General features: G+C 60.3%; 209 protein-coding genes and 10 pseudogenes (1 of these 219 cut by a window edge). 139 read left to right on the plus strand and 80 right to left on the minus strand.

Annotated features, from left to right (window positions below; translation table 11 throughout):
- From OLZ32_RS23070 to OLZ32_RS23080, 3 genes are all read left to right on the plus strand, one after another.
- On the plus strand, positions 1-443 hold a 443-nt coding region (locus OLZ32_RS23070), incomplete at its 5' end, for a hypothetical protein (protein WP_264422863.1).
- 132 nt (positions 444-575) lie between these two features.
- Complete coding sequence (locus OLZ32_RS23075; protein WP_264422865.1) at positions 576-749, plus strand: tyrosine-type recombinase/integrase; 174 nt, start codon at positions 576-578, stop codon at positions 747-749.
- A 53-nt stretch (positions 750-802) separates the two neighbouring features.
- The gene (locus OLZ32_RS23080) at positions 803-1,159 is read left to right on the plus strand and encodes a hypothetical protein (RefSeq protein ID WP_264422867.1); all 357 of its coding nucleotides are present in this window, start codon (positions 803-805) and stop codon (positions 1,157-1,159) included.
- A 125-nt stretch (positions 1,160-1,284) separates the two neighbouring features.
- Here the strand turns inward: OLZ32_RS23080 and yghX (OLZ32_RS23085) are convergent, their stop codons facing one another.
- The 5 genes from yghX (OLZ32_RS23085) to OLZ32_RS23105 all read right to left on the minus strand — a co-directional run bounded on the left by yghX (OLZ32_RS23085) (position 1,285) and on the right by OLZ32_RS23105 (position 7,713).
- Complete coding sequence (gene yghX / locus OLZ32_RS23085) at positions 1,285-2,172, minus strand: YghX family hydrolase (protein ID WP_264422870.1); 888 nt, start codon at positions 2,170-2,172, stop codon at positions 1,285-1,287.
- 113 nt (positions 2,173-2,285) lie between these two features.
- A complete protein-coding gene (locus OLZ32_RS23090) occupies positions 2,286-3,971 on the minus strand; it encodes a carboxylesterase/lipase family protein (RefSeq protein ID WP_264422872.1) in 1,686 nt (561 codons plus the stop codon).
- Positions 3,972-4,047: 76 nt separating this feature from the next.
- A complete protein-coding gene (locus OLZ32_RS23095) occupies positions 4,048-5,673 on the minus strand; it encodes a carboxylesterase/lipase family protein (protein ID WP_264422874.1) in 1,626 nt (541 codons plus the stop codon).
- 67 nt (positions 5,674-5,740) lie between these two features.
- A complete protein-coding gene (locus OLZ32_RS23100) occupies positions 5,741-6,349 on the minus strand; it encodes an HD domain-containing protein (RefSeq protein WP_264422876.1) in 609 nt (202 codons plus the stop codon).
- A gap of 50 nt (positions 6,350-6,399) precedes the next feature.
- A complete protein-coding gene (locus tag OLZ32_RS23105) occupies positions 6,400-7,713 on the minus strand; it encodes an MFS transporter (RefSeq protein ID WP_264422878.1) in 1,314 nt (437 codons plus the stop codon).
- Positions 7,714-7,813: 100 nt separating this feature from the next.
- Between OLZ32_RS23105 and OLZ32_RS23110 the strand changes: the two genes are divergently transcribed.
- Positions 7,814-8,713, plus strand: a complete 900-nt coding sequence (locus OLZ32_RS23110) for a LysR family transcriptional regulator (RefSeq protein ID WP_264422880.1) — start codon at positions 7,814-7,816, stop codon at positions 8,711-8,713.
- A gap of 198 nt (positions 8,714-8,911) precedes the next feature.
- On the opposite strand, the gene OLZ32_RS23115 is transcribed toward OLZ32_RS23110, so the two are convergent.
- Together OLZ32_RS23115 and OLZ32_RS23120 are read right to left on the minus strand one after the other, a co-directional pair.
- On the minus strand, positions 8,912-10,987 hold the full coding sequence (locus tag OLZ32_RS23115) for a tripartite tricarboxylate transporter permease (RefSeq protein WP_264422882.1): 2,076 nt from the start codon (positions 10,985-10,987) through the stop codon (positions 8,912-8,914).
- A gap of 114 nt (positions 10,988-11,101) precedes the next feature.
- Positions 11,102-12,136 (minus strand): Bug family tripartite tricarboxylate transporter substrate binding protein, encoded by a 1,035-nt coding sequence (locus tag OLZ32_RS23120; RefSeq protein WP_264422884.1) that lies wholly within the window; start codon positions 12,134-12,136, stop codon positions 11,102-11,104.
- Positions 12,137-12,454: 318 nt separating this feature from the next.
- Between OLZ32_RS23120 and OLZ32_RS23125 the strand changes: the two genes are divergently transcribed.
- The 4 genes from OLZ32_RS23125 (at position 12,455) to OLZ32_RS23140 (ending at position 15,940) form a co-directional block, all read left to right on the plus strand.
- The gene (locus tag OLZ32_RS23125) at positions 12,455-13,660 is read left to right on the plus strand and encodes a LysR substrate-binding domain-containing protein (protein WP_264422886.1); all 1,206 of its coding nucleotides are present in this window, start codon (positions 12,455-12,457) and stop codon (positions 13,658-13,660) included.
- A gap of 130 nt (positions 13,661-13,790) precedes the next feature.
- Positions 13,791-14,762: a VOC family protein gene (locus tag OLZ32_RS23130; protein WP_264422888.1), complete on the plus strand. Its 972-nt coding sequence runs from the start codon at positions 13,791-13,793 to the stop codon at positions 14,760-14,762.
- 63 nt (positions 14,763-14,825) lie between these two features.
- Positions 14,826-15,368 carry a carboxymuconolactone decarboxylase family protein gene (locus OLZ32_RS23135; protein WP_264422890.1) on the plus strand — a complete coding sequence of 181 codons (543 nt, stop codon included), beginning with the start codon at positions 14,826-14,828 and terminating at the stop codon, positions 15,366-15,368.
- Between the two features lie 29 nt (positions 15,369-15,397).
- Positions 15,398-15,940, plus strand: coding sequence for an NADPH-dependent FMN reductase (locus tag OLZ32_RS23140; RefSeq protein ID WP_264422892.1), 543 nt, complete (start codon positions 15,398-15,400; stop codon positions 15,938-15,940).
- Between the two features lie 72 nt (positions 15,941-16,012).
- Here OLZ32_RS23140 and OLZ32_RS23145 read toward each other — a convergent pair whose 3' ends face one another.
- Complete coding sequence (locus OLZ32_RS23145) at positions 16,013-16,870, minus strand: fumarylacetoacetate hydrolase family protein (protein ID WP_264422894.1); 858 nt, start codon at positions 16,868-16,870, stop codon at positions 16,013-16,015.
- A gap of 125 nt (positions 16,871-16,995) precedes the next feature.
- Positions 16,996-18,231: a LysR family transcriptional regulator gene (locus OLZ32_RS23150; RefSeq protein WP_264422896.1), complete on the minus strand. Its 1,236-nt coding sequence runs from the start codon at positions 18,229-18,231 to the stop codon at positions 16,996-16,998.
- A 225-nt stretch (positions 18,232-18,456) separates the two neighbouring features.
- On the opposite strand from OLZ32_RS23150, the gene OLZ32_RS23155 reads away from it, so the two are divergent.
- The 17 genes from OLZ32_RS23155 (at position 18,457) to OLZ32_RS23235 (ending at position 36,875) form a co-directional block, all read left to right on the plus strand.
- Complete coding sequence (locus tag OLZ32_RS23155) at positions 18,457-19,500, plus strand: ABC transporter substrate-binding protein (RefSeq protein ID WP_264422898.1); 1,044 nt, start codon at positions 18,457-18,459, stop codon at positions 19,498-19,500.
- A gap of 227 nt (positions 19,501-19,727) precedes the next feature.
- Complete coding sequence (locus OLZ32_RS23160; RefSeq protein ID WP_264422899.1) at positions 19,728-20,633, plus strand: substrate-binding domain-containing protein; 906 nt, start codon at positions 19,728-19,730, stop codon at positions 20,631-20,633.
- Positions 20,630-21,475, plus strand: coding sequence for an ABC transporter ATP-binding protein (locus tag OLZ32_RS23165; RefSeq protein ID WP_264422901.1), 846 nt, complete (start codon positions 20,630-20,632; stop codon positions 21,473-21,475). Before OLZ32_RS23160 ends, OLZ32_RS23165 begins: the two co-directional genes overlap by 4 nt.
- Positions 21,476-21,501: 26 nt before the next feature.
- On the plus strand, positions 21,502-22,332 hold the full coding sequence (locus tag OLZ32_RS23170) for an ABC transporter permease (protein ID WP_264422903.1): 831 nt from the start codon (positions 21,502-21,504) through the stop codon (positions 22,330-22,332).
- Between the two features lie 457 nt (positions 22,333-22,789).
- Complete coding sequence (locus OLZ32_RS23175; RefSeq protein ID WP_264422906.1) at positions 22,790-23,671, plus strand: amidohydrolase family protein; 882 nt, start codon at positions 22,790-22,792, stop codon at positions 23,669-23,671.
- Positions 23,664-24,542 (plus strand): phosphate/phosphite/phosphonate ABC transporter substrate-binding protein, encoded by an 879-nt coding sequence (locus OLZ32_RS23180; RefSeq protein ID WP_264422909.1) that lies wholly within the window; start codon positions 23,664-23,666, stop codon positions 24,540-24,542. The genes OLZ32_RS23175 and OLZ32_RS23180 overlap by 8 nt, the downstream gene beginning before the upstream one ends.
- A gap of 79 nt (positions 24,543-24,621) precedes the next feature.
- The gene (locus OLZ32_RS23185) at positions 24,622-25,665 is read left to right on the plus strand and encodes an amidohydrolase family protein (protein ID WP_264422910.1); all 1,044 of its coding nucleotides are present in this window, start codon (positions 24,622-24,624) and stop codon (positions 25,663-25,665) included.
- A complete protein-coding gene (locus OLZ32_RS23190; RefSeq protein WP_264422912.1) occupies positions 25,662-26,537 on the plus strand; it encodes an HpcH/HpaI aldolase family protein in 876 nt (291 codons plus the stop codon). The genes OLZ32_RS23185 and OLZ32_RS23190 overlap by 4 nt, the downstream gene beginning before the upstream one ends.
- Positions 26,538-26,645: 108 nt before the next feature.
- Complete coding sequence (locus OLZ32_RS23195; RefSeq protein ID WP_264422914.1) at positions 26,646-28,220, plus strand: Re/Si-specific NAD(P)(+) transhydrogenase subunit alpha; 1,575 nt, start codon at positions 26,646-26,648, stop codon at positions 28,218-28,220.
- A gap of 22 nt (positions 28,221-28,242) precedes the next feature.
- Positions 28,243-29,676, plus strand: a complete 1,434-nt coding sequence (locus OLZ32_RS23200) for an NAD(P)(+) transhydrogenase (Re/Si-specific) subunit beta (RefSeq protein ID WP_264422916.1) — start codon at positions 28,243-28,245, stop codon at positions 29,674-29,676.
- A 32-nt stretch (positions 29,677-29,708) separates the two neighbouring features.
- Positions 29,709-30,695 (plus strand): PhnD/SsuA/transferrin family substrate-binding protein, encoded by a 987-nt coding sequence (locus OLZ32_RS23205; protein WP_264422918.1) that lies wholly within the window; start codon positions 29,709-29,711, stop codon positions 30,693-30,695.
- Between the two features lie 137 nt (positions 30,696-30,832).
- Positions 30,833-32,107 (plus strand): LysR family transcriptional regulator, encoded by a 1,275-nt coding sequence (locus OLZ32_RS23210; protein WP_264422920.1) that lies wholly within the window; start codon positions 30,833-30,835, stop codon positions 32,105-32,107.
- 321 nt (positions 32,108-32,428) lie between these two features.
- Positions 32,429-33,460, plus strand: a complete 1,032-nt coding sequence (locus tag OLZ32_RS23215; RefSeq protein WP_264422922.1) for an ABC transporter substrate-binding protein — start codon at positions 32,429-32,431, stop codon at positions 33,458-33,460.
- Between the two features lie 32 nt (positions 33,461-33,492).
- Complete coding sequence (locus tag OLZ32_RS23220) at positions 33,493-34,266, plus strand: ABC transporter ATP-binding protein (RefSeq protein WP_264423208.1); 774 nt, start codon at positions 33,493-33,495, stop codon at positions 34,264-34,266.
- Complete coding sequence (locus tag OLZ32_RS23225) at positions 34,259-35,095, plus strand: ABC transporter permease (protein WP_264422924.1); 837 nt, start codon at positions 34,259-34,261, stop codon at positions 35,093-35,095. Before OLZ32_RS23220 ends, OLZ32_RS23225 begins: the two co-directional genes overlap by 8 nt.
- 139 nt (positions 35,096-35,234) lie before the next feature.
- Positions 35,235-35,879, plus strand: coding sequence for a polysaccharide deacetylase family protein (locus tag OLZ32_RS23230; RefSeq protein WP_264422925.1), 645 nt, complete (start codon positions 35,235-35,237; stop codon positions 35,877-35,879).
- Positions 35,880-35,906: 27 nt separating this feature from the next.
- Positions 35,907-36,875 carry a VOC family protein gene (locus tag OLZ32_RS23235; protein ID WP_264422927.1) on the plus strand — a complete coding sequence of 323 codons (969 nt, stop codon included), beginning with the start codon at positions 35,907-35,909 and terminating at the stop codon, positions 36,873-36,875.
- A 54-nt stretch (positions 36,876-36,929) separates the two neighbouring features.
- Here the strand turns inward: OLZ32_RS23235 and OLZ32_RS23240 are convergent, their stop codons facing one another.
- Both OLZ32_RS23240 and OLZ32_RS23245 read right to left on the minus strand, forming a co-directional pair.
- On the minus strand, positions 36,930-38,303 hold the full coding sequence (locus OLZ32_RS23240; RefSeq protein ID WP_264422929.1) for a DHA2 family efflux MFS transporter permease subunit: 1,374 nt from the start codon (positions 38,301-38,303) through the stop codon (positions 36,930-36,932).
- A gap of 114 nt (positions 38,304-38,417) precedes the next feature.
- Positions 38,418-39,614 (minus strand): LysR family transcriptional regulator, encoded by a 1,197-nt coding sequence (locus OLZ32_RS23245; protein WP_264422930.1) that lies wholly within the window; start codon positions 39,612-39,614, stop codon positions 38,418-38,420.
- A 461-nt stretch (positions 39,615-40,075) separates the two neighbouring features.
- On the opposite strand from OLZ32_RS23245, the gene OLZ32_RS23250 reads away from it, so the two are divergent.
- The 7 genes from OLZ32_RS23250 to OLZ32_RS23280 all read left to right on the plus strand — a co-directional run bounded on the left by OLZ32_RS23250 (position 40,076) and on the right by OLZ32_RS23280 (position 47,048).
- Positions 40,076-41,179 (plus strand): ABC transporter substrate-binding protein, encoded by a 1,104-nt coding sequence (locus tag OLZ32_RS23250; protein ID WP_264422932.1) that lies wholly within the window; start codon positions 40,076-40,078, stop codon positions 41,177-41,179.
- A gap of 105 nt (positions 41,180-41,284) precedes the next feature.
- Entirely contained in the window at positions 41,285-42,289 is a 1,005-nt protein-coding gene (locus OLZ32_RS23255) for an ABC transporter ATP-binding protein (RefSeq protein WP_264422934.1), read from the plus strand.
- The gene (locus tag OLZ32_RS23260) at positions 42,286-43,158 is read left to right on the plus strand and encodes an ABC transporter permease (protein WP_264422936.1); all 873 of its coding nucleotides are present in this window, start codon (positions 42,286-42,288) and stop codon (positions 43,156-43,158) included. The genes OLZ32_RS23255 and OLZ32_RS23260 overlap by 4 nt, the downstream gene beginning before the upstream one ends.
- Entirely contained in the window at positions 43,155-43,961 is an 807-nt protein-coding gene (locus tag OLZ32_RS23265) for an ABC transporter permease (protein WP_264422939.1), read from the plus strand. Before OLZ32_RS23260 ends, OLZ32_RS23265 begins: the two co-directional genes overlap by 4 nt.
- Positions 43,962-44,102: 141 nt before the next feature.
- Positions 44,103-45,089: a PhnD/SsuA/transferrin family substrate-binding protein gene (locus tag OLZ32_RS23270; RefSeq protein WP_264422941.1), complete on the plus strand. Its 987-nt coding sequence runs from the start codon at positions 44,103-44,105 to the stop codon at positions 45,087-45,089.
- A gap of 31 nt (positions 45,090-45,120) precedes the next feature.
- A complete protein-coding gene (locus OLZ32_RS23275; RefSeq protein ID WP_264422942.1) occupies positions 45,121-45,996 on the plus strand; it encodes an amidohydrolase family protein in 876 nt (291 codons plus the stop codon).
- Between the two features lie 20 nt (positions 45,997-46,016).
- Positions 46,017-47,048: an amidohydrolase family protein gene (locus OLZ32_RS23280; RefSeq protein WP_264422944.1), complete on the plus strand. Its 1,032-nt coding sequence runs from the start codon at positions 46,017-46,019 to the stop codon at positions 47,046-47,048.
- Positions 47,049-47,115: 67 nt separating this feature from the next.
- Here OLZ32_RS23280 and OLZ32_RS23285 read toward each other — a convergent pair whose 3' ends face one another.
- From OLZ32_RS23285 to OLZ32_RS23350, 14 genes are all read right to left on the minus strand, one after another.
- A complete protein-coding gene (locus OLZ32_RS23285; protein ID WP_264422946.1) occupies positions 47,116-48,450 on the minus strand; it encodes an MmgE/PrpD family protein in 1,335 nt (444 codons plus the stop codon).
- A 102-nt stretch (positions 48,451-48,552) separates the two neighbouring features.
- On the minus strand, positions 48,553-49,407 hold the full coding sequence (locus OLZ32_RS23290) for an HpcH/HpaI aldolase family protein (RefSeq protein WP_264422948.1): 855 nt from the start codon (positions 49,405-49,407) through the stop codon (positions 48,553-48,555).
- Between the two features lie 24 nt (positions 49,408-49,431).
- Positions 49,432-50,445: an amidohydrolase family protein gene (locus OLZ32_RS23295; RefSeq protein ID WP_264422950.1), complete on the minus strand. Its 1,014-nt coding sequence runs from the start codon at positions 50,443-50,445 to the stop codon at positions 49,432-49,434.
- An 18-nt stretch (positions 50,446-50,463) separates the two neighbouring features.
- The gene (locus OLZ32_RS23300; protein ID WP_264422952.1) at positions 50,464-51,375 is read right to left on the minus strand and encodes an ABC transporter substrate-binding protein; all 912 of its coding nucleotides are present in this window, start codon (positions 51,373-51,375) and stop codon (positions 50,464-50,466) included.
- A 15-nt stretch (positions 51,376-51,390) separates the two neighbouring features.
- The gene (locus OLZ32_RS23305; RefSeq protein ID WP_264422955.1) at positions 51,391-52,242 is read right to left on the minus strand and encodes an amidohydrolase family protein; all 852 of its coding nucleotides are present in this window, start codon (positions 52,240-52,242) and stop codon (positions 51,391-51,393) included.
- Between the two features lie 46 nt (positions 52,243-52,288).
- On the minus strand, positions 52,289-53,281 hold the full coding sequence (locus OLZ32_RS23310) for an ABC transporter substrate-binding protein (protein WP_264422957.1): 993 nt from the start codon (positions 53,279-53,281) through the stop codon (positions 52,289-52,291).
- A 295-nt stretch (positions 53,282-53,576) separates the two neighbouring features.
- Complete coding sequence (locus OLZ32_RS23315) at positions 53,577-54,824, minus strand: MFS transporter (RefSeq protein WP_264422959.1); 1,248 nt, start codon at positions 54,822-54,824, stop codon at positions 53,577-53,579.
- Positions 54,821-56,890 (minus strand): tripartite tricarboxylate transporter permease, encoded by a 2,070-nt coding sequence (locus OLZ32_RS23320; protein WP_264422961.1) that lies wholly within the window; start codon positions 56,888-56,890, stop codon positions 54,821-54,823. Before OLZ32_RS23320 ends, OLZ32_RS23315 begins: the two co-directional genes overlap by 4 nt.
- 78 nt (positions 56,891-56,968) lie before the next feature.
- Entirely contained in the window at positions 56,969-58,003 is a 1,035-nt protein-coding gene (locus OLZ32_RS23325) for a Bug family tripartite tricarboxylate transporter substrate binding protein (RefSeq protein WP_264422963.1), read from the minus strand.
- A 51-nt stretch (positions 58,004-58,054) separates the two neighbouring features.
- Complete coding sequence (locus OLZ32_RS23330; RefSeq protein WP_264422965.1) at positions 58,055-59,479, minus strand: MmgE/PrpD family protein; 1,425 nt, start codon at positions 59,477-59,479, stop codon at positions 58,055-58,057.
- Positions 59,480-59,551: 72 nt separating this feature from the next.
- Positions 59,552-61,225, minus strand: a complete 1,674-nt coding sequence (locus OLZ32_RS23335) for a thiamine pyrophosphate-binding protein (RefSeq protein WP_264422967.1) — start codon at positions 61,223-61,225, stop codon at positions 59,552-59,554.
- Positions 61,222-62,724 (minus strand): tripartite tricarboxylate transporter permease, encoded by a 1,503-nt coding sequence (locus tag OLZ32_RS23340; protein WP_264422969.1) that lies wholly within the window; start codon positions 62,722-62,724, stop codon positions 61,222-61,224. The genes OLZ32_RS23335 and OLZ32_RS23340 overlap by 4 nt, the downstream gene beginning before the upstream one ends.
- Positions 62,725-62,729: 5 nt before the next feature.
- Positions 62,730-63,212: a tripartite tricarboxylate transporter TctB family protein gene (locus tag OLZ32_RS23345; RefSeq protein WP_264422971.1), complete on the minus strand. Its 483-nt coding sequence runs from the start codon at positions 63,210-63,212 to the stop codon at positions 62,730-62,732.
- A 54-nt stretch (positions 63,213-63,266) separates the two neighbouring features.
- The gene (locus tag OLZ32_RS23350; protein ID WP_264422973.1) at positions 63,267-64,268 is read right to left on the minus strand and encodes a tripartite tricarboxylate transporter substrate binding protein; all 1,002 of its coding nucleotides are present in this window, start codon (positions 64,266-64,268) and stop codon (positions 63,267-63,269) included.
- Between the two features lie 315 nt (positions 64,269-64,583).
- Here OLZ32_RS23350 and OLZ32_RS23355 point away from each other — a divergent pair, with 315 nt between their 5' ends.
- Complete coding sequence (locus OLZ32_RS23355) at positions 64,584-65,816, plus strand: LysR family transcriptional regulator (RefSeq protein ID WP_264422975.1); 1,233 nt, start codon at positions 64,584-64,586, stop codon at positions 65,814-65,816.
- Positions 65,817-65,840: 24 nt separating this feature from the next.
- On the opposite strand, the gene tcuB is transcribed toward OLZ32_RS23355, so the two are convergent.
- The 3 genes from tcuB to OLZ32_RS23370 all read right to left on the minus strand — a co-directional run bounded on the left by tcuB (position 65,841) and on the right by OLZ32_RS23370 (position 69,152).
- On the minus strand, positions 65,841-66,977 hold the full coding sequence (gene tcuB / locus OLZ32_RS23360; protein ID WP_264422977.1) for a tricarballylate utilization 4Fe-4S protein TcuB: 1,137 nt from the start codon (positions 66,975-66,977) through the stop codon (positions 65,841-65,843).
- Positions 66,974-68,416: an FAD-dependent tricarballylate dehydrogenase TcuA gene (gene tcuA, locus OLZ32_RS23365; protein WP_264423210.1), complete on the minus strand. Its 1,443-nt coding sequence runs from the start codon at positions 68,414-68,416 to the stop codon at positions 66,974-66,976. Before tcuA ends, tcuB begins: the two co-directional genes overlap by 4 nt.
- 79 nt (positions 68,417-68,495) lie before the next feature.
- Complete coding sequence (locus OLZ32_RS23370; RefSeq protein WP_264422979.1) at positions 68,496-69,152, minus strand: GntR family transcriptional regulator; 657 nt, start codon at positions 69,150-69,152, stop codon at positions 68,496-68,498.
- Positions 69,153-69,250: 98 nt separating this feature from the next.
- Between OLZ32_RS23370 and OLZ32_RS23375 the strand changes: the two genes are divergently transcribed.
- Positions 69,251-70,837 carry an alpha/beta hydrolase family protein gene (locus tag OLZ32_RS23375; RefSeq protein ID WP_264422981.1) on the plus strand — a complete coding sequence of 529 codons (1,587 nt, stop codon included), beginning with the start codon at positions 69,251-69,253 and terminating at the stop codon, positions 70,835-70,837.
- A gap of 81 nt (positions 70,838-70,918) precedes the next feature.
- Here OLZ32_RS23375 and OLZ32_RS23380 read toward each other — a convergent pair whose 3' ends face one another.
- The gene (locus OLZ32_RS23380; protein ID WP_264422983.1) at positions 70,919-72,130 is read right to left on the minus strand and encodes an amidohydrolase family protein; all 1,212 of its coding nucleotides are present in this window, start codon (positions 72,128-72,130) and stop codon (positions 70,919-70,921) included.
- A 143-nt stretch (positions 72,131-72,273) separates the two neighbouring features.
- Between OLZ32_RS23380 and OLZ32_RS23385 the strand changes: the two genes are divergently transcribed.
- The 4 genes from OLZ32_RS23385 to OLZ32_RS23400 are packed head-to-tail and all read left to right on the plus strand — an operon-like array spanning position 72,274 to position 76,956.
- Positions 72,274-73,458 (plus strand): ROK family protein, encoded by a 1,185-nt coding sequence (locus OLZ32_RS23385; RefSeq protein WP_264422985.1) that lies wholly within the window; start codon positions 72,274-72,276, stop codon positions 73,456-73,458.
- Positions 73,451-74,452, plus strand: a complete 1,002-nt coding sequence (locus OLZ32_RS23390) for an ABC transporter permease (protein WP_264422987.1) — start codon at positions 73,451-73,453, stop codon at positions 74,450-74,452. Before OLZ32_RS23385 ends, OLZ32_RS23390 begins: the two co-directional genes overlap by 8 nt.
- Positions 74,453-74,470: 18 nt before the next feature.
- Entirely contained in the window at positions 74,471-75,430 is a 960-nt protein-coding gene (locus OLZ32_RS23395; RefSeq protein WP_264422990.1) for a sugar ABC transporter substrate-binding protein, read from the plus strand.
- 20 nt (positions 75,431-75,450) lie between these two features.
- The gene (locus tag OLZ32_RS23400) at positions 75,451-76,956 is read left to right on the plus strand and encodes a sugar ABC transporter ATP-binding protein (RefSeq protein ID WP_264422992.1); all 1,506 of its coding nucleotides are present in this window, start codon (positions 75,451-75,453) and stop codon (positions 76,954-76,956) included.
- Between the two features lie 3 nt (positions 76,957-76,959).
- On the opposite strand, the gene OLZ32_RS23405 is transcribed toward OLZ32_RS23400, so the two are convergent.
- Entirely contained in the window at positions 76,960-78,138 is a 1,179-nt protein-coding gene (locus OLZ32_RS23405; RefSeq protein ID WP_264422994.1) for a glycoside hydrolase family 10 protein, read from the minus strand.
- A gap of 213 nt (positions 78,139-78,351) precedes the next feature.
- Positions 78,352-78,774 (minus strand): annotated as a pseudogene (locus OLZ32_RS23410) (ProQ/FINO family protein); the annotation flags it as partial.
- Between the two features lie 118 nt (positions 78,775-78,892).
- Between OLZ32_RS23410 and OLZ32_RS23415 the strand changes: the two are divergent.
- Together OLZ32_RS23415 and OLZ32_RS23420 are read left to right on the plus strand one after the other, a co-directional pair.
- Positions 78,893-79,209: pseudogene (locus OLZ32_RS23415) on the plus strand (DNA-binding protein); the annotation flags it as partial.
- A gap of 676 nt (positions 79,210-79,885) precedes the next feature.
- Positions 79,886-80,197: pseudogene (locus tag OLZ32_RS23420) on the plus strand (transposase); the annotation flags it as partial.
- A 323-nt stretch (positions 80,198-80,520) separates the two neighbouring features.
- On the opposite strand, the gene OLZ32_RS23425 reads toward OLZ32_RS23420, so the two are convergent.
- On the minus strand, positions 80,521-81,423 hold the full coding sequence (locus tag OLZ32_RS23425) for a LysR family transcriptional regulator (protein ID WP_264422998.1): 903 nt from the start codon (positions 81,421-81,423) through the stop codon (positions 80,521-80,523).
- A 36-nt stretch (positions 81,424-81,459) separates the two neighbouring features.
- Between OLZ32_RS23425 and OLZ32_RS23430 the strand changes: the two genes are divergently transcribed.
- From OLZ32_RS23430 to OLZ32_RS23485, 12 genes and pseudogenes are all read left to right on the plus strand, one after another.
- Positions 81,460-82,539 (plus strand): hydroxymethylglutaryl-CoA lyase, encoded by a 1,080-nt coding sequence (locus OLZ32_RS23430; RefSeq protein WP_264423000.1) that lies wholly within the window; start codon positions 81,460-81,462, stop codon positions 82,537-82,539.
- A gap of 5 nt (positions 82,540-82,544) precedes the next feature.
- Positions 82,545-83,732, plus strand: a complete 1,188-nt coding sequence (locus tag OLZ32_RS23435) for a CaiB/BaiF CoA transferase family protein (RefSeq protein ID WP_264423002.1) — start codon at positions 82,545-82,547, stop codon at positions 83,730-83,732.
- An 11-nt stretch (positions 83,733-83,743) separates the two neighbouring features.
- Positions 83,744-84,514, plus strand: a complete 771-nt coding sequence (locus tag OLZ32_RS23440) for a hydroxypyruvate isomerase family protein (RefSeq protein ID WP_264423004.1) — start codon at positions 83,744-83,746, stop codon at positions 84,512-84,514.
- 66 nt (positions 84,515-84,580) lie between these two features.
- Complete coding sequence (locus OLZ32_RS23445; protein WP_264423006.1) at positions 84,581-85,588, plus strand: SMP-30/gluconolactonase/LRE family protein; 1,008 nt, start codon at positions 84,581-84,583, stop codon at positions 85,586-85,588.
- A gap of 144 nt (positions 85,589-85,732) precedes the next feature.
- Positions 85,733-87,016 carry an MFS transporter gene (locus OLZ32_RS23450; protein WP_264423008.1) on the plus strand — a complete coding sequence of 428 codons (1,284 nt, stop codon included), beginning with the start codon at positions 85,733-85,735 and terminating at the stop codon, positions 87,014-87,016.
- A 79-nt stretch (positions 87,017-87,095) separates the two neighbouring features.
- On the plus strand, positions 87,096-87,608 hold the full coding sequence (locus tag OLZ32_RS23455) for a cupin domain-containing protein (protein ID WP_264423010.1): 513 nt from the start codon (positions 87,096-87,098) through the stop codon (positions 87,606-87,608).
- Positions 87,609-87,672: 64 nt separating this feature from the next.
- Complete coding sequence (gene otnK, locus OLZ32_RS23460; protein ID WP_264423012.1) at positions 87,673-88,962, plus strand: 3-oxo-tetronate kinase; 1,290 nt, start codon at positions 87,673-87,675, stop codon at positions 88,960-88,962.
- A gap of 8 nt (positions 88,963-88,970) precedes the next feature.
- Positions 88,971-89,622: pseudogene (gene otnC / locus OLZ32_RS23465) on the plus strand (3-oxo-tetronate 4-phosphate decarboxylase).
- A gap of 55 nt (positions 89,623-89,677) precedes the next feature.
- On the plus strand, positions 89,678-89,857 hold the full coding sequence (locus OLZ32_RS23470) for a hypothetical protein (protein WP_406648838.1): 180 nt from the start codon (positions 89,678-89,680) through the stop codon (positions 89,855-89,857).
- Positions 89,854-90,039 carry a zinc-binding dehydrogenase gene (locus OLZ32_RS23475; RefSeq protein ID WP_406648836.1) on the plus strand — a complete coding sequence of 62 codons (186 nt, stop codon included), beginning with the start codon at positions 89,854-89,856 and terminating at the stop codon, positions 90,037-90,039. The genes OLZ32_RS23470 and OLZ32_RS23475 overlap by 4 nt, the downstream gene beginning before the upstream one ends.
- Positions 90,040-90,331: 292 nt before the next feature.
- A complete protein-coding gene (locus OLZ32_RS23480; protein ID WP_264423014.1) occupies positions 90,332-90,694 on the plus strand; it encodes a hypothetical protein in 363 nt (120 codons plus the stop codon).
- A 420-nt stretch (positions 90,695-91,114) separates the two neighbouring features.
- Complete coding sequence (locus OLZ32_RS23485; RefSeq protein ID WP_264423016.1) at positions 91,115-91,288, plus strand: hypothetical protein; 174 nt, start codon at positions 91,115-91,117, stop codon at positions 91,286-91,288.
- Here OLZ32_RS23485 and OLZ32_RS23490 read toward each other — a convergent pair.
- The 5 genes from OLZ32_RS23490 to OLZ32_RS23510 form a co-directional block, all read right to left on the minus strand.
- Positions 91,285-91,989, minus strand: a complete 705-nt coding sequence (locus OLZ32_RS23490; RefSeq protein WP_264423018.1) for a GntR family transcriptional regulator — start codon at positions 91,987-91,989, stop codon at positions 91,285-91,287. The two genes, OLZ32_RS23485 and OLZ32_RS23490, sit on opposite strands and share 4 nt — an antisense overlap.
- A gap of 85 nt (positions 91,990-92,074) precedes the next feature.
- Positions 92,075-92,866 (minus strand): amino acid ABC transporter permease, encoded by a 792-nt coding sequence (locus OLZ32_RS23495; RefSeq protein WP_264423020.1) that lies wholly within the window; start codon positions 92,864-92,866, stop codon positions 92,075-92,077.
- A complete protein-coding gene (locus OLZ32_RS23500; protein WP_264423022.1) occupies positions 92,863-93,510 on the minus strand; it encodes an amino acid ABC transporter permease in 648 nt (215 codons plus the stop codon). Before OLZ32_RS23500 ends, OLZ32_RS23495 begins: the two co-directional genes overlap by 4 nt.
- 34 nt (positions 93,511-93,544) lie before the next feature.
- Positions 93,545-94,390: a glutamate ABC transporter substrate-binding protein gene (locus OLZ32_RS23505; RefSeq protein WP_264423024.1), complete on the minus strand. Its 846-nt coding sequence runs from the start codon at positions 94,388-94,390 to the stop codon at positions 93,545-93,547.
- Positions 94,391-94,419: 29 nt separating this feature from the next.
- The gene (locus tag OLZ32_RS23510) at positions 94,420-95,205 is read right to left on the minus strand and encodes an amino acid ABC transporter ATP-binding protein (protein WP_406648832.1); all 786 of its coding nucleotides are present in this window, start codon (positions 95,203-95,205) and stop codon (positions 94,420-94,422) included.
- 68 nt (positions 95,206-95,273) lie between these two features.
- On the opposite strand from OLZ32_RS23510, the gene OLZ32_RS23515 reads away from it, so the two are divergent.
- Positions 95,274-96,089, plus strand: coding sequence for an amidohydrolase family protein (locus OLZ32_RS23515; RefSeq protein ID WP_264423026.1), 816 nt, complete (start codon positions 95,274-95,276; stop codon positions 96,087-96,089).
- Positions 96,090-96,140: 51 nt separating this feature from the next.
- On the opposite strand, the pseudogene OLZ32_RS23520 reads toward OLZ32_RS23515, so the two are convergent.
- A pseudogene (locus OLZ32_RS23520) lies at positions 96,141-97,249 on the minus strand (IS3 family transposase).
- A 144-nt stretch (positions 97,250-97,393) separates the two neighbouring features.
- Complete coding sequence (locus tag OLZ32_RS23525; protein ID WP_264423028.1) at positions 97,394-98,611, minus strand: DUF3500 domain-containing protein; 1,218 nt, start codon at positions 98,609-98,611, stop codon at positions 97,394-97,396.
- Positions 98,612-98,800: 189 nt separating this feature from the next.
- On the opposite strand from OLZ32_RS23525, the gene OLZ32_RS23530 reads away from it, so the two are divergent.
- Entirely contained in the window at positions 98,801-99,559 is a 759-nt protein-coding gene (locus OLZ32_RS23530; RefSeq protein ID WP_454824383.1) for a response regulator, read from the plus strand.
- 26 nt (positions 99,560-99,585) lie between these two features.
- Positions 99,586-100,920 (plus strand): ATP-binding protein, encoded by a 1,335-nt coding sequence (locus tag OLZ32_RS23535; RefSeq protein ID WP_264423030.1) that lies wholly within the window; start codon positions 99,586-99,588, stop codon positions 100,918-100,920.
- A 69-nt stretch (positions 100,921-100,989) separates the two neighbouring features.
- Here the strand turns inward: OLZ32_RS23535 and yghX (OLZ32_RS23540) are convergent, their stop codons facing one another.
- The 8 genes from yghX (OLZ32_RS23540) to OLZ32_RS23575 all read right to left on the minus strand — a co-directional run bounded on the left by yghX (OLZ32_RS23540) (position 100,990) and on the right by OLZ32_RS23575 (position 109,542).
- The gene (yghX, locus tag OLZ32_RS23540; protein WP_264423033.1) at positions 100,990-101,877 is read right to left on the minus strand and encodes a YghX family hydrolase; all 888 of its coding nucleotides are present in this window, start codon (positions 101,875-101,877) and stop codon (positions 100,990-100,992) included.
- Positions 101,878-102,038: 161 nt separating this feature from the next.
- The gene (locus tag OLZ32_RS23545; RefSeq protein WP_264423035.1) at positions 102,039-103,544 is read right to left on the minus strand and encodes a tripartite tricarboxylate transporter permease; all 1,506 of its coding nucleotides are present in this window, start codon (positions 103,542-103,544) and stop codon (positions 102,039-102,041) included.
- A gap of 10 nt (positions 103,545-103,554) precedes the next feature.
- On the minus strand, positions 103,555-104,019 hold the full coding sequence (locus OLZ32_RS23550) for a tripartite tricarboxylate transporter TctB family protein (protein ID WP_264423037.1): 465 nt from the start codon (positions 104,017-104,019) through the stop codon (positions 103,555-103,557).
- Between the two features lie 299 nt (positions 104,020-104,318).
- The gene (locus OLZ32_RS23555; RefSeq protein WP_264423039.1) at positions 104,319-105,284 is read right to left on the minus strand and encodes a Bug family tripartite tricarboxylate transporter substrate binding protein; all 966 of its coding nucleotides are present in this window, start codon (positions 105,282-105,284) and stop codon (positions 104,319-104,321) included.
- 182 nt (positions 105,285-105,466) lie between these two features.
- Positions 105,467-106,354 (minus strand): amidohydrolase family protein, encoded by an 888-nt coding sequence (locus tag OLZ32_RS23560; RefSeq protein ID WP_264423041.1) that lies wholly within the window; start codon positions 106,352-106,354, stop codon positions 105,467-105,469.
- The gene (locus OLZ32_RS23565; protein ID WP_264423043.1) at positions 106,354-107,376 is read right to left on the minus strand and encodes an amidohydrolase family protein; all 1,023 of its coding nucleotides are present in this window, start codon (positions 107,374-107,376) and stop codon (positions 106,354-106,356) included. The genes OLZ32_RS23560 and OLZ32_RS23565 overlap by 1 nt, the downstream gene beginning before the upstream one ends.
- The gene (locus tag OLZ32_RS23570) at positions 107,373-108,263 is read right to left on the minus strand and encodes an NAD(P)-dependent oxidoreductase (protein WP_264423046.1); all 891 of its coding nucleotides are present in this window, start codon (positions 108,261-108,263) and stop codon (positions 107,373-107,375) included. Before OLZ32_RS23570 ends, OLZ32_RS23565 begins: the two co-directional genes overlap by 4 nt.
- Before the next feature lie 28 nt (positions 108,264-108,291).
- The gene (locus OLZ32_RS23575) at positions 108,292-109,542 is read right to left on the minus strand and encodes a LysR family transcriptional regulator (protein WP_264423048.1); all 1,251 of its coding nucleotides are present in this window, start codon (positions 109,540-109,542) and stop codon (positions 108,292-108,294) included.
- 104 nt (positions 109,543-109,646) lie between these two features.
- On the opposite strand from OLZ32_RS23575, the gene OLZ32_RS23580 reads away from it, so the two are divergent.
- The 3 genes from OLZ32_RS23580 to dctA all read left to right on the plus strand — a co-directional run bounded on the left by OLZ32_RS23580 (position 109,647) and on the right by dctA (position 112,766).
- Positions 109,647-110,318: a 4-carboxy-4-hydroxy-2-oxoadipate aldolase/oxaloacetate decarboxylase gene (locus OLZ32_RS23580; RefSeq protein WP_264423050.1), complete on the plus strand. Its 672-nt coding sequence runs from the start codon at positions 109,647-109,649 to the stop codon at positions 110,316-110,318.
- Entirely contained in the window at positions 110,311-111,366 is a 1,056-nt protein-coding gene (locus OLZ32_RS23585) for a 4-oxalomesaconate tautomerase (RefSeq protein ID WP_264423052.1), read from the plus strand. The genes OLZ32_RS23580 and OLZ32_RS23585 overlap by 8 nt, the downstream gene beginning before the upstream one ends.
- Positions 111,367-111,446: 80 nt before the next feature.
- Positions 111,447-112,766, plus strand: coding sequence for a C4-dicarboxylate transporter DctA (gene dctA / locus OLZ32_RS23590; protein ID WP_264423054.1), 1,320 nt, complete (start codon positions 111,447-111,449; stop codon positions 112,764-112,766).
- Between the two features lie 893 nt (positions 112,767-113,659).
- Here the strand turns inward: dctA and OLZ32_RS23595 are convergent.
- On the minus strand, positions 113,660-114,643 hold the full coding sequence (locus tag OLZ32_RS23595; RefSeq protein WP_264423056.1) for a LysR family transcriptional regulator: 984 nt from the start codon (positions 114,641-114,643) through the stop codon (positions 113,660-113,662).
- Between the two features lie 44 nt (positions 114,644-114,687).
- On the opposite strand from OLZ32_RS23595, the gene OLZ32_RS23600 reads away from it, so the two are divergent.
- Genes OLZ32_RS23600 through OLZ32_RS23645 form a run of 10 tightly spaced genes read left to right on the plus strand, consistent with a single transcriptional unit; the run spans position 114,688 to position 124,020 of the window.
- Positions 114,688-115,674 (plus strand): NAD(P)-dependent oxidoreductase, encoded by a 987-nt coding sequence (locus OLZ32_RS23600; RefSeq protein ID WP_264423059.1) that lies wholly within the window; start codon positions 114,688-114,690, stop codon positions 115,672-115,674.
- Positions 115,675-115,702: 28 nt separating this feature from the next.
- Positions 115,703-117,208 carry an aldehyde dehydrogenase family protein gene (locus OLZ32_RS23605; RefSeq protein ID WP_264423061.1) on the plus strand — a complete coding sequence of 502 codons (1,506 nt, stop codon included), beginning with the start codon at positions 115,703-115,705 and terminating at the stop codon, positions 117,206-117,208.
- Between the two features lie 23 nt (positions 117,209-117,231).
- On the plus strand, positions 117,232-118,365 hold the full coding sequence (locus OLZ32_RS23610; RefSeq protein WP_264423063.1) for a DUF4392 domain-containing protein: 1,134 nt from the start codon (positions 117,232-117,234) through the stop codon (positions 118,363-118,365).
- Positions 118,362-119,663: a PLP-dependent aminotransferase family protein gene (locus tag OLZ32_RS23615; protein ID WP_264423065.1), complete on the plus strand. Its 1,302-nt coding sequence runs from the start codon at positions 118,362-118,364 to the stop codon at positions 119,661-119,663. The genes OLZ32_RS23610 and OLZ32_RS23615 overlap by 4 nt, the downstream gene beginning before the upstream one ends.
- Positions 119,660-120,670 (plus strand): DUF4392 domain-containing protein, encoded by a 1,011-nt coding sequence (locus OLZ32_RS23620; RefSeq protein WP_264423067.1) that lies wholly within the window; start codon positions 119,660-119,662, stop codon positions 120,668-120,670. Before OLZ32_RS23615 ends, OLZ32_RS23620 begins: the two co-directional genes overlap by 4 nt.
- Before the next feature lie 36 nt (positions 120,671-120,706).
- Positions 120,707-121,555, plus strand: a complete 849-nt coding sequence (locus OLZ32_RS23625) for a transporter substrate-binding domain-containing protein (protein WP_264423069.1) — start codon at positions 120,707-120,709, stop codon at positions 121,553-121,555.
- Between the two features lie 36 nt (positions 121,556-121,591).
- Positions 121,592-122,251, plus strand: coding sequence for an amino acid ABC transporter permease (locus tag OLZ32_RS23630; RefSeq protein ID WP_264423071.1), 660 nt, complete (start codon positions 121,592-121,594; stop codon positions 122,249-122,251).
- The gene (locus OLZ32_RS23635; protein ID WP_264423073.1) at positions 122,251-122,898 is read left to right on the plus strand and encodes an amino acid ABC transporter permease; all 648 of its coding nucleotides are present in this window, start codon (positions 122,251-122,253) and stop codon (positions 122,896-122,898) included. The genes OLZ32_RS23630 and OLZ32_RS23635 overlap by 1 nt, the downstream gene beginning before the upstream one ends.
- Before the next feature lie 10 nt (positions 122,899-122,908).
- Complete coding sequence (locus tag OLZ32_RS23640) at positions 122,909-123,712, plus strand: amino acid ABC transporter ATP-binding protein (protein WP_319641136.1); 804 nt, start codon at positions 122,909-122,911, stop codon at positions 123,710-123,712.
- A gap of 8 nt (positions 123,713-123,720) precedes the next feature.
- Positions 123,721-124,020: an ATP-binding cassette domain-containing protein gene (locus OLZ32_RS23645; protein WP_264423075.1), complete on the plus strand. Its 300-nt coding sequence runs from the start codon at positions 123,721-123,723 to the stop codon at positions 124,018-124,020.
- A gap of 454 nt (positions 124,021-124,474) precedes the next feature.
- Here OLZ32_RS23645 and OLZ32_RS23650 read toward each other — a convergent pair whose 3' ends face one another.
- Positions 124,475-124,750, minus strand: a complete 276-nt coding sequence (locus tag OLZ32_RS23650) for a helix-turn-helix domain-containing protein (protein ID WP_406648823.1) — start codon at positions 124,748-124,750, stop codon at positions 124,475-124,477.
- Between OLZ32_RS23650 and OLZ32_RS23655 the strand changes: the two are divergent.
- Positions 124,749-125,532, plus strand: a pseudogene (locus OLZ32_RS23655) (LysR substrate-binding domain-containing protein); the annotation flags it as partial. The gene OLZ32_RS23650 and the pseudogene OLZ32_RS23655 overlap by 2 nt on opposite strands.
- Before the next feature lie 271 nt (positions 125,533-125,803).
- Positions 125,804-126,724 carry an ArdC family protein gene (locus OLZ32_RS23660; protein WP_264423078.1) on the plus strand — a complete coding sequence of 307 codons (921 nt, stop codon included), beginning with the start codon at positions 125,804-125,806 and terminating at the stop codon, positions 126,722-126,724.
- A gap of 117 nt (positions 126,725-126,841) precedes the next feature.
- Here OLZ32_RS23660 and OLZ32_RS23665 read toward each other — a convergent pair whose 3' ends face one another.
- The 3 genes and pseudogenes from OLZ32_RS23665 to OLZ32_RS23675 all read right to left on the minus strand — a co-directional run bounded on the left by OLZ32_RS23665 (position 126,842) and on the right by OLZ32_RS23675 (position 128,217).
- The gene (locus tag OLZ32_RS23665) at positions 126,842-127,753 is read right to left on the minus strand and encodes a nucleotidyltransferase and HEPN domain-containing protein (RefSeq protein WP_264423080.1); all 912 of its coding nucleotides are present in this window, start codon (positions 127,751-127,753) and stop codon (positions 126,842-126,844) included.
- A 93-nt stretch (positions 127,754-127,846) separates the two neighbouring features.
- Positions 127,847-127,936, minus strand: a pseudogene (locus OLZ32_RS23670) (type II toxin-antitoxin system RelE/ParE family toxin); the annotation flags it as partial.
- Positions 127,936-128,217, minus strand: coding sequence for a type II toxin-antitoxin system Phd/YefM family antitoxin (locus OLZ32_RS23675; protein WP_264423083.1), 282 nt, complete (start codon positions 128,215-128,217; stop codon positions 127,936-127,938). The pseudogene OLZ32_RS23670 and the gene OLZ32_RS23675, both read right to left, overlap by 1 nt.
- Before the next feature lie 452 nt (positions 128,218-128,669).
- On the opposite strand from OLZ32_RS23675, the gene OLZ32_RS23680 reads away from it, so the two are divergent.
- The 12 genes from OLZ32_RS23680 (at position 128,670) to OLZ32_RS23735 (ending at position 140,389) form a co-directional block, all read left to right on the plus strand.
- Positions 128,670-129,362, plus strand: a complete 693-nt coding sequence (locus OLZ32_RS23680) for a GntR family transcriptional regulator (RefSeq protein WP_264423085.1) — start codon at positions 128,670-128,672, stop codon at positions 129,360-129,362.
- 414 nt (positions 129,363-129,776) lie between these two features.
- Positions 129,777-130,379, plus strand: a complete 603-nt coding sequence (locus OLZ32_RS23685) for an amino acid synthesis family protein (protein ID WP_003538313.1) — start codon at positions 129,777-129,779, stop codon at positions 130,377-130,379.
- A 14-nt stretch (positions 130,380-130,393) separates the two neighbouring features.
- On the plus strand, positions 130,394-131,239 hold the full coding sequence (locus OLZ32_RS23690; protein ID WP_264423087.1) for an alpha/beta fold hydrolase: 846 nt from the start codon (positions 130,394-130,396) through the stop codon (positions 131,237-131,239).
- Positions 131,236-132,171: a flavin reductase family protein gene (locus OLZ32_RS23695; RefSeq protein ID WP_264423089.1), complete on the plus strand. Its 936-nt coding sequence runs from the start codon at positions 131,236-131,238 to the stop codon at positions 132,169-132,171. Before OLZ32_RS23690 ends, OLZ32_RS23695 begins: the two co-directional genes overlap by 4 nt.
- Complete coding sequence (locus OLZ32_RS23700) at positions 132,168-133,208, plus strand: LLM class flavin-dependent oxidoreductase (protein ID WP_264423091.1); 1,041 nt, start codon at positions 132,168-132,170, stop codon at positions 133,206-133,208. Before OLZ32_RS23695 ends, OLZ32_RS23700 begins: the two co-directional genes overlap by 4 nt.
- Positions 133,209-133,212: 4 nt before the next feature.
- The gene (locus OLZ32_RS23705) at positions 133,213-134,676 is read left to right on the plus strand and encodes an aldehyde dehydrogenase (protein WP_264423093.1); all 1,464 of its coding nucleotides are present in this window, start codon (positions 133,213-133,215) and stop codon (positions 134,674-134,676) included.
- Positions 134,677-134,681: 5 nt separating this feature from the next.
- Positions 134,682-135,005: an NIPSNAP family protein gene (locus OLZ32_RS23710; RefSeq protein ID WP_264423094.1), complete on the plus strand. Its 324-nt coding sequence runs from the start codon at positions 134,682-134,684 to the stop codon at positions 135,003-135,005.
- Between the two features lie 44 nt (positions 135,006-135,049).
- Positions 135,050-136,060, plus strand: coding sequence for an ABC transporter substrate-binding protein (locus OLZ32_RS23715; protein WP_017992525.1), 1,011 nt, complete (start codon positions 135,050-135,052; stop codon positions 136,058-136,060).
- Between the two features lie 113 nt (positions 136,061-136,173).
- Positions 136,174-137,046: an ABC transporter permease gene (locus OLZ32_RS23720; protein ID WP_264423096.1), complete on the plus strand. Its 873-nt coding sequence runs from the start codon at positions 136,174-136,176 to the stop codon at positions 137,044-137,046.
- Position 137,047: 1 nt separating this feature from the next.
- Complete coding sequence (locus tag OLZ32_RS23725) at positions 137,048-137,848, plus strand: ABC transporter permease (RefSeq protein ID WP_011654283.1); 801 nt, start codon at positions 137,048-137,050, stop codon at positions 137,846-137,848.
- The gene (locus OLZ32_RS23730) at positions 137,845-138,924 is read left to right on the plus strand and encodes an ABC transporter ATP-binding protein (RefSeq protein ID WP_264397919.1); all 1,080 of its coding nucleotides are present in this window, start codon (positions 137,845-137,847) and stop codon (positions 138,922-138,924) included. The genes OLZ32_RS23725 and OLZ32_RS23730 overlap by 4 nt, the downstream gene beginning before the upstream one ends.
- A gap of 10 nt (positions 138,925-138,934) precedes the next feature.
- Entirely contained in the window at positions 138,935-140,389 is a 1,455-nt protein-coding gene (locus OLZ32_RS23735; protein WP_264423099.1) for an NAD-dependent succinate-semialdehyde dehydrogenase, read from the plus strand.
- Between the two features lie 56 nt (positions 140,390-140,445).
- Here OLZ32_RS23735 and OLZ32_RS23740 read toward each other — a convergent pair whose 3' ends face one another.
- The 5 genes from OLZ32_RS23740 to OLZ32_RS23760 all read right to left on the minus strand — a co-directional run bounded on the left by OLZ32_RS23740 (position 140,446) and on the right by OLZ32_RS23760 (position 145,145).
- The gene (locus tag OLZ32_RS23740) at positions 140,446-140,802 is read right to left on the minus strand and encodes a RidA family protein (protein ID WP_264397922.1); all 357 of its coding nucleotides are present in this window, start codon (positions 140,800-140,802) and stop codon (positions 140,446-140,448) included.
- Positions 140,803-140,818: 16 nt separating this feature from the next.
- On the minus strand, positions 140,819-141,640 hold the full coding sequence (locus OLZ32_RS23745) for an ABC transporter permease (protein WP_264423102.1): 822 nt from the start codon (positions 141,638-141,640) through the stop codon (positions 140,819-140,821).
- The gene (locus OLZ32_RS23750) at positions 141,640-142,896 is read right to left on the minus strand and encodes an ABC transporter permease (RefSeq protein ID WP_264423105.1); all 1,257 of its coding nucleotides are present in this window, start codon (positions 142,894-142,896) and stop codon (positions 141,640-141,642) included. Before OLZ32_RS23750 ends, OLZ32_RS23745 begins: the two co-directional genes overlap by 1 nt.
- Positions 142,897-142,964: 68 nt before the next feature.
- On the minus strand, positions 142,965-144,014 hold the full coding sequence (locus tag OLZ32_RS23755; protein ID WP_264423107.1) for an ABC transporter substrate-binding protein: 1,050 nt from the start codon (positions 144,012-144,014) through the stop codon (positions 142,965-142,967).
- 48 nt (positions 144,015-144,062) lie between these two features.
- On the minus strand, positions 144,063-145,145 hold the full coding sequence (locus tag OLZ32_RS23760) for an ABC transporter ATP-binding protein (protein ID WP_264423109.1): 1,083 nt from the start codon (positions 145,143-145,145) through the stop codon (positions 144,063-144,065).
- Between the two features lie 239 nt (positions 145,146-145,384).
- Here OLZ32_RS23760 and OLZ32_RS23765 point away from each other — a divergent pair, with 239 nt between their 5' ends.
- The 4 genes from OLZ32_RS23765 to OLZ32_RS23780 all read left to right on the plus strand — a co-directional run bounded on the left by OLZ32_RS23765 (position 145,385) and on the right by OLZ32_RS23780 (position 148,885).
- A complete protein-coding gene (locus OLZ32_RS23765; RefSeq protein ID WP_319641135.1) occupies positions 145,385-146,782 on the plus strand; it encodes an aminotransferase-like domain-containing protein in 1,398 nt (465 codons plus the stop codon).
- 3 nt (positions 146,783-146,785) lie between these two features.
- Positions 146,786-148,078 carry an NAD(P)/FAD-dependent oxidoreductase gene (locus OLZ32_RS23770; protein ID WP_264423113.1) on the plus strand — a complete coding sequence of 431 codons (1,293 nt, stop codon included), beginning with the start codon at positions 146,786-146,788 and terminating at the stop codon, positions 148,076-148,078.
- A 160-nt stretch (positions 148,079-148,238) separates the two neighbouring features.
- Entirely contained in the window at positions 148,239-148,490 is a 252-nt protein-coding gene (locus tag OLZ32_RS23775) for an AbrB/MazE/SpoVT family DNA-binding domain-containing protein (protein WP_003538685.1), read from the plus strand.
- The gene (locus OLZ32_RS23780; protein WP_029873484.1) at positions 148,487-148,885 is read left to right on the plus strand and encodes a type II toxin-antitoxin system VapC family toxin; all 399 of its coding nucleotides are present in this window, start codon (positions 148,487-148,489) and stop codon (positions 148,883-148,885) included. Before OLZ32_RS23775 ends, OLZ32_RS23780 begins: the two co-directional genes overlap by 4 nt.
- 47 nt (positions 148,886-148,932) lie before the next feature.
- Here OLZ32_RS23780 and OLZ32_RS23785 read toward each other — a convergent pair whose 3' ends face one another.
- The 5 genes from OLZ32_RS23785 to OLZ32_RS23805 all read right to left on the minus strand — a co-directional run bounded on the left by OLZ32_RS23785 (position 148,933) and on the right by OLZ32_RS23805 (position 155,428).
- Positions 148,933-149,910: an ABC transporter ATP-binding protein gene (locus tag OLZ32_RS23785; RefSeq protein WP_003538682.1), complete on the minus strand. Its 978-nt coding sequence runs from the start codon at positions 149,908-149,910 to the stop codon at positions 148,933-148,935.
- A gap of 4 nt (positions 149,911-149,914) precedes the next feature.
- Positions 149,915-150,742 (minus strand): carbohydrate ABC transporter permease, encoded by an 828-nt coding sequence (locus OLZ32_RS23790; RefSeq protein WP_264423116.1) that lies wholly within the window; start codon positions 150,740-150,742, stop codon positions 149,915-149,917.
- Positions 150,739-151,617, minus strand: a complete 879-nt coding sequence (locus OLZ32_RS23795) for a carbohydrate ABC transporter permease (RefSeq protein ID WP_264423118.1) — start codon at positions 151,615-151,617, stop codon at positions 150,739-150,741. Before OLZ32_RS23795 ends, OLZ32_RS23790 begins: the two co-directional genes overlap by 4 nt.
- Positions 151,618-151,785: 168 nt before the next feature.
- A complete protein-coding gene (locus OLZ32_RS23800) occupies positions 151,786-153,069 on the minus strand; it encodes an ABC transporter substrate-binding protein (RefSeq protein ID WP_264423120.1) in 1,284 nt (427 codons plus the stop codon).
- A gap of 37 nt (positions 153,070-153,106) precedes the next feature.
- Entirely contained in the window at positions 153,107-155,428 is a 2,322-nt protein-coding gene (locus OLZ32_RS23805) for an alpha-L-rhamnosidase (protein WP_264423123.1), read from the minus strand.
- 140 nt (positions 155,429-155,568) lie between these two features.
- Between OLZ32_RS23805 and OLZ32_RS23810 the strand changes: the two genes are divergently transcribed.
- A complete protein-coding gene (locus OLZ32_RS23810) occupies positions 155,569-156,627 on the plus strand; it encodes a LacI family DNA-binding transcriptional regulator (protein ID WP_003538673.1) in 1,059 nt (352 codons plus the stop codon).
- Between the two features lie 42 nt (positions 156,628-156,669).
- Here OLZ32_RS23810 and OLZ32_RS23815 read toward each other — a convergent pair whose 3' ends face one another.
- Positions 156,670-157,686, minus strand: coding sequence for a LacI family DNA-binding transcriptional regulator (locus OLZ32_RS23815; protein WP_264423125.1), 1,017 nt, complete (start codon positions 157,684-157,686; stop codon positions 156,670-156,672).
- A 179-nt stretch (positions 157,687-157,865) separates the two neighbouring features.
- On the opposite strand from OLZ32_RS23815, the gene OLZ32_RS23820 reads away from it, so the two are divergent.
- The 5 genes from OLZ32_RS23820 (at position 157,866) to OLZ32_RS23840 (ending at position 164,072) form a co-directional block, all read left to right on the plus strand.
- Positions 157,866-159,113, plus strand: coding sequence for an ABC transporter substrate-binding protein (locus OLZ32_RS23820; protein WP_164569942.1), 1,248 nt, complete (start codon positions 157,866-157,868; stop codon positions 159,111-159,113).
- Between the two features lie 85 nt (positions 159,114-159,198).
- Entirely contained in the window at positions 159,199-160,122 is a 924-nt protein-coding gene (locus tag OLZ32_RS23825; RefSeq protein ID WP_264397957.1) for a carbohydrate ABC transporter permease, read from the plus strand.
- Positions 160,122-160,991, plus strand: coding sequence for a carbohydrate ABC transporter permease (locus OLZ32_RS23830; protein ID WP_132612564.1), 870 nt, complete (start codon positions 160,122-160,124; stop codon positions 160,989-160,991). Before OLZ32_RS23825 ends, OLZ32_RS23830 begins: the two co-directional genes overlap by 1 nt.
- Before the next feature lie 27 nt (positions 160,992-161,018).
- A complete protein-coding gene (locus OLZ32_RS23835) occupies positions 161,019-162,962 on the plus strand; it encodes a glycoside hydrolase family 127 protein (RefSeq protein WP_264397961.1) in 1,944 nt (647 codons plus the stop codon).
- 9 nt (positions 162,963-162,971) lie between these two features.
- Positions 162,972-164,072 (plus strand): ABC transporter ATP-binding protein, encoded by a 1,101-nt coding sequence (locus OLZ32_RS23840; RefSeq protein WP_264397963.1) that lies wholly within the window; start codon positions 162,972-162,974, stop codon positions 164,070-164,072.
- Positions 164,073-164,121: 49 nt separating this feature from the next.
- Here OLZ32_RS23840 and OLZ32_RS23845 read toward each other — a convergent pair whose 3' ends face one another.
- Positions 164,122-165,033, minus strand: coding sequence for a dihydrodipicolinate synthase family protein (locus OLZ32_RS23845; RefSeq protein WP_003538660.1), 912 nt, complete (start codon positions 165,031-165,033; stop codon positions 164,122-164,124).
- Positions 165,034-165,183: 150 nt separating this feature from the next.
- On the opposite strand from OLZ32_RS23845, the gene OLZ32_RS23850 reads away from it, so the two are divergent.
- Positions 165,184-165,888 carry a GntR family transcriptional regulator gene (locus tag OLZ32_RS23850; protein ID WP_003538658.1) on the plus strand — a complete coding sequence of 235 codons (705 nt, stop codon included), beginning with the start codon at positions 165,184-165,186 and terminating at the stop codon, positions 165,886-165,888.
- Positions 165,889-165,917: 29 nt separating this feature from the next.
- Here OLZ32_RS23850 and OLZ32_RS23855 read toward each other — a convergent pair whose 3' ends face one another.
- Positions 165,918-167,216: an alpha/beta hydrolase gene (locus OLZ32_RS23855; protein ID WP_264397966.1), complete on the minus strand. Its 1,299-nt coding sequence runs from the start codon at positions 167,214-167,216 to the stop codon at positions 165,918-165,920.
- 121 nt (positions 167,217-167,337) lie between these two features.
- Between OLZ32_RS23855 and OLZ32_RS23860 the strand changes: the two genes are divergently transcribed.
- Both OLZ32_RS23860 and OLZ32_RS23865 read left to right on the plus strand, forming a co-directional pair.
- Positions 167,338-168,480 carry a M24 family metallopeptidase gene (locus OLZ32_RS23860; RefSeq protein WP_264423127.1) on the plus strand — a complete coding sequence of 381 codons (1,143 nt, stop codon included), beginning with the start codon at positions 167,338-167,340 and terminating at the stop codon, positions 168,478-168,480.
- 308 nt (positions 168,481-168,788) lie between these two features.
- A complete protein-coding gene (locus tag OLZ32_RS23865; protein ID WP_264397970.1) occupies positions 168,789-169,529 on the plus strand; it encodes a DUF4231 domain-containing protein in 741 nt (246 codons plus the stop codon).
- Positions 169,530-169,632: 103 nt separating this feature from the next.
- Here OLZ32_RS23865 and OLZ32_RS23870 read toward each other — a convergent pair whose 3' ends face one another.
- On the minus strand, positions 169,633-170,970 hold the full coding sequence (locus OLZ32_RS23870; protein WP_264423129.1) for an alpha-L-fucosidase: 1,338 nt from the start codon (positions 170,968-170,970) through the stop codon (positions 169,633-169,635).
- Positions 170,971-171,060: 90 nt separating this feature from the next.
- A complete protein-coding gene (locus OLZ32_RS23875) occupies positions 171,061-172,068 on the minus strand; it encodes a LacI family DNA-binding transcriptional regulator (RefSeq protein WP_003538646.1) in 1,008 nt (335 codons plus the stop codon).
- Between the two features lie 194 nt (positions 172,069-172,262).
- Here OLZ32_RS23875 and OLZ32_RS23880 point away from each other — a divergent pair, with 194 nt between their 5' ends.
- The 10 genes from OLZ32_RS23880 (at position 172,263) to OLZ32_RS23925 (ending at position 184,572) form a co-directional block, all read left to right on the plus strand.
- On the plus strand, positions 172,263-174,188 hold the full coding sequence (locus OLZ32_RS23880) for an ABC transporter substrate-binding protein (protein ID WP_264423131.1): 1,926 nt from the start codon (positions 172,263-172,265) through the stop codon (positions 174,186-174,188).
- A gap of 102 nt (positions 174,189-174,290) precedes the next feature.
- Entirely contained in the window at positions 174,291-175,277 is a 987-nt protein-coding gene (locus OLZ32_RS23885) for an ABC transporter permease (RefSeq protein ID WP_003538641.1), read from the plus strand.
- 12 nt (positions 175,278-175,289) lie between these two features.
- On the plus strand, positions 175,290-176,423 hold the full coding sequence (locus OLZ32_RS23890; protein WP_003538640.1) for an ABC transporter permease: 1,134 nt from the start codon (positions 175,290-175,292) through the stop codon (positions 176,421-176,423).
- Complete coding sequence (locus OLZ32_RS23895) at positions 176,413-177,462, plus strand: ABC transporter ATP-binding protein (RefSeq protein ID WP_264423135.1); 1,050 nt, start codon at positions 176,413-176,415, stop codon at positions 177,460-177,462. The genes OLZ32_RS23890 and OLZ32_RS23895 overlap by 11 nt, the downstream gene beginning before the upstream one ends.
- Entirely contained in the window at positions 177,462-178,520 is a 1,059-nt protein-coding gene (locus OLZ32_RS23900; RefSeq protein WP_319641134.1) for an ABC transporter ATP-binding protein, read from the plus strand. The genes OLZ32_RS23895 and OLZ32_RS23900 overlap by 1 nt, the downstream gene beginning before the upstream one ends.
- Positions 178,520-179,353 (plus strand): 5-deoxy-glucuronate isomerase, encoded by an 834-nt coding sequence (locus OLZ32_RS23905; RefSeq protein ID WP_003538637.1) that lies wholly within the window; start codon positions 178,520-178,522, stop codon positions 179,351-179,353. Before OLZ32_RS23900 ends, OLZ32_RS23905 begins: the two co-directional genes overlap by 1 nt.
- A 66-nt stretch (positions 179,354-179,419) precedes the next feature.
- On the plus strand, positions 179,420-181,285 hold the full coding sequence (locus tag OLZ32_RS23910) for a GH39 family glycosyl hydrolase (RefSeq protein ID WP_264423138.1): 1,866 nt from the start codon (positions 179,420-179,422) through the stop codon (positions 181,283-181,285).
- A 29-nt stretch (positions 181,286-181,314) separates the two neighbouring features.
- Positions 181,315-182,133 (plus strand): sugar phosphate isomerase/epimerase family protein, encoded by an 819-nt coding sequence (locus OLZ32_RS23915; RefSeq protein ID WP_264423140.1) that lies wholly within the window; start codon positions 181,315-181,317, stop codon positions 182,131-182,133.
- Between the two features lie 4 nt (positions 182,134-182,137).
- Positions 182,138-183,154, plus strand: coding sequence for a hydroxyacid dehydrogenase (locus OLZ32_RS23920; protein ID WP_264423142.1), 1,017 nt, complete (start codon positions 182,138-182,140; stop codon positions 183,152-183,154).
- The gene (locus OLZ32_RS23925; RefSeq protein WP_003538633.1) at positions 183,151-184,572 is read left to right on the plus strand and encodes an enolase-like domain-containing protein; all 1,422 of its coding nucleotides are present in this window, start codon (positions 183,151-183,153) and stop codon (positions 184,570-184,572) included. The genes OLZ32_RS23920 and OLZ32_RS23925 overlap by 4 nt, the downstream gene beginning before the upstream one ends.
- 660 nt (positions 184,573-185,232) lie before the next feature.
- Here OLZ32_RS23925 and OLZ32_RS23930 read toward each other — a convergent pair.
- A complete protein-coding gene (locus OLZ32_RS23930; RefSeq protein WP_264423146.1) occupies positions 185,233-188,379 on the minus strand; it encodes an efflux RND transporter permease subunit in 3,147 nt (1,048 codons plus the stop codon).
- Positions 188,379-189,479 carry an efflux RND transporter periplasmic adaptor subunit gene (locus OLZ32_RS23935; protein ID WP_264423148.1) on the minus strand — a complete coding sequence of 367 codons (1,101 nt, stop codon included), beginning with the start codon at positions 189,477-189,479 and terminating at the stop codon, positions 188,379-188,381. Before OLZ32_RS23935 ends, OLZ32_RS23930 begins: the two co-directional genes overlap by 1 nt.
- 208 nt (positions 189,480-189,687) lie before the next feature.
- Between OLZ32_RS23935 and OLZ32_RS23940 the strand changes: the two genes are divergently transcribed.
- The 5 genes from OLZ32_RS23940 (at position 189,688) to OLZ32_RS23960 (ending at position 194,342) form a co-directional block, all read left to right on the plus strand.
- Positions 189,688-190,374 (plus strand): response regulator, encoded by a 687-nt coding sequence (locus OLZ32_RS23940; RefSeq protein WP_017992480.1) that lies wholly within the window; start codon positions 189,688-189,690, stop codon positions 190,372-190,374.
- 2 nt (positions 190,375-190,376) lie between these two features.
- Positions 190,377-191,666 (plus strand): HAMP domain-containing sensor histidine kinase, encoded by a 1,290-nt coding sequence (locus tag OLZ32_RS23945; protein ID WP_130795069.1) that lies wholly within the window; start codon positions 190,377-190,379, stop codon positions 191,664-191,666.
- Between the two features lie 275 nt (positions 191,667-191,941).
- Positions 191,942-192,424 (plus strand): CBS domain-containing protein, encoded by a 483-nt coding sequence (locus OLZ32_RS23950; RefSeq protein WP_264423152.1) that lies wholly within the window; start codon positions 191,942-191,944, stop codon positions 192,422-192,424.
- A 91-nt stretch (positions 192,425-192,515) separates the two neighbouring features.
- The gene (locus tag OLZ32_RS23955) at positions 192,516-192,692 is read left to right on the plus strand and encodes a hypothetical protein (RefSeq protein WP_165424025.1); all 177 of its coding nucleotides are present in this window, start codon (positions 192,516-192,518) and stop codon (positions 192,690-192,692) included.
- A gap of 195 nt (positions 192,693-192,887) precedes the next feature.
- Positions 192,888-194,342 (plus strand): efflux transporter outer membrane subunit, encoded by a 1,455-nt coding sequence (locus tag OLZ32_RS23960; RefSeq protein WP_264423154.1) that lies wholly within the window; start codon positions 192,888-192,890, stop codon positions 194,340-194,342.
- A 34-nt stretch (positions 194,343-194,376) separates the two neighbouring features.
- Here the strand turns inward: OLZ32_RS23960 and OLZ32_RS23965 are convergent, their stop codons facing one another.
- From OLZ32_RS23965 to OLZ32_RS23985, 5 genes are read right to left on the minus strand one after another with little or no spacing between them, the layout of a single operon-like run.
- The gene (locus OLZ32_RS23965) at positions 194,377-195,213 is read right to left on the minus strand and encodes an HpcH/HpaI aldolase/citrate lyase family protein (protein WP_264423156.1); all 837 of its coding nucleotides are present in this window, start codon (positions 195,211-195,213) and stop codon (positions 194,377-194,379) included.
- Positions 195,210-195,662 (minus strand): MaoC family dehydratase, encoded by a 453-nt coding sequence (locus tag OLZ32_RS23970; RefSeq protein ID WP_264423158.1) that lies wholly within the window; start codon positions 195,660-195,662, stop codon positions 195,210-195,212. Before OLZ32_RS23970 ends, OLZ32_RS23965 begins: the two co-directional genes overlap by 4 nt.
- Positions 195,662-197,527: an acetyl/propionyl/methylcrotonyl-CoA carboxylase subunit alpha gene (locus OLZ32_RS23975; RefSeq protein WP_264423160.1), complete on the minus strand. Its 1,866-nt coding sequence runs from the start codon at positions 197,525-197,527 to the stop codon at positions 195,662-195,664. The genes OLZ32_RS23970 and OLZ32_RS23975 overlap by 1 nt, the downstream gene beginning before the upstream one ends.
- A gap of 7 nt (positions 197,528-197,534) precedes the next feature.
- The gene (locus OLZ32_RS23980) at positions 197,535-199,145 is read right to left on the minus strand and encodes a carboxyl transferase domain-containing protein (protein WP_264423161.1); all 1,611 of its coding nucleotides are present in this window, start codon (positions 199,143-199,145) and stop codon (positions 197,535-197,537) included.
- The gene (locus OLZ32_RS23985; RefSeq protein ID WP_264423163.1) at positions 199,142-200,287 is read right to left on the minus strand and encodes an isovaleryl-CoA dehydrogenase; all 1,146 of its coding nucleotides are present in this window, start codon (positions 200,285-200,287) and stop codon (positions 199,142-199,144) included. Before OLZ32_RS23985 ends, OLZ32_RS23980 begins: the two co-directional genes overlap by 4 nt.
- 168 nt (positions 200,288-200,455) lie before the next feature.
- Between OLZ32_RS23985 and OLZ32_RS23990 the strand changes: the two genes are divergently transcribed.
- Entirely contained in the window at positions 200,456-200,716 is a 261-nt protein-coding gene (locus tag OLZ32_RS23990; protein ID WP_003538612.1) for a type II toxin-antitoxin system Phd/YefM family antitoxin, read from the plus strand.
- Positions 200,706-201,125 (plus strand): hypothetical protein, encoded by a 420-nt coding sequence (locus OLZ32_RS23995; RefSeq protein WP_017992472.1) that lies wholly within the window; start codon positions 200,706-200,708, stop codon positions 201,123-201,125. Before OLZ32_RS23990 ends, OLZ32_RS23995 begins: the two co-directional genes overlap by 11 nt.
- Here OLZ32_RS23995 and OLZ32_RS24000 read toward each other — a convergent pair.
- The gene (locus OLZ32_RS24000; protein ID WP_264423165.1) at positions 201,099-202,184 is read right to left on the minus strand and encodes an AraC family transcriptional regulator; all 1,086 of its coding nucleotides are present in this window, start codon (positions 202,182-202,184) and stop codon (positions 201,099-201,101) included. The genes OLZ32_RS23995 and OLZ32_RS24000 overlap by 27 nt on opposite strands.
- Positions 202,185-202,266: 82 nt before the next feature.
- Between OLZ32_RS24000 and OLZ32_RS24005 the strand changes: the two genes are divergently transcribed.
- The 11 genes and pseudogenes from OLZ32_RS24005 (at position 202,267) to OLZ32_RS24055 (ending at position 213,542) form a co-directional block, all read left to right on the plus strand.
- Complete coding sequence (locus tag OLZ32_RS24005) at positions 202,267-203,034, plus strand: 3-hydroxyacyl-CoA dehydrogenase (protein WP_264423167.1); 768 nt, start codon at positions 202,267-202,269, stop codon at positions 203,032-203,034.
- 23 nt (positions 203,035-203,057) lie between these two features.
- A complete protein-coding gene (locus OLZ32_RS24010; RefSeq protein ID WP_264423169.1) occupies positions 203,058-204,266 on the plus strand; it encodes an acetyl-CoA C-acyltransferase in 1,209 nt (402 codons plus the stop codon).
- Entirely contained in the window at positions 204,263-205,390 is a 1,128-nt protein-coding gene (locus tag OLZ32_RS24015) for an acyl-CoA dehydrogenase family protein (RefSeq protein ID WP_264423171.1), read from the plus strand. The genes OLZ32_RS24010 and OLZ32_RS24015 overlap by 4 nt, the downstream gene beginning before the upstream one ends.
- A 64-nt stretch (positions 205,391-205,454) precedes the next feature.
- A complete protein-coding gene (locus OLZ32_RS24020) occupies positions 205,455-206,687 on the plus strand; it encodes a 3-methyl-2-oxobutanoate dehydrogenase (2-methylpropanoyl-transferring) subunit alpha (protein WP_264423173.1) in 1,233 nt (410 codons plus the stop codon).
- A gap of 1 nt (position 206,688) precedes the next feature.
- The gene (locus OLZ32_RS24025; protein ID WP_017992466.1) at positions 206,689-207,702 is read left to right on the plus strand and encodes an alpha-ketoacid dehydrogenase subunit beta; all 1,014 of its coding nucleotides are present in this window, start codon (positions 206,689-206,691) and stop codon (positions 207,700-207,702) included.
- Positions 207,703-207,705: 3 nt separating this feature from the next.
- Positions 207,706-208,935 (plus strand): dihydrolipoamide acetyltransferase family protein, encoded by a 1,230-nt coding sequence (locus OLZ32_RS24030; protein ID WP_264398023.1) that lies wholly within the window; start codon positions 207,706-207,708, stop codon positions 208,933-208,935.
- A 5-nt stretch (positions 208,936-208,940) separates the two neighbouring features.
- Positions 208,941-210,338, plus strand: coding sequence for a dihydrolipoyl dehydrogenase (gene lpdA / locus OLZ32_RS24035; protein WP_264423176.1), 1,398 nt, complete (start codon positions 208,941-208,943; stop codon positions 210,336-210,338).
- Between the two features lie 181 nt (positions 210,339-210,519).
- Positions 210,520-210,816 (plus strand): annotated as a pseudogene (locus tag OLZ32_RS24040) (DDE-type integrase/transposase/recombinase); the annotation flags it as partial.
- A gap of 59 nt (positions 210,817-210,875) precedes the next feature.
- Positions 210,876-211,262, plus strand: coding sequence for an acyl-CoA thioester hydrolase/BAAT C-terminal domain-containing protein (locus OLZ32_RS24045; protein WP_264423220.1), 387 nt, complete (start codon positions 210,876-210,878; stop codon positions 211,260-211,262).
- Positions 211,235-211,393 (plus strand): annotated as a pseudogene (locus tag OLZ32_RS24050) (GNAT family N-acetyltransferase); the annotation flags it as partial. The gene OLZ32_RS24045 and the pseudogene OLZ32_RS24050, both read left to right, overlap by 28 nt.
- A 382-nt stretch (positions 211,394-211,775) precedes the next feature.
- A complete protein-coding gene (locus tag OLZ32_RS24055) occupies positions 211,776-213,542 on the plus strand; it encodes a cadherin domain-containing protein (protein WP_264423178.1) in 1,767 nt (588 codons plus the stop codon).
- 135 nt (positions 213,543-213,677) lie between these two features.
- On the opposite strand, the pseudogene OLZ32_RS24060 reads toward OLZ32_RS24055, so the two are convergent.
- Positions 213,678-214,005: pseudogene (locus OLZ32_RS24060) on the minus strand (transposase); the annotation flags it as partial.
- Here OLZ32_RS24060 and OLZ32_RS24065 point away from each other — a divergent pair.
- A complete protein-coding gene (locus OLZ32_RS24065; protein ID WP_260691154.1) occupies positions 213,937-214,074 on the plus strand; it encodes a hypothetical protein in 138 nt (45 codons plus the stop codon). The pseudogene OLZ32_RS24060 and the gene OLZ32_RS24065 sit on opposite strands and share 69 nt — an antisense overlap.
- 220 nt (positions 214,075-214,294) lie before the next feature.
- On the opposite strand, the gene OLZ32_RS24070 is transcribed toward OLZ32_RS24065, so the two are convergent.
- The 4 genes from OLZ32_RS24070 to OLZ32_RS24085 all read right to left on the minus strand — a co-directional run bounded on the left by OLZ32_RS24070 (position 214,295) and on the right by OLZ32_RS24085 (position 217,257).
- Entirely contained in the window at positions 214,295-214,660 is a 366-nt protein-coding gene (locus OLZ32_RS24070) for a GtrA family protein (RefSeq protein ID WP_012760736.1), read from the minus strand.
- Positions 214,657-215,361 carry an HAD family hydrolase gene (locus OLZ32_RS24075; RefSeq protein WP_264423179.1) on the minus strand — a complete coding sequence of 235 codons (705 nt, stop codon included), beginning with the start codon at positions 215,359-215,361 and terminating at the stop codon, positions 214,657-214,659. The genes OLZ32_RS24070 and OLZ32_RS24075 overlap by 4 nt, the downstream gene beginning before the upstream one ends.
- Positions 215,358-216,344 (minus strand): UbiA family prenyltransferase, encoded by a 987-nt coding sequence (locus OLZ32_RS24080; RefSeq protein ID WP_128449443.1) that lies wholly within the window; start codon positions 216,342-216,344, stop codon positions 215,358-215,360. Before OLZ32_RS24080 ends, OLZ32_RS24075 begins: the two co-directional genes overlap by 4 nt.
- A gap of 556 nt (positions 216,345-216,900) precedes the next feature.
- The gene (locus OLZ32_RS24085) at positions 216,901-217,257 is read right to left on the minus strand and encodes a hypothetical protein (protein ID WP_012760733.1); all 357 of its coding nucleotides are present in this window, start codon (positions 217,255-217,257) and stop codon (positions 216,901-216,903) included.
- A gap of 91 nt (positions 217,258-217,348) precedes the next feature.
- Between OLZ32_RS24085 and OLZ32_RS24090 the strand changes: the two genes are divergently transcribed.
- The 15 genes from OLZ32_RS24090 to OLZ32_RS24160 all read left to right on the plus strand — a co-directional run.
- The gene (locus tag OLZ32_RS24090; protein ID WP_264423181.1) at positions 217,349-217,888 is read left to right on the plus strand and encodes a hypothetical protein; all 540 of its coding nucleotides are present in this window, start codon (positions 217,349-217,351) and stop codon (positions 217,886-217,888) included.
- 3 nt (positions 217,889-217,891) lie between these two features.
- A complete protein-coding gene (locus OLZ32_RS24095; protein WP_264423183.1) occupies positions 217,892-218,554 on the plus strand; it encodes a lytic transglycosylase domain-containing protein in 663 nt (220 codons plus the stop codon).
- The gene (locus tag OLZ32_RS24100) at positions 218,551-218,850 is read left to right on the plus strand and encodes a TrbC/VirB2 family protein (RefSeq protein WP_264423185.1); all 300 of its coding nucleotides are present in this window, start codon (positions 218,551-218,553) and stop codon (positions 218,848-218,850) included. Before OLZ32_RS24095 ends, OLZ32_RS24100 begins: the two co-directional genes overlap by 4 nt.
- A 4-nt stretch (positions 218,851-218,854) precedes the next feature.
- Complete coding sequence (locus OLZ32_RS24105) at positions 218,855-219,193, plus strand: type IV secretion system protein VirB3 (RefSeq protein WP_264423187.1); 339 nt, start codon at positions 218,855-218,857, stop codon at positions 219,191-219,193.
- Positions 219,186-221,552: a VirB4 family type IV secretion/conjugal transfer ATPase gene (locus tag OLZ32_RS24110; RefSeq protein WP_264423189.1), complete on the plus strand. Its 2,367-nt coding sequence runs from the start codon at positions 219,186-219,188 to the stop codon at positions 221,550-221,552. The genes OLZ32_RS24105 and OLZ32_RS24110 overlap by 8 nt, the downstream gene beginning before the upstream one ends.
- The gene (gene virB5, locus OLZ32_RS24115) at positions 221,552-222,250 is read left to right on the plus strand and encodes a P-type DNA transfer protein VirB5 (protein ID WP_264423191.1); all 699 of its coding nucleotides are present in this window, start codon (positions 221,552-221,554) and stop codon (positions 222,248-222,250) included. Before OLZ32_RS24110 ends, virB5 begins: the two co-directional genes overlap by 1 nt.
- Entirely contained in the window at positions 222,247-222,471 is a 225-nt protein-coding gene (locus tag OLZ32_RS24120) for an EexN family lipoprotein (RefSeq protein WP_264423193.1), read from the plus strand. The genes virB5 and OLZ32_RS24120 overlap by 4 nt, the downstream gene beginning before the upstream one ends.
- 3 nt (positions 222,472-222,474) lie before the next feature.
- Positions 222,475-223,395 carry a type IV secretion system protein gene (locus OLZ32_RS24125; RefSeq protein WP_264423196.1) on the plus strand — a complete coding sequence of 307 codons (921 nt, stop codon included), beginning with the start codon at positions 222,475-222,477 and terminating at the stop codon, positions 223,393-223,395.
- Between the two features lie 52 nt (positions 223,396-223,447).
- On the plus strand, positions 223,448-223,732 hold the full coding sequence (locus OLZ32_RS24130; RefSeq protein WP_264398054.1) for a hypothetical protein: 285 nt from the start codon (positions 223,448-223,450) through the stop codon (positions 223,730-223,732).
- 1 nt (position 223,733) lies between these two features.
- Positions 223,734-224,405: a virB8 family protein gene (locus tag OLZ32_RS24135; RefSeq protein WP_264398056.1), complete on the plus strand. Its 672-nt coding sequence runs from the start codon at positions 223,734-223,736 to the stop codon at positions 224,403-224,405.
- On the plus strand, positions 224,402-225,259 hold the full coding sequence (gene virB9, locus OLZ32_RS24140; protein WP_264398058.1) for a P-type conjugative transfer protein VirB9: 858 nt from the start codon (positions 224,402-224,404) through the stop codon (positions 225,257-225,259). The genes OLZ32_RS24135 and virB9 overlap by 4 nt, the downstream gene beginning before the upstream one ends.
- A gap of 9 nt (positions 225,260-225,268) precedes the next feature.
- On the plus strand, positions 225,269-226,444 hold the full coding sequence (gene virB10 / locus OLZ32_RS24145; protein ID WP_264423198.1) for a type IV secretion system protein VirB10: 1,176 nt from the start codon (positions 225,269-225,271) through the stop codon (positions 226,442-226,444).
- Positions 226,445-226,452: 8 nt separating this feature from the next.
- The gene (virB11, locus tag OLZ32_RS24150; RefSeq protein WP_264423200.1) at positions 226,453-227,499 is read left to right on the plus strand and encodes a P-type DNA transfer ATPase VirB11; all 1,047 of its coding nucleotides are present in this window, start codon (positions 226,453-226,455) and stop codon (positions 227,497-227,499) included.
- A 726-nt stretch (positions 227,500-228,225) separates the two neighbouring features.
- A complete protein-coding gene (locus OLZ32_RS24155) occupies positions 228,226-230,376 on the plus strand; it encodes a ParB/RepB/Spo0J family partition protein (RefSeq protein ID WP_264423202.1) in 2,151 nt (716 codons plus the stop codon).
- 116 nt (positions 230,377-230,492) lie between these two features.
- A protein-coding gene (locus tag OLZ32_RS24160) for a DUF932 domain-containing protein (protein WP_264423204.1) crosses the window boundary here: on the plus strand, positions 230,493-230,686 show its 5' end (the start). Its footprint extends 997 nt past the window's final position; the window shows 194 of its 1,191 coding nt (coding positions 1-194); it begins with the start codon at positions 230,493-230,495; its stop codon lies off the right edge, out of view.

The raw sequence follows: 230,686 nt of genomic DNA on the forward strand, positions 1-230,686 counted from the left end.
GCGTGAAGCCGGACGCCATCGCCAAGCCGACTGAAACAGCAGTCAAAAACGAGTTGAACACCACAGTCCGTTCGGCCGACGAAAAGCCAGTTGTTCAGGGTCATTCCGCAGCCGTGTCAGTCGACCCGGACACGACAGATGTCGAAAGCGCCACGTTCGGGAAAGCGGCTGATCCGGCTTCATCCAATGAGGCCGATATAACCGCGCACGCCGCACCAAAGTCCTCGAAGATTGACGAAAGTGCAGCGCGAAAGCGCAGCCGACAGGCCAAGAAAGCCGAAGTGGTTGATGTCTCTTCGCAACCCTCTCCACGCGTTTCGATCGTTTCTGACGATGCAATCAGCCTCGATGGCGAAATCAGGCTGCTCCGGGAGCAGTTGGCGATGAAGCTTCGACTTCAAAACGCACAATTGAAGAGGATGCTGGATCGATTCGAGCGCTGAACGCGGCATTACGACGTCGGCACAGCCGTCGTTACTTATATCCGGCATGGGCGACCTGCTTCACCCTGCCGCCGGTTATTTCTGCGGACACTCGCGCCGCATGTCGGTTTCGCCTCCGGCTGCGCAATAACGATGATTGCAAAGCAAGCACTCGAACGGGCCGGCATTGAAGGCTATGCGCACCAAGGCGCTCACCTCTTTCGCCACAGCCTTGCAACCGACCTCTTGCGGTCGGGGGCCAGATTCGCCGAGATCGGCCAATTGCTTCGTCACCGGAGCATCGACAGCACAAGGATCTATGCCTAACTCGATATCGAGAAGTTGCGCGAACTGAGCCTCCCTTGGCCGGGAGGTGTCCAATGAGCCGGCTTCGCACTGCGCTCAAGCGCTATGTCGGCATGCGCCAAGGGTTGGGATACAAATACGACGGTCCGGCGCGACGATTGTCAGAATTCGTCACGTTCATGGAGGCTCGGAGCGCCGATACCATCACGACTGACCTGGCAATGGAGTGGGTGACGTCGATGGGCCGACAGCCGAGTTGGTCCATCCGCCTGTCTGATGTGCGCTGCTTTGCCCAGCATCTCGTTCATTTCAATCCTCTGACGGAAGTGCCGCCAAGCGAAGCTGTACCGCCGGCGCGGCGCACAAAGCCCTACATCTACAGCGAGGGCGAGATCCAGGCGCTCTTGGCGGCTGCCTCGATGCGCTCATGATATTCAGCCAGGACCCCACTGATTTTGTCGTCCATGGTTCACTCTTCGAACTTTCGATATCGAAGAAGAGCGTCGTCGGTGGTCATCACATGTGCGATGCATCAACGAGCGACCTTCGGATCTGCTCACGCCAGATAGCGCGTAAACCAATCGATTGTTCGCTTCCAAGCCAGGTTCGCGGCGGCCTCGTCGTAGCGGGGCGTCGAGTCGTTATGGAAGCCATGGTTGGCGCCGGGATAGATGTACGCTTCATATGTCTTTCCGTTTGCCTTAAGGGCTGCCTCGTAGGCGGGCCAGCCTTCGTTCACGCCCTTGTCTAGCTCGCCGTAGTGGATTAGCAGCGGCGCTTTGATTGACGGAACGCTCTCGGCCTTTGGCTGACGGCCATAAAACGGCACAGCCGCCGCCAGCTCCGGATATGCAACTGCCGCGGCATTCGCGACGCCGCCGCCGTAGCAGAACCCCGTGATGCCGACTTTTCCTGTGGTCATGTCATTGGCCATGAGGAATTCGATCGCTGCGAAGAAGTCGTTCATCAGCTTTTCCGGATCGACCTTTTGCTGAAGCTCCCGTCCCTTGTCATCATTACCTGGATAGCCGCCGACCGACGTAAGGCCGTCTGGCGCGAGAGCGATGAACCCCGCCTTGGCGACGCGGCGAGCGACGTCCTCAATATAGGGATTGAGGCCGCGATTCTCGTGAACGACGACGATCGCAGGCAGCTTCCCCGTGGATTTCGCGGGCTTCACCAGGTAGCCGCGAACGTCACCGTTGCCCTTTGGAGAAGGATACGTGATGTATTCCGCAACGATGTCGGGATCGGTGAATTCTACCTGCGTCGCCAGCGCATAGTTGGGACTCATGGATGACAGAATGGCCGAGGCGGTCAGTCCGCCAATGGCGAATTTTCCCGCTCTGTCGAGGAATTCGCGTTTCGTGATGCGCCCGTGCGCATAGTAATCGTAGAGCTCAAGCAGCTCTTGCGGAAAGTCTTTAGCTGTCAGTCGTGTCATGGCTTTCCTCTCCTGTTGGACGCAAAGATCTTACGGATAGCGAAGGTCGCGTCATCTCAACATTTCGCGAAGAGAGCCGGCGTTTCAGGCGGCTCTCTTTATAAGGCTCTTTCCTAGAGCTTGAGGTCCTTTTGGTCCGCGAGCTTCTGGATGCGGATGATAGTCTCGCGATTGAGGGCATCCCGTTCCGGGTAGGGCGTGTGCTTGACCGAGAGCGCGTATCCATCATGGAATCGCATGAACGTCCCGTGAGTGGCCTGCGGCCATTCAGGCAGGTTCTTGCCGTTCGGATTTCCGGATTTCACGAAATTGGCGAGATACGAGGACATCGTATCTGCCATCCGATAATCGGCACCCGTCCAAAACCGCTGCCCCGGCTTCTCTCGGAGCGAATCCATGAAGTACCATAGATCTGACGAGTGGAACGAGCCGTAGAACTCGGCGTTCCTGCCCGGAGGCGAATGGTTGAAGTAGAAAGTGTAGACATTGAAGTTCGCGTTGCGGCGCTTCGCGATCTCGGCAGACAGCAGGTAGCCTTGTAGATTGTAGTCGGCCTTCGCCCTTAGAGACTTACGATATGCATCCTGAGGGTCTGAGGGGCGGTAGACCTTTTTCCAGGCGTCGTCGTACCCGATCTTCGACATCGCTTCGGCGAAGTCCGCATCCGAAAGGGTCTTGTCGGGGCCGCCCATGAGCGATGTGTACTCGTCCGACGTTCCGCCGAACATGATGTCGATGCCGTCGAGCGCGTCGAGCCGGAGGAGATCGACCGACTTGTCGGTGAAGACGTATCCGTCGATCGTATGTTGGGCAGGGGTATTCACCCCTTTATGCAGCGCTTCATAAAGCTGGGTCTTATTATCCGCCGCCTTCTGGGAGATGAAGTCGTCAGTTGGAATGGCGCGCAGATCGGCCAAGCTCATCGGCTTGCCGAAGACCTGCTCGACCGCCTTCTTGTTGGAGGCCTCACGTTCGGCAAGCGGCTGCATGGGTGACGAAAAGAAGCCGGTCTGGCCGCTTTCGATCACTGCGCGATGGAAGAGGCCTTTCGCCAGCGGGGAGCGAAGCAGCATCGATGAGTTGCGCGCGCCCGCCGATTGGCCACCAATGGTCACGTTATCCGGGTCCCCTCCGAAGCCCGCGATATTTTCATGCACCCATTGAAGTGCCTTGATGAGGTCGAGCATGGCGTAATTGCCGGACACCTTGTTGGGGCTCTCGGCGGAAAGCTCTGGCAGTGCAAGCCAGCCGAGCGCGCCGAGGCGGTACTGCACCGAAACGACAATGATGCCCTTTGCTGCGAGCTTGGATGCGTAAAACTCCATCTCGGATGCATTTCCATGGTGGTTCGCGCCGCCATGGATCCAAAAGTAGACAGGCAACTTCTCGTTCGCCCTCTTTGCAGGGGTCCAGACATTCAGATTCAGGCCGTTTTCGCTTGCTTTAGGGATAAACGCCGGGTCGAAGTAGAATTCGTCGCCCCAGAAGGCGCCGGTCGGATTGGTGTTCACGTCCTGAAGCCCTTGATCCCCCCAGGTGTCGGCCTTCTTGACGCCCTCCCATTTCTCAACTGGCTGCGGTGGCTTGAACCGATTTTCGCCACCAGTCGGCCCAGCGAACGGGATTCCCTTGAAGACCTCGACGCCTGGAACATCCGTATCCACGCCGCTGACCTTGCCGTCTTCCGTGGTAACGACGCCTATCGACGAGGCAGCGTGCGCCGTTCCGAGAGACAGGCTTATTGCAGCGACGCCTACGGCGGCTACCAGCAAGTTGGATTTTGCTGTTGTCATTCTCATCGGGATCTCCTCCTGGGATCTGCAGTCTCTGGCGAAGCGACGCCTCGCCGAGCGAGGCGTCCAATAGGCGCAGGATTCAAAGTGCTCCGGCTGCGTGCAGCAGCTTTCGATCGAGATCCACGGCGACGCGGCTCTCCTTGTCGAAGACCATGGTCGAGGGCGTGTCGCTCGTATAGGCAGGCCAATCCGGTAGTCCGTCAGCGCTCGGCTTACCATTACGGGCGAAGTTGACCCACGCCTGGCTCATCTTCTTGGAAAGTGCGAGTGCATCCGCACCGCCGCCTGTCGATGAGGTAACAAGGCCGGCATTAGCGAAGACGTAGGGAAGCTCCGCGCAATGCCACGCCATGGCAATTCCATCGAGCACCGGAGACTGGTAGGCGAACATATAGGAGTAGACCGGCGCGCCGTTCTGCTTTGCCTTCAGGTCGAGGTCGCGGATGGCGCCGGGGCGGAAGCGCAGGTCGATGAAATAGGCGTCGGCGACCTTCTTTTCCGGATAGGCGGCCAAGAACGCCTTGCCGACCGCGTCCGCCTTGTCGGCGAACCGCTCCTTCAGCTTGGCTGCCGTCTTTGCATCATCCCAGGCGTTCTTGTTGTCGGCGAACAGTTCGCCGGGCTTGTGATTGATAACGGTCTCGAATTCGTTCAACGTGTTCCCGACCATCAGCGGAATGTCCTTTGCCTGATCGACCCATTGCGTGCCGACCGGATTTTCCGGGATGTAGGCGCTATCCTGAACGGGAGCGTATCGGGCATCCTTGGCGCCTTGACCGGTGGCATCCTTGATCGCCTTGTCGGATGCTGCCAGCAGATCGTAGTAATCGACATCCGCAAGCTTATCGACTTCATCCGCCTTCAGGCCGAGATTGGCGAGCGTCAACTCTGCAACCTTGCGAGAAGATGCCTGATCGGTGACGGAATCCGTGCGCGATCCGCTCTGCACAATTGCCTTCTGGAAAAGACCTTTGGCGGCGGGCGTCCCCATCAGGGCGCGCACCTTGTAGCCGCCGCCCGACTGGCCGAATATCGTGACATTGCCGGGATCGCCTCCGAAGGCTTCGGCATTGTCGTGAACCCATTTCAGCGCTGCAACCAGGTCGGTAACGCTGGCGTTTCCGGATGTCTTGTATTTCTCGCCATAGGCGGAGAGATCAAGGAAGCCGAGAACGTTGAGACGATGGTTGAGCGTGACGACAACGACGTCGCCGTCCTTGCTGAGATTATGACCATCGTAGGAGGTCAGTTCGATACCGGAGCCGTTGGTGAACCCGCCGCCATGGATCCAGACCATGACCGGGCGCTTCTTTCCATCCTTGATGGCCGGTGTCCAGACGTTCAGGAACTGGCAGGCTTCGCTCATCGGCATGTAGCGATGCGGGTTGAAGAGCTCGTCGCCGGCGACCGCCTTCATCTGTGGTATGAAGCAGTTCTCCCCATATGTGACAGCGGTCCGCACACCTTTCCACGGAGCAACCTCCTCGGCAGGCATGAAGCGATCGGCATGTGCGTAGGGAACGCCTAGATAGCTGTAGACGCCATCCTGAAGCGCACCCACCAGGCTGCCTTTGCTCGTCACGACAAGCGTCTTTTCCTTGGACGCCACGAACTCGTCCGCAAACGCGGCAGCCGCTGCGACGACGAGCGACGAAGTCAGGACAGCCGCAGCAATTGCACGTGTTGCGGTGAAAGTTCTTCTCATCAACTTATCCTCCTGTCGTTGATTTCCTTAGCTTGTTCTATCTGTGGTCACTTTTCTGGAAAGCCAGCTAGTTCGATCGGAGCGGACGCATTGTGAGGTTCGCTCCCAGTCCTCCCGCTGTATCCGCCTCGACCAGGCCCAGTGTCGCGGCAACTTGCCACCAGCCGTGATCCGCCTGCCGGACGATCATGCATTCAGAACTCACGCCCGTGTGGTTTCCCTCGAACGAATGTCCGACCGCGATGTGTGCGACTTCGTCCGGCAGACCCACGGTCAGACAGACGTGCATGCCGAACACCGAATGACGAAACGTCGGAGACCCGGATTGAGCTGGCGACGTCTCCCATCGCCTCCTGTTGTCGGGATCGAACTCATATGGCTTGCCCACATCGTGGCAGGCGGCGCCCGCCAGCAAGATGCCCCAGTCGATCGCGATGGCGGGGTAGGCCGCCTGGAACTCGCGGGCGATGGCATTGGCATATCGAAAGACGCCGCGGACATGGACTGCCTGCGTGCCGCGTTTCAGAACGGGCGACCCCGGATTCCCGTGTGGCGGTATATCAGAGAGCCTTTCGAAGCCCGAGCAACACAGCGAATATGTCCAGGCCTCGATCGTCTTCGTACGAAGCTCAGGGTCAGGGATCTCGGCGATCTCGGGGAAATCCTCGAGAACCATTCGTCGCGTTTCTTCGGTGACCTCCCGGCGAGGCCGAGCGTAGTGGTACGTCATGGGTGAGCCTGCTGAGTTTGAAATGAAGGTTGCCGCGACGATCGATCCGTGAACTCCGGCTCGATCGGCTGCCGCGTCATCGTCAGCGTCGAGATGGCGCCCAGGAGAAGTAGCGCTGCGGCAACCATGAAGGCCCAATCGTAGCCGCCGGTCCCGGCAACGACATAGCCGGTGATGATTGGTGCGATGAGGCCGAAAAGATTACCTCCGAGGGCCGTGATGGCGATCACCCGGGAGACATCCGCCGGGTTGCGCAGGAGGTCGCTGGCGAGCGTGAAATTCAGGCCGGCGCCGGTGGTCGAGCCCGTCAGCACGAGGGTGAGCACGACAAGCAGCTCGGTCAGATTTCCTACGGATGGCGCCAGCACGATGAGGAGCGACAGTGCGGCCATGGCAGCGATGAAGTAGCGACGGGCGCCGCTCCGGATATTCTCCGACGACAGGATCTTGTCACTGGACCAGGCAATCGCAACGCTCAAAACGATCGTGATCAGGTAGGGAACCGCTGTAAGGTAGCCTGTGTTGAGCGTCGAGAGTTCGCGGGTCGACTGCAGGAAGGTTGGCAGCCAGGTCAGAAACAGATAGGCGGTATAGACGAGACAGGCCTGCGTGACGACAAGTCCCCAGACGCTCGTCTGCGACAGAAGATAACGAAGGCTCGACGGCGCGACCGGCTCGGCATTCACCGCTTTTCGATCTCCATCCCGCTCGGCAAGAACCTTGATACGCTCCTCGGACGAAAGCCACTTTGCCTCCTCAGGTTCGGCATACCAGATCCACCAGGCTGCCAACCAGACGTAGCCGAGCAGTCCCAGCAGCACGAATGTCGTCCGCCAGCCTGCCGCCTCGACCAGTCCAGCAGTCACCAGGGCGCCGAGTGCAGGGCCTGCCGATGAGCCGCCGTTGAAGAGTGTCGTTACCAGCCCGCGCTCGCGTTCGGGAAACCAGTTGCGGATGATACGGCCGCAGGCAGGGAAGGTCGAGGCTTCGCTCGCGCCCATTGCAAGCCGCGCCGACAGGAGACTGGCGAACCCGGCGGTGGCAGCGGTCAGCGCGGTCGCCGCCGACCAGATCGCGATCCCGCCGCCGACCATCCGCTTCGCGCCCACGCGCTCCACGAGGAGCCCGATCGGGATGAGGCAGATCACATATGTCCAAAGAAAGCCGGAGAACAGGTAGCCCATCTGGACCGGGGTGAAGCCGAACTCTTCCACGATCGGTTTAGACGCAATCGAAAGGGCGATGCGGTCAACGTAGTTGATGATGACTGCAGTGAATATGAGGATCGCAATCCATGTCCGCTTTGGCATTCAGGCTTCCTCCCAGACAACCTTCTTGACGCGAAATATTCGATGCATAAGTTTCATTTGTCTAATTGGTAGTCTTGTCCTCATCCCATAGGGAATCCAAATGAATCGACCATCGATACCGCAACTCGAAGGATTCTTTTGGACGGCCCGGCTTGGGAGCGTGCGGAAGGCGGCAGATCGCCTGAGCATCACGCAGCCGACGCTGTCCCTCCGGCTGAAGCAGCTTGAGAGCGAGACAAGCGCACCGCTGTTCGAAAGACAGGGAAGGGGTCTGCGCCTCACTAGGCATGGGCATCTATTCTTTACCAGAACCGCGACGGTGCTCGAGGCCTATAGCGACCTTGCCAACCTTTCCGGAGCACGCGAGATCGAGGGGCCAGTCCGCTTCGGCGTGGCGGAAGGGTTTGCCGTTGCCTGCATGCCGCAGCTCATCGCCAACCTCCGGGCCGATTTTTCACTTCTGCGGCCCGAATGGGTGGTCGCGACCAGCGACGTCCTGGAGCAGTCGCTGATGAACGGCGACCTCGATGTCGCAATCCTGGTCGATCCCATCGGGCTGCGCGACGTGCGCCTGTCCGCGCTTGGGGTTCAGACCAACGACTGGGTGTCTTGCACGGAATTGAAGGATGTCGGTAATACACCGGGCCAGCTCTCCCAGTGGACGATTGTCACGACGCCACCGCCGACCGCCATGTATCGAACGACGGTCGGCTGGTTTGCAGGGGAGAAAATCACGCCGGAGAAGACCTGCCTGTGTTCGAGCCTGAATGCGGCGCTGCAGCTCGTGGCGGCGGGGACCGGGATCGGGATCTTCCCCTCGAGAGTCGTCGACGCCTATCCACTCAAGGGCGCGCTGCGGAGTATTGAGACCGTTCCGTGCCTGAACGACGGGCGGGTCTTTTTCGGTGACAGGAGCGCCTCGGACGAGGCCAGAAGTCACGCTCTCTTGAGAACGGTCGAGCGTACGGCAAACGAACTCAGATACTTCAAGCCTGACTGACGAGAACTGCGCAGCGCTCGCTACGAAATAGCGCGAGCGGCGGCTCTGTTCACTCCTGCGACGGACACCGTATTACCTGGGCGGCGATAACGGCAGGCGCCGAGAAGGGCTGCCCCGCGCGTTGATCGAACCATGTTTTCCTCCCTGAAATCGGTTCTTTGTCACGGTGTCGGAGGCAGCCGGGGCTGCCTCCGTTTTTCAAAGCGAAGGAATGATGTCGGCCAGCCATGGGTAGGCAGTCCCGAGCAGGGTCGGCGGCCAGGCGAGCGTCAGAAGCTTGGCGAAGACGATGTAGACGAAGACCGTCAGGCCGATCGCCTGTCCGATGACAAGCTTCCACGGTTCCCGCGCTTCCAGCCGCATGTAAGCGACAACGAAGAGCGGAATGGTCGGGATCAGGCCAATGATCGCCATCGAAGCCATGAAGGCGAGGAGCCAGCCGAAGAAGATCGCGGCGCGAAGCATGGTGAGGCCTGGCGGCACGTGGTCCGTGTCGCTGACCATGTCCATGTGCAGGTCCTCTTCCACGTCGTACTCGATACGTTCGGCGAGCGATGGACCAGCCGGAGCACGGCTCCATGCGGACTGCAGAAGGCTTCCGAGGATGGCGACGAAGGCGACACACGCGACGATGCGCGGAACGAGCGCTGACGATCCGGCCCAGCTGCGCGTTTCGAACGTGAGGTAGGCGATGCCGAGCAGCATGACGACGGAGAAGATATCCGTTGCGTGGAACTTCATTCCGCGACGGTCTGTCACAACCTTGACACCGGATGCACGCTCGGCGCGCTTCTTCTTGATGACCGGGCCGACCAGGCCATAGAGCGCGATGCCGAGGAAGATCAGCACGACGGGGTGCAGAAGCCACGCGATGCCGTCGAGTTCGATCGAGATGAACATGTAGCGCTCGATCGCGGCACCCAGCACGACGCCGAGGATGAGAGGTGGGCGCGGCCATTTCAGACGCTTCATCACCCAGCCCAACACACCGAAAATCAGAAGCGCGATCAAATCGCCCCATTCGCGCGAGCCGCCATAGGCGCCGATATAGATGATGCTGAGAACGCTCGGTAGGATGAGCGTGTAGCGCAGCGTCGCAAGTCTCGCGAAATATCCGCTGAATGCGTAGCAGAGACCTGCGCCGAAGATGTTTGCGATGGCGATGCTCCACACCATCGAATAGGTGATGGAGAGGTTCTTGCCGAGCATGTCGGGGCCGGGGATCAGACCCTGCGCGATGAAGGCGCCGAGAATGATCGCCATGCCGGCGCTGCCCGGAATACCGAACGCGACCGTGGTCAGCAGCGAGCCGCCTTCCTTGGCGTTGTTGGCGCTTTCCGAGGCAATGACGCCGCGCACGTCGCCGCGTCCGAAAGTCTTCTTGGCGTCCTTTTCGGTCTTGCTGGCATGGCCATAGGCCATCCAGTCGATGACGGCGCCGCCGATGCCCGGAATGGCGCCCATCGCCGCGCCGATCCAGCTGCAGCGCATCACCAGCCACCAGTGGCGGAAACTGTCCTTGGCACCTTGCAGCATGCCACTCTTGATGCTGAAACGTGCCTTGTCCGAAATCGAGGTCCGGCCGATCGCGAGATCGCAGAGTTCGGGCAGAGCGAAAATGCCGAGCGTGATCGGAACGAGAGGCATGCCGTCCCACAGATAGATGCTGTCGAAGGTCCACCGGAATGTGCCCGTGCGCGGATCGGTGCCGATCATCGCGATCATGATGCCGATGCAGGCTGCGGCCATACCCTTCAGCGGTGCATTGCCGCTGAGCGCTGCAACTGTCGAGAGGCCGAGAATGGCAAGTGCGGCCATTTCCGGTGTTCCGACATGCAGCATGATCGGGCGCAGAACCGGTACGGCCACCGCCATCAATGCGGCGCCGAACAGTCCGCCCATCAGGGAGGACATATAGGCGGCGCTGAGGGCACGCCCGGCTTCCCCGCGCTTGGCCATAGGCAGGCCGTCGAGAACCGTTGCGGCTGATCCGGCGCCGCCGGGAACACCGAACAAGATGGCCGGAATGGGATCGCCCGTCGATGTCGTGGCGCCCAGCCCGAGCAGGAAGGCGAAGGCGGTGTAAGGGTCCATTGTGTAGGTGAAGGGCAGCAGAAGCGCAGTTCCGGCGAGACCTCCGATACCCGGAAGGATGCCGAGGATGACGCCGAGAAGTGCTGCGAAAGCGAGCACTGCAAGGCGCATGGGGTCGAAGATGATGACCAACGCGTCCCACGCGGCGCCAACCATGCTTACGTCAACAACGGTATTCAAGTGTCAGTCTCCTGCTCACGGCATCTCAGGTCTGGCCAGACCCCAAAGGTTCGTGACCGGCCGCCGCGCGGGCATTTGAGCGCGCGGCCTTTATCGGTCTTACGGGAGCTGGTCTCACTTCGGAGTGAGCAGCTTGCGCACCTTCTCGAGAACCGGCTCCGGGGTCTTGTAGAGTTCAGCGATGACTTCCTCGACTGCCGCGCCATTGATCGGATCGACTGCGGAATTGATCTTCTTCATCGCCTCCAGGAATTCCGGATCGGCGGCCGCGGCGTCGAAAGCCTTGCGAAGTGCGGCAAGTCGATCTTCCGGAACGCCCGGCGGGACCGCGAAGGGCCGGCCGGCCTTCAGCGGGCCGAGCATGAACTTGGCCAGCGCGATCGTGTCCGGGTCCTTGGCATAGTCCATGATGCTCGGGACGCCGGGAAGGTTCGGGTCCTTCTCAAGGGAAACCTGCAGCAGGACGTTGATCTTCTTATCCTTCAGCCATTGCGCTTCACTGCCGGCCATCAGGCTGTTGACTGTCTGCATGCGGCCCTGCACTTCGCCGCGCTCCATCGCGAGGCCGACGGCTTCGTTACCTTCATAGCCGGTGACGATCGCGAATTTCGCGCCGAAATAGTCATTCATCATCGCCGCGAATGTACGGTTCTCGTTGGCGAAGGAGGTTGCGCCGATCTTCACCGGCGTCTTGAACAGGTCGTCTGCCTTGCTGACAGGCGCCGTGTTCCAGGTGATGACCGTATAGTTTTCCTTGTTCAGGCTGCCGAGCCAGCGAAGCTTGCGCGGGTCAAGCTGCTTGTTCTGCTCCGAAACGAGCGGCAGATAGAAGTTGTTGCGCTGCAGCAGCGCGATGACAGAGCCGTCCTTCGGCTGCGAACTCTGCAATTGAAGCGCCGCCTGCATGCCGCTCGCGCCGGCCTGGTTGACGATGATCATCTGCGGCTTGCCGGGGATGTGCTTGGAGAAGTATTTGGCGAATTCTCGGGCGAAGAAATCGCTGGCACCGCCTGGTGCAGCACTGACGACAAGCGTCACGTTGTGCTTGCTATAGAATTCCTCGACCGTCTGGGCCTTGGCGATGCCCAGCGATGTAGCCGCGAAGCCCGCCGCAAGTCCGCCGATCTTGATGAGTTTGTGCAAGTTCATGTGGTCCTCCCGAAACCATTGCCGTTGTCATATGTCGTCTTCATCGCCGAGACCTTGCCTGAGTGCGAAGCGCTCAGCGGGGCGTGAAGTGATGGCGAGCGAAACCATCGCCGACGATGTGTTGAGAGCTAACTGATAGCGGGAAACGTGGGAATATGGCGTTCCGCGAATATTATCAGCCCGCACGGGCTTCTTATTGCCCGTAGGGAAAGCCGGCGGATTTTCCGCGCAACAAATGAATGACGAGGATTTGTCGTGCCTTGATGCGTCTTTGTTGATATGCCTTCGTGACGAAAAGAGGGTCTGGAGGAGGTCCACTTGTCCAATTCTAGCCTGCGGCATCTGCGTGCGTTCCAACTGGTCGCCAAGCTCCAGAACGTCAGGAAGGCCGCCGAGGCCGTCCATCTCACGCAGCCGGCCGTGACGCTTGCCATCGCCAAGATCGAATCGCAGATGGGTGCGGTTCTCTTCGAACGCTCGAGCCGGGGAACATATATGACGAGCGCCGGCAAGATTCTTGCGGCGCGAGTGGACAGGATGTTCGATCAGATCGACGAGGCTTTGGCGTCCGTCGATATTCATCGCGGCAATACGGCTTCCTACGCAGCTGTGATCGATCGAATCACCAGGCCGCAGGTGCGGGCGCTTTGCTCGGTCGCGAGCGGCGATCTTGCCAATATAGATGAGAGTGCCATCTCTCGCGCTTCGATCTATCGGAGTGCGCGGGAACTCGAGAAATGCCTTGGAAAAGCATTGATGGTTCGCACCGTCAACGGCCTTACCGTTACCGAAGCCGGTGCCACTCTGGGGCGCAGGCTTTCGCTGGCGCTGCAGGAAATCACCTCCGCGCTTGAGGAAATCCTTGCGGAAGAAAACAGAGGCTTTGGCGAGTTGCGCATCGGCGCCATGCCGCTTTCCGGAAGCTTCGTCGTCGGCCCCGTGCTGAACGATCTCACCCTTCTGTATCCCGAGGCGACGCTGGAAGTGAAAGTCGGTGAGATCCAGCAGCTGACCACCGATCTTCAACATGGCGATATCGACATGTTCGTCGGCATCCTCTCCGGTGGCGACGACATGGCAGAAATCGAGCGGGAGCATCTGGTCGTATTGCCCTATGTTATCGTAGCGCGTTCGGGGCATCCTTTGACGCGTAAGAGCGATCTTACGTATGAGGACCTGGAAGGCTATGACTGGGTCGCTCCCGGCCCGCACGCTGCCCGGCGCGCGACCTTCGATCTCCTCATTGGGAATCTGCGGCGGAAGCCGAACACGATACAGGTGACGTCGCTGGCCACCATGCGGCTCCTGCTTTCCGGCTGCGACCGGCTGGCGCTGGTGACGCGCTTCGAACTCGAGCAGGAACGGGAACTCGGAACGCTCGTCGAACTGCCGTTCGGCCCGATCGAGCCGATGCATTCGCTGGGGATTGCGCGGCGCGCAAACTGGATGCCGACCCCGCTGCACCAGAAGTTCATCGAACTCGTGCGCCGGCAGGCGGGCAAGATCATTGCGGCAAAGAGCTGATTGAAACGGCAGGAACTCGCCACGTCCTGCCGAACTTATCGCTTGCCCGCCAATTCTAATCAGCGCCGCCGTTCGGGACGTTTAATAAGGATAGCGACAGTTTTGCCGCATCCAGAGGGCGTTCCAAGCCATGACCAATGTCTACTGCAATCCTCCATTCCGGATCACCAGGACGAGCCACGTTTGTGTGACGACGGGCGATCTGGAGACATCCTCGGCGTTTTATCAGGACATTGCCGGTCTAAAAATCAGTTATCAGGACGACGATGCGGTCTATCTTCGCGGTGTCGAGGAAGTATGCCATCACAGTTTGGTTCTCCGAAAATCCGATCAGCCGGCGAGTTGCGATGCAATCGGTTTCCGCGTCCTGCACGACAGCGATCTTGATGCGGCAGAGCGATATTTCAAGGATCTGGGAGAAAACGTCGAGTGGATCTCCCGGCCCGGTCAGGGGCGCACCCTTGCCGTGAACCATTCCTCCAATGTGCGTTTCGAGCTGGTTGCGGAAATGGAAATGCGGCCGCGGGGACTGGATGAATACCAGTCGCCGCGCGGCGGCCGGGCGCTGAGGCTGGACCACGTACAGGTCGTGGTGCCGGATGTGGGCCCAGTCGGCGACAAGTTCATCGACATGGGTTTCCGTGCTTCGGAAGCGATCGTCGAACCCGACTCGCAAAAGCGCATCGGTCTCTTCCTGCATCGCAAGAACAACCCGCATGATCTTGTGCTCGCGATGGGCGCCGGCCCCCGCCTGCATCATTTCGCCTATGTCGTTTCGGATCTGCAGATGCTTTTCCGCGCCTGCGACATCGCCGGCACAATGGGGGTCGGCAACGAGGTGGAACGCGGACCGGGCCGACATGGTCCGGGCAACGGCACCTTCGTCTATTTCCGTGATCCTTCCGGCCACCGGCTGGAACTGATCCTGCCGCCCATGCAGTACATGGACATGGAAGAGCAGACGCGCATCTGGAGCGCCGGCGAAAAGCACATGATCGTGCCGTGGGGAGCGCCGGCGCCGCAGCGCTGGCGGGAGGAGGCCACACATTTCACCGATGTTCCCCTGAGCGACGGCGCGCTGGCGCGCTGGACATCCAGGTAAGCGGGCGATTCGTGCAACGGCTTGTGGCCTTCGCGATACAAGGAATTTCAAGGGAGTAGGATGATGACAGAACAACGCAGCAATCGCGTGATCGAAATCGATCGCGCCAATCTGGATGACTACCAGCAAAGGGTGATCGCGCGTCTGCAAAGCGGACGCGGCAAGGTGCTGACACCCTACAAGATCTGGATTCATTCGGCCGGTGTTGCCGACGGCATGGAAGTGCTGGGCACACACCTCAACACGGCGAGCAGTTTCGACGAAGCGGAACTGGAGATTGGTATCCTGATGACGGCCGTGTTCTGGGGATCCCCATTCGTCATCAATGCTCATACCAGGCACAGCCGCAAGGCGGGTATCGATGACGCAGCGATCGAACAGATGCTCGCTCGCGCTCCCGCCTCGTTTGCGGACAAGCGGCGCCAGGCGGTTCACGACCTTGTCAATGATGCACTTGCAGGCGGCTCCATCGAAGACGAGGCCTATCGCGCCTACGAGGGAGTTCTGGGCCGCAAGGGCATCGCGGAACTCATTGCCCTTGTCGGTTACTATACATCCGTAGCGATCGGGATGTGGATGCATGAAGTGTTGCCCGCCGCCCAGTAAGGCACGGGTCGGTAAGCAGGAAACGCAATATGAAGAATATTCAGATTATTATCGGCAGTGTCCGTCCGTCACGCATAGGCGACCAGATCGCGGCTTGGGTAAAAGGCGTCGTCGACGGCAGCGATGGCGCGTCTTTCGAAATCGTCGATCTCAAGGACTGGCATCTGCCTTTGGATGATGAGCCGAACCAGCCGAAACATGGAGGATATCTCCAGCCTCACACACAGGCCTGGAGCGACAAGGTCAAGCAGGGCGACGCCTATATCTTCCTGACGCCGCAGTACAATTGGGGTTATCCTGCATCGCTCAAGAACGCGCTGGATCACCTCTATTACGAATGGGAAGGCAAGCCGGCTGCGATCGTCAGCTACGGTCACAGGGGTGGCGTCAGGGCCGCCGAGCAGTTGAGGACGGTGCTGACGGGACTTCACATCAAGACGGTCGCCACCGATACGAATCTGTTTCTCAACCACGACCTGCTGGACGATCACCATCGGCTCGCCAACCCTGCCGGCGCCTTTGCGGAGGCTCGGCCGGTGCTTCTGAAGGCCATCGGCGAACTCTTCGCCTGAAACATCAAAGCGCCGCGCATCCGGAAGGACACGCGGCGTTCCGGCTTTCATGAAACGCTCCATCGCGAAGGATCATGCCTTCTCACGGGTGACGCGGTTCTGAAGTGTGCCGATCCTGCTGATCGAAACCTCGACCACGTCGCCATCCTTAAGGAAGACCGGAGGCGTGCGTCTGGAGCCGACGCCGGCCGGGGTGCCCGTGGCGATCAGGTCGCCGGGATGTAGCGGAATCCACTGGGTGACATATTCGATCGTATCCGAGACCGACCAGATCATATCCCGCGTATTGGCCTTCTGCATGGTTTCGCCGTTGACCCGCAGTTCCAGGTCGAGGTCCTGAACATCCGGAATTTCGTCAGCCGTGACGATCCAGGGGCCTACGGGTCCGGTTCCAACGAAATTTTTGCCGGCGGTCACCTGAGACGAATGGCGCTGCCAGTCACGCACGCTACCTTCGTTCATGCAGCTGTAACCGAAGACCTTGTCCAGCGCTTCCGAAGCCGGGAGATAGCGGCCGGTCTCTTTGCCGATGACGACCAGCATTTCCGCTTCAAAATCGAGCATGTCGGATATCTTCGGAATGACCATCGGATCGCCATGGGCGATCAGCGTTTCCGGCCAGCGGGCAAACAGCATCGGCTTGTCAGCCGGGTTTCGAACGCCTTCCTTCTTGTGCTCTTCGTAATTCAGGCCGACGCAGATGATCTTTCCGGCATCCGGCACGACGGGCAGCAGGCGCACGTCGTTGAGCGCGTAGTCGCTGATGCCGGCCTTGATAAGCGCCGCCACTTCGGCCACCGGATTTTTCGTAATGAAATCTAGGATGTTAAGATAGTCAGGGCCAAGCCGCGTCGACAAGTCGATGACATTGTCCCCCTCGACCACGCCGTAATGCTCTTTGCCCTTGACCTCGAATGATATGATCTTCATCGCCTACTCCTCTCATCTGCAGGGCCGCGAAAAGGACGGCCAGAACAGGCGGTATAACGTCCGGCTTCAAGTGGCTGCCAATCAGATTCCTGTCGTCGGCCATTAAACGAGCGCGCGGGGAGGTCTCAATCGACCTCTTCGGGTGGGCTTGGCATAGCGTCTTTGGCCAGTTCCTGCAGGATCGACAGGAAGTTCTGCTGCAACTCGGTCGGAAGCCAGTCGGAACGGATAATCGAGCCGATCACCCTTGAGGATGTCGGCAGGGGGAAATCCAGCACGCGCAGAAGATCGAGGCGGTCCTCGAACATGATCTGGTCGCGAGACAGAAGGGTGACGCGGTCGCCGTTCAGCAGCAGGTCGCGCGTCAGGCCCATGGAGCTTGTTTCCACGATCGTTGTCGGTCGCGGCTTCAGGGTTTCGAAAAGCGCTTCCACGGCGATGCGACGCGGCGTTCCCTGGCGCGGCAAAATCCATTCGTACTGCCGCAGATCACTTTCATCGACATGCCTGACGTTGCAGAGCGGATGTGCTCTGCGGACGACCAGGCAATAGGGGTCCGGAAACAGGGGGCTTTCGTCGACGTCGCTGCCGAGCGGATCCGGCCGTAGCGTGCCGATGATCACGTCGATCCGACCGGTCTGCAACCAGTTCAGAAGCGCCTCGAACGGGCTTTCGACGATCTGCGCCTTCATGCGCGGGAATTTTCGCGACAGCTGGCCAAGCCCTTGCGAGACCAGCAGCGATGCACCGAGCGGCAGGATGCCGATGACGATCGTGCCGTGGCTTTCGCCCTTGATCGCTGCAAGCTCGTCCTGACCGTATTGCACCTCCTTCATCGCGAGGCGAAGCTCGCGCGCCAGTTCCCGCCCGATGCGTGTCGTCGCCTTGCCCTGCGATGTCCGGGAAAACAGCGTTCTGCGAAGAATGGTCTCGATATCCCGGGCATGCCGGTTGAGCGACGGCTGCGAAATCCCGAGCGCTGCGGCCGCGGCGGAATAGGAACCATGTTCATCGATGGCGATGAGGGCGGAGATCTGCACGGAGGTGACGTTGCCAGGCATGGGTTCGGCGACGCCCCTTGTGCCGCGTCCGGCTTCCGCGGCGGCCGCAAGCGCAATTTCGATACGTCTCAGCGCACGCGCCACGCGGATGCGGAACACCTCGCCTTCATGAGTGACGAAACTGCCATTGCTGCGCCTCTGGAAAAGCGGCAGCCCGAGGGAGGCTTCCAGATTGGCAATCGACTGGCTGATGGCGGATTGCGACAGATGCAGCTTCTCCGCCGCCTGGCTGATGCTGGCAAGCGATGCGGTCGCTTCGAAGGCGCGCAACTGACGCAGATTCGGTTCCCAATCGCTCATTCGGTTCGACCCTCTCTGTAGCTAAAACTGATATCTGCGATCGGCCAATTAATTTTGCAAGCGCAATTTATTAAGGCACTCTCCAGGTTGAGGAGTGAGCGTATCCCTTTTCAATCCCCTTATTTCCGGCCTTGAGGAGGGCCTTCAGGCGGATCGGAAAAAGTGGGAGGGAACGCGCGACACAAACTGACAGATTGTCCTATTTTCGTATTCCGGGAGGAAAACATGAAAACTGATGGCTTCAACGTATCGCGCAGAGATATCCTGCGAATGGGTGGCGGCGCACTGGCGCTGGCTGCGGCAGGCCCGATGAGCCAGGCGATGGCCGCCGGCAAGCCGGCGACCCTTCCCTATACTGTCAATATCGTCAACACGAGTTCCAACGCGACGCTGGTGCTGCAGGCACTGCTCGACCAGCTAGGCTATCTAACCGATTTCAACGTCAAGACGACCACCACCAACGTCGCCGACGGCACCAAGCTGATGGGCAGCCTGATCAGCACCGAGAGCGATATCTGCGTTCTTTCGGGCTTCTCGCAGGTCCTTCCGGCGATCGAAAAGGGCGCCAAGCTCAAGGTCGTCGGCGCCGCCAACCAGTTGATCGCCCAGGCGCTCTACAGCAGCGATCCGAGCATCAAGAAGGTCGAGGATCTGAAAGGCAAGACGGTCGGCACCGGCGCGCTCGGCGCATTGCTGCACCAGATGATGGTCGCTCTCCTGCGCAAGCATGGCGTCAATCCGGCAGACGTGCAGTTCGTCAATATCGGCAGCAGCGCCGCCGTCTTCAAATCGGTCGTCGCGGGCAAGGTTGCTGCCGGCCCGGCCATGACTGATGTCTATGACCAGCAGCAGCAATATGGCGTGCACGCGGTTGCCGACTTCTGGTCCGAACTGCCGGAATATCCCTATCAGGGCTCCTATGCCTCGCAGAATGCGATCGACACCAAGCGCGAAGGCCTGATCCGCGTTCTGGCGGCCTATTGCAAGATGTACCGCTTCATGATGGACGATCCAAACGCGAACGAAGCCTTCATGCAGGCCTACAAGGCCGCCGTCGGCGCGTCGGAAGAAGCGCAGGGCCGGATGATGATCAAGTTCACCCGCGACTATAAGACTTATAGCCGCGACCTGATTCTCACCCAGAAACAGATCGACTATATGCAGGATCTCAACCTCGAATTCGAGATCCAGAAGGGCAAGCTGGCCTTCGACAAGGTCGTCGATCTTTCGCTTGCCAAGGAAGCGGTGAAGCTGGTCGACGCCGGCTGATGGGTCGTCATCAGGCGCGCACTTTCCATCTTTACGCGGCACCTTGATGCTGAAGTCGGCGCGCCGATATGCGCCGACCACGCGCGAAACGGCGCGAAGCCCGCGACGTCTTGAAGGACGTCGGCACGGCAAAACAACCATCAAAAAGGGAATACAGGCGATGGTTTTCAATTTCCTTCAATCAGCCTTTTCCGCGTCCGCGGCAGGTTCAAAAGCGGTGGCGCGTCGTGGCTGATCTTGTGGCGACCGATAGGATCCGCATCGCACTCGGTGATTATCCGATCACGCTGCCGATCAAGAAGAATGGCACTACTGAGACCGGCGGCCGCTTCGAGTTCGAGGACATCGTGCCGATCACCAAGGCTTTCAAGCCGATGATCCGCAAGAATGCCTACGATATCTCGGAAATGGCGATCGCGACCTATGTGCAGGCACGGGCGTTCGACAAGCCGATCTGGCTATTGCCGGCGGCACTGCTGGCGCGGTTCCAGCACAAGACGATCGTCTCCAATTCGGAATATTCGACGCTGCGTCCCAAGGATCTCGAAGGCAAGACGGTCGGCATCCGCTCCTATTCGCAGACAACGGTCATGTGGGCACGCGGCATTCTTTCCGCCGAATACGGGGTCGATCTGAGCAGGATCAACTGGCTCACCTTCGAAGACGGGCACCTTGCGGAATATTCCGACCCGCCGAATGCGCGCCGCGCGCCGGAGGGCAACACTGTCGCGGCCATGCTGCAGGCCGGCCAGATCGATGCCGGTATTATGGGCAATGACCTGCCGAAGGATGACCCGCGTCTGATCACGGTCATCGAGGACCCGAAGGGCGATTCCAAGCGGGGCTACGAGAGCAACAGGGTCATTCCGATCAATCACATGGTCGTCGCCTCGCAGGCCCTGATCGAACAGCGGCCCGAGATCGTCAGGCAGTTCTTCGACATGCTGGTCGCCAGCAAGGCGGCCGGTCACGGCGCGACGGATGCCGGCCTCGACATCAACCCGATCGGCATCGACACGCTTCGTCATTCGCTCGAGGCAGTCGTCGAGCACTGCCTGGAACAGAAACTGATCGATCGTCGGCTCACCGTCGATGAACTCTTCCACGACAAAACCCGGGAGCTCGGCCGATGAACCAGGCTGCTTTGAAGAAAGAGGATTTGATGACCGTCAACCCTTCCCAGAAGGTCAAGCTCGGTGTCTCCAAGATCAACAAGACATTCCGCATCCGCAATGCCGCCGGCCAGCCAAGTTCGCTACTGCCGGTGCTGCGCGACATCAGCTTTGACGTCTATGAAAACGAGGTCGTGTCGCTGATCGGCGAAAGCGGTTGCGGCAAGACGACCCTGCTTCGGATAATTCAGGGGTTGATCCGCCACGATGCCGGAGCGATCAGCGTCGATGGCAAGGAAGTGAAGAGTGCCGGCCGAGACCGCGGCTTCGTGTTCCAGCAGCCGAGCCTGCTTCCGTGGCGCACCGCGCGCGAAAATGTCGAGTTCGGCCTTGAGCTTCAGGGCATGTCTGCCGCGGATCGCGTCGCGCGTGCCAAGACGCTTCTGGCGCTTGTCGGGCTTGGACATGCGGCCGAGCAGTTCCCGCATCAACTGTCCGGCGGCATGCAGCAGCGCATCGGTCTGGCACGGGCGCTGGCGATCGACCCTTCTATTCTGCTGATGGACGAGCCCTTCAGCGCTCTCGACGCACAGACACGCGAAGTGCTGCAAAAGGAATTGCTGCGCATCCAGGCGGAGACCCGCAAGACCATCCTTTTCGTGACCCACGACCTTGATGAAGCGATCTACCTGTCGAACCGTATCATCGTTCTTGGTGCAAAACCGGGCAGGGTGAAGGAAGTCATCACGCTGCCCTTCTCGTCGGAACGGCCGGAACTGCCGGTGATGCGCGGCGATCCGCAATTCCAGGCGATCCGCACCCGTATCTGGGACCTGATCCGCAGCACGCCGGCAAACGCCTGACAAAGATTGGATTGGAGAATTTGAACATGACCAACACGACTTTGGCAGCCAATACCGCCGGCGCAGCCGATGACATGATCGAGGATCTGGAGCCCGTTGCGCCTGTTCGACGCTACTGGCTCGTCCGCCTTGCATCGATCGTAGTCGTTCTGGCGCTTTGGGAAATCCTAGGGCGGCAGGTCAACCCGCTTTTCATGGCCTATCCGAGCGATATCGTTCGCGCCGCCTCCCGCATGATCATGAGCGGCGAGCTGCTGAAAGCGTTTCTGGAGAGCATGAAGACGCTGACGATCGGTTTCGTGCTGGCCAGTGTCGTCGGTATCGTTCTCGGCCTGCTGATCGGCCGTTATCGTTATGTCGATGCCGCGACCGACTGGCTGGTCAATGCGCTCTACGCAACGCCGCTGGTGGCGATCACGCCGCTCGTCATCCTCTGGTTCGGCCTGGGCTTTCCCGCCAAGCTGTTCATCGTCTTCATCCTCGCGGTCTTCCCGGTGCTGATCAACACGGCCAGCGGCGTCAGAAACGTCGCGAGCCAACTGGTCGATGTCGGTACTGCATTTGCCGCGACGGAACGGCAGATCTTCGGAAAGATCATCCTGCCGGCAGCGCTGCCCTTCATGATGACCGGCATTCGCCTCGGTATCGGCCGCGCCATCATCGGCATGGTCGTGGCGGAGTTCTTCACCGCCATCAACGGTCTAGGCGCACTGATTATCAAGTACGGCAACCAGTTCGAGACTGCTGCGATGTTCGTTCCGATCCTGTGCCTGATGCTGATGGGCGTCGTTTACACGACGATCGCGCTGCGCTTCGAACACTGGGTTGCGCCGTGGCGCTTCACGGACGACGAATAGGCGATCCTCCGCAGTCTCGTATCCAGGAGTTTTCCGGGCGGGTATCCCACCGCCCGGATTTTTGCTTTCAGCCGAACCGCCGATAGCTGTGAAAGCTTATCACGAATGTGGTTCGGCATCTTGGATCGAGCGCATCCATATCGCGATTTGTAGCAAAAACTGATGACTGCGATCAGCCATTTAATTTTGCAGAAGCCAACTTTTCGGGCAATTTAACTCCCGAGGAGTTGCCGTGAGATCGAAAGTTGTTATGGCAGAATGAATATGATCGAGCCGGATTGCTCCGGAGGACGTATCTCAAACCCCGGCCGAAGCAGCAACGGCATTTTCTGTTCATGAAGATGTAGCCAAAACCGATGGCCGTTGACGGCCTAGTGGGCCGATTTATCCAGCGAGGCCCGGAGCACTCCGGATCACGCCCCAAACACACAAAGACTTCAACAAGGACATCTCAGCAATGCAACCGACGGTCATCGATATCCACCCGCACATCATCTCCACCGATCTCGCCCGTTATCCTCGTGCGCCGCTCGGCGGCCATCAGTCGGACTGGTCGGCGGAGCGTCCGGTTTCCTATGAACAGATGTTGCTCGACATGGCCGAGGCTGGTGTCGACAAGGCCGCGATCGTCCAGGCTTCGACCTGCTACGGCCACGACAACAGCTATGTCATCGATGCCGTCGCGGCTCATCCGGACAAGTTCACGGCGGTCGGCTCGGTTGATATCCTCGCCGACGATGCCGTCGCCAAGATCGATGAATGGATGGCCAAGGGCCTGACCGGCCTTCGCCTCTTCACCACCGGCAGCACGATGCCGGGTCAGGCGACCTGGTTCGCCGATCCGAGGACCTACAAGGCCTGGGCGCATGCAGAAGAGATCGGCCTGCCGGTCTGCATGCAGATGACTCAGGAAGGGATCGACGATCTGGTGACCATCATCAATCGCTTCCCGAAGATCAAGATCGTGCTCGATCATCTGGCCCGCCCGGACCTCTCCGGCGGCAAGGAGTTTCCGAATGCGGCGCGGTTGTTCGACCTCGCCCAGAACCCGAACATCTATTTCAAGCTGACGGTGCGCGCGCTCGAGGCGCTCGAAAAGGCGAATGCCTCCGCATCGGATTTCTTCCCGCTGCTGGTCTCCAAGGTCGGTGCCTCGCAGATCGCCTGGGGTTCCAACCATCCGGCCTCGCCCGGCGGACTGAAGTCGCTGCTCGATCGTGCCCGCGCAGCACTTGTCGATGTCAGCGCGGAAGACCAGGCTTGGATCTTCGGCGGCACCGCGCAGCAGATCTATCCGGCACTCGCCGAAGCTCCGAAGGCGGCCGTGCGTCATGGTTGATAGGATCCGCGTCGCTCTCGCCGACTACCCGATCACGGCGTCGGTCAAGGCAAAAGCCGGCGACCTGTTCGAGTTCGATCCGATCAAGCCGGTGACCAAGGCCTTCAAGCCGATGATCCGGAATGGTGCCTACGACATCTCGGAAATGGCGATCGTCACCTATGTGCAGGCCCGTGCCTACAACAAGCCGATCTGGCTTCTGCCGGTCGCGCTGCTTGCCCGTTTCCAGCACAAGACGATCGTCTGCAATTCGCAATATTCGACGCTTCGCCCGAAGGACCTCGAAGGCAAGACAGTCGGTGCGCGCTCCTATTCGCAGACGACCGTGATGTGGGCACGCACCATTCTCGCCAGCGAATACGATGTCGATATCGACAAGATCGACTGGGTCACGTTCGAGGACGGTCACGTTGCGGAATATTCCGACCCGGAGAACGCCCGGCGGGCGCCGGCCGGAAGCAGTGTGGCGGCCATGCTGCAGGCCGGAGATATCGACGCGGCGATCCTCGGCAATGATCTGCCGAAGGACGATGCGCGACTGATCACTGTGATCGAGGACCCGAAGGGCGATGCCAAGCGCGGCTATGAGAAGAACAGGGTTGTTCCGATCAACCACATGGTCGTCGCCTCGCAGGACCTGATCGAGCGACGGCCGGAGGTCGTGAAGCAGTTCTTCGACATGCTGGCTGCCAGCAAGGCCGCCGGCAACGGCGTCACCGAGGCCGGGGTCGACATGAACCCCATCGGCATCGACGCGCTGCGCCACTCGCTGGAAACGATCATCGAGCACTGCTTCCGGCAGAAGCTGATCGACAGGCGTCTGACGGTCGACGAGCTGTTTCATGACAAGACGCGAGATATGATGCTCTAGTCTCAACATGCGGGGTATGCAGGTTGGCCCTTGGAGTCCCTGCAAATCCAAGTGGCGGGAGCATCTGGGAGAGGATGAAATGATTATCGATATTCATGGACACTACACGACCGAGCCTGCAGCACTCGGCCTGTTCAGGGACAAGCAATTGGCGGCGTTGGCCGATCCAACGAGAAAGCCGGCGCGCTCGTCGCTGAAGATATCCGACGACGAACTTGTCGAGAGTGTTCAGCCGCAGTTGAAGAAGCAGCGGGAGCGCGGCGGCGACCTGACGATCTTTTCGCCGCGGGCATCAGGTATGGCGCATCATATCGGGTCGAAGGAAATCTCGGCGGAGTGGACCGCCGCTTCCAACGATTTGATTTACCGAATCTGCGAACTCCTGCCGGAAAACTTTGCGCCGGTCGGCCAGTTGCCGCAGTTTCCGGGCCTGAGCCCAGCGGAATGCATTCCGGAACTGGAGCGGCTGGTCAACGAACTCGGTTTCGTCGGCGTCAATCTCAATCCTGATCCATCGGGCGGGCACTGGGCCGGGGAGCCCATCACCCACCGCTCCTGGTATCCGCTCTACGAAAAGCTTTGCGAGCTGGAAGTGCCGGCGATGATCCATGTGTCGTCGTCCTGCAATCACAATTTCCATGCGACCGGCGCGCATTACATCAATGCCGATACGACGGCCTTCATGCAGCTCATCCAGGGCGATCTCTTCAAGGATTTCCCGACGCTGAAGTTCATCATCCCGCACGGCGGCGGTGCCGTCCCCTACCATTGGGGCCGTTATAGAGGTCTGGCGCAGGAAATGAAGCGCCCGACGCTCGATCAGCACCTTTTGAAGAACGTGTTCTTCGACACCTGCGTCTATCATCAGCCGGGCATCGATCTTCTCGCTCGCGTAATCCCGGTCGATAACATCCTGTTCGCGTCCGAGATGCTCGGCGCCGTCAAGGGGATCGATCCGGAAACTGGGCACCATTTCGACGACACCAAACGCTATATCGATGGATTGCAGGGCTTGGATGACGAGCAGCGCTACAAGATTTTCGAAGGAAATGCCCTGCGCGTCTATCCCCGATTGGCACGGCGTTTGGAAGCGTTGAAGGCCAAAAAGGCGGTTTGCGCATGAGCAGTCCGCAGCGTTTGAACGGCCTCATCGGCAAGCTGGAAGCCGGCGAGGTTGCATATTCTCTCTTCGCGCCGATGAGTATCGAGGTGGCGGTCGAGCTTCAATCGTCCCCCTATGACGGCGTCGTTTTCGAAGGCGAGCATCGCGGCTGGGATATCAATGGACTTCGCGACAGTCTGCAATATCTGCTCAATCGCGGGCATATATTGAAACAGGGGACACCGGCGCCGGCCATCACGCCGCTCGCCCGCATTCCGGCCAATGGCGGGGAGCGCAACCAGTTTCTCGCCAAACAGGCGCTGGATATGGGTTGCTATGGCGTCGTCTGGCCGCATGTCAGCACCATCGAGGAAGCTTATAACGCCGTTGCGGCCTGCCGTTATCCGCGCCTAAGGGACAAGCCGCTCTACGAGCCGGCCGGCATTCGCGGTGACGGGCCCATGGTCGCCACCCGCTACTGGGGTGTTTCCCAGCAGGAATATTATACCCGCTCGGACGTCTGGCCGCTCGACCCGAAGGGCGAGATTCTGACGATCCTGCAGATCGAGGACACGGCCGGCATCGATAATTTGCCGGATATGCTTCGCAACGTTCCGGGCATCGGTGTGATCCTGGTCGGCGAGGGGGACCTCAGCCAGGAACTCGGCTATCCGCGCGAGACCGAGCATCCGGTCGTTCTCGAGGCAATCGAGGCGATCGCTCGTATCTGCAGCGAGCACGGGGTCGTCGCGGGTCATCCTCATGCGAGCGCGTCCAACGCTGCGCGTCTTGTGGAACAAGGCTTCCGCTTCCTGATGTGCGCCGCGCCGCGCAATTTCGGCCCGCTGAATGCTTTGAAGGAAAAGGTGTCGTCGAGTTCGCATCCGGTGTGATGCGATCAAGCCTTGGCTAGGAAACACACCGTCGCTGGCGTGAAAGCTGGCGACGTCGATCCTGTGCGCCTTGCGCCGGGGAATATGTTTAGGGGAGTGGTGGTCACCATGCGACTTGGGACACCGAAAGAGACATTCGCTGCTGAGTTGCGCGTTGCTTTGACGCCCGACAGCGCTTTGCAGCTTGGCAAGCTCGGCTATGAATGTCTGATCGAATCCGGTGCCGGCAAGGCTGCCAGCTTTTCGGACGATGCCTATCGTGCGGCCGGTGTCACGGTATTGGATGGCGCGGCGGACCTTTATGCGCAAGCCGATATAGTCGCCAAGGTGCGCCCGCCGGAGGCGTCCGAGGTCGAGCAACTTCGACCGCGTCAGACGCTGATCTCGTTCTTCTATCCGGCGCAGAACAAGGATCTGCTGGAAGCTGCGCGGGCGAGCAGCGCCAATGTCATCGCCATGGACATGGTGCCGCGCATTTCTCGCGCTCAGAAGATGGACGCGCTGTCGTCCATGGCCAATATCGCCGGCTACCGCGCGGTGATCGAGGCCGGCAACAATTTCGGCCGCTTCTTCACTGGCCAGGTGACGGCTGCCGGCAAGGTGCCGCCGGCAAAGGTGCTGGTCATCGGTGCGGGCGTCGCGGGACTTGCGGCGATCGGCACGGCCACCTCGCTCGGCGCCATCACCTATGCCTTTGATGTTCGTCCGGAGGTTGCTGAACAGATCGAGAGCATTGGCGCCGAATTCGTCTATCTCGACTTCGCCGATCGGGCCGCGGACGGTGCTGCGACCGGCGGTTATGCGGCTCCGTCCTCGCCGGACTTCCGCGAGAAGCAGCTCGCAAAATTCCGCGAACTCGCGCCCGAGATCGACATCGTCATCACCACGGCGCTGATCCCCGGTCGTGACGCGCCAAAACTTTGGCTTGCCGACATGGTGGCGATGATGAAGCCGGGTTCGGTCATCGTCGACCTTGCAGCCGAGCGCGGCGGAAATTGCGACCTCACCATCGCCGACCAGCGCGTGGTGTCCGACAACGGCGTCGTGGTGATCGGCTACACCGATTTCCCGAGCCGCATGGCGGCGCAGGCCTCGACGCTTTACGCCACCAATATTCGCCACATGATGACGGACCTGACGCCGGCCAAGGACGGCGTTCTCATTCATAACATGGAAGACGACGTCATCCGCGGTGCAACGGTCACCTATCAGGGTTCGATCACCTATCCGCCGCCACCGCCGAAGATCCAGGCGATCGCGGCACAAAAGCCCAAGGAGAAGGTGAAGGAACTTACGCAGGAGGAAAAGCGCGCGCGGGAGGTGGCAGCGTTCAAGGCGCAGACCCGGAAGCAGGGCGTGCTGCTCGTCGCAGGCACGGCGCTGATCCTGTTGGTGGGTGCCTATGCGCCGGCAAGCTTCATGAGCCATTTCGTGGTCTTCATGCTTGCCTGTTTCATCGGCTTCCAGGTGATCTGGAACGTCTCGCATTCGCTGCACACGCCGCTGATGGCGGTGACCAATGCGGTATCCGGCATCGTCATCCTCGGCGCGTTGCTGCAGATCGGCTCCGGCAACTGGCTGGTCGTAACACTTGCGGCGCTCTCGGTGCTGATTGCCACGATCAACATCGTTGGCGGTTTCCTCGTGACACGGCGCGTGCTCGCCATGTTCCAGAAGTCTTGAAGCGGGGAGGGGCAGGCACATCATGACCATTGGTATTGTATCTGCGGCCTACGTCGCTGCAGCCGTCCTCTTCATCCTGTCGCTTGGCGGTCTGTCCGGACAGGACAGCGCCAAGCGTGCCGTCTGGTATGGCATGACAGGCATGGCTCTTGCCGTTATCGCCACGGTTTTCGGACCCGGAATAGGCCACTGGTTCATCATCCTGGCAATGATTGCCGGAGGTGCCGTGCTCGGCGCCTACGTGGCAGGCCGCGTGCAGATGACCGAGATGCCGCAGCTTGTCGCCGCGCTGCACTCCTTCGTCGGCCTTGCCGCGGTGTTCATCGGCTTCAATGCGCATATCGAGGCCGCCCGCATTGCCCCGATGGACGAGGCGGCGCGTGCGGCGCTCGAAGGCTTTGCCGGCATCCTCGCCCACAAGACGCCGGTCGAGCTTTCGATCATGAAGGTCGAGGTGTTTCTCGGCGTCTTCATCGGCGCCGTCACCTTCACCGGCTCCGTGGTCGCCGTTGGGAAGCTTGCCGGCAAGATGGACGGCAAAGCCAAGAAACTGCCCGGCGGACATTTCCTCAATGCAGGTGCGGCGATCCTGTCTCTGATCCTGCTGATCATGTATGCCAATGGTGCGGGCGCCTGGACGCTGATCCTGATGACGCTCGTCGCCCTCTTCATCGGCTACCACCTGATCATGGGCATCGGAGGCGCCGACATGCCGGTCGTCGTGTCGATGCTAAATTCCTATTCCGGCTGGGCGGCGGCGGCGATCGGCTTCACGCTCGGCAACGACCTCCTGATCGTCACCGGCGCGCTGGTCGGCTCGTCCGGCGCGGTCCTCTCCTACATCATGTGCAAAGCCATGAACCGGTCCTTCATCTCGGTCATTCTTGGCGGCTTCGGCACCGCGACAGGACCCGCGATGGAGATCACCGGCGAACAGATCGCCATCGATGCCGACGGCGTGGCATCCGCGCTGAACGATGCCGAAAGCGTCATCATCGTACCGGGCTACGGCATGGCGGTCGCGCAGGCTCAACAGTCTGTCTCTGAACTCACCCACAAGCTGCGCGCTGCCGGCAAAGAGGTCCGTTTTGCGATCCATCCGGTCGCAGGCCGATTGCCGGGCCACATGAACGTGCTGCTCGCCGAAGCCAGGGTGCCCTACGACATCGTGCTGGAAATGGACGAGATCAACGACGATTTCCCGCAAACCGACGTGGCAATCGTCATCGGCTCCAACGACATCGTCAATCCGGCGGCGCAGGAAGACTCCAATTCGCCGATCGCGGGCATGCCCGTTCTCGAAGTCTGGAAGGCAAAGCAGGTCTTCGTCTCCAAGCGCGGCCAGGGCACCGGTTATTCCGGCATCGAGAACCCGCTCTTCTTCAAGGACAACACCCGCATGTTCTACGGAGACGCAAAGAAGAGCGTCTCCGAGCTGCTGCCGCTGCTGCAATAGGCGGCACGATCTAAGTTCAACCAGGAAACGCCATGGAGGATACCTTGGTCGCTAAAGTCAAACTCGATATCTCGATCGCAGAATATCCGCATACGGAAAAAATCCTCAGCGGCGAGATAGAGATAGAAGGCGTCGAACCGAATTTCATCAGCGTCAAGCCGCAGATTGGCGCCTATCGCCGGATGGTCCGCAACCATGAATTCGACGTCTGCGAAATAGCACCGACGACCTATATCATTGCCCGCGCTTATGGTGCTCCGTTCGTCGGGCTTCCCATCTTCCTGATGCGGCAGTTCAACCACAGCACGTTGCTCGTGCGCCCGGATGCGGACATCAAGGTGCCGAAGGATCTCGAAGGGCACAAGGTCGGCGTCAGAGCCTATTCGGTCACGACAGGCGTCTGGCTTCGCGCGGCGCTTGTCGAAGATTTCGGGCTGGACAGTTCGAAGGTCACATGGGTCGTGGATGACGAGGAGCATGTGCTCGAACTCGAATTGCCGCCGAACGTCATCCATACCGAAAATGGCCGCTCGCTTGCCGACATGATGGCTGATGGCGAGTTGGTTGCGGGCTTTGCAGGGAACGCGGGGGTAGGACGAAGCGGAGCACCGACCGGCGGATGGCAGGTTCTTGATGCCGATTATCCCAAGCTGCTTCCGGACGCGCCCGCTGTGGAGATGGACTATTTCGCCAGAACCGGGATCTATCCGATCCACGGCATGATCGTCGTCAAGGACGAAGTGCTCGCTCTGCACCCCTGGGTCGCCAAGTCGCTCCACGATGCCTTTGCCAAAGCCAAGGCAGGATGGCTTGAGGGCTTCAATTCCGGAGCATCCAATACCAAACTGGATGAAAAATACCGGAAGCTCAGCAAGATCGTCGGCCCGGATCCGCTGCCCTATGGTCTGGCGCAGAACATGCCGAGCATCGAGGCGCTCGCCCGCGCTGCAGAGAACCAGAAGATGACGCCGCGATTGATGCAGGTCTCGGAGCTGTTCGTCGATCCTGAAAAGATTTGAGGTGAGAAGAGGGGTATTGGTTCGACCGCCCCTTTTTGGAAACAGACGCTCTCGGCAATTTGAGGGGATGGCCATACGGCGGGTCTAGCTCAACCCGGCTGCCCGATATATCGTTAGCTGCTTAAACATACTTTGGGATGGAGAGTATGGAGAGAATTGTGGCTTCGAATCTCAGGCATCTGCGCGCGTTTCAGATGGTGGTGAAGCTTCAGAATGTGCGCAAGGCTGCGGAAGCCGTATGCCTGACACAGCCCGCCGTCACGCAGGCGATCGCCAAGCTGGAAGCTCAGGTTCGAGTGCCTTTGTTCGAACGGCGAAGCGTCGGCACCTATGCTACGTCGGCGGGAGGTATCCTGGGGGCTCGAATTTCGAGCATGTTCGCACAGATCGATGACGCACTGATGGAGGCGGGCACTCAGCTTGGGACACTCGGTTCGATGGCCGATCGTATCACGCACTCGCAGATTCGGGCGCTGTCGGCGATCTCCGGTGCCGATATCGAAGATGTCCGAAAAAGTGCTGCCATTTCCAAAGCATCGCTGCACAGAGCGGTTCGAGAACTCGAGCGAATGACCGGGCTTGCGCTTATTCGCCAGGATGCTTCGGGGACTTCCGCGACCGAGACTGGTGCTGCATTTGCCCGAAAACTCAAACGCGCCCTGAGTGAGATCGAACTTGCAGTGAGCGAGATCGCCAGCACAGCCGACGGAGACAATGCCCGGCTGCGGGTCGGCGCCATGCCCTTGACCGGCAGCCTTATCGTCGCACCTGTCCTCAATGATCTGATGCAGGCTTTTCCGAACGCTCATGTGGAAGTCCAGACCGCCGGGCGCAAAGCCCTGACCGATGCTCTTCGGCGGGGTCAGATAGATATTATCGTAGGGCTCCTTTGCGAGCCCGCCGAGGCGGACCCGCTTGTTCGGGAGCCGCTGGTGTCGCTGCCCTATGTCGTCGTTTCGCGGCCCAGCCACCCGCTGGCGAACAAGCCGAACATAAGGCTGTCGGATTTTGACGATTACAGTTGGGTCGTACCCAACCAGAACACAGTGCGCCGAGACGCTTTCGACCAGTTCAGCAAGTCTCTGGTGATGCCGCCGAAAGTCGATGTTCAGGCATCCTCCACGTCCACCATCAGCCTGCTCGTGTCCGCCAGTGACCGGCTGGGCCTGATGACCAGGCTGGAATTCGAAAACGAAAAACGAAACGGTGCGATTGTCGCCATACCCTACGGCCCAATCGAGCCGATGCACTGGCTCGGCATCACACGGCGCCCCGACTGGACACCAAACACGGTCCAGAGGTCCTTTATCGATCTGGTGCACCGGAAGGCCGCTCGCATCGCAAGGGCAGACAAAAAATCTCGGATCGCAAGGACGTTCGAGAGCGAGGCCTCAATTCTACCCCGGGCCTGAATACGCCATCTTGAGTGCTGCTTGCAGTATATGCGCCACCTCGTTGGCATTTTGCCTTTTTCAGTTCCTGGATGCACAGTCTCAAGCCAGTCCTCCTTTCCAAGCAAGCCGACCAAATCTTATTGCGGGTCAACCGCATGTAATTGGCGTTGGAACGCTTGATGTCCCATTCTTCGGATATAGCGTTTGAGACGAAGCGCATTCGATTTGGCCACCGTGCGGAGGAGCCCGGTGTCGATGAAAGCCAATTACCCCGATTGCTGGTTGATCGACCGCTCCCGAGTGACGTGATCCAGCCGATGATTTCCCGAGGAGGAGTCCATGAAGAAATATCGTTTTCTCGCCGCTGCTTTCGTGCTTGCCGCGTCCGTTTCGGCCGCAACGTCGAGTGCCGCTGCGCGCGACGCGATCCGCGTTGCGACGACCAAGTCGTCTGGTTCGGCGACTATCTATATCGCGAAGGACAGAGGCTATTTCGACAAGGAAGGGCTCGACGTATCGTGGACCTATTTCGAAAACCAGAACGATCTGACATCGAGCGTCATCGCAGGACAGAATGACGTTGCGACAGCGGGCCTGATCGCCGGCTTCTACAATGTGGCCGCCAAGCAGGAGCTGCGCGTGATCGCCGGCCTGATCAGCGAGAAACCGCATTTCCAGTCCGCAACCTTTGTCGTGACGCCGGCTGCCTACGAGAAGGGTTTGCGGGCGCCGAAGGACCTGCTGAAGGGCGCGCGGATCGGCATCGCCACGAAGGGCTCGGCCCACCAGTTCGCCCTCTTCCGGCTCGCCGACAAGTATGGGGTTGATCCGAATACCCTCAAGATCGTCACGATGCAGTCGAACGGCAATATCCTTGCCGCTCTGCAGAACAATGCGGTCGACGCGGCGGTGATGTCCGCTGTTCCAGCTGCGACGGCGGCTGCCGCCGGAGCGGGCAAGATCGTCGGTTATGTCGGTGACGAGACCCCCGGCAACGGGCCATCGTTTTTTACGCGCGCCGACGTCATCGGCACGAAACGGGATGAGATGGTGAGGTTCCTTCGGGCGATGCTGCAGGCTGCCAAGGATTATGACGCGGCATTCCAGCAGCTTGGGCCGGATGGCAAGCCGGTGAGAACCAAGGAGGCTGATGATATCCTGGCCATCGTCTCGAAATACACCGAGCAGCCGGTTTCTGTGATCAGCGGCGCCATGACCTATATCGATCCGAAGGGCGGCTTCACCCTCGATGAAATGAAGACGCAGATCGCGACATGGCAGGAAGTCGGCATGGTGGACAGGTCCGTCACTGCCGACAAGCTGCTCGACACGAGCCTTCTCGACGAAGCCATTTCGAAGAAATCGAACTAGCAAGTCCAGGCCGCGCATCCAGAGGCAGAAATATGGATCTACATATCAATATACCCGAACATCGGTACGGCTCTCTTGTCGTTCTCAACGACATTAAATTCGATGTTGTCAGCGGCGAGATCGTATGTGTGGTCGGCCCGTCCGGCTGTGGTAAATCAACGTTGCTCGGGATCATCGGCGGACTGGTAGAGCCGGCTTCGGGCGAAGTCAGATTTTCCGGACAGTCACATCCCGACTGCTTGAACCCGTTGACCTTCGTGTTCCAGGATTTCGCGCTTTTGCCCTGGCTTTCGGTCAAGGACAACATCGCTTTTGTCCTCAAACATCATAACCTTCCGCGCGGTGTTCGCGAGGCTCGTATCCGCGATGTTCTGGCACGAACGGGCCTCTCCGCTTTTGCGGACGCATTTCCGAAACAGCTTTCCGGGGGGATGCGCCAGCGCGTCGGTATCGCGAGGGCGCTTGTTGTGAAGCCGGCCATTTTGCTGATGGACGAACCTTTCTCGGCGCTCGACGCACAGACGCGTGAAATCCTGATGGACGACTTCCTGAACCTCTGGCTTAAGGAAAGGATTACGGCTGTTCATATCACCCACAATCTGAACGAGGCGATCAGGCTTGCAGACCGGATCGTGGTCATGTCCCGCAGGCCTGGCCGCATTAAGAAGATCTTCACGATGGCCGTCCCCAAACACGAGCGGGACAGTCCCGATCGAACCGTCGAGCTTTTAAAAGTCCATGATGAGATCTGGTCGCTGATCAAGGACGAAGCAGTCCATGCAAACGAGGAGATGGCATATGGCTGACGTGGCTCAATCCAATTCAGACCTGGCGAGGCCGAGCGCAACTTCGGGCGTGGTGCCGTTTCGCGGCGGTGGGTTCGAGACACGCGACAGCAAGCGTGGTCCGCTCTCCTGGGTCGGGTTGCTCGGATTGTTGGTCGTATGGCAGACAGCTTCGCATTTCGGCTGGATCAGTTCGACGTTTCTTCCTGGTCCGCTGACAATCGCCGCGACACTTTACGAGTTGGCAAAGTCCGGCAGTCTCTTGAGAGACATTTCGGCATCTGCGGTACGCATCGTGATCGGCTGGAGTTGCGGCACGCTTGCAGGCCTCGTCTTCGGTGTGTCGATCGCCCTGTTCCCGTCGATGCGCGCGATCGGTAAGCCCCTCATCACAGCCCTTTACCCGATCCCGAAGATCGCGATTTTGCCGCTGCTCATTCTCTGGCTCGGTGTCGGTGAACTCCCGAAGGTATTTACAATCGGTATCGGCGTGTTCTTTCCGACCGCGATTGCGACGTTCTCAAGCATCGACAATGTCCAGCGCAATATCATCCGTATGGCTCAAAGCTTCGGTGTTCCGATGCGCTCCATCATTCGAGACGTGCTTCTGCCGGGGGCCTTGCCAGGTATCGTCGCGGGAATGCGCATCACCACGGCCTATTCCTTGACGCTTGTAGTCGCAGCGGAAATGATCGCGTCGGATCAGGGCATTGGCTCGTTCATCATCCTTGCAGGGACGCTGATGCGTAGTGACCAGCTCGTTTCCGGTGTTGTCGTATTGTCGATCCTCGGATTGCTGATCGGACGCGGCCTCACGGCTCTCGAAGACGCCTGGTTCAAGTGGCGCTAAGGGTTCGGCGCAGGCAAATCTGCCGGCGCCGGTCTCCTTTTCTGATTTCAACATCTTAGGCTTATAATCTGCGCGTCTCCCAAGATGCGCCACAGCCCAACTCGTCAAAAATTTAGATGGTGATGCAGGAGGCTTAAACGTGGAAATAACGCTGACTTTCGACAACGGGCCGGATCTCGAAGAGACGCCCAAGGTATTGGATATCCTCAAAAAATACGACATCCTTGCGACATTTTTTCTGGTGTGCGGCAAACTCGAAGACCCCGTCATGCGGGATATGGCAAAGCGGACGAAGGATGCCGGCCACTGGATCGGTAACCACACCCTGAATCACAAGGCCCCCTTGGGAATGCTCCCGGATCCCGAGGCGCCTGCACGAGAGATCGGCCGCGCGCAGGAGCTTTTGGGGGACCTTGCGCATCCGATGAAATTCTTTCGCCCGAACGGAAAAGGCAAGGTTGGCCCCCATCTTCTCAGCAAGGCGGCGGTGGACCTGCTCGAAGACGGCAAATTCACCTGCATACTTTGGGATGTGATGCCCTATGATGGCACCGACCCGCCGGGATGGAACGACCGTGCGCTCGCCCGTTGCGTCCATCTTCCAAGGTCGACGGTTGTTGTCCATGATCGGGTGAACGGTGGCATGCCATATCTGGAAAGTTTCATTCAGCGCGTTACGAATATGGGAGGCTCTTTCAGACAGGATTTCAATCCCGAAGTCGTGGCTCTCAGCCAGGGCAAGCGTCTCGTGCCTTTCGAAACGATCGCCTCGAACACGGTTTAGTATAAAATTTTGGAAATGAGTGCTTCGATGATCCTGCCAACGACCAACTACAATCCTCAGTTCGACGTCACCCGCGCCAGCCATGTGGTTCTGACGGTAGCGGATATTTCGAAGAGCCTCGAGTTTTATCAGGAAGTTATCGGTCTCATCCTGACGGAGCGGGACGGGAAGACGGCGTATCTTCGCGGGCTTGAGGAAGACAGCCATCACAGCCTGACGCTCGAGCTTGCCGACTCAACTGGCCCACAATGCTCGCAACTCGGTTTTCGGGTGCGGGATGACGAGCATATCGAGCGGGCTGCTCATTTCTTCGAAAATGCAGGGCTTGCGCTAAGTTGGGTGGAAGTGCCGCATCAACGCAGGACCTTGCGTGTCCGTGATCCGCAAGGCGTGCCGCTCGAGTTCTGCTCGGGAATGACCGTTCAGCTCCGGCTGCACAGTCGTGTGGACCGCCATCGCGGCGGTTGTGCCCTTCGCTTCGACCACACACAGGTCGCCGTTCCGGATGTTCGCGTAGCCGCGGAATTCTATGCGTCTTTCGGCTTCATGATCTCCGACTTTTCCTACACCCCGAAAGGTGACATGACGAGCGCGTTCATGCACCGGAAAGACAATCCTCACGACATCGTCTTCGGTTCGCGCAGAGGGCCGAGGCTGCATCATCTCGCATATGTTGCGGAGGCGCAGAACCTGTTCAGAGCAGGTGACGTGGCGGCTAGCCTCGGTATGGCTCGCAGGGTGGAATTCGGACCCAGTCGCCACGGCCAGGATCACGCGCCTTTCATATATTTCAGAGATCCTGACGGTCATCGGGTAGAGCTTCTCGGCCATCCTATCCAGATCATGCACTTCGAGAGTGAGCCGATTGGACGCGATGTCACGGATCGCGCGCAATTTGCGCCATGGGGACAGCTTGCACCGCAGGAATGGCTGGCGGAGGCAAGCACGTTTCCCGGCGAAGAGGTATCGGAGCCCGTTGTGCCGAGGACTTGGTGATCAGCAGAAATCAAGATGGAAGGGTGACAGGCTCTGGTAAAGAAATGGGAATCTTTATATTTTTCGTCCGGCCAACTCGTCACCGACGCCGTTCGGTAGTCGCAGGAATGAGAAACAGGACGACGCCGCGATCAGTCCGACCGCCGCGAAGGTGATTTCAAAGGCCCTGTTGGTGAGAACGCCGGTGTCTCCGGAAAAATACTGGAGCAACAAGGCGGCGACGGCGACGCCCAAGCTTTGCGCAATTCGCTGCGCCATCTGCGCCAAGGAGTTTGCATGGCTCATCTGCGCCTCGGTGGTCTGCGCGAAGGCAAGCGTGTTGAGCGCTGTGAATTGCAGCGCTCGAAAGAAGCCGCCCAGCATGATGATCATGATCATTAGGGATGGTGCGGAATCCGGAGTGAAAGTCGCGCACAGCGCCATAGAACCGCTGGCAATCAGGGCGTTGTAGAGCAGAACCTTGCGAAAGCCGAAGCGGTGCAGGATGCGCTTGGCGATAGTGCGCATGCCGAAAGCGCCGAAGGCGGAGACGAAGGTGATCGCTCCCGATTGCAGCGGTGTATAGTGGAAGACTTGCTGCATCAGGAGTGGAAGCATGAATGGCAGCGCGCCCATGGAAATCCTGAAAAGCGAACCTCCTGAGAGGCTTGCCCGGAACGTCGGATAGCGGAAGAGCGTCAGATCGAGGATCGCATTCGTGTTGCGACGCGCATGTCCTATGTAGAGGCCGAGAAGGACCAGGCCGGTGGCCACCAGCGCGATCGACGCCGCTCCGAAATCCCTGGCAGCGGATGCGAGGCCGAGTATCGTCGCGCCGATGCCGGCGCCCGACAGGATGAAGCCGAGAAAGTCGAAGGATGCGCGGTGCTGCGTCGGGATCTTGTCGACGAGCAGGAGGGTCAGCGTGATCGCCGCCGCGCCGATCGGCAGGTTGATCCAGAAAATCCAATGCCATGAGGCGATGCTTGTAATGAAACCGCCGAGCAGGGGACCGATGGTCGGGCCGACGACAGCGGGCATGCTCATCATCACCATTGCCGGTACCAGCTCTTCGCGCTTCACCGATCGCACGAGGATCAGGCGGGCGGTCGGCACCATCATCGCTCCCGCCATGCCCTGCAATGCCCTTGCCGCAATCAAGATGTCGACGGTCGGCGAAAGCGCGCAAAGAAGCGATGCCAGGGTAAAGGTCACGATGGCCCAGCAGAACACGCGCCTCCCGCCGAACCGATCCGCGGTCCATCCGCTGACCGGCAAAAAGACGCCGGCGGAGAGGAGATAGATCGTAATGATGGCGTGCAGCGTGAGGACGGACTCCTTAAAATCGGCTGCGATGGAGGGAAGGGCAGTGGCGACCGCAGTTGAATCGATCTGCTGCATGATGAGTGCCAGAGCCAGGATCAGCGGCACGGTTCTTCGGAATTCCAAGATCTTCTACTCTTCGCTTATTTCATGATGGGTATGCGGACCGGAGGCCGGATATTGCTATCGATCGCCCATGGGAAAGCGCCTTGCGCGGCGGATTTGATCGACCGGGCCGTTTCATGATCTGGCAAGGTGTGTACGCAGCAATTCCAGGAATTCAAGATGGATCGGCGTCGGTATCCAGTTTGCCCTTGTGGTGATGCCTTTTACGGAGGGCCGCTGCGAACGCAGCGGGAATATAGAGAAACGGTCCCGCCGGTCGTCATTGTCGATTTCTTGCCGGCTGAGGATACTGATGCGGTCGCTGGTCGATAGAAGGCTTCGGATCACGGCGGGCGAACTCGTCTCGATGGCGTAGGATGTTCTCGGCCCTACATCGAAAAATTCCTCGAGGATGCGCCGGCGCGCTGTTCCTGGTGCGGGCATGATCCATTCGTATTTCATGAAGTCGCGAAAGGTGGGATTTGCGATATCCTTCAGGGGATGCCCGCGGCGGGTAATCACGCAGAACGTATCACCGCATAACGGTTCCTCGACAACATCATTGGCCCAATCCGGCCTCCGCAGAAGCCCGAAATTCATGTCGACCTGCCCTAGTCTCAGACAGTTCAGCATCGCGAGATAGTTGCCTTCCTTTATTCTGATCTGGATATTCGGATGCCGCCGCGTCAGGTCGCCGACGGCCGAAGAAAACGCCGAGGTTGCGGACATAGGTAGTACGCCGATGCTCAGCCGGGCTGCAGCACGGCCCTTGGCGATATCGACTTCCTCCAGCGCACACTCGATCTCACGGATTGCCAGGCCGACCTTGCGGGTCAGTTCGGCTCCGGCCGGCGTGTTGACGATTCCGTCCGCGGAAGCCTGAAAAAGGCGGCAGTTCAGGATATGCTCCAGTTCGCGCGCCGAGCGATAGAGTGCGGTTTCCGAAATTCCCATGGCGCTCGCCGATTGTGCGGCAGTCGTCGCATCCGCAGTCGCGACAAGCGACCGTATCTGGGTACTGGTCACAAGCCCGATCGGCGTATGACCTTGATCGTTTTCGGGGGCGCTCGGATAGAGCGACGAAAAGCCATCCTCTATCATAGAGAAAAATCGATCGACGCGACGCAGCAGGATCTTGCCGAATTCGGTCGGATAAGATCCGGTCGGGCGCCGGTCGAAAACCGGAGCGCCGATCTGATATTCGAGCTTGGCGATCGCCTGCGTCACCGCCGGCTGTGAAATATTGATGCTTGCTGAAGCCTGGCCGACGCTTCCCAGGCGTGCAACAGCCTGAAATGCCTTCAGGTGCCGAAGGTTAGGTAAGGCGATCATGTTTCCTCCTGGCACGGCGCCCGTTCAGCGCCCGTCCGCTTCAGCTGACGACCTGTCTTTTTCAGGTAAGGTAAGGTACGGCATGCAATCAATGGGTGCATCATCGCGGCCGTCCGGATTTCCTCCCACAAAAAGACTACCGTGAGTCAGATTGTCCAACAATATGACCCGCCGACCCGGACTTTGGCTGCCAGCGCTTTTCCCCGAGACTGGGGATATGCTTCCTTTGATTGCGAAGCCATCTTTGCGGTGGGTCATCTCTTTGGAATTTAAGAGTTTTTCCGGTCTGCCTATCTCTTGTCCCGGTTTTGAAACGTCGTCGGCCTGATGAAGTATACGCAAAAGGTGCGCCCTCCCTTTCGGCAAATCTTATGGCTAAGCATCCCTTTTCAATGCGCAGAACCTCCTCTGCGTCACCAATGATGGGGCACGCAACACATTCAAATCTGGGAGGAGATGCAATGGGTGAGGATTTGCGTAATTTTCGGGCATGTTCGAATTTCACGCGCCGCTCGGCACTTGGGGGCATGGCAGGTGCCGGAGCCTATCTTGCGACCGGTGGGCTACCCGGATCGCGTGTATCGACGGCCGTTGCGGCAGATGTCGAATCCGAACTCGTATTCGCCGGACCGGGTGGCGCTTCGCAGGAAGTCATCGAGAAGCTGCTGATCCCTGATTTCCAGAAGATGTATGGGGACATCAAGGTAACGCTGATCACCGGCCAGCCGGCCGACAATGTCGCAAAGCTTCGGACCCAGGCAGCTCGCCCGACGATCGACGCCATCTGGCTCGCTGGCGGCACGACCTATCAGGCGATCGACGCCGGCCTCGTCGCTCCGCTGGACAAGTCGCTTGTTCCGAATCTGGCGCAAGTTCCGGCCAATGCGGGGCAGGAACCCGCGGCAGCCCCGATCGGCATTGCTGTCGTGCAGCTCATGTACAGCATTCCGGTGTTCAAGCAGAACAACTGGATGCCGCCAAGTTCGTGGCTGGATCTCTGGGACCCGCGTTTTAAGGGACATGTCGGGCTACCATCTATCAATATCTCCAGCGCGGCCGGTTTCCTGGCCCTGCTCGCCAAGCAGCTTGGCGGCGATGAGAAGAATGTCGATGCCGCCTTTGCCAAACTGAAGGAACTGCGGCCGCAAATGCTGAATTTCTATTCCTCGCTGGGCAATATGGAGACGGCGCTTCAACAGGGCGATCTCTGGGTCGGCAATCTGACTGCGCATCGCGGCTTCCAGCTAAAAACCGCCGCAACACCGATCGGGATGTCGCAGCCCAAGGAAGGCGGCATCGGCTACCAGACCTGGGTCAGCGTGGTTAAAGGCGCACCGCATCCGAAGGCAGCTCATGCCTGGGTCAACTATCTCTTGTCCCAGCGGGGCCAGGAGAAGGTTCGCGAAGGGTTCGGTTACACGCCCGTGGTTTCATCCGTCAAAATTCCCGACGCAGACCGCATCTATTTCCCGGACCTGAAGAGCGTCTTCATTCCAGACTGGCGTTATATCGCGGCGAACCTGCCGAAATATGTCGAACGCTGGAACCGCGAAGTCGAGCGGTAGGCCTGTCGCTGAACGGCCATTCCAGATCAGTGAAAAACAGCGGGTACATCGGAAATGCAATCCTTTCTGTCGCTCGAGAACGTAGGCGTGTCCTACGGAGCGTTCGTGGCTATCCATTCCCTCGATCTGGACCTTGGAGCCGGGGAGTTCTTTTGTCTCCTCGGCCCCTCCGGGTCAGGCAAGACGACCGCTCTCGGCGCGATCGCGGGATTTACGGAAGTAACCAGCGGCAATGTGAATCTCGCCGGCCGGGACATCACCAATGTCCCGCCCCAGAGACGGGAAATGGGCGTGGTCTTCCAAAGTTATGCGCTTTTTCCGCACATGACGGCGGAGGAGAACATCGGATACGGACTGAAAATCCGCGGCGAAAAGAAGGAAGGCATCCAGAAACGTACTACGGAACTGCTTGCACTCGTCCATCTCGAGGGCAAGGGCGGGCGTTATCCAAGGCAGATGTCGGGCGGGGAACAGCAGCGCGTAGCGATCGCCCGCGCTCTGGCGATCGAACCTCAGCTGATGCTGCTGGACGAACCGCTGTCGAACCTCGATGCGCGTCTTCGCGAGGAAATGCGTACCGAACTCAAACGCATCCAGCGGGCGACCGGCGTCACCACATTGCTCGTCACCCATGACCAGGAAGAAGCATTCGGCATAGCCGATCGCATCGCCATCATGAACAAGGGGCGCCTCGAACAGGTCGGGACACCCTCCGAAATATACTGGTCTCCGCAAACCCAGTTCGTGGCGCGGTTCATCGGTCAGGCGAATGTGCTCGCCGGGACCGACTGTCGGGCACGGAATATTTTCCAGGTGGGCGCTCAGGAGTTCCAATGCAACAAGTCCGAGGCAGGCGAGGCGCCCGGCGTGCTCTTTCTGCGCCCGGAAGAGATTCGTATCGGCGGCGAAAGCCAGGCCAATACGCTTCCAGGCATCGTAGAAAGCATCGCGGCACTCGGAAGCACGCTCAATGTGCGCGTCGAAACGCCGGTGGGTCCGCTGCTCATCTATCGCCTGAATGACGTCAATCAAGTTCTCCGTCCCGCTGACCAGGTGAATGTCTCCTGGAGCGCGGATGCGGGCCGGATCATGAAGGGGGATCAGCCATGACCGCTGCCTCCCCGACATCGCCGGCAAAGCGGCTTCGCCGCCAGATGACGATCTTCCTTCTGCTGCTGCCGGTCCTCGCCATCACGGTTATCTTTTTCGTCGTCCCCATGGCAGCCATTCTTGTGAGCAACCTTCAGGAAGACGCATCGGGCGCGATCCATTACACGCTCGGCAACTATGTCAGCGTGGTAACCGACGATTTCTATTGGGAAATCATGCTGCGCACGATCCGTTTGAGCGCGCTCGCCACGATCGTTGCGCTTTTGCTCGCCTATCCTGCGGCGCTCTACGTCTATTTCTCGCGCAGCATCTGGCGCCGGCTCATGCTGCTGATCGTCGTGTCGCCGCTCTTCATCAGTGTCATCGTCAGGACCTACGGCTGGATGGTGGTGTTCAGCCCGAACGGCCTGATCGATGCGATGTTGCCGGCCAAATACGCGCTGCGTCTCCTGAACACGCAGACCGCCATCATTCTGGGCCTCGTTCATATCTATCTGCCGTTCATGGTCTTGTCGCTGAATGCTTCGCTTCTCAAGCTTGATCAGAAGCTTTTGTCGGCGGCGGCGAGCCTCGGGGCATCCAGTTGGCGCAGTTTTCGTGATGTTATCCTGCCGCTCAGCCTGCCCGGCGTGCAGTCCGGCTGCGTCATCGTCTTCGCCAGCGCCATGACGGCGTTTGCGACGCCGATGCTGCTCGGCGGTTCCGCCAACAAGACCATGGCCTACATGATCTACCAGCAAAATATCCTGCTCGCGAACTGGAACATGGGCGGCGCGGTCGCCTTCGTGCTGCTCGCCATGACGCTCGCCTTCGTCTTCTTCATGGGAAGGCTCCTGGAGCGTCGCGACCTCAAGGAGGCGCTCCGATGAACGGTTCCAACGGCATCTGGCATCTGGCGCGTCGCCTCTTTGCCGTCGTCTTCTGCAGTTTCATGCTGCTGCCACTTGTCGTCATCATGGTGGTCTCGTTCACCAACGAAGGATATGTGCGGTTCCCGCCGGCCTCCTTTGGCCTTCGATGGTATTACGCGGCGCTGCAGAATCCTTACTTTCAGTCGGGCCTCGTCGTCAGCGTCCAGATCGCACTTCTGGTGGCGCTCATCTCCGGGACGCTGGGCGTCCTCGCGTCCCTCGTGCTGGGGCGCTACGAATTTCCGGGCCGTAGCGGCATCCTGTCGGTCCTACTGATGCCAATGGCCATTCCGCATATCGTGCTTGCCATCGCGCTGCTGCAGTTCATGGCCTTGCTGGCGCTTTCGAGCGCGCCGCTCGGCATTATCGCCGGGCATATCCTGATCAGTCTGCCATTCGTGCTGCGTCTAACGATGACGAGTGTCATCTCGCTCGACCCCTTGGCGGAGAGAGCAAGTTACAGCCTGGGCGCTTCACCGTTCCAGACCCTGCGACACGTCATCCTTCCGATGATTGCGCCGGGGGCTGCGGCAGGAACGATCTTCGCATTCCTGATCTCGTTCGACGAGGTGACGATCTCGCTGTTCCTGGCGCTGCCCGGCCATTCGACGCTTCCGGCGGAAATATTCAGCTTCGCCTCGCAGGGATCGGATCCTGTCATCACGGCGGTGAGCGGCGCAATGATCATTTTCGCCGTCGTTCTCATGCTAATCGTCGAGCGCTTCTACGGCGTGCTGCGCCTGATGACCGAGCGGCGATAGGACAACCGAATGTCTTATGCCTTCGCCGAGGCTTTGGATGACCGCGGCGAAAATCGATCCGGCTATAGCTGGACCACCGGGCCAATCGCTTGAAGCGTGGCCGACCGGCCGCCGGACAATTATTAAAATGGAGGAGTACCCATGTCCGAACCACTTCACCTCACCATCGCGCTCAGAACCCACGGCCACACGGCCGCGCTGAAGGACGGCCGCGTCAAGATGGACGGCGTCGTCTTCGACTTCATCGAAGTGGAGCCGCAGATCGCCGCCTTCCGCCGCATGGTGCGCGATGTCGAGTTCGACGTCTGCGAACTGGCGCCGACTACCTATTTCATCGCTAAGGCGTATGGGGCGCCATACACGGCGTTGCCGATCTTCTTCGAGCGTCGCTTCCATCATGCCGGTCTTGTCGTTCGGCCGGATGCGGGGATCGAAAACGCCAAGGATCTGGAAGGCAAGAAGGTCGGTGTCCGCGCCTATTCGGTTACCACCGGTGTGTGGACACGTGGCATCCTGGTCAACGAGTTTGGCGTCGATTCCTCCAAGGTCACCTGGGTTGTCGATGATGAGGAACACGTGCCGCAGCTCAAGCTGCCGCCGAACGTCATTCACGTCGAAAAGGGCGACTCGCTTATCGACATGATGGCCGAAGGCCGCATCCAAGCCGGGTTCCTTGCCAATGCCGGCATCGGGCGCAAGGGCGCGCCGAAGGAAGGCTGGGCCGCCCAAACCGTTCCCTCGACCGACAACTATCGGGAGCTCTTCCCGAATGCCGACCAACTCGGTGCCGAATGGTATCGCCGCACCGGCATCTATCCGATGCACAGCACGCTGGTGATCAAGGATTCGATCCTGGCTGCCCATCCCGAGGTTGCGAAGAAGATCTACAAGGCTTTCGTCGAAGCCAAGGAAATCTACCTGAAACAGCTCCATTCGGGCGAGGCAACCAGCAAGGTCGACAAGCGGATGCTGAAGCAGACCGAAATCGTCGGTCCGGATCCGCTGCCCTATGGCATCGCAGTCAACCGCTCGGCGATCGATGCGCTCCGGCTCTATGCAGTCCAGCAGGGCCTGATGCCGCGCGAACTGCAGGTCGAAGACCTCTTCATTGATGCAGACAAGTTCTGATCCGACACATTCGACAAAGGCAGATGATCCGATGACCGAGATTTACGACATCCACCCGCATATCGTTTCCGGCGATACCACCCGCTACCCCGTCGTGCCGCTGATGGGAAAGCGTTCCGACTGGTCGCATGAGCGTTCCACCGACCTCGACCAGCTTCTCGCCGGTATGAAGCAGACAGGCGTCGCCAAGGCGGCGATCGTTCATTCTTCGACCACCTACGGTTTCGACAACAGCTATGTCGCCGATGCCGTGGCGCTCTATCCGGATCGCTTTACCGGCGTCTTCTCCAGCGACGTTCTGGCGGATGATGCAGTCGAAAAGCTCGTCTACTGGAAGGATCGCGGTCTGACCGGGCTTCGCATCTTCTCGAAGGGAAGCACGATCGACAGGCAGTGGCTGTCCCTCGACGATCCGCGGCTCTATCCGGTCTATGAAAAGTGCCAGGAACTGGCGCTTTCCGTCTGCGTCAACATCCATGCCAATGAAGAGGAGCTGAAGCAGGTCCATGCGGTCCTGAAGCGGTTCCCGGCCGTCAATCTCCTGCTCGACCATCTGGGCCGGGTGAAGGTTTCCGATGGCGCGCCTTATGCGAAGGCAGAGCCGCTCTTCGATCTGGCCGCCTATCCCAATATGTTTCTCAAGCTGACGCCGCGCCTGCTCGAAGACATCAATGCTCCGGACAGCAAGGCCACCGCGGAAACCTTCCTGCCGAAGCTCGTGCAGGAATTTGGTTCTGACAAGATCGCCTTCGGCTCGAACTATCCGTCTTCCGAAGGCACCTATGTCAAGCTGGTGGAAACGGTGACGAAGGCCGTGTCGGTTCTCGGCGCAAAGGATCAGGCAAACATCCTCTCCGGCACAGCGAAAGGGCTTTATCCAGCCCTTGCCGTGGCCGTTCCGGCTTGAACCAAGGAAGGAGATACAGAATGATCATCGATATCCACGGCCACTACACCACTGCTCCCGAGGCGCTTGGATTGTTCCGGCAAGAGCAGATCGCCGGCCTCAAGGACCCGAGCAAGACGCCATCGCGGGACTCGCTGAATATCAGCGACGACCAAATCCATGAGACGCTCTACAACAACCAGGTCAAGCTGCAGCACGAACGCGGGACGGACGTGACGCATCTTTCGCCCGGCGCCGGCAAGATGTCGCATCACATCGGCAATGCGAATACAAGCCAGCTCTGGGCGGAGGTCTGCAACGATCTCATCTACCGGGCGACGCAGATCTTCCCGACAAGCTTTGTCGGCGTCTGCCAACTGCCGCAATCGCCCGGCGTGCCGGTCGCCAATTGCATTCCTGAAGTGGAGCGCTGCGTCACCGAACTGGGCTTCGTCGGCTGCAACCTCAATCCGGATCCATCGGGTGGCTACTGGACTGACCCGCCGCTGACGGACCGTTACTGGTATCCGCTTTATGAGAAAATGGTGGAACTCGACGTGCCTGCCATGGTTCACGTCGCCGCGTCCTGTAATCCCGCCTTCCACGGTACAGGCGCGCATTATCTCTGCGGCGACACCACCGCCTTCATGCAGATGCTTCTGTCGGACCTGTTCAAGGATTTCCCGACGCTGAAATTCGTCATCCCGCATGGCGGCGGGGCGGTGCCCTTCCATTGGGGTCGTTATCGGGGTCTGGCGCAGGATTTGAAGCGCCCGCCGCTGGACGAACTGTTGCTGAACAACGTGTTCTTCGATACCTGCGTCTATCACCATCCAGGCATCGATCTGATGGCCAAGGTCATTCCGGTCAACAACGTGCTGTTCGCCTCGGAAATGATCGGCGCTGTCCGCGGTATCGACCCCACGACCGGCCACCGGTTCGACGACACCAAACGCTATATCGATGCGGTGGAATCCTTCACGGATGAGGATCGCTACAAGATCTTCGAGGGCAATGCGCGGCGGGTCTACGGACGGCTGGATGCAGCGCTGGAGCGCATGCCGAAGCACTGAGTTATCCAACGAGGCAAGCAAACGAAAGCCTCGGATGTCATGATATCCGGGGCTTTCTGTTGCCGGCTCAGGCCCGCTGAAGCAGCGGGCGAAGCTTTCTGACATCGTCCAATTGGTCGATCTGCAGTAGCATTTCGATCAGGCGTTCAGTTTGAGCCTCGCCGAGCACCGGCGCCATCAATCCGCGCGCCTTTGCGACGACCTCGTCTGTGTCCATGGGGTTCTCGGGTTGGCCGCGCACCGTTTGCGGGTTTTTCACGAACACCCGGCCGTCCTTGAGCGTCAGCGTTATGATCGCGTGCTCCCGGCGATGCGCGCCGGGCCGTGCCTCAATGCGAACCCGGCTGCGCAGGGCCAGTATCGCTGGATTCTGCGTGCGGGAGGTTTCATGGACGGACTCGAAGGTGACGCCGCCATCGATGATGAACAGCGACAGGAGATGCGAGAGATTGAGGTTCGGCACCTTGCTGTTGACGATCAGCACGCGTCGCTCCGGCAGGGTGACATGAATATCGGCAACATCCTCCGCACTGAAACGTTGCTGCTTCACCAGATCCTCGATGGAGTCGAGCGCCGCCTGGCAGGGTGAGCCGACGCACCATTTCTTGATCGCCGTGCGAAGTACCTCGAAGCGCTCGCCAAGCATCTCGGTGGCGAGTTCGGGCCTGGCCGTTTCGACATAACCGGCGAACAGTCCGGGCGTGCCCTCCAGGGGTTCCGTCGAGGTGGGGATACCGGTCCGGCCGAGCAGGGCGGCTTTCACGCCGTTATGGGCAGGAAGCCCCCCGAAGACGAACCCCTTTTCGATATGGGCGGGATCACGCACCCAGCACGTGCTGCCGGATGCCAGATGGGTCGCAAAGGTCAATGTCCGCGCACATCCGGCGGCATCCAGCCCGAGCAGCGAGGCAGAGGCTGCCGCTGCACCAAAAATGCCACCGAAGGAGCAGTGGTGGTATTTCACCATGAAATCGCCGCCGCCGATTGCTGCGGCTACTCGCGTACCGACGTCATATCCGGTGACGATGGCGCTCAGGAAATCCTCGCCCGACGCCCCTGTTTTTTCGCCGATCGCGAGTGCTGCCGGAACCACGGAGCAGCCGGGATGGGTGACGGAAGCTCCGTGAGAATCATCGGATTCATCTGCATGCGCGAACATGCCGTTCGCCAGGGCGGCACTTTCCGCCGAGGCGAGAATATCGGTACCGGCCACCGTCGCGTCCTCACGTCCCGACAGTTCGCGGACAAAGGCGATGGCGCCCGGCCTTGCTTCCAGCATGCTGCCGGAGACGATCGCTGCGACCGTATCGATCAGATGATGGACGGCGGATTCGCGCACCTCTTTCGGCAGCTCGCGCGCGCCGGTTGATGCCATATATTGCGCCAACTGCTGCGTGATCATCACTCTCTCCAACTATTGCCAGACGCCACGAGGCAAGCACTGCCTCACGAAAATGCGTCGGCCGAGACTTCGGCCGACGCATTTTCTCTTCAGAGTATCCGGTCACTCCCGACCGGCGAACTTGCGGCCGTTTTCGAGCGCCGAGAAGGAACGTGTGGGGGCTGCCAACAGAAGGTCGAAACCTTCGCCGATGACGCGCTCGACATTCTTTGAGCCGACATGCGGATGGCCGACCGGAACGCCGCGGGCCTTGCAGATCCTGACGACCTCGGCCATGTGCCGCACCACTTCAGGATGTTCGTATTCGCGTGGATAACCGAGTTCCTGGCTGAGGTCGCCCTCGCCAATCAGCACAGCCCCGATGCCCGGCACTTTCGTCAGCATCTCGTCGAGGTTTTCGATCGCGAGAGTGTCCTCGATCATCAGGATGACGAGAATTTCGCCTTCCGGCGCCAGCGGCCAGACATCGGCTTTCTTGTAATATTCCGTCTGGGAAAGACCCCAGAAACGGGCCGCGGTACCGGGGCTGTCGCCACGGATGCCGACTGGCTCATAATGTTCAGCGGATTTCAGACGCGGGTAACGGCAGGCGGCGACGGCATTGTAGGCCTGTTCCGCCGTGCTGACATGTGGCCAGACGACACCGAAGACACCGACATCGAGCGCCTGCTTGGCGAGCCACTGGTTCATTTCGCCACCATTCGCCGGAATGCGGCAGATCGGCGTGACGGATGGGCCGGGATCGGTCGAGGTGCGGATCTGCTTGCGGCTGAGCATATATTGCATCGTGTCGCGCAGCTCGGCAGGATTCCACGGCCGATGCTCCATTTCGTAGATGACGCCGTCATAGGGCGCTCCCGTTACCCAGAGTGCCGATTCCATGCTGGCCGGTGCGAAGGTTCCGAATGCCTTCTGCCCGTTCTCGAATGCCTTGATGATGCCGTTCAATCTCGACATGAATGAATTCCTCCCTTTTTCAATTCAATGGGAAAGCGCCTGGTTGAGACGTGGGAAGACCTTGCGGGCGTTGCCTTCGAAGATCTTGTAACGGTCCTCGTCCGACAGGTGCGTCAGCCGGTCCACGTAGCGCTTGGTGTCATCGAAATAATGGCCGGTATCCGGGTCCACGCAGCGCACCGCGCCGATCATTTCCGATGCGAAGATGATGTTGTCGACCGGGATGACATCCGCCATCAGCGCCACGCCGGGATAGTGGTAGACGCAGGTGTCGAAAAAGACGTTGTCGCGGATCATTTCGGTCAGCGGTGGGCGTTTCAGGTCATAGGCCAGACCGCGATAGCGCCCCCAATGGAAGGGCACGGCGCCGCCGCCATGCGGGATGATGAAGCGCAGCTTCGGAAAATCCTTGAAGATGTCCGAGGTCAGAAGCTGCATGAAAGCGATCGTGTCGCCGGCCAGATAATGCGCGCCGGTATGGTGGATGGCCGGCGTGCAGGTGGAGCTGACATGGACCATGGCCGGGACGTCCAACTCGACCATCTTCTCATAGAGCGGATAGAATGATCGGTCGGTCAGGGCGGGTCCCTGCCAGTGACCTCCGGATGGATCGGGATTGAGGTTGCAGCCGACAAAACCGAGTTCGGTGACGCAGCGCTCAAGCTCTCGAACGGATCCCTCCAGCGAAGAGCCCGGCGACTGCGGAAGCTGGCAGACTCCGACGAAGCTTTCTGGAAACAGACGGCAGACCTGGTGGATCAGATTGTTGGAAAGCCGGCTCCAGCGCTGGCTCATCGCCTCGTCGCCCTCATGGTGGCCCATGAGGCCGGCGATCGGGGAGAAGATCGTGACGTCGGTGCCGCGTTCTCTCTGCAGCTTGAGTTGCGCCTCGACGAGGGTCTCCCGGACTTCGTCGTCCGAAAAAAACGGCTCGTCAGGTTCCTTGCCGCCGCTCTTGAAAGCTGCAATCTGCGCCTTGCGGAAATCCCGGAGCTTTACCGGCGCGGTCGTATAGTGACCGTGGCAATCGATGATCACGTTCTTCTCCCTTCGTCGTCACGCACCAAGCGCACGCGTCGTGTCGTCGAACAGCTCGTCGACCGACAGCCTGCGTTCGATGATCTTCTGCTGCAGGGCGTATTCGATGATCGCTTCGAGCGACGTCCGCATGGCTTCGACGCCGAACGGGCGCATCTGCAGGCCGTTCGACGGTTTCGTATCGAGATCGCGGCTTTCGAGCAGCATGCGGTAGATTTCTCTGACGACGTCGGGGCGCTGCTGAGAAAGCTCGGGTCGGGCGACGACCATGTGGTTCATCGGGATGATGCCGGTCTTTTCGTGCCAGTCGAGCGCGTCCTTCTTCGGATCGGCAATGACTGTCTTGATACGCGGGTCGTCCGGCATGTCGCTGCCGATCATCGCCGCATCCAGTTCACCGGCAAAAAGCATCTCCTTCAGCTTTTTCCCCTTGGGAGCCAGATGGACGTTCGAGGGCTCCTTGTATTCTGCAAGATGGGCATCCTCGAACACGACCCATTCGACGCTTGCCGGATCGACACCGTATTCGTTCTGCAGGATGCCGCGGATCCACGCGCCGGTCGTCTGGGTATAGGACCGCACACCGATGCGCTTGCCGTCGAGGTCGGAAGGCTTCAGTGTTCCGTGCTCGCTGTTGTAGGCGACGCACTGATGCTGGAAGCGCCCGCCGATGACGGCGGGTATGAGCACCAGCGGCTTCCCGTAGAACTTGGCCTGTAGGAAGGTGACGATCGCCAGTTCGCCCCAGTCGTACTTGCCGTCCCGTACCATCGGCTTGAAGCCGTTGTGGATGAGTTCGGGCGCGTCGAAATTGAAGCTGACGAGATCGCTCTTGATTACGCCCGATGTCAGCGATTTTGTGCTGGCGTTCTTGTCGGCCAGAAGCGTGTGCAGCGTGACCGGGCCGGAAGTGGGATAGGAATGGGTCATGGTCGGCTCCTGCTGTCAGGCGAGTTTCGGATAGAGGGATTCAGCCGTGCCGCCGAGGATCCAGTCCTGATCGGCCAGCGACAGCGACTTCAGGTTTTCCTTGGCGCGATCGACGATCTGTTTCAGCGTGCCCGAGGAGGCCGGGTAGTTCGAACCGAAGGCGATCCGGTTTGCGCCGAATTCGGCAACCAGTTTAGGGAAGAAGGTTTCCGGCGAGGCCTTGCCTGAATTGGCGAGGTCGAAGGACCGCGGGGTGACCTTCAGATAGATGTTCTTGTAAGCGGCCAACTCGAAGAGCGGCGTCGCATTGGTATAGGGAGGACCGTCTGTCGTATCCATGCGGGCCAGATGATCGATGACGATGCGCGTCTGTGGGAAACGATCTGCCATCTCGGTGACGATCGGAAACGCAGGCGCGCGCGCCTGGACGCAGATCGAGATGCCGTTCTTGCCGGCATATTTCCAGACCGGGAACGTGCACGGATCGTTGAGCCAGCTGAAGTCGAATTCGAGCTTGCTGCCGCCGGTATAGAGGCGCAGGCCTGCAATGCCCCGATCGATCCATCCCTTCATCGTGTCGACCGCATCGGGCTGAAGAACGTCAATTGTGCCGACACCGGTGAACCGATCCGGATACTGTTCGATGGCGTGGGCAACGTAGCTGTTGTTGTAGCCGTAGCAGGTCGCCGACTGGACGAGCGCCGAGCTTGCGATGCCGGCTTCGTCCATCGCCGCGACCATGTCTTCGGCAGTCACCTGATGCTCCTTGGACCAGTCCGACTGCGTGCCGCCGAGCGGAGAACGCGGAAACCGCATGTCGTCCGTCGAAATGACATGGGGATGAATATCGTGAATTTTATGGGACATGTCCGTGCCTCCCGTAGTCCTGTTGAATTTCACTTGTCTGCAGATTTCATTTCGTGGGGTCGAGGAAGAGCTCGCTCAGCGGCAGCTCGTTCGGAATGAGACCCTGGTGTTTCGCATAGCGCTGCAGGGCCTCGATCGATGCGCGGTTCTCCGCGACGCCGTATGGCAGCGGGTCGGAACCGACAACCCGGGCGAGTTCCAGATATTTCCTGTCGTCCTTGCCGGTATGTTTGCCCGCGTTGAGATCCGCGACATAGCGGTTCTTGGACTCGAGGAATGCCTCGTAAAGCGACTTGGCGACCCATCGGTGCGCTTTCAGAACCTCGTCCCTGACGACGACAAGCCCATGCATCGGGTAGATCCCGGTGCGTCGGTACCAGTCCGCGGCGAGCTTGTCCGCGTTGGCAAGCAGCTCCCGGTATTCCATCGTGCTGGCCAGGTTCTTTTCCGACCAGTTCTGGTCCGGCTTGCCCTCCCGGCCGATGCCGGCATTGGCTTCGAATCCTGCCTGGATTTCGCCGCTGTCCATCATCGAGGCGAGCGACTTGCCCTCCGGTGCATGGATGACGTTGTCGGGCAGCTTCAGCGCCTGGACATGCTCTTCATCATCGACGACCCAAGTCACCTTGTGGTCGTCGAGCCCGTATTCGTCGACGAGCACGCCGCGCGTCCAGACGCCGGTCGTGACCGAATAGGCCCGCACGCCAACCTTCTTGCCTTCGAGATCTTTCGGTACTTCGATACCGGCGTCGGGCCGCACCAAGAGCCCGTTGTGATGGAAGCGACGGGATACGAAAATCGGCAGCGCCGTGAATTTCACACCATAGGCCCTGGCGATGATATAGGTCGTCGGCGCGAGTTCGCAGACGTCGAATTCCAGCTCGCGGACCATGCGCCGGTAGGCGGCAATCTGGGGCTTGACCTCGATCCAGTTCGGGCTGACGCCCTTGACCGGAATTTCACCGCTTTTGACATCGGCGGTGTGACCGTATGTGCGGACGGCGAAAGATAACGACAGCGGCTCGAAAGCAGCGACCATGGGTAACCTCTCTAGGCTTATACTGAATTTTCCGCGGGCTCTGCTTGATCTGCCGAACCTGGCAGTTCGTTGCCGCGTCCCGGAAATATCCCGTTGACTTTTATAAGAAAACTAGATCGCCACGCGAAAGCTTGCCAATCGTAAGGCTGGCGATCTCCATAAGAAAAAGCTAAGGGCGGGTTTTGAGTGCATTGGCATATGTGATGGACGAGGTTGAAAAACATATGTCTTTCAGTCGCCTGCGCAGCAAATTTACCGGAATTTCCGGCGATGAGGCTACAGGTTGTGCTGATGCCTAAGGTTCGATCAGATGGTCTCGCCTTCTGAGTTGAGGAAAGATAGAGGCCCAGATGATCGAGACCGCAACTGTGCCGAGGCCGCCGATCAGGATGGCCGGAACCAGGCCGAAGGCTGCGGCGGTAACCCCGGACTCGAATTCTCCCAGTTCGTTTGACGCTCCGACGAAGAGCGAGTTGACCGCGGCAACGCGACCACGCATTTCGTCCGGCGTATCGCTTTGCACCAGCGTCTGGCGGATGACGACGCTGATCACGTCCGATGCCCCGATCAGCCAGAGTGCGCCGAGCGACAGATAGAAATCTTGTGAAAGGGCCAGAACGATGGTCGCCAGCCCGAATGTGGTGGTGGCGAGAAAAAGCTTGTGCCCGGCCCGTTGTTCGACCGGCCGGTAGGCAAGCGTAAGGCCGACCATCATCGCGCCGACCGCAGGCATGGAGCGCAGGACACCCAGCCCGAGAGGGCCGAGGTGCAGAATTTCGCTGGCGACCATGGGCAACAAGGCCGTCGCTCCGCCGAGCAGGACCGTAAAGAGATCGAGCGATATCGCCCCCATTATCACGGGTTTCCGGCGGATGAAATGCAGCCCTTCGAATGCGTCGCTCAGCCGGAGACGAGATTTGCCGCGACTGGGCGGTCTTTTTGAAATCAGCAGATTGAGAAGCGAAGCCAGCAGGAAAGCCGCCGCGGCCACCGCGAACGGCGCCCAGGTTCCAGCCACATAGAGAAGGCCACCGAGCGCCGGACCTATAATGCTGGCCATCTGGCTGATCGAAGAGGAGACCCCCATGACACGGCTCAGCGCATCGCGTGGGACAAGGTTGGCGACCATGGCCTGGGCTGCCGGCGAGGCAAAGCCCCGCGCGGTTCCGAAGAGGATGAACAGGGCGTAGACGGCACCGGTGACGGCTGGGGTGGTGGAGGCCACAACCAGCAGACCGAGGGTGACCACTCCCATGACAAAAAACGCTATTCCGCAGATCACCCGTCGCTCGAACCTGTCTGCGACGACGCCGGAGACCAGCGAGAGCACGAGTTTGGGCGTGAATGCTGCCAGGCCGACCATGCCAAGCGCAAGTGCGCTGCGAGTCACGTCGTAGATCAGCCAGCCGACGGCAACGTTGAGTATCTGGACTGCAGACACCCATAGAAAACGGCCGACCATGTAGAAAAGCACGTCCCGCTGAAGGGCGGCGGACAGGCGGCTTGAGCCGCCCGTCGTTTCTTCCTTGGTTGCGTAACTCATCGAAGGGTCGGGACAAATGCTTGAAGGGCAGGGAACAGTGCTCCCAGGTATGTCCGCGGCCAAGCGATCATCAGCAATTGATCGAAGACGATATAGACGAAACCTGCAAGGCCGATCGCCATCGGCATGATGAGGGTCCACCGCTCGCGCCCCTCAAGGCGCATATAGGCGATCACGAACCACGCTATCGTCGGCACGATGCCGATTGTCGCCATAGACAGGAGGAAGGCGAGCATCCAGCCCATGAAGGCGGCAGCACGCAGGCCGATCTGTCGGTTGGTCAGGTGACCGGTTTCGCCGACGCTGTCCATGTACAATGGCTGCCCTTCGTCGTCATCGCTGCCCGACGGCTCCGCGACAATGCCGCGTGTGAAGACGGAATTGACGAGCGAGAGGCCGACCGCCGCCATGGCGGTAATGGTGACGATGCGTGGGACCAGCAGGGTCGTGTAGGGCCAGCCGATGGTGTGCAACAGCAGATAACCGAGCGCCAGAAGCAATGCGACGGCGAAGAGATCGGTCGGCGCAAATTGCGGCCGGCCCAATCGCAGGCCCCGTACGCCGCGCCGGCGGTTCTTCAGGATGCTTTGGATCATCGGTCGCAGGATGCCGTAGAGCGCGATCAGCAGGATAACGGCGACGATCGGGTGCAGCAGCCAGTCCGCGCCGTAGAGGCGGATCGAAATGAACAGCTGCCGCTCGATCGTGTCGCCGAGCACGACGCCGAGGATCAACGGAGCGCGGGGCCAACGCAGGCGCTTCATCGTCCAGCCGACGGTGCCGAAGCAGAGGAGCGCGAAAAGATCGCCCCACTGGCGCGACCCTTCGAAGGCACCGATGAAGATGATGCTCGCCACCATCGGCAGTACCAGAGTGTAGCGCAGCGTGGCGATCTTGGCGAACTGGCCGCTGAAGAGGTAGCAGAGACCGGCGCCGACGATGTTGGCGAGCGCGATGCTCCAGACCATCGAATAGGTGATGGAAAGGTTCCTGGCCAGCATGTCGGGGCCGGGAACCAGACCCTGGCTCAGGAAGGCGCCAAGGATGATCGCCATACCGGCAGTGCCGGGAATGCCGAAGGCGATCGTGGTGATAAGCGAGCCGCCTTCCTTGGCATTGTTGGAGCTTTCCGAGGCGATGACGCCACGCACGTCGCCGGTGCCGAAGGTCTTCTGCCCGCCCTTGACGCTGCGTGCTGCGTGCGCATAGGCGACCCAGTCGACTACCGATCCGCCGATGCCGGGGATCGCGCCAAGCGCCGTGCCGATCCAGCTGCAGCGCATGATCAGCCACCAGTGTTCGAAGCAGTCCCTGGCGCCCTGCCAGATGCCTTTGTTCACTTCATATTTCTGATCAGAGCTGAGCTTTTGGCGAGCAATTGCCATGTCGCAGAGCTCGGGCAGGGCAAAAAGGCCAAGCGTGATCGGAACGAGCGGGATACCTTCCCAGAGATAGAGGTTCTCGAAGGTCCAGCGGTAGGTGCCGGTGCGGGGTTCCGAGCCGATCATCGAGATCATGATGCCGATCGATGCTGCGGCAAGGCCTCTGAGCGGTGTGCTGCTCGACAGGGCGGCGACCATCGAAAGACCGAGGATCGAGATGGCGAGCATCTCCGGTGTGCCGATGAACAGCATGACCGGCCGGAGGATCGGGACCGCAAGGCCGAGCAGGGCCGCGCCGAAAAGACCACCCATCAGCGACGACATATAGGCGGCACTCAGCGCCCGGCCGGCTTCGCCGCGCCGTGCCATGGGCAATCCGTCGAGGACCGTCGCCGCCGAACTTGCTCCCCCCGGAACGCCAAACAGGATGGCGGGAATGGGATCCCCGGTGGACGTCGTCGCACTCAAGCCCAGCAAAAAGGCGAATGCGGTGTAGGGATCCATGGAAAAGGTGAAAGGCAATAGGAGCGCAGTTCCGGCCAAGCCGCCGATGCCGGGCACGATGCCGAGAATGACGCCCAGAAAGGCGGCGAAGCAGAGGATTGCAAGTCGCGTCGGATCAAGAATGATGAGCAGTGCATCACCGGCAGCGGTGAACATGCCCATGGCTGTTGAGGCGTCCATCGGGCGTCCCTTCGGAGGAGAAAGATTTCAGTGACGGTGGGCGGGACATGCGGGCATTCCCGCACGCCCCGCTTGTCGTCATTGCGGCTTGAGCAGCGCCTTGACCGCCTTGATGGTGTCGCCCGGTGTCGCATAGAGCGTCTTGACGATTGCTTCCGTATCCAGACCATTGACCAGTTCGACAGTAGCGTTCTGCTTGGTAAGCTCGGCCCTGAAGTCCTTGTCGTTTGCGGCATCCTCGAAAGCCTTGCGCAGCGCTGCGAGGCGATCGGCAGGAACTTCCGGCGGGGCAGCGAAAGGCCGACCGGTCTGGAGTGGCAGGAACATGAACTCGAACAATGCCTTAGTTTCAGGATTCTTCACATAATTCAGGATCAGCGGCACGTTCGGGATGGCCGGATTGGGTTCAATGCCCATTTGCGCGATAACGTTGATCTTGCCGTCCTTCAGCCAGCTTGCATCATTGCCGCTCATCAGGCTGGTGACCGTGAGGAAGCGGCCCTGGACTTCGCCGCGTTCCATCGCGAGCGCGATTTCGTCGTTGCCCTTGTATCCGGCAACGATATCCATCTTGGCTCCGAGGTACTGATTGATGATCGCCGGGAAGGTCCGGTTCTCGTTGTTGAACGAGGTCGAGCCTATGACGAGCGGCTGGGCGAAGAGATCGTCGATCTTCTTCACCTTCGCATTCTGCCAGGTGGCAAGTGCGTAGGTTTCCTTGTTGAGGCTGCCGAGCCAGCCGACCTTGCGCGGGTCGAAGGCGATCTTCTCATCCGAGACGAGCGGCAGGTAGAGGTTGTTGCGCTGAAGCATGGCGACGACGGTGCCGTCGCGGGCTTCGGAATTCTGCAACTGACCTGCGGCGGTCAAACCGCCGGCACCCGGCAGGTTGTTGATGACCACGTTCGGATTGCCCGGCAGGTATTTGGAGAAATACTTGATGAATGCGCGGGCATAGAGGTCAGCGCCGCCGCCGGGCGCAGCGCTGACGATCAGGGTAACAGTCTTGCCCTTGTAGAATTCGGCAGGCGTCTGCGCATGGGTGACCTGAGCGGTCAATGCGGTGAAGACCAATGCCATGGCGGCCTTGGTTATGCTACGTCGAGTCGTCATGTCTTTACCTCCCATTTTTGTAACGACTGATGGAGACGGCCAAAGGCCGCCCTATTGTCTGGGCGTTGCTGTGAGCATGCCCATGATCGGCGCGATGGACGCCGCATTCCTCAGATCCAGCAGGCCGTCGACGAGCCTCCCCTGCGCATCGACATCCATGAAATCGCTGGTGATCGTGGTGAATTTTTCCACGACCGGCGCCTGGTTAAGGCCGCGGTCGGGGAAGGAATGCCCCGGCGGATAGAGGCATTCCGTCTCGATGATTTCGCCGCCGGACATGCGGATCTTCAGATTGCATGGCATGGCCGTCGGCGCCCGTGCGGCGAGTTCTGCCGAGACAGACAGCCTTACCTTTGCACTCAGCGCCTTTGTCACGGGCTCCTCCCACCGCTGATTCTCGAACTGCTTCTTCGTCAGCGTGCCATCGATCAGTACGACGGCCGGCAGGAAGGTGAAGCTATGGTCCGCGGTCTCGCGGGTGGAGGGTGTCAGGCGAGGCGCTTCCGTCTGCTGCTTGCGGATGATCGGCAGGTCGGCCATCGTCACGTCGATCGCCTCGATCTGGTCGATGCGGCCGGCGACTCTATCGCGGACCTGCAACGCGGCGACGATTTCGGATTGCGCGGTGCCGATGCAGGCATAAGTCTTCACATGCGAATCCAGGATGTAGAGGGTCTCAGAGATCGGTGCCCAGAGGTCCTGGATTCCGAGTCCGGGGTCGAAGACGGTCGTCAGACCCCATTTGTGATCGAGGATTTGCTTCGGCCCTGTCATCCCCTTGGATGCAAGGATCGCCGCCTGCACGCCTTGTTGCGCGGTAAAGGCGCTCACCATGTTCTTGGCGCCGGAAAGTTCGCCGTACCGGACGATGGAGGGCGTGGCACAGCGTGCCGCAGCCAGCGCCAGCGCGTTCGCCTGCTTCTCGACATCCAGTTTGAGGAGCCGGCCAGCCATCGCCGCCGCGACGAGGCCGAGCGCACTGGTGCCGTCCCAGACGGAGGAATACGGCATGAGATTGCGCAGGCGGCGAAAAAGTTCGTAACCCATGATGATGGCGGTCAGCACATCGCGTCCCGGGGCGCCCGCCATCTCGCCGACAGCGAGTGCCGACGCGAGCGTATCGCTGCAATGCCCCCCGACATGCAGTTTGCCTTCCTTCATGATGAACTGCACATCATTGAAATCGAGCGAGCGGACGAGGGCGCAATTCAGCAGCGTTGCGTTCAGCACCGATGTGCGGAAGCCTTGTCCGATCGCGGCGCATTGCGGATTACCGCCCAATTCCTGCACCATCACCGAGACTCGCCGCGGCGAGCCGGCATCGTGGCTGGCGAAGGCGCAGCCGATGGAATCGAGCGTCAGCAGTTCGGCCTGCCTCAGAGCCAGGTCCGTGGTGTAAGCGGCATCCGTGTACAGCGTCCATGCCGCGAGCGAGGCGATCGACGAGCCGTTCTTGTGGGTTACATGTTCATTCATTGAAATCTGGATCCTCCATTCGGACGCCTTGCGCCCTCTCATTTGAACCGACCTGCTCGAGCCCGATCGGGCTCAGTGACTCATGTGCGCGCGCATGACAGGGGTCGTGACGTTGTCCGCGACGTGGATGTCCCACAACTCCGCACCCGGTCCGACCTCCAGGAACTCCTGGAAGGCGAGTTCGAATTGGTCGCTGCTGTTCAATGTCCGGCCGCGCAGGCCGAAGCCCCGGGCAACGGCGGCAAGGTCACCGCGGCCATGGACCGCTCCCTCGTCGCTGATAGCGTCCGAGTGCATCTTGTGAATTTCCGAGCCATAGGCACCGTCGTTGAGAACGCAGATCAGCATTTTCAGCCCGTGCCGGCGAACCGTCTCGAGTTCCTGGGCATGCATCAGCAGGCTACCATCTCCGTCAAGCAGCACGATCGTGCGATCGGGCTTGGCGACGGCTGCGCCCATCGCATAGGAGAGTCCGTTGCCAATCGCTCCGAAGTCGCGGATGACGTTGAAGTTTTCCGGCCTGCGGCCGCGAAGCTGTGCGGTAAAATAAGCGCAGTGGCCGGAGCTGTTGATCACCTCCCAGTCCTTCGGAACGACGCGGTCGATCGCTGCGACGGCATCGCGGGGGTCTATGAAGCCCGGCTGCGGTGGGAAGGTGGTGGGATCGGCAGGTGCGTCGGCGATCTCCGTTGCCAGGGCATCGGAGCGCCAGTTCCGTTGCGACCCCTCTTTGGGCAGCTTGTCGAGCACGGCCCGGATGCCTTCGACCGCATCGGCGCGCAGATAGATGTCGGCGGCCTGACGGCCGTGTTTTAACCCAAGCGGCTGCGTATCGATCTGGACTTTCTGTGCCTTGCTAAAGAGCTTGCCGCCGTCGGTGGTGAAATGGGCGAGACTTGCGCCAACCGCGATGAGGAGGTCCGCTTCCTGCATCAGCCGGTGACCTGTCGCGCGGCAGTAACCTCCGGAAATGCCGATACCAAATGGGTGGTGATCGAACATGCCGCGGGCAGGCAAGGTGGTGGCAAGCATTCCGTCGCAGGCTTCCGCCAGTGCTTCGCAATCCAGCTGTGCGCCTGAATAGAGAGCGCCGAGACCGGCGACTACCACCACCCTCTTCGACGCCTTGATCGCATTGACGACGCGATCGACATCGGTCTCATTCGGCATCACGCGGCCGGTCCTGGGAATGACCGACGATGACGGTGCATAGTCATAAGGTTTCGGAAGCATCTGCTTCTGTAGGTCCAGCGGCACGCCGATGACCACCGGCATACGCTCGGTCCGGGCCAGGAAGAAAGCCTCCCGGACATAATCCGTCATGCGGGGAAGGCTGTGCGCCGTGATGTAATGGGCGCCGGTCGCGACTACGAGCGGCCGTTGCTCGACATGTTGGTTGTAGAAGCCCGCATGCATCGGGCTTTCACCGGCAAAAATAACGAGCGGTATGCGTGCCTGTACTGCGGTGGTCAGTGCAGTCATGATCTGGGTCAGCCCTGGGCCGCAGGTGACGGACGCGACACCGACCTTGCCGGTTGCCCGGGCATACATGGTCGCCATGGCGCAGGCGGCATGTTCATGCCGGGCATAGACGCCGCGAACGCCCAGATCCGTCAGACTTGCGGCCCAGTGCATGTTGCCGTCACCGAGAAGCGCGAATAGGACTTCGGTGTCTTCCGCCCTGAAGGCGGCTGCGAGCGCCTGATAGGCGACCGGATTGGCATTGATGGCAGTGACGGAGTTCATTTGGCAATGCTTTCCACTTTGTTCTGCTTCCGCTTCGGAATGAAGGGGATGCAGAAGACGATGACACTGGCGATGAGGAGTGCGACGGCAATCGGGCTGCCGACCAGGATTCCGAGATCGCCGCCCGAAATGGTGAGCGACTGGCGGAACGACTTCTCCAGCAGTCCGCCAAGCACGATCGACAGGACGAGCGGCGGGACCGGGATCGACAGTTTGCGCATCAGGTAGCCGAGCACGCCGAAGCCGAGCGCCAGATACAATTCCATGACGCTTTCGTTCATCGAATAGACGCCGATACTGGCGACGACGAGGATCATCGGCAGCATGATGCCGGCCGGCACATAGAGTATGCGCACGAAAAGCATGATCAGCGGCAGGTTAAGGATGAACAGGATGACGTTGCCGATATACATGCTGCTGATGAGGCCCCAGACGAGGTCGGGCTCCTTGACCAGCAACTGCGGACCGGGCTGCACTCCGTAGATCATGAAGGCGCCGAGCAGGATGGCCGTCGATGCGGAACCCGGCAGGCCCAGCGCCAGCAACGGGACGAAGGCACCGGTAGCGGCGGCGTTGTTGGCGGATTCCGGTCCGGCCACGCCTTCGATCATCCCCGTGCCGAATTTTTCCGGCTCCTTGGAAAGGCTGCGCTCCAGGCTGTAGGAGAGGATGGTGGCGATGGTCGCGCCGCCGCCCGGCAGGATGCCCTTGAAGAAGCCGATGAAGCTGCCGCGCAGGATCGGCATCCAAGAGCGCCGCCATTCCTCGCGATTAAGCCAGAGATTGCCCTTGATGCCGATGATCTCGGTCTTACCCCTGAACATCTGCTCGAGCGTCACGAAGACTTCCGTGATGGCGAACAGGCCGACGGCCGCGACGATGAAGCCGATACCATCCTGCAGCTCGGGAATGCCACCGGTAAATCGGGACGTACCACTTTGCAGATCGATCCCGACGGTGGCTATCATGAGGCCGATCATCACGGCAAAACCCGCCTTCGGCAGGGACGAACCGGTGAGTGACGTCACCGACGACATCGAGAAAAGCAGAAGGGCGAAATACTCGGCAGGCCCGATCTTCAACGCAAAATGCGACAGGGGCACCGCCAGCAGGCTGAGCAGGATGACGCCGATCGTACCGGCTATGAAGGAGCCGATCGCCGCCACCGCCAGCGCTGCACCAGCCCGCCCTGCACGCGCCATCTGGAAACCGTCGAGCGTCGTCATCACGGAGGACGCCTCGCCTGGCGTGTTGATGAGGATCGACGTGGTCGATCCGCCATATTGGGCGCCGTAATAGAGGCCTGCCAGCATGATAATTGCGGAAGCCGGTTCCATGCCGAAGGTGGCCGGGATCAGAAGCGCCATGCCGGCGGCCGGTCCAAGCCCGGGAAGCACGCCGACGATCGTTCCCATGATGCAGCCGAGCAGGGCGTACCAGAGATTGATGGGATCGAGTGCGACGGCAAAACCGCCGATGAAATGCGAGAACTGTTCCATGCGCCCTACCCGAAATCGAGGATGCCGTCCGGAAGGCGGGCACCGAAGGCTGTGTCCAGAAGAAGGTAAGCGGCGATCGGGAAGAGCAGTGCGACGAGGAGATTCACCGTCAACTGGCCGCGATTGCTGTAACTGAGGAAGACGATGAGGAACAAAGCGGTGGCGAGAAGAAAGCCGAGATAGTCGAACACCATGTAATAGACGGCGAGCATGCTAAGCGCGACGAATGCCACCTTGGCTACGCCATCTGGTTCCTCGCCATCCGTTTCCGTCACGTCGGCTGTCCGCCTGATCGCGAAATGCTCGGCGATCAGGGCAAGCGAGGCAAGACACAGGCCGGTCGCGACCATGTACGGAAACAGGCGCGGCCCGACCGGGTCGCTGAAAGCCGGGATTGAAAGCCGGCTGGCCGCGATGCCGTAAGCCACCGCGGCGACGAAGCCGAATGCTGAAATAAATATACGCGAATTGTCGATCAGCTTGGACATTGCCGAGCCTCCAGCCTTCAGAGTTGGTAAACATGAGCGTCGGGAAGACCCGTGCTATTTCGACTGGGCGGCACCGACCAGGGTCAGATAGTCACGGAACTGTGCGTCCATGTCGGCCAAGAACTTCGCGCTGTCGGCTGCGTTCAGGTAACGGGCCTCGAAGGTCTCCTCCTTGGCGCCCTTCTTGTATTCATCGGATTTCATGAAGCCTTCGAAACCCTTCTGCCAGAAGTCGATTTCCTCCGGCTTCAGGCCCGGAGGGCCGATGACGCCGCGCCAGGCCGATACCGATACGTCGTAGCCGATTTCCTTCCAGGTCGGGATATCGGCGAGCGGGGCATCGGCGCGATGATCCCCGGCGACGGCGATGAAGCGGAGTTGCTTGGTTTCGATGAACTGCATCATCGAGCCGGGAGGCGTCACCACGACATCGACATGGCCGCCGAGCACGGAAGTGATGCCCTCGCTGCCGGATTCGAAGCTGACGGCCTTCACGGCGCGGATATCGGCACCCACCGCCTTGGCGAGAAGGATGGCCGCCATATGATTAGCGGTGCCGAGGCCGCTCGAAACCGAAAAGCTGACGGACGTTGGATCCGCCTTCAGGCGCTTGGCAAGATCGGCGCCGTCCGTGATCTGCGAGTCATATTTCACCGCAAACATCATCGGCTCCTCGTAGAGGATCGCGAGCGGCGTGAAATCGCTATATTTGAGTTCTGAGCGACCGAGCAGGTTGTTGGAGATCAGCAGCGTGTTGACCGCCATCAGCCGCGACGGATCCTTGGCATGCGACTTGATATAGGCCAGCGCCACCGCATGGCCGCCGCCCGGCTTCGGTAGCACGATGCTCTCGTTCGGAATAAGCTTCTGCGACTTGAGATAAAGATCGGTGAGGCGTGCCAACCGGTCCATTGCGCCGCCGGGCGCATTGCCGATCACCATTTCCAGCGGCTTCTTCAGCGTGAAATCGGCGGCAAAGCCAGCCGTGGCGGACATCGCGACGCCGATCAGCGCGACGACACCGGCCAGCCCGAGAATTCTTCTTTCACAAAACATCTGCAGTTCTCCTCCCCAGATTTTCGTTCTGACAGGCATGGCTCCCACCCAAACCCGTGCTTGCAAGAAAACGCCTCCGACTGCTTGTTTGCAAATTGAAACTGCGTGGCGGGATATAAGATTATGCTGAAGGCCGGATTTTTTCCGGATTGAACCCAAGTCGAACCGGAGTGCGCCGCGACCACGATGGGAATGAATTTTAGGTGGATTCATTCATCAAAATCCTGTTCTTGTAGGGTGAGGAAGGAGAAGGCATGTCGAACGGTGCGGATCTTAGGAGAAATTCATGCCGTCGGGTGCCATTGATACTGACTAATGACCGAATTTTTGGAAGACGAAAGCACCCTCTCTCAGAACCTCGCGGTACCGAACATCCGGCACCTGCGGGCGATCGATGCCGTCGCGAGAAATGCGAGCGTCAGCCGCGCATCGGCCGAGATCAACCTGTCCCAACCGGCAGTAACGCAGGCGATCGCCAAGATGGAGCTGAATGTCGGGCGGCCATTGTTCGATCGGCGTCAGAACGGTTCCTATCCGACAGCAGCTGGAGAGGTTTTCCTGCATCGGGTCCGACGTTTCCTCGATCAGATCGACCGGGCGCTGTCGGACGTAAAATCGAATGAGGGTTCGAAGCCGCTCTCCTGGCATGTGACGAGCGCCCAGATCCGTTGTCTTCTGGCGATTGCTAAAAGCACGTCGTTTTCACAGGCAGCTCGGTCGGTCGGCATATCCACCGCATCGCTACATCGTGCCGCCCGCGAGATCGAGGCGACCTTGCAACGCCCTCTTTACCAGCCGACTAAATACGGGCTTGTCCTGTCTCCGGTCGGGCTGGAATTCGCACGCAAGATAGGGCTTGCCATCCGCGAGATGGAAGCGGTCGAAGACGATATCCGGTATTTGGACGGCGTGGAAAGCGGCCGGATCGCGATCGGCACGCTGCCGATGTCGGGTGCCTATCTGATCGGTGCGGCGATCGCCGATCTCACCAACCAGTTTTCCGAGGCGCGGGTCTCCGTGACCAATTCGCCTTACAACATTCTGCTGAACAGCCTTCGTACGGGCTCGATCGACGTCATATTCGGCGTGTTGCGGCGGCCGGAATGGGCGACCGACATTTCCGAGGAGCCACTGTTCTCGGATCCCTATTGCATCGTTTCGCGCGCTGGCCACCCGCTCGCCTCGCAACCGGCCGTCTCGATCTCCGATCTGACCGACTACGACTGGATCGTGCCGGGCGAGGGGTCTCCGCGGCGGCGCCAATATGAGGCAATGTTTGAAGGCGCAGAGAAACGACCGCGCATCGGCATCGAAACGAGTTCGCTTTCGACGATCCGCTCGATCGTCATGTATAGCGACCGCCTGACGCTGGTGAATCGCCATGAAGTGGAGGTCGAAGAGCGAATGAAGCTTCTTTCGGTGCTGAAATGGTCGCCTGATCTGCCGCCAATGCAGAAGGGTATCACGACCCGCTCTGACTGGCTGCCGACACCGGTGCAGTCCCGTTTCCTCAATCTATTGAGGGCGCATGCGAGGCGAGCCGTCTGATCGCGACCCTGCTTTCAGACCCGTTCAGTGCGCGTCCACGAACATCCGGCGCTCGCGGGCATAGCGCACTAGCGCGAGGAACCGATAGATACCGTGCATGAACTTGCCGTACGGCATGGTCAGGAATAGAGCAAAGACGACGCCGAGATGGATTGCGAGCATCAGACCCATCGCCGGTGTCGTGCGAAGAACGAGCAGCAGCAGGCCGGTAAGACCGGTGAGGAAGAGCATAAGCATGAAGGCCACATCCATGCCGAGCCGCGGCTTGTCGAGCATCAGCGGATCGCGGTGAGTCTTTGCGACCAGCAGGCCAACCGGTCCGACGACGAGCCCGAGCCCGCCGATCGTACCCAGCACGACAGGCAGATCGTACCACGGATAAGGGGCTTCCAGCCCGAAAAGGTAATGATATCCCGTCGCCGTCGAGGTAGAGAGAAAACACAGCGTGAAACCGTAGAAGGTGATGTGGTGGTAGAGCTGGCGCCGGTCGGTCGGCGCATCGTTTTCGTTCATGCAACCCACTCCGCCACCATCCAAGTATCGCAGCGTGCAGGCGTCGCGAATGGCCTGCCATATTGAGCCCGGCTGTCTCCAGGTGGCAAAGGGTTCGCCGATATCGGTCCAGAAGGCGCGGATGCCCATCGCTACGGCCATAATGACGTAGAGGGAAACTGCCATGAAAAGCCCCGCCATCGCGTTGTGTGGCATCAGCTTGTAGAAGGAGCCTGGACCGTCGTGGACGCCAAACAGAACGGCCGGATCGTTCCAGGCGGCGAAACCTCCGATAAAAACTGCTACGCCGAATGCAGCGATCAGCGCTGTCGCAACGCCATTGCGCTCGAAGGCCACGGCGAGCGACTTGGGCCAGACATAGGCCTGGTAGGTATCGCCACGCAATTTTGCGAGCGTCCTGGGAACATTGACATCGAATTCGTGGGGTGGGGCGAACTGGCAGTCCGCCAGGCAGGCGCCGCAGCCGTGGCAGAGATTGGCAAGATAGTTCAGGTCTCCGTCGTGAAACGCGCGTCGCATCTCCATGGCCGGAAAAACGGCGCAAAGACCCTCACAGTAGCGACAGGAATTGCATACCGTCATCAACCTGTCGGCTTCTTCCAGTGTTGCGCTGGCATGCGTGATGTTCATGTCGGCGTGAATGTTCATGCTTCCTCCAGGGCGACCGTTTTCCGGTTGGCTGACGTGATATCCGTTTGTGCGGCCGCAGCCGCCTGTCGTCCTGCGATGCGTCCGAACACGCTTCCGATCGTCATGCCGATGCCCGCTGCATATCCTTGGCCAAGCACGTTGCCGGCCATGATCTCGCCTGCCGCAAACATGTTCGAGGCAGGGTTGCCATCGGCCATCACCATCCGCGCCTTCTCATCGACCTTGACGCCGAGATAAGTGAACGTGATGCCGGGACGGACGGGGTAGGCGTAGAAAGGTGTCCTTTCGATGCGGCGCGCCCAGTGGCTCTTGGGCGGGTCAAGCGCTTCCGTGCGACAGTCGTCCAGGATCGTGTGATCGAACTGTCCGGGACGCACGGCTGCGTTGAAGGACGATATTGTCTGCGCCAGGGCCGGCGGATCGAGCCCGAGCTTTTCGGCAAGTTCTTCGACGGAGCCGGCCCGGATGGCCGGATAAAGGGACGGCATGAACATTTCGAGCGAATCCGCGTCGAAGATGATGTAGGCGATCTGCCCCGGCTGGTTCGCGACTAGTCGCCCCCAGATGGCGTATCTCTTCGGCCAGACGTCCTCGCCTTCGTCGTAGAAGCGCTGAGCCTGTTGGTTCACGACGATGCCGAACACCACGCAGTCGAGACGGGTGATGATGCCGCCGTCGTATTTTGGCGCACGCGCGTCGATGGCGACCGCATGACACTGCGTAGGATCGCCGATCTGCATCATACCCTGATCGATCAGCATTCGCGTAACCGTGCCGCGATTGTAACGGGTGCCGCGTATGAGAAAGTTGTCGGCGATCTCGCCCCAGCCTTCCTTCAGCCATTCGAAATTCGACTCGAATCCGCCGCATGCCGCGATGAGCGCTTTCGCCCGGACCTGCTGATCTGCTCCGTTGTGTCGAACGGTAGCGGAGGTGAAATGCCCTTGTGCGGCATCGAGACCGACCACCTCCGCGTCGTAGACAACCTCGACCCCCAGTTCCTCGGCAGTGCGGTAGAGGGCATTGAGCATCGCGCGGCCGCCGCCGAGAAAGAATGAATTCGTCCGGCCGAGGCTCAAGGTGCCGCCGAGAGAGGGCTGGAAACGGACACCCTGTTCGACGATCCAGTTCAACATGTCCTTGGATTCACGGATCATCATCCTGGAAAGGTGTTCGTCAGTATTGCCACCGGTCACCCGCAATAGATCTTCGAAGAACTCCTCTTCGAAATAGGGGCCGGAAAGCGTTTCGGTCGCCGCGTCATGGGCGCAGCGCATGTTCCTGGTGTGGCGCGTATTGCCGCCGCGGTAAAATTTTGGAGCGGCTTCGACGACAAGAACGCTGACGCCATCGCGCGCGGCGCCGATCGCTGCACAGAGAGCGGCATTTCCACCGCCGATCACCAAAACATCGTACTCCTTCGACGTATCGATCATCGCCGCCTCATTGCATACAAATGTATTCATAACGCTAGCCCACACATCGGCACATGTCAAACCGCCAGCGTTGGAACGGTCAGGAATGAGTGGAGAGGATGAGCCGCACCTTCAAGGCTTCCCGGATATGCTCCACGGCGCGTGCCTGTGCCGCGACCGTGTCGCGTTGGCGTATGGCTTCAATCAGAAGGCTGTGCTCGTCCGCCGCAACGCCTGTTCGCCCGGGATGGCTGAACGTGGTGTCGGACAGAAGCGCGATCGTTTCATGCAGGTCTTCGACCGCGTGCTGCAAATAGCGGTTTCGGGCGGCTTCATAAAGCCGAGCGTGGAATTCGCGATTGAACCGTGCTGCCGCATTCGCGTCGCCCTGGGCAGCGGCGAACGAGGCGTTGATGCGCTCGAGATTGGCAATCTCGGCATCGGTCGCGTGATGGGCTGCATATCGGGCGACAATTCCCTCCATCTCCTCACGCATCGCGTAGAGTTCGAAAATCTGCGATGACGACAACGCGGCCACCGCCAATCCGCGGCCGGGCGCGGCCTCCAGCAGTCCTTTTTCCTGCAGCCGCCCGAGGGCCTCCCGCACCGGCGTCCGACTGACATTCAGGCGTGCCGCAACCTCTTCCTCCCGCAGCGCGGCGCCCGGTCGATAGGTACCATCGCGAATGGCATCAAGAATGGACAGATAAGTATTCCTGCCAAGAGATTTCGACTGATTTTCCGTATTGCGCGCCATCGGTCCGCATGCCGTTCGTTGGTCTGCCATCTATTTACAAACGACGCGCCCACTCGGGAAGCGCTCCCTGAGGGCAGGCATTCGCACAATCCGGAGGCTTGCAGCGCGAGCAGTTTCAGATGCGTGCAAACGAGACGACCAAGGCAAGCTCTTCAGCAAATTCTTATCGCCACGGAAGGAGATCGAATTTGCCGGAGCTACTTTCCGCCGTCAATCCTAAGTCGCTGACAAATATTGTGAAGCGCGCCGATATCTACAAAGCCCACAAACCCGTCGGCCCGTCCAGTCGGGGAATTGCGCCTTTTCCACAGGCAAGGAGCATGACCATGAGATACCTGTCCGTAGCCACTTTCACCGCCTCCATGATTGTTTTGCCCGCATCTCTTTCCGCGCAGCAGTCAACCATGAAAGCCGAAATTTCAGCGACCTCCGACAAGTTCCGCTCGCAGTACATTCGCCTCGCCGAAGATACGGAAGGTCTGCTTCTCGAGCCGACCGAACCTACTGCGAACCCGCGTATCGCATTCGTCTTCTCGCATCCGAATCGCGACAACTTCAAGGAGCAGCCGGGGCCGGCGGTTGCGAATCTCGGCTATCGCGTCATGCTGGTGAACTATCGCGGCGACCGCGACAACCCCGATGCACCGCCGGAAGCCTTTCTGCCGAGCATCTCGCGGGGGATCGCCTATCTGCGCAAGCTCCCCGGGGTCGAAAAGGTCGTCCTGCTCGCCCACAGCGGCGGCACTCACATGGGAACGCTTTACCAGAACGTCGCTGAGCACGGCCCGTCCGTATGCCAGGATGCCAGAAAAATCGTGCCGTGCGACGGAAAGAAGATCGGCGAACTAGAAAAGCCGGACGGCCTCATATTGCTCGATCCGACGCTGGGTGCGGCCCATCAGATGAGCGCGGTTGACCCGGCTGCTGGCGGGGAGGGCAGGGACAAGTCCGTCGACATGTTTGCCACTGAAAACGGTTATGATGTCGAAGGCAAGAAAGCAACCTATACGGCTGAGTTCACACAGCGCTTCTACAAGGCCCAGGCGACCCGCAACAATGAAATCGTCGATGCGGCGCTCGAACGGCTGAAGCTCATCGAGGAGGGCAAGGGCGAATTTTCGGACGACGAACCGTTCGTGGTCAAAGGCGTCGGTGTCCGGGCGCTTGGAGCTCGCCTTTACCAACCGGACCTGAGATTTGCTGCCCATACCAAGCAACTCCACACGCTGATCCGCTCGGATGGCAGCCGCACCGAGGAGATCATCAAGTCTGTGCGGCCGTCGGCGGGCGGAAAGCAGGTGCTCGCCATTCTCGATCAGTTCGGCGCGATGAACTATTCGACGACCGTGCGCGGCTTCCTGGCGAACTCGGCGATCCTCGCCAATGCAGAATTCGCCTTCACTGCGGACGACATCGTCGGAGTAGATTGGGCATCGTCCTACACGTCGACGCCATCAAATGCCGAGGGCGTGACGGTGCCGACGCTCGTGCTGACAATGAGCTGCCACTATCTCGTCGTGCCGGGCGAAGTGATCTTCGATCATCTCGCCGCTACTGACAAAAGCTACGCCTCGGTAGAGGGCGCGACCCATCTGTTTCAACCGTGCCGGCCGGAATACGGCGACACCAAAAAACGTGTCTTCGACTTTGTCGACCAATGGGTCGCAGAACCGGGACGTTTCTAGAAACAGCCAGCGCCTCCGGGCCGCGATGAGGAGCGCTGCACCGCAGGACGCGCGTTTTTCGTGCTGTAACGACAGTTAGAGCTAACCCTCCGACGATCTTATAAGCCGCCCATCTTTCATGACGAGCTCCGGGTGACGTAGTGAGGCGATCTCTTTTAGAGGATCACCGGCCACTGCGACGAGATTGGCTTTCTTCCCCATTTCTATCGAGCCGACGTTTTTATGGACGCCAAGAACTTCGGCAGCCACGATCGTACCGGCGCGCAGGGCATCTGCGGGTGCCATGCCGAGTTCGACGGCAAGCACGAATTCCATGGCCGCTTCCTTCAGGGGGTGCGTCGGCGCGCCGATCAGGTCCGTTCCAAGGGCGAAGCGTACGCCGGCTTCGAGGCCAAGCTTGAAATCCCGGACCATGAATTTCCAATGGCGTTCGTAGACCTCCCGCTCCCATTCGGGATAACGGAAGGACTCGTAAGCCGCCCGATGAAAGTGGATTTGCGAGAGGGTGGTCACGACAATTTTTCCCTCGCTGACCAACTGCCTGCGGGTGTCTTCGGTGATGCCGTAGCCGTGCTCAATAATGTTAATTCCTCCGTCGAGCGCCAAGCGGACGGCTGCTTCACCGATTGCGTGGGCGCTTACTTTGAGGCCGTTTCGATGGGCCTCATCTACGGCGGCCCGCACCTCCTCAAGGCTGAGGCATGGCACCTGCGCCAACGGGTCGTCTCCCCAGGCGTGATAGCGATCGTGGACGCCGCCTTTCGAAAGGCCGAGTTTTATGAAATCCGCTCCATCACGTACCCTTTCGCGCACCGCGCGCCGCAATCCGTCCGGACCGTCAGCAAGTTCGCCCCCCGCCCTCGCCATGGCCAGTGGCATTCCGTTTGAATCCCAAGTACCTGAGGTTGAGGAAATGAACGCTCCTGCCGCCTTCAAGTCCGGCCCGTCGGAAAATCCCTCCTCGATCAGCCGCCGCACCTGCGGGCCGATCGTTGAACCGAGGCAGCGTGCGCCGGTAAAGCCGGCATGCAGCATCTCCTTGAGTTCGGTGAGCGCGCGGCCGGCCCTGTAGCTTAAATGTTCCGTCGCAAGTGTGCCAAGTTTCGTGCTGTCGACCCCGAACGTGTGCATGTGAGCGTCGATCAGCCCGGGCATCAGCGTCGAGTTGCCCAGATCGAGGGAAGCCGCATTGTCGCGACCGGGAACTTCAGCGTCCGGCCCTGCCGCAACGATACGCTCTCCTTCGATGAGAACCGCTCCATTTGTGATCGGTTCCAACTCTTCACCGACCAACACTGTTCCGGCGCGAACCCTCCAAGTCTGCATCTGCCTCTCCCATTTGTTCGAAATCGAATTATCCTAACGAACTATATGTCCGGGATTTGACATAACGATTTGATCATGTCAAACGTCAGCCAAGGGAGGAGTTAAGCTGAATGGCAGCATCGCAAGCACGCCTTAGAACAGGCGCATTAACGGCCCTCGCGAAGGGACCGCAGTCACGAGCGGAGCTTGCGCGACAGCTCGGCGTTTCCCGTTCGACGACCTCGCTACTGGTTTCTTCTCTCCTTGCCGAAGGCGTTGTCGAAGAGACCGGCGACGATGTAGAGGGGTCGAAGCCCGCCGGGCGGCCGGGCCGGCGCATCGCGCTGGTAGCCCAGCACGGCTACTACGTCGGCATCGATTTCGGGCGCATCTTCATCAAGACGGCCATTTCTGATGCGAACTACCGGATCATAGACGAATCCTCCGGCGATTTCGATATCGAAATGCCGGCAGAGGCCGCACTGGATTTCGCGGCCGCGAAAGTGGAACAGATCATCGCGGCATCGCGCGTCGACCGTCGGCAGATCAATGCCGTCGGAATAGGTGTCCCCGGCCCCGTAGATGCGGCAACCGGCCACCTTCACGCCGGATCGATCCTTGCTCGCTGGGTAGGGACCGATGTCCCCGGTGGTCTTTCGCGCCGCTTGGGCCTGCCTGTCTACATGGACAACGACGCCAATCTCGGCATGCTTGCAGAAAGCACCTATGGCGCGGCCCGCAATGCCAACGTCGCCCTATATGTGCTGCTGTCAATTGGCGTCGGGCTCGGCATTGCGATCAACGGCAAGATCTTCCGCGGAGCGACCGGCATCGCCGGTGAGCTTGGCCACGTGGTCGTCGACGAGCATGGAGACGTGTGCCGCTGCGGGAGCCGCGGCTGTCTCGAGGCCAAAATTTCGGTCCATGCCCTGGCTAAGGCGCTTGTGGCCTCGCATGGGGAAATCTCCTCCGACGAGATGCTGCGGAAAGCTGCCGCAGGCGACGTCGGCGCCAACCGCGTGGTGGCCGATGCCGGCGCCTTGGTGGGACGCTCCATCGGCGCGCTGTGCAGCTATTTCAATCCCGAAATCGTCATCGTCGGCGGCGAGCTCATGCGGGCCGGCGATAGCCTGCTCAATCCGCTGAAGGACGCGATGAGGCGATTCTCGATCGCCCGCGCCACCGAGAACGTCAAGGTCGTGCCGGCAGCCCTGAAGGAGCAGGCCGAGCTCATCGGCACGCTCCTCTTCGCAGGTGAAAAGTCGAGAGCGGCCTCACCCGCAGAACAGCTTTTTGGAGGCAATGAACATGAGTAGCGACCGGAGCCAAGCGGCTGCCAATCCGGCTGTAAAAATGCAAGCAAAGGACCCGGCAGCACGTTGGTCGTCCCTTTCCTCCTATGCCCTGCCGATCATTTTCGTGCTGCTGCTCGTCGGCTTCAGCCTGACTGTTCCGCATTTCGCCACCTGGGCGAATTTTGCCAATGTGCTGCAGCGTAATTCCATCATCGGGATCGTCGCCTGCGGCATGCTCCTGATGATCATCACGGGCGGCTTCGATCTTTCCGTGGGTGCCGTGGGCGCCATGTCCTCAGTCGTCGCGGCCGCGGTGATCGTTCAATACTCCATGCCTCTCGGCATCGTGGTAGCGCTCCTGCTCGGCCTTGGCGTCGGCATCGCGAACGGTTTCTTCATCGCCAAGCTCGGTATCAATCCCTTTGTCACGACACTGGCGACGCAGGTTCTCGTCACGGGCTTCCTGTTCGTCGGGACCGCCGCGCAACCGGTTTACGGGGTGCCTGAGTCTTTCACTGTCCTGGGGCTTGGACGCATCGGCCCCATCCCGATCCCGACGATCATCTTCGCTCTTGTCGCGTTTGTCTGCTGGGCCATCCTGCGCTTCACGATACTCGGCCACAACATCTACATCGTCGGCGGCAATAAGACTGCAGCTCGACTTGCCGGCATCAATGTCGACCGCGTGCTGGTGACCACGTATGCACTCGGCGGCTTATTCGCAGCGGTTGCAGGGGTTGTTCTGCTTGGCCAGACCAATATCGGCCAGCCCGCAAGCGCAACCGATTGGCCCCTTACAGCAATCGCTGCAGTCGTGGTCGGTGGGGTGCCGCTATCAGGCGGTGTCGGCCAGGTCTGGAGTGCTGTGCTCGGCACACTTCTGCTTGGCATTATTGCCAACGCCCTGAACCTGCTCGGGGTATCCCCGTTCTGGCAGCCGGCCGTGACTGGCGCCGTCATTCTCGTGGCCGTCGGTCTCGATAGCTATCAACGCAAGCGGCGCGAACTGCGCTGAAACCTGGAGGAGGAAGAAATGACCAACATCTATCGCAGAACCATTTTGATCGGTGCAGCCGGCCTTGCCGCTCTCGCCACGACAGGGCTTGCCAAGGCTCAGTCCGCCAAGCGGATCGGCTTCATGATCTGGAATACCTCGGTGCCGTTCTATTCGAACCTAATCAAGATGGCCGACGAGACAGCCAGGAAGAACGGCATCTCGCTAGACATCCAGAGCGGCAATGGCGATCTCGCCACCCAGATCTCGATCGTTCAGCAGTTCATCGCCCAGCAGGTCGACATGATCCTGATCGCTCCCAGTGATCCCAAGGGGATCGTGCCGGTCATCCGTCAGGCTGCCGCTGCAAACATTCCCGTCATGGCGGTCAACACGAAGGCTGACGTCAGCTCTGGGGCAAAAGTCCTCACCTACGTCGGCGTCGATGACTTCGTCTTCGGTCAGCGCCAGGGCGACCTGATCGTCAAGGCGGTCGGCGAGAAGGCTAAGATTGCCTATATCCTTGGCAAGCTCGGTACCTCGGCGCAGCTCAGCCGTGAAGCGGGTCTGATGGACACTCTGAAAAAGTATCCCGGCATCGAGATCCTCGAGAAGCAGGCTGCCGACTGGGATAACTCCAAGGCACTCGCCATCACCCAGGACTATCTCAGCAAATATCCCGAGGGAGCCATCGCGGCGATCGTTGATCAGGGGCCGGAAGGCGTGAACGGCGCCAATTTCGCCGCCCTGAGCGGCCGCACCGACGTCAAGTTCATTTTGGGCGACTATCCCGCCGACGTGCGCAACGCCATCCTCAAGGGCACAGTCTACGGCACCGTCAATCAGGATCCGGCCCCGCAAGGCTCGACCGCCATTGAGGACGCCGTCCTGTTCTTCGCCGGCAAGGGCGATCAGATCCCCACTCCGAACCACCATCTCGACTTGCCGATGATCACCAAGGAGAATGTCGAGCAGTTCAAGGCGGCTTGGGGCGGCTGACAATGACGGGTGGCAAACCGATGCTTCTGGAGATGCGCAACATCCGTAAGGCTTTCTCGGGCGTTCAGGTACTCCGTGGCGTCGATTTCGCTTTGCAGCCTGGTGAGATCCACGCTCTTGTCGGCCATAACGGAGCCGGCAAGAGTACTCTCATGAAAGTGCTAGGGGGTAACTTCGCCGATTACGAAGGCGAGGTCCGGTTGACAGGACAGGAGGTTCGGCTGACCACTCCACGCGACGCCCTGGAGAGGGGCGTCGCCATCATCTATCAGGACTTCTCCCTTGTTCCGGAACTCACTGTGGCTGACAACATCGCGCTAGGCCGAGAGCCGCGAGGACGTGTTCCCGGCACGCTCGCTCATGCCCGCATGCGCGATCGCTCCCGACAGGAAGCAGCAACGCTCGGCATCACGCTGCCAATGGACATCGCGGTCCGACGCCTTGGTGTGGGCGCGCAGCAGTTGACGGAAATCGTTCGCGCATGCTCACAGGATGTGCGCATCCTGGTGATGGATGAGCCGACCGCACGACTGGCTCCTGCCGAGCGCGAGTTGCTGTTTGCCACCATGCGCCGGATGGCCAAGGAACGGCAGGTGGGAATCGTCTACATCAGCCATTTCCTTGAAGAGGTCTGCCGGCTGGCAGATACGGTCACAGTCATGCGCGACGGCCTCGTGGTGGAATCCGGTCCCGGCTCCACCTACACCGTCGATTCCCTGGCGAACCTTCTCGTCGGTCATGACCTTCCCTCCCAGCACGTGCCGCCTGCTTCCGCGCATGCGGCGCCTGCCAGTGCGCAGGAAGTTCTTTCCGCCACAGATTTGGTGATAGGCGGTCGCAGGCCGCTCAATCTCGCGATCAAAAACGGCGAGATTGTGGGGCTTGCGGGCCTTGTAGGGTCGGGACGGACGCGGCTTGCGCGGGCGCTGGTCGGCGACGTGAGGAGCTCCGGGACGATCTCGATCGGGGGCCGGCCTATCCGGCGACTCACCCCTGAACGTGCCACCAAGGCAGGGCTCGCACTCGTACCCGAAGACCGAAAGGCGTCCGGCTTGGCGCTTGCGGCTTCGGTGGAGGCCAATATCGTCGTCAGCGCAGTTGCGAAGCTCCTGTCGGTTGCAGGAATCGTGCGGCCCGGCAGCCGTCCTCGGCTGGCGGAGGAAATGATCAAGCGCTTCGTGATCCGCCCGCCAGACCGCAGGAAAGCTGTCGGAAATCTGAGCGGTGGCAATGCCCAGAAAGTTCTGCTCGCCCGTGCCGTCGGATCGAGACCTCTTGCGATGATCCTTGACCAGCCAACCGCGGGTGTGGACATCGGCGCGAAGGCGGAACTGCACAACCAGATCAGGCGGGCCGCCAACGAAGGCGCCGGGATCCTGGTGATCTCGGACGATCTGGAGGAGTTGCTGGAGCTCAGTGACCGGATTGTCGTCATGAATGCCGGCACGCTGACGGGCGATTATCCGAGTGCGGGTTTAAACCGCGCTAGCCTGCTTGCAGCGATGAGCCGTTCGACGGCGGCTTGAGCGTCAGGCCCGCCGGTAGCTTTTCAAGACGGCAAGCATGGCGTCTCCGCTTGGTGTACTGCGGAGGTCAAGCAGATCCGTGAAGGTAAATATGCAGACACCCTCGACAGGGCTCGCCTCGGTGGCCGCGAGAGCGTCCGCGAACTCAGCGGCGGAAATGTCCCTCGCTCTGCCCCGCTCGGCATGCATCCCTTCCAGATAGAGCGCCCTTGCCTGCAGGGTACAGATGGCCTTCTGGCCGCTCCTGCGTATGATGTCGGTCGCGACGCCCGTAGGCCATTCCGGCGACTTCGCCAGGATTTGGTGATAGGCCATCACCTCGAAGATATCGACAACCGAGGCCAGCTTGACGACATCCTGTCCAAAAACCTCCTCGACCGCACCGCCAAAGTCGCTACGCAAGAAGGGGAGCGTGTTGATCGAATATTCCAGCCCTGCCTTGAGCGGCGCTAGAGCCCTCCTGATCTCCTCGATCGCCTTGACGACCTGGTCGCATTTCCAGTCCGTCCAGGCCCGGCGATGATCCGTGAATATGGTGGTCGCGGCGCTCTTCGGATCGGCGATCGGGATGTCACATCCGGTATCGGCGTTGAACCTCGCGATCGTCTCAGCCGAAAAGCAGTATTCCGGCTTATCAGCACGTCTGTCCCCATCCAGCCAGGTTTCCCAGAACCCGGGCCAGCGGATGAAGCCAAGATGGATAGCATCAGGTTGCAGCTCTTCAACCGCTCTTTCGAGCAGCGAGATCTTGTGCGCCAGATTCTGCTTCCTGTCCGGTGGGATGCCAAGATACCAATCCTGCTGGATGATCGGCATACCATGCTGGTCGATGGCGGATAGCTCCGGGTGCTTCGAGGAAAATGCAGGATCAAAGCAGATGTTGAGAACGGCAAAATAGGCAATATCTCGCTCGCCGAGAAGCCGGCGGAACTGCTTGTCATCTAGCGCCTCGTAGGCGCTCCTGTCCTTCTCAGACACCAAGCTCGTTACTGCGGAATCGGGCATCGGCAGGAATTTGCTTTGCGCGATGACGTAAGTAACGCCCCACTCGGACAGCAGATCGGCAGCCTGCACGGCGCTGAGGCCATGCCGCAGGAACCAGTCGTTGTCGTAAATCTTCACGCCGAAGCGCAGGTCAAACGCGGTCATTTTTGATCCACACAAATTAAGCACGATCCACATTTTAGCGTGGCCACCATCAGGTCTTCAAGTGTCGCGAGGCTCCAGCTCGACTTTAAAAGTGACTGGCCTTTCGCAGGTTCGCTTTATCGCTCGCAGCAGTGAGGTGGTCCTGATTTCCTCCGTACATCGATCAGCAGAATATGCGCTCGTGCCGCAGCGTGGGTTCAGGGCCAAGCCTTTTGCAGAGCACGAGGAGCGCTGCAACTTGTCTCCGCCAGGAAGCGCCGCTCGTATCTGCTGGCTTTTCATTATCACCGACGCAGTGGGGGGAGGGGACAAATCGAACTTGCCATCGGCGTCGGCGGCGGTCTTTTGCTTCAGCGCCATAACGCGGTTCCGTGCTGTCATACGGTCGTCGTCGCTCACTGGCGCCAACTGTATGCCGTCAATGTCGTGGCGGAAGGAGTCCGGCTGGGCGCTTGCAAAGTAGTAACGCTTTGAATGCACGAAGGCGGCTACAGAACGCGAAAAGGCCAATCGCGAAAGGCCTGATATGACCGCCGGGTTTGCCAGGGAGAATGCCGATCGGACGAACAAGCAGGGCATTGATCGCCCAGCTTTGCGGATATCGATATCTGCTGCCAGGATCGGGCCACGGCTGACCGTCGCCTGCGGCCGATTAACGGGGAGGGAGATTGTACCGCAAGGCAAGCGTGGGCTGGGAGGCGGTGCTTGAGGGAGAGGAGGGGGAAAGCTGCGACGGATTGAGAGGGTTGGAGAGAGGCTCCAGCCGGTCCGTCATGGAGATACCGACATGGCACACGCCATCGACAAAATCACCCTCGGTGCAGCTCGCGATATTCCATTCAATAAGCTCACTTTGAGCCAGCAGAGCGTACGAAAGATCAAGGCGGGCGTGTCGCTCGAGGATCTCGCGGGAGACACCGCCCATCGCGGTCTTCTGACCAGCCTCAACATCCATCGTGAGCTTGACGGGGACGGCAACGAGACCGGCATCTACCGCATCCCCGCCCGTGGCCGCCGCTACCGTGCGCTTGAACGGCCGGTTTCCCAAAAGCGGTTGGCAAAACCGCAGGCGTCCCCTGCATCGTCAGCAAGGGCGACACGCTCGCGCCGCGTTTTCGTTCTCGCCCGCCTATCGGACTCTCCCAGTGAACGATCGTCACGACGCGACCGCCGACCCCCGTGTATCGAACGACGGTCGGCTGGTTTGCAGGTGAGAAAATCACGCCGGAGAAGACCCTGCCTGTGTTCGAGCCTGAATGCGGCGCTGCAGCTCGTGGCGTTGGGGACCGGGATCGGGATCTTCCCCTCGAGAGTCGTCGACTCCTATCCACTCAAGGGCGCGCTGCGGATTATTGAGACCGATCCGTGCCTGAACGCCGGGCGGGTCTTCTTCGGTGACAGGAGCGCCTCGGACGAGGCTAGAAGCCATGCCCTCTTGAAGACGGTCGAGCGGACGGCCAACGAACTCCGGCACTTGAAGGCCGATTGATCGGAACCACCCTGCTTAGCTACGAAACAGTGCGGTGGAAGGTCACGAAGGGCTCCATGTGTTCCAGACGAGGTGAGACTCCGATTCCGCTTCCTTCCGGAACAGGAACGGCACCTTCGGCATTCAGTGTCGGCCTACCGCAAAGATCGAGGAGTGGGATGGGGCCGACATCGAATTCCAGGAACGGGAAGTTTGCATGAGCTCCTGCTCGATTGACAGGCAATGTGGCGGTCAGCTGCAGGGCAGCGTGGAAGTTGATTGCAGTGCCCCGCACATGAGGGATCAGCGGGCGAGCATAGATATCCGGCCGGCACCGCCATCAAGTTGATCCTCGACAATCATTCCGCACACATCTCGAAAGAAACCAGAGCCTGGCTCGATAAACGACCGGCAGGCCGCTTCGAATTTACCTTCACGCCCAAACACGGATCCTGGCTCAACCTGATCGAGGGCTTTTTCTCCAAGTTCGCCCGCTCCGTCCTGCGTCACATCCGAGTGACCTCAAAACATGAGCTCAAGGAACGCATTATGGCCGGCATCGAAGACGTCAATCGCCGTCCCGTTATCCACACATGGTCATACAAGCTCGCCGAGGCCCCCTGATATGATTCAAACCACGAAAACGGGCCAACCTAGTGGTTCCATCCCGCGCGGCGCAAGGGATCGCTGACGCTCGTCCGGGCCGTTCCACATATGCAACAGAACCGTCCTGAGCTCCGCCGAGGCGCAGTCGCTTGACGCGAACGATCTCTGTGACAATTCCCTAGATACTGGAGCAAAAATGGTTATTTTACCAAATCGTAAACGGTACAGCTCTTACAACGCCGGTTTACAAAAACGAGAACAGGAGACGGTTTCGAGCGTAGTTGTTGGACCTCAGCGATTCGGGCCGGTGCCAACGGATTAATCATTCTGCGGCCAGCCGGTCACATCCCTGTCGAACGGGACGCCTCCAAGTGCTCGACAAAAGTGCGCGCGGCAAATGGCAGTGCTTCGCGGTCGCGATACATAATGGAGATCATCGGCCGCGCCCAGGAGTCCGAAAGCGGAACAAACTTCAGATTGTATTTCTGCGCATATGTGCTTGAGAGAAAGATTGGGACGACCCCTATACCCATTCCGAGACCGATCATATGGCAGACACCGTCGAAGCCTCTTACCCGGATGCGTGTTCTTTTGATCAGTGAGCTTTGTTTGGCCGCGTAATCAAGCAGTTGTGCGAGCGCACTGGATTGAGGCTGTTCCACATGGTCGCATGATAGCGTGTCTTCATATCGTACCGTTGAGTACCGAGCCAAAGCGTGCATGGCCGGAACTGCCAGGGCCAGATCGTATCGACGATATGGAACAACCTGAAGATGATCACTCGGAAAGATATTTGGCCCAATCCCGATGTCGGCGGTTCCCTCGACGACATCGCGAACGATCAAAGGCGTCTCCTGCTCTTCGAGGTCGAGCTTGATATCGGCATGCTGTGCGATGAACGACAGTATTTCCTCAGAAATGCCCGCCGCAAGTGACGAAGCGCTAACGCGAATGCGGACATGCCCGCGAATGCCTTTCGCATAGTCTCTCATCTCCGCACGCATCTGATTGAAGGCTTGGACAACGAGACGTGCATGATGGACCATTGCCTCACCGGCAGGGGTGAGCCGGACGCCTTGCTGACTTCGTTCCAGGAGCGTCACGCCAACCGATAATTCCAGCTCCTGTAGCCGTTTGCTGATCGCCGAACTGACCAGATTCTCCCGTGTTGCGGCCTTGGCGATGCTGCCCTCTTCGACAACCGTCAGGAAGATTTGGGCAGATCGAAGATCCAGGTGGCGCATGACAACCATCTCTTTTGGTGAGGGGGGAGGGCTCCAATGTTCAGTTTTCTCACTGTCATCAAACCGTTATCTCACTTCTCAAGACAATGCATTCAGACCCGCGTCAATCGGGCAACATCGGGAGGTTATGAACGTATGCAAAGCAATTCGCAAGCACCAGCTATTGAAGGCAGACCCTTCGTCGCGGTGACGGAGGTTGGCACCCGCGACGGTTTCCAGATTGAAAAGACGCTGGTTCCCACGGCCAAAAAAATCGAACTGATCAACCGGATGGTGGAAGCTGGCATCCGCAGCATTGAGGTTACTTCGTTCGTCTCGCCGAAAGCGGTGCCGCAGCTTGCGGATGCCGAGGAGGTTCTGGCCGGCATCGTGCGCGGACCCGACACGCGACTTTCGGCTCTGGTGCCAAACCTGCGTGCCGCCGAGCGTGCCGTCGCAACACCGGTCGATGCTGCCGTCCTACTGTGTTCCGCATCGGATACGCACAACCGGAAGAACCTTAATCGTAGCGTCGATGAGACACTTGCCGGCCTGTCCGAGGTTGCTGCATGTCTTCTCCAGTCGAGCGGATCACGCATGCCGAAGATGCTGATCGGCGCCGTAGCGACCGCCTTCGGCTGCCCGTTCCAAGGTAACATTCCTGTCGTACAGGTGCTGAAGATCGCGCGTGCCTATGCTGAGGCTGGCGTTACGGAACTAACGCTATCCGACACGACGGGCATGGCGACACCAATCAACATCCGAATGCTGGTGCGGGCTGTGCGGGCCGAACTGCCGGAGATGGAGCTTGCGCTTCATCTGCACAACACACGCGGAATCGGGTTGGCCAATGTTCTGGTTGGGCTGGAGGAAGGCATCACCCGCTATGATTCGTCCATGGGTGGACTGGGTGGGTGTCCATTTGCGGCTGGCGCAACGGGCAACATCTGCACCGAGGATCTTCTCTATCTGCTCGACGAAAGCGGCTACGAGACCGGCATCGACCTCGAAAAGGCGATCAACATCGCTTATGGAGCCGAAGCGGCGCTGGGTCACTCGCTGGTCGGTCAGGTGATGCGCGCCGGGCCGCGGCTTCGTCTGCATTCGGCCGGCGCTGTCGCTACGGCTGCGGGGTGAGCAAGGTGGTCCTTCCTCTTTCCAATGTCAAAGTCGTCGATCTGACACGTATCCTGTCCGGACCATTCTGCACGATGCTTCTCGGCGATATGGGCGCTGATGTGGTGAAGGTCGAGCCACCGGGCGAAGGCGATCCGATTCGCAAGCAAGGCACAATCGTCAACGGGCTCTCGACCTATTTCGCGTCCTTCAACCGAAACAAACGCTCCTTGGTGATAGATCTTCGCAGCGCTGTCGGCAAGGAAGCGCTCGAAGAGCTTCTTTCTAAAGCCGACGTTCTGGTCGAGAATTTCAGACCGGGCGTCCTTGACGATATGGGGTTTTCAGCCGCTCGTCTCGAGGCCATCAATCCGTGTCTGATCGTAGCGTCGATCAACGGCTATGGATCGACCGGCCCTTATGCGCAGCGTCCCGCCTTCGACTTCATCGCACAGGCGATGAGCGGCTTCATGAGCCTGAACGGCGGCGCCGACGACGGCGCCATGCGGTCCGGCGTGCCCGTCAGCGATCTGATCGCCGGCATCTATGCGGCTTTCGGGATCGTCAGCGCGCTCAGGGCGCGCGATATCACAGGGCGCGGCCAGCGCGTGGAGGCTGCGATGGTGGATTCCATCATGAGCCTGTTCGCCTGGTACGCATCCGACTACCTGGCTGCCGGAAAACCGGTCGTGCGCAGCGGCAACGACCATCCGATCACGGCGCCATACGGCATGTTCACCGCAAGCGACGGCGCTATCGCTGTGGCGCCAAGCACCGAGGCAGTCCTTGAGCGCTTCTTGAAGGAAATAGATCTGCCGACGCTGAAGGAGGATCCGCGCTTTGCCAGCAACGCGGCTCGCATGGCGAACAGGGAAGCGCTCAATGCCATCATCAACGAGCGCACAGCAAGGGATAGTCAAGCCAACTGGATCTCACGGCTGAACGGTGCCGGCGTCCCTTGCGGTGTCGTGCAGGGACTTCCGGAGGTGTTCTCGGATCCGCAGACGCTCCATCGCGAGATGGTCTTGCCGGTCGAGCATCCCGGACACGGTATCGTGCGCATGCTGGGTTTCCCGGTCAAGCTCTCCAATACGCCTTGCCTAGTGCGCCACCCGGCACCGGCTCACGGCGAACACAACGCAGAGATCGTTGACGACTGGCAGCTCAAGAGCCCGGGCCTTATTCCGCCTGAAAACCTAAAAACAAGAGCATAAGGACGATCCTGATGCGCTTTTCCGCAAATCTCTCCACCCTGTTTCAGGACATTCCCTTCAACGAGCGGTTCGGGGCCGCCGCCGCCGCCGGCTTTGATGCTGTGGAAATGTGGTTCCCCTACGAGGTTCCCGCTGCCGATCTGAGTCGCTTGCTGAGCGACAAAGGTCTTCGATGCGTGGGAATCAATTCCGCAGCGGGCAATATCGATGTGGGCGACTGGGGCCTTGCCACCGACGAACGGCTGACCGACGCGTTTCACTCCAGCATTCTCGAGGCGTTTCAATACGCCCGCGAGATCGGCTGCCCGAACGTCCATGTCATGGCCGGCAATGTCACGGGCCCGGACGCCCGTCGGGAGGCTTGGGAAATTTATCTACGCAATATCACGAATGCCTGCGAGCTTGCGGCGCAATATGGCGTAACCGTAATGATCGAAGCCTTGAACGTTGTCGATCGGCCCAACTATCTGCTCAACAACCAGGCGCAGGCGCTGGACGCCGTTCGCCGGGTCGATAAGCGCAACCTGAAGATCATGCTCGACCTTTTCCATCTGCAGCGTGGCGAGGGCAACCTTATCGAACGGATGCGGGAATCGCTTCCCCATGCTGTGCATATCCAGATCGCGGACAATCCTGGCCGGCACGAGCCGGGAACAGGCGAGATCAATTTTCCGCTTCTGTTCGAAGAAATCGAGGCTGCTCAGTACGGCGGCCATATCGGCTGCGAGTATTTCCCGTCCAACAGAATGTTGGACGATCTCAGTTGGATGCCGAAGGGCTGAACGACTAGCCGGCGAGGGGAGCACGCATCCGGCAAAGACTTTAAGGATTAAGACAGGGAGGTCAAAATGAATAACCCGTTGCGTTATCCGCTATCAAAGGATTATCAGGTCCGTTTCGAAGACTTGCGCATCGTTGCCGATGGGCTGGTCCGGCCTGAATGCGTTCTCGCACTTTCGAACGGCCGCATCGTGGCAGCCAATGGCGGTGGCGGCTATTCCATTGTTGAGCCTGATGGCGGTGTGCGTCACGTGATCGTTTGCACGAACACGGGTCGGAAATACCTGCCCAACGGTATCGCGCTGGCGAAATCCGGACAGGTTCTTTTCGCCGATCTCGGAGTCTCAATTGGCGGCATCTTCTCGATCAGCCCGGATGGCAAGCTCGGAACGGTCGTCACCGAACTCGACGGCGAGCCGTTGCCACCCAGCAATTTCGTCGTCAACGACAAGGACGGTAGGCTGTGGTTCACGATCAGCACCCGCCTTCGGCCGCGCACAGCTGCCTGGAACCACGAGGTCGCCGACGGCTACATCGCTGTTGCGGATGAAAAAGGGGTGCGGATCGTTGCGGACGGCGTTGGTTACACCAACGAGATCGCTTTCTCACCGGATGGCGAGTGGCTTTACGTTAATGAAACCTACAACCAGAAGACCAGCAGATTCCCACTGCGCCCCGATGGCACGGTTGGCGCCAAGGAACTTGTCGCCGCCTATGACGGTGCGGATATTCCCGACGGACTGACCTTCGATGCCCACGGGGGTGCCTGGATCACCTGCATTGCCAGCAATCGTCTTATCGTTCTGCGGCCCGACGGCGAGAAGCAGGTCGTTCTGGAGGATACGGACGAGGACCATGCGGAACTGGTGGCTCGGAAGCTGCGGGACAAAACCCTCTCTCAGCAAGACATGAGCACCGCAGGCAGATCCCGCCTCCAGAATATTTCCAGCCTCGCCTTCGGCGGGCCATTCCTGAAGACCGCCTATCTCGGATGCCTTCTCGGTACGTGCATTCGCGCCTTCGACAATCCTGTTCCCGGCCTAGCACCGATTCACTGGGACCGCAATGTTGCCTAGTGTTTGTCAGGAGACAACTGGAGCCCGGTCTTCTCGGAAAGACAAACGAGTGCGCCCGTCCGGTTCGAACTGAACTGAACGGACCTGTTCGACAGAACCTATTTCACCCTTATCGACACCGGACACTCAGGGAGGAGAACGTCCATGACTACCCCAAATCAAACCATCGGGATCCAACGCTGGACACGCGTTGGTCTCGTCGTCTTCATTAGCTATCTCATAGCCTTTGCCGAACGCTCCAACATCGGCGTGGCAGCGCCCTTGATCGCAGAGGATCTTGCGCTTGACATCAAAATTGTCGGCACCCTGCTTTCGGCTTTCTTCTGGGGCTACGTTCTCACTCAAGTTCCGGGCGGCTGGATCGCCCAGAAGCTAGGGCCGGTGCGGGTAGTCGGCGTCGCGCTTATCATCGCCGGTATCGCCTCATGCTTGACGGGCATGATCCACGACCTACGCGCGCTCCTCTTCGTCCGTGTGATCCTCGGAATTGCAGAAGGAGTAATATGGCCGTCCTTCGCTGTCCTGTTCATCCGATGGTTCCCCGGCAATGAGCGCGGCCGGGCAGTTAGCGTCGCGCAATATGCCCTGCCGCTGTCGTCGGTCATGATGGCGCCGCTTGCCGGATGGATGATTGATCATGTGGGATGGCCGTCCATGTTCGTGCTGCAGGGAATTCCCGGCATCGTCATGGGCGTCGTCTTTATGTGGTTGCTTTCGGACGATCCGGCCACCGACACGCGCGTCAGCCCGGCGGAACGTGAGTATATCCTGCAAAACCGCAACAAGGGCACGAGCGACAACGCCAAATTCAGCGATGTGCTTCGCAGTCCCTATATCTGGCTGCTGGGTATCGCCTCCTTCTGCTGGATTATGGTCATCTTCAGCTTCGGCCTATGGATGCCGAGCTTGATCAAGCAGCATCTGCAGGGTACGGGGAATTTTACCCTTGCCGGCAGCCTGACCGCGATCCCGTTCGTCTTCGGCGCGCTCTCAATGTATCTTAATGCTCGCTTCTCGGACCGCAGCAGCTATTCGCGCGGATGGTTCGTGGCGATCCCGAACACCATCGCCGGCATCGCATTGCTGGCGCAACATTATGGTCCGGCCACGCTCGAATGGTCGCTCCTGATGTTCAGCATTGCCGGTGCCGGCCTTTATTCGGGCGCAGGAACATGGTGGAACTGGGCGCTAACTTTTTTCCCGCGCAACAATGCCGGTACCGCGATTGGCCTGATGAACGTCTTTGCCAGCTTCGGGGGCATCATCGGACCCATGGCGGTCGGCTACTTCGCCAGCGGATCCAGCCCGGCCAGCAGCTTCTATATTCTTGCCTGGTCGCTTTTCACTGGTGCAGTCCTGATCGTCATTCTTATCTCGCTCAATCGTGGCCGGCGCGATGTGATCCAACCCGCTATCGCTGTCCATTGACAGCGATAGCGGGCCGCTGCGCGCATGGAGGGCGGCGGCCCAAAGAGTACAGGAGGTCAAACCAATGGGGGAGGGAAACATGATTAAGAGATCTTTTCGTAACCGACATTCAGCAGGTATTGCGGTCGCAATTGCTATATCCGCGCTCATGGCGATAGCGCCGCCCGTCTTTGCTGATCAGTCCATATCAATCGAAGGCGGCGCCAAGGAGACCAATTTGCCCGTTCAAATTCTTTCCATCGACAAGTCCGTCGTTCTCAAGAACCCCGGCAAAGATTCCGCGCAGCTCCTGTGGCCGGAAAACTCTCCGGAGGCTCAAGTGACCATCACGAAAGTGACGATGCAGCCGGGTGCCATTTCAGAAAGGCACAGTCACGCTATTTCGGAGCAGACCTGGTTGATCGAACAAGGTGAGGGAACAATGCTGTTGGCGGATGATCAGACGGCCCCGGTCAAGGCTGGCGAACTGGTGCGGACGCCGCCACGCGTGGTCCATGGCATCAAGAACACGGGATCTGGAATTCTCGTCTATATCTCCATCACTACCCCTCCCGAAAATATGACCAAATTCTACAAGGAGCGAGCAAAGTGAACCTTGGCGACAGGTTGCCTGCTTTGGAAGGACGCTTTGGGTCAGAGCGGAGAGAAATCGACCGATGAAAAAAACACTCGGCTGCATTGCAGACGATTTCACCGGCGCCACGGACTTGGCCGGAATGCTGGCAAAAGGGGGATTACGCACTGCCCAGATGATCGGCGTTCCGGATACAGCTCCTCCTGACGATGTCGAGGCGATAGTGGTGGCGCTCAAATCGCGAACGTCGCCGGTGTCGGAAGCCGTCGGGCAGTCGCTGGATGTCCTGGCCTATTTTAAGGAACAGGGCTTCTCGCAGATTTATTTCAAATATTGCTCGACATTCGACTCCACCCCGGAAGGGAACATCGGCCCCGTAGCCGATGCTCTCTTGAGTGCCCTCAAGACGGATTTCACTGTGGTGTGCCCCGCCTTTCCGGCCAACGGTCGCACGATCTACAAGGGCAATCTGTTCGTCGGCGATGTTCCCTTGAGCGAAAGTGGTATGCGCAACCATCCGCTGACGCCGATGACCGACTCCAATCTCGTCCGGGTTCTGCAACAGCAGACGGGTCGGAAGGTTGGGCTGGTCGATTATGAAGTGGTGGCCAGGGGTGCCTCGGCCGTCGCGGCTCGGTTCAAGAAATTGCGTCGGGAGAAATGCGCGTATGCCGTCGTCGATGCTTTGTTCGACGAGGATCTAGTGCAGTTGGGAATGGCCTGTGCCGACCTCCCGCTCGTGACCGCAGCATCGGGACTTGCGATCGGTATCGCTCGGAACGCGCGGCGTGGAAACGACGGGTCGCAGAACGATGCCAAGGACGGCGCGAGAGCGGGCGACCTTCCCGAGGTCGGCGGACTGCAGGCGGTGATAGCAGGAAGCTGCTCGATCACAACTCAAGGTCAGGTCGCCATGATGCGGGAGAGACATCCAGCGTTTCAGGTCGTGCCAGCCGATCTCGCCGCCGGCAGGGGCGTCGTGGGCCAAGCCCTCGAATGGGCGGCGGCACGCCTGGCCCAAGAGCCGGTCATGATCTACGCGACGGCAGCGTCGGACGCCGTAACGGCAACTCAGCAAGATTTGGGTGTCGAGCAGGCAGGCCGCATGGTCGAGGACGCGCTCTCCGCCATCGCCAGCGGTCTGGTCGATCTCGGCGTGCGCCAGTTGATCGTCGCGGGCGGCGAGACGTCGGGTGCGGTCGTTAACGCACTGCGGATCAGGGGACTGCTGATCGGCCCGGAAATCGATCCCGGCGTCCCCTGGACCGTCACTTTGCCGTCAAACGACCACCCGCCGCTGGCCCTGGCGCTGAAATCTGGTAATTTCGGCACGCCAGATTTCTTTCTCAAGGCTTGGGAGCTGATTGCGTGACATCCTCCATCAACCGGAATCACGACGAAAGCCGCCAGCGCGACGAGATCTGCGATATCGGCCGCTCCCTGTTCGGCCGCGGGCTGGCGACGGGCAGCAGCGGCAACATCAGCGTGCGCCTCGACGATGGCTGGCTCGTCACACCGACCAATTCATCGCTCGGCAAGCTTGATCCCACCCGCCTGTCGAGGCTCGACGCCAGCGGACAACTAGAGCGGCGATCCGCCGTCGAAAGAGGTCTTCCTGCATTGCGCAATGTACGAGGAACGCCCGAAGGCGCGCGCGATCGTACGTCTTCATTCGACCCATTCCGCCGCGATCTCCTGCATGGACGGGTTGGACTGTGACAATTGCATCCCGCCCCTGACGGTCTATTACGTCATGAAGATTGGCCGTCTACCGCTGGTTCCCTATTTCCGTCCCGGCGATCCGAAACTGGGCGAGGCCATTCGAACCCATGCCTGCCGTCATCCCGCCGTCCTGCTGGCCAATCACGGTCCCGTCGTCTCGGGCACAAGCCTTGATGCCGCTGCCAACACTATCGAAGAACTGGAGGAAACTGCCAAGCTGTTTCTCCTTTTGAGGGACCAACCGACCCGGCCTCTCAACGAGCGGCAGGTCAACGAGGTCAACTCAACCTTCGGGCCTCCAGGCGGATAGCGCACGCCGCGCTGCGATGCCCCGATAGTTCCTGCCGACCGATTGGAGACTGTTTATGACCATGAGACTTGCAGGTGGCGGCACCTCTGTCGACTTGCCGGTGAAACACGGCACCCTTGGCCCAGACGTTTTCGACATCTCGAAGCCTTATGGCGAGATGGGGATGTTTACCTACGATCCGATCTTCACCGCCACGGCCGCCTGTCAATCGAAGATCACCTATCTCGACGGATGAGCCGGGATTCTTCTTTATCGCAGCGCAGCGCAAGTAGGGAATTCGGGCGCTTGCTCGACGACGGTAAAATCCGCGTCGTCATCGACAGCATCTATCCGCTTGCCGAGAAGGTACACGAGCGAACGGCCCAAGGGTACATCCAGGGCAAGATCGTGCTCGGTGTGGCGAAGGCCGAAGCTTGAAGCTGGTGCCTCGCCGCGAGAGTGACGGCAATCACCTCGTGAAAGGAGCAACTTGATGACAACGGACGCGAAACTGCACCAAGGAACGGCGGCTTGGTTTGAAATGGTGGGGACGCTGATGAGCGAAGCCGCCGCCCAGCACGGGCTTTCCCAGAACTCAATCTGTCGCTGGTCGAGCGCTGCACCGACGGGGTCGAACTGTCGGAGGGCCTTGTTCAGCGTATCCGCTTCGACATCCTGGACGGCAGGCGTCCTTCAGGGTCGGCGCTTGGCCGGACGAGCGGCGGACGTGATGATCGCTGTAACGGCCGCGGCTGCGCGGGAGTTGAACACGTTGCATAGCGCAGACCCCGATTATCGCGCCGCACGCTACAGGTTCCTGAGGACAGGTGAGATGCGGGTGGAGGGCGATCCCTCGCGAATAGGTGGCTGGCTGGAAGAGGTGCATCCGCCCGCCGCCTTCGAGCTCACATCGCCGGTGGATCTTGCTGCGCGGATTGTTGGTCGCCTTGTCTTCGAAGACCCCTACGGCAATAATGTTCTGGCCAGCATCGTCGAGCTTCAGTTGGAAGCCGTCGAAGCCCTTATGGGCATGGAGCATATGTGGCGCGCGGATGACTGCGCCAGTCTCGCCACGATGCGCGGCGATCCATGAAATCGCCTGGAAGACCCAACCGTCACGGTGATAGGGCGGCTTGCCGGTAGGCACGGTGAGCAGTTTGATCGCGCCTCTTGCCGCGTTGGCGCGGGTCGCGGGAGGTATCTTGTCGATGCCGGATAGAATAGCGTCAACGTGACGCGCCTGACCGAGCGCCAGCCGCGCTACCCGGCTGGTGAGTTCGTCTTCGTCGGTAATGAGCCATCGGGAGCCATGACACAGGGTGCTATGAGAAACAGGCGTCAGCGTCAGCGGCATTGCACTGCCCCCGCACTGCATGCTCTATCATTTGCCCCTCCTGTTGAAAGCTTCAGCCGACATGCTGCGCAGCATATATGCAGATCGCTTCGCGGGCGGAAAGCTTATCTTGTGAGGGTCGGCTGCAAATGGATGTAGGACAGGGGTAAGGCGACCATGATGCAACTCAAGATTACGCGCGGCCCGAAAGAAGGGCTTGGGTTGGTTGGCTTCTGCCAGGGCCACGGTCCGGACGAAGACCGTTATGCTAATTTGCAGGTTGGAAGCTGCATCGGCCTTGGTGCGCGCCTAATTGTTTTGATCCTGGCATCCGTGGAGCATCTCTTGCACTAGCTGAAATCGACTTGATAGTGGAACCTGCGTGCCTCTCCGTGCGAGCGTCGCCATTCGATAGGTATGCGGGACGGGTTCATCGCAAGTCGATCAATGTTCACGACCATTTCATGTGCTCCCAAACCCAGAATCGCAGCATCGTCAGCGGTGGCGTCGGTCACGGAAATCTCTTCTTTGACGAAGGAGACGAGCTGGCCGCAATGAATTTCATAGGCGGGATAGAGAAGAGGGCCGATGACGGATTCATCTAGATCGATAATTGGGTGGAAGAGGGTGAAAGGCAAATAGATGTCTTCAAGCAAACGGGGTGCGCCCTCCCAAAGTCTCAGGCGGTTCAAATGGATCACTTTTTCACCCGGCGGGAGATTCAGATGGCCAGCGACAGCCTCGGAAGCACTTTCCACGGACCGCGAGACAATGCGGCTTTCGGGGGTGAGCGTCTTTCCTTTGGTACCCCGAAACAGGAAGAAGCGAAGCATGCTGTTGTTGAAATTGGGACGCCGAACGAATGTACCTGCGCCATGGCGCCGTTCGAGAAGCCCTTCATTCACCAGTTCTTCGATGGCTTTGCGTGCCGTTCCAGGAGCCACGTTGTAGAGCCGTGCGATCTCTACCTCGGCCGGCAGGGCTTCCCCCGGCTTGTATTCTCCCTTCGTAATCTTCCCGGCAATGGTTTCCCGCAGTCGCCGGTAGAGTGGCAAGTGAGAATCTCCTTCGAGCGGGTATTCGCTGGATGCCGCAGTTATCATGTCCACCTTTACCCCGTTTCAACCGGTCACATACGGTCTAGCGTGTTGCCTCGATACGACGCGCGATAAACGACAGCGTGCAGTTGATGGAAATATAGACAACCGCGACAAGCGTATAGATTGGAAGTGAATATTCACCGCCGAGATATTCGACTGCCGTGCGGGCATCCCGAAGGAATTCTGTGTAGCCGATAACGAAACCAAGCGATGTTTCCTTGATCAGGACGACCATCTGGCTGATGAGAGCCGGCATCATGCGGCGCACGGCCTGCGGGAGTAGAATAACGCGAAAGGTTTCGCCATCACCGAGGCCGATAGCAAGAGCAGCTTCGGTTTGCCCCTTCGGTAGCGACTGGATACCCGCGCGAAAAATCTCGGCCAGAACCGCACTGTTGTAGAGTACGATTCCAAGTACCAAGGACCAGAACGTCGATACCTCTATCCCGATCACCGGACCGCCGAGGAAGATGAAGAAAATAAGGAGCAAGAGAGGCAGCCCTCTGAATACCTCGATCCAACCGGAAAGAATCGCACGGCACCAAACAGTCTTCGATAGAAGGCCCCAAGCCATAACTGCACCGCCGAGCACCGACAGCACGAGAGCCACTGCCGCGACTTTGAAGGTTGCGGCCAACCCGGAAGCAAGCAGCGCAAGGAGTTCGGAATTTCCAAGGCTCATCCACAGCTCGGGCTCGAGCTTACCGTTCCGGGAAAGAACAGTGAGCGCAAAGATCAGAAGCAGAAGAAGCAGCCCAGTCGACCCCAGCGTGATGATGCGGTCGCGTCTTGCAGCGCGCGGACCAGGCGTGTCAAAAAGGGACGCATTCATCTTGGAGACCTCGTACTGCGTTCGATTTGCCCGGCAAGGAGACCAAGGGGGATTGTTAGAGCCAGATAGATCAGCGCGGTGGCAATCAACACAGACACGACGGCCGAACTTTCTTTGTTCGCAAGTTGCTCCATCGTCGAAAGGGATTCGGCCACGCCGAAGGCCGAGGCAACCGCCGTGCTCTTTACGAGAGCGATCACGACATTGATGATCGGCGGTATGGCCGCACGGAAAGCTTGCGGCAAAATAATCTCGAAAAGGCTCTGGCGGGAAGTTAGGCCGATGGCCCGCGCGGCTTCAGCTTGGCCGCCAGGAACCGCATTTATGCCGGACCGGACCGCCTCGCAGAAAAATGCCGTATAGTAGGCTGAAAGGGCCAGGACAGCGAAACCGAAATACGGAATCTGAATCCCCAACTGCGGTAGCACAAAAGCGGAAAAGAAGAAGACCACGGTGATCGGAGTGTTGCGCAGCACTTCCACATAGGCCATCGCGGCAAGGTTCGGGCCTTTGGACGGCGCGACGCGCAAGGCGGCGAGCGCAATGCCTGCTGGCAGGGCCACCGTAAGAGACGCTGCCGCGAGCGACAGCGTCATCAGAAAGCCCGCGAGAAAGACGTCTATATTGTCAATAAAGGCGGACATGGATTTCCTCCATTTTAAGTTTTCGTCCGCGCTCTTAGCGGCAGTCTTGCAGTGCGGGTAAAGAACCATCGCCACCGAGGAACTTGGCGAGCGTCTTCTCATGGATCGCCTTGTAGGCCCCATCCTCAGCACTCTCCGTCAGAGCCGCTGAAAAAAAGCGGCAAAGTTCGCCATCCGATTTCGGCATGCCAATACCCCACGGCTCGATCGTGAAGGGTTCGCCTACCAGCGTTAGGGCATCGGGGCTGCGGCTGACGAGGCCGGCCTCGATCAGATTGGTCGTCACAACCGCATCGACAGACCCGTTTTTCAGGGCTTCGATGCATTTCGAGATCACATCAAAGGGAATAACTTCGGCCTTGCTGTATTTTGCGGCGAGTACCGCCTGGCCTTCACTGCCGTTGATGACGCAGGCTTTGCGGCCGGCGAGATCATCCGGCCCCTTGATGGCATGAGAATTTTCCTTGGAAACCAGAAGGCCCTGGCCGCCAACGATATATGGCCCGGCAAAGTCGATCACCTTGCGGCGTTTTTCAGTCATCGCATATGTTGCAACGACGAAGTCGACTTTGCCTTGCTGAAGGAAAGGCTCGCGGTTTGCTGACGAGGTTTCGATCCAATCGATGCGGTCCTCGGAAAAGCCGAGCTTGTTTGCGAGCAGCTTCGCTATCTCAATGTCGAACCCGACCGGGACACCTGAAAGATTGCGCAGGCCGAAAAGTGGCTGATCGAATTTCACGCCAATACGGACACGCTCCGACTGCATCAGTTTCTCGACACTTGAGCCGGGCTTCACGGGATAAACCGTCTCGGCGGCATGCGCCATTGTTGATACGGCAGCAAACAAAGCCGCCAGGGCAAATTTCGTTGTCGTTCTCATGTCATCCTCCCAGTTGAGATTTAAGCAGCTCAGTGCTGCAGTACTTTTGAAAGAAAATCGCGCGCACGCGCGCTTTGGGGCGCGGCGAAGAATGCCTCCGGCACCCCTTCCTCAATGATGCGGCCGCCGTCCATAAAGACGACACGGTCCGCCGCGGATCGGGCAAAACCCATCTCGTGCGTCACGACAACCATGGTCATGCCGCGATCTGCGAGATCGCGCATCACATCCAAGACGCCACTCACCATTTCCGGATCAAGCGCCGAGGTCGGCTCGTCGAAAAGCATGATCTTCGGGTTCATCGCCAGGGCGCGGGCGATTGCGGCCCGTTGCTGTTGTCCGCCAGAGAGTTGCGCCGGCATCTTAGCGGCCTGATCCTTCACGCCGACAGCAGCCAGCAGTTCCAGAGCCTGCCTCTCAGCTTCAGCGCGCGGCAAACCACGCACGCGGACCGGTCCTAGCGCAACATTCTCCAGAATCGTCTTGTGCGCGAAGAGATTGAACGACTGAAAGACCATGCCGACCTCAGCACGGAGTGCCGCAAGGGGTTTGCCCTCTTCAGGCAGCGGACGGCCCTCGATGAGGATTTGGCCCGAGTTGATTGCCTCCAACCTATTGATGGTACGGCATAGTGTCGATTTCCCCGAACCGGAGGGGCCGATAATGACGACGACCTCGCCTGCCGCAACGTCAAGGCTCACGTCGTTTAATGCGCAGTGGGCACCGAAATATTTGGTGATCCCAGCAATACGAACGGCAGGCGTGCCATCGGATGAACCGGGCGGCTTCGCGGTTTCTGAAGGTGTACTCCGCACTTGCGTCTCCCTCGCAGTTTCGATACATATAGTCTTATATAACTCTAACGGACTTGGCAAGGGATATGATGGCTACTCTTCTTCAGAATGCGGAAAAATTGGCGGATAGCCGGATAGATTGCCACGTTCACACGTTTACTTCGGCGCTAGAGTTTTCGCCCGCCCGTCGCTACCAGCCGGACTATGACGCGAGCGCGAAAAGCTTGATGGATATGCTTGTAGCGCACGGCGTCGGCAAAGCATTGCTTGTTCAGCCTAGCTTCCTCGGTACCGACAACACATATCTCGCGGATGCGATCGGGCTGTATCCGGAGCATTTTCGCGGCGTCGCCGTCGTTGATCCTTCGATCGACGTGGCGATGGCGAAATCTCTCGCGCGGCGTGGAATTGTCGGCGTCCGCCTCAATGCCATTGGCAGACCGACTCCGGATCTTGGCTCCGCGCTCTACCGCGGTTTCACGCGAACCCTAGCCGAGGCTGGTCTCTTTCTGGAAATACAGGCCGAACTCGAGCAATGGGGTACGATGGCGCGCCATCTGCCCCAACTAACGTGCGACGTAGTGATTGATCATTTCGGCCGCACGCCTCCAGGTCACGACAGCATGGGATTTGAGATACTGCTTGAAAGTGCGCTCAAGCGGGACGTCTGGTTCAAATTCTCCGGCCCGTATCGCTTTGGACATGCGGCAGCTGCCCGGTGCGCCAAAATCCTCATCGAGACGATCGGCACGGACCATATCGTTTGGGGAAGCGACTGGCCTTGGACGCAATTCGAGAGCGCTCACACGTATGCCGATTGTCTAGCCTGGCTTTCAGACTGGGTTACAGAAGAGCGGGTTCACGACATTCTGGTACGAAATCCAAAAAAACTGCTGCGTCTCTAGCGCTTTACGACGGTAATCCCCCGCCTTTTTTACGGGGCTCTACAGTAGAATTCACGCAGTCATCTTCAATTCCTGTTCGGGTGTGATGCCACTGATGCCCATATTGGGTCGTTCGTTGTTGTAGGTCCATAGCCATTACGTGGCGACTTCCTGTACCTTCTCGATGCTTTCAATTATGTTTTTTGTCGAGCCATTCATGCCGGACGGTGCGGTTGTAGCGTTCGACATAGGCATCTTGTTGCGGTCTTCCGGGCTGGATGTGGTTCAAGATGATTCCTTTTGGCTCCGCCCATTCTATGAGCTTGGCGCTGGCATATTCCGGGCGGTTGTCTACCCGAATGGCGTATGGCTTGCCCCGCAAGCTGCGGATCACGTGTTCAGCAGGTAGCGAAAAATCCACCTCGATGCCGAGCCCTTGCGGTTGAAATCGTTTAGGACGTTACGCAGCGGGAACTTCCTGCCGTCCTCCAGGCGGTCTGCCATGAAGTCCATCGACGAGACCATGTTCGGTTGACCCGGAACTGCCAGCGTATCCGGATTGTCCCGCTTCAAGCGCCTGCGGGGCTTGGTTCGCAGGTTCAGTTCCAACTCGCGGTCTATGCGGTAGACCCGTTTGTGGTTCCAGCGATGTCCCCGGATATTGCGCAAGTAAAGGAAGCACAGCCGAAGCCCAGATCTTCTTTGCCCGTGTCTGCCCGATGAGGAGATCGGCGATCTGCTCGTTCTCGTCGTTCAGCTTGGCGCTGTAACGATAGCAGGTTTCGCTGACCTCGAAGGTGCGACAGGCGAGCGCAATACTCACACCACGCAACGTCACTGCTTTCCCAGTCATCCCTTGGCCGATAGGAAAACGCTCGCAATTGCCGTAAGGGCTCCCGGCGCTGAGATGGCCGCGTCACTTTTTTCCCAGAGCCTCTTTAAGGAGTTCCCACTTGCATGCTCATCTCGGCATACATCTTCTTCAGCCGATGGTTCTCGTCTTCCAGAGCCTTCATCTGACTGATCGTCGATGCGTCCATGCCCCATACTTTGCCCGCCATTCGTAAAATGAGGCGGTGCTCATTCATCGCTCCCGGCATAGTTCGGGCACATGAATACCGCCTTCTGCCTAACGCAAGCTGTGCCAATATCTGGGGTTCGCTAAATCTGCTCGTCTTCATCAACATCTCCTCGATCACAGAGCCCGAGAAATTCTACTATTGAAGCCCATTATTTTGCGGGGGGATTGCCCGGCACGAACGTCGAGATTGCTAGCGCCGTCGCAGGAGCCTGCACGCGCTTGACGCCGGGTGATTGTCCGACGGCTACTGTGCTGCGGGTGTCCGGTGTCCATGCGCTGGATCATGTGCGTGATCCGCATAATGCTGCCGCAACAGATCCTTGCCGTAGTCGTTTCCGTTCGGCGTCCGCACCACCGTGTGGATGTGGCGGCGGGTCGGAACGGCACGCGGCCCGTCCAGAGCGATCGGGCCCTGATGATCGAATTCAACCAGGATGACGGGGCTCTGGATCCGGTAGTAGAAGACGGCGTCCGCCTCGATGCCGCCCTTCCATGAAAAATGCGTGTCATCGAGATGGGCGATCACCTCGTCCATCTTAACCTTCGCATGGCCATCACCAATATTGCCGACGAACAGGCGGATAATGTCGAGCAGCATCGCGCGATGTGTTTCGCCCATGCTCTCGGCGGGCAGGCCTTCGGCCGCCAGGACAAGATTGTCCTTGAACATTTCCGCGGTGTTTTCCGATCGTCCCTGCTTGTCCCCCAGCAATGCCTGCTGTTGCTGTTCCAATGGCAGTGCCTGCATGAGCGTCAGGGCTGCCTGCTGCTCCGGCTCAAGGATCGATATCCCTGCAAAATCCCCGCTCAGTGCCTTTACCGGCTCCGAGCCCATAAAGGTCGGCGTCATGACGACCTGGTCTCCAAGCACGAAATAATTGACGATCAGGTGATGGCCATCGATCTGCCAGCCCCAGGGTTCCTTGTCCGACGGTTCGCCCATCAGAGTGAACCAATAGAGGTTTTCGCCATATTCGTCGAAGTTCGAGACCAGTTCGGCCAGATGATGATTGAGTTTCATGATATCGCGGGACGTCTCGTAGCCCCGCGCGCTGAGGGATACCTTCAGCAGATCATAGGCCGATTGGCGCTGGGTCTTGGTCATTTCCTGCAGAGATACGCCCTGTCGCTTGAAGCGGTGGACATTGGCCCAGTTGCGCCACTCGGTGTGATCGATGGGGAAAAGCGTCTTGGCGCGCTGCTCCGCAGTCAAGGACGCAAGGAAAGCCTCGGCCGCCTCAATCATGGGCGCGGTGGAAACGCCTGTCGGTTTAATCCCGAACAGGCCGGTCTGCGGCTTTCCGTCGGTGGTGATGCCGACGAATGGCTGCGACGGCAGATCGCGGGCCATCGCCTGTGGATCAAAGCCACCTTGCTGTTGCGCAGAGGCGCTATGGACCGGCAATGAGAGAACAAGACCCGCGACTGCAAGGATCATTGTATGCTTGGCATGGTTCGTCATTGCGCATCACTCCTGTTTCAGCGGGAACGGGTTCAGGCGCCGCAGTTCGTGGCAACGTCAAGGTGTCCGCGGTCTTGTTCTGAAACCAAACTAAGTCATGTCTGTCGCAGCAATGTGCCAGCAGATCGGCCGATTTGTAACCGTCTGTCGCAACAGCCCGACCTGCGACGCAGCGGCACAAAAAAGCGCATGTATGCGTTGCATCTATCGCCTAGACTATCGGCCATGAACCGCACGCCTCACATTTTGATCGTCGACGACCACCGCGAAATTCGGGACGCGCTGAAACGCTATCTCGAGCACAACGGGATGCGCGCCGATGCCGTCGAAAATGCAACGACGATGGACCGCGCCCTGGCGGGCGGTGAATACGACCTGATCATACTTGATATCATGATGCCCGGCGAGGACGGTCTTTCCGTGTGTCGCCGATTGCGCAGCCGTGGAAACGTACCGCTGCTGATGCTATCTGCGCTGGGCGAGGAGACCGATCGCGTCGTCGGCCTGGAAATGGGAGCCGACGACTACCTCGCCAAGCCCTTCAGCCCGCGCGAGGTGCTTGCCCGCATAAGGGCGATCCTCAGACGCAGCGAGCGGACAGAGCGCATGGGCGGCAATCTGGGTGGGAAATGGTTGAGGTTCAGTAAGTGGCGACTTGCTGTCGACCGGCGCATGCTCGTCGATCCCGAGGATCGGGAAATTCTGCTGACCACGGCGGAATTTCGGCTGCTGATTGTCTTTCTCGAACGACCCCGTGTCGTCCTGTCTCGCGACCGTTTGCTTGATCTGACCAATGGCCGGCGTGCGGGACCATTCGACCGCGCGATCGATAACCAGATCAGCCGTCTTCGACGAAAGATCGAGGACCGACCATCCCAGCCTGAAATCATCGTCACCGTGCGTGGTGACGGGTACAGCCTGACTGTCAATGTGGCGGAGCAACCGTGAGGCCGCATTTCTCACCACCGCGAAACATGCGTGGTCAATTGATCCTCGCCCTGTTCGGCGTTTTGCTCGTCGTCCAATGCGCCAGCACCTGGCTTTTCCTTGAAGAACGGCGCAGCGCCATTCGCGCCTTCACCGCAAAAGAAGGGGCAAGCCGCGTGATTAACGTTGCGCGTGAACTGGAGCAGGCCCCGGCAGCGACACGGACGACGATCCTGCGGGCTGCTGAATCTCGGGAATTGCGCCTTGATGTCGATCAGGTTGCGCTTGCCCGCCGTTCGGACGCGGAACCGCTTGCCCAATTGACGCGCGAGATAACGCGCCTTCTTGAGCCGCCGCCCGGCCGGGATCTGGCCATTGTGCTGGCAAAACCGGAAGCCGGCGGGTTTCCCCGCTCAGCTCCCTATGAGGGAGACTGGGATGAGGACCCCTTGATGTTGGTGGTCTCCGTGGCCCTGAACGACAGGCGCTTTCTGAACGCACGGATCGATATTGGCGAACCACCGCTGCAATGGGCCTGGCCGGCGTTTATCTCAATCCTCTTGACGGCCTGCGGTGTGGTCGCTGCGGTATGGTTTCTCTCCGGGCACATTGCCGGACCGATGGCGACACTTGCCGTTGCCTCAATTCGGCTGGGTCGCGGCGAACCGCTCGAACCACTCCTCCCATCGGGTCCGACCGAGGTGAGACAAGTCACTGAGGCGTTCAACGAGATGGCTGAACGCCTGACGAGGTTGCTGAACGAGCGAGCACGGATGCTGGCCGCAATCGGCCACGATCTGCGTTCGCCGATTACGGCGATGCAACTCCGAGTGGAACTGCTTGAGGATACGGAATCGCGAGAACGACTGGAGGCTTGCCTCGACGAGATCCAGTCACTCGTTCAGGCAGCGCTGGCGCTTGCCCGTGGAGCATCGACCGATGAACCACGCGTCACGGTGAACCTCCATGACCTTCTCAAGGAACTTGTTGGCGAACTCGTCGAAGCCGGCGGCAAGGCGACACTTGCCGCGCCGGCGGAGGTCTCGATAATGGCGCGATCGGCCTCCCTCAAGCGAGCGTTGCGCAACATCGCTGAAAATGCGGTGCGATACGGCGGCAAGGCGGATATCCGGATCCTGCGCTGCCAAAACCATGTGCGGATCGAGATCGAGGACGACGGTCCAGGCATCAGGGAGGCCGATCGGGAGCGCGTCTTCGAGCCTTTCGTGCGGCTTGAAATCTCGCGTAGCCGCAACACGGGCGGCTCCGGTCTCGGGCTTTCAATTGCCCGGACAGTGATCGAATCGCACGGTGGTAGCGTTACGCTGGAACAGGCTCCGGCAGGCGGCAGTCGTGCTGTTATCCTGTGGCCGGCGCTTTGAGGCCATTTCAATGCGGGTGCCTCTATGACACATTGGAAGCACGCAATGTGCTCCCAATGGTCGGATTGGCTAGGCCAGATAACGTTTGAACCACTCGATCGTGCGTTCCCAGGCCAGCTTGGCCGCCGCCTCGTCGTACCGCGGCGTGGAGTCATTGTGGAAGCCGTGATTGACGCCTGGGTAGATGTAGCCCTCATAGGTCTTGCCGGCCGCCTTGAGCGCGGCTTCGTAGGCCGGCCAACCCTCGTTGATGCGGGTGTCCAGTTCACCATAATGGATCAGCAAGGGCGCCTTGATCTTCGAGACGTCCTCGGGCCGCGGCTGACGCCCATAGAAAGGCACAGCCGCGCCCAGTTCCGGATAGGCAACCGCTGCCGCATTGGAAACGCCCCCGCCATAGCAGAAGCCGGTTATGCCGACCTTGCCTGTCGTCATGTCCGACTGCATCAGGAATTCGACGGCGGCGAAAAAGTCGTTCATCAGTTTCTCGGGATCGACGGTCTGTTGCAATTCGCGACCCTTTTCGTCATTGCCGGGATAGCCACCAACGGAGGTCAGGCCATCGGGCGCCAGCGCAATGAAGCCTGCCTTCGCGACCCGGCGCGCGACGTCCTCGATATAGGGATTGAGCCCCCGGTTCTCGTGCACGACGACGACGCCAGCGACGGCACCTGTCGACTTTCCCGGCCGCACCAGGTACCCGCGAACATCTCCGTGGCCTTTCGGTGAAGGGTAGGTGATGTATTCCGCGACAATCTCAGGATCCGTAAATTCGATCTGCTGGGCCAGAGCATAATTAGGACTGAGGGACGAGAGCATTGCCGCTGCAGTCAGGCCACCAACGGCATATTTACCGGCGCGTTCCAGAAATTCGCGTTTGGTGATTTTTCCATGCGCATAGAAATCATACAGCTCGAGCAATTCCTGTGGGAAATCCTTGGCGGTCAGGCGGGTCATGGTCGATCCTTCGGTCTTCGGTCTTCGGTCTTATGGCGGTCGGCGGGTGGGCTGGGCGGCATTTTAAGTCATGAGTCCGATTTGCGTGACTTCACAATTTCGTCAACACGGGGAGGGTTCCGTCCGGAGTGAACATGGGGCAAGGCGCCTCTCCATTGCTCTCAATCCTCTTCTGTGAACACGGCCTCGCGCCTTTTCTTGACGCTCGGCAGGAAGACGACGACAAGCACGACGGCTGCGAGGAAAAGCAGGCCGGCGCTGATCGGCCGTGTCATGAAGGTCGAGGGATCGCCCCGCGACAGGATCATCGCGCGCCGCAGGTTTTCCTCCAGTAGCGGCCCGAGCACGAAGCCGAGCAGGAGCGGCGCCGGCTCGCAGCGCAGCTTGACCAGCGTGTAACCGATGAGCCCGAAGAAGGCGACGGCATAGAGGTCGTAGACATTGGAATTGACGCTGTAGACCCCGATTGCGCAGAAGGCCATGATGATCGGGAAGAGCACGTAGTAGGGGATGGTCAAAAGCTTCACCCAGAGCCCGATCAGCGGCAGGTTGAGGATGACGAGCATGAGATTGCCGATCCACATTGAGGCGATGATGCCCCAGAACAATGCCGGCTGTTCGATGGCGACGTTTGGACCGGGCACGATGCCCTGAATGATCATGGCCCCGACCATCAGCGCCATGACAGGGTTTGCCGGGATGCCGAGCGTCAGCAGCGGAATGAAGGAAGTCTGGGCGCCGGCATTGTTGGCCGATTCCGGTCCGGCAACGCCGGCGATAGCGCCATGACCGAATTCCTCCGGGTTCTTGGAAAGGCGCTTTTCGACCGTGTAGGAAGCAAAAGCCGCCAGGATGGCGCCACCGCCCGGCAGGATGCCGAGGGCCGAACCGATGCCCGTGCCGCGGATGACCGGCCACATCATTTCCTTGAAGTCCTGCCGCGTCGGCATCAGGCCGGAGACCTTGGCCATCAGCACCGTGCGGGTTTTTTCGCCCTCGAGATTGCGCAGGATTTCAGCGACGCCGAAGACGCCGACGGCGACCGCGACGAAGTTCAATCCATCGGCATATTCGCGAATGCCCAGCGTAAAGCGTGGCGTGCCGGTATAGATGTCGGTCCCGACGAGACCGAGCAGCAGGCCGAGCGCGACCATGGCGAGCGCTTTGACGATGGAGCCATGGGCGAGCGCAATCGACGAAACCAGGCCGACGATCATCAGCGAGAAATATTCCGCTGCACCGAACTCCAGCGCAATGGCCGTCAAGGGCGGGGCGAAGATCGCGACGAGGAAAGTCGATACCGTGCCGGCAAAGAAGGAACCGAGCGCCGCGATGGCAAGCGCCGCACCGGCTCGACCCTTCCGGGCCATCTGGTAGCCGTCGATGGCGGTTACAGCGGAGGATGATTCACCGGGCATGTTGATCAGGATGGCGGTGGTCGAGCCGCCATATTGCGCGCCGTAATAGATGCCGGCCAGCATAATCAGCGAGGAGACCGGCTCCAGTTGAAAGGTGATCGGCAGAAGCATGGCGATGGTAGCCGTGGCACCAATGCCGGGAAGCACGCCGATCAGCGTGCCGAGCAGGACGCCGATCAGGCAGAAGAGAAGGTTTTCAAGGCTGCCGGCGGTGGCAAAACCGAGTGCGAGATTGCTGAAGAGTTCCATGCTTATCGTCCTAGAACCGGAGCCAGGGGCCGAAGCGCTGGAAGGGCAGGCCCAGCCCATAGCTGAACACGGCGACGGAGAAGATGGTGATGCCGATGGAAAGCAGAATAGCCGTCCTGGGCTTCATCTTCTGCGAGGCAAAACAGGCGATCAGCGCGGTGAAGAACAGCGCCACGACGAAGCCCAGGCCACGCACGGTGAGCCCGAAGAAGATCGGCGCCGGCAGGATGAACAGCATGCCGCGCCAGGCAATTGGCCCGATCGGCTCGCCCTCGACCCGCGTCGCCTGGATCAGGATAACCGCACCGAACAAGGTTAGGACAACCGCCAGCACCAGCGGGAAGTATCCGGGCCCCATACGGAATGCCGTGCCAAGGTCGAGCGTGAAGAAGGACTGATAGGCAAAGAAGGCACCAAGCGCGACAAAGATCGCCCCGCATGCCGCATTCGTCGAATCGAAGGAAATGGTTTTCATGATATCTCCGAAGAGTTCGAGGCGGTGCGATTGATGTTCTTCGCTTCCGTGACAATCGGAGCGGGATACGTCCAATCGCCGCCGACCCCCGTGACGGCGGGCCGTTCCGAACGCTTCTCCCTTATGAGAATGGGAGAAGCGTTCGAAATGGATGGGAAAAAAGCATCCGGTGTCCTGGTCGAATCTTAAATCGGTAAAGTGATACCTTTGACGGACGCCATCCCGTTCGACCAGATTCCCGGCTCACCCTCGTTTTGAGGCATGGAGGTAAGCTGGACATCGGTGCACCGTGTTACCGCCTATTGCCGCACAATACCGGAATCCTCGATGACCTTCGACCACTTCTCGATATCCGCCTTCAGGCGATCGCCGATTTCCTGTGGTGTGCTGGAGCGGGCTTCGACGCCCAGTTCGGCAAACCGCTTCTTCACATCTGGATCGGCAAGCACCTCAACGAGCGTTGCGTTGAGCTTGTCCACCACGGCCTGCGGCGTGCCGGCGGGCGCGAAAATGCCGTTCCAGGACGTGACATCGAACCCCTTCACACCTTCTTCCTGGGCCGTCGCCACATCCGGCAGGAGGATTGAGCGGGTCGGGCCAGAGGCTGCAATCGCTACCGCCTGGTTCTGCTGAAGGGCGGCTTTCAGTGCGGTCTGGCTGTCGATGATCATGTCAAGTTCCCCACCAAGAAGGGCAACCTGAAGATCCGGCGTCCCCTTGTAAGGGACGATGGTAAAATCGATCCCGGCGGTTGACTTGAAGAGTTCGGCCGCAAGGTTCTGGCTGCTGCCGACATTGATCGTCCCGACGTTAAGCGCGCCTGGGTTCGCACGGGCCGCTTCGAGAACATCCTTGAGGGATTTGAATTTGCCGTCCACCTTGGTGACGAATACGAAGTCGAAGTAAGCAAGGCTGGATACCGGCACGAAATCGGTTACGGGGTCGAACTGCAGATTCTTGAACAGTGGAACACTGATTGCGGTACCGTTTGAAAGAAGCGCAAGCGTATATCCGTCCGGTTCACCGTTCAGTGCAACCCGGGCGGCGACCGATCCACCGGCGCCAGGCTGGTTCATGATGACGATCTGTCTCCCGAGCTTCTTGCCCAGCGAATCGCCGATGATGCGCGCGGTAATGTCAGCAATCCCGCCAGGGCCGAAGGGAATGACGAGGCTGATTTCGCGTGTCGGATAATCGTCCTCCTGGGCTGCGGCCGCCCCGGCCATCGCAAGCGTCAGAACGCATGCCGGGATCAGTGATTTCATCAATGTTACCATCCGCCGCGATGGCGTATTCCGTTGGTGTTGCAAGTTCACGTTCATAGTCTCCTCCTCTTGATTGATGTCAGTCATGCAAGGCAAGCACGCACAGCAAAGGCATGAATGCCCAGTGCGTTTGGATTCGCCTCGAATTCGAGATGCGTGGCCCAGCGATCCACAAGATCGGACTATCGCCAGTAGAGCCGCATCGGATTGTCCACGAGCAGCTTTTGCCGGAGCTCCCCGGTCGGTGCGATGCGCGGGATAATGTTTACCAGCGCACCGTCGTCAGGCATGTGGTTCTTCATGTTGGGATGCGGCCAGTCGGTGCCCCACAGAACACGATCGGGGAAACGCTCAACTAGCGTGCGCGCGAAAGGGATCACATCATCGTAGTTTGCCGGACCCGACAGCGAAAGCCGCTCCGGGCAACTCACTTTGCTGACGACATTCTCGTGTTCAGTCATAAGCCGGATAAATCGGTTGAATTCCGGCCCATCGACCGGCTTGGAGACGTCGGGGCGCCCCATGTGATCGACCACCACGGTCGTCGGCAGCGAGGTGAAAAAATCCCAGCGCTCCTCAAGGTCTGCCGCCTCGAAATAGATCACCACCTGCCAGCCAAGCGGTGCGATACGGTCGATGATCGCACGATAATAGGCATCCGGTTTCGGGTCGACCAGGCGGCGAACGAAGTTGAAGCGCACGCCGCGCACGCCGGCGTCATGCAGTTCGGCGAGCTCCCCGTTCGTCACCGTGTCGCGCACCGTCGCTATCCCGCGAGCGCGATCGCCGGCCGCATGCAGCGCATCGACCAGGGCACGATTATCGGCGCCGTGACATGTCGCCTGGACGATGACGTTGCGCTCGAATCCGAGAAAATCACGCAGCGCGAACAGTTTCTCCTTGCCGGCATCACACGGTGTGTATTTCCGCTCGGGCGCGTAGGGAAAGACATCGCCGGGGCCGAAGATATGGCAATGGGCGTCCACCGCGCCGGGAGGCGGTGCATAGGTCGGCTTGCTGGGCGCGGGGTCGTAGCAGAGCCAGTCTGGATCCATCCGGAAATCGGCCATCAAAGCCCCCTTGCCTTGAGCTGAGCATCAAGACGCGGATAGACGCGCCGGGCATTGAGCTCAAAGACTTTTCGCTTGTCCTCGTCCGGGATCTGCAGCGCATCGACATAGCGCTTGGTGTCGTCGAAATAATGGCCGGTCTGCGGATCGATCCCGCGCACCGCACCGACCATTTCCGAACCGAACAGGATATTCTCCACGTCGATCACCTCAAACAACAGGTCGATGCCGGGCTGGTGGTAGACGCAGGTATCGAAATAAACGTTCTTCATCACATGCTCGCTAAGGGGAGGGCGTTTCAGCATGTCGGAGAGGCCGCGATAGCGCCCCCAGTGATAGGGAACTGCACCGCCGCCATGCGGGATGATGAAACGCAGCGAAGGAAAGTCGCGGAAAAGGTCGCCCTCGATGAACTGCATGAAGGCGATGGTGTCGGCGGCGATGTAATAAGCGCCGGTCGCGTGCATCGCGCAATTGCAGCTGCCCGAAACGTGGATCATCGCCGGAACGTCGAGTTCCACCATCTTCTCGAAGAAGGGATACCAGGCCCGGTCCGTCAGCGGCGGCGAATCGAACTTGCCACCGGAGGGGTCCGGATTGAGATTGCAGCCGATAAAGCCGAGTTCGCTCACGCAGCGCTCCAGTTCGTCGATAGCGGTGCCAATCGAGATTCCCGGTGTTTGCGGCAACTGGCAGACGCCAGCAAAGGTTTCTGGGTAGAGATCGACCACGCGCTTGATGAGATCGTTGGAGCGGCGCGCCCAGACCTTCGCCACCGCCCCGTCGCCGATATGCGGCGCCATGGCCGAGGCGCGGGGCGAGAAGATGGTCATGTCGGCGCCGCGCTCCCGCAGCAGGCGCAACTGGTTCGCCTCGATCGTCTCGCGGATCTCGTCATCGGAAATGTCGGGATAGGCAGGATCGATGTCGCCGCCGAATTTAATGGCCGCCTCCTGGAGCGCTCGCCATTCACCGTGGCGCGCCGGGGCAGTGGTGTAGTGACCGTGGCAATCGATAATCATGGCTTCGAGTTTCCTGTAATAGCGAGGATGGCGTCGGCCTTGCCGGCGAATCCATCGGGTAGAGGGGAAAGTTGCAACGCTCCCAGATGTTGCTGCCAGCCCGCGGTGGCGCTCGCCATCGTTCCGGCCATGCCCAGATCGGCAGCTGTGACCGCGGACTCGCGCATTTCGGCGGCGCGACGTAGCCCGTGAACGAGCATGCGGTCGATATTATAGTCGGCGCGGGCACGCCAGTTCCAATTGGGGAAGCTGGCATCAAGTGACGCGAGAACCTCGTCTTCGACGTTTGCTGCGCGTGCCGAAAGCAGGCATTCGGCGGTCAGAGCTTCAATCCCCTTGATCATGATGGAGCGGATCATCTTGATGGCGCTTGCTGCGCCAATCCCACCATCGATAACCCGGCCTTTAAAGCCAAGCTCTGCAAGCAACGTCTCGCCCTCTTCGGCAAACGGGCCGGACAGCAGCAAGGGGACGGCGAGCAATGCGGGGTGGACAGGCGCCATGACCGCGACATCCACATAGCGCCCTCCGGCAGTCGAGATTACCTCTGCTGCAGCCTGCTTGGTGGCCGGTGCCACGCTGTTGCAATCAAAGAAGAACGTGCCAGGTGAAATCCAAGCTGCCACGTCCCTTGCCGCAGCAAGGGCCTGATCGGCGGTCACAACGCTGATGACTGCATCCGCCCCGTCAACGGCGTCGCTGGGGGCTTCGCAACCCACTACACCGAAGCGGCGGTAATCCTCGCGCTTGGCGCCAGCGGAAGACACGTCATCAGTCTTGATATCGTAGGCGCGCAAGCCAAAAGATGGTGTGTCGCCCCAACCTTCACAGAAGGCCTGTGCGGCCTCGCCGAAACCGATGAATGTGATTGTCTGGTGTTTGCTCATGCCCCCGTTCTAATGGACAATAGACCGATCACGCATATCGGAACGGCTGACGCTCCATTGCTTTTCCTGAGGTCCACTCTGTACACATGGCACGGAATGTATCCATGAAAGCCGTCTGAAGCTGCGTCGGGCGCCAGTCATCGCGTGTCGTGAGACCGATGTGGCGACGCAATGACGGCCCTGTGCCAGCGATCTCGTCGAGCAGCCCAGCCCGTCGCTCGAACAGGAACTGGTCGCGTGACATCAGGGTCAGCCAGTCGTCCTCCAGCATCAATCCGCGGACCACCAGAACAGAACCACATTCGATCCGCAGCCGGGGCGGCTCCAGTCCACGGTCCGTGAACATCTCTTCCCAACGATGGCGCACCGGGGCGCCTGTCGTTGCAATGACCCACGGAAAATTCAATAGCCGTGAGAAGGAAAATCCAGGCTCCGCCAGCAGTGGATGGCCCGCACGACCGACAATCACCGGGTCATCGATGAACAACGGTTCCTGAGCGATGTCCTTGACCGGTGGTGGGTCCCGCATCGCCCCGATCAAGAGATCCATCTCGCCTTCGCGCAGTCTGGCTAGCAATTCGGCATAGGGGCCTTCGATGACGTTGACGGATGCCACCGGATAGGTGCGGGCAAAGCGGGCCAATGTCTGCGGCAGCAGGATTGCACGCGCCAGCGGCATGGTGCCGACGGTGACACGGCCGGCGCCTTCAGATCGAAGTGCCTCCAATTCGTCGAAGCCGGAATTCAGCTCCGATTGCGCCAAGTGCGCGAAACGCAGCAACAAAACGGCCGCCGGGGTCGGCTGAACGGTACGCCCCTGGCGGGTAAGAAGCGGTACGCCCAGCAACTGCTCTAGATCGCGGCTCGCCCGGTGCAGAGCGGGTTCCGAGAGGTTTGTTCGTTTGGAGGCAAGCGCAAAGCTGCCCGCCTTGTCGACCGCGATCAGCGCCCGCAACTGTCCAAAGGTGATGCGCCGTTCGATATGGGGTAGCGGCGGCAAGCGGGCGCCGCGTCGCACGCTTTGGCCGCCGCGCGCCACGTAGGCAAGCGCGCGTTCAATGCGGGCTGTCATCAATCGCCCCGCCTCGGTGGCAATCACACCGCTCGGCTGGCGGTCGAACAGGAGATGGCCAAGCTGAGCCTCCACTTTGGCGACAGCCTGGGTTAGCGCCGGTTGCGACAGGTTCATAACCTGGGACGCGCTGCTGATGCTTCCCAGTCGTCCGGCAACGGCAACGGCCTCGAGGTGCCGCAGGTTGAGCTCTCTGTGCATAATCATGGTCACACTTCAGCATAGCTTATGGGGCGTGCGCAAATCCAGTTTGCTTTGCCGACCAAAATTCCCTTCCATAGATGCGGTAGAATATGAATTGAGGATCAAACATGCCCGCAGTTATCACGCAAATCAATCGCGCCGATACCGCCGTCATTGACGGCTTGGCAATGGCCGGTGTTGCCACGGTCCACGAGGCGCAAGGACGCATTGGATTGCTAGGCAGCCGCTTGCGGCCGATCTACGCGGGTGCCCGTATCGCCGGTTCCGCGGTCACCGTCTCCGTGCCGCCCGGAGACAATTGGATGATGCACGTTGCCATTGAACAATTGAAAGATGGCGATATCCTGGTGGTCGCCCCTACCTCACCCTGCGAGGACGGTTATTTCGGTGATCTGCTCGCCACATCGGCGATGGCCCGAGGGTGCCGTGGCCTGATCATTGATGCCGGCGTGCGCGACGTGCGCGATCTCACCGCCATGGGATTCCCGGTCTGGTCAAAGGCAATCTCTGCACAGGGAACCGTCAAGGAGACACTCGGATCTGTCAACGTGCCGATTGTCTGTGCTGGAGAATTGGTCCAGGCTGGCGATGTCATTATTGCCGACGATGACGGTGTCTGCGTCGTCCGCCGCGCGGATGCCGCAGACGTCCTCGAACAGTCGCAGGCGCGCGAAGCCAAGGAAGCCGAGAAGCGCGAACGGCTGGCAAAGGGTGAACTCGGTCTTGATATTTACGCCATGCGCGAGCGCCTGACGGCCAAGGGGCTGCGTTATGTCTAAAGCCGTGCGCGCCATGTGGATGCGGGGCGGAACGTCAAAGGGCGGTTTCTTCCTTGCCGATGACCTTCCCGCCGACATCGCCAAGCGGGACGCCTTCTTGCTGCGTGCCTTCGGCTCTCCCGATCCACGCCAGATCGACGGCATGGGCGGTGCCGATCCGCTGGCTTCGAAGGTCGCTGTGGTCTCCCGCTCCTCACGGGAGGGCGTGGATGTCGATTATCTGTTTCTGCAGGTCTTCGTCGATCAGGCAATCGTCAGCGATGCACAGACCTGCGGCAACATGCTGGCCGGCGTCGGTCCGTTTGCGATCGAGCGCGGGCTGGTCGCGGCAAAGAACGGCGAGACCCCGGTCGCGATCTTCATGGTCAATACCGGCAAGATGGCCATCGCGACGGTGCCGACGCCGGGCGGTGAGGTTACCTACGAGGGCGACACGCGGATCGACGGTGTTCCGGGAACGGCGGCTCCAATCCCGCTCGCCTTTGCAGACATCGCCGGGTCGAGCTGCGGCGCTCTGCTTCCCACGGGCAACCCGGTGGACGTGATCGAAGGTGTCGAGACGACACTGATCGACAACGGCATGCCCTGTGTGATCTTGCGGGCCAGCGATGTCGGGATCACCGGCTATGAGGATCGGGCGACGCTTGATGCCAATGCCGAACTGAAAGCGCGGATCGAGGCGATCCGTCTCAAGGCCGGGCCGTTGATGAACCTGGGCGATGTCGCCGAACAATCAGTCCCCAAGATGATGTTGCTCGCCGCCCCGAGGACCGGTGGAGCGATCAGTGTCCGCTCCTTCATTCCGCATCGCTGCCATGCATCCATCGGCGTGCTTGGCGCGGTCAGCGTCGCCACTGCCTGCCTTATAAACGGCTCGCCGGCACAGGTGTTGGCCGCGATCCCCGACGGAGAATCCAAGATGCTCGAAGTCGAGCATCCGACCGGCATGACCGGCTGCGTCATCGAGATGAACGGTCAGGGCGCGATCAAAGGAGCGGGCATGCTGCGTACTGCCCGGAAACTGTTCGACGGCGCTTTGTTTGGCTGAGCAGCCGGGCAGCAGGTCACTGGAAGCGTGACGTTTTTTGGGAGGGAATGGACATGATGTATACGGGAGTGAGCAAGACGATGACATATTCAGGAGAGACGAAAAGACCAGCAAGTCGGTTCGGCATCTTGGGCCAGCTATGGTTTCAAGTGCTGGCAGGAACCTTGATCGGCATTCTGCTTGGACACTTCGCACCCGCTGCAGCGGTGGCAATGAAACCTTTCGGCGACGCCTTCATCAAAATGATCCGCATGATGATCGGGCCGATCATCTTCGTCACCGTTGTGCATGGTATCGCCGGCATGAACGACATGAAGAGCGTCGGGCGTGTCGCGCTGAAATCCATCATCTATTTCGAGGCGATCACGATCTTGGCGCTGATCTTCGGACTGATCGCAGTCGATCTGTGGCGTCCGGGCGAGGGCATGAACATCGACGCTGCCGCAATCGATACCGCATCGATCAAGACCTATCTTGCGACGGCGCACGACCAGTCCATTTCAAGCTATTTCCTTGACATCATCCCAGACACCTTCGCCAGCGCGCTGACGGAAGGACACGTTCTGCAGGTCCTGTTTATCTCTGTCCTGTTCGGTATCGCCATTGCCGCCATCGGAGAACGCGGACGCCCGGTGTTCCAGGTGATCGAAAGCGCCTCCCAAGGGTTTTTCAAGATCATCGGCTACATCATGTACTTCGCGCCGCTCGGGGCCTTCGGCGCGATTGCCTTTACCGTCGGTCAGTTCGGCACCGCCTCGCTCTGGTCGCTGGGCGAGTTAATCATCGAGTTCTTCGTCGTCTGCGCCTTGTTCACAACAATCGTCCTCGGCAGCGTTGCCCATTGGTGCGGTGTCAGCTTGTGGCGGCTGCTAGGCTATCTCTGGGATGAAATCGTCATCGTCGCTGCGACCACCTCGACCGAAACGGTGCTGCCGCGCCTCATCCAGAAGATGCGCAAGGCCGGCTGTGAGGAAAGCGTGGTCGGCTTCGTCATCCCGGCCGGCTATTCGTTCAACCTCGACGGCACATGCCTCTATCTGACCACCGTCGCGGTGTTCCTGGCACAGGCGACGAACACACATCTGACCTTCTGGCACGAACTCGGCCTGATCGCAGTGTTGCTGCTCACCTCGAAGGGAGCGGCGGGCATCGCTGGAGCGGCCTTCGTTGTATTGGCGGCAACCCTGAATACCACCGGAACCATTCCCGTCGCCAGCATCGCGCTGATCCTCGGAATTCACCGCATCCTTGCCGAGGGGCTGACTTTTGTGAATCTGATCGGCAATGCGCTTGCCACCGTCGTGGTCGCCAAATGGGAAGGCAAGCTTGACGAGACGATGTTGGCTGAGACGATTGGCAATGCACGCGTCCGCGCCGAGCAGGGTATCGTGGTGACTTGAGCCATCAAGAGGGTGATATAAGAAGACGCACGGCCGACTGCGTTTCGAGAGATCGTGAGAATTCATTCGTAGGGAACGCCCCTCATGAATTTTCACGGTTTACACGAATCTCGCGACCGGCGTTTCAAAGCTCCATGTTAAAGTGTTCGTCCATTCGACGTCGCAGCAAGCGCGGCGCAGCAAATGAGAGTCATCCACTATTGAGGCTTTCGGCTCTCGTGTACAGCTAGCAGCACCGGAAAGAGTAGGCGTGCTGCAATTCCACAACCGCCGGCGTGACAACGGAATTCGAGGAGGAACCCCTCGGCCTCAGTGCCATACCGACGGCGATTCGACTTGAAACCATAACATGCGAATGTTGAAGACGAGATTTCGAACTCCCAGCCTCCTCCCGGGGCACCTCGGCTGCCGTCGCACAGGTCTCGGCGGCAGCCACTTTTCTCGGGGGCATCGCCGTATTTGCCTCCACCGAGACTTCAATGCTGGCGTCCGATACCACACCTGCCGCCGACCGCGGCGCAACTGAGCGTGGTTTTTGTCATGAAGGAGTGGATACTTTCGCCACTTGAAAAAGAGCTGCCTTCGGTCGATTTCTCGATGCAGGACCGTCGCCGAAATCGCTTGATAGAGGGCAAAGGCATCGCTGATATCGACAGCTGCCTTGTGCGTGGTCACATTGAAGGCAAAATCGAGAAGGGAGGCGCGTCCAGAAAGCGGCCCTCAGTGAGTCCGATTGACTTGTGAGGATCGCTGCCTGCCGCTTCCTCTGCTATCGCGCGTCATATTTGCAACGCGGCAGCTCCTTGATCTCGACGCAGCGATTGGCGATGGCCAACCGTGATCGACCTGGAAGCAGCCCCAAGAGGTGCAAGCATCTCCTGTCTGGTGATCGATCATCGATTATCGATGAATAGCGAACATGCGTGTTCGAATGCTTCCAACGCAGCAGAAATGGCGGGGCGAGCTTTGCTCCCCTTGGCGAATGCCGAAAAAAGTCGCCGCTGCGTTACTGGGCGTAGATCCAGGCACCGAAAATCAGGATCGAGCAATATATTGTGCGTCGCAAGACCCGGAAGTACAGTAACGAAGCTTCCGGTTCGCACGAACTCCAATGTAGCTGCAATGTTGCGGCAGCTCGACATGATTTGTGGCGTATATCCCTCCGCATGGCACGCGTTCACGATGAACGTCTGATAGCCAATGGCTGATTGATTCAGTGCCCATTTTTCCTGGGCAAGTTCCCATAGTTCGACCGTTCTTCGTCCAGTGCCCGCTAGTCTGTGATCGACTGACACAACGGCTTTGAATGGGTCGATGTAAAGCGGCTGGAAATCGAGCTGGAGTGCGAAGTTTTCCGTCCCAGTTAGATCATCGACAATCGCGATGTCGACCTGCTTCGTCGCAGTTGCTTTGAGGCCGTCACCCGGCTCCATTTCGTTGAAAAAGATCTCCAGCGAGGGGTGCTGTTTTGCCAGCTGGGTAATCGCTTGTGGGATGATAGTTGCGGCTGCTGAACCGAATGCCGCGATACGCAAGTCGCCGGTCACCGTTTGTGCAGTTCGCGCGAGATCCGCTTCTACTTCGTTCACGGCCTGAAGTATTCCGCCAATGCCGGCCAGCAAACGTTCGCCGGCCGATGTCCAGCGTACACCCCTCCCCGAGCGTTCGAACAAGACAAGGCCAACTTCCTTCTCAAGGAGCGAGAGCTGCTGCGAGACGGCGGGTCGCGTCAGGTTCAGGGATCTCGCAACCGCCGAAATAGTGCCAAGGACCGAGAGCTCATGAAGGAGTTGCAGCCGTGAGAGATTGAGCATGATAAAGGCAGACCGTAAGTTTTTCTTACATACAGTGTTATCAAGCGTCGCCTTTTCTTTCACTCATTTTCTGTGATCAATACGTAAAAAAGGGGAACAATTAGAGAGTGATTGCTCGACCGCGCGTGCTGTCGGACCGCCTTTCTTTGCCTTCCCTTTTTTGGACAGAGCCTATTGGCTCATCACGAGGAAGGTACAAGATGACGACGGTTGCTTTTATTGGTGTTGGTCGGATGGGTTCGAGAATGGCGCTTCGCCTGCTCGATGCAGGTCATGTCGTCCACGTTTTCGATCCCAACACGGCGGCTACCGCTGAGCTTGCTGTAAAAGGCGCTGTCGTCGAGGCATCGCCGAGCGCCGCCGCCGCGCCGGCCATGTTCGTTCTCAGCAGCCTGCCGAGTCCGGCCACGCTTCGCGACGCCATTACAGGCGAGAATGGTATTCTCAAGACAGTGGCCGCAGGCGCTACGGTTATCGACTTCAGCACGGTCGATGCATCGACAACCAAGGCCATTGCAGCACAGTGCGGAGCTAAGGGCGTTCACTTCATGGACGCGCCGGTCAGCGGCGGTGTCGCCGGCGCCGGCGCCGGAACTCTTCTGGTGATGGCTGGGGCGAGCCAAGAGGTTCTCGATGCAGCTCGTCCAGTCCTCGGCCCGATCGCCGGCCGCATTGTCCATTGCGGCCCTGTCGGTTCTGGCCAGCTGACCAAACTCGCCCATAACCTCCTGACGGCAATCAATACCGTTGCCCTCGGCGAAGTGCTTTCCGCCAGCGTCAAGTCCGGCGCGAACCTATCTGTTCTGACGGAAGTCCTGTCCGGCGGACTCGCGGGCAGCAAGATGCTCGACTACCTCCCAAAAACCCTTTTCACCGAAGAGCGCCCTGCGAACTTCGCTCTCGATCTGATGCACAAGGACATCTCCCTGTGCCTTGAGGAGTTCTCGGCTTACCCCATGCCGCTCGGTCAGATGGTCCGCCAGATCTACAACATGGCACGCGCCGAAGGTCTCGGCAGCAAGGATTCCACCAGCGTAGCAGAAGTCTTCGAAAATCTTCTGAAGGTCGAATTGCGCCTGCCCGCAAGCGCCTGATCACCCGCATTCAACCAAGGAACGAACAATGTCTCAGACAGCTAAAGTCCGGAAAGACACGGCGGAAGTCATTTTGCCAACCGTTGGCCTTTCAGGTCAACTGATCAATGGAGAGTGGGTCAAGCCCGTGTCTGGCGCGATGCTCGACATCATCAATCCCTGCCGGAGCAGCGTCATTACGACGATCGGGGCGGCGGGCAGAGAGGATGTCGATGCTGCCGTTGCCGCGGCGAAGGCAGCGTTTCCCTCGTGGCGGCGCCTGGCATCGCGTTCGCGCGGCGCGCTCCTGACGGAGCTTGCCAATCGTGTCGCAGCGCATTCGGACGAGATCGCTCCCATTCTCGCTGCAGAAACCGGAAACGCGCTACGTACGCAGAGCCGTCCGGAAGTCATGAGCGCCATTGAAGTGCTGCGTTACTATGGCGGCACGGTCGCCGAACAAAAGGGCGAAACGCTGCCGCTTGGCCCGGGTCTGTTCAGCTACACGACGCGCGAGCCGCTTGGCGTCGTCGCTGCGATCATACCGTGGAATTCGCCGCTGGTTCTCGCCGCCGTCAAGATCGGCATGGCTCTTGGCACAGGCAACACGCTGGTCCTTAAGCCCGCCGAAGACGCGCCGCTTGCAGTCATCCGAGTCGCAGAGCTTGCAGCCGATCTGTTCCCGAACGGCGTCTTCAACGTCGTGACCGGAGTAGGTGAAGTAGCAGGTGCTGCCCTATCCAGCCATCCGGACGTTGCAAAGATCTCTTTCACGGGTTCGGTCGAGGTCGGTAAGCTGGTCGCCCATGCCGCCGCCGACCGTATCGCTCGCGCCACATTGGAGCTTGGGGGCAAGAGCCCAACCATCGTCTATCCGGACGCCGCGACCGACGACAGGATCGACGGCCTCGCAGCGAACATCATTAATGCGATGCGGTTTGCTCGTCAGGGGCAGTCCTGCACCGCCGGTTCACGTCTTTATGTCCATCAGGACGTATTCGAGCCTGTCTTGAAGAAGGTCGTCGAGAAGCTTGCCGTCATGAAGATCGGCGACGCTCTTGACGAAGAGACCGATATCGGCGCGATCATCAACGAGGAGCGCTACAGCGCTGTTCGCGAGTTCATCTCCGAGGCGGTTAACTCGGGCGCCGAAGTGGTGACCGGTGAAGTCCCGCCCGCGGCTGGCGAGAACGTCGGATTCTTCCCGAAGCCGACCGTTCTCAAAGGCCTCACCAACGACTGGCGCATCGTGCAGGAAGAGGTGTTCGGCCCTGTTCTCGTTGCTATTCCATGGACGAGCGAAGACGAGGTTGTCGAGTGGGCCAACAACACCCACTATGGCCTTGCCGCCTATATCTTCGCCAATGACCTGACCACGGCTCTCAATGCGGCGAGCCGCATCGACGCCGGCTGGCTCCAGATCAACCGCGCCGGCGGCCAGATCCCCGGCATGTCCTATGGCGGCATCAAGCAGAGCGGAATTGGATCCGAATACTCCATCGAAGGTGCTCTTGAGGCCTATACGGCGCGCAAAAGCGTCACGGTCAACCTCTGAAGTTACGGAAAAGAGCCAAGTCGATGTCCAAAACGCTTTCCATCAATAGCAAGCTGACGACGGCCGATATCGAGCGCCTGTGCGTCTTTGGCGAGCGTTTCGATCGACTTATGACATTAGAGGTCCGCCCGTTAACGGGTGGGCTTCCGGCTGGAATCGTCGTTCCGACGTATCTGGCCTGTCGCGAGGTACAAGGCGAGCCTTCCTCGACGCTCGCGGCAAGAAAGCTGCTTGCAGCAATACGCCCAGGATCAGATGTCATTGTCGCGACCGGCGCAGGCGTTGCGCCGAAGCTGCCTCTCGGGGAGACAGACGGCCCGCCCGGTGCTGTGGCGCTGGCGCGCAGCTTAGCGCTCGGATTTGGTGCGAATGTTACGCTTGTCGCTCAGGACGAGCATATGCCCGCTGTCGATGCCTGCGTTCGAGTCATCGAGGACGTTGCGCAGTCGCAGGGCTCGATCACCACAGCCATTTTTCCGAAAGGCGAGGCAGAAGGTCTAGCCGCCTCCACCGATATTTTCGACCGTCTGAAACCGACGGCTGTCATTTTCGTAGAGCGTGATGGCCCGAACGAAGCTGGCCACTATCATGGCGTTCGCGGCGATCGCCGCCCTCCGGGAACCGTCGCAGATGTCTACCGCCTGGCCAACGAGGCGAAACGGCGAAACGTGCTGACGGTCGGAATCGGCGACGGCGGTAACGAAATCGGGTTCGGAAAAATTCGTGAAGCGGTCGCCACCCTTTTGCCACGCGGCGGTCGCTCGCAGCCTGACGAGACGGGTGTGGTCACCATCACCGAAACCGACGTTCTCGTCAGTGCATCCGTATCCAATTGGGGAGCCTATGCGGTCTCCGGGGCTCTCGCGATAGCGCTCGACGACGAGAACCTCGCGCACAGTGGCGATCGGGAACATGCATTCATTGTCGCTTGCATTGCTGCGGGTGCGCTCGACGGGGCAACCTCGCATCCCGCCCTCGCTGTCGATGGTATCGACTGGCGAGGTCACTCAGGCGTCGCCGAGTTGATGCGTAGCATCGCAATTTCCGCAACTTCGAAATTCGAACTCAAAAACGCGGCCACAGCATCCAGCGAGGCGGACCTACCGATTTTTTCGGTGCTCAATGATGCCCAGGCCAAAGGAGGTTATCACCTATGAGCCTATCGACGCAAAAGAGCGAGAATCAGACTGTTCGCCGAGACACCTTCGGGAATGCGATCGATCCGATCGTCGGTTTCGCACGTGGCTCGATCATCAAATCCAGTATTGAGGAAGCCAAACGCCTTCGCCGTGGACAGGCCGTCGCGGCAAAGCGCGTCCAGGCACTTGGACCGCGATCGATCGGCGTTTTCACAGGAAACCAGCGCGATTTCCCCGTTCGTCCGGAAGACCTCGACACAAATTGCGAGGAATGGATTGGTCCTGGACTATATGCCGAGGAGCTCCGCACGGTTGCGATCGAACATCTTGGTGGACGAAGTGACGACGGATGTGCCGTTTTCAATCGCACCAGCGCCGGGATCGTAGCGACGATCGCCGCACTCGCCGGCGGAAAGCCGGTGCTTTCGGTCGTGCCTGCCGGCGATCGATCTCACGCGTCCGTCGTACGTGGATGTGCGCTCGCCAGGGTCGGGCTGAAGGAAGTTACCTCAGATAAAGATTGGCGCATTCACATTGCGGATTGCCATCTGGTTATCGTAACCACCGTTACGAGCGCTCTGGCTCGGCTCGACGACGCTCTTGCGATAGCCGTGGTCGAGGAAGCCCACAAAGCTGGAGCCATTGTCCTTCTCGATGAAGCCTACGGCGCTCGCCTTCGCCCTGTCCTGCACGGTGGGCAGAAAGCTCTTGCACTCGGTGCGGATCTCGCGATCACCAATTGCGATAAGGCCGGACTTTCGGGGCCGCGCGCTGGCGTGCTGGTCGGCCGTTCCGGTCTCGTCATGGCCGCAGCCGCCAAAGCTGCCGAGTATGGCATGGAAGCTCGTGCTCCCATCGCGGCCGCCGTGCTTCGCTCTCTTCAAAAGTTCGATCCCCATCATCTGACACAGGAAGCGGCGGCCGGGCAGGAACTTGCCGCCGCACTTGAGGCGGCGATGGGTGCGGGCGTTGTCATGCGCAGCGACCTTGGACCAATGGTCGATGAAAACGCCGTGCTTGCTATCATTCTCGAACGTGCGTCGATCTCAGCCGATGCAGTCAGTGTCGTGCCCTGCGAGGCGACCGCGGCACTCGGCATGCTCCTTCTGGCAGACCACGGCATTTTGACGGTCAATACGCATGGCCAGCCCGGTGCGCGCGTTTCGCTGCGCCTGAAACCGACTCTCGATGCCCTCGCAAGTGTCGGTGGCGTGAGCGCCGTCGTCGATGCGGTCGATGACTGCATTGCCAAGGTTGCAGCCATCGTCACGGATGAAAATGCGATGAAGACGCTGATCCTGGGAGACTGCGCATGACCACTTCGAATTTCGCCGCCATGGACGAACGCCTCGACCGGCTCGTCAATCTCGACCTGGGCAGCCGCGGCGTCGAGCATCTTTCTGCGGCTACCCGTCTATTGCTTGGAGCATCGCCGGTGGGAGCGGCGGCCGACAAACTCGCCGCGCTGAACCACGAGGATGTCGTACTGGTCACAACGGGATCGGTCTCGCGCGCCTGGATCTCCCCGGAGATCGGCGAGAACGACGGTCCGGCTGGTCTGGCGGCGGTGGTGCGCGCAATCAGCCTTTCCCGCAAGGCGCTGTGTGTCGTTCTCGCGGAAGCTACCTTGATCGAGCCAATCGGCAAGCTCATGACGACGGCCGGCCTGACCGTCGTTCCAGTCGAGCAGGCTAGGATCGCCGCCCGCGACAAGAGCCTCGCCGTCGTATCGCTTCTGCCATTTACGACCAAGGATGAGGACGCCCCCGCCGAAGCTTGCCGCATTCTGGACGAATTAAACCCGGCCCTGCTTTTTTCCACCGAACGTGTCGGTCGCAATGCCGACGGCATCTATTGCAGCATGCGTGGTGTGGACTACGGCATGGACCGCGCGCGCATCGATTATGTGTTCGATGAAGCCAACAAGCGCGGCGTTCTGACCGTGGCAGTCGGCGACGGCGGCAATGAAATCGGCATGGGTGCGATCAAGGAAGCAGTTCATAAGCACGTCCGTTTTGGTGACGCGCGACCGGAAGGTGGCGCCGGGATCGGTGCCATGACCGGCTCCGATATTCTCGTCACGGCGGCGGTCTCAAATTGGGGTTGCTACGCCATAGTCGGCGCGCTCGCCGCGCGGTTGAAGGACATCCGGCTCCTTCACAAGCCAGAAATGGAAGCCACTCTTCTCAAGCGTGGCGTCGATATCGGTTTGATCAACTCCGTCGATGGACTCATCGACGCAAATGTCGATGGCATACCGCTTTCCACCCATCTTGCGATTTCCGAGATTATCGAGGGGATCGTTCGACCCGCGCTGCGCTGATTGTGCAGGCACTATTCAACCACAAGGGGAATGAAAATGAAAAATGGATTTCTTTCTAAGCTACGTTCGGTCGTTGCCGGCGCGTTGGTAACCATGGTCGTTGCGGGAGCAACCCATGCCCAAGAAGCATCGCGGCTTGATGAGATTCTGTCTCGCGGCAAACTGATCGTTGGCGTGTCGAGCGAATCTCCGCCCTTCGGATTTGTCGATGAGAAGGGAGAGCTGGTCGGCTTCGATATCGACATCGCCAAGCTGATTGCTAAGGCGACATTTGGCGACGAAACCAAGGTCGAGTTCGTTCGTCAAAGCGCTGCCCAGCGCTGGCCGAATGCTCAGAACGGCACAATCGACTTCGGCGCGCAGACTACGAGCATTTATGCTGATCGCGCTCAGAAGGTCGGTTTCACCCGCAGTTACATCGACGGCGGTGTCGTGATGATCGTTCGCAAGGACTCGCCGTTTCAGAAGCTCGCCGACTTCAACAAGTCGGACGTCACGATTGCCAATCTGACGACGCCGACCCAGGAGGAACGCGCCAAGCGCCTCTTCCCGAGCGCACAGATCGCCACCTTCGACGGCATTGCGGCTCAATTCAACGCCGTGAAGCTTGGTCGTGCGCAAGGGGCACAGTTGGATGGCCCCGTCGCCGCCTGGTATGTCAAACAGAACCCCGACATGCGCGTCATTGAGGAACGACTGACCGATGTCGTTAATACCGGCATCTTCATGAAACCCGGCGACTTCCGCCTGTGGCAGTATCTAGATCTCACGGTCAGCGAAATGACCGGTGGATACCTCTTTGCCGACTACAGCAAGATTTATGAAAAGTGGTTCGGTACCAAGCCCTTGAACGCCAAATGGTATCTTAATCAGCCACAGAAGTAGTCGGTCTTTGGGTTCAAAATAACAAGGGGAACACCATTGGACGCGTTCGCAATTTTCTTCACCAGATATCTTCCGGCGTTTGCCGATGGGTTCCTGATTACTGCGGGGGTAGCGGCTCTCGCCGCCCCCGCGGCACTGATTTGGGCCATGGTATTGATTATACCGCGGCTCGCCCGATGGACATGGGCCAGCTTACTGGTTGATGCCTATGTCGAGGTCATGCGCAATTCGCCGCTTCTGGTGCAAATGTACCTGCTTTATTTCGGATTGCCTCTTCTCGGCCTCTTCTGGAGCAGCATCGTCTGCGGTGTAATCGCAATCGCCTCGCAGCACGGCGCATTTCTTTCCGAGATCCTCCGTTCCGGAATTCAATCCCTAAGCCAGAGGCAATGGGAAGCCGGTAGCGCGATCGGTATGCGCAAATTCGCGGTCATCCGCCTCGTCATTCTGCCGCAGGCCTTCATCAAGGTCCTGCCGGCGCTCGGGAACCAGCTCATCGTCCTCGTCAAGGACACCTCACTGGTATCGGCCATTGGCGTCATGGATCTGACCTTGACCGGTAAGATGACAATCGAGCGATCGGGCGCGTCCTTTGAAGCCTTCATTGCGGTCGCGTTCTTCTACCTCATTCTCACAAGCACGCTCGGCCTGGTTCTTCGTATCATCGAAGTGCGTGCGGCCCGGAGGTATGGCTGATGTTTCCTGTCCTTCAATCGAATTTGCCGTATCTGCTACAAGGCGCAGTCTATACCGTCATACTGTCAGCAATCGTCGTCTCCTGTGGTACGGTTCTCGGCGTCGGGATCGGTGTCCTGGCAGCTGTTGGCGGAACAATTCTCCGTTCCATCATCACTGTCTACATCTTCCTGTTCCGTGGCATCCCGGTTCTGGTGATCATGTTTCTCGGCTTCTACAGCTTTCCCGCTTTGGGTTTGCGGCTGGATGCATATACGGCGGTCGCCATTTCCATGATCCTGTATGTTGGCGCTTTTGTTGCCGAAGCGACGCGCGGGGCGATTGCCGGCGTACCGACTGGCCAGACGGAGGCTGCCAAAAGCCTCGGCATGCGCAAAGGCAAAATGATGCGGGAGATCATCCTTCCGCAGGCCATGCGCCTGGTTATCGCGCCGGTCCTCAATATCTCACTCATGGCAATCAAGCAGACGTCCTATGCATCCATCGTAGGAGCGTGGGAGCTGTCCTTCGCTGCCCGCGAAGTGGTGGAGCGCACACTTGCTGCGTTCCAGATCTTTCTCGGCGTCATGATCATCTATTTCATCATCTGCTACCCGCTTTCGCTCGCTGCACGCGCGCTCGATAAGCGATTGGCCTTTGACAATTAAGGAGCCCCACATGAACCAGGCAGCTGCCCCGATGTCTCAGAGCGACGAAATTGTTGCTATCAGAGGTCTCCGTAAATCCTTCTCTACGCTCGAAGTCCTGAAGGGCATCGACATATCCGTCAAGCGCGGCGAAGTCGTAGTCGTCCTCGGTCCGAGCGGATCGGGTAAATCCACGATGTTGCGTTGTGTGAACTTCCTTGAGAACTTCGACTACGGCACCATTACCGTTGACGGCCAGCCGGTCGGCTACAAAATGGTGAACGGCGCGCGCAAGCCGGTTAGCGAAGTTGATAACGCCAGTCTTCGCCAACACGTCGGTATGGTCTTCCAGAGCTACAATCTTTTCCCCCATCGTACCGTTCTTCAGAACGTGATGATGGGTCCGGTCAAGGTGAAAGGCATGGACAATGGCAAAGCACGCGACATCGCCATGAAGCTCCTTGCCAAGGTTGGAATGGAACATAAGGCCGACGCTTACCCGGCTCGTCTTTCGGGCGGCCAACAACAGCGCGTGGCCATCGCCCGGGCGCTCGCCATGGAACCGTCCGTCATGCTCTTCGACGAGGTCACGTCTGCACTCGATCCCGAACTTGTCGGGGAGGTACTCAAGGTCATGCGCGAGCTGGCCGAAGAAGGCATGACAATGATCGTTGTCACCCACGAAATGGAATTTGCTAGGGGTGTCGCCGATCGGGTTGTCTTCATGGATGGTGGCGTTGTGGTCGAGCAAGGTCCGCCGGAAGAAATAATGGCCAATCCCCAAACCGATCGGTTCCGTGGGTTTCTGTCACGCCACCTCTCTCATCAAGGATGAACGTTGTCATGACGACCGACACCCCAACAGAAGTAATTCACACCGGTTCAACCTCGATCCTTCAGTTTAAGGACGTCTATCTTTCCTGCGGCGCAAACCCCGTTTTAAGAGGGGTCAGTCTCACTGTTGAGAAAGGACAGGTGATTGTCATCATCGGACCGAGCGGCGGTGGGAAAAGTTCGCTGCTGGCGCACCGTGAATGTTCTTCAGCCTGTTCAGTCCGGTCAAATCTTGCTCGAAGGCGAAGACATCGCCAAGGGCAAGCAGGACGTGAACGCTATCCGCCAGCGGGTTGGCGCGGAATCTGACGCTCGCGCAGCGCCGTGTCCTCAAGGAGAGTGCCGAACAGGCCGAAGCCGAAGCGCGAGAACTCTTGCGGAAAGCCTCACCGAGCGAGCCGATCAGCTATCGGGCTGCACCGCCACTCTCATACAAAACAGCATAGCCGGCCGCCTGCGGCCGGCTATGCTGTCGTGATAGAGCCTTGGCAAAGGCACACAAGCACCAGTTCCATAAATCTGCTTACGCCTCAAAAGCCCAGATTTGTCCCTACCTTAGGCGGCTGGGCGAATCGAATATGTGTGTGCGCGGTTCCGATCCTTTCCTGATCTATCGTTGCTCGGCAGCTTTTGGCGGATCCTTCCCAACGAGCGCGAGCGCCGCAGCCAATTCATAGGCGGGAAAAGGCTGCCAATAGTAATACTTCCGATATTTTTTTTGGCGGTGGCCAGCGCCTCGATCATCGCGACCAGTCTTCGAAGGTCATCGCTTTGAGGTCTCGAGTGCCGCGGCTAGCCTTTCGTGGAACAGCTCGTCCGTCGTTTTGACGTTCCCGTCAGTGTTGTTACCAAGCAACTCGTCGATGCTCACGTTAAATACCGAAGCGATCCGAACCAAGGTTGCCAAGTCCGGTTCACGACGGCCGGTAATGTAGTTTCCATAGCGTCGATCGCTAAGGCCAGCGCGACGGGCTACCTCGGCGTTCGTAATGCCCAGTTGTTCAGCGCGTCTTTTGAGATTCGAAGAAAGAGTCTCCATGACCACATTTGTTCAGCAGGCACTGGAGCGCGAACTCGGCTGTCCGTTGTTCATCCGCTCGACCCGGCGAGTGGAACTGACGCGGGCAGGGAGAGCTTCTAGGAGCGCTGCGTCGGGATCCTGAGCGAGGTCGATCTGTCCGCCGAGATCACCAGGGCTGTGGCCGGCAAGACGATCCGGCAGATCAGGATCGGCACCGTCTATCCGGCCACCACCGGCGTGCTGCCGGCGCTTCTTTCAAAGATCGCCCGCAAGTACCCGGATATCCGCATACATATATCAAGCGGCGATACCGGTGACATCATCCGCGGCCAGATCAATCTCGGCTTCATCAGAACGGTGGAAAACATCGGTTCGTTGCGCTTCGCCTCGATCGCCGATGAGCGGTATCTGCTGGCGGTTTCCCGCACCAACCGGCTGGCGGAACAGGCGGAGATTGCCATCGACGATCTGCGCTCGGAAAGGATCATCGCCTTCAATCGCAAGAACCTCTCCTACACCGAGCGGTACTTCAACGAGAAGTTCGAGGAATACGATCTGACCCGCAATATCGCCTATAGCTGCGACGACACCTCTTCGCTGGTGTCGCTGGTCTCGGCCGGGCTTGGCGTCGGCTTTGCGCCGGAATGGACCGAGGGCTGCCGAACCGGGCCTTCGAGCTGAAGGCGGTCAGCGGCATCGACTTTCGGATCGGGCTCGGTCTCGCCTGGAGCAAGGACGACCCAACCGCCTCGCGCGACGACATCGTCGATATCGCCCGGTCACTGGCGCGGCCGGTGAGGTACGCCATCTCCCCTGCGGTTCATCGGCGACGTGAGCGACGGGATGCCGCCTCGCGGATCAGCCACGTCTGCTCCCATCCAAACCTCCCCGACGATTGCGGCCATCGCGTCCTGCCCCGGCTTTTGGTCCTGCCAGGCTCGCGCCGCCGGCAACGGCTTTGCCGTCCTCCACTGCGTTTCGGCCCTGCGGGTGCAGGCAGCACTTGCTGCCTGGCTTTCGGACCGCCGTAGCAGGTCGCGATGGCCGCGACCTCGAAACGGAGGTTCCAACATGAGCAGGCAGCAATCCAATCAACGATCCGATATCTACAGCCGCATCACCAACACGATCATCGCCGATCTCGAAGGCGGCGTGCGGCCATGGACCAAACCCTGGACGACGGGACATGCGACAGCCGAGGTCAGCCGGCCACTGCGCCACAACGGCCAACCCTATTCCGGCATCAATGTCCTGCTGCTGTGGTCGCAAGCCATCGCCCGTGGCTTTGCCTCATCACGCTGGATGACGTTCCGCCAGGCAATCGAGCTCGGCGGCGCCGTCCGCAAGGGCGAAACCGGCACGACCATTGTCTTTGCCAGTTCGTTCAGCCGCACCGAGACGACCGAGACGGGCACCGAGATCGAACAGGATATTCCATTCCTCAAAGCCTACACGGTGTTCAACACCGATCAGATCGCCGGTCTTAACGGCCGCTTTGATGAGATCGCACCTGTCGAGGATCCGATGAGCCGCATCGGCGAAGCCGGTCGCTTCTTTGCCAATACCGGCGCGCTGATCCGGCACGGAGGAACGGCTGCCTATTATGCCCCCCACCGTGATTACATCCAGATGCCCTGCCTGGATGCCTTCCGGGACGATGCGTCTTACGTCGCCATCCTCAGCCACGAGATGACGCACTGGACCGCTGCACCGCGACGGCTTGATCGCGATCTCAGCCGCTATACAAAAGACCGGAGCGAGCGCGCCCGCGAAGAGCTGATTGCCGAACTCGGCAGCTCGTTTCTCTGCGCCGATCTCGGCATCGTCCCCGAGCTTGAACCACGCCCCGATCACGCACGCTATCTCGATGGCTGGCTGAAGGTTCTGAGCCACGACAAGCGCGCCATCTTTTCGGCCGCGGCACATGCGCAGCGCGCCGTCGACTATCTGCATTCCTTGCAGCCGGAGCGCAACGAGGAGGAGGCGGCGTAAGCCGTTTCTTCCTTTACTCAGCCATGAGGCTCTCTGCGAGGATAACTTACGCAACCCTCGATACCTGCATATTGTGAGACGGGTCACCCGGTCCCAAGCCAACATTCAGTCTATAGTCTAGTCATTGTTCTGTTTCAGCATTTCAAGATGCTCGGAGCATACTGTTTCTACCAGATTGAGTAGCAGCGTAGTCCGCTCTCCGAGCCAGGTGAGCGCTTCATCGGTGATCTCAAAATGCTTTGAGTAGCGCGCCTTGACATAGGCTTCGTTCAGCGTGTTGAACCAGGCGCGTTCCTTGTGCTGATCTCGTGGAAAGGCCTCCGCCAGACGACGATCCTGCTCCTCGGCGAGCGAGCGCAGGAACTTGATGTTGTGCGATGGTGGGCCGTAATTGGTCAGAGTGAGCAAAACGCAGGAAAATGCCTGTTCGAGCGATTGATGCATCAAGAATGCTGCCTCGTTTATCATCCCGTTCTGCTTCGCAGAATTTGCAAGGGCATTCAGGTTTTGTGCCGTGGTATATCTGTGCTTAAAGTGATCCGTCGCTAATCTCAACCGATCTTCAAGGGTGAGTGGGTCGGGCTCAGCCAGCGGCTCATCGTCCAGCTCATACAGAACAATGCCTTCCCTGCGGATGTCGGAGAAGAAATACTGCCCCTCCTTGAGGTAGGTGTTCACCTCACGTCTGGAATGGACGATGAAGCTCACCGGCGTTTCGATCGAAGCGTCGTGGATCAGCCGGTCGGCGGCCTTGTACCAGTATTCGGCGAACTCGCAGAGCTTGCGGTTGTTGACGATGATCAGCAGATCGAAATCGGAGCGATACCCCTTCATGGTGAAAGGTTCATCGACCCATCCACCCTTGGCGTAGGAGCCGAATAGGATGATCTTCAGGATTCTGCCGCGCTTCTTGAAATCGGCGGTGCCCTCTTTCAACGCGTCCTCGAATTCCTCATGCAGGATTTCGAGGACGCGGCCGAGTTCTCGCTGCTTGCGAGGGGGCATATGATCGAGGGAGGATTTCATCATGGGCGGGGGAACGATCCGTAGACCTTCTTCGAGACAACTTTAAAAAACCGGGCATTGTGCAGCGACTTTACACCGGCTGGGTTAAACGACAATGGTCTCGGCGCCGTCGCGGCTAGCGATGAAGCGATAGAGATCCTCGATGTCGCGTTCCGCGTCCTCGGCGAAAAAAACACGATATGGCATCAGGACTGGCTGTCCGCCAGACGTTTGCGGATGCGCGCCAAGGATTCCGCAGCGGGGCGCAGTTTGCCCTCCTCGATCTGCCGGTTGGTGAGCGCCAGCACCTTTAGGAGCGCCAGCGTCTCCTGTGTTTCTTCGTATTTGCCGATGTCCTGAAGGATCGCTTTCGCTTCTCCGTGAAGCGTAATGACGACCGGCTGCGGATTATCCTTCAATGTCCGGATGATCTCCGGTGCATGCGCCTTGAGGTAGCTGATCGGCTTGACCTGTTCTGGCAGCTTCATTCTTCACCTACTCCCTTGCGACCAGAATATAGGTCACTAAGTGGTCGATTGAAAGAATCCCTACGCTGCCGGTGATACGCAGGCCGGCAGGCGATTTTCCATCTTAGGTGCGGCCGGCTTTTTCGCTCAAAGCGTTCGAAAGAAAGTGCTCACTTCGTATAACGAAGTTTGTCTACTGAGTTAAACTAAACTATGTGACGAAGGATCGGATCGTCGTGCCGTGACCTACCTCCTCGGTCGTCTCGACAAAAGCCCGATGCGTAGGCAGCAGACCAAAGTGCCACAGTGTCCTTTGCGCGTCTGACAAAGACGGGCGGCGTTATAGGTCGGCACAGCGCTTGTTGAATTGCCGGCCGCCGGCAGCTACAGTATCTGGTACGCCATAATACGATTCTTGCATTCGGCTGCCGCGGCGGAAGTTGAGCGTGCAAAGTCCAACACTGAGGTACAGAATGAGCGGTGCTCTGAAGGACGCAATTAGAGTCGAGCGTCCTGCAAAGACCTTGCGGGAATTGGCGCTCGACAAGGTCCGCGAAGCCATCGTCAACGGATATTTTCGTCCCGGAGATCGCCTTGTCGAGCGTGACCTCTGCGCCCAGCTTGGCGTCAGCCGAACAGTCGTGCGCGAGGTTCTGAGACATCTGGAATCGGAAGGGCTTGTCGCCAATCTGCCGAACAAGGGGCCGATCGTCGCGCAGCTCGACATCGACGAAGCCAAACAGATCTATGAGATCCGCGGTGCGCTGGAAGGGATGGCGGCGCGGCTGTGCGCGGAGCGCCGCAGCCCCGAGATCGTCGCCGCGCTGGAGGAATCGCTGGCCGGGATCCGCAACAGTTACCGCGACAACGATATGGCGGCTGTGCTGACGAACACCTCTTCCTTCTATCACACGCTGTTCACGATGGTTGACAGGAACGTTGCCTGGGGTGTCGTCAATCTCCTCACCGTGCGCATAAACCACCTGCGCTCGATGACGATCAAGACGGAGAGGCGCGGCATCGAAGGACCGCTGCAGATGTCGAAGATCGTCGACGCCATCCGCCGCGGCGACGGCGAGGGGGCTTACCGGGCCGCGATGGATCACGTCGCCGCCGCAAGCGCGATCGCCGAAGCGGTGCTGTCGGGGAATAAGCCTGCCGACTAGGCACGAGCGAAGCCCTGACGCTTCCCCCGCAGGCCTGGCAAAGCGCTCATCTCAGCCGTCGATATCACTCCATTCGCGAAGATGTTCCGCGCAATCCAGCGGAATCCATACTCCCCGCTTGACACCCAACTTTGTCCAATGTGATGGTATGCCATATTAAGTAATATATAAGGCGGTACCATGAACTGGGATGACCGTGACTTCTGGGCTCGGCCTGCCTCCGCGGGGCGCGACCATGTCGTTTGTCAGCTGACAACGCGCTGACGGGAAGAAAGCGCTGCCCGGAGAGTCGAGAGTGCGCGCGCGCCAAATTGAAAATCTCCGCCTCGGCCGAAACTGCGTCCTCTCAGGATCCAACTTGACACCAATATATTATGGTATACCATAATACAAAATTGAGAAATGAGGTGCTCGATGGCCATTCAAATTCGCAAGACGGGACTGCAGATCGAAACGACGTTGATCGAAGGCGGCAAGGCCGCGGCGGTTCCGCTGAAGCTGTTTACCGCCTTCGCGGTCGTGAAGAATCCCTGGGCCGGTCGCGGCTTCGTCGATGACCTCAAGCCCGAAATTCACGCAGGCGCTCCGGTGCTCGGCGAGTTGCTGACCAAGATGATCATCGATGCGGTCGGGTCAGGCGAAGCTGTCGAGGGATATGGAAAGTCCGCTGTCGTCGGCCTGGACGGCGAGATCGAACACGGGTCTGCGCTCATCCACACCCTGCGCTTCGGCAATTTTTATCGCCAGGCCGTCGGCGCCAAGTCCTATCTCGCCTTCTGCAACACACGCGGTCCGGCCAACGCGCCGATCATGATCCCGCTGATGGACAAGAACGACGAAGGCCGCCGCTCGCACTACCTGACCATCCAGACGTCGATTCCCGACGCGCCTGCTGCCGACGAGATCGTCGTGGCTCTCGGTGCTTCGATAGGCGGGCGCCCGCATCACCGCATCGGCGACCGCTACCAGGATCTGAAAGACCTGGGGCAGGACGTTGCCAATCCCGCAGGCGTTTGAAGGAGCGCCCCGAGATGCTGACAGCCGGATCGACCACACGCACCGCTGCAGCAACAAACGCCGCCGGTGCCTTGCCCCGAAAGAAGACGGCAAGCGGAACGGCCTATCACGAGGCCGGCAGCGGTGAGCCGCTGGTTCTCATTCACGGCGTCGGCATGCGGCTCGAAGCCTGGGCTCCGCAGATCGCATTCCTGTCTGCAGGCCATCGCGTCATCGCTGTCGATATGCCGGGACATGGCGAGAGCGTAAAGCTGCCGGCGGGCAGCCAGCTCGAGGAGTTCGTCACCTGGTTCGGAGGCTTTCTCGACGAGATGGCAATCGGCACGGCAAGTGTTGCCGGGCACTCAATGGGCGCACTGATTTCAGGAGGGGCGGCCGCGACCTTTGGCGAGCGTATCAGCCGCGTCGCTTACCTCAACGGCGTCTACAGGCGTGACCCCGAGGCAAAGGCCGCCGTGCTTTCGCGCGCTGCCGCCATTCCGGTATCGGGCGTCGACAAGGAAGGTCCGCTGGCCCGTTGGTTCGGCGATGATGCGGACAGCGTCACTGCGCGTGAATTGACGCGGAAATGGCTGAACCTCGTTGATCCCCAGGGATATGCCGTCGCCTACGCCGCCTTTGCGGGAGGAGATGAGACCTATGCTGACGGCTGGAAAGACGTGGCTGGTCCGGCCCTGTTTCTGACGGGGTCCGATGATCCGAACTCGACGCCCCTGATGGCAAGGCAAATGGCAGAGCTTGCGCCGCGGGGCTACACCCGCATCGTCGAAGGTCATCGCCATATGGTGAACCTGACCGCACCTGATATCGTCAATTCGCTGCTCGCTGAGTGGCTATCGTTCGGGGAGGATGAACGATGACAATCCAGACTGTCGACCCAAGAGCACTGCGAGATGCATTCGGGGCTTTTCCGACCGGGGTGACTGTCGTCACCGCCTGCGACGGGGAGGGACATCCGATCGGCTTCACAGCGAACTCTTTCACCTCGGTCTCGCTCAATCCGCCTTTGCTCCTCGTCTGCCTTGCCAAGACGTCGCGCAATTTCGCCATCATGACCGGAGCGCAGCATTTTGCGATCAACGTGCTTTCGGAAACGCAGAAAGACGTGTCGAACACCTTTGCACGCCCGGTCGAGGATAGATTTGCGGCGGTCGAGTGGGCGAGGGGATCGGCAGGCTGCCCGATATTCTCGAACGTGGCGGCCTGGTTCGAATGCGCCATGGAAGAGGTCATCGAGGCTGGCGACCACGTCATCTTGATGGGTCGCATCGAAGCTTTCGACAATAGCGGCCGCAACGGTCTCGGCTATGCGCGTGGCGGTTACTTCACGCCGACGCTGGCAAGCAAGGCGGTGTCCGCGGCAAGCGAAGGCAATATGGAACTTGCAGCCGTCGTCGAGCGCCGCGGGGAAGTTCTGCTGCTCGGCGAGGAAGTGCTCTTCCTGCCCAGTGTCGACGCCCATGACGGCAGTCCGACCGAGACGCTGCAAAAATACCTGGAAACGCTCACCGGGTTGAAAGTCAGCATCGGCTTTCTCTATTCGGTTTATGAGGGCAAGAGCGACGGCAAGCAGCACATCGTCTATCACGCCGTTGCCGGAGAGGGCGAGCCTGCCGGCGGCAGGTTCCTGAAGCCTGACGCATTGGTTGCGGCAAAATTCAAGACCAGTTCGACCGCCGATATCGTCAATCGTTTTGCGATGGAAAGTTCGATCGGCAATTTCGGCGTCTATTTCGGCGACGAGACTGGCGGCACTGTTCACCCAATTCCAGCCAAGGACGCAAAAGCATGAAGTTCTCCCTCTTCGTCCATATGGAGCGGCTCGACGCCAGCCAAAGCCATAAGAGCCTCTACGAGGAATTTGTCGCGCTCTGCGAGATCGCCGACAAGGGCGGCATGCATGCGATCTGGACGGGCGAGCACCATGGCATGGATTTCACCATCGCGCCCAACCCTTTCGTGACCATTGCCGATCTGGCGCGCCGCACATCGCGGGCACGGCTTGGAACGGGGACGGTGATCGCTCCCTTCTGGCATCCCATCAAGCTTGCCGGCGAGGCGGCCATGGCCGACATCATCTGCGATGGACGACTCGACATCGGTATCGCGCGCGGGGCCTATTCTTTCGAATACGAGCGTCTGCTGCCCGGTCTCGATGCCTGGGGCGCTGGTCAGCGCATGCGCGAGCTCATCCCGGCGGTCAAGGGCATATGGGCCGGCGATTACGCCCATGACGGGGAATTCTTCAAATTCCCTTCCACCACCTCGGCGCCGAAACCGCTGCAGCAGCCGAACCCGCCCATATGGGTGGCGGCGCGCGATCCAAACTCGCACGAATTTGCCGTTGCCAACGGCTGCAACGTTCAGGTAACGCCGCTTTGGCAGGGCGACGACGAGGTTCAGTCGTTGATGGAGCGCTTCAACGACGCCTGCGTCAAACATCCCGAGATCGAGCGGCCCAAGATCATGCTGCTGCGCCATACCTATGTCGGCTCGTCGGAGGACGATGTCGCCCAAGCCGCCCATGAGCTCAGCGTCTACTACAATTATTTCTTCGCCTGGTTCAAGAATGAGAAGCCGATTGCCCAGGGTCTGATCGAACGGATCCCGGACGAGCAGATCAGAGCAAACGCGATGCTGTCGGACCAGGTCATGCGGACCAACAATGTGGTTGGCGACGCTCAGACCGTCATCGCCCGGCTCAAGGCATATGAAGCGCTCGGCTATGACGAATATTCCTTCTGGATCGACACCGGCATGAGCTTCGAGCGCAAGAAGGCGTCGCTCGAGCGCTTCATCACCGAGGTCATGCCGGCATTTCAGGAGTAAGACCATGCGGCGTTTCCAGCACTACATCGACGGCGAATTTTCAGATGGCGAGGCCTGCTATCCGAGCATTGATCCCGCCTCCGGCGCGGTCTGGGCTGATATGCCCGAAGCGCGCGAAGGGGATGTCGATCGAGCTGTCAACGCGGCCGACAGGGCGCTTTACGAAGGCCCCTGGCCGAAACTGACGGCCACCCAACGCGGCAAGCTGCTCTACAAGCTGGCCGACCTGGTTGCCGCCAACGCGCAGGTGCTCGCTGAACTGGAGACGCGCGACACCGGCAAGATCATCCGTGAAACATCGGCGCAGATCGCTTATGTCGCCGAATACTATCGCTACTATGCCGGCATCGCCGACAAGATCGAAGGCGCCTACCTGCCGATCGACAAGCCCGACATGGATGTCTGGCTTCGCCGCGAGCCGATCGGCGTCGTTGCGATGGTCGTGCCGTGGAACAGCCAGCTCTTCCTGTCTGCGGTGAAGATCGGCCCGGCGCTGGCGGCCGGCTGCACGATGGTGGTCAAGGCCTCGGAAGACGGGCCGGCGCCGCTTCTCGAATTTGCACGGCTCGTGCACGAGGCCGGCTTTCCCGCGGGCGTCGTCAACATCATCACGGGTTTCGGCGCCTCCTGCGGCGCCGCCCTCGGGCGGCACCCGAAGGTCGCGCATGTCGCCTTTACCGGTGGCCCTGAAACCGCCCGGCACGTCGTTCGCAACTCGGCCGAAAACCTCGCCTCCACCTCGCTTGAACTTGGCGGCAAGTCGCCGTTCATCGTCTTTGCCGACGCAGACCTCGAAAGTGCGGCCAATGCTCAGGTCGCAGGCATCTTCGCTGCGACAGGCCAGAGCTGTGTTGCGGGATCGCGCCTCATCGTCGAGCGCAGCGTCAAGGATAAATTCGTCGCCCTGCTACGGGATAAGGCGGAGGCGATCCGGATCGGTGCTCCCCTCGATATGGCGACCGAAGTCGGCCCGCTTGCCACCAAGCGCCAGCAGGACAATATCGGCGCCCTCGTCGCCAAGTCGATCGAAAGCGGCGCCCGCCTCGTCACAGGTGGCAGCAAGATCGACGGCGACGGCTATTATTTCCCGCCGACGATTCTCGACTGCGACGATGTCGCCTCGCCGTCGCTGATCGAGGAGTTCTTCGGGCCGGTCCTGTCCGTCGTGTCGTTCGAGACGGAAGCCGAGGCGCTGCGGCTTGCCAACGATACCCGTTATGGCCTGGCTTCCGGCGTCTTCACCCAGAACCTCACCCGGGCGCACCGGCTGATGAAGGGGCTGCGTGCCGGGATCGTCTGGGTCAACACCTACCGCGTGGTCTCGCCGATCGCGCCGTTCGGCGGTTTCGGCCTGTCAGGCCATGGCAGGGAAGGCGGCATGGCCGCGGCGCTCGACTATACCCGTACCAAGACGATCTGGCTCAGGACATCGGACGATCCGATCCCCGATCCCTTCGTGATGAGGTAGCGCCGATGTTTTACGAAATCCGCACCTACCGGCTGAAGAACGGCACGATCCCGCAATATCTCAAGGTCGTCGAGGAGGAGGGGATCGAGATCCAGAAGAGCCATCTCGGCACGCTCGTCGGCTACTTCTTTTCGGAGATCGGAACGATCAACGAGATCGTCCACATCTGGGCCTTTGCGAGCCTGGACGACCGGGAGGCGAGGCGCCAGAGGCTTTTGGCCGATCCCCGATGGCAGGCCTTTCTGCCCAAGATCCGCGATCTGATCGAAGTAGCGGAAAACAAGATTATGAAGCCAGCCAACTTTTCTTCCGGGAGCGAGGCGCACTGACGGCATAAGGCATACAGGACAAACCAGAACAAGGATAAGGGAACATGAAAACAACATTTGCTTTCGCGGCGGTTGCCGCATTCGTGGCTGTGTCCGTACCGGCGCACGCCGACAACATGGTCTTCTCGAGCTGGGGAGGAACGACCCAGGACGCGCAGAAGGCTGCATGGGCCAGCCCGTTCACGGAGAAGACCGGTATCACCGTCGTACAGGACGGACCGACGGACTACGGCAAGCTCAAGGCGATGGTCGAGGCTGGTCAGGTTACCTGGGACGTGGTCGACGTCGAAGGCGACTATGCCGCCCAGGCCGGCAAGAATGGCCAGCTCGAGAAACTCGATTTCTCCGTCATCGATAAATCCAAGCTCGATCCGCGCTTCGTGACCGACTATTCGGTCGGCAGCTTCTATTATTCCTTCGTGATCGGCTGCAATGCCGATGCCGTCAGCGCCTGCCCGAAGACATGGGCTGACCTGTTCGACACGGCAAAGTTTCCGGGAAAGCGCACATTCTACAAGTGGTCGGCTCCTGGTGTGATCGAAGCGGCGCTGCTTGCCGACGGCGTGGCCGCCGACAAGCTCTATCCGCTTGATCTCGACCGCGCCTTCAAGAAGCTCGATACGATCAAATCGGATATCGTCTGGTGGTCGGGCGGCGCACAGTCGCAGCAGCTGCTGGCATCCGCCGAGGCTCCCTTCGGCAGTATCTGGAATGGCCGCATGACCGCGCTTGCGGCGAGCGGTATCAAGACCGAGACCTCATGGGAACAGAACATCACCGCTGCGGATTCGCTCGTCGTGCCGAAGGGTTCGCCGAACGTGGAAGCCGCGATGAAGTTCATTGCAATGGCGACCTCGGCCGAACCGCAGGCCGCCCTTGCAAAAGCCACCGGATATGCACCAATCAACGTTGACTCGGCCAAGCTGATGGATCCGGAGACGGCCAAGACCCTGCCGGATCAGCAGACGGCCAGCCAAGTGAATGCCGACATGAACTACTGGGCGGACAATCGCGATGCCATCGGCGAGAAGTGGTACGCCTGGCAGGCGAAATAGCCTGAAACTTGAGACGGATGGGCACGGCGAATGTTCGCCGTGCCTCCCGCAGCGCCAGCGCCCGTTTGTAGGACCGCGGCGTCTGCGGAAATTGACGGGTGGGAAGGACTGTCATGTCGACATATAGCGATGCCTCCGCTGCAATTGTGCCCCTGCCAAAGGCGCGCAGGGCAACAGGTTTCGGCGGGGTCCTTCCGGCTCTCGCCTTCGTGGCGATCTTCTTCATCGCGCCCGTGGCGGTGCTCTTGTTGCGAAGCGTGCTGGAACCGGTGCCGGGCTTTGGAAACTATGCGCAACTGATCGGGTCCGCGACCTATCTCAAGATTTTCGCCAACACCTTCATCGTCTCCGGTCTCGTCACAGTGATTTCGCTGCTGATCGGATTTCCCGTTGCCTGGGCGCTGGCAATCATGCCCGGGCGGCTGACCTCGGTGATCTTTGCGATCCTGCTCCTGTCGATGTGGACCAACCTGCTGGCCCGCACCTATGCCTGGATGGTGCTTTTGCAGCGGACGGGGCTGATCAACAAGATGCTGATCGGAATGGGGCTGATCGACAAACCTTTGGCACTGGTCAACAACCTGACCGGGGTCACCATCGGCATGACCTATATCATGCTGCCCTTCATCATCCTGCCGCTCTACGGCGTGATCAAGAAGATCGACCCGTCGACCCTGCAGGCGGCAGCACTTTGCGGCGCCAACCGATGGCAGTGCCTGACCCGTGTCCTGCTGCCCTTGGCCATGCCGGGCATGGCGGCTGGTGCCCTCATGGTCTTCGTCATGTCGCTTGGTTATTTCGTCACGCCGTCGCTTCTTGGCGGCACCGCGAACATGATGCTCGCGGAGCTGATCGCGCAATTTGTGCAGTCGCTGGTCAACTGGGGAATGGGAGGTGCTGCGGCGCTGGTTCTCCTCGTGGTGACCCTGTCGCTTTATGCCGTGCAGCTGCGCTTCGTCGGCAACCAGAACCCGGGAGGGCGTTGACATGTTGCTCAATTTCGACCGGCTCGGCTGGTGGAAATATATCCTGCTGGCGATCACGCTTCTGACCGCGGCCTTCCTGCTGCTGCCGATCGTCTTTATCGCGGCGCTCTCCTTCGGCTCCTCGCAATGGCTGATCTTTCCGCCGCCCGGCTGGACGCTTCAATGGTACAGCGAGCTCTTTGCCGATCCGCGCTGGCTGGAATCGGCCTGGACGAGCTTCAAGATCGCGGTCATCGTGACGATCCTGTCGGTGCTGCTCGGGCTTGTGACGTCCTTCGGGCTGGTGCGCGGTTCGTTTCTGTTCCGTGATGCGCTGAAAGCGCTGTTTCTGACGCCGATGATCCTTCCTGTCGTGGTTCTTGCGGTTGCCCTTTATGCCTTCTTTCTGAGGATCGGCCTTGGCGGCACGTTGGTAGGCTTCGTCATTTCGCACCTCGTTCTTGCGCTGCCCTTCTCGATCCTGTCCATCTCAAGTGCGCTGGAGGGCTTCGACAAGTCGATCGAGGATGCGGCGGTTCTGTGCGGCGCCTCGCCTCTGGAAGCAAAGATCAGGGTCACCCTGCCGGCGATCAGCCATGGGCTGTTTTCGGCGGCCGTCTTCTCGTTCCTGACATCCTGGGACGAGGTGGTGGTGGCGATCTTCATGTCCAGCCCGACCTTGCAGACGCTGCCCGTCAAGGTATGGGCGACGCTGCGACAGGACCTGACGCCGGTTGTCGCCGCGGCGTCGACCCTTCTCATCCTTTTGACGATCCTCTTGATGGCGCTTGTTGCCGTCGTGCGTAAGGTACTGAAACAATGAAAGAACCATTCCTTCAGATCCGCGGAATACGCAAGGAATACGGCCCTGTCGTCGCCGTCCATGATGTCAATCTCGACGTTCGGCGCGGGGAGTTCCTGACCTTTCTCGGACCGTCCGGATCCGGGAAAAGCACCACCCTCTACATCCTGGCCGGTTTTGAAACTCCGACGAAAGGCGACATCACGCTGGAGGGCAAGACCCTGCTCGACACGCCGTCGCACAAGCGCAACATCGGCATGGTGTTCCAGCGCTACACCCTGTTTCCGCATCTGACGGTGGGCGAAAACATCGCATTCCCGCTGAAGGTCCGGCGCAAGTCCAAGGCCGAGGTCGACAGCAAGGTGAAGGAGATGCTGCGCCTCGTCAGGCTCGAAGGCTTCGAGGATCGCAAGCCCGCGCAAATGTCCGGCGGCCAGCAGCAGCGTGTCGCCCTTGCCAGAGCCCTTGCCTATGATCCGCCGGTGCTTCTGATGGACGAGCCGCTGTCGGCGCTCGACAAGAAGCTGCGCGAGGAAATCCAGCATGAGATACGCCGGATCCATCAGCAGACCGAAGTGACGATCCTCTATGTCACGCACGACCAGGAGGAGGCGCTGCGGCTCTCCGACCGCATCGCCGTCTTTTCCAAGGGTGTCATCGACCAGATCGGCACGGGCCCGGAACTCTACGCCAATCCGCGGACCCGCTTCGTGGCCGAATTCATCGGCGACAGCGACTTCATTTCATGCGACCTGCTGTCATCTTCCGATGGGCAGGCCACCATTTCGCTTGGCGGCGGGAGCGTCTTCAATCATATTCCGGTGCATGGAAAAGGAACATCCGGCACAAGGGCGGCCCTGATGCTGAGGCCTGAGCGCATTCGGTTGTCGCGAAATCAGGTGGCGGGAGCGGGGCTTGCCGCAATGGTCAGCGACATTACCTTCCTCGGCAACAATATTCACGTCTCGACCGAGACGGCGACAGGCGAGGCGCTGGCGGTTCGTTTGCCGTTCGGTCACGAGGCTATCGCGGGGCTCAGCCGTGGCGATATAGTCCACCTGAATTTCGATCCCGGTGCCGCTCACGTATTCTGTTGAAAGTTGTCATATGAAGCTCAATGATCCCTCGCTATTCCGTCAGGCATGCCCCATCGCCGATCGCTGGATCGAAGCGGAAGGCCGCAAGGCGGCAACGGTCCGCAATCCGGCGACGGGCGAGCCACTGGGGGTGGTCCCCGACCTCGGTGCGGTGGAAACGGAAGATGCCATCCGCGCCGCGGTCATTGCCCAGAAGCTTTGGGCGAAGAAGACCGCCGGGGAGCGCGCCGCCGTTCTGAAGGCATGGCACCGGCTGATGATCGAAAACCGCGACGATCTGGCGATGATCCTGACGCTGGAGCAGGGAAAGCCGCTCGCCGAAGCCAAGGGGGAGATCACCTATGGTGCAAGCTTCATCGAATGGTTCGCCGAAGAGGCGAGACGCATCAACGGTGAGGTCGTACCGGGACATCAGCCGGACAAGCGGATCCTCGTCCTGCGACAGCCTGCAGGCGTGGTGGCGGCGATCACGCCCTGGAATTTTCCGAACGCGATGATCACCCGCAAGATCGGCCCCGCGCTTGCCGCCGGCTGTGCCGTTGTTCTCAAGCCGGCGCTGCAGACGCCATTCTCCGCCATCGCGATCGCCGTTCTCGGTGAGCGCGCCGGCCTGCCGCCTGGGCTTCTCAACATCGTCACGGGTGACGCAGCGGCAATTGGCGGGGCGCTGACGGCAAGCCGTGACGTTCGGGTCCTGACCTTCACCGGCTCCACCCGGACGGGCGAACTGCTTTACCGGCAATGTGCGCCGACGATCAAAAAGCTCGGCCTCGAGCTTGGCGGCAATGCACCCTTCATCGTGTTCGACGACGCCGATCTCGACGCAGCCGTCGAAGGCGCGCTCATCGCCAAGTTCCGCAACAACGGCCAGACCTGCGTCTGCGCCAATCGCCTTTATGTCCAGGACGGCGTCTATGAGGCGTTTGCCGCCAAGCTCGCCGCGGCGGTTTCGGGCTTGAAGGTCGGCAACGGTCTCGACCGTGACGTCGTGCTTGGCCCGCTGATCGACGACAATGCCGTCGCCAAGGTTGAAAGCCATATCAGCGATGCCGTTTCAAAGGGTGCCGGGATCGTCTTAGGCGGCAAACGCCACGCGCTCGGCGGCCATTTCTTCGAGCCGACGATCCTGCGCGATGTTGCTGCCGGCATGCAGGTCGCGCGCGAGGAAACCTTCGGGCCGCTTGCACCGCTTTTTCGTTTCCGTGACGAGCAGGATGTCATCGAACAGGCAAACGACACCGAGTTCGGCCTTGCTTCGTATTTTTACGCTCGCGATCTGTCACGGGTATTTCGCGTGGCCGAAGCCCTCGAATATGGGATGGTTGGCGTCAATACCGGTCTTGTTTCCACGGCCGAGGCTCCGTTCGGCGGCGTGAAAATGTCGGGTCTCGGCCGTGAAGGGTCGAGGCACGGATTGGACGAATATACCGAGCTCAAATATGTGTGCCTGGGTGGCATTGCCTGACCTTGGTCGATGCTTGGGTTTATCCGCGCCGCCGAGATCATGGCAGGCGCGGACCGTCAGTTCCCGACCGCTGCGACAATGCCAATCTCCACGGCGAATTCCGGCCCGGCGAGCCTTGCTTCGACGGTGGCGCGCGCCGGCGCATGGCCCGAAGGCACCCAGGCGTCCCATACGATATTCATCTCTTCGAACTCGGACATGTCAGCAAGCCAGATCGTCGCGCTGAGCATCCGTGTCGGATTGCTGCCCGCGCCGTCCAGAAGCCGGGTGATCCGCGCCAGGATATTGGTCGTCTGTTCGCGGACGGACGCGCCCGGTGCGTCGATTGCGACCTGGCCGGCGAGAAAGACAAAGCCGCCACAGGTCACGGCCTGGCTCATCCGCTTTCCGGTTTCGTAGCGTTCGATCTGCATGTTCAACCCCCCTGAATCAATCCCTATACGCAATCTTCTGGCGTTCGGCGCGTCGCTGCAGCCATTGGATCGTGGCGAGGAACAGCGTCGAAAACAGGATGAGGAGCGTGGCGACGGCGGCGATCGTCGGGCTCAGCGTTTCGCGCACGCCGCTCCACATCTGGCGCGGCAGCGTGCGTTCTTCGGAACCGGCGATGAAGAGTGCGATCACCACTTCGTCGAACGACGTCACGAAGGCGAAGAGCGCGCCGGACGCCACCCCCGGCGCAATGACCGGCAGCATGATGCGCAACGTCGCTTCAACAGGAGCTGCGCCGAGACTGGATGCCGCCCGCATCAGATTGTGATCGAAGCTTGCGAGCGTGGCGGTGACGGTGATCACCACGAAGGGCGCGCCGATCACCGTATGCGCCAGCACCAGCCCGGTCAGGCTGTTGAGCAGCCCGACGGTGGCGAAGGCATAGTAGATGCCGACTGCCGAAACGATGACCGGCACGATCATCGGCGATATCAGAATGGCGGTCAGCGTTGCCCGCGCCGGGCAGGACGGCCGGCTGAGGCCGATCGCGGCAAGCGTGCCGAGAAAGGTCGACAGAAGCGTGGCGAAGACGGCGACGATGATGCTGTTCTTCAGCGCCAGCTGCCAGACGTTGGAATCGACGAATTCGCGATACCAGCGGAGCGACAGGCCGGGCATCGGATAGGTGAAGAACGGCTCGGCATTGAAGGAGAGCGGCACGATCGCCACGATCGGGGCGATCAGGAACAGGATCACCAGGCCGCCAGCCAGCCACAAGAGGATCGAAAACAGCCGCGGGAAAGAAAGGAAATTCGTCATCAGCCTATCCTCAGCCTGTCGATGCCGACAATACGATTGTAGACGGCGTAGAGGATCAGCACCGCCACCAGCAGGATTGTGCTCAAAGCCGCCGCCATGCCCCAGTTCGTGACCTGATTGGAGTAGTAGGCGATGAAATAGCTCACCATCTGGTCTCCCGGCCCGCCGACCAGAGCCGGGGTGATGTAATAGCCAAGCGCCAGGATGAAGACGAGCAACCCGCCGGCGCTGACACCAGGCATGCTCATCGGCAGGTATATGCGGAAGAAGGCCGACATCGGCGGCGCGCCAAGCGACGAGGCGGCACGCAGATAGACCGGAGGGATGCTCTTCATGACGCTGTAGATCGGCAGCACCATGAAGGGCAGCAGAATATGGGTCATGGCAATCAGCACGCCGATGCGATTGTAGATCAGGTCGAGGGGATGAGCGGGGTCGATCAGGCCCAACCAGATGAGCGCCGAGTTGATCACGCCGCGTCCCTGCAGCAAGACGACCCAGGCGCTGGTGCGCACCAGAAGCGAGGTCCAGAACGGCAGGAGCACCAGGATCAGCAGCGTATTGGCGACCGCCCCTTTCGAACGGGCAATTAGCGCGGCGAGGGGGTAGCCGAGAAACAGGCAGATCACGGTCACCGAAGCGCTGACGACGAATGTGCGGATCAGGATATCGACATGCACCGCATTCTCCGCCGAGACCCTGCCGATGGCGCCCGACGCGTCGCGCTCCAGGTCGAGCGAGGCGAGCAGGTAATAGTCGGTGAAGGGCGGCGACGCATTCTTGATGATCGTCCAGTAGTGCGGGCTCTCCCACTTGGGATCGATGGCAACGAAGGCGGTCTTGTAGGGCGGCTCCGCGTTGCGGATCGTGCGCGCGGTTTTCAACAGCATCGAGCGCATGCCGGTCTCGTAATAGTTGAGACGCTTGGCCACTTCGGCGATCCGGTCGCGCGGCGATTGCTTCAGATCGGTGGCAAAGGCGGCAAACAGCGCTTCGTCGGGCGGGGATTGTTCATCCCAGGCTGATAGAGCCGACATCGTGTAGGGCAGGGCGGCGGAAGCCGCCCTGTTGTCGACCGCGCGTGTCAACAACAGGGCAATGGGCAGGACGAAGACGAACAGCAGGAAGATCAACAGAGGCGCGATCAGCAGCAGCGCTCTCAGTTGCGCCTTGCTTTTCGCACTGCCGAGGCTTTTCACCCGCGTGCGAGCGGCAATCCTTGCCTCGTCGCCATCATTCATTGTCGCGATCACCATCGCTCATGCCTTCCTGCGGTAGAGAAAGGGGCGGACGAAGCCAGGGGGCACTCGTCCGCCCTACGAGGTTACTGTGCGAGCCACTTGTTGAAGCGTTCGGTCAACTCCTCATCATGGTCGGCCCAGAACTCGGAGGAGACGACAAAGGCCGTCTTCGTATTGTCAGGCGCGGTCGGCAGATCGACGAGAATATCCGCTGGAACCTTGGCGATGGCCGCTTTCAGGGTCGGGCCATAGGATATGTATTTGGACTGCTGCGCCATCACGTCGGGATTGACGGTGAAGGCGACGAATTTGTCCGCAAGTTCCTTGTTCTTCGAGCCTTTCGGCTCGGCCCAGAGATTGAAGTCCATTCCCTGGCCGTCCCAGACGATCTTGAAGTTCTTGCCGCTGTTCTTGACGGCATCGTAGATGCGGCCATTCCATGCCGTGGTCATCACGACTTCGCCGTCGGCGAGAAGCTGCGGCGGCTGCGCGCCGGCCGTCCACCAGACCTTTACATCCTTCTTGATCGTGTCGAGTTTCTTGAAGGCGCGGTCGACGCCCTCCGGCGTCCCGAGCACGTCGTAGACCTCGGCGGGTTTGACGCCGTCGGCAATTAGCGCGAATTCCAGCGTGGTCTTCGGCGATTTGCGCAAGGCGCGCGGCCCGGGGAACTTCGCCGTATCGAACAGGTCGGCCATCGTCGTCGGCCCGCCATTCGGGAACTTGGCGGCATCATAGGCATAGATGGTGCCGAAGACGATCGTCGCGACCGCGCAATCCATCGCGGCGCCGTCGATGAAGGCGTCCTTGCCGCCAAGCTTCGAATAGTCGATCGTTTCGAGCCAGCCTTCGTCACAGCCTTGCAGCGCATGGCTGGGTTCAACATCGACGACATCCCAAGTCACCTGGCCGGTTTCGACCATGCCCTTCAGCTTGGCGGTCGAGCCGTCCCATTCATCCTGGAGAATCTTGGTGCCGGTTTCCTTGGCAAAGGGCTTAAAAAAGGTCTCCTCCTGGCTCTTCGTATAGGCGCCGCCCCAGGATGTGACGGTCAGCGTATCCTCGGCAAATGCCGCTCCTGCGATGGCAAGAGTCATGACGGAACTGAGAAGCATGCAGTTTAAACGCATCATGGTGGTTCCCCTTTTTGTTGCTGCGTCTGTGAAAGAATGAGCGCCCGGTCAGGAGAGCGCGAGCGCGCGGCAATCCTCCGGCGCCCAGCCGATGACGGCAGTGGAGCCTAGCAATTGAACCGGAATGTCCTGAGCCGCGGCGACTTTGATGAAGATGTCGTCGCAGCCGCAGGCCGAGACGCGCAGCCTGACATGGTCGCCGTGATAGATGATTTCCTTGAGCGTCGCGGTGAACCGGTTCGGAACCTCGGTTGCGGGCGCCAGCTGAATCCGCTCGGGCCGCAACACCAGCGTTGCCCGCGCGCCTTCCTTCAATCCTTCTCCGGCATGGCCGGTGATGATCGAACCATCGGGCGCGCGAATCCGGCAGACGCCACTTTCGATCGCGACGACTTCGCCCGATATCGCGTTGTTTTCGCCGATGAAGGTCGCGACGAAGGGGTTTGCCGGCGTCTCGTAGAGCGCATGCGGCGGTGCGATCTGCTGCAGGATGCCGTCATTGAACACGCCGACCCGATCCGACATGGTCAGCGCCTCGCTTTGGTCGTGGGTGACGTAAACGACGTTGATGCCGAGGCGGGCATGCAGGTGCTTGATCTCGAGCTGCATATGTTCGCGAAGCTGCTTGTCGAGCGCACCGAGCGGCTCGTCCATCAGCACGAGCTGCGGCTCGAAGACGAGCGCCCGGGCGAGCGCGATGCGCTGCTGCTGTCCGCCGGAAAGCTGGTTGGGCCGCCGCGTTTCGAAGCTCGCCATGCGAACCATGTCGAGCGCGCGGCGCACCCGCTCGGTGATCTCGGCCTTGCCGAGCCGGCGCATTTTCAGCGGGAAGGCGACGTTCTCGCCGACGGTCATATGCGGGAAGAGTGCGTAATTCTGGAAGACCACACCGATATTGCGGCGATGCGGTGGGACACTGTCGATCCTGTTGTCGGCAAGCATGATCGTTCCGTCGGTCGGCGCTTCGAAGCCGGCCAGCATCATCAGCGTCGTGGTCTTGCCGGATCCGGACGGGCCGAGAAGGGTCAGAAACTCCCCTTTGGCGACGTCGAGGTCCAGGCCGCGCACGACATAGCTGACGCCGTCATAGGATTTACGCACGCCTTCGAAAGCAATGAAGCGCTCGCTCATCAAGTCCTCCTGTTTGCATCGGCGGGTCCCTGCCTCTTTGTCTCGATGCTGGGTTATATTGTCTCGGTCTACTTGGGCTTGTCAAGCCACACAAATAATTTTGTGTGGTGGCAGCGACAGGGTCTCGAAAACACTGGGAAAGCGTGCTATGTCGCACGAAAGCAAGCTGAATCGCAGCGCCTCGGGGATTGATGTGTGCGTCCGGCTTATGGAATTTATGCCGCCGTTACAGGAATTGTATGTCTGAAAGATCGGAAGTGACCCGGACAAATCAGGAGCGGGAAACGCGGATACCGGCCTATCTGGAGCTCGCAAACGAGCTCGAGGCGAGGATCCGCTCGGGCGCCTTGCCCCCCGGCAGCCAGCTTCCGCCGCAGCGCGACCTGGCGCGGGAGCGGTCGCTCAACGTCTCCACCGTCACGCGCGCCTACCGCGAATTGCAGAACCTCAACCTTGTGATGGGCAGCACCCGGCGCGGCACGATCGTCATCGGCGACGGCGCCATGCCGCGGGTCGACCGGGCAACGAGCCCGGCCGGTATCATCGATCTGACCGTCAACCGGCCGGCCGTCGACGATTTCCAGCAGCGCCTCGCCCAATCCCTGCCAGACCTGTCGTCCGACCGGCGCTTCCGCCAGATGCAGGAGTATCAGCCGCCGGAAGGTCCTGCCTGGGCGCGCTACGCCGGGAGAAAATGGATATCGCTCAACGGCTTCGATCCGTCCGAAGACGATATCGTCGTCACCAGTGGCGCCCAGCACGCGTTGCTGGCGGTGATCAGCAGCCTGATGGAGCCCGGCGACACCATCGTCTGCGATCGGCTGACCTATTATGGGCTGATTGCGCTTGCCCAGATGTTCCGCTTTCGCATCATCGGCATCGGAAGTGACGATCAGGGCATGTCGGCGGTGGAGCTCGACGATATCTGCGGCCGGGAGAGCGTGCGCGCCGTCTTCACGGTTCCCTCGATGCACAATCCGACCGTCGTCACCATGAGCGAGGCTCGTCGTCGCGAACTGGTCGACGTCGCGGAAAAGCACGATCTCGTCATCATCGAGGACGATGTCTATGGACCGATGCTCGGGACCAGGGCAAACGCCCTGATCACGCTTGCGCCGACCAGAACCTACCATATATCGGCGCTCTCCAAGGCGCTGGCGCCGGGTCTGCGCGTCGGCTATCTCTGCTGCCCGCCCGGCCGTGCGCTGCTGTCTGCCGAGGCGGTTCGCACGACCGCCTGGATGCCCTCTCCGCTGCCGCTGCTGATAGCGACCCGCTGGCTGGAGGACGGCACGGCCGAAGCGATCCTGAAGGCCCAGCTTACAGAGCTGCGCGCACGCCATGCGATCGTCACGACAATCCTTGCCGGCCACTCCTTCTCCGCCGATCCGCGCTGCATGTTTTTATGGCTGAGGCTGCCGGCGCCATGGCGATGCGAGGATTTTGCCGCCAATCTGCGCGCCCATGGCGTTGCGGTCATGGCCGCCACCGCCTTTGCCTGTGACCGTCAGCCGGTCGAGCACGCCGTTCGCGTCAATGTCGGCTGCGCATCGTCGCGGGATGAACTTGCAACGGCGCTGCGCATCATCGCCGCCACGCTGAACGATCGTCCCCGCGCTCTGGCAGGCCTGGTCTAGGCGATGAACACGCCGCTTCCCGACCTTCAGCCCTTGCCCGACGCCGAGCGCCGGCATGTGGCTGTGGTCGGTGCCGGATTGGTCGGCCTCTGCACGGCGCTTTGGCTGCAAAGAATGGGGCACCGGGTCACGATCATCGATCCGGCGCCGCCCTTGGGCGATGCATCCTACAGGCAGGCCTGCTCCTACGGAAATGCCTGCACCTTTGCGCCGCACGGCGTCGTTCCCGTCGCGACGTCAGGGGTCATCTGGCGTGTGCCGGGAATGCTGCTCAATCCGCTCGGTCCGCTGGCGATCGTCTGGAGATACCTGCCGCAACTGGTCCCTTGGCTGCGCGCCTTCCTGGCATCGAGCACGAAAGCCGAGGTCGAGCGGATCGCCGGCACACTGGCGGTGCTGCTTTCTCACGCCGATGCGGCCTGGCAACCGCTTGTGACGCAGGCAGGCGCCGAACGGCTGAAGCGGCATGACGGCTGCCTGTATCTCTATAAGACCGAAGCGCAATTCCGGGCGGCTGACGCCGAAAACGCGCTGCGTGAGCGTCATGGCGTCGCCATGGACCGGCTGGAGCGCGCCGATATCCAGAAGATGGAGCCTCATCTTGCGCCGCTTTACCACAAGGGCGTGCTGTTTCGTGACGCCTATGTGTTTTCCAGCCCCAGGCAACTCGCCTTCGCGCTCGCCCAGGCCGTTATAAACGGCGGAGGAGAGATCGTCCGCGGCGAAGTCTCAGCCATCGAGCCGCGTGACAACGGCATCTGCTTGCAGATCGCGGGCACGCAAATCCTTGCGGACCATGCGGTGGTCGCCGCCGGCGCCCATTCGCGCAAGCTGACCGCATCGATAGGCGATCGCGTCCTGCTCGACACCGAGCGCGGTTATCACGTCTTGTTCCCGCAAGCGGACCATCTGCTGTCGCGCCCGGTCTGCTATCCCGAACACGGCTTCTACATGGTGCCGATGGCCGATGGATTGCGCGCGGCCGGAACCGTCGAACTCGGCGGGCTTGCCGCTCCGTTGAACCCCAAGCGGACCGCGATGATCCGTGACGGCGTCAAAATGCTCCTGCCGGCGGCCGGGCAAGGCAGCGACGAGTGGCTGGGTTTTCGCCCGTCCATGCCGGATTCACTTCCGGTGATCGGCAGCTCCCGCCGTTTGCCCCGCGTCACCTATGCCTTCGGCCACGGCCATCTCGGTCTGACACTGTCGGCTCTGACCGGCTATCTGGTTTCCCAGCTGGTCGCCGGACAGCGCCCGGCTGTCGATCTGGCGCCCCTGCGTCCAGACCGGTTCTAAAAAGGCGGCTCAGGCGTCGGCGCTCCTTCTTCGGTTGGAGTGAGCCACGCACGAGCAAGGCCAGTGAAGGCAAAGTGAAGGCAAAGTTCGTATCACGCGAACCTTGAATGTAAGGAAAAAATCCATTACTTTTGTGTTGACTTAAGATAGGAGATTTTCCATGGCTTCCCTTGCCGTCACAATGAAAGGGCAAATCACGCTGAGGCGGGACTTGCTGACGCACCTTGGGGTCAAACCGGGGGAGCGGATCGAATTCGACAAGCTGCCTGGGGGCGAGCTGCGGGTAAAGGCTGCTCGTCCAACGGGGACAATCGACGATTTTATCGGTCGGCATGCTGGCAAGATGAAAAAGCCGTTGACCATCGAAGAGATGAACGAAATCGCGGCTTCGGGCTGGGCCGGCGAGGAATGAAAGTCTCAGTCGATACCAACATTCTTGCTCGAGCAGTCCTGCAGGATGATGCCGAGCAGGGCAGGGCAGCGGCAAAGCTCCTCAAGGAAGCATCGCTGATCGCGGTTTCCTTGCCGAGCTTATGTGAACTGGTCTGGATACTGCGTCGAGGAGCCAGGCTATCAAAGGAAGATGTTTCACAGACGATCCACGACCTGCTCAACGCGGGCAATGTGGCGATGAACCGTCCTGCGGTCGAAGCAGGACTGGCCATGCTGGAGGCGGGTGGCGATTTCGCAGACGGCGTGATTGCCCATGAAGGAGCGTGGCTTGGCGGCGAGAGCTTCGTATCTTTCGACAAGCAGGCGGTCGAACTGGTCATCCGCCAAGGCCAACCCGCGCGTCTTCTCGCCTGACACTCCAAAGACTCGTCAGCGGGCGGGAAGAGCGGCGTGCATTAGCCTCAGAACCGATGTTCCGCTCCTTCGACCGGATTTGCCCAGACCGTCATTCCAGGCGCAAACGGCGTCTCGCCTTCGGCGCGCACGACCATCTCGCCGAGCCCGGGGATGTCGAGGTAGAGGATTGCGTCGGCGCCAAGCCGCTCGAGATGCCGGATCCTGCCCTGCCATTGCCCGGCACCTTCCGAAAGCCTGATATGCTCAGGGCGGATGCCGTAGGTCGTGCAGTTCATTCGCCGCGCTATCTCGCCGCCATAGAGGTTCATCTTCGGGCTGCCGATGAAGCCGGCGACGAATGGTGTCGCGGGATTGCGGTAGAGTTCCATCGGACTGCCGATCTGTTCGACCGCGCCGCCATTCAGGACGACGATCTTGTCTGCCATCGTCATCGCTTCGACCTGGTCGTGGGTGACATAGACCATCGTCGACTTCAGGCGGGCATGGAGGTCTGATATCTCGAGGCGCATCTGGGCTCTGAGCGAAGCATCGAGATTGGAGAGCGGCTCGTCGAACAGGAAGACTTTGGGGTCGCGAACGATCGCCCGGCCGATGGCGACGCGCTGCCTCTGGCCGCCGGAGAGTGCTTTCGGTTTTCTCTGCAAGAGATGGGTGAGCTGCAATGTTTCGGCGGCCGCCGCCACCTTGGCGGCGATCTCAGCCTTCGGGCGGCGGGCGAGCGAAAGCCCGAAGGCGATATTCTCCGCCACGGTCATGTGGGGGTAGAGCGCGTAGCTCTGGAATACCATGGCAATGCCGCGCTCGGAGGGTTCGGCATAGGTCACATCCTTGCCGCCGATGGTCAGCGCGCCTGACGTCGTTTCCTCCAGACCGGCGATGATCCGCAGCAACGTCGACTTTCCGCATCCAGATGGGCCGACGAAAACCACGAACTCGCCGGAGGCGACCTCCAGATCGATCCCCTTGATGACTTCGAGGGCGCCAAAGCTCTTGCGAACCTGTTTGAGAGTGAGCTCAGCCATTCTGCTACCCTTTGACTGCGCCTGATGTCATGCCCGCGACGATCTGACGGTTGAAGAAGATGAAGACGATCAGCGGTGGGATCGTCACGAGGAGGATGTTCATGAAGAGGAGATTGTACTGGCTCGTATACATGCTCTGGAAGTTATAGAGCGTCAGCTGCACGGTCACGTTCTCCTTGCCGGGAAGGTAGTAGAGCGGGTTGGTGAAATCGTTGAAGATCGCGATCGACTGCACGACGATGTTGGTAACGGTCACCGGTTTCAGCAGCGGCAGGATCACTCTGAAGAAAATCTGCCGGGGCTTGGCGCCATCGATCAGCGCCGCCTCGTCGAGGTCGCGTGGTATGGTTGAAATGAATGACCGGTAGAGCAATGTAGAGAACGAGAGATTATAGGCGACCTGGATCAGGATCATCCCGGTCATGGTCTTGAAGAGACCGATCTCCTGTAAGAGGCCGATGGTGGGCACGACGGCTGGGGGCATCATCAGGCCCATGAAAAGGGCAATGGAGGCCACCCTGTTCCAGACGGTCTTGCGGCGCTGCATCACATAGCCGACCATCGCCGACAGCAGGATCAGGATCGTGACGGAGACGACGGTGATCAGCGTGGAGTTGAAATAGGCGAGCACGAGCTGGTAGTCGCGCGCCTTGAAGACGGCGACCAGATTATCCCAGAACAGCCACTGCTCAGGCAATATGAAATCGAGGCGGGACGCTTCGGATTTCGATTTGACCGCCTGCAGGGCGACGAAAATGAAGGGCATGACGAAGATGACGGCCGCCACCGCAAGGGCTATCGCGCCGGTCACGTAAGGGCGGGTGCTTCTCATTCCTCGACCTCGCGCCGATTGAACCAAAGGGTGAGTGGCAGGATGATCACTGCAATCAGCGCAAACAGGATGACGTTTCCAGCGGTCGACAGACCGTAGAAGCCCGCCTGGTACTGTTTGTAGATGACAGAGGCGATCACATCCGAGGAGAAACCGGGTCCGCCGCGGGTCATCGCCCATATCAGATCGAAGGAACGAAGCCCGCCGATCAGCGACAAGGTCACCACGGTGATGGTGGCGGGACGCACGAGCGGCAGGGTGATGCGGAAAAATTGCTGGAGACGCGTGGCCCCGTCAATTCTCGCCGCCTCGTAATAATCGGGGCTGATCGCAGCAAGGCCGGCGATGAAGATCAGGGTGGCGAGGCCGACCCCCTTCCAGAGATCGACGAGAGCCACGGAAAAAAGCGCCAGTGCCGGATTGGTCAGCCATCCAGGTCCTGGAATGCCGAGTGTTTCGAGCGTGACATTGATGATGCCCCTGGTCGGATGCATCATCACCGTGAAGGTGATGCCGATGCCGATCGTCGAGACCAGGACGGGAAAGAAGACCAGGGTGCGCAGGAAGCCGCGGGCGAAAATATTGCTGGTCAGCAGCACGGCGAGCAGCAACCCGCAGACCGTCTTCAGGCCGGATGTCGTCACGGCATAGATCAGCGTGTTGACCAGTCCCTTGACCAGGAAGGGTTCGGAAAAAAACTGCTGAAAGTTTTCGAGCCCGATGAATTCGGCGGTCGAAAGATCCCAGCGTGTCAGGCTGAACCAGAGAGAGGATACGGTGGGAACCAGAAACAGCGCGCCGTAGATGATTGCGGCCGGAATGAAAAACCACAGCGGGTAGGGCGATTTGCGCGAGTGGGGGCGTGCCTCTGTCATGACGACCTCTTCGATCGGGTGGAGCCTCGCCCCTTTAGGAGCGAGGTTAACCGCTGCATAATTCCCTAAATCGGAATCGATTTTGGGATAAAATTATGCAGCAATTCAAAGAGTTACAGCGTCCTTTGCGCGTCTGGAAGACGCGCGGCGCTGTATCCCGATAGACCGCTACCAGTTGGGCAGGCCGAGTTGCTTGGCCTGTTTGCGCACATCGTCGTCATAGAGTTTTGCCGCGTCGGCAGGCTGGCGAATACCGGAGCCGACTTCGACGGTGATCTGCTCGAGAGCCGGCCCCTTGACCGGCGAAACAAATTCCAGCGCCGGGGTCGTCTTGTCCTTGGCCTCGAAATAGGGAAGCATGTCCTTCACCGCAGGCGGTACGTCGGCCGGCAGACCGCAGCCGTCGATCAAGGGAGGCCCTTGCACGGTGTTGGTTTCCACCATGATCTTGCAGCCTTCGACGCTTCCTGCGAAATCCACGAATTTCTTCGCTTCCTCTGCATGCTGACTGGTAAGGGGAATGTAGAGGGCGGGCGGCATCCAGACCGTCAGGCCATTCGTCGCCGCGTCGTCGCTCGGCTGCGCGAAGAAACCGACATCTGCGAGGTTCTCGGGATAGTTCTGCTTGAGCGCGCCGATTGCGAAGCTCAGCATCGGATAATGCGCTGCTTCGCCGGTTGCCACCATTCTCAAGCCATCGTCGTAGCTTGCCGCGCCGAAATCTTCGTTCATCAGGCCAGCGTCGTGAACGTCCTTCAGCCGTTCGAAGCCTTTCATGGCCGCAGGCGTCTCTGCGTATTTCGCCTTGTTGGCAGTGTAGTCGGCGGCAAAGTTCGGCACGGCGACATGGAGGTTGTAATAGTCCGCCAGAACGAACAGCTGCGAGGTCCAGGTATCGCGATAGGTCTGCGCCACGGCGACCTTGCCTGATGCCTTGACCTTTGCGTTGTTGGCCATGAAGTCTGCCCATGTCTTCGGGACTGACAGGCCGAGGTCCTGGTAGATTTTCCTGTTGTAGAGGATGCCGCCCGCCATCGCCGTGCCGAAGGGAACGCCGTAGAGCTTGCCGTCGGCGCGGACGACCGACTTGAAGCCTTCGTCCACCTTCGCCTGCGACGCAAGACCGCTCAGATCGACAAGCGTCTGCGCGGGTTTCAGCGCCTGGAGCAGCGAGCCGGAATTATAGAGAAACACGTCGGACATCTCGCCCGTCGCCAGGCGCGTCTTGATGATGTTGTCACCCTCGCCACCTCCTGCCCGCGGCTCGATTTCGATCGTCACGTCAGGCGCCTTTGCCTGATAGGCGGCAACCAGTGCCTCGGCCGCCGCGACGGTATCCGGGTTATTGTCGATCAGGAATGACAGCGTGGTTTCTGCATGCGACGGACCGGCCGCGACCAGCGCCAAAAGCGCGGACACGCCCGCAAGAATGAGCTTTATCCGATGTGTCATGACGTTCCTCCTCTGAACGGTGTGACGTGTATGCTCCTCAAGAATTGGGTAGGGAAAAGACCAGTCGGTGCGTTCCCGGGGCAAGAACGGCTTCCTCGACGACGGGCTCTCCATTGAGCGACGGGTTTTGATGCCGTTTTCCTGGTCGGAAGCGGCCGATGCAGCCTTCCGGAAGTGTCAATACATAGGTGACTTTGTTGCCGTCGCACTGCCAGCCGGCCTCGATGCGTCCCTGGCTGATATCATGATAGGCCGAAACCGGCGAAAGGGACGGAATCGGCGCGGGATCGACGATCACCTCGGCAAATCCCGGTGCGCTCGGGTTCGGCGAAATTCCGGCGACGCTTTCGAACAGCCATTGGCAGACAGCACCATAGGCATAGTGGTTGTAGCTGTTCATGTCGGGTTCGTAGATGGTCCCGTCGGGCGCCATGGAATCCCACCGCTCCCAGATCGTCGTCGCCCCTTTTGATACCTGGTAGAGCCAGCCCGGCACATCCTCCTGCAGGAAGACCTTTTCGGCCAGATCGTCCATGCCGAGCTTCGTCAGCGCCGGCAGCAGGGCGGGCGTGCCGATGAAGCCGGTGCCGATCTTGTAGTCGGCATCGATGATCACCTGCCGGAAATGCTGCTGTGCGGCTTGCGTGTGCTCCGCCGGTATCAGCTCGTGGAGGAAGGCGAGCGCATAGGACGTCTGGTCATTATGCGCGAGCCGTCCCGCCGGTGTGATGAACTCGTTGGTGAATGCCCGCCGGATCTCGTTTGCACGCTGTTTCATCCTCTCTTCAAGCGCATGCTCACCAAGAGTGGCTGCGATCCTTGCCAGAAGGTCGGTCGAGATGAAGTGGTAGAGCGTGGCCGCGCAATCGTCGGCAATCGTCGGACGAGGCTTTCGATTGTCGCCGACCGGCTGCAGCCAGTCGCCGAAGGTGAAGCCGCGGTCGCCCCAACGCGACGGCGGACGCACGAGCGGGCCATCCGAGATCGACCAGACGAAATCGACCCAGCGCACCATCGAATCCAGGCACTCCGACAGGACGGCCCGTTCGCCGTAATGGGTATAGAGTACCCAGGGAATGACGACGATCGCATCGCCCCAGCCGGTCGAGCCGGCATAGCCCGGGAAATTGGCTGGATGCAAGCGCGTCGGATCCGGCGAAAAATGCGAGACGGCGCCATCCTCGCGCTGATCGGCCATCACATCGCGCAGATATTTTCTCAGGAAGGATTGGCTGTCGCTCAGCCAGCATGCGGTTGCGGCAAAGACCTGGGCGTCGCCCGTCCAGCCCAGGCGTTCGTCGCGCTGCGGGCAATCGGTCGGCACCTCGACGAAATTGGCGCGCTGCGACCAGATGGTATTTTCGACGAGGCGATTGACCAATGCATTGCCCGAGGTGAAACCGCCGGCAGGCTCGGGCACCGATGAGATCGGGATGGACGCGATTGCGAGGATCTTCGCATCGCCCTTGATCGTCACCCTGGCATAGCGGAAGCCGTGGAAGGTGAAATGCGGCGCGTAGGTCTCGTCGCCGTCTCCCCGCAACGTGTAGATGGTGTGCGCTGCGGCCGTGCGATAGTTGCGATTGTCGAAATGACGGTCGGGACCGAGAACTTCCGAATGCTCCACCCGGACTTCGGCGCCGGCAGTGCCCCGGACCGTATATCTGATGTAGCCGCCGGCATTCTGGCCGAAATCATAGATCGTCCTGCCCTCATCGTCGGTCCAGTTTTCGACTGCGGCGAGTGGCCGCAATTCGCGCACCGCAGCCGTTTCATGCGCGACGAGCAGTTCTCTGTCGAAGGGCAATCTCTCGGTGCCGTGGGTCTCCAAGTAGTTTTCCTGGCGGGCATCGTAGACTTCACCGAAATAGATCCCCGACTTCAGGATCGGCAGAACACCGCTTCGCCATGTGGTGTCGGTGGAAAGAACGGTGCCATCAGCTCCGATCAGATCCGCAATGGCGCCGATCCTGTCGCCCCAGCAATTCGGGATCGCCTGGGCGCCCCACATCAAAGGTGATCGGTACCATCCGTCGGCAAGCCAGATCTCGATGCGGTTGAGGCCCGGCTTGAGCAGGTTCGAGATGTCGTATCGCTGATAGGCAAGGCGATCGTCGTAGTTCGTCCAACCTGGGGTCAACAGGTCGCTACCGACGCGAACGCCGTTGATGAAGCAGCGGTAGAGGCCAAGTGCGGAGATAAAGAGCTCGACGGGAAGCTTGGCGCCATCATGTTCGAAGGTCTTGGAGACGAAGCTTGCGGCTGTTCCTTGACCGCCATCCGATAGTGGCGCGATCATATCCCCGGACCAGACGCGCGAAACGAGGTTGCCGCTGATGGCTGCCGGCTGAAAGTTCATCAAGTCCTCCCGACGAGTTGTAGAACGTTCTCCATATAACGTTCTACATTTTCTTCCGAAGCGCAATAGAATTTTCGTTGTCAGTCTGCCATGGTGGTTCTGCGGGCGATGTTGACGATCCGCAGCAAGCCAGAGATTTCATGTCAATCGAAGAAAAACAAAAGCCGCAACGAAACGATCGCGTGACGATCCGGACCGTGGCAACTCACGCAGGCGTATCGGTCGCAGCGGTTTCCAAGGTGATGCGAAATGCCTATGGCGTCAGTGATGCGCTGCGCGCAAGGGTGACTGATGCCATCGAGGCACTCGCCTATCGCCCCTCGCGGGCAGCTAGAGGGCTGCGTGGCCGGAGTTTCACCATCGGCGTGCTCCTGATCGATATCCGCAATCCCTTCCTTCCGGAGGTGATTGCCGGCGTGAATGAGGTGCTTGGGCCTTCGCACTACCAGGCGATGATCGGCGTCAGCGATGCGCGCGTGCAGCTGGAGACGTCGTTGATCGAATCGATGATCGACTACAAGATGGACGGCCTGATCCTCGTTGCGCCGCGTTTGCCCTCGGAGATCCTCGCAAAGTTCGCCGTCCAGATACCGATCGTCGCGGTCGGTTACCACGATGCCAGCGCTACGGCCTTCGACACCGTCAATGCCGACGATCAGCGCGGGGCGGAGATCGCGGTGGAAGCGCTTCTTGCCTGCGGTTATCGCGACATCGAAATGCTGAGCCTTGGCGAGCGCCAGGGGCACGCGGTCTCCGTCGTCCGCCAGCGTGAGATTGGGTTTCGCAGGGCGATGCAGCGTGGCGGGCTCGGCTCCTCGCCAGCGATCAGCAAAATTCCGATTGCTTCGCCAAAGCGGGAAGAGGTGATGCGAAAGTTCCTATCGAGGAAGGACAGGCCGCGCGCCGTGTTCTGCTGGAGCGATCTCGACGCGATCACCCTTCTGAGTCTGGCTATGGAGATGGGGGTGCGCGTGCCAGAAGATCTCGCCGTCATCGGATACGACAATTCGTCGACCGCGGCACTCGGCCTCGTCAATCTCGCAAGCATCGATCAGTCGGGCAGGGAGCTCGGTCAGGTCGCAACCCGGGCCCTCATTTCGAGAATAGAAGGCCGCACCGCTTCCGAGCATATTTTCCAGATGCCGTCGCTGGTCAGCCGCAACAGCCTGACCCGTTTCGGCAATTCCACGGACAGATAATAGCGACGACGGCCGGCTTGCCTGTGTTGCTTGCCGTCGTTTTCAGTCGGATTGAAGGGGGCTGCCGCAAGACTGCCGCACGACCAGGCGACACGGCAATCTGGTGATGCCGGCAGGGACCGGTTCACCCTTGGAGAGGCTAAGGATTGCCAGGCCGGCGCGATGGCCCAGTTCCTTCAACTCCATGTCGATGGTGGTCAGCGGCGGGCGCGTTTGCCGTGCGACGACTTCCCAATTGTCGAACCCGACCACGGCGACATCCGTGGGAATCTCCACATTGAGGTCGCGAAGCGCGTCGATGGCGCCGCGGGCGATCTCGTCACTGCCGCAGAAGATGGCGTCGGGCTTCAGGCCGGGCCGGGCAAAGACCGTCTGGACGGCTTCGTGACCCCATTCCTCCGACCACTCGCCGAACATCGCTTCGGCACCGTCGCCGCAGGCGTCGTGATAGGATTGGGCGCGGATGCGAGCGGCCAGGTAATCCCGCGGGCCGGTGATGTGCAGGATCCGCGACCGGCCCAGTTCCTTGAGATGGTCGACGGCGAGGCGTGCGCCCTGTTCGTCGTCGGGAAAGAAGGTGACGCTGTCGGTCGGCCCCTCGGCAAAGACGTAGACGACGGGTATCGGCAAGCGGGACAGCTGGACCGGCGGCTCGAGGTCGAGGCGGGTCGCGGTGAATATGATGCCGTCGACCTGCCTGTCGAGTAGCGCCTCCAGGTGCAGCTGGGCGAGCCTCGGATCGTTGTTCGTCGCGCAGAGGAAGACGGACACGCCGTGATCGACGAGCACTTCCGACACCCCGGCCGCCATCGGCAGCGTCAGTCTGCCATAGGTGTCGTTGGTCAGCATTCCGATCGCATGGCTTCGCTTACTTAGCAACCCACGGGCGAGTGCATTGGGCCGAAACCCGATCTCTTCTGCCACGCGCCGGACCCGTTCGCGCGTCTCCGCATTCGTCCGGCCGGTGCCGTTCAGCGCGTTCGACGCCGTCGAAATGCTGACGCCCGCAGCCTTCGCCACGTCGTAGATCGTCCGTCTCCGGTCACCGGTATTCTTCAAGCCACGCCTCGTCTTCAGTTCATGCTAAAAGCTTTTAGCAGAAAAAATCGTGCTGTTAAAAGGTTTTATCAATCGCACGCTAGATTTATGCACACAGACTGTCGACACCGAAAAAATTCTGATCTAACGTCCATTTCGTCCGAAGGCCTGAGGCCTGAACGAGAAAAAGGGGAACAAGCATGCTTCGACTGAAAACAACGATCACTGCTCTTGCGCTGCTGGCAAGCTCTTCTCTCGCCAGCGCCGAAGAAATCACCCTATGGGTGCGCACGTCCTCCGGCGCCGTCCTTCAGGGACTGGCCGACAAATACAACGCATCGCACTCCGACAAGGTCAACGTTACCCAGATCACGGCAGAGCAGATGGTGCCGAAGCTGGGTGCAGCGATTGCCGGCAGCGCGGCTCCTGACGGCGCCGTGCTCGACCTGATCTATCTCCCGACCTTTGCCGCGGCGGATGGTCTCGAGGATATCTCCGACTTCGTGAAGGGCCTGCCCTATTCCTCGGCGATGAGCCCGTCCCACATCCGTCTCGCCACCTATGACGGCAAGATCTACGGCGTGCCGGCCCTGCCGGATGCCTCGATCATCGCTTATAACACCGATCTCTTCACCAAGGCCGGCCTCGACCCCAACAAGGCGCCGGCATCGATGGAGGAGATTGCCACCGACGCCAAAAAGATCGCCGCGCTCGGCAACGAGACCTACGGCTTCTATTTCGTGGCGAATTCGGGAAGCTGGTTGATCTACGACTTCCTGCCGCATCTCTGGGCCGCCAATGCCGATGTGCTGAGCGATGACGGCCGCAGCGCCACGGTCGATACGCCGGCGCTACGTGAGACCATCGCTGCCTATCGCGATATGTGGAAGGCCGGTGCGATTCATCCGACCTCGCGTTCCGGCAACGGCAACAACGCCGTTGAAGCCTTCGCCTCGGGCAAGGTCGGCATCCTGATGACCGGTTCCTACATCGTCAATCTGCTGACCAGCAAATATCCCGACGTGAAGTTCGCCGTTGCGCCGATCCCAGGGCCGAAGGGTGGTGCATCGAGCTTTGCCGGCGGCGACACGCTGTCCCTCATCAAGGGCATCAGCGAAGAGAAGAAGAAAGTCGCGCTCGATTTCGTCAATTTCTACATGCAGCCCGAGCAGCAGGTCTATATCACCCAGGAATCGGGGATGCCGTCGCGCACCGACCTCGCCGCGGAAGCCTATGCGAAATTCGACCCGCGCAATCTCGTTGCCTACGATATCCTCGCCAAGGCGCGCACGCCCTACACTTTTTCGTCCGATGAACTCTTCGTCAGCCGCACCGGTCCCTTCCTCAATCTGATCCAGGGCACGATCTTCGGCGACGACGTCGACGGAACGATCGCCAAGACACAGGCCGACTTCACCCGCATCCTCGAACGCACCAATCCGAACTGAGTCCGACCGCGGCTTCGGCAGGGTATCCACGGATGCCCTGCCGTTCCCTTCACATCTCGAAATTCAAACGGAAGGAGGAGTTGCGGTGATATCCTCGACACTTCGCAACCGGAGGCGCGCAGTCGCAACCGGAGAGCCCGAGCCGAAGGGATGGCTTGGTCTTGCCTTCATCCTGCCGGGCTTGCTGTTCATCGTCGTGCTCTTCCTCGTGCCGCTTGTCATGACGGTTTGGATGAGCTTCTACAACTGGCCACTTCTCGGCCGGACGAAGTTCATTGGCCTTTCCAACTATGCCGAACTGATCAGCGACACCCAGCTCTGGCATTCCCTGGGTTTCACGCTGCTCTACACCGTGCTCGTCACGGCTGCGATCTTCCTGGTGGCCTTTCCTTTGGCGCTGCTCGTCGACCGGCCGCTGCGGATCGCCGGCTTGTTCCGCACGATCTATTTCATGCCTGTCGTCATCGGCTTCGGGGCGGCCTCGACATTGTGGATGTGGCTGCTCAATCCCGATAGCGGCGTCTTTGCGCAGCTGCTGCGCGGAGCGGGCATCATCGACAGCGCGCCGAGGCCGCTCGAAAGTTTCTGGCCAGCACTCGGCGTCGTCATCCTGATGGTCGTCTGGAAAACAGCGGGCTTCACGATGATCATCCTCCTGACCGGCCTTCAGAGCATATCGAACGACGTTATTGAAGCCGCCAGGATCGACGGCGCCAGCGTCTGGAGCCGGTTTCGCCGGATCACGCTGCCTTTGATGAGGAACTCGGTGGTGCTGGCGCTGGTCCTCAACGTCACCTCATCGATGCTGGCCTTCGACCAATTCTTCATCATCACCCAGGGCGGTCCTGAGAACAGCACGATCTCGGCGGTGTTCTCGATCTATCTCGCGTCGTTCTCATCCTACCGTCTCGGTTACGGCTCGGCGATCTCCTTTGCCCTGCTCGTCGTGCTGGTGGCGATCAGCGCGATCCAGTTCGTCCTGCTGCGCCAGCGGCCGGAGGAGGGTTGATGGAACGGCTCAACCACAATCTCGCAGCGAAGCCGGCGAGCGAGCGGCTCGGTTATCTCGCTTTCGTTCTGACGGCATGCGTCTTTGCCGTCTTCTTCGTGATGCCGATCGTCTGGTCCTTCGCCAATTCCTTCAAGCCCGCTGCCGCAGCACTTGCCGATCCGGCGGCGCTCTTCTCGAAGGCATTCTCGCTCGAGAACTACCGCCGCCTCGAGCATGTCGGCGCCGGCTGGTACGTCTATGCCGGCAATTCGGTGCTGATTGCCGCCGGAACGGTGGTCTTGACGGTGCTCGTCTCGGTGCCGGCGGGATACGGATTTTCGAAATTCCGCTTTCCCGGCCAGTCGCTGCTCTTCGTGCTGATCATGGCAACGATGATGATCCCATTCCAGTCGATCCTGACGCCGCTTTTCCTGATTCTGAAAGTCTTCCGGCTGCAGAACAATCTTTTCGGCCTAGTGCTGATCTACGTGACCTTCCAGCTTCCTTTTTCCGTTTTCATGATGCGCAACGCCTTCGACGCAGTGCCGAAGGCGCTGATCGAGGCGGCGCGGATAGATGGCGCGTCGCAGGCGACGATCCTGCGCCGGATCATGCTGCCGATCGCGCTCCCCGGTGTCGCCACAGTCGCAATGTTTGCCTTCCTGAATTCATGGAACGAGTTCCTCGCCGCCCTCATCTTTCTGTCCGACCAGAACAAGTTCACGCTGCCGATCATGCTGGTCAACGTTTCCTCGGGCATCTATGGCATTATCGACTGGGGCGCGCTGCAGGCCGGCATCGCCGTGACCATGGTCCCCTGCATCCTGCTTTTCCTTCTCTTGCAACGATATTACGTGCGCGGCCTGACGGCCGGCGCCGTGAAGTAACAGCGCTCGTCCCGCTCAGGAGTCCTCATGACCAGTTCACCTCGCTTTCAACCGGCACGCGCTGCGGGACGGCAGCGATACAGACCTGCCGACCATTCCGGTGTCGTATTCGATGGCGGTTTCTGGCAGAGCTGGACGGAGACGATCCGCAACGTCACCATCCCGACGCAGCACAAGCGGCTGGAGGAGGAGGGCTTCCTCGAGGTGCTCGACTTCGACAAGCCGCCAGGGCCGCTGGTGCGCCCGATCCAGCCGAGTGGACTGTCGATGCAGCATTTCTTCGATTCCGATTTTGGCAAATGGATCGAGGCTGCAAGTTATACGCTGAAGGCCCATCCCGATGCCGCGCTTGAGGCGAAGATCGACGCCATCGTCGAGAAGCTCGAAAAAGGGCAGATGGCAGATGGTTACCTCAACAGCTGGTTCATTCGCCGCGAGCCGGACAGGCGCTGGACCAACCTGCGCGACCTGCACGAGATGTATTCGATGGGCCACTTGCTGGAAGGGGCGGTCGCCTACCGCGAGGCGACGGGAAAGCGTCGCTTCCTCGACGTGATGATCCGCGCCGTCGACCATATCATCGCCACCTTCGGTGCGGAGCCCGGAAAGCTCAGAGGTTACGATGCCCATGAGGAAATCGAGCTGGCGCTGGTCAAGCTCTATCGCGTGACGCGCGATCCGCGGCATCTGAAGCTTGCGACCTATTTCGTCGACGAACGTGGCCGGATGCCCTCATATTACGATGAAGAGGCCCGCAAGCGCGGCGAGAGCCCTGATGATTACGTCTACAAGACATATGCCTATAGCCAGGCCCATATGCCGGTGCGCGACCAGCACCAGGTCGTCGGCCATGCGGTCCGCGCCATGTACCTGTTTTCTGCGATGGCGGATCTCTCCCATGAAAACGACGATCCGACATTGAAGGAGGCCTGCGATCGGCTTTTCGACAATCTGGTCGGCCGCCAGCTCTACGTGACAGGCGGCCTTGGCCCATCGGCATCCAATGAAGGGTTCACCCGGGAATTCGACCTGCCGAACGAGACGGCCTATGCGGAGACATGCGCAGCCGTCGCGCTCGGCTTCTGGAGCCATCGTATGGCGCAGGTCGATCTCGACAGCAAGTTCACCGACAGACTGGAAACGGTGCTCTACAACGGCGCGCTTTCCGGGATCTCGCGCGACGGCGAGCATTACTTTTATGAGAACGTCCTTGAAAGCCACGGGCAGCACCGCCGGTGGAAATGGCATTACTGCCCCTGCTGCCCGACCAACATTGCCCGTTTCATCACGTCGCTCGGCCAATATTTCTATTCGACTGATGATCATCAGCTCGCCGTCCATCTCTACGGCACCAACTCCGCCGAGCTGACAGTCGGCAACAGCTTCGTGCGTCTGATCCAGGAGACGTTATATCCCTGGGATGGCGACATCGGCCTGCGGTTCGCCCTCGAGCGGCCAAGCCGGTTTCAGCTTCGTCTTCGCATCCCCGGGTGGTGCAGGCAGGCGCAGATCTCGGTCAACGGCGTTGCCGTCGATCTCGATCAATGCGTGACGAAGGGTTATGCCGCAATATCAAGGGAATGGCGCAATGGTGACGAGGTCCGCATCGGCTTCTCGATGCCGGTCGAGCGCATCTACGCACATCCTGCCGTTTCCGAAGACGGCGGACGCGTCGCGCTGCGGCGCGGGCCTGTCGTCTATTGCATCGAGGAGACGGACCTCGGCAGCGAGCCGCAGCGGCTCCGCCTGCCGGCATCTGAGGAAATTTCTGCCCGTTACGATGCCGCGCTTCTCGGCGGAGCGACCGTGCTCGAAGGCACCGCGCTCGAAGCCGATATAGCCGATTGGCAAAATGCGCTCTATCGCACCGCGCCTCCCTCGCTGAAGGAGCGGCCCTTCACGGCGATCCCCTATCACCTCTGGGCCAATCGCGAGCCCGGAGCGATGGCGATCTGGTTGCAGGAGGTCTAGGAGAAAACCATGGCACGGCTGGAACTCAAGAGCATCGTCAAATCCTATGGCATCTACGAGGCCGTGCGCGGCATCAGCCTTGACATCGAAGACAATGAATTCGTCGTTTTCGTAGGCCCGTCGGGATGCGGAAAATCGACGACATTGCGTATGATTGCGGGTCTCGAACACATTACCGGCGGTGAGATCGTCATCGGCGACCAGGTCGTCAACCGGCTCGGCCCGGGTAAACGCGATGTCGCCATGGTCTTTCAGAACTACGCGCTCTATCCGCACATGACGGTGCGGGAGAATATTTCGTTCTGCCTGGAGCAGCAGAAGCTCGCCAAGAGCGAGATCGACGCGCGTATCCTCAGGGCGGCGGAAACCCTGCATATCAGCGAGCTGCTCGGCCGGCGCCCGGGCCAGCTTTCGGGCGGCCAGCGTCAGCGCGTCGCGATGGGGCGCGCGATCGTGCGGAACCCGAAAGTCTTTCTCTTCGACGAGCCGTTGTCCAATCTCGATGCCAAGCTTCGCGTGCAGATGCGCACGGAGATCAAGCGGCTGCACCAGCTGTTGCCGACGACGACCGTCTACGTCACGCATGACCAGGTCGAGGCGATGACCATGGCGGATCGTGTCGTGGTGATGAATGGCGGCATCATCGAACAGGCGGGACCGCCGCAAGCACTCTATCATCGGCCGGTCAGCCAGTTCGTCGCCGGCTTCATCGGCTCACCGTCGATGAACTTCCTGTCCGCGACGCTGCTATCAGGAGAGAAGGGCCTCGTCGTCAAACTGACTGACGGCAGCGAGCTTGCCGTGCCGGAGGCGCGCGCAGGCGACTATGCCAGCCATGCCGGTAAATCAGTCGTGTTCGGGATCAGGCCGGAATCGATCACCGAGCGCCAGGCCCGTCCTGGTTATGCCGACATCGAAGCGAAGATCGATCTTGTGGAACCACTCGGGCCGGAGACCATGGTTTATTTCGGCATCGGCGAGGCAAGCCTTTGCGCCTGCATCGATCCCGAGAGCGGGCCCAGGCCGATGTCGACGATGCCGCTCTCGTTCAACATGAACCGGATGCATCTGTTCGATCCGGCGACCGGCCGGTCGCTGGCGCTTGCCTGAACCGCAAACACGGAAAGGCCGGCAACCGCGGGGTCGCCGGCCTCGTTGATCAGGCAGCCTGGCGGATCTTCGAAGGACGCGTGGCAGCGGCCTTCTCGACCATGGCGGTGACTTCGGCGCGGCGGGCGCCCGAAAGCGGCAGGCGCGGCATGCGAACGCGCTCGGAGCCGCGGCCCATGATCTGCTCGGCAAGCTTGATCGACTGCACGAGATCGTGTTCGGCATCGAGGTGCAGAAGCGGCATGAACCAGCGATAGATCTTGCGGGCCTCTTCCCAGTCGCCGCGTTCGGCGGCGGCAACGAGCTGCACGGATTCCTCCGGGAAGGCGCTGGTCAAGCCCGAGACCCAGCCCTTGGCGCCGAGCATCAGGCCTTCAAGCGCGACGTCGTCGAGACCGGCGAAGATATCGAAACGATCGCCGAATTCATTGATGAGATCGGTGAAGCGGCGCGGATCCGGCGCACTTTCCTTGACCGCCTTGATATTAGGCACGTCGGCAAGCACCTTCAGCACATCGGCGCCGATATTGACGCGGTAGGCCGGCGGGTTGTTGTACAGCATGATCGGCAGCGAGGTCGCTTCGGCGACGGTGCGGAAATGCGCGATCAGCTCTTCGGGTTTCGGCACATAAACCATGGCCGGCAGCAGCATCAGGCCGTCAGCGCCGAGCTTTTCGGCGTCGCGAGCATAGGCGACGGCACGGCGCGTGTCGAATTCGGACACGCCCGTCACCACGGGAACGCGGCCGTTGACGACCTCGACGGCAGCTTTCAAGATCGTGCGCTTCTCCTCGGGGTCCAGCGAATTGTTCTCGCCGCATGTGCCCATGACGATCAGCCCGTTGACGCCATCGTTTACAAGCGCGTCCTGGACGCGCTGGGTCGAGGGCAAATCAACGGAAAGATCATCGTTGAACTGTGTCGTTACGGCGGGAAATACGCCCTTCCATCCTGTGGTCATTGATCGAGCCTCGTTGAAACTGGTTGCCTTATATACAAACTGTCGACAAGATTCAATGATGTGAGCTTACAAATTTGAGGCCGCGAAGACCGACATTTGCGAGAATCGGCCGAAACGAAATACAAGGCTCTAACGAACGAGGGCGGACGAATGCGGAACGACGCGGAAAATGTGCGGGTGCGCGGCTCTGGCACGCAGAGCGTCTATGTGACGCTCAGGCAGGAAATCCTGTCGATGGCGCTGGAACCCGGCAGTCCGCTCGATGAGGTGCGGCTGTCGGAGCGTTTCCGGATGTCGCGGACTCCCATTCGCGAGGCGCTGTTGCGGCTCGCCGCCGACGGGCTCGTCACGACGCTGCCGAACAGGAACACGATCGTTGCGACGATCGATTTCGCAAGCCTGCCCACCTATTTCGAAGCGCTGACGCTGATGTACCGGGTGACGACCCGCGGCGCGGCGCAACGGCGAAACGGCGAGATTATGAAGACCGTCCGCCGGCATCAGAAGGACTTCGCCGAAGCCGTTGCCGGGCGCGATGCCTATGCGATGATCGAAGCGAACCGCGAATTTCACGTCGCGATCGCCGAACTTGCCGGCAATTCCTATTACACGGCCTTCTTCGCCAGGCTGCTCGATGAGGGCCGGCGTATCCTGCGCCTTTACTACTCGACATTCGACGACCGTCTGCCGCGGCAGTATGTCGATGAACACGAGGAGATGATCGCCGCAATCGAAGCCGGCGACGTCGAACGGGCCGACCAATTGGCGATCGCCCATGCCGCCCAGATCGTCCGCCAGATCCAGGAATATATTGCCCGCGACCTCGACCGGCCGGTGGCAATCAGAATGTCCTGACGCGACGAGAGCAATGAACCGTTCGAGCCTCAGGAGGCGAGGGGGCCGCCCTGCTCCCTGACCAAGGTTATCAGCCTGCGCAGGACAGCCGCCGATTGGCGAACACCGTCATGCTCGAATTCATTGGTCACCCATGCCTGCACATTGGCGACGTGGCGGGCTGTTTCGAGCGAAAGCCCGGCATCGACATACATATCGTCATGATAGATGACCGCAGTCACCGGCACCTCGTTTGCCGCGAGACGTGCCGGATCATAGAGCGGCACGTAGCGCTCATGCGTGGCCAACGCCCCGACACCCGCCCTGAAGGCCCTGAGCGAGCGAATTTCCTCGAACATCCAGGGATACATCATCTCCCCCGTCAACAGCAGCGGCCGCCGGTCGCCGGCAAAGGCCGGATGCTCGGCGCGGATGCGTTCGGCCGCCCAGGCAGTCGGCGCCCGGGCCTGGCCATAGATGCTTTCCTGCAAAACGGCAAAGAGCGGATTGTCGTCATAGGAGGTCAGCGACATCACCGACGCGAGGAAACAATCGGAGAGACGGTCTTCATTGGGACCGGAGAAAGCCTCGTCGACCAGCCAATGGATGTTCTCGTAACCCGGCGCCATGCCGAAATCGATGCCGATCGTCTGAAAGCGGCGAACGGAGAGGCGATCGCCGTCGGGCAACCGCACCTCGTTGGCCTCGATATAGTCGGCGATCCGGCCGATGCGTTCGGCATCCCTGGGGTAGCGGCGGTAATAGGCGGCGTTCTTTTCGGCGACGCGCGGGTAGGTGCGCCGATAGACATCATCGGCCGTCGCCCCGAGGCCGGCAAGGCCGCCGGTGACATAACAGGCGGAAAGTCCCTCCGGCGCCTTCGAGAGATAGGTAAGTGTCAGGAAGCCGCCATAGCTCTGGCCAAGCGTCTGCCAGCGCCCGCCGCCGAAGACGGTTTTCCTCAGATGTTCGCAATCGGCAACGATGCTGTCGGCACGAAAGAGGGTGAGATAGTCGGCTGCGGCCCTGCCGTCCGCGAAACGCTCCATCGTCGCACTTTCGATCCGGCTGCTGCGCCCGGTGCCGCGCTGGTCGATCAGGATAACGCGGTGCGTCTTCAGGGCTTCGGCAAGCCATGGCGGTCCGCCGTTGCTCAGCCGCGGCGATTTCCCGCCAGGACCGCCTTGAAGGAAAGCCAGCAACGGCAGTGTTTCGCGGCGGCGGGCTGGATCGCACACTTCGCGTGCGAAAATCCGGATCGTCTCCCCCTCCGGATTCGACCAATCCAGGGGAGCGTCGACCATATGATCGCGTATCAGCATGCCCGGTATAGTGTATTCGACCGCCATCGCTATCTCCTCATTTTCATGTCGACATATTGCCTACAGCGCCATTAGTGTCGGTTCAAGATCCTGGCTGCAAGGCGAGGGCTTCACCGATCTGGAAGCTGAGGAAAAGCAGGAAAACAACATGTCGTGGCAGCATACGGTACCCCGCATAACTGAGGATGAACGGCAGAACCGCCTCGCCAGGCTTCGCAAAACGATCGAAGCCGAAGGATTGGCTGGCGTGCTTCTTGGGCCGACTGAAAGCCTGCACTACTTCACGGGGCTGGTCTGGCATCCGAGCGAGAGGTTCCTCGGCGCGCTCGTCACGCCCGCGACCATTTCCTACATCGTTCCAGGGTTCGAGCGCAGCCGTGTCGAAACGCTGCCGCATCTGCCGGGGGAAATCCTGGTCTGGGAAGAGGAGGAGAGCAGCGCCGCTCTCATCGCCCGCCTTGTTGCCCAGGGCGGCAGACTTGCTCTCGACGATGGTTTGCCGCTTTTCTTCTATCATGCATTGGCAGCGCAGATGGGCGCGGCGAGGCTTGCCGATGGCGGGCGGCTGATCCGCGACCTGCGTTGCATCAAATCGGCCGCGGAGATTGCCCTCATTCAGTATGCGATGGACCTGACGCTTGACGTCCACAGGCAAGTGCATGGGCTCTTAAAGCCGGGCATCAAATCATCCGAGGTGGTCGATTTCATCGACCGGCAGCATCGCCAGGCCGGCGCCGATGTCGGCTCGACATTCTGCATCGTCTCCTTCGGTGCGGCGACCTCGCTTCCGCATGGCGCCGACGGCGATCAAGTCCTTGGTCGCGACGACGTCATTCTCGTCGATACCGGCTGCCGGATCGATGGTTATCATTCCGATATCACCAGGACCTATATGCTGGAGGGCGGCAACAGCGACTTCGAGCGCGCCTGGTGGATCGAACACGAGGCGCAACAGGCCGTCTTCGACGCAGCCCGGATCGGCGCCGCCTGCTCGAGCCTCGACGATGCGGCCCGCAAGGTGCTTGCCAAACACTCCCTCGGCCCCGACTATCGCCTGCCAGGTTTGCCGCATCGCGCCGGTCATGGCCTCGGACTCGAGATCCACGAGGAACCCTACATCGTTCGCGGCAACGACGCGCCGCTTGCCGCCGGCATGTGTTTTTCCAACGAACCGATGATCGTCTTCCCCGGGAAATTCGGGGTCCGGCTGGAAGACCATATCTACATGACCGCCGAGGGACCATGCTGGCTGACCAATCCGGCAGCGGGGCCGACCGAGCCATTCTCCTGAGCAGGCCCCATCTCCTGCCCGCTCAGGCAGCGCCGGTTTTCAAGTGGCTGTCAGGCGGCTGACGATCGCTCACGCGGCGCAGATCTTCCGACAGAACCAGGACTGTATTGCCCTCGATCTCGGCCGGCCGCTGGCGATCAGCGTAGCCTGAAGCGACCGGATTGAAGAGGTGGAGGCTGCCCTGGCCCGCACATTGGCAAGGGGTACCGGAAATTCGATCCGCAAAGTATTACTTCGCAAACGTTACTTGCTTTCTGGCGTGGTAAAAGGTTGACTATGGTTAACCCTATAGTTTCGAGGATAGGATGATGGATTTGTTCAGAAGGGAGGGGGATGACCACGCTCAACTGAAGAAAATGACACTGAACGGCAGATATAGAAATATAGCGGCGATGCTTTCGATAGCAGTGGTTGCCCTGTCTATATTCTTGATATCGATTGGCGCTTTAATTGAGTTTTTTCAACCTGCGTTTTTGTCAAACGTCATTCTCGATGACGTCCCTTTACACTACGTCGCCTGGTTCATGATTACCTTCGGGATCACGATCGCCGTCATCAACGTGATTTTGGCGGCAAGACGGGAGATCGAGCAAGAGACCGCCGAAAGCATGCTTCCATCGGACGCAGCCGAGATCAAAAGGCAGGCTTTGCGTGACCTTCGAACACATCGAAACGGCTATGCGCGCTCCTCCAAGGTCAATCAATATCTCTGGAATTTTCTCACATTGGCGATCATCGTTTTGAGCGGTCTCTCATCGTTGTTTTCCGCCTATGGCCCGGTTGTCCCCAATTGGCTGCCAATGACCGCTTCCGCGCTCGTGGCGCTTTTCGGCGTGATAATGGTTCAATTTCGCGTCAGGGATGTCTGGCAATTGAGAGAGCAGGGAAGGATTGAAGCGGAGGTGCTCGTCGCCGATGCTCACCTCATCGAGACAACAGACAATCTTGCAACGCTCAAACAGGTAGCCGCCCTCAGAAAGCGCGCCCATGCACTCGAGATGAAACAACTCAACCAGCTCTTCGTGGAAACCACCGAAGCCAATCCGTAAGGCACTGTCGGCATCCTGGCGGGGCCGATGGAGCCGTTTATCTGAGCGGGCAGCCCCGCCCGCTCAGGCAATCTATCTCAGGTGCGCAATCATCCGCCGCCCTTTAATCCTGAATGCCGGAGGTGCTCCCCGCCTTGAGCTTAACTTCGATGACCGGGACCACGATCTGAGGTCGGCGCACCGGCAGGACGAATGTCATTTGATCATCACCGACGGGGAACTGGGTGTTCGCCCACAAGGTATTGGCAGACGGGCGCAGCCAGGTGACCTCGCTGCCATCATGCAGGAATTGCGCATATTCGACTTTCCCGGCCAGCGCATCGAAATGCAGATGGCGATAGGGCCAGTTGAAGAGGTGGATATAGAGGCGATCGCCATTCTGGGTCAGGCGGCAGTCGGCCGGCGCGGTGAAGTCGGACTGGGTGCAGCCGACGATGCTGCGCTCGTGCAGTGCCATCCACTCCTCATAAGCGGCAAGGGCTGCAATCGCGCGGTGGTCGAGCGTGCCGCGCGCCGTCGGCCCGACATTCATCAGCAGATTACCGCCCATGGCAACGGTGCCGACCAGCATCTGCACCAGTTGCTCCGTGCTTTTCCAGGTATCCTCGTCGCGGTGATAGCCCCAGGAGCCGCTCAGCGTGTGGCACGCTTCCCAGACGACGCGCCTGCCATCGCGCAGCGGCCGGGCGCGCGGCATATATTGCTCCGGCGTGACGATATCGGGCTGCAGGCCGGCGAGATCGAGCCGATTGTTGATGATGATGTCGGGGGCAAGCTCGCGCACCAGGCGCACGAGTTTCTCGCTTTCCCAATCCTGATGGCCCTTTCCGACCAATTCTCCGAGCTTCCACTGCGGATAGCTGAAATCGAACCACATGATGTCGATCTGGCCGAAGTCGGTCAGCAACTCGCGGACCTGCTCACGCATGAAGGCGGCGTAACGCTGCATGTCCCGGCCTTCATTGATTTTCAGCGCATCGGCATGATTGCGCTGCGGGTGGCGCGGATCGACGGTGAAGTCGGGATGATGCCAGTCGATCAGCGAATAGTAGAACCCGATCCTCAGGCCCTCCGCACGGAAGGCGTCGACGAATGGACCGAGCAGATCTCGCCCATAAGGCGTGTTGGTCACCTTGAAGTCGGTCGCCTTGGTATCCCAGAGGCAGAAGCCTTCATGGTGCTTGGTCGTCAGCACCACATATTTCATGCCCGCAGCTTTCGCGCGTCTCGCCCATTCGCGAGGGTCGTAGAGATCGGGATCGAAATGATCGAAATATTTCTGGTAGTCGGTGTCGTTCAGTTCTTCACGGCTCTTGACCCATTCATGGCGTGCCGGCAACGCGTAAAGCCCCCAGTGCACGAACATGCCGAAGCGGTCGTGAACGAACCAGGCCTTCTTCTCCTCAGGCAGGGCCAGTGACCGCAGATTGTTGATGTCCATCGGAAATTCCTCCTGTTCCAAACTTTAAGAATTGGAGCATGATGTCGTTCGAAAACCGCTCACACTTTTCGGCATCATGCTCCGGGGCGTTCAGGTCGTTTCGCGGACGATAAGCTCGGGCACGATGACGATACCGTGCTGGCGATTTCTGGTGGCGATGCGGCTGAGCAGCAAACGCACGGCTTCCTCCCCCATTTCGCGTTTTTGCACCCGCAAGGTGGTGAGCGCCGGGGACAGCAGTTCGGCAGTCGGAATATCGTCGAAACCGATCAGGGCGATTTGCCCGGGGATTGAAACGCCGGCGGCCCGGCAGGCCTTCATGGCACCGATCGCATTGAGGTCGTTGTAGCAGACAAGGGCATCGATGCCGGGCGTCTCCGCCAGCAATTGCGCGGCCGCCGTTTGCCCGCCGGCCGCGGTCGGATCGCAGTAAACGATGCCTTGCGCCTTGAGCCCGTGGGCCGCCAGCGTCTTGCGAAAGCCGACAAGACGGCTCTTGCCGCCAAACGAACTGCGCGGCCCAGCGATGATCGCTATCCTGCGGCGCCCGCGCTCGACCAGATGGTCGATGGCACGCGACGCTCCCGTCTCGTAGTCGGTGACAATCGTCCCGGCGACCTCGTTGGGCGCCTCGCGATTGATGAGCACCACGGCGCGGTGGGGCGCAAGCGCCTTGTGCAGGGCGGCGTCGGGCAGCCGCGGGCTGCAGACGATGATCCCGTCGACCCGATGCCGCAGCAGCGTTTCGATGAGTTCTTCCTCCCGCTTGCTGTTTTCAACGACATTGGACAGAAGCAGGTTGTAGCCGGCAGCGCTCGCGGCATCCTCGGCTCCCCTGATGACTTCGGGAAAGAACGGATTGGTGATGTCGGGAACGAGAAGGCCGATGGCCTTCGATCGATCGGACCGCAATCCGCGCGCAAAGGGATTGGGCCGGTAATTGAGTTCGCTCGCCGCTAAAATAATGCGCTGACTGGTCTCCGCGCTGGCTCCGCCCCGATCATTGAGCACGCGCGATACCGTCATCGGCGACACCCCTGCGGCGCGGGCGACATCGGCAATGGTTATTTTGGATTCTGGCTCTTTGGGGCGGCTCAATTGGGTCGTTCTCTTTAGGATGGGCAAGAAGTTACGATAACGATAACTAACATAATTTCCAGGAAAGCCAAGGCTGATGAAGCCAGGCATAAGGTTTTGAGAATCTCTTTGACAAGATTTAACGGTAACGATAACGTTAGAGAAAGAGGAGAATACGTTAACGATAACCTAGAGAAAAATATTGGGAGGAAAGAATGCAACACGTCAGAATCTTAAGGCGGCAGGTTGTCTCGACCGTTGTCGCGGCGATCCTCATGGGTGCCGGCTGGGCCGGTGTCGCATTCGGCTTCGAGGAGTCGCCGGAACTGAAGGCGCTCGTCGATGCCGGCAAGCTGCCGCCGGTCGAAAAGCGGCTGCCCAAGGAGCCGCTGGTGCTCACTCCGCTTGAATCGGTCGGTACCTATGGCGGCACCTGGCGCACCGCCACCTTTGGCGGTGGCGACAGCGAGATCGAACGTTCGATCGGCTATACGAGACTGGTCCGCTGGAATCCGGAATGGACCGAAGTGATCCCCGATCTCGCCAAGAGCGTCGAGGTCAATGCCGATGCCACCGAATATACGTTCACCTTGCGGGAAGGCACGCGCTGGTCGGATGGCGAGCCCTTTACCGCGGACGATCTGGTGTGGTGGAACGAGAACGTGCTGCGCAACACCAAGATCACCCCTGCCGCACCCAACTGGCTGACCGCGGGCGGAGAGACCGTCAAGGTCGAAAAGCTCGCCGACGACAAGGTCGTCTTCAAGTTCGCCGCGCCGAACGGCCTGTTCCTGATGAACATGGCCACCGTGCGCGGCTCCGATATTTTAGCGGCCTCACCGGCGCACTACCTCAAGCAATTCCACAAGGATTTCAATCCCGACGGTATCGACGCCCTGGTGAAGGCAGCCGGCGCAACCGACTGGGTCCAGCTCTTCAACAACAAGATCGGGTTTCCCGGCCGCTGGCGCGATCTCGGCCGTCCGACGCTCGATGCCTGGGTGTTGACCGCGCCTTATAACGGCACCACCCAGGTCGTCGCCGAACGCAATCCATATTATGCCAAGGTGGATACCGCAGGAAACCAGCTGCCTTACTTCGATCGCATCACCATCGATGTGATGCAGGATACCCAGGCCATCATCCTGAAGGCGATCAGCGGCGAAATCGACATGCAGAACCGCTTCATCGAGACGACGGACGCCCGTACGGTGATCGTGCAGAACCAGGAGAAAGGCGGCTACGGCCTGTTCATCGCCCGGCCGGCGTGGTCGAACGCCCTGCTCATCACCCTCAACCAGACCCACAAGAATCCGGCCTTGCGCGCTGTCTTTTCCAATAAGGACTTCCGCATCGGCCTCAGCTACGCCATCAACCGCGAAGAGCTCAACCAGCTGATCTATGCCGGACAGGCCAAGCCTTATCAGGCAGCACCGCGTGAAGGCACTGCGCTCTACGACGAGAAGATGGCGACGCAGTATCTGGAGTATGATGTCGATCTCGCCAATCAGTATCTCGACAAGGCCGGCCTGACCAAACATGACGCCGAAGGCTATCGCCTCGGTCAGGATGGCAAGCGGATTACCTTTGCGATCGACGCCTTGACCGGAAGCCCGATCCAGGTGGACGCCCTCGAGATGATCCAGCGCTACTGGCGGGCTGTCGGCATCGACATGCAGCCCCGCCCGGCCGAACGTTCGCTGATTTTCTCCCGCCTGCAGAACAATGAGAATGACGGCCTTGGATGGGTCGGCGGCGGTGGCTACGACTTCCTCGGCCTGCTCGATCCCAAATGGTACTTCCCGCATGAATACGAATCGAGCTTCGCGACGGCCTGGGGCCTCTATTACCAGAATCCTAAAGATCCGAACGCGCAGGAACCGAGCCCCGCTGCCAAGAAGCAGATGGATCTCTACCGGCAGGTGAAGGAAGCGCCGACGCTCGAAAAGCAGTTGGCCGCGATGAAGGAGCTGCTGGCGATCACCCGCGACGAATTCTACGTCATCGGCACCAACCTGGAGCCGGACCGCGTCGGCATCGTCAAAACCAATATGCGCAATGTCCCGAAGGTCATTCCCAGCACGTCGTTCTACATGACGCCGGGACCGGCAAAGCCCGAAACCTTCTACTACCAGCAATAACGGAACGCGACCGACAGGGATGGCGTCCACGGGCGCCACCCCATCGACACCAGCCCAGTCCCAATCATCCGATCGGCGATTGCCGATTGAAGGAGCTTGACCATGGCCGGCTTCATCATCAGACGTCTGCTTTACATGATCCCGATGATGTTCGCGATCTCCGTCGTGACCTTCATCATCATCCAGCTGCCGCCCGGCGACTTCCTGACCGCGATGACGGCGCGTCTCGCCTCCCAGAACGAAACGATCGATCCCGGCGTCATCGCCGGCCTGCGTGAACGTTATGGCCTCGATCAGCCCTGGGCGATCCAATACTGGAAATGGATCAGCGGCATCCTGCTGCGCGGCGATTTCGGCCAGTCCCTCGATTGGAACAAGCCGGTCAGCGAGCTGATCTGGGCCCGCATGGGCCTGACGATGGTGGTCTCGGTCACCACACTGCTCTTCGTCTGGGCGGTGGCCTTTCCGATCGGCATCTATTCGGCCGTGCGGCAATATTCGGTCGGAGATTACGTCGCCACCTTCTTCGGCTTCCTCGGGCTTGCCATCCCGAACTTCCTGCTGGCGCTGGTGCTGATGTATGTTTCGGCCCAGTATTTCGGCCAAAGCACCGGCGGGCTGTTTTCGCCCGCCTATATCAATGCGGTCTGGAGCTGGGCCAAGCTCGGCGATCTCATGTCGCATATGTGGATCCCGGTCGTCGTTCTCGGCACCGGCGCCACCGCAGCGCTAATCCGGATCATGCGCGCCAACCTGCTCGACGAGCTCAACAAGCCCTATGTCGACATGGCCCGCGCCCGGGGCTTGAGCGAAATCCGGCTGTTGTTGAAATATCCGGTGCGGGTAGCACTCAACCCGTTCGTCTCGACCGTCGGCTGGGTGCTGCCGCACCTCGTCTCCGGCTCGGTGGTGGTCTCCATCGTTCTCAGCCTGCCGATCACCGGGCCACTGCTGCTCAATGCCCTCTTTGCCCAGGACATGTATCTGGCCGGCACATTCATCCTGCTGATGAGCATGCTGACGCTGATCGGCACGCTGATCTCGGACCTGCTGCTCGCCTGGCTCGATCCACGCATTCGCAACGGCTGAAGGACGAGACCAATGACCGATCAAGCCATCGCGCTACAGCCTGAACTGATCCAGAATTCCGACGCGGTCGCCGGGCAATGGAAGCTCATCTGGCGGCGCTTCCGTCGCCATCGCCTGGCGCTGGCGGCCGGCGTCGTCATCTTTTTGATCTACCTGGTCGCCCTGTTTGCCGAGGTTCTCGCCCCGGTTTCGTCGCAGACCTACGATTCCCGCTATACCTATGCGCCGCCGCAGCAGATCAAGTTTGCCGGCTACGACGCGGCCGGGCAGTTTCATCCGCTTTACGTCAACGGTTATTCGATGAAGGTTGACCCGATCGCGCTCAGCCGCAATTACGTGGCCGATCCGGCCGTCGTCATCCCTCTCGGCTTCTTCGTCAAGGGCGAACCCTACCGGCTTTGGGGGCTGTTCGATTTCGACCGGCACCTGATCGGCCCGATCGAGATGGGCAAACCATTCTACCTGTTCGGCGCCGATCGCCTCGGTCGCGACGTCTTCAGCCGAACGGTCCACGGCACGCGCGTTTCGATGTCCGTCGGGCTGATCGGGGTCGCAATCAGCCTCATCCTCGGCATCATCCTGGGCGGTATTTCGGGGCTCTACGGCGGCTGGGTGGACGATGTGATCCAGCGCTCCATCGAACTCATCAACTCTATCCCGACCATCCCGCTGTGGATGGGCCTTGCGGCTGCCGTCCCGATTAGCGCCGATCCGATCCTGGTCTATCTCTGGATCACGATCATCCTGTCGCTGATCGGCTGGACCGACCTGGCGCGGGTGGTGCGCGGCCGCTTCCTGTCGCTGAAGACGGAAGACTTCGTCATCGCCGCCCGTCTCGACGGCTGTTCGCAGATGCGCATCATCTGGCGGCACATGGTTCCGTCCTTCATGAGCCACATCATCGCCTCGGTGACGCTCGCCATCCCGACGATGATCCTAGCAGAAACCGCGCTCTCCTTCCTCGGCATCGGCCTGCGTCCGCCGGTGGTGAGTTGGGGCGTGTTGCTTCAGGAGGCGCAGAACATTCTCGCCGTCTCGAGCGCGCCCTGGCTGTTTCTTCCGGGCCTCGCGGTGATCGTCACCGTGCTCGCCCTTAATTTCCTCGGTGATGGATTACGCGATGCTGCAGATCCCTATGAATACTGATCCCAATTTTGCCGCAGCCGGCGGCCGGCACGGGGATCGAGACCCGCTGATCGAGGTCGATGATCTCAGGACCCATTTCTTCGGGGGGGCGGGCACCATCAAGGCGGTCGACGGCGTCTCCTTTTCCATCCCGCGTGGCAAGACGGTCTGCGTCGTCGGCGAATCCGGTTCGGGCAAGAGCATCACCGGCCGCTCGATCCTCAACCAGGTTCCCAGGGGAGGGCGGATCGTCTCGGGTGCAATCCGCTACCGGCCGGATCCCGCAGCACCCTTCGTCAACCTGGCGGCGCTCGATCCACGCGGCCACGACATGCGGGCGATCCGCGGTGCCCAGATCGGCCTGATCAGCCAGGAGCCGATGGCGGCACTTTCCCCCGTCCATACGATCGGCAACCAGATGGTCGAAGTGATCCGCCTGCATCTGAAGATGGGAAAAAAGGAAGCGCGCGAACATGCCATCGAGACATTGGCTCTGGTCGGCATCCCCCGGCCGGCCGAACGTATGGAAAATTATGCCTTCCAGTTTTCCGGCGGCATGCGCCAGCGCGTCTGCATCGCCTTGGCGCTCGCCTGCCGCCCCAAGCTGCTGATCGCCGACGAGCCGACGACGGCGCTCGATGTGACCACCCAGGCCAATATCCTCGATCTGCTCGCCTCGCTGCAGGCCGAATTCGGGCTCTCGGTGCTGTTCGTGACCCATGATCTCGGCGTCGTGGCCGAAATCGCCGACGAGGTCGTCGTCATGTATGTCGGCCGGGTCGTGGAGGCAGGCGATGTCGACACGATCTTCCACGCACCTGTTCATCCCTACACCAAGGCGCTGCTGCAATCGGTGCCGCGCATGCATGGGCAACCCACCGAACGGCTGGCGATCATCGACGGCATGGTGCCCTCGCGGTTCAACCGGCCCCCAGGCTGCAGCTTTCATCCCCGATGCAAAGAGGCAAGGGCGGGCCTGTGCGACCAAAAGGATCCGCTGCCGGTCACCATCGGCGACGGGCATGTCGCCAGCTGTCTGCTTTACGAAGGAAGACAATGATGGCCGATCCCATGACCCAACCAAACCCGCTGCTCGAACTGAACGATCTCAGGATGCATTTCCCCATTCGCAGGGGCGCATTCCGGCGTGTGGTCGGACACGTCAAGGCAGTCGACGGCGTTTCGCTTCGTGTCGCGGATGGCGAAACACTCGGCATCGTCGGGGAATCCGGCTGCGGCAAGTCCACGCTCGCCCGCACGGTGCTGCGCATCTATCAGCCGACAAGCGGCGAAATCCGTTATCGCAATCGCAGCGGCGGCACGGTCGATCTCGCAGCGTTGTCGGGTTCTGCCCTCGACGAAATCCATCGCGACCTGCGCATTGTGTTTCAGGACCCGCAATCCTCGCTCAATCCGCGCCTTCCCGTCATCGACATCATCGGCGAGGTGCTTGGTGTCAACGGCATCGCCAAGGGCCGGGAGCTCGAGCACCGGGTCGCTGACCTCATGCAGAGCGTCGGGCTGCGGCCCGAATACATGCACCGCTATCCCCATGCGTTTTCCGGCGGCGAGCGCCAGCGCATCGGCATCGCCCGGGCGCTGGCCTCCAATCCGCGTCTGGTGATCGCCGATGAGGCCGTTTCGGCGCTTGATGTCAGCGTGCAGGCACAAACCATCAACCTGCTGCAGGATCTGCAGGAACAGTTCGGCCTGACCTATCTCTTCGTCGCTCACGACCTCTCGGTCGTCCGGCACATCTCGGACAATATCGCCGTCATGTATGTCGGCCGGGTCGTCGAAAAGGCGCCGACGGAGCAGATCTTTTCGCGCCCGCTCCATCCCTACACGGAAGCGCTGCTCTCGGCGGTGCCGATCGCCGATCCGCGGATGCGCCGCCACGGCCAGCGCATCCGGCTGGCGGGCGACGTTGCCGATCCCGCCCATCCGCCGCCCGGCTGCGCATTTCATCCGCGTTGCCGCTACGCCACCGAGCTTTGCAAGCAGGAAGTGCCGGTCTTACGCACCGTCACCGCCGATGGGCACGCAGTGGCCTGTCACTACGCCGAATCCCTGACGCTTAATCCCTTTGCCGACCATATCGTTCCGGAGTTCAATTGATGCCAGAATTCATTCCACGCTCCGAGCAGCGTCCCATTGTGGATACCTCCTCCACGACGCTCGATCTCATCTACTTCGATCTCGTCACGCTCGCCTCCAACGAGCAGGACATCCGGCGGCTGCCCGCGCACGAAAGCCTCTACGTCGTGCTGTCGGGTCAGGTGGATATCGAGGTGGATGGCATCATGTTCGAAGCGGTGGGCCGGCGAGCCGATATCTGGGGAGGCGATGCGGACTCGGTTTACGCGCCCGTCGGCGCCAATGTCCGGATATCGGCTCGTGGCGCGGCGGCGGAAGTCGCCATCGCCGGCGGCCTCTGCGACACGCGCTACGCCCCGTTTCGCATCACGCCGGATGCGGTCGATGCGGTCAATGTCGGTTCGTCGGACACGCATAGCCAGCGGCGGATCGTCCATCTGCTCGGCCAACGGCAGAACGGGCGCTGCGGCAACCTGCTGGTGAGTGAACTCTATGCCGGTGAGGGCTGCTGGTCCGGCTATCCCCCCCACAAACACGATACGGAAGACGGCGATGTCGAGACCCGGCACGAAGAACTGTATCACTACCGCTTCCAGCCCGAGACCGGTTTCGGCAGCCAGATCACCTATGACGAAGACGGTCCGGTCAAGATCCTCATGACCCGCAACGGCGACACTGTCCTGGTCGACCGGGGTTACCACCCGACGGTCACCTCGCCGGGGCACCGGGGCTATATCTTCACCATTCTTGTCGGCAAGCACCGCCGGGGGCTGATCCAGCGCTTCGATCCCGCCCATCAGCATCTGACCAAAACCATCCCCGGCATCGATGCGATGCGCGACAAGTTCAAATAATCCGGCTCCTGGCCTCGTGCGCCGGCATTGCAGCGCACTGCCAACTCTGCCCAAGGAGAGACGACCATGCGTGAACGTACGCGAATAAACGTTGATGCCAGTGAAGCGGTGCGTCCGTTCAACCGGTTCTGGCGCGGCACCGGCTTTTCGCCCGCCGAGCTGCTGCTCGAGCCCGAGATGCGCCAGATGCTTGCCTATATCGGCGGCCTGCCGAACGAGGGCATCCGGTTCCTGCGGGTGCATTATCTCTACAATCTGCTGAGCGCGAAGGGAGAGGCCGGCTACGACTGGTCGCTGCTCGACCGCGCGGTCGACGTGATGATCGAACACCGGCTGAAGCCGTTCTTCGAGCTGATGGGTAACCCGTCGGGCCTATTCACCGATTATGAGGACATGGATCAGGTCAAGCGCTGGCGGGATCTCGTAACAGCGACGGCCGATCGCTATGGCGCGCGTTACGGCATGGACGAATTGCGCTCATGGTATTTCGAAACGACGAACGAGGCCGACTCCGGCTGGTGGACCTACGGGATCAAGGGTTACACCAACTACTACGACGCCTGCGTCGCCGGCCTCGATGCCGTCGATCCCAGCTTGCCGATGGGCGGACCCGGCACAGCCCGCACGCTCTCGCCGATCTTTCGCGCCCTCATGGCCCATTGCGACAGCGGAACGAGCTGCCTCAGCGGTGACGGCCCGCCGCGCCTCGATTACATCTCGATCCACGAAAAGGGCGTCAACGGCAGCAAGGAAGACCTGACCCCGAAAACCAACGGTATCGTCGACCGCACTTTGCTCGTCGTCGACTATCTCAAGGAGCATCACCCGCGCCTGGCGGGCCTGCCGATCATCAATGATGAATGCGATCCGCAGCTCGGCTGGAGCGATCACCATAGCTGGCATGGCAAGGCCTATTATGCCGGGATCATCGCCCGCATCATCGAACAGCACGACCGGCGCATCATCGCCCCGAAAGCGGCGAATTTCACCTTTCTCAGCAATGACCACGCCTTTATCGGCGGCTGGAGCCAGCGCACGATCTTTGCCTATTTCGGTTCGCGCAATTTCACCAAGGCGCAGTGGGAGCACAAGACCAATCTGGATATGCTGGTCACGGATGTCGACAGCGCGCCGCCCTTCGACATCATCAAGAAGCCCGGCCTCACATCGATGGAACTGCTGGCAACGCTTGGCGATACCGTTTGCAAGGTGACGGCCGAACCGCCGCTTGCTCCCGACCAGGATGGCCTGGCGATCCTGCCGACGCGGCTGCCCGGTGGCGGTGTTTCCATCAGCCTCATCCATAGCGTCGATGCCATCAGCCGCTCGGGCCGGACCGCCGTCCGTCTCGAGGTGAACGGGTTGGTTCCCGGCCGCCACGCGCTTTGCCTGCTGCGCATCGACGAGGAATTCACCAATCCGATGGAGGTCTGGGAAGCCCAGCGCGACGAAAGCAACCCGCGTGGGCTCTTCGAACCGGTCGGCGCACCGCTCGCACCGACCGAAGCGCAGTTTGTCGAAATGCGCCGGGCGCAGGAGCCCGCCCTGCTGCATCCGATCAGCGTCGTCGACTGCGATGACGGCCGGATCAGTGTCGACCTCGATGTGCCATTGCCGTCGCTGACGCAGGTGCTTGTCGTTCCCGATATCGGCGCGCCCCCGGCGGCACCTGCCGGCCTTGTCGTCGAACGCTACCTCGGTCTTGGCGGTCGGGAGGAGCGTATGCTGTTTTGGGCTGCCGGCGATGCCGGGCCGGCCATCTTCTACGATGTGCTGATCAGCACGGATGGGGGGACTTTTGAAAAGGTCAGTCCGGCGCCGCTGATCTCGACGGCATTCCTGCACATGTCGCCGCCGCAGGGCGTGCGGTATGCGGTGCAGGCTCGCGATGCATTCGGTCGCCGCAGCGAGCTTTGTCTCTCGCGCTCGTGAACAGCGCCTTTCCGTCTGGGATATAATCCATGGATATCGCCTATTTCACCAAGACCCTCGAAGGTCTGCCGCTAGCGACGGCGGCCAAGATCACAGCCGGTTTGGGGTTCGACTGTGCCGATCTGCTTATTCGCGATGGCCATGCCGTTTCCCCTGACAGGCCGGAGGGGATCGTCAATGCGGTAAAGTTCTTTGCCGCAGCCGGTGTTCGCACCCCGATGGCGACCATCGATTCCACCCGGCCCGACGATGCCGCATCTCGGCTGCTCGGTTGTTGCGGCGAGGCCGGCATCGGGCAGATCAGGCTTGGCTTCTGGCGCTACGACCCGTCGCGGCGCTGGCAGGTCCAGGTCGATGAGGCGCGGCGGGATCTCGACGGCTTCGAGGGCCTGGCCGAGCGCTTCGGCATCAAGCTGACCATCCAGCTTCACGGCGGGACCCTGCACAGTTCGGGCGCGCTCGCCGTGCAATTGCTGGCCGGGCGCAATCCGATCCGGATCGGCGCCTATCCCGATCCGGCCAATCAGATCATTCGGGAGGGAAGCGAGGACTGGCGTTTGACACTCGACATTCTCGATCCGTGGTTCTGCTGCATGGGCGTCAAGAACAGCGGTTGGTCGCCCGGCGCTTACGGATCCCATGGCCAGCGCGCCTGGCATTCCGAATGGTATGGGCTCGACGAAGGCATGGTGCCCTGGAACGAAATCGTCCCGCATCTGGTAACCACCGGATTTGCCGGCGTGCTCTCGATGCATTCCCAGTATCGCGTGTCCCGAGAGCAGGCGCTCGACAAGGTCCGCGCCGATCTTGCCCATCTCAGGCGCCTGGTCGCCGCAGCGAAAGAGTAGAACCATGAACGAACAGGCTCCCGTTATCGCCGTATTGCTGACCGAAAAAACCCGCCGGATGATGCTGGACGATGCGGCGATTGCCCAGTTGAACGCCCTTGGCGAGGTGCGTTGGCCGACCGGTGCCGCAATCGACGCCACCGATGTCGACCAGCTGCTGCACGGCGCTGTCGCGTGCCTCACCGGATGGGGCACGCCGCCCTTCGATCCCGCCGCGCGCCAGCGCCATCCGCAACTCGCCCTCGTCGCCCATTCGGCAGGCAGCGTCCGCACACTCGTTCCCGCCCGTCTGTTCGACGATGGTATTCGCGTCACCCATGCCGCTTCGAAAATTGCCGCCTCGGTTGCCGAGTTCGTCGTCGCCGAAGCGCTGCTCGCCATGCGCGGCATTCATCGGCTGCATCATCAATTGCGCAACGGCGGCGAATGGCTCGACGTCCGCGCGGCCGTGCCGCAGAAATTGCTGGGCGCCAGAACGGTTGGCATCATCGGCGCGGGCTATGTGGGCCGGGCGGTCATGCGCCTTCTCGTTCCCTTCGGCTGCCGCGTACTGGTTGTCGATCCCTTTCTCCACGATAGCGAGGCTGCGGCACTCGGCGTTTTCAGAGCCGGGCTGAACGATATGCTGGCCCAGGCAGACGTGATCTCTCTGCATGCGCCCGTCCTGCCCGAAACGCGCCGCATGATCGGCGCCCCCGAACTGGCGCTGATGCGCCCCGGTACGCTGTTCATCAACACGGCGCGCGCGGAGCTGGTCGAGGAGGCGGCGCTGCTCGCCGAGATCCGCTCCGGCCGTATCGAAGCGGCTCTTGATGTCTTCGATAACGAGCCGCTGCCTCAGGACAGTCCCTTTCGCGACCCTGCACTGGCCAATGTCACCATTTCGCCGCATGCTGCCGGCCACACAAACGAGGCGCATCTCGCCCAGGGGCAGGCCATGGTGGACGAGATCGGCCGGCTGCTTCGCCGGGAACCGCTCCAGCACGAAGTGTCGCGCGCCATGCTCGACCGGATGGCATGATCGTGGACAGAAACATTGGAGGCTCCGTGACGGCGCCGCGAATCAGAGTGATCGAGATCGACGCTTTCGAGCGCGATATCAGGCTGCGCCTGCCGTTCCGCTTTGGTGCGGCTACCCTCGAAAAGGCGCCGCAAGCCTTCCTCAGGGTCCGCGTCGAGGATGAAGAGGGACGAACCGCCCTTGGTGCGGCCGCCGAGATGATGGTGCCGAAATGGTTCGACAAGAACCCGGTGCTGACGCCGGCGCAGAATGTCGATCAGTTGCGCACCTCGATCCGTACCGCCGCGGCTGCTTCGCTCGAACCGTCTGCGCCGACGACGTTGTTTGCCGCTGCCCAACGGAACGAGGCGGAAACCGTAAGACGGCTGCCAGGAAATTCATTGGCCGCCTGTTTCGGCCCTTCGCTCATCGCCCGCGCCGCGCTCGATGCCTATTGCCGCCTTGCCGGCATTTCCTTCTTCGAGGCGGTGCGGGGCAATCTCGTCGGCATCGGTGGCCCCATGCTGCCCGACGATATCGACGTGGATGCAGCGTTTGCGGTGCTTTCCAATCTTCGTCCTGCCGGTGCCATCTCGGCCCGGCATACGATCGGGCTTGTCGATCCCATCAGCGAGGGCGATGTCGTCCATCCCGTCGGTGACGGCCTGCCGGAAAGCCTCGAGGCGGTGATAACACGCTATGGCAACCGCTGGTTCAAGATCAAGCTTTCGGGCACGATCGATGCCGATATCGACCGTCTGACGCGGATCGCCGCCGTGCTGGACCGCCTGCCCGACTATCGGGTGACGGTCGACGGCAACGAACAGTTTGGCGCCCCCGAACAGCTTGCCGCCTTGCTGGCGCAAATCGAGGCGACGCCTCGGCTGGCGAGGTTGCGTGCGGCCATTGCCTTTGTCGAACAGCCGTTCTCGCGGGCGATCACCATGGAGACGCCGCTGGGGGATCTCGCGGCGCAATTGCCCTTCCTGATCGATGAGAGCGACGACGGCGACGGCGCCTTCGCCGGCGCCAGGCGGCTCGGCTATACCGGCGTCTCCTCGAAAACCTGCAAGGGCATCTACCGTTCGCTCATGAAGGCGATCCGCATCAGAACCCGAACCGTGCCGGGACTGTTCCTCTCGGGCGAGGATCTGACCTGCCAGGCTGGGCTTGCGGTGCAGCAGGATCTGGCGCTGGTCTCGCTGCTCGGTCTCTCCCATGTCGAACGCAACGGTCATCACTATGTGGCCGGCATGCAGGGGGCGTCGCAAGCGGAGAAGGCGCGCTTTGCCGCGGCCCATCCCGATCTCTACGAGCAGGGTGGTAACGGACCGCTGCTGTCGATCCGCAACGGACGGATCGCCATCGCTTCGCTCGGCGCGGTCGGCTACGCGAGCGGCGCCTTGCCCGATTTCGAAGCCATGACGCCAATGTCATGACACCCGACAATGTTCAGCATGAGATAGGGCGTGCTGCCCTGTTGAACTGTTCGATTTGTCCGGCAAACGCGCCCTGATCACTCGGAGCTTCAATCACCCCGTTCCTCCAATTGAAATGTCTTCTAAGAGAGCATGACGCTCTATTCGAACGTTTTCTGCGCGGCCTGATTGGATCCCGGGACTTAAGCAAGCAGCAATTGAGATATAATTCTTTGAATCAAGCTTCAGCAACCACCGCCAAATCTCGGCAAATATGACTTTCCGCTCCGCGAAGCGGCATTGCAGAATATTTCGATGTGCCTTGGACAAACGACACTCCGGATTGAACTGAGGTCGAACTCTAATAGCTGTGCGGATGTTAAGCGCGGTTAAGGAAGTGTAAAGTTTGGTAAAGGTTCTGCGACGCACGCAAGGTGCGCTGCTGGCGGAAAGCTGTATGCGGCCAAAAGGAACGTGGGCAACTGCAGCCAGCGTGATAAGTGCTTGGACTATCGCTTCCAGAAGATGCAGGACGCGCAGGCGGCACGAGGCCGCCTGCGGGGGGATACGTCCCGCGGTCTCGTTCCGGGGGAGGGAATTCGACCGAAGAGGTTGCCATGAAAGCCGCCGGTGTGGCCCGTATCGGGCGCGGCCATCTTGCGCATAACTTGCCAAAAGCAGTCATCTCTGGCCTTGCCCCCGCTTCGAAAGCTCGGGCTTGAAGGCGATCGCTGCTCGATCGTTGGATGCCTGTGGCTCCGAGTCGGCGGTATCAAGCTCGGTCCGGTGAACGAGGCGCTTGAGCGCTTCGTTGAGGTCGTCGACGAAGGTGAAGATGACAGGGATGACGACGAGGCTGAGCAGCGTCGACATCATCACGCCGCCGATCACCACAATTGCCATCGGCTGCCGGAAGCTGGAATCGCCGCCCGTCAGGCTGAGCGCGACCGGAAGCATGCCGCATGCCATGGCGATCGTGGTCATGATGATCGGTCGTGCGCGCTTGTGGCAGGCATCCACGAGGGCATCGAACCGGGGCATGCCCTGACGGCGCGACATGATCGCGTATTCGATGAGAAGGATGGAGTTCTTCGTCACCACGCCCATGAGCATGAGCAGCCCGATGACGGCCGACATCGAGAAGCTGGTTCCGGTCACCACCAACGGCACCAGCGCGCCGCCGAGCGAGAGCGGCAGAGCCATCAGAAGCGTGAACGGCTGCAGGAAGTCGTGAAAAAGCAGGACGAGGATCGCGTAGATGCAGAACACCCCGATCGCCATTGCAAGGCCAAAGCTTTGGAACAGCTCCGAACTGCGCTGAAGTTCGCCCTGCTCGACGAGAGTGACGCCCGACGGCAGATGCTGAAGCGCCGGCAGGGCCTGCGTCTCGCGGTTGACGTCGCCCAGGATGCGGCCGTTGAGCTCGACGGAAAGAGTAACATTGCGCATCCGGTCGATGCGGTCGATCTCCGACGGGCTGCCGCCGATCCGGATATCGGCGATCGATCCGAGATCGACGTTGCCGTTCGTTCCTGCCACTCGCATGTTCTTGATGTCGTCGAGCTTCGTGCGTGTCTCGGGGCTGAAGCGAACGACAATCGGAACCTGGCGCTGCGGCAGGTTGAGCTTTGGCAGATCGGCGGAGTATTCCCCATCCGTCGCCACGCGCACGGCTTCGGCGATGGCGCTCGAGGTCACCCCGAGCGCTGCTGCGCGCGCGAAGTCTGGCGTGATCTGGATTTCCGGCGCCTGCCTGGCTGCGGTCGATGTCACCGCGCCGATGCCCTGCAGCGTGCGGAGCTGTTCTTCAAGCGCCGTGCTTGCGCTGTCAAGCGCATTGGCATCGTCACTGGCAAGGGTGATCTCCAGCTTCGTACCATTGCCGCCACCGCCGACCGCGACCCGCACACCGGGCAGGACCGAGAGAGCCTGCCGGATGTCGTTTTCGATTTCCGACTGCTTGCGATCGCGCTCGCCGATGGGCGACAGCACAGCGACGATCGTGGCGGATCCGACGCTGCTCGTGGTGCTGGAGTCGGGGCCACCGCCCGAGGATGCGGAACCGACCGAGGAAAAGACATGTATCACGTCCTGGAGCTTGCCGATGATATCGGCGGCCTTCGTGGTCGTGGCGTCCGTCTGCTCGATAGTAGCACCCGGCTGCATGGTGAGCGTGATCTGGGCTCGCGCGTCGTCGGACGCGGGCAGGAAGCCGGATTTCAGGAGTGGGATTGTGGCAAGCGAAAGTGCGACGACGATGGCAGTCACGGCCACCGTGGTCTTCCTGCGGTTCATGGCGGCTTTCACCATTGCCAGATAGGCGCGCATGATGCGGCCGTCCTTTTCCTCGCTCGGATGGGCCTTCATGAAATAGGCGGCCATCATCGGCGTCAGCAGCCGTGCGACGACGAGCGAGACGAGGACCGCCACGGCGGCAGTGATACCGAACTGGCGGAATATAAGTCCCGGTATGCCGCTCATGAAGGCCGTCGGCAGGAAGACCGCGACCAGCGTGAAGGTGGTCGCGATGACGGCGAGTCCGATCTCGTTGGCCGCCTCCAGAGCGGCGTCGATCGGCCGCTTGCCCATCTGCAGGTGGCGAGCGATGTTCTCGACCTCGACGATGGCATCATCGACAAGGATGCCGACCACGAGCGACAGCGCCAGCAAGGTGACGACATTCAGGCTGAAGCCGGCCAGATACATGACGAGGAAGGTCGGTATGACCGACAGCGGCAGCGCCACGGCCGACAGGATCGTCGCACGCCAGTCCCGAAGGAAGAGCCAGACGACGATGATCGCCAGGATCGCGCCTTCGTACAGCATGTGCATCGAACCATCGTAATTGTCGATGATCGGCCCGAGCGTGCTGTAGGCCTCCTCGATCTGCACGTTGGAATGCTTGGCTGCGAACTGTTTCATCGCCTCGTCGACGTCGGCCGCGACACTGCTGTCCGAAAATCCGTTCGAGCGCTTGATCTCGACTGCGACCACCGGCTTGCCGTCAAGATAGGCCATCGAGGACCGCTCCGCGAAGCTGTCCGTGATGGATGCGACATCGTCGAGGCGAACCTGCTGCCCGTTGGCCAGGGGAATTCTGAGCTCCTTCAGAGCATCGACCGACGCCACCGCACCGAGCGTGCGCAATGTCTGACGGGTGCCGCCAATCTCCCCAAGGCCACCTGACGTATCGGCCTGAACTGACTTCAATTGCGCCGACACAGTGGTCGCCGTCACGCCGAATGCGGCCATCGTCGTCGGATCGAGGTCGACGTGAACTTCGCGGTCGACACCGCCGATGCGATTGACCTGTCCGACGCCCGGTACCGACAGGAGCGCCTTGGTCAGATCGTTGTCGATGAACCAGGAGAGCTCGGTTTCATTGAGGACGGCAGACCGGATGGCATAGGTGACTAGCGCCGAACTCTGTACGGTGACTTTGGTGACGCTTGGCGTTTGCATCTGCGCCGGCAGATCGGCCGTTGCGCTGTCCACGGCGTTGCGGACCTCGTTCAGGGCCGTTTCGCTGTCCTTCTCCAGTTTGAAGGAGACGCTGATTGACACCGTGCCGTCGGTTATCGTCGTGGTGACGTGGTCGAGATAGCTCAGCGAGGCAAGATTGTCCTCGATCGTGCGGGCGACCTCCGTCTCGAGTTGCGCCGGTGCGGCGCCATCGAGCGTCGCGGTAATTTTGATGGTCGGGAGGTCCATATCGGGGAAATTCTGGACCGGCAGCTGCTTGAAGGCCAGCAAACCGCCGACGGCAAGCATCGCAAAGAGCAGGATCGCCGGTACGGGATTGCGGATCGAAAATGCGGAAAAGTTCATCAACCTTCTCCCGCAATCTTCACGAGATCGTTGTCCGACAGAAACGCTCCGCCCGACGTCACCACTCTCGCCGAGAAATCTATGCCGGAGACGATCTCGACTTCGCCGTCGGCGCGGCGGCCGGTCTCGACCCGCACCCGTCTTACCCGCTTGTCCTCGCCGGCCGTGAAGACATAGTTTATCCCGTCACGGAAAACGATCGCTGTCTCCGGAACCGTCAGCGCCGGCGTGGTCGTCAGTTCGATGGTGCCGGTGACATAAAGACCGGTGCGCGGCTGAACGTCCTGGGGAAGCGCGACATAGACGATCGCCCGGCTTGTATTGGTGTCGATCGAAGGTCCGACGAGCCTTACCTTGCCCTGAATGGGACGCCCGTCCGGCCCGTCGATGTCGACGCGCAATCCTTCCGAGATGCGTGAGAGATAGCGGGCCGAAACCTCGGCCTGCCATTCGACCCGCTGCTGGCGGACCAGGCGAAACAATTCAGTGCCCGACGAGACGACCGCGCCGAGTTCGGCCGATCGCGAGGTTACCAGGCCGTCGTCGACGGCCGTGACGGTCGTCTGGTCGAGCTTGATCTTCTGGCTGTCGAGCGCCGCCTCTTCAGACGCAAGACTTGCCGTCGCCGTCTGTTCGTCGGCGAAATATTCGACAATCTTCTCATCCGAAAGGGCGCCCGAAGAGCGGAGCTGCCGAGCCCGGTCCGCATTGGCCTTCGCCTTTGTCAGGTTTGCCTGAGCGGTCACGACGGCCGCCTCCTGCTTGCGAAGGTCGGCCTGGACGCTGTCCTGTGACAGCCGGACGAGGGTCTGCCCCTTCTTGACCACGGAGCCGACGTCGGCCAGGATTTCGGTTACGCGCAGGCCGCTCGTCTCGGAAGCGATGATGGCTTCCTGCCAGGGCTTCAGCCAGCCGTTTGCGGGAACGGTTTCCGGCCAGTCTCGTTGCGTCGGCGTCACCAGCGAGACGGTCAGGGCGGGTGCGGCGGATTGATCCGCCATGGCATTGCGCAGGGGAAGCAGGAGCGCTGCCGCAACAAGAGCGGCAGCGAATATTCTGGGCGGTTTTCTCAACGATGCATTCCTTGTGGTCGAAGGCATTGGTGCCTTTTCCCGAGCTGTGCCAACTCGATGAAGGATTGCGGCTCATGTGGAGGCAACCCGATCCTGGCTCGCGGTGATGTCATCGCAGGATAAGTAACGGGGTGAACGTTAAGTGCGGTCAAGTTAGTGTTAAGTTAGGTAAAACCCGGTCGCGCGGCTGAGTTTGTGCTGTATGGCTTACCCGGATCAATGACGGACGAAGTGAATGAACAAGGTTCTCCTCATCGACGACGATGCCGAGCTGACGACGCTTCTGCAGGAATATCTGGTCGAAGAAGGATATGAGGTCGTCACGGATACGGACGGGCGCGCCGCCATTGCGGCGGCGGCCGGCAATACGGTCGATATTATCGTGCTCGACATCATGATGCCTCGGATGAACGGGATCGAGGTTCTGCAGAGGATCAGGAAGCTCAGCCAGGTCCCGGTCCTGATGCTGACCGCAAGGGGCGATGACGTCGACAGGATATCGGGTCTCAATCTGGGCGCCGACGACTATGTGCCGAAGCCATGCTCGCCGGGCGAACTTGCGGCGAGACTGCGCGCTATCCTCCGCCGGGCAGGCCAGCCGGCGGCCGGTACTTCGACCGACACGATAAGGGCGGGAAAACTCGTGATTCATCCGGGCAGCAGGATCGCCGAATGGCGCGGCGAAAGCTTGGAACTGACCGGCACGGAATTCAGCCTGATCGAGGTCCTCGCCCGCAGCGCTGGCCAGCTCGTGTCGAAGCAGGACATTTCGAAGCGGGCCTTCGGCAAGCCGCTCACCCCATTCGATCGCCGTATCGACGTCCATATCAGCAGCGTTCGTCAGAAGCTCGGACTGAGGGAGGACGGCCAATCCTGGATCCAGTCCGTTCGCGGCCAGGGCTATCAACTTCTCGTGGACTGACCATGCCCCGGCTTTTCTGGAAATTCTTCACGACGATCTGGTTGACGATGGCGGCGACAGTCGGCGTGATCATCCTGCTCGTCAATTTTCTCCAAGAGGTTCCTTTTGCGCGCGAACTGGAGGAAGAGCGGCGAGCGATCGCCCTGAACCTCACCGCAAACGTGCTCGCCAGAGATGGCGAAGATGCCGCCGCGCATTTCGTGCGCACAAATGAAGAGACGCTACCGGCTGGTCTGACGATCTCCAAAACTGCGAAAGCCGATGCTTGTGCGGTTCCAAAGACCGTCGACACAAGATCCGTCCAGAAGGACGGGGTTTGCTATCAGATTTCCCTGCCGGTCCTGGCGACGTTCACCTTCGAGAACTTCGGCCCGTTCTTGCCATGGCTCACGATCCTGATTTCGAGCACGATATCGGCAGGCGCACTCGCCCGATACCTCATTCGTCCCGTCGTTCATCTGCGCGATGGCTTGAGCGCGCTCGCCCATGGCCGCTTCGACTTCCGCATCGGTGACAAGATGGCCGGCCGAAAGGACGAGGTTACCGCGCTTGCACATGACTTCGATTCCAGCGCCGCCCGGCTTCAGGAGCTGCAGGATGCGCAGCAGCGGTTGTTCCATGATGTCTCACACGAACTGCGTTCGCCTTTGTCCCGCCTGCAGGCCGCTGTCGGCGTCCTCCGACAGAGCCCGGCGAAACTCGCCGCCATGCTGGACCGCATGGACCGAGAGGTCGAACGGCTTGATGCCCTGGTCGGCGAAGTTCTGACGCTTGCAAGGTTGACTGCCGGATCCAGCCGGCCGCTGAAAACGCACACTCTTGATGTCATCGAACTCCTGAACGAAATCCTCAGCGACGCGGCATTCGAAGCCCAGGCACGGGAGGTCTCGATCACAACCAGTGTCGAGGGCACCTTCCGCGCCGAGGTCGAAGGTGAGCTGGTCTACAGGGCGCTCGAAAACGTCGTGCGCAACGCCGTCAAATACACGGCCGAGCATTCGCGCATATCAGTGGCTTGCGAGGCGACGGCCGACCGCCTCGAAATCTGCGTCACGGATCAGGGGCCAGGTGTCAGGCGGGACGAACTCGAACGGATCTTCCAGCCGTTCTCACGTGGGACAGAGGCCGTGCCAAGAGGCGGATACGGCCTTGGTCTGGCAATCACCAGGCAGGCCATCGAACGCCACGGTGGGCGTGTGTATGCGTCATTGCCTGATACAGGTGGCCTGGCAATCACCCTGGAGCTTCCCAGGAAGCCGATACCCTATGGCTTGGCCGACGAACAGGCCTGAGGACCGCTCGACGAAGCTTGAGGCGGTGGTCGGTCATCCCGAAGTAAAAACGACGGGCGCGAGGGAGGCGGGCGCCGAAACTTTGCTTTTGAAACTTCGCGCCGGATGTTCCGCGTCACCGGCATGGGTGCGTTTGCAATCATCATTGACAACATCACCATCGGGGCGCGACGGTCGCGAAGGGCGGCAACCGCGCCATCGCACATTGCGGTAGGTCAAGGCGGCCGCCAAGCCGGTCCGGTATCGTGCATGCTCTTCTAGCTGGAGCCTTACACATGACGATCCCCGCCAAGTCGATGATGACAACGGATTTAGTTACGGTGTCGCCTGAGGCCACCGTGGCCGAGGCCGCCCGGTGCATGCTTATCCATCACGTCACCGCCGTACCGGTGGTGGACGCCGATAACCGGCCGCTTGGATTGGTCAGCGAAGGCGACGTGATGCGCCACTTCGGCTCGCAGTTTCAAAGTGAGCGGGCGCAATGGCTACGCATGCTGGCGGAAGGCGAGACGCTCGCCCCGGAGTTCCTCGCCGAAATCCGCCTCAACCAGCAGCACGTCCGCGAGATTATGCACACGGCCATCATCTCCGCTGATGAGGAAGCCTCGCTTGCGGAGTTGGCTGATCTGATGCTGAAACATGGGATCAAGCGCGTCCCTATCCTGCGTGACGACGTGTTGGTTGGCATCGTCAGCCGCGCCGACGTGGTTCGGGCCGTCGTCGAAAAACTGGACGATTTGCTTGAGCCGACGGACTAGCACCGGAAGCTGGTCGGCCGGACCCCATCATGCGCAGCGGCCGGTCGGCGACCAACAGCAGCGGCACGACAAAAATCAGCGGGGCGTAGGGGTGGCACGCCTTGATGCCTCTCATGTTGAGCAGCATCTGCATTGTCGATTTGAGGCGATAGTTCGCTGGTGGAAGGCGGGCAGCGCCCTGGAGCCGCTCGACGATCTGACCGACGAGGAGATCGCGACTAAGCTGCCGGTGCATCTTCGCTATCTTCCCGACGCGCTCGCGGCATGAATGAGAAAATGGCGATGCCTTCCTTCCATCCGAACTCGATGCGGCTCTTCCTCGTTGAGGACGAGGCCGCGCAGCTCTGCTGAACCGAGATGTGCGACGAGACCCGGATTTTACCCAACTTTACAGTGTCTTTACAGCCATTAACGTTCGCGCCGCTAAGCCTGAACCCACGATCCCGGTTCAGAAAGCTCGCCAGTGAGTCCGTCGCTTTGCACGAAAACATCATCGCTCCGCTACGCCGCATCAGCGATCACGCTTCTGCTGGCGGGCTGCGTCAGCGGCCCGGATCACGCTCCCCCGCAGATGCCGCTTCCTGCCAAATTCCAAGAGGGCGGGAGCAAGAGCAACGGCGATGTGGTGGCGGCGCAGTGGTGGACGGCCTATCGGGACAAACAGCTCGACGGCCTGGTGGCTCATGGCCTCAGCGAGAACCTTGATGTCCTGCAGGCGCTCGAGCGCATCAATTCGGCTTCCGCCAATGTTACGGTTGCCGGTGCCGGTGGCCTGCCGAGCCTCGATGTCGGCGCATCACACACCGTGTCCGGTGAGAAGGGTTCTGAGCGTACGACCATCGGTACCAAGAACACGACAGGCGGCGAGGCCAGCCTTTCCTGGCTGCTCGACTTCTTCGGCCAGTACCGTCGCTCCAAGGAGAGTGCAATCGCCTCGCTTGGGGCCGCCTATGCAACGGCCGACGATGCAAAGCTCACCTTCCTGAAAGACCTGGTCGAGAGCTATATCGACGCCCGCTATTACCAGGAGCGCATCGCGCTTTCGCAGGCGAATTTGAAATCCCGTCAGGAGACCTACGAACTCACGCAACTGCAGCTCAAGGCAGGTGCGGCCTCTCGCCTTGACGTCGTTCAGGCCGAAGGCCTTGTTCAGTCGACGAAGGCCGACATCCCTGGTCTCGAACAGAGCTTCACCGTTTCGGCTCACCACATCGCCTTGCTGCTCGGGATGCCGGCGGCCTCGTTGATGAATGAGCTGCAGAGGAGTACAGGCCAGCCGGTCTTCCGCGGCGACATTCGCGCCGGCATTCCGGCCGACCTCATCCGCAACCGTCCCGATATCCGCAAGGCAGAACGCGACCTGGCGGCGGCCGTCGCCGATATCGGTGCTGCCGAAGCCCAGCTTTATCCATCGATCTCGCTCTCCGGTTCGATCTCGCCGAGCTGGGTCAAATCATCGGGCGCCAGCGGCGGAACCTTGACCAGTTGGTCGTTCGGACCGACGCTCAACCTGCCGATCTTCGACGGCGGCAAATTGCGTGCGAATGTCGATATCGAAAAATCCGATGCCAAGGCCCAATATCTCGCCTGGAAAGAGGCGGTGCTGAACGGGGTCGAAGAAGTGGAAAACGCGCTGTCGGCAGTTCGCCGCGACACGCAGACACTGGCGCCGCTGCGCAGGCAGGTGCAGACGGCTGAGGAATCGCTCGCACTTTCAACGACGAGCTATAAAGACGGCGCCTCGTCGCTGCTTGACGTCCTGGACGCTCAACGTTCGGTCTCCGATGCCCAGGCAAGCCTTGCAGCCACCGTGCAGGAGGTTGCCAAGGACTATGTGGATCTCTACGTCGCCATCGGCGCCGGCTACCTGACAGAACACGGGCAGAATGCTCCCGAGCGAATGGCGAAGTCAGACTAATTGGCCGAAGACTGTCAAGCGAGCGGCTCGCGGCCTATCGGCCTGCTGTCTCCAGGATGCGGAGGGCAAGCTTGAGATGCGGCAAGTCCAGCATGCGTCCGTCAAGCTGAATGACGCCCGCGTCGGGCCTGGCGGCAAAGGCGGCGGCGACTTTCTCTGCCCAGGCGACCTCGGATGCGTCCGGCGTGAAGGCGTGATTGATCGTTTCGACCTGGCTCGGATGGATGGCCATCATGCCGGAAAAGCCGTCGCGCCGGGCTCGGCCGACATAGGCCCTGAGACCGCTGAGATCGTGGAAATCGGGATAGACGGTGTCGATTGCCGGAACGGCGGCGGCATGGGCAGCGAACAGCGTGAGCGAGCGGGCAAGCTCGTAGGGCGGCGTGTAGCGGCCATCCGTTCTGCGCGCGGTCGTAGCCCCTATCGCGGCAGACAGATCCTCAGCACCCCAGGTCAGGCCACAGAGGCTGGTCGCGACATCCCGGTAGCTGCCGATCTCGAAGATCGCGGATGGCGTTTCGGTTGCGATCGGCAAGATGGGGATAGCAAATGCAAGAGAGCCTGCGAGTTTCAACACCGAAGCGGCACCTTCGGCTTTCGGCAACATGAGCGCGAAAGGATGAAGGCCGCTCAAAGCGGCAAGGTCGTCTTCGAATTCTGGCGAGGCGAGGGGATTGATGCGGATAAGGAGAGAGGTCTCGCCGGCATGACGCAAGACGAACTCGTGCACGCTCTCGCGCGCTTTCGGCTTGTTTATGGGCGCAACCGAATCTTCCAGGTCGAGAATGACGGCATCGGCGCCTGAGGTGAGCGCTTTTTCGAAACGCTCCGGCCGGTCGCCGGGTACGAAGAGCAGCGAGCGCAGCCTCATGACGGCTTCACCTTCAGCATCGCCGTGCGCAGGCACTGGCAGACGATCTCGCCGCGCTGGTTCAGTGTCATATGTTGGAAGGTGACGATGCCGGCATCGGGCCGGGAGTTCGAGCGGCGCAGCTCCATCACCTCCGTTTCTACCCGCAGCGTATCGCCGATGAAGACCGGCTTTGGCATCGTCACCTTGTCATAGGCGAGATTGGCGACGAGCGTACCGAGCGTGGTGTCGCCGACCGAAAGGCCGACGGTGAGCGCGAAGGTGAAGGTGCCGTTGACGACGATCCGGCCGAATTCGGTGCCGGCCGCATAGTCGGCATCGAGATGCAGCGGCTGCGGATTGTGGGAAAGCGTCGTGAAGAGCAGATTGTCGGTCTCGGTGACCGTGCGGCGGATGTCGTGGGCGATGCAGTCGCCGACCGTCCATTCGTCGAAATAACGGCCAGCCATCAAACCTCCTCCTTCACAATGCTGACGACCAGCTGGTTTTCCGAGACCCTGGCCCCCGAGGAAACCTGCAGCTTTTCGACGATGCCGTCGAAGGGCGCACGCAGAGAATGTTCCATTTTCATCGCTTCGACTGTCAGCAGGCGGTCCCCCTTGGCGACACGATCGCCTTCGGCGACATCCACCGAAATGACGAGGCCGGGCATGGGAGAAAGGATCGCGCCATCACCGGCACCCTGACTTGCCTCGACTTCGCTTGCGACGGGCAGACTGATTGGCCAGGCGTTGCCGGCGTCGAAAAGCACCGTGGTTTCAGCGATCGTGACGGCATTTGCCTCAAGCTCCGGACGTGACTGCCCCCAAAGGAGGTGCTCGCCGATACGGATGCGCACCCTCCTGTCATCCGCGCCGGCGATGCGGAACCCGGTGAGCGCGGACCAGGGATCACCATCCGTATTTCTTGAAAGCACCGTGGCCGCGGTGTCGATTGCGATTTCGCTCGGCTCCATCGCCACCAGGCTATCGCCATGGCGGTCGAGGAAGCCGGTATCGATCCGAGCTGCGCAAAAATCCGGATCGACGGCGATGCGGGCAAGCAGGCCGGCATTGGATTTGACCGGCCAGATCTCGATGCCGGCGCAGGCGGCTGCGAGCTTGGAAAGTGCGGCTTCGCGGTTCGACCCATGGGTGACGATCTTGGCAATCATCGGGTCATAAAAGGCGGTGATGTCATCCCCTTGCTCGACGCCGCTATCGACACGGACGATTTGCGGCAGGCTGAGATGTTCGAGCCGGCCGGTCGAGGGCAGATAGCCGGCGGCGGGATTTTCGGCATAGAGCCGGGCTTCGAAGGCCCAGCCGTTCATGGCGATCTCGTCCTGCATTTTCGGCAGCGGTTCGCCGCTAGCGACCTTCAGCTGCCAGAGCACCAGATCCTCGCCAGTAATTGCCTCGGTGACCGGGTGTTCCACCTGCAGGCGGGTGTTCATCTCCATGAACCAGATGCGATCTTCGCGAAGGCCTTCCGAGGCATCGGCGATGAATTCGATGGTGCCGGCGCCGACATAATTCACCGCTCTTGCGGCTTTCACCGCCGTATCGCAGATCACTGTTCGGGTTGCGGCACCGAGGCCGGGGGCAGGGGCCTCCTCGATGACCTTCTGGTGACGGCGCTGCAGCGAACAATCGCGCTCGAACAGATGAACGCAATTTCCGAGCTTGTCGGCGAAAACCTGCACCTCGATATGGCGCGGATTGGCGATATAGCGTTCAATCAGAACGCGGTCGTCGCCGAAGGCGGCCGCCGCTTCACGGCGGCAGGAGGCGAGAAGTTCGGCGAAATCCTGTGGGCGATCAACGCGGCGCATGCCCTTGCCGCCGCCGCCGGCAACGGCCTTGATGAGCACGGGATAACCAATGGTACCAGCCTCGACCGCCAACCTTTCTTCGCTCTGGTCCGGCCCGAGATAACCGGGGGTCACGGGCACGCCTGATGCCTGCATCAATTCCTTCGCCGCGTCCTTAAGGCCCATAGCGCGGATGGCTGCGGGCGGTGCACCGACCCAGACAATACCGGCTTTCTCCACCGCCTCGGCAAAATCGGCATTTTCCGACAGGAAGCCGTATCCGGGATGGATCGCAGCGGCCCCACTCTTGCGGGCGGCTTCGAGGATGCGGGTCTGAGAGAGATAGCTTTCGCGCGCCGGAGCCGGGCCGATGGCAATTGCTTCATCCGCCTCCCTCACAAAGGGCAGGCCGGCATCGGCTTCGGAATAGATGGCGATGGTGCGGATGCCGAGCATCTTGGCCGTGCGGATGATGCGGCGGGCGATTTCGCCCCTGTTGGCAATGAGAAGGCTTTCCATCATCGGCGCCTCACATCCTGAACAGGCCGAAGCGCGACCCTTTCGGGATCGGCGCATTCAGGCAGGCGGAAAAGGCAAGGCCCAGCACATCCCGGGTCTGGCGCGGATCGATGATGCCGTCGTCCCAGAGGCGGGCCGTGGCATAATAGGGGTTGCCCTCGGCCTCATAGCCGGCGCGGATCGGTGCCTTGAAGGCCTCCTCCTCTTCAACAGGCCAATTCTCACCGCGCGCCTCCATGGAGTCTCGGCGGATGGTGGCAAGCACCGAGGCCGCCTGTTCGCCGCCCATCACGCTGATGCGGCTGTTCGGCCAGGTGAAGAGGAAGCGCGGGCGATAGGCGCGGCCGCACATGCCGTAATTGCCGGCGCCGAAGCTGCCGCCGATGATGACGGTGACCTTCGGCACGCTCGCGGTCGCAACGGCCGTCACCAGCTTTGCCCCATCCTTGGCGATGCCGCCGGCCTCATAACGGCCGCCGACCATGAAACCGGAGATATTTTGCAGAAACAGCAAAGGTACGCGGCGCTGGCAGGCAAGCTCGATGAAATGGGCGCCCTTCAGCGCGCTTTCGGAGAAGAGAACGCCGTTATTGGCGATGACGGCGACAGGCATGCCCCAGATGCGGGCGAAGCCGCAGACCAGCGTGGTGCCGTAGAGCGGCTTGAACTCATGCAGTTCCGAGCCATCGACGATCCGACCGATGACCTCGCGCACATCATAGGGCGAGCGAACATCCTCCGGGATGAGGCCGCAGAGATCCTCGGCATCGAGTTTCGGCGGCCGTGGCTGCTGCAGGTCGATATCGACTGATTTCACACTGTTGAGAGTGGCTGCGATATCGCGAACGAGCAGCAGTGCATGTTCGTCGTTCTCGGCGACATGATCGACGACGCCCGAGCGGCGGCCATGGGTTTCGGCGCCGCCGAGCTCTTCGGCCGAGATGATCTCGCCGGTCGCGGCCTTCACCAGCGGCGGGCCGGCAAGGAAGATCGTGCCCTGATTGCGCACGATGACCGTTTCGTCGGACATGGCGGGCACATAGGCGCCGCCGGCGGTACAGCTTCCCATCACGCAGGCGATCTGCGGAATGCCTTCGGCCGACATCTGCGCCTGGTTGTAGAAGATCGCGCCGAAATGATCGCGGTCAGGAAAGACCTCGGCCTGATGCGGAAGATTGGCGCCGCCGCTATCGACGAGGTAGATGCAGGGCAGCCGGTTCTGCAGGGCGATCTCCTGCGCCCGCAGATGTTTCTTCACCGTCATCGGGAAATAGGCGCCGCCCTTCACCGTCGCGTCATTGGCGACGATCATCACCTCGCGGCCGGCAACGCGGCCGATGCCGGCAATGATGCCGGCGCCCGGCGCCTCGTCATCATACATGCCGTTGGCGGCCAGCGTGCCGATCTCCAGGAACGCGCTGCCGGCATCGATGAGCAGCTGGATACGATCGCGCGGCAGGAGCTTGCCCTTGCCGGTATGGCGCTCGCGCGCTGTTTGCGATCCGCCCTCGCGGGCTTTCGCCGAACGATTGTGGAGCTCGTCGATCAGGGCTTTGTTCTTGCTGGCATTGGCCTTGAAGCTGTCGCCGTCGCGGTCGATCGCAGTCGAAATCACCGTCATGACGCAATGAGCTCCCGGCCGATCAGGTAGCGGCGGATCTCATTAGTGCCGGCGCCGATATCGTAGAGCTTGGCGTCGCGCAAAAAGCGCTCGACCGGCCATTCCTTGGTATAGCCGGCGCCGCCGAGCGCCTGGATCGCTTCCAGCGAGACCTTCACGGCATTCTCGCTGGCAAAGAGGATCGCAGCAGCTGCATCGGTGCGCGTCGCGCGGCCGGCATCGCAGGCGCGGGCGACGGAATAGACATAGGCGCGCGCCGAATTCAGCGCGACATACATGTCGGCGATCTTGCCCTGCATCAGCTGGAAATCGCCGATCGCTTTGCCGAACTGCTTGCGATCGCGCACATAGGGCAGCACGACATCGAGGCAGGCCTGCATGATGCCGAGCGGCCCGCCGGCAAGCACGGCGCGCTCATAATCGAGGCCGGACATCAGGATCTTCACGCCTTCGCCTTCCCGGCCCATCAGCGCCTCGGCCGGCACCGCGCAATCCTCGAAGACCAGTTCGGCCGTATCGCTGCCGCGCATGCCGAGTTTGGAAAGCTTCTTGGAGACACTGAAACCGGGCAGGCCTTTCTCGATGATCAAGGCGGAAATGCCTTTCGGGCCGGCTGCGGGATCGGTCTTGGCATAAACAACAAGCACATCGGCATGCGGCGCGTTGGTGATCCAGAACTTGGTGCCGTTCAGAATATAGCGGTCGCCTTTTTTCTCGGCACGCAACCGCATGGAGACGACATCGGAACCGGCGCCGACCTCCGACATGGCGAGCGAACCGACATGTTCGCCGGAGATCAGCTTCGGCAGGTGGCGGCGCTTTTGTTCCGGCGAGGCCCAGCGGCGGATCTGGTTGACGCAGAGATTGGAATGGGCGCCGTAACTCAAGCCCACGGAGGCCGAGGCGCGCGATACCTCTTCCATCGCGACGACATGATCGAGATAACCGAGACCGGCGCCGCCGAATTCTTCCTCGACGGTGATCCCATGCAGGCCGAGCGCACCCATCTCCGGCCAGAGCTGGCGTGGAAACGTGTTGCTTTCGTCGATCTCCGCAGCCAGCGGAGCAATCTGATCGGCGGCAAACCGCGCCGTCGTTTCACGGATCGCGTCCGCGGTTTCGCCGAGCGAAAAATCAAACATGGCACTCCTCCCGCTGAAATATGTAGCGCGGCTTGCTGCGGGGTCAAAGTGCCCTTGAATGATGCGGGGTGGAGAGCGTTGCGAATTCTTGCCGAGGGCGCGTGAGCGCCATTTTCTTGAAAAGATGGAATATATGGAATATATGGAAATTAAACCGGAGAGATAATCATGCGACAGTTCACGACAGGTGATCTCAATAAACAGATTGGTGATGTCACCGATGTTGCCAGTCGCGAGCCGGTAATTCTCACCCGCCACAACAAGCCACGTTTTGTGCTGATGAGCTATGAGCACTACCAGCGGATGCGCAGCGGCGGGGACCCGCGTCGTGCGCATCACATTTCGGAGATGCCGGACGAGCATGCCGAATTGTTCGACGAGGCGATTGAGCGGCTGGCGCGCGGGGAATGCTACGACGATGAACCATGAGTTTCGTCCTGGCGAGGTGATAACCTATCCCTATCTCTGGGCATGGCAACAGCAGCGTGGTGAGACCGAGGGGCGCAAACCGCGCCCAGTCTGTGTCGTCATCGCGATCCGCAGTGCGAGCGATGGAAACACCCATCTCGTCCTTCTGGCAATCACCACACAGCCGCCGGAAGTGGGAAGGGTTGCGCTGGAAATTCCCGATATCGAACGCCGGCGCGCCGGTCTCGGTGATCTCAAACAGAGTTGGATCGTCGTCGACGAATACAATTACGATATCGTCGAGCGATCCTGGTACATCGAGCCTCATCAGGCGGTTCTTGGTCGCTTCAGCAAGTCCTTCATGATGAAGATTGCCGCCATGTTCGCGAAAGCGCGTGGCCAGTCAGGGCGGGTCAACCGATTCGACTGACATGCCCTCGATTTCCGCTCCGTCTCGGCGAAAGACCTCGGGGCTCTTGCCCATCCATTTCCGGAACGCCCGGAAGAAGGCGCTCGGCTCGGAATAGCCGAGTTGCACGGCAATCTCGCCGATGGTCTTCGGCGTGTTCAGCAGCAGTTCGACGGCGAGGTCGCGGCGGATGTCGTCCTTGATGGCGGCATAGCTTTGCCCCTCGTCGTGCAGGCGGTGGCGGAGCGTGGACGGCGGCATGCGCATATCGGCGGCAAGCTCGGCGAAGCTCGACCAGGCAGCCGGCGTGGCCAGATTCAGGCGACGACGGACGGCGGCGGCGATGCCGGCATCATAGCAGTAGCGCACCAGAATATTGGCGGGCGCGCCGCGCAGGAACTGTTTGAGCGCCTGTTCGCTGCGCGCCACCGGCAGGTCGAGCAAGGCGCTGTCGAAGCCGAGCCGGCTGATGACTTGCGAGAAACGCACCGGGGCGCCGAAGAAGAGCCGGTAGTCGGCCCCTTGTTTGGGTTCCGCGCAGCGGAAATCGACGAGCCGGATCGGAATGCGCCGGCCGACCAGCCAGCAGATGATGCCGTGCAGGATGATCCAATAGGTGCGGTAGGCGAAGGCTGAACGTGGGCTGCCGGCATCGCTGAGCTCGATCTCGGCCAGACCGTCGCGGATGACAAGCCGCCCCCGGGGATCGTCGAGCACGACATCGAGGAAACGCAGCGCCCGGCGCAGGGCGTGACCCAGCGTCGGCGCATGCAGCACAGAGTGGCAGAGCAGCGTGAAGCTGCCGCTGCGCATCGGCCGTGCGCCCATGCCGAAGAATTCATCGTCGAGTTCGGCGGCGATCGCCAGCCAGAGCGCGCCATAGGTCTCTGCCGAAACCGGCTGATCGACCGGGGATGCCAGGCCGACGCGGGCAAGGATCGGCGCCGTCGGCTTGTCGAGCCGCCGCAGACTGTCGAGTGCCTCCTCGACAAAGGCCGCTGCAATCATGCGTCGCTCGACTTCGGCCATCGCGCCCTCTCTATGGCAAAACTGTCCGAAATTATGGAGCAGTTCTGTCATCGCTTGCAATAGGTGGAGCGAATAGAATCGTATCCGTCGGTTGCGCTTGGAGGGGGCGCGGTCGGCAGGGAGGAAGAGATTTATGCTGATCCGTGGAGCAAGTTTCATCGTGACCGGCGGCGGCTCCGGCTTGGGTGCGGCAACAGTGCGCGCGCTTGTGGAGGCCGGCGGGCGCGTGACGATCGCCGATCTCAATATGCAAGCGGGCGAAGAAATCGCCCGGGAACTCGGAAGCGATGCCCGCTTCGTCAAGGCCGATGTAACCGATGGCGAGGAGGGGGCGGCGGCGGTTGCCGCTGCCGTCGAAGCCTTCGGCAGCCTGCGCGGTTTGGTGAGTTGCGCGGGCGTGGCGCCGGCCGAAAAGGTGATCGGCCGCGACGGGCCGCATCGGCTGGAGAGTTTTGCCCGCACGGTCGGCATCAATCTCATCGGCACGTTCAACATGATCCGGCTGGCCGCCGCAGCGATCCAGACTACCGAGCCGGATGCGGAAGGCGAACGCGGCGTCATCGTCAATACGGCCTCGGCTGCAGCCTTCGACGGCCAGATCGGCCAGGCAGCCTATGCCGCCTCCAAGGGCGGCGTGGCGGCGATGACCTTGCCGATCGCCCGCGAGCTTGCACGTCACGGCATTCGCGTCGTGTCGATCGCACCCGGCATTTTCGAGACACCGATGATGGCTGACATGCCAGCCGAGGTTCAGGCAGCACTCGGCAAGAGCGTGCCCTTTCCACCACGGCTCGGCCGGCCGGCGGAATTCGCCGGGCTGGTGCGTCATATCTTTGAAAACAACATGCTGAACGGCGAGGTCATCCGCCTCGACGGCGCATTGCGGATGGGCGCGCGCTGAGCGCGTTGCCCAGAGGAGGAAACATGACATTGCAGGATCCCATCGTCATCGTCGGTGCGGCGCGCACCCCGATCGGCAGCTTTCAGGGAGAGCTGAAGGAGGCGACAGCGCCGGAACTCGGAGCAACGGCGATCCGCGCGGCGCTGCAGCGGAGCGGCGTCGAGGCTGCGGCGATCGAGGAGGTCGTCTTCGGCTGTGTACTGCCGGCAGGGCAGGGGCAGGCGCCGGCGCGCCAGGCGGCGATCCATGCCGGCCTGCCTTTCGCGACCGCGGCCAGCACCGTCAACAAGATGTGCGGCTCGGGCATGAAGGCGGTCATGATGGCGCATGACCTGATCGCCGCCGGCAGCGCCTCGGTGGCGGTCGCGGGCGGCATGGAAAGCATGACCAATGCGCCCTATCTCCTTGACAAGGCCCGTGGCGGCTACAGGCTCGGCCATGGGCGTGTCGTGGATCACATGTTCCTCGACGGGCTGGAGGATGCTTATGACAAGGGGCGCTTGATGGGCAGCTTCGCGGAGGATTGCGCCGAGGCCTATCAGTTCACGCGCGAGGCGCAGGATAGCTACGCCATCGCCTCGCTGGCGCGGGCGCAGAAGGCGATTGCCGAAGGCTGTTTCGACAGTGAGATCGCGGCGGTCACGGTGAAATCGAGCAAAGTCGAGCAGGTGGCGAGCCGCGACGAACAGCCCGGAAAAGCGAAGCTGGATAAGATCCCGACGCTGAAGCCCGCCTTCCGCGAGGGCGGCACGGTGACCGCCGCCAATTCCAGCTCGATTTCCGATGGCGCGGCAGCGCTGGTGCTGATGCGCCGCTCCGAGGCGGAGCATCGCGGCCTCAAGCCGCTTGCGACTATCCTCGGCCATGCCACGCATTCACAGGCGCCCAATCTTTTCGCCACGGCGCCGATCGGCGCGCTGCAGAAACTGTCCGATCGCACCGGCCTGCCGCTGTCGGAGGTCGATCTGTTCGAAATCAACGAGGCTTTCGCCGTCGTTGCCATGGCGGCGATGCGCGATCTCAACCTGCCGCATGAAAAAGTGAATGTGCATGGCGGCGCCTGTGCGCTCGGCCATCCGATCGGCGCCTCGGGCGCCCGGATTCTGGTGACGCTGCTGGCAGCACTGGAGCGATACGACCTGAAGCGCGGCATGGCCGCGCTCTGCATCGGCGGCGGCGAGGCAACCGCAGTCGCCATCGAGCGGCACGAGCGGGGAGGGCGGGATAGATGATCCTTTCCGACCTCCAGCAGCAGATCTCAGATCTCGCCCGCGACTTTGCCCGCGACCGGCTGGCGCCGGGGGCGGCCAAACGCGACCGGGAGCATCTCTTCCCGCGCGAGGAATTGAAGGAGATGGGTGAGCTCGGGCTGCTCGGCATGCTGGTGCCGGAGGCCTATGGCGGGTCGGATACCGGTGTGGTCGCCTATGTCGCGGCACTCGAGGAAATTGCCGCGGGCGACGGACCGTGTTCGACGATCATGAGCGTGCATAGCTCCGTCGGCTGTGTGCCGATCCTGAAATTCGGTACCGAGGAGCAGCGGCAGCGCTTCCTGGCGAAACTTGCCAGCGGCGAATGGATTGGCGGCTTTGCGCTGACCGAGCCGCAGGCCGGTTCCGATGCCTCGAACCTGAAGACCCGGGCGCGGCGTGACGGTGACCACTACGTGATCGACGGCTCCAAGCAATTCATCACCTCGGGCAAGAACGGCAATGTCATCATCGTCTTTGCCGTTACCGATCCCGATGTCGGAAAGAAGGGTATCACCGCCTTCATCGTGCCGACGGATACACCGGGCTACGAGGTGATCCGCGTCGAGGAAAAACTTGGACTGCATTCCTCCGATACCTGCCAGATCGCCTTCAACAGCATGCGCATTCCGGCAGAACTCAGGCTCGGTGCGGAAGGTGAGGGCTATCGCATCGCACTTGCCAATCTCGAGGGCGGACGGATCGGCATTGCGGCACAGGCCGTCGGCATGGCGCGGGCGGCCTTCGAGGCGGCGCGCGACTACGCCAGGGAGCGCACGGCCTTCGGAAAGCCGATCTTCGAGCACCAGGCCGTTGCCTTCCGCCTTGCCGATATGGCGGTGCGGATCGAGGCGGCGCGGCAGCTCGTTTTTCATGCCGCGTCCCTCAGGGAGGCCGGGCTGCCCTGCCTGTCGGAAGCTTCGATGGCGAAGCTCTTTGCCTCCGAGATGGCCGAGCGCGTCTGCTCCGACGCGATCCAGATCCATGGAGGTTATGGCTACATGGCGGACTATCCGGTCGAGCGCATCTACCGCGATGTGCGCATCTGCCAGATCTATGAAGGAACAAGCGACGTGCAGCGCATGGTGATCGCCCGCAATCTATAAGAACCACATCCGGCCCTGCTTCCGGAGGGGGGAGCAAGGCCGCCAAAGGGAGGAAAGAAAAAGCATGGTGGATTCCGCTCGCTTGAGCCTGCATGTTCCCGAACCCGCCGTTCGCCCCGGTGGTCAGCCAGATTTTTCCAACGTCAAGATTGCCAAGGCCGGCTCCGTGCCGCGGCCGGAGGTGGATGTCGCATCCGAAGATATCCGCGACCTCGCCTATTCCATCATCCGTGTTTTGAATCGCGAGGGCGAGGCGGTCGGTCCCTGGGCAGGGTCGCTCTCCAATGAGGCGTTGCTGACCGGGCTTCGCAACATGATGAAGCTGCGCGCCTTCGACGCCCGCATGCTGATGGCGCAGCGGCAGGGCAAGACCTCCTTCTACATGCAGCATCTCGGCGAAGAGGCCGTCAGTTGCGCCTTTCGCAAGGCGCTCGAGAAGGGAGACATGAATTTCCCGACCTATCGCCAGGCAGGGCTGCTGATTGCCGACGACTATCCGATGGTCGAGATGATGAACCAGATCTACTCGAACGAGAGCGATCCCCTGCGCGGCCGGCAATTGCCGATCATGTATTCCTCCAAGGAACACGGCTTCTTCACCATCTCGGGTAATCTCGCCACCCAATATGTGCAGGCCGTCGGCTGGGCGATGGCCTCGGCGATCAAGAACGACAGCCGCATTGCCGCGGCCTGGATCGGCGACGGATCGACGGCGGAATCGGATTTCCACTCGGCGCTCGTCTTCGCTTCGACCTACAAGGCGCCGGTCATTCTCAACATCGTCAACAATCAGTGGGCGATCTCCACTTTTCAGGGCATCGCCCGCGGCGGTTCCGGCACTTTCGCGGCGCGGGGCCTTGGCTTCGGTATTCCGGCGCTGCGTGTCGACGGAAACGACTATCTCGCCGTCCATGCCGTCGCCCGCTGGGCGGCCGAGCGCGCGCGGCACAACCTCGGCCCGACGCTGATCGAATATGTGACCTATCGCGTCGGCGCGCATTCGACCTCCGACGATCCGAGCGCCTATCGGCCCAAGACGGAATCGGAGGCCTGGCCGCTCGGCGATCCCGTGCTGCGGCTGAAGAAACATCTGATCGTCAAGGGCGCATGGTCGGAGGAACGGCATGTACAGGCCGAAGCCGAAATCATGGACGAGGTGATCGAGGCGCAGCGCCAGGCAGAGGCGCATGGCACGCTGCATGCCGGCGGCCGGCCTTCGGTGCGCGACATTTTCGAGGGCGTCTATGCCGAGATGCCGCCGCATATCCGCCGTCAGCGGCAGAAGGCGGGGTACTGACATGCCCAGGATGACGATGATCGAGGCCGTGCGCAGCGCCATGGATGTCTCGATGGCACGTGACGACAATGTCGTCGTTTTCGGCGAGGATGTCGGTTATTTCGGCGGCGTCTTTCGCTCGACACAGGGCCTGCAGGCAAAATACGGCAGAACGCGCTGCTTCGATACGCCGATCAGCGAATCCGGCATCGTCGGCACGGCGATCGGCATGGCGGCCTATGGGCTGAAACCCTGTGTCGAAATCCAGTTCGCCGATTACATGTATCCAGCCTATGACCAGCTGACGCAGGAGGCGGCGCGCATCCGCTACCGTTCCAACGGCGATTTCACCTGCCCGATCGTCGTGCGCATGCCGACCGGCGGTGGCATTTTCGGCGGTCAGACGCACAGCCAGAGTCCGGAGGCGCTTTTTACCCATGTCTGCGGGCTGAAAGTGATCGTGCCTTCCAATCCCTATGACGCCAAAGGCTTGCTGATCGCGGCGATCGAGGACCCTGATCCGGTCATGTTCCTGGAACCGAAGCGGCTCTATAACGGCCCCTTCGACGGCCATCACGAGCGGCCGGTGACGCCCTGGTCGAAACACGACCTCGGAGAGGTGCCCGATGGCCATTACACCATCCCGATCGGCAAGGCCGAAGTGCGGCGCGCGGGATCGGCGGTGACGGTCGTTGCCTACGGCACCATGGTACATGTGGCGCTCGCCGCGGTCGAGGATGCCGGCATTGATGCCGAGGTGATCGATTTGAGAAGCCTGCTGCCGCTCGATCTCGATACGATCGTCAAATCGGTCTCGAAGACGGGACGCTGCGTCGTCGTGCATGAGGCAACCCTGACATCCGGTTTCGGCGCCGAGGTGGTGGCGCTGGTGCAGGAGCATTGCTTCTATCATCTTGAAGCGCCGGTCGTGCGCGTTGCCGGCTGGGACACGCCCTATCCGCATGCGCAGGAGTGGGACTATTTCCCCGGTCCCGCCCGTGTCGGGCGGGCGCTTGCCGAAGTCATGGAGGCCTGAGCCGTGAGCGAATTCATCATCAAGATGCCCGATGTCGGGGAAGGGGTCGCAGAGGCCGAGCTTGTGGAATGGCATGTGAAGACAGGAGATCCCGTTCGCGAGGACATGGTGATCGCCGCCGTCATGACCGACAAAGCCACCGTGGAAATTCCATCTCCCGTCAATGGCATCGTCACCTGGCTTGCCGGCGAGGTCGGAGACCGTATCGCGGTCAAGGCTCCGCTGGTGCGGATCGAGACGGCGGGAGATGTCGGCGAGGTTCAGCCCGTTGGGATTTTGCAGACGCCGATTGCCGAAACGCCCAAGGCCGAGATTGCAAAACCCGCTCCGGCAGCGCCAACTCCTGCGCCGGCGCCGGCGGAAAAGCCGCTTGCCGCTCCCTCGGTGCGGCTTTTCGCCAGGGAAAGCGGTGTCGATCTCAGGCAGGTGCAGGCGACCGGACCGGCCAGGCGCATCCTGCGCGAGGATATCGAGCAATTCCTAGGCCATGGGACCGCCCCTGCAACGGCAAAGAACGGCTTTGCCAAGAAGACGGCGACCGAGGAGATCAAGCTGACCGGCCTGCGCCGCCGCATCGCCGAGAAGATGGTGCTCGCCACTTCGCGTATTCCCCACATCACCTATGTGGAGGAAGTGGATATGACCGCGCTCGAAGAGTTGCGCGCCACGATGAACGGCGATCGCAGGCCTGATCATCCGAAGCTGACGGTTCTGCCCTTCCTGATGCGGGCGCTGGTCAAGGCCATTGCCGAGCAGCCTGACGTCAACGCCACTTTCGACGACGATTCCGGCATCATCACGCGCTACAGTGCCGTGCATATCGGCATCGCCACGCAGACGCCGGCCGGTCTGACCGTTCCGGTGGTGCGGCATGCCGAAGCCCGCGGCATCTGGGATTGCGCCGCCGAGATGAACCGGCTGGCGGATGCGGCGCGATCGGGTACTGCGACACGCGATGAGCTTTCCGGCTCCACCATCACCATCAGTTCGCTGGGCGCGCTTGGCGGCATCGTCTCGACACCCATCATCAATCGTCCCGAAGTGGCGATCATCGGCGTCAACAAGATCGCCACACGACCGGTCTGGGACGGCACGCAGTTCGTGCCGCGCAAGATGATGAACCTCTCCTCCAGCTTCGATCATCGCATCATCGACGGCTGGGATGCGGCAAACTTCGTGCAGCGCATCCGCACGCTCATCGAAACGCCTGCGCTCATTTTTATCGAAGGCTGAGATCCATGAAAGAGATCGTCTGCAAGCTCCTCGTCATCGGCGCCGGTCCGGGAGGTTATGTCTGCGCCATCCGCGCCGGGCAGCTCGGCGTCGATACTGTTATCGTCGAGGCCGGCAAGCCGGGCGGCACCTGCCTGACGGTCGGCTGCATTCCCTCCAAGGCGTTGATCCATGCGGCCGCCGAATTCGACGTCGCGCAAAAGATGCTTGCCGGCAAGAACCCGATGGGCATCCGCGTCGAAGGCGCGTCGATCGACCTCGGCAGAACGATTGCCTGGAAGGACGGGATCGTCGGCCGGTTGACGACCGGTGTTTCGGGGCTGCTGCAGAAGGCGCGGGTCAAGATCGTCCACGGCCGAGGCCATTTCCGCGACGGCAAGACGGTGGAGGTGGAGACGGAAACCGGCCAGCAGATCATCCGCGCCGAGACCGTGGTGATCGCCACCGGTTCGGATCCGGTGGAGCTTTCGAACCTGCCTTTCGGCGGCCGCGTGATTTCCTCGACGGAGGCGCTGTCGCTGACGGAGCTGCCGAAAAAACTCGTCGTGGTCGGCGGCGGTTATATCGGGCTGGAGCTCGGGACCGCCTTCGCCAAGATGGGGTCTGATGTGACGGTCGTCGAGGCGACGCCACAGGTGCTGCCGCAATATGATGCCGAGCTGGTGCGGCCCGTCATGCGCAAGCTGACCGAAGGCGGTATCCGGCTGTTGACGGGTGCGAAGGCGATCGGCCTTGCCGATAATGGGGAGGCATTGATCGTCGAAACGGCTGATGGCCGGCGTGAGACCCTGCCGGCCGACCGCATCCTCGTCACCGTCGGCCGCCGCCCGAGAACCGCAGGATCCGGTCTCGAAGAGCTCGATCTCGATCGTGCCGGCCCTTATCTGCGGATCGACGACCGTTGCCGCACCTCCATGCGCGGCATCTATGCGATCGGCGATGTGACCGGCGAGCCGATGCTTGCCCATCGGGCCATGGCGCAAGGCGAGATGGTGGCGGAAATCATCTCCGGAAAGAAGCGGGCCTGGGACAAGCGATGCATCCCCGCCATCTGCTTCACTGATCCGGAGATCGTCAGCGCCGGCCTGTCGCCGGCGGAGGCGAAGGCGCAAGGTTATGAAATCCGCACCGGCCAGTTTCCGTTCAGCGCCAACGGACGGGCAATGACGATGCTGTCCGAAGAGGGTTTCGTGCGCGTCGTGGCCCGCGCCGACACCAATCTCGTGCTCGGCCTGCAGGCGGTGGGAGCCGGGGTCTCCGAGCTTTCGGCGGTTTTTGCGCTCGCCATCGAAATGGGCGCGCGCCTGGAAGACATCGCCGGCACCATCCACGCGCATCCGACCCGCAGCGAAGCGGTCATGGAAGCGGCACTGAAAGCGTTGGGAAGCGCGCTGCATATCTGAGCCGGAGTCCTGTATGAAAGGTGGCAATCTTCGAAAAAATTGAGCAGGGAAACCGTCCCGCGATGATTATCGAATTTCTCGACGGTCTCCGTTCGTCCCAAGCAACAGACTAGCTAGTTTCGTTCAGTTCGGTGTTGTCACATAAACCTGCTGTCAGTGAGTGGGGTGTAGAGATGGTGGGATGAAGAATTCAGCCATCAGCTACAAGCGTCACCGTCTCCCGCAACAGATCATCGCGCACGCGGTCTGGCTGTATTTCAGATTTCCTTTGAGCCTGCGGCTGGTCGAGGAACTGCTGCTGGAGCGCGGCATCGTCGTTTCGTATGAAACGATCCGGCGACGGGGTCGGAAATTCGGACCGGCCTACGCGAAGCAAATCCGCCGCCGACGGCCGTCGGGCCGGGACGTCTGGCATCTGGACGAGGTGGTAGTTTCCATCGCCGGCCGCAAACACTGGCTCTGGCGTGCCGTTGACCAGGACATGACGAGATCGGGCAGGCGTTCAAGGCAGCGGGATTGGATGCCTATCTCGTTCATGTGCTGTCGCCGGGCGACCTCGACACCATTGCCACGACACGTGAGGCGGGAACGCGGATCGCCTATTCCGAGCAGCAATTGTCGGGCTGGATCTTGGCCGTTCAGGGCGTAGTCGCCTATCTCAAGGGGCAACCGCGCTCTGGCGGTAAGATCGGAATTTTGGGAATTTCCCTTGGCGCGCAAATCGCCTCGGCCGCTTCGCTCGGGTCAAGCAATATAGACGCGCTGGTGCTAGTCGATGGCGCTCTGCCGAACGGCTATTCGCAGCCTGTCCGTTCGTTCCCGCCCCTCTTGCTGATCTGGGGAAGCCTCGACCGCACCTTTCCCGTGTCAATCAGCATCCAAAATTCACTCCAACGCAGCGGCAGGAGATCGCCACGCGGCTGAGGGAAGCGACGCGGGTTGCGCGGAAGCGCGGCGCCGAGTGGTTGCATGTCGATTTCGGGCCGCACCTGACCGGCGTCTATCGCGCCTGCGGATTTGCCCCGACCGAGGCGGGCCTCATCAAGCTGATGTGAGGTTTCCCGCGCGGAGAGCCTGAACAAGTCGAAGCCAACACCAACCTGCGATAGTGACGCGAATGGTCGCGTGTCGCAGCACTATCAAGGAACTCGCTGAAAGCACAACTTTTGCGAGAGAATCCTCATCCGAAAATGAAAGATAATGCCATTAAGAAACCAAACCATGGTTTTGAGTTCTCAAATTAAAATTTGTTTTCCCAGTATTTCATCCTTAGTTTTTCATTAAAAAGCAATGAAAATACACAATTTTGCATTGAAAACCTAATCGGGGATTGGCATAGATCCGCAGGGGGTTGTCGTCCGTTGAAGCTGCAAGAACAGCTCTACTGAGGATTTCTCATTTTCATAGAATACAACGCATCTTTTTGGAAAGTTTAATATGGCCTTGAATATTCTGAATACGAACGGCGCAACGATCACCAAGACCGGCGCCGAGTTCGAATCTTACGACGTCATCCGCAATTCCGAAATCAATCCTCTCCTCTCGGTCAATCTGGTCATCTCCGATTCCGGGACGGTTGATCTTGCTGACGAACTGGGCTCTGGCTCCGCGAATGTGACCGGCTCAAACGGCGACAATGCGATCACAACAGGCGCAGGCAACGATAACATCGATGGCGGCGAGGGCGCAGACACACTGAATGGGGGCGCCGGAAACGATCTGCTTCGTGGCGGTAATGGCAATGACACGCTTGACGGCGGTGATGGCAATGACTGGCTCGCGGGCAGAGATGGCAATGATATTCTGAATGGTGGTGACGGCAATGACCAGATTATAGACGACGTCGGAAATGACGTCATCAGAGGCGGCTTGGGCAACGATACGATTTCCGATGGTGACGCCGGCGGCCGTAACCCTGAGGTCTTCGACATCAATGCGGGCGACGGCGACGATGCCATAAGCGTGAAGGGGCAGGGCTCCGGAACAATCGACGGCGGCGCGGGGATCGATACTCTCCAAGCCTCTGAGCTAAGAGGCCTGACGATCAAGAACATTGAAGTCCTTGAAACGGTGGGATATTGGGTTGCCGGTTCAAGCGCGCAGTTCGAAAGCTTTGACACGATCGTGTGGTCGACCGATCCGTTCCACAATTTTAACCCCGCATTGGCAGTGACAGACAGCGCCCACCTCGATCTTTCCGACGAACTGGGAGATCGCGGGGCTTTCGTTACCGGCTATGTCTCTGGCGTTGACGTCAAGACCGGCGGTGGTAGCGACGAGTTTACAGGCACCGATGGCAACGACATTTTCGACGGCAGCGGCGGCAACGACATCATCAATGGCAAGGCCGGCAATGACAAGTTGACCGGGGGCGCCGGCAACGACACCATCAATGGCGGCGCCGGCATCGATACCGCGATCTTCTCAGGTAATTTCGTCAATTATTCCTTCGCATTGAACAACAGCGATCACATTCTGACGAGCGCCCTGGAGGGCAAGGACACGCTGACGGACGTCGAATTCGCGCGCTTTGCCGACGGCGTCTACGATTTCGCCACGGAAACCTTCACAAGCAGCAATACCGCGCCGACCAATATCCAGCTCTCGAAGACCTCCCTGTCGGAAAGCACGCCGATATGGACCACGGTCGGCCTGCTCAGCGCCAAGGACGTCGATGGTGACAAGCTCACTTACACGCTGCTCGACGGCGCCAACGATCATTTCCGGATCAACGGCAACCGCATCGTTACCTCCAAGACTCTGGATTACGAGACGGCCAAGTCGCACACGATTAAGGTCGCCGTCTCCGACGGCAAGGTCTCGGTCGAAAAGGACATCACGATCAACGTCCTCGACGTCAACGAAACCCCTGCCAACAAGGCGCCGACCAATCTCGCTTTCTCGCGCAGCTCGATCTCCGAGAATGTCGCGATCGGCACCTCGGTCGGCCTGCTCACGGCACGCGATCCGGAAGGCGGCGCGGTAAAATGGCGGCTGACGGACGATGCTGACGGCATCTTCAAGCTCGTCGGCAACAAGATCCAGACAAAGGCGGCGATCGATTTCGAAAGCACCCACAGCCTGACTTTCACCGCCGAAGCCTATGACGCTGCCGGAAACGCCACGAGCCACGATTTCACGGTGGCCGTGAAGGACGTCTTCGAGCCGTCCTTTTCGAGCTTGTCGCATGACGCGTTGATCTAACTGCGACTGGATTGCCGTCAGGCGCCGAGATGCGTTGTGATCGTCTCTGGATGCGTTGCGAAGGGATAGGTCTGCCACCTCTCCTCCTTCATTCACGGCGCGTCCACGCCGTGAATGACTCTGCGGCAAGAAAGAAAGGATGTCGCTTTGCCGGAAGCGGCCATGTCGGTTCTTGGAGAAACTGGAATGATCCGGCACCTTCCCATCCAGACCGAGCCGGCAAAACCAGCGATAGGCCAAATTGAGATGGGCCTCTTCGTACAGCCGCCGATCCGAGGATGCCCAGGCAGTAGCCGATGATCCGCATCCGCATCATCAGATCAGGATCAACCGACGGCCGGCCAGTGCCGCTATAAAAGGGCTTTAGCTGCGTGCGCAAGCTGTCGAGGTCGAGATGGCGGTCGATGCCGCGCAGCAGATGATCGGCAGGAACGTGATCATCGAGGCGGAAGTCGTAGAAGAGCTGCGCAGGAACCGCCTGACACCATCATCACTCAATCCGCCGCAAATCAATGCGACGATTGAATCATGACACCAAAGCATCGGCAACGCCGAGTGTTTTCAACACTATCTCTCCGAAGGGGACATTAAGCACATATTGATTAGATGCTGCTGGCGGACGCTCATCTCAGGCATGGTTCATATTGCGCCGCTGTCCAACAAGCCTTCCAACAAGGCTCCGCTGAACTTTCTCTTATTCTGGGCACCGTCCTTCAAAGGACGGAAAGATATGGCGCCGTCGCTCGCTGGCCCTACCTGAACACCCAGAGAAGGTTTATCAGGAAATTGAAGACGAAGGCCGCGCCGATTCCAAAAAGCTTTGCCCACAAGGGCGAGAGCCCAACCTGCTGCACGAGGATCAACGTCACGAAGACATTGATCGAGAGGCCGAGCAGTGCGCCGATCAGGAACAGTGAAGCGCGCTTGCGGCTTGTTGCCTGATTGAAGACATAGCGGCTGGTGGCGCTGTAATTGACGGCGGCCGCGATCAGCCAGCTCGATGTCGCCGAGAGCCCGAGGGGCACGCCAAACGCCAGCAGGCCACGAAACACCGTGAGGTCGACGAACGCGGCCAGCCCTCCGGTGAACACATAGCGGATAGCCTTTGACAAGATCATCCGGACGCTTCCTTTGCCCGCAGCGCTGCGAACACAGGGTCCGAATAGGTCGAAAAGGTCAGCCAGCCCTCCCGTGGCCCGTCGGAGCGAATGAGCGGCAGGACACCGGCGCGCCGCGCCGCAAGGCCATCCCGCTCGGGCCTGTCGCCTATCAAAACGGTTTGCGCCGGGCCGACGCCGGCGCGCTGCATCAGCATCTGCAGGCCGCGCGGATCAGGCTTCTGGATGCCGACGCCGGGATCGCTTGCGGCCAATATGTAATCGGCCGACAATGTCATCCTCTGCAGCTTCTCGTCGGCAGGATAATCAGAATAAATCCCGATCGACTTGTTCTGCCGTCTGAGCCCGGCAAACAACTCCACCAGCCCATCATACCGGCAGGATGCGATATAGGCGAGCGGACGGCGCTCGATCCACTCGCTGACGATTGCCTCTATCCTTTCGGCTGGCTGGCCGGTTCGCGCGACGGTTCGCGTCATCAGGCTCGCCTGAAAATCGTCGATCTCCCCCTCGCCGATGGCTTCACGCAAGGAGCGGTATGCGCGTAGCACACGCAGATTGGTCAGGCTGCCTCTCGCCATTGCATCAGCAATCAATTCGCCGGCCATTCGAAGGCGTAGCATGCGCTGGTTGTATAACGTTCCGTCGACGTCGAAGACGACGAACCGGATACTGCCCCAGTCGACATTCCTCGCGATCATCGGATGGTGATGTAGTGCTGTTCGGTCAGCGTCACTAAAAGCGGAATGTCGACGAATGTCGCGAAGATGAAGGCCGCCGCCAGGGCCGCGACGATCGCGATCAGGCCGGGCTCGCGGAACAGCTTTTCCGGTTTCTGCGCCGTAGAGCCCGGTTTCGTCGCCATCACGAAATAGGCCGTGAACAGGGCTACGACGAAGGGCAAGACGAGCATGTACTCGATGCGATACTTGACCAGGAAGACGGACAGAAAGGCAATCGAAAACAGTGAATACGCAATGCAGGAGGCGGTCAGCGATACCTGCGTATACTTGGCGAAACTCGCCCGGTAGCGCGACAGCAACTCCTTGCCATGCGACGCGACGATCTCGTCATATTCCGATAAGCGTTTGGCCGCCATGAGGAACGCGCCGCCGAACCAGTAGGCCAGGATGATCGATCCCGGCGGCAGGCTCGTTGGGTCGATCATTGACCAGCCGATCACCAAGCGGATCGGGTTATTGATCGATTCTGAGATGACGTCGAGATAGGTCTTATCCTTGCTTCTGATCGGATCGAGATTGTAGAGAATCCCCTGAATCGCAAACAGGCAGGCGACGAAGAACAGAAGTTTGCTCGAGAGGATGGCGCAGCCCAGGCCGACGATGAGCAGCACGGTCCATTCGAGCTGAACCAGCCTGCCGTTCATCGCGCATTGCACGGCGGACCGCTGCGATTTCGTCGGATGATGCCGGTCAAACTCGCGGTCGAACCACTCGTTAATGCAGTAGTTCGCGGATGCGATGCAGAGCGCGGTCACAAATCCGAGCAGGATCGAGGACGTCAGGTCGTCGGTTCTGACCCCCCGCAGAAGATAGGCGAGGATGATGCCGGGAACGATGAAAACATGCTTCGTACTGTGATCGAGCCGTGCAATGGCGATATAGTCGCGCAAGCCCGCTCGGCCTGATGCGGTCACCCTGCGGTCACCCAAGCTTGTGTTCATGCCGGACGCCTCCTTTTTCGTCAGACGGTCTATTTCCGATCACCGTCCAACAGATACACATCATAGGTTTCGAAATAATTCGCAGGGCCGAATTCGGTGAGCAGCATCGTCGTCGACAGGAAATCGTCGATCTGTTGGCGCGAGGGATGGAAGGTCTCCAGTTGTAACCCTCCCGGCAAATCTGGTCCGGAACTATTCTCTTCAGCTTGTGCTGCATCAGGATTACCACTGGAGACCGGGTCTGGGCGCGCAGGTCCTGGCTAGTTTTCAGCGCCTCCCCAAGATCCGCGTCGAGCTGACCCTTCTTGGTGAAGCGGACGTAGGTCCTGAATTTCTGCTCGCGGGTCAGATATATCGGATCGTCGATGTAATATAGCAGGGCTTCGGCGAGATATTCCGGTTCGGCAACGATGGTTGCCTTGGCGAGTTAAGGCCGGGAGAGGATGAGACGGGCGAGATCCGCACTGCGGTGACTTGCCCTGAGAATTTACTCCAGAATGGATTAATGTCCGCCGCCGAGGTGGTGCATCAGAACTCGTCACTTAAAATAGGTTGCTTATCCGGCTCCGAAGGAGCTCAATTTCTCCAGAAGCGCCTGTGAAATCTCGAACTGGCGTGCCGTTCCACGCCCCATCGAATTCTTGACGATCGTCTCGTCCAGCATCCCTCGCTTCACCAGCAGATCCACCGTCTCCTTGACGCCACTGCGTGTCAGAGCGGTTATTTCCATGATGCTGGAAAGTGTTAGCTTCTGGTGTGCCTGGTTCATGCTGTAGAGGATCGTCATCATGCCGACCTGCTTCAGCCTTGCTTGAGGCGTCTCGTCATCGTCGAGAGGATGATCGAGGATCTCATGCAGGATCAGGCCTGAAAAAGCGAGATTGTGCCATTGAGTCTTGAGTGCTCTTGTCATGTCATTTTACTGTGTTATATAAGTCAGTATAAATTGCTCTACAGGCAAACCACCTCTTCCGCAATGGGATGTCCTTTGAAGGGTCGTGCTCATGAAAAACCTTCTGTTCAACTCAGTTGTCGCGGCCTGCTGCATATTGCCTCCCTATCTTACCTCGCCTGGCAACGCGCAAGCAACTGATTGGGGTTGCGAGGTTATCCTGTGCCTTTCCAACCCCGGAGGTCCGACGCAGTTCGCGGAATGCCGGCCGCCGATCCAAAAGCTGTGGCGCGAGCTTGCCGAGGGGCATGCATTCCCGACATGTAGCGGCGCCACCTTCCACAGTTCGCGCCCGGGCTATGAGCCGTATTACTGCGAAACCGGATACCGGCTGGAAAGCGATTATGGTCCGCGCGGGCAAGAAACAACCTGCGTGTCGACAGCCCTCCAGCCGGTGAGTGATGCATTCTGCCCTCATGTTGGGGACGAGTACAATTTCAGTGACGGGTCGGTTCTGTCCCCGCGATGGCAGCTGTTGGACGGACGGCGACAATGCATGGGCTATCCCACCGCCCGCCCGAACGTCAGATCGCAGCCGCACTATGTCGACGTGACGATCGACGGGGCGGCGACGCAACGGGTCTGGTACTGATCGATGGCAGCGGCATTCATGGATCTCGCCCAGACCTGCGCACCCATGGTGGAAGTCAGAACGCTCGCCGCCGTCATCAGTCTCGAGAGCCGTTTCAAGCCCTTCGCCATTCGGATCAACAGTGGCCCGCCGCTTGAGCGCCAACCCGTGTCGAAAGCTGAAGCCATTGAGCTCGCCACCTCGCTCGCGGCCGATCGGCAGGACATCCAGATCGGTCTTGGCGGTATCGGCATGGAGGAGTTGCGCAAGCTGAAGCTTTCGATTTCCGATGCGTTCGATCCCTGCCTGAACCTCAAGGCCACAGCCACGCTGCTCGACGGCTTCTATCGGCTTGCATTGCGCGCCGGCGCGGATGCGAGGCAAGCCGAAAACGTCATGCTTCAGTCCTATTACGGACGGGACGATCCGTCTGTCGGCAAGATGGTCAAATATGGCGAGCAGGTCCGCCGGGAAATGGTCCGCCTGTCTTCCAACCTGGCGTCTGTCGCCATCGGCGAACCGCGCGAAGAAATCCCTCTTGATGAACCGGCAGACGGCCGGGAGGCGCAGTCAACCACAAAACCCGTTCCTCAAATCGATGAAGCCGCATCATGGGACGTCTTCAACGCCCCGCGGCAATCCTCGGTTCTCGTATTTCAGAAAGATCGATCGGAGGAAAGTGAATGATCTCCAAAGCCAGCCTTCGTCCTGTCGCGGCCTCCGCTTTGACGGCGGCAGCCATCGTTGTCTGCCTGGTGGAACCGGCCTTTGCCCAGGTCGCCGGCGTCGAAACCGTCCTGCAGAATATCGTCACCATGCTGACCGGCAATATCGCCCGGCTGCTTGCGGTCATCGCCGTCATCATCATCTGCATTGCCTGGATGTTCGGTTACATGGATCTGCGCCGCGCCGGCTTCTGGATCATCGGTATCGGCGGGATCTTCGGCGCCACCGAACTCGTCAACACCATCGTCGGCGGCTGATGTCATGCCGACAGCGACCGGTCTCGAGGAAGATACGCTGTTCCTTGCCTGCACCCGCCCGGTGATGATCGCCGGCGTGACGATGGAGGCGATGGGCCTGAATATCATGCTGACGACGATCCTCTACATCACGGCCGGATCGATCGCCTACGCGTTCGTCGGTGTCGTTTTCCACTTCGTCTTCCGCGCGCTTGTCAAGCACGACCACAATATGTTTCGGATTCTCATCTCGTGGATCGAGACCCGTGGCCGATCGCGCAACACAGCCTATTGGGGCGGGGCGACACTCTCGCCTTTGAAGCTCACCAGACGTTGCGACGAGAGGGATCTGAGCCTTGCCTAGCATCGCAACGCTTCGTTCGCGCGAACTGGGGCCGGAAACCTTTATTCCGCAGTCGCGCCATGTCGACGAGACAACGATTGCGCTCGAGTCCAGGGCGCTGATGGTAATGATCGCACTCGAAGGTGTATCCTTCGAAACCGCCGATGTCCTGGACTTGAACAGCCTCCACCGCGACCTCAACACGCTCTATCGAAACGTTGCCGATGAGCGCCTGGCGCTCTGGACGCATGTCCTTCGCCGTCGCGACAACGACTATCCGGAAGGACAGTTCTCCAATCCTTTCTCGCAAGGGCTGAACGCAAAATACCGCGAACGCATGATCGATGAGGATCTGTTTCGAAACGATCTCTACCTGTCACTCGTCTGGCATCCGGGCCGGGATCCCGCCGAAAAAGTAGCCCATCTTCTCTCCCGCCTGCACAAGGCGCGCCGCGCCGGCATCGAACTCGATAAGGACGCCCTGAAGCACCTGAGAGACAGGGTATCCGACGTCACTGCCGGCCTCAAACGTTTCGAGCCTCGTGTGCTCTCCGTTTACGAAGCGGACGGCATCCTGTTTTCCGAGCCGAGCGAGGTCCTGCACCAGATCGTCGGCGGCCGGCGAGAACGGGTTCCGTTGACGGAAGGCAGGATTTCCTCGGCTGTCTATTCGGATCGGGTGATCTTCGGACGAGAGACCGTCGAGATCCGTCATGAGGCTGACAGCCGCTATGCCGGTATGTTCGGCTTCAAGGAATATCCGGCGACCACGCGTAGCGGCATGCTCGACGGCATCCTGACCGCACCGTTCGAGCTGATCCTGACGCAGTCTTTCGCCTTTGCCTCGAAAGCCGATGCGCGCACGATCATGGGGCGCAAGCAAAATCAGATGGTGAGCGCCGGCGACAAGGCGGCCTCGCAGATCGAAGAGCTCGGCGATGCCATGGACGAGCTGGAGTCGAACCGGTTTGTCCTCGGCGAGCATCATCTTGCGCTGTCGGCCTTCGCGTCTTCGGTGAAGGAGCTCACCGACCATATGGCGAAAGCGCGCGCCTATCTGACCAATGGCGGTGCAGTCGTCGCGCGCGAGGATCTTGGCCTTGAGGCGGCCTGGTGGGGACAGTTGCCGGGCAATTTCCGCTATCGGGCAAGATCCGGCGCCATCACCTCGCGGAATTTTGCAGCGCTTTCTCCTTATCATTCCTATCCCACGGGCCAGAAGGACGGCAACGAATGGGGGCCGGCAGTCGCCATGCTGAAGACCGCCTCCGGTTCGCCCTTCTATTTCAATTTCCACCACAGCGACCTTGGCAACACCTTCGTCTGCGGACCGTCGGGTGCAGGCAAGACGGTGCTGTTGAACTTCTTGCTGTCCCAGCTCGAGAAGCATGATCCGCAGATGGTTTTCTTTGACAAGGATCGGGGCGCCGACCTCTTCGTCCGGGCCGCGGGCGGCACCTACCTGCCGCTCAAGAACGGTGCCGCCACCGGCTGCGCGCCGCTGAAGGCACTCGAGCTCACGCCGGAAAACAAAATCTTCCTCACACGCTGGATCGGCAAGCTGGCGGGAGCGGGAAGCCGAGAACTGACCGTCACCGAGCTGCGCGACATCGCCTCGGCCGTCGACGGTCTGGCAGACCTTCCTGTTGAGCGCCGCTCCATTGGCGCCTTGCGCACCTTCCTCAACAACACCGATCCCGAGGGCATCGCCTCACGCTTAAGGCGGTGGGAGAGGGGAGGCCCGCTCGGCTGGGTGTTCGACAACGAGACCGACGACATCGGGATCGGCGCCAAGTTCACCGGATACGACATGACCGATTTCCTCGATAACGAGGAGATCCGCACGCCATTGATGGCCTATCTGTTCTTCCGGATCGAGCAGCTGATCGACGGGCGGCGCATCATCATCGTCATCGACGAGTTTTGGAAGGCGCTGCAGGACGAAGGCTTTCGCGACCTCGCCCAGAACAAGCTGAAGACGATCCGCAAACAGAATGGGCTGATGTTGTTTGCGACCCAAAGCCCGCGCGATGCGATCGTCTCGCCGATCGCCCACACGATCATCGAGCAATGCCCGACGCAGATCTTCCTGCCCAATCCGCGCGGCGACCGTGGCGACTATGTCGACGGGTTCAAACTGACGGAGCGAGAGTTCGAACTTCTCTCCCGCGAACTTTCGGTCGAAAGCCGCCGCTTCATCGTCAAGCAGGGCCACAACAGCGTTGTCGCCGAACTAAACCTCAGGGGTTTCGATGACGAGCTCGACATCCTGTCGGGCCGCACCGCGAACGTCGAACTCGCCGAGGCGATCCGCGCGGAGGTCGGCGACCGGATTGAAGACTGGCTACCGTTGTTTCAGCAAAGAAGGAGAACGGATTGATGGAAAGGAGCACGACACGGTTTGCTCTGGTGCTAGCGGCTACCCTGCTGCCGGTTGGAACGGCGTTCCCACAGGGCATCCCGGTCATCGATCAGACGGCGATCGCCAAGCAGATCGAAAGCATCACCCAGCTGAAGTCCCAGCTCGACACGCTCAATCAACAGCTTCAGCAGGCGCAGCAGCTCTACGGATCGCTGAACAAGATCACCAACATGGCTGATGTTGCCGGCCTGCTGAACGATCCCTCAGTCCGCAAGGCGTTGCCGCAGGATTTCACCGCTATCGAAGGGCTGTTCAAAGGGACGGGCACCGGTGTCTTCGGCAATTCCGCTTCGAAATTACTTGAAGAGAATTCGACCTATCGCACCGATGCCAACGACTTCTATGCGCAGGAATTGGCACGCGCCCAGAACCAGAATGCCGGCCAGATGAGCCTCGGCCAGCAGATATACGATGCCGCCACCAAGCGCATCGACGGCATCGATCAGCTGCGCCAGCAGATCTCGGGTGCGGCTGATGCCAAAGATATCGCCGACCTTCAAGCACGACTGCAGGCCGAAACCGCGTTTCTGCAAACCGACGTGTTGCGCATGCAGGCTCTGCAGATGGTCCAGCAGGCACAGGTTCAGGTCGATGATCAGCGCAAGGCCGAAGATTGGCGCAAGCGCATGGATGCCATGGGAGCGGCGCTCAAATGAGATATCTCCTTCTTGGCATCGTCACCCTCACACTTTCCGGCTGCTTCGGTCAGGGAGACGAGATCTATACCGTCGACGAGCTCATGGGCGATAAGGCCCTGCTGGCGAAGATCACAAGCGAATGCCGCAACAACCCCGGCGCCTTGCGTCAGACGCCCAACTGCCAAAACGCGGAGGCGGCCGACTGGAAGCTGTGGCTTCAGCCTACGCCTGGAGGCTGAGCCATGTACCAGGTCTTCAGCTTCGTCGACGGCCAGTTCAAGGCTCCTCTGGAGAATTTCATCTCCTCGGGCACGTCGAACATCGCCAACTGGGTGAGCGGCCCGCTCACCGCGGCGCTGACGCTCTACGTCGTGCTCTATGGCTACCTTGTCCTGCGGGGCTCCGTCCAGGAGCCCATTCTCGAATTCGCCTTCCGGGCGATGAAGCTTGCGATCATCGTCATATTGGTCAGGAATGCCAGCGAATATCAGACCTATGTCACCAACATTTTCTTCGAGACGCTGCCGCGCGAGATTTCCCAGGCGCTGAACTCTGGCACGGCACCGAGCGCCTCTACCTTCGACAGCCTGCTCGACAAGGGCCAGAAATGCGCCAAGGAGATCTGGTCGCGTGCCAGCTGGCCCGTCGACATCGTTACCGGCATTGGCGGGATGATGGCCATCGCCGCGAGCTTCACCGTGGCGGCGATCGGCTATATCGTCTCGCTCTATGCCCGGCTGGCGCTCGCCATCGTGCTGGCGATCGGCCCGATCTTTATTGCACTTGCGATGTTCCAGTCCACCCGTCGTTTCACCGAATCCTGGATCGGTCAGCTCGCCAATTTCGTCATTCTGCAGGTCCTGGTCGTTGCGATCGGGTCACTGTTAATCACCTGCATCGACACGACCTTCACGGCGATCGAAAGCTATACCGACGTCCTGATGCGCCCGGTCGCACTCTCAGCCATTTGCCTCGCCGCCCTTTACGTCTTCTACCAGCTGCCCGGCATTGCCTCCGCGCTCGCGGCAGGCGGAGCGTCCCTGACCTACGGCTATGGTGCTGCTCGAGACGCCCACGAAAGCACGCTCTCCTGGGCAGTCTCCCATAGTGCCAGAGCGGTTGGACGAGGCGCCCGTTCGGTTGGGCGGCGCCTCAGATCTTGAGGAGCCGGATGACGACTTCTCCGCGACAAACGCTTCAGAGGTTTACGCTCAAATGATCCGCATTATCTTCTCGCTTTTTCTTGCCACCGGCCTCACGGGCTGCGCTTCGATCTCCCACCCTTTGCCCAAATGCGACGGCTATTCGCGCCGGCCGCTCAACCGCTCCATGTGGCAATGGGAGGACAATAGGCCCGCCAAGCAAAGCGGCCCCGACGCTGGTCCGGCGACGGCTGCCGGGCCTGTGTCTTCCTATGACGAAGCGCCGCCGACGAAGGAACCCGCCGCCTTCGCGCATTTCGACGTCGTGGGCTCCTATCGGCCGTGCGAGGAGCGGTGACATGGTGACGACGGACAGCCTGAAGAGCTATTTCGACAAAGCGCGCCGCTTCGATCAGGATCGGCTGATCCAGATGGAGCGGTCAGCACGCATCGCCTGGTTCGTCGCGGTCGCCGCGAGCTTGCTCGCCGCCGCTTCGATCTTCGCCGTTGCCGGCCTCACGCCTTTGAAAACGGTCGAGCCATTCGTCGTTCGGGTCGACAATTCGACCGGCATCGTCGACGTCGTCTCCGCGCTGACGTCAACCGCCGGGACCTATGACGAGGCGGTGACCAAGTACTTCGCCGCCAAATATGTGCGCGCGCGGGAAGCCTATGTCTGGAGCGAGGCCGAGGAAAATTTTCGCACGGTCGCTTTGTTGTCGACCCAGCCGGAGCAAACGCGGTTTGCGGCGATCTACCGAGGCGGCAATCCGGACTCTCCGCAGAATGTCTATGGCCGTAGCGCGACGTCGCGCGTCAACATCGTCTCGATCTCGCTGATCAACGCCAACGTGGTGTCGGTGCGCTATATCAGGACCGTCACCCGCGGTGATGACATCCGGACGACCCACTGGGTGGCGACGCTCACCTTCTCCTATGTCAACGCACCGATGTCGTCGACCGATCGGCTGACCAATCCGCTTGGTTTCGTCGTCAGCGAGTACCGTGCCGATCCGGAGGCCATCAATTGAGACAGCGTCTTTTGATCGCACTTTTCCTGGCCGCCAGTTTCTCTTCGACGGCACTTGCCCTCGAAACTCCGCGCGGCGCGGCGCAGGACGGCCGCATCCGTTTCGTGGACTATCAGCCCTACGATATTACCAAGATCGTCGGCACCTTGCGATCCTCGGTGCAGATAGAGTTCGCCGCCGACGAGGAGATCGCCCACGTCGCGCTCGGCAACAGCGTCGCATGGGAGGTGGCGCCGGCCGGCAACATCTTGTTCCTGAAGCCCCGTGAAAACCAGCCGGTGACAAACATCTCGGTCGTGACGACGAGACGCGACGGCTCGACACGCAGCTACCAGATGGAGCTGACGGTGCGCGACGGCACCGTCGAGGCTGGGCAGAACACCTACTTTTATGTGAAATATCGCTATCCCGCTGACGAGGCCGAACGTCGGAGACTGGAAACCGCTGCCCGCGCGCAAGCGGCCCAAGCCGGCGAAGCGGACAAGGTTCTCGCGCTTCATGAAACTTACGGACCGCGGAACTGGCGCTACTCCGCTCAAGGAACCCAGGGACTTGAACCGCAGGCGGTCTACGACAACGGTAAGGTGACGACCTTTGTCTTTGTCGGCAACCAGGAAATGCCGGCGATCTCCATGGAGAATTCCGACGGCAGCGAGAGCCTCGTGCCGAAATCCGTCGACGGCAACCTGGTGCTGGTTCACGCGATCAGCCGCAAATTCATTCTGCGCAGGGGAGGCGACGTGCTGTGCGTCTTCAACGAGGCCTATGATCGCGTCGGCATCAATCCTGACACCAACACGACGTCACCGTCGGTCGAGCGCGTCGTCAAGACGCCGGCTGCGGCAGGACAATAGGAGGACGCCATGGCCGAGGAAGAAACCACCCAGATCCCCGGTGAGCGTGCGGAAACCTCGACCGGTCGCCGTCTCGACAACAATCCGATGCTGAAACGTGGCGCCGTGGCCGTTGCGATCATTGCCTTCGTCGCCTTTGCACTCTGGTCGATGCGTGGCCAGGATAAGTCGGCCGACGGCACGCAGCCCGAGCGCGTCGTCATTCGTCAGACATCGGATTTCGAGCCGGCGAAGGAGCCGGTCCTGCCGGTCGCCACGCCACCGGAAACGATCCTGCCAACGCCCGGGATAGCCGGGCAGGAGCCGGGCGAGGATGACAAGCTTCTCGACGCCGCGCGCCGTGCGCCGGTCATGGCCTATGGTGGTGAAAAGTCCCCACAGCCTCGTCCACAAAATGAGAATACCAGCACCGATGCCGCGTCGAACTACGTTCCCTTCGAAAATAGTCAGGGCGGTCTCGGCGCCCAGGCGGAAAACGAGGACCAGCGCTTCAACCGGATGCTGACGCCGACCCAGTTGCAGGGCTCGCGCGCCGGCGCGCTCGGCGATCGCGATTTCATTGTCGCCATGGGAACGTCCATTCCATGCGTCCTCGAGACGGCGCTCTCCTCCGACCAGCCCGGATTCACGAGCTGTGTCATCAACCGCGATGTCCTGTCGGATAATGGTCGCGTCGTGCTGATGGAGAAGGGTACGCAGGTGGTCGGGGAATATCGCGGCGGCCTTCGGCGCGGCCAGAAACGGCTGTTTGTCCTCTGGAACCGGGCAAAGACGCCAAAAGGCGTGATCATCACCTTGGCGTCGCCGGCAACCGACGCTCTCGGGCGTGCGGGCGTGGATGGGTATGTCGATACGCACTGGTGGGAGCGCTTCGGCAGCGCGATCCTTCTGTCGATCGTCGGCGATGCGACCTCCTATGCCAACAGCCAACTTCAAGACAGCGATGTCCAGGCGCAGAATACCACCAGCGCGGGTCAGCAGGCTGCCGCCATCGCCGTCGAGCAGTCGATCAACATTCCGCCGACCCTCATGAAGCACCAAGGAGAGTTGGTGCCGATCTTCGTGGCGCGCGATCTCGATTTCTCCAGCGTCTATCGACTTCGCGTGACGGAGCCGCGCAACCGGATCTACGATCGGGCCGTTCTCGGTGACTTCGCTCCAGCTTCAACCCTGGTCACGAAATAGGTCCGCCAATGACGGAAGGAACCGCCTCCGGTGTCGTGCGCGAGCTGCTTGCCCCTCTGTCGCCCTTTCTGCGCGACAAGTCCCTCTACGAGATCATCGTCAACTGGCCGACTCAGGTGGTTACCGAAGGTACGACGGGTTGGCAAACCCACGATCTGCCGGAGCTATCGTTCGACAAACTGATGCGTCTGGCACGCGCGGTCGCAAGCTTTTCCAATCAATCGATCGATGAAACCCGACCCATCCTCTCGGCAACGCTGCCGGGCGACGAACGTATCCATATCGTGATCCCGCCTGCGACAACGAAAGGAACCGTCAGCATCACCATCAGAAAGCCGTCGTCGGTGTCGCTGAGCCTCGACGGTCTTGATCAAGGCGGTCTCTTTGCCGAGGTGGCAAGGACAGAAACGGAGGTCTCTCCGGTGGACCGCAAGCTCCTGGAATTTTACCGAAATGGATCCTACAAGGCCTTTCTTCGAGAAGCGGTATACGCCCGCAAGAACATTATCATCTCGGGCGCGACCGGCTCTGGCAAGACGACGCTTTCGAAAGCATTGATCCGCTATATTCCTTCGAGCGAGCGCATCATCTCCATTGAAGACACGCCAGAGTTGGTCATCCCGCAACCGAACCATGTCCGGCTGTTTTATTCCAAGGGCGGCCAGGGGCTGGCGAAGGTGGGGGCAAAGGATTTGCTTGAATCCTGCCTTCGCATGCGGCCGGATCGCATTCTCCTGCAGGAGCTGCGCGACGGGACGGCGTTCTACTACATCCGGAATGTGAACTCAGGGCATCCCGGCTCGATCACCACCGTCCATGCCGACTCCGCCAAGCTCGCGTTCGAACAGCTGACATTGCTGGTGAAGGAGTCGGAAGGCGGACGGGACCTGGAACGTGATGACATCCGCGAGATGCTGAAGATCGCGATCGACGTCATCGTCCAGTGCAAACGCATCGATGGTCGGTTTCGGGTGACTGAAATCTATTATCAAGCCGCTGACGGAGACAAGATCGGTGGCTTTGTTCAGGGCGATCGTCGCGATCGTCCATGTTGATGTATCGATTGGCCTCCATCCAGTTTTCGTGTCTCAGAGAGCATAAGAAACTCGCTCTCCGCAATGCCGCATGACCAGTCTCATGACCGCCCATTTTGCTGAACTTGACGCACATAACCAAACCGCGGCGGGAATAGGGCTGGCTGTGTAATGGCCCAATTGCGAAACCCGTCGCGGTAGGGCAGATGTCACCTCACGCGAGGTGAGGCGGATTTATGTCATTTCAGATTGAACGCCTTGTTTCAGAACATCTCAGAGGCGCACATCGTTTCGGAACTGCATTCCCATCCAACCAGATCCTGTTAGAAATCGCTCAGCACATGGCCGAACGTCGTGAGGCTCATCGACGCGCTGAAAATACGAGACCTGTGTGCATCGCCAGTTCCTACGGTCGTCAGCGATGAAAGCGTTACGCCGAGCAGTCGGACGGGCCGCTTGAACGGATAGACAAGGCCTGCGGTTCGATTCGCTTCAAGGCAAACCATCGCAATCGCCACTCGATGGAGTTGCGAGAGTAGCCTCTATCTCCCTCCCAATCGATTGGCGGCAGAAGTCCGAAAGCATGTGGAACAAGGGGAAGATCGCGGCGGATCAACATCCCGCCAGGTGCAGGGCGCAAAACTTGAGGGAGTGGGCTGGGAGAGAGGGAGAGGCGGGAAGGGCTTTTCCGTGACGGGTTAGGAGGTTTGGAGAGAGGCTCCAGCCGGCCCGCCACGGAGAAATGAAATGGCCAAAGCCGTTCAGAAGATCACCCTGAACCGTTCGGAGGATATCCCCTTCGATAAGCTTGAACTCTCGCAGCAAAACGTCCGCAACATCAAGGCAGGTGTTTCCATCGAGGATCTTGCCGACGATATCGCCCGTCGCAAGCTTCTGCAGAGCCTCAGCGTTCGCCCGATCCTCGGCGAAAACGGGGATGAGACCGGTAGGTTTCATGTTCCTGCCGGAGGCAGGCGATACCGAGCGCTCGAACTGCTGGTTTCGCAGAAGCGCATGGCGAAGACGGAGCCGGTTCCCTGCATCGTCAAGCGCGGCGACGAGACCTCAGCTGAAGACGATTCTCTCGCCGAAAACGTCCACCGCGTCGATCTTCATCCGCTCGACCAGTACCGCGCCTTCCAGACGCTTCGCGAGCAAGGCCTCGGCGAGGAAGAAATCGCCGCTCGCTTCTTCGTCTCGGTCGCGACCGTCCGGCAGCGGCTGAGGCTTGCTTCCGTGTCGCCGCGCCTGCTCGATCTCTATGCTGAAGACGAGATGAAGCTCGAACAGATCATGGCTTTCTCGATCACCAATGACCATGTTCGGCAGGAACAGGTCTGGGATATGCTCTCGCGTCACCACACCCGCGATCCGTATTACATTCGCAGGCTGCTGACGGAGACGACGATCCGCGCAGGCGATCGCCGCGCCGTCTATGTTGGCGTCAAAGCTTATGAAGCGGCCGGCGGCGTGGTGATGCGCGACCTCTTCGACGAGGACAATGGCGGCTGGCTGCAGGATCCGGCGCTGCTCGAGCAGCTCGGGATCGAGAAGCTGAGGGCAGATGCCGAAGCCTTGAAAATGGAAGAAGGCTGGAAGTGGGTCGAGGCCGCTTTCGACTTCCCCTATGGCCACACGTCCGGTCTTCGTCGTTTCTATGGCGAATTACGGGAGTTTACCGAGGATGAGCTTGCCCTTCGTGATGCGCTGAAGGCCGAGTACGACAAGCTCGATGCGGACTATGCCAAAGCCGAAAGCTATTCCGAAGAGATCGAGCGCCGGCTTGAAGAATTGGGAAATGAGCTCGATCAACTCAATGACCGGCCCTATGTCTTCGATCCAGACGAGGTCGCGGGAGGCGGCGTCTTCATCACTCTTGCCGCCAACGGCGAGCTGAAGATCGAACGTGGCTTCGTCCGACCCGACGACGAGCCGCAGGTCGAGGCGGGCAGCGACGACTCCAAGGATGGCGACGGCGATATAGGTGACGCCACCAATGCATCGTCTTCTGTCGACGGCATCTCGATGAACGGCAAGGCCGTCTCCGATGACCAGCCGGCGGAGGAAGAGGACGACACCGTTCGGCCGCTCTCCGATCGGCTTATCATGGATCTCACGGCGACCCGCACCGTGGCGCTACGCAACGCGCTCGCCAATGATCCGGTCATCGCCTTCGTCGCGGTGCTGCACGCCTTCGTCCTGAAGATCTTCTATCTCTACGGCTCGGAATCATGCCTGGAACTGACGTTGCAGAGCGCGAAGTTCAGCCAGACGCAGGGCCTTGGCGACACGCTCTGCGCCAAGGAGATCGATCAACGGCAGGAGGCGTGGGGTCAGGATCTGCCGAAGAAGCCTGGGGAGCTCTGGGGCTACCTGGTCGCGCTCGACGACGTCAGCCGGCAGGCGCTCTTCGCCCATTGCGCATCGCTCTCCGTCAACGCCGTGATCGAGCCGTGGAACAAGCGGACGCGGGCGATCGCCCATGCCGATCAGGTTGCTCGCTCGATCGGCTTCGACATGGTCACTGCCGGATGGGTGCCGACGGTCGACAGTTATCTTGGCCGTGTCACCAAGGCGCATGTTCTGCAAGCCGTGCGTGAAGCGAAGGGTGAGCAGTCGGCCCAGCTGATCGACCATCTGAAGAAGCAGGACATGGCCCGCGAGGCCGAGCGTCTGCTCGATGGCAGCGGCTGGCTCCCCGAGCCGTTGCGGACCATCGGCAAGGAAACTACTTCAGATGATGTCTCGCCTGCGGCTGATGAAACCGGAGAGGATCCCGCTTCGGAGGTCAGCGTTGGCGACCTTCCAGCCTTTCCGGCCGACGCCGCCGATCTCTCCGATCAGCATCCGGACGCGCATGACGACGATGGTTACAGCCATCTCGACGCTGCCGAATAAACTCCGCAGCTGATCATTGGAGCCCCGGCGCCATCGCCGGGCTCTCACCAATCCCGCGTCAATCTCAACATCGCCCGGCCATCGCGCCGGGCTCTTTCGTTTCAGGAGACATCATCATGAACACCACACTTTTCAATTCCAGCCCGGTTTCGTCCGGCTTCAAGGTCGATATTTCGCGCGGGCAACGCATTGGTCGCGTCTCGTCCGAATGGTTCTCGCGTCCCGACGACGAGCGATATCTGTCGCTTTCCGAGCTCCACCATGCGGTGAAGAGCCGAGCCGATCATGCTCGTGCGCGAACCGTGGAAAG

Source organism: Rhizobium acaciae (genome assembly GCF_025941625.1).
Classification (GTDB): Bacteria; Pseudomonadota; Alphaproteobacteria; order Rhizobiales; family Rhizobiaceae; genus Rhizobium; species Rhizobium acaciae.

Coding starts and splice junctions, on each gene's coding strand:
- OLZ32_RS23885 (WP_003538641.1), top strand. CDS start 174,291: ATGGCCGGCTTCATCATCAGACGTCTGCTTTACATGATCCCGATGATG.
- OLZ32_RS23095 (WP_264422874.1), bottom strand. CDS start 5,673: ATGAGAAGAACTTTCACCGCAACACGTGCAATTGCTGCGGCTGTCCTG.
- OLZ32_RS23965 (WP_264423156.1), bottom strand. CDS start 195,213: ATGAGGCTGCGCTCGCTGCTCTTCGTACCCGGCGACCGGCCGGAGCGT.
- OLZ32_RS24090 (WP_264423181.1), top strand. CDS start 217,349: ATGAAAAACCTTCTGTTCAACTCAGTTGTCGCGGCCTGCTGCATATTG.
- OLZ32_RS23560 (WP_264423041.1), bottom strand. CDS start 106,354: ATGGCCGATTTCCGGATGGATCCAGACTGGCTCTGCTACGACCCCGCG.
- OLZ32_RS23810 (WP_003538673.1), top strand. CDS start 155,569: ATGTCAATCGAAGAAAAACAAAAGCCGCAACGAAACGATCGCGTGACG.
- OLZ32_RS23785 (WP_003538682.1), bottom strand. CDS start 149,910: ATGGCTGAGCTCACTCTCAAACAGGTTCGCAAGAGCTTTGGCGCCCTC.
- OLZ32_RS23860 (WP_264423127.1), top strand. CDS start 167,338: ATGTCGTGGCAGCATACGGTACCCCGCATAACTGAGGATGAACGGCAG.
- OLZ32_RS23370 (WP_264422979.1), bottom strand. CDS start 69,152: ATGGCGCGCAATACGGAAAATCAGTCGAAATCTCTTGGCAGGAATACT.
- OLZ32_RS23200 (WP_264422916.1), top strand. CDS start 28,243: ATGACCATTGGTATTGTATCTGCGGCCTACGTCGCTGCAGCCGTCCTC.
- OLZ32_RS23660 (WP_264423078.1), top strand. CDS start 125,804: ATGAGCAGGCAGCAATCCAATCAACGATCCGATATCTACAGCCGCATC.
- tcuA (WP_264423210.1), bottom strand. CDS start 68,416: ATGATCGATACGTCGAAGGAGTACGATGTTTTGGTGATCGGCGGTGGA.
- OLZ32_RS23330 (WP_264422965.1), bottom strand. CDS start 59,479: ATGAATGAACATGTAACCCACAAGAACGGCTCGTCGATCGCCTCGCTC.
- OLZ32_RS23265 (WP_264422939.1), top strand. CDS start 43,155: ATGAACGGTTCCAACGGCATCTGGCATCTGGCGCGTCGCCTCTTTGCC.
- OLZ32_RS23385 (WP_264422985.1), top strand. CDS start 72,274: ATGGCAGCATCGCAAGCACGCCTTAGAACAGGCGCATTAACGGCCCTC.
- OLZ32_RS23650 (WP_406648823.1), bottom strand. CDS start 124,750: ATGGAGACTCTTTCTTCGAATCTCAAAAGACGCGCTGAACAACTGGGC.
- OLZ32_RS23320 (WP_264422961.1), bottom strand. CDS start 56,890: ATGGACGCCTCAACAGCCATGGGCATGTTCACCGCTGCCGGTGATGCA.
- OLZ32_RS23840 (WP_264397963.1), top strand. CDS start 162,972: ATGGCACGGCTGGAACTCAAGAGCATCGTCAAATCCTATGGCATCTAC.
- virB10 (WP_264423198.1), top strand. CDS start 225,269: ATGGCCGAGGAAGAAACCACCCAGATCCCCGGTGAGCGTGCGGAAACC.
- OLZ32_RS24135 (WP_264398056.1), top strand. CDS start 223,734: ATGGTGACGACGGACAGCCTGAAGAGCTATTTCGACAAAGCGCGCCGC.
- OLZ32_RS23180 (WP_264422909.1), top strand. CDS start 23,664: ATGGTTGATAGGATCCGCGTCGCTCTCGCCGACTACCCGATCACGGCG.
- OLZ32_RS23270 (WP_264422941.1), top strand. CDS start 44,103: ATGTCCGAACCACTTCACCTCACCATCGCGCTCAGAACCCACGGCCAC.
- OLZ32_RS23185 (WP_264422910.1), top strand. CDS start 24,622: ATGATTATCGATATTCATGGACACTACACGACCGAGCCTGCAGCACTC.
- OLZ32_RS23740 (WP_264397922.1), bottom strand. CDS start 140,802: ATGCAGATCGAACGCTACGAAACCGGAAAGCGGATGAGCCAGGCCGTG.
- OLZ32_RS24000 (WP_264423165.1), bottom strand. CDS start 202,184: ATGACAGAACTGCTCCATAATTTCGGACAGTTTTGCCATAGAGAGGGC.
- OLZ32_RS23730 (WP_264397919.1), top strand. CDS start 137,845: ATGAAAGAACCATTCCTTCAGATCCGCGGAATACGCAAGGAATACGGC.
- OLZ32_RS23760 (WP_264423109.1), bottom strand. CDS start 145,145: ATGAGCGAGCGCTTCATTGCTTTCGAAGGCGTGCGTAAATCCTATGAC.
- OLZ32_RS23795 (WP_264423118.1), bottom strand. CDS start 151,617: ATGACAGAGGCACGCCCCCACTCGCGCAAATCGCCCTACCCGCTGTGG.
- OLZ32_RS23110 (WP_264422880.1), top strand. CDS start 7,814: ATGAATCGACCATCGATACCGCAACTCGAAGGATTCTTTTGGACGGCC.
- OLZ32_RS24085 (WP_012760733.1), bottom strand. CDS start 217,257: ATGACAAGAGCACTCAAGACTCAATGGCACAATCTCGCTTTTTCAGGC.
- OLZ32_RS23215 (WP_264422922.1), top strand. CDS start 32,429: ATGAAGAAATATCGTTTTCTCGCCGCTGCTTTCGTGCTTGCCGCGTCC.
- OLZ32_RS23950 (WP_264423152.1), top strand. CDS start 191,942: ATGACGATCCCCGCCAAGTCGATGATGACAACGGATTTAGTTACGGTG.
- OLZ32_RS24025 (WP_017992466.1), top strand. CDS start 206,689: ATGCCCAGGATGACGATGATCGAGGCCGTGCGCAGCGCCATGGATGTC.
- OLZ32_RS23735 (WP_264423099.1), top strand. CDS start 138,935: ATGAAGCTCAATGATCCCTCGCTATTCCGTCAGGCATGCCCCATCGCC.
- OLZ32_RS23175 (WP_264422906.1), top strand. CDS start 22,790: ATGCAACCGACGGTCATCGATATCCACCCGCACATCATCTCCACCGAT.
- OLZ32_RS23455 (WP_264423010.1), top strand. CDS start 87,096: ATGATTAAGAGATCTTTTCGTAACCGACATTCAGCAGGTATTGCGGTC.
- OLZ32_RS23575 (WP_264423048.1), bottom strand. CDS start 109,542: ATGATTATGCACAGAGAGCTCAACCTGCGGCACCTCGAGGCCGTTGCC.
- OLZ32_RS23700 (WP_264423091.1), top strand. CDS start 132,168: ATGAAGTTCTCCCTCTTCGTCCATATGGAGCGGCTCGACGCCAGCCAA.
- OLZ32_RS23705 (WP_264423093.1), top strand. CDS start 133,213: ATGCGGCGTTTCCAGCACTACATCGACGGCGAATTTTCAGATGGCGAG.
- tcuB (WP_264422977.1), bottom strand. CDS start 66,977: ATGAACATTCACGCCGACATGAACATCACGCATGCCAGCGCAACACTG.
- OLZ32_RS24100 (WP_264423185.1), top strand. CDS start 218,551: ATGATCTCCAAAGCCAGCCTTCGTCCTGTCGCGGCCTCCGCTTTGACG.
- OLZ32_RS23920 (WP_264423142.1), top strand. CDS start 182,138: ATGAACGAACAGGCTCCCGTTATCGCCGTATTGCTGACCGAAAAAACC.
- OLZ32_RS23300 (WP_264422952.1), bottom strand. CDS start 51,375: ATGACCCATTCCTATCCCACTTCCGGCCCGGTCACGCTGCACACGCTT.
- OLZ32_RS23495 (WP_264423020.1), bottom strand. CDS start 92,866: ATGAATGCGTCCCTTTTTGACACGCCTGGTCCGCGCGCTGCAAGACGC.
- OLZ32_RS24015 (WP_264423171.1), top strand. CDS start 204,263: ATGATCCTTTCCGACCTCCAGCAGCAGATCTCAGATCTCGCCCGCGAC.
- OLZ32_RS23170 (WP_264422903.1), top strand. CDS start 21,502: ATGACCAACACGACTTTGGCAGCCAATACCGCCGGCGCAGCCGATGAC.
- OLZ32_RS23970 (WP_264423158.1), bottom strand. CDS start 195,662: ATGGCTGGCCGTTATTTCGACGAATGGACGGTCGGCGACTGCATCGCC.
- OLZ32_RS23155 (WP_264422898.1), top strand. CDS start 18,457: ATGAAAACTGATGGCTTCAACGTATCGCGCAGAGATATCCTGCGAATG.
- OLZ32_RS23755 (WP_264423107.1), bottom strand. CDS start 144,014: ATGATGCGTTTAAACTGCATGCTTCTCAGTTCCGTCATGACTCTTGCC.
- OLZ32_RS24010 (WP_264423169.1), top strand. CDS start 203,058: ATGACATTGCAGGATCCCATCGTCATCGTCGGTGCGGCGCGCACCCCG.
- OLZ32_RS23805 (WP_264423123.1), bottom strand. CDS start 155,428: ATGAACTTTCAGCCGGCAGCCATCAGCGGCAACCTCGTTTCGCGCGTC.
- OLZ32_RS23945 (WP_130795069.1), top strand. CDS start 190,377: ATGCCCCGGCTTTTCTGGAAATTCTTCACGACGATCTGGTTGACGATG.
- OLZ32_RS23545 (WP_264423035.1), bottom strand. CDS start 103,544: ATGGAACTCTTCAGCAATCTCGCACTCGGTTTTGCCACCGCCGGCAGC.
- OLZ32_RS23620 (WP_264423067.1), top strand. CDS start 119,660: ATGACCACTTCGAATTTCGCCGCCATGGACGAACGCCTCGACCGGCTC.
- OLZ32_RS23615 (WP_264423065.1), top strand. CDS start 118,362: ATGAGCCTATCGACGCAAAAGAGCGAGAATCAGACTGTTCGCCGAGAC.
- OLZ32_RS23715 (WP_017992525.1), top strand. CDS start 135,050: ATGAAAACAACATTTGCTTTCGCGGCGGTTGCCGCATTCGTGGCTGTG.
- yghX (WP_264423033.1), bottom strand. CDS start 101,877: ATGACCCGCCTGACCGCCAAGGATTTCCCACAGGAATTGCTCGAGCTG.
- OLZ32_RS23685 (WP_003538313.1), top strand. CDS start 129,777: ATGGCCATTCAAATTCGCAAGACGGGACTGCAGATCGAAACGACGTTG.
- OLZ32_RS24155 (WP_264423202.1), top strand. CDS start 228,226: ATGGCCAAAGCCGTTCAGAAGATCACCCTGAACCGTTCGGAGGATATC.
- OLZ32_RS23555 (WP_264423039.1), bottom strand. CDS start 105,284: ATGAAATCACTGATCCCGGCATGCGTTCTGACGCTTGCGATGGCCGGG.
- OLZ32_RS23140 (WP_264422892.1), top strand. CDS start 15,398: ATGAAGAATATTCAGATTATTATCGGCAGTGTCCGTCCGTCACGCATA.
- OLZ32_RS23235 (WP_264422927.1), top strand. CDS start 35,907: ATGATCCTGCCAACGACCAACTACAATCCTCAGTTCGACGTCACCCGC.
- OLZ32_RS24105 (WP_264423187.1), top strand. CDS start 218,855: ATGCCGACAGCGACCGGTCTCGAGGAAGATACGCTGTTCCTTGCCTGC.
- OLZ32_RS23905 (WP_003538637.1), top strand. CDS start 178,520: ATGCCAGAATTCATTCCACGCTCCGAGCAGCGTCCCATTGTGGATACC.
- OLZ32_RS23690 (WP_264423087.1), top strand. CDS start 130,394: ATGCTGACAGCCGGATCGACCACACGCACCGCTGCAGCAACAAACGCC.
- dctA (WP_264423054.1), top strand. CDS start 111,447: ATGACATATTCAGGAGAGACGAAAAGACCAGCAAGTCGGTTCGGCATC.
- OLZ32_RS23930 (WP_264423146.1), bottom strand. CDS start 188,379: ATGAACTTTTCCGCATTTTCGATCCGCAATCCCGTACCGGCGATCCTG.
- OLZ32_RS23605 (WP_264423061.1), top strand. CDS start 115,703: ATGTCTCAGACAGCTAAAGTCCGGAAAGACACGGCGGAAGTCATTTTG.
- OLZ32_RS23260 (WP_264422936.1), top strand. CDS start 42,286: ATGACCGCTGCCTCCCCGACATCGCCGGCAAAGCGGCTTCGCCGCCAG.
- OLZ32_RS23915 (WP_264423140.1), top strand. CDS start 181,315: ATGGATATCGCCTATTTCACCAAGACCCTCGAAGGTCTGCCGCTAGCG.
- OLZ32_RS23250 (WP_264422932.1), top strand. CDS start 40,076: ATGGGTGAGGATTTGCGTAATTTTCGGGCATGTTCGAATTTCACGCGC.
- OLZ32_RS23130 (WP_264422888.1), top strand. CDS start 13,791: ATGACCAATGTCTACTGCAATCCTCCATTCCGGATCACCAGGACGAGC.
- OLZ32_RS24080 (WP_128449443.1), bottom strand. CDS start 216,344: ATGAACACAAGCTTGGGTGACCGCAGGGTGACCGCATCAGGCCGAGCG.
- OLZ32_RS24095 (WP_264423183.1), top strand. CDS start 217,892: ATGGCAGCGGCATTCATGGATCTCGCCCAGACCTGCGCACCCATGGTG.
- OLZ32_RS23395 (WP_264422990.1), top strand. CDS start 74,471: ATGACCAACATCTATCGCAGAACCATTTTGATCGGTGCAGCCGGCCTT.
- OLZ32_RS24065 (WP_260691154.1), top strand. CDS start 213,937: ATGGCGGTCGATGCCGCGCAGCAGATGATCGGCAGGAACGTGATCATC.
- OLZ32_RS24070 (WP_012760736.1), bottom strand. CDS start 214,660: ATGATCTTGTCAAAGGCTATCCGCTATGTGTTCACCGGAGGGCTGGCC.
- OLZ32_RS23850 (WP_003538658.1), top strand. CDS start 165,184: ATGCGGAACGACGCGGAAAATGTGCGGGTGCGCGGCTCTGGCACGCAG.
- OLZ32_RS23775 (WP_003538685.1), top strand. CDS start 148,239: ATGGCTTCCCTTGCCGTCACAATGAAAGGGCAAATCACGCTGAGGCGG.
- virB11 (WP_264423200.1), top strand. CDS start 226,453: ATGACGGAAGGAACCGCCTCCGGTGTCGTGCGCGAGCTGCTTGCCCCT.
- OLZ32_RS23985 (WP_264423163.1), bottom strand. CDS start 200,287: ATGTTTGATTTTTCGCTCGGCGAAACCGCGGACGCGATCCGTGAAACG.
- OLZ32_RS23470 (WP_406648838.1), top strand. CDS start 89,678: ATGACCATGAGACTTGCAGGTGGCGGCACCTCTGTCGACTTGCCGGTG.
- OLZ32_RS23865 (WP_264397970.1), top strand. CDS start 168,789: ATGGATTTGTTCAGAAGGGAGGGGGATGACCACGCTCAACTGAAGAAA.
- OLZ32_RS23310 (WP_264422957.1), bottom strand. CDS start 53,281: ATGGTCGCTGCTTTCGAGCCGCTGTCGTTATCTTTCGCCGTCCGCACA.
- OLZ32_RS23345 (WP_264422971.1), bottom strand. CDS start 63,212: ATGTCCAAGCTGATCGACAATTCGCGTATATTTATTTCAGCATTCGGC.
- OLZ32_RS23900 (WP_319641134.1), top strand. CDS start 177,462: ATGGCCGATCCCATGACCCAACCAAACCCGCTGCTCGAACTGAACGAT.
- OLZ32_RS23515 (WP_264423026.1), top strand. CDS start 95,274: ATGGCTACTCTTCTTCAGAATGCGGAAAAATTGGCGGATAGCCGGATA.
- OLZ32_RS23150 (WP_264422896.1), bottom strand. CDS start 18,231: ATGAGCGATTGGGAACCGAATCTGCGTCAGTTGCGCGCCTTCGAAGCG.
- OLZ32_RS23135 (WP_264422890.1), top strand. CDS start 14,826: ATGACAGAACAACGCAGCAATCGCGTGATCGAAATCGATCGCGCCAAT.
- OLZ32_RS23120 (WP_264422884.1), bottom strand. CDS start 12,136: ATGAACTTGCACAAACTCATCAAGATCGGCGGACTTGCGGCGGGCTTC.
- OLZ32_RS23625 (WP_264423069.1), top strand. CDS start 120,707: ATGAAAAATGGATTTCTTTCTAAGCTACGTTCGGTCGTTGCCGGCGCG.
- OLZ32_RS23995 (WP_017992472.1), top strand. CDS start 200,706: ATGAACCATGAGTTTCGTCCTGGCGAGGTGATAACCTATCCCTATCTC.
- OLZ32_RS23145 (WP_264422894.1), bottom strand. CDS start 16,870: ATGAAGATCATATCATTCGAGGTCAAGGGCAAAGAGCATTACGGCGTG.
- otnK (WP_264423012.1), top strand. CDS start 87,673: ATGAAAAAAACACTCGGCTGCATTGCAGACGATTTCACCGGCGCCACG.
- OLZ32_RS23745 (WP_264423102.1), bottom strand. CDS start 141,640: ATGACGAATTTCCTTTCTTTCCCGCGGCTGTTTTCGATCCTCTTGTGG.
- OLZ32_RS23530 (WP_454824383.1), top strand. CDS start 98,801: ATGTATGCGTTGCATCTATCGCCTAGACTATCGGCCATGAACCGCACG.
- OLZ32_RS23480 (WP_264423014.1), top strand. CDS start 90,332: ATGATCGCTGTAACGGCCGCGGCTGCGCGGGAGTTGAACACGTTGCAT.
- OLZ32_RS23220 (WP_264423208.1), top strand. CDS start 33,493: ATGGATCTACATATCAATATACCCGAACATCGGTACGGCTCTCTTGTC.
- yghX (WP_264422870.1), bottom strand. CDS start 2,172: ATGACACGACTGACAGCTAAAGACTTTCCGCAAGAGCTGCTTGAGCTC.
- OLZ32_RS23580 (WP_264423050.1), top strand. CDS start 109,647: ATGCCCGCAGTTATCACGCAAATCAATCGCGCCGATACCGCCGTCATT.
- OLZ32_RS23890 (WP_003538640.1), top strand. CDS start 175,290: ATGACCGATCAAGCCATCGCGCTACAGCCTGAACTGATCCAGAATTCC.
- OLZ32_RS23190 (WP_264422912.1), top strand. CDS start 25,662: ATGAGCAGTCCGCAGCGTTTGAACGGCCTCATCGGCAAGCTGGAAGCC.
- OLZ32_RS23720 (WP_264423096.1), top strand. CDS start 136,174: ATGTCGACATATAGCGATGCCTCCGCTGCAATTGTGCCCCTGCCAAAG.
- OLZ32_RS23280 (WP_264422944.1), top strand. CDS start 46,017: ATGATCATCGATATCCACGGCCACTACACCACTGCTCCCGAGGCGCTT.
- OLZ32_RS23780 (WP_029873484.1), top strand. CDS start 148,487: ATGAAAGTCTCAGTCGATACCAACATTCTTGCTCGAGCAGTCCTGCAG.
- OLZ32_RS23485 (WP_264423016.1), top strand. CDS start 91,115: ATGCAACTCAAGATTACGCGCGGCCCGAAAGAAGGGCTTGGGTTGGTT.
- OLZ32_RS23285 (WP_264422946.1), bottom strand. CDS start 48,450: ATGATCACGCAGCAGTTGGCGCAATATATGGCATCAACCGGCGCGCGC.
- OLZ32_RS23725 (WP_011654283.1), top strand. CDS start 137,048: ATGTTGCTCAATTTCGACCGGCTCGGCTGGTGGAAATATATCCTGCTG.
- OLZ32_RS24055 (WP_264423178.1), top strand. CDS start 211,776: ATGGCCTTGAATATTCTGAATACGAACGGCGCAACGATCACCAAGACC.
- OLZ32_RS23640 (WP_319641136.1), top strand. CDS start 122,909: ATGAACCAGGCAGCTGCCCCGATGTCTCAGAGCGACGAAATTGTTGCT.
- OLZ32_RS23665 (WP_264423080.1), bottom strand. CDS start 127,753: ATGATGAAATCCTCCCTCGATCATATGCCCCCTCGCAAGCAGCGAGAA.
- OLZ32_RS23980 (WP_264423161.1), bottom strand. CDS start 199,145: ATGACGGTGATTTCGACTGCGATCGACCGCGACGGCGACAGCTTCAAG.
- OLZ32_RS24020 (WP_264423173.1), top strand. CDS start 205,455: ATGGTGGATTCCGCTCGCTTGAGCCTGCATGTTCCCGAACCCGCCGTT.
- OLZ32_RS23500 (WP_264423022.1), bottom strand. CDS start 93,510: ATGTCCGCCTTTATTGACAATATAGACGTCTTTCTCGCGGGCTTTCTG.
- OLZ32_RS23635 (WP_264423073.1), top strand. CDS start 122,251: ATGTTTCCTGTCCTTCAATCGAATTTGCCGTATCTGCTACAAGGCGCA.
- OLZ32_RS23835 (WP_264397961.1), top strand. CDS start 161,019: ATGACCAGTTCACCTCGCTTTCAACCGGCACGCGCTGCGGGACGGCAG.
- OLZ32_RS23535 (WP_264423030.1), top strand. CDS start 99,586: ATGCGTGGTCAATTGATCCTCGCCCTGTTCGGCGTTTTGCTCGTCGTC.
- OLZ32_RS23195 (WP_264422914.1), top strand. CDS start 26,646: ATGCGACTTGGGACACCGAAAGAGACATTCGCTGCTGAGTTGCGCGTT.
- OLZ32_RS23565 (WP_264423043.1), bottom strand. CDS start 107,376: ATGATTATCGATTGCCACGGTCACTACACCACTGCCCCGGCGCGCCAC.
- OLZ32_RS23610 (WP_264423063.1), top strand. CDS start 117,232: ATGTCCAAAACGCTTTCCATCAATAGCAAGCTGACGACGGCCGATATC.
- OLZ32_RS23870 (WP_264423129.1), bottom strand. CDS start 170,970: ATGGACATCAACAATCTGCGGTCACTGGCCCTGCCTGAGGAGAAGAAG.
- OLZ32_RS23710 (WP_264423094.1), top strand. CDS start 134,682: ATGTTTTACGAAATCCGCACCTACCGGCTGAAGAACGGCACGATCCCG.
- OLZ32_RS23790 (WP_264423116.1), bottom strand. CDS start 150,742: ATGAGAAGCACCCGCCCTTACGTGACCGGCGCGATAGCCCTTGCGGTG.
- OLZ32_RS23750 (WP_264423105.1), bottom strand. CDS start 142,896: ATGGTGATCGCGACAATGAATGATGGCGACGAGGCAAGGATTGCCGCT.
- OLZ32_RS23450 (WP_264423008.1), top strand. CDS start 85,733: ATGACTACCCCAAATCAAACCATCGGGATCCAACGCTGGACACGCGTT.
- OLZ32_RS23305 (WP_264422955.1), bottom strand. CDS start 52,242: ATGTCCCATAAAATTCACGATATTCATCCCCATGTCATTTCGACGGAC.
- OLZ32_RS23925 (WP_003538633.1), top strand. CDS start 183,151: ATGATCGTGGACAGAAACATTGGAGGCTCCGTGACGGCGCCGCGAATC.
- OLZ32_RS23355 (WP_264422975.1), top strand. CDS start 64,584: ATGACCGAATTTTTGGAAGACGAAAGCACCCTCTCTCAGAACCTCGCG.
- OLZ32_RS23105 (WP_264422878.1), bottom strand. CDS start 7,713: ATGCCAAAGCGGACATGGATTGCGATCCTCATATTCACTGCAGTCATC.
- OLZ32_RS23820 (WP_164569942.1), top strand. CDS start 157,866: ATGCTTCGACTGAAAACAACGATCACTGCTCTTGCGCTGCTGGCAAGC.
- OLZ32_RS23550 (WP_264423037.1), bottom strand. CDS start 104,019: ATGAAAACCATTTCCTTCGATTCGACGAATGCGGCATGCGGGGCGATC.
- OLZ32_RS24005 (WP_264423167.1), top strand. CDS start 202,267: ATGCTGATCCGTGGAGCAAGTTTCATCGTGACCGGCGGCGGCTCCGGC.
- OLZ32_RS23445 (WP_264423006.1), top strand. CDS start 84,581: ATGAATAACCCGTTGCGTTATCCGCTATCAAAGGATTATCAGGTCCGT.
- OLZ32_RS23405 (WP_264422994.1), bottom strand. CDS start 78,138: ATGTGGATCGTGCTTAATTTGTGTGGATCAAAAATGACCGCGTTTGAC.
- OLZ32_RS23390 (WP_264422987.1), top strand. CDS start 73,451: ATGAGTAGCGACCGGAGCCAAGCGGCTGCCAATCCGGCTGTAAAAATG.
- OLZ32_RS23205 (WP_264422918.1), top strand. CDS start 29,709: ATGGAGGATACCTTGGTCGCTAAAGTCAAACTCGATATCTCGATCGCA.
- OLZ32_RS23430 (WP_264423000.1), top strand. CDS start 81,460: ATGTTCAGTTTTCTCACTGTCATCAAACCGTTATCTCACTTCTCAAGA.
- OLZ32_RS23400 (WP_264422992.1), top strand. CDS start 75,451: ATGCTTCTGGAGATGCGCAACATCCGTAAGGCTTTCTCGGGCGTTCAG.
- OLZ32_RS23680 (WP_264423085.1), top strand. CDS start 128,670: ATGAGCGGTGCTCTGAAGGACGCAATTAGAGTCGAGCGTCCTGCAAAG.
- OLZ32_RS24075 (WP_264423179.1), bottom strand. CDS start 215,361: ATGATCGCGAGGAATGTCGACTGGGGCAGTATCCGGTTCGTCGTCTTC.
- OLZ32_RS23475 (WP_406648836.1), top strand. CDS start 89,854: ATGAGCCGGGATTCTTCTTTATCGCAGCGCAGCGCAAGTAGGGAATTC.
- OLZ32_RS23910 (WP_264423138.1), top strand. CDS start 179,420: ATGCGTGAACGTACGCGAATAAACGTTGATGCCAGTGAAGCGGTGCGT.
- OLZ32_RS23325 (WP_264422963.1), bottom strand. CDS start 58,003: ATGACGACTCGACGTAGCATAACCAAGGCCGCCATGGCATTGGTCTTC.
- OLZ32_RS23100 (WP_264422876.1), bottom strand. CDS start 6,349: ATGGTTCTCGAGGATTTCCCCGAGATCGCCGAGATCCCTGACCCTGAG.
- OLZ32_RS23585 (WP_264423052.1), top strand. CDS start 110,311: ATGTCTAAAGCCGTGCGCGCCATGTGGATGCGGGGCGGAACGTCAAAG.
- lpdA (WP_264423176.1), top strand. CDS start 208,941: ATGAAAGAGATCGTCTGCAAGCTCCTCGTCATCGGCGCCGGTCCGGGA.
- virB5 (WP_264423191.1), top strand. CDS start 221,552: ATGGAAAGGAGCACGACACGGTTTGCTCTGGTGCTAGCGGCTACCCTG.
- OLZ32_RS23350 (WP_264422973.1), bottom strand. CDS start 64,268: ATGTTTTGTGAAAGAAGAATTCTCGGGCTGGCCGGTGTCGTCGCGCTG.
- OLZ32_RS23090 (WP_264422872.1), bottom strand. CDS start 3,971: ATGAGAATGACAACAGCAAAATCCAACTTGCTGGTAGCCGCCGTAGGC.
- OLZ32_RS23845 (WP_003538660.1), bottom strand. CDS start 165,033: ATGACCACAGGATGGAAGGGCGTATTTCCCGCCGTAACGACACAGTTC.
- OLZ32_RS24120 (WP_264423193.1), top strand. CDS start 222,247: ATGAGATATCTCCTTCTTGGCATCGTCACCCTCACACTTTCCGGCTGC.
- OLZ32_RS24125 (WP_264423196.1), top strand. CDS start 222,475: ATGTACCAGGTCTTCAGCTTCGTCGACGGCCAGTTCAAGGCTCCTCTG.
- OLZ32_RS23290 (WP_264422948.1), bottom strand. CDS start 49,407: ATGTCGAGATTGAACGGCATCATCAAGGCATTCGAGAACGGGCAGAAG.
- OLZ32_RS23675 (WP_264423083.1), bottom strand. CDS start 128,217: ATGAAGCTGCCAGAACAGGTCAAGCCGATCAGCTACCTCAAGGCGCAT.
- OLZ32_RS23570 (WP_264423046.1), bottom strand. CDS start 108,263: ATGAGCAAACACCAGACAATCACATTCATCGGTTTCGGCGAGGCCGCA.
- OLZ32_RS23505 (WP_264423024.1), bottom strand. CDS start 94,390: ATGAGAACGACAACGAAATTTGCCCTGGCGGCTTTGTTTGCTGCCGTA.
- OLZ32_RS23695 (WP_264423089.1), top strand. CDS start 131,236: ATGACAATCCAGACTGTCGACCCAAGAGCACTGCGAGATGCATTCGGG.
- OLZ32_RS23525 (WP_264423028.1), bottom strand. CDS start 98,611: ATGACGAACCATGCCAAGCATACAATGATCCTTGCAGTCGCGGGTCTT.
- OLZ32_RS23990 (WP_003538612.1), top strand. CDS start 200,456: ATGCGACAGTTCACGACAGGTGATCTCAATAAACAGATTGGTGATGTC.
- OLZ32_RS23800 (WP_264423120.1), bottom strand. CDS start 153,069: ATGACACATCGGATAAAGCTCATTCTTGCGGGCGTGTCCGCGCTTTTG.
- OLZ32_RS23940 (WP_017992480.1), top strand. CDS start 189,688: ATGAACAAGGTTCTCCTCATCGACGACGATGCCGAGCTGACGACGCTT.
- OLZ32_RS23830 (WP_132612564.1), top strand. CDS start 160,122: ATGGAACGGCTCAACCACAATCTCGCAGCGAAGCCGGCGAGCGAGCGG.
- OLZ32_RS23425 (WP_264422998.1), bottom strand. CDS start 81,423: ATGCGCCACCTGGATCTTCGATCTGCCCAAATCTTCCTGACGGTTGTC.
- OLZ32_RS23315 (WP_264422959.1), bottom strand. CDS start 54,824: ATGAGTTACGCAACCAAGGAAGAAACGACGGGCGGCTCAAGCCGCCTG.
- OLZ32_RS23245 (WP_264422930.1), bottom strand. CDS start 39,614: ATGATCGCCTTACCTAACCTTCGGCACCTGAAGGCATTTCAGGCTGTT.
- OLZ32_RS23770 (WP_264423113.1), top strand. CDS start 146,786: ATGAACACGCCGCTTCCCGACCTTCAGCCCTTGCCCGACGCCGAGCGC.
- OLZ32_RS23765 (WP_319641135.1), top strand. CDS start 145,385: ATGTCTGAAAGATCGGAAGTGACCCGGACAAATCAGGAGCGGGAAACG.
- OLZ32_RS23275 (WP_264422942.1), top strand. CDS start 45,121: ATGACCGAGATTTACGACATCCACCCGCATATCGTTTCCGGCGATACC.
- OLZ32_RS23225 (WP_264422924.1), top strand. CDS start 34,259: ATGGCTGACGTGGCTCAATCCAATTCAGACCTGGCGAGGCCGAGCGCA.
- OLZ32_RS23880 (WP_264423131.1), top strand. CDS start 172,263: ATGCAACACGTCAGAATCTTAAGGCGGCAGGTTGTCTCGACCGTTGTC.
- OLZ32_RS23440 (WP_264423004.1), top strand. CDS start 83,744: ATGCGCTTTTCCGCAAATCTCTCCACCCTGTTTCAGGACATTCCCTTC.
- OLZ32_RS23335 (WP_264422967.1), bottom strand. CDS start 61,225: ATGAACTCCGTCACTGCCATCAATGCCAATCCGGTCGCCTATCAGGCG.
- OLZ32_RS23075 (WP_264422865.1), top strand. CDS start 576: ATGATTGCAAAGCAAGCACTCGAACGGGCCGGCATTGAAGGCTATGCG.
- OLZ32_RS23210 (WP_264422920.1), top strand. CDS start 30,833: ATGGAGAGTATGGAGAGAATTGTGGCTTCGAATCTCAGGCATCTGCGC.
- OLZ32_RS23855 (WP_264397966.1), bottom strand. CDS start 167,216: ATGGCGGTCGAATACACTATACCGGGCATGCTGATACGCGATCATATG.
- OLZ32_RS23080 (WP_264422867.1), top strand. CDS start 803: ATGAGCCGGCTTCGCACTGCGCTCAAGCGCTATGTCGGCATGCGCCAA.
- OLZ32_RS23895 (WP_264423135.1), top strand. CDS start 176,413: ATGAATACTGATCCCAATTTTGCCGCAGCCGGCGGCCGGCACGGGGAT.
- OLZ32_RS23340 (WP_264422969.1), bottom strand. CDS start 62,724: ATGGAACAGTTCTCGCATTTCATCGGCGGTTTTGCCGTCGCACTCGAT.
- OLZ32_RS23645 (WP_264423075.1), top strand. CDS start 123,721: ATGACGACCGACACCCCAACAGAAGTAATTCACACCGGTTCAACCTCG.
- OLZ32_RS24130 (WP_264398054.1), top strand. CDS start 223,448: ATGATCCGCATTATCTTCTCGCTTTTTCTTGCCACCGGCCTCACGGGC.
- OLZ32_RS23165 (WP_264422901.1), top strand. CDS start 20,630: ATGAACCAGGCTGCTTTGAAGAAAGAGGATTTGATGACCGTCAACCCT.
- OLZ32_RS23975 (WP_264423160.1), bottom strand. CDS start 197,527: ATGATGGAAAGCCTTCTCATTGCCAACAGGGGCGAAATCGCCCGCCGC.
- OLZ32_RS23935 (WP_264423148.1), bottom strand. CDS start 189,479: ATGCCTTCGACCACAAGGAATGCATCGTTGAGAAAACCGCCCAGAATA.